This window comes from Nonomuraea rosea (genome assembly GCF_039539705.1).
Classification (GTDB): Bacteria; Actinomycetota; Actinomycetes; order Streptosporangiales; family Streptosporangiaceae; genus Nonomuraea; species Nonomuraea rosea.
Map to the genome: position 1 here is coordinate 1 of NZ_BAABDQ010000017.1, position 228924 is coordinate 228924.

At 70.2% G+C, this 228924-nt stretch carries 213 protein-coding genes, 1 tRNA gene and 4 pseudogenes (1 of these 218 only partly in view); 100 read left to right on the forward strand and 118 right to left on the reverse strand.

Annotated elements, in window-relative coordinates; translation table 11 throughout:
• Nucleotides 1-184: 184 nt before the first annotated feature.
• On the reverse strand, nt 185-460 hold the full coding sequence (locus tag ABEA43_RS33310; RefSeq protein ID WP_345568099.1) for a hypothetical protein: 276 nt from the start codon (nt 458-460) through the stop codon (nt 185-187).
• 534 nt (nt 461-994) lie between these two features.
• On the opposite strand from ABEA43_RS33310, the gene ABEA43_RS33315 reads away from it, so the two are divergent.
• On the forward strand, nt 995-1120 hold the full coding sequence (locus ABEA43_RS33315; RefSeq protein ID WP_345568101.1) for a hypothetical protein: 126 nt from the start codon (nt 995-997) through the stop codon (nt 1118-1120).
• Nucleotides 1117-2265 carry a methyltransferase domain-containing protein gene (locus ABEA43_RS33320; RefSeq protein WP_345568103.1) on the forward strand — a complete coding sequence of 383 codons (1149 nt, stop codon included), beginning with the start codon at nt 1117-1119 and terminating at the stop codon, nt 2263-2265. The genes ABEA43_RS33315 and ABEA43_RS33320 overlap by 4 nt, the downstream gene beginning before the upstream one ends.
• Before the next feature lie 52 nt (nt 2266-2317).
• Here the strand turns inward: ABEA43_RS33320 and ku are convergent, their stop codons facing one another.
• Nucleotides 2318-3211, reverse strand: coding sequence for a non-homologous end joining protein Ku (ku, locus tag ABEA43_RS33325; protein WP_345568105.1), 894 nt, complete (start codon nt 3209-3211; stop codon nt 2318-2320).
• 119 nt (nt 3212-3330) lie between these two features.
• Between ku and ligD (ABEA43_RS33330) the strand changes: the two genes are divergently transcribed.
• From ligD (ABEA43_RS33330) to ABEA43_RS33350, 5 genes are all read left to right on the forward strand, one after another.
• Nucleotides 3331-4173, forward strand: coding sequence for a non-homologous end-joining DNA ligase (ligD, locus tag ABEA43_RS33330; RefSeq protein ID WP_345568107.1), 843 nt, complete (start codon nt 3331-3333; stop codon nt 4171-4173).
• The gene (gene ligD, locus ABEA43_RS33335) at nt 4170-5042 is read left to right on the forward strand and encodes a non-homologous end-joining DNA ligase (protein ID WP_345568109.1); all 873 of its coding nucleotides are present in this window, start codon (nt 4170-4172) and stop codon (nt 5040-5042) included. The genes ligD (ABEA43_RS33330) and ligD (ABEA43_RS33335) overlap by 4 nt, the downstream gene beginning before the upstream one ends.
• Nucleotides 5043-5085: 43 nt before the next feature.
• On the forward strand, nt 5086-5292 hold the full coding sequence (locus ABEA43_RS33340; RefSeq protein WP_345568111.1) for a hypothetical protein: 207 nt from the start codon (nt 5086-5088) through the stop codon (nt 5290-5292).
• Nucleotides 5293-5410: 118 nt separating this feature from the next.
• Nucleotides 5411-6031: a TetR/AcrR family transcriptional regulator gene (locus tag ABEA43_RS33345; protein WP_170247455.1), complete on the forward strand. Its 621-nt coding sequence runs from the start codon at nt 5411-5413 to the stop codon at nt 6029-6031.
• An 88-nt stretch (nt 6032-6119) separates the two neighbouring features.
• Complete coding sequence (locus ABEA43_RS33350; protein ID WP_345568116.1) at nt 6120-6353, forward strand: DUF3107 domain-containing protein; 234 nt, start codon at nt 6120-6122, stop codon at nt 6351-6353.
• Nucleotides 6354-6718: 365 nt separating this feature from the next.
• Here ABEA43_RS33350 and ABEA43_RS33355 read toward each other — a convergent pair whose 3' ends face one another.
• The gene (locus ABEA43_RS33355) at nt 6719-7363 is read right to left on the reverse strand and encodes a ferritin-like fold-containing protein (RefSeq protein WP_345568118.1); all 645 of its coding nucleotides are present in this window, start codon (nt 7361-7363) and stop codon (nt 6719-6721) included.
• Between the two features lie 349 nt (nt 7364-7712).
• Here ABEA43_RS33355 and ABEA43_RS33360 point away from each other — a divergent pair, with 349 nt between their 5' ends.
• The 3 genes from ABEA43_RS33360 to ABEA43_RS33370 all read left to right on the forward strand — a co-directional run bounded on the left by ABEA43_RS33360 (nt 7713) and on the right by ABEA43_RS33370 (nt 11918).
• Complete coding sequence (locus ABEA43_RS33360) at nt 7713-9707, forward strand: DEAD/DEAH box helicase (RefSeq protein ID WP_345568120.1); 1995 nt, start codon at nt 7713-7715, stop codon at nt 9705-9707.
• A gap of 395 nt (nt 9708-10102) precedes the next feature.
• Nucleotides 10103-10993 (forward strand): alpha/beta fold hydrolase, encoded by an 891-nt coding sequence (locus tag ABEA43_RS33365; RefSeq protein WP_345568122.1) that lies wholly within the window; start codon nt 10103-10105, stop codon nt 10991-10993.
• Between the two features lie 13 nt (nt 10994-11006).
• Nucleotides 11007-11918, forward strand: coding sequence for an oxygenase MpaB family protein (locus ABEA43_RS33370; protein WP_345568124.1), 912 nt, complete (start codon nt 11007-11009; stop codon nt 11916-11918).
• A gap of 74 nt (nt 11919-11992) precedes the next feature.
• Here ABEA43_RS33370 and ABEA43_RS33375 read toward each other — a convergent pair whose 3' ends face one another.
• Genes ABEA43_RS33375 through ABEA43_RS33385 form a run of 3 tightly spaced genes read right to left on the reverse strand, consistent with a single transcriptional unit; the run spans nt 11993 to nt 14347 of the window.
• Nucleotides 11993-12889 carry a RecB family exonuclease gene (locus ABEA43_RS33375; RefSeq protein ID WP_345568126.1) on the reverse strand — a complete coding sequence of 299 codons (897 nt, stop codon included), beginning with the start codon at nt 12887-12889 and terminating at the stop codon, nt 11993-11995.
• A gap of 23 nt (nt 12890-12912) precedes the next feature.
• Nucleotides 12913-13635 (reverse strand): MBL fold metallo-hydrolase, encoded by a 723-nt coding sequence (locus ABEA43_RS33380; protein ID WP_345568128.1) that lies wholly within the window; start codon nt 13633-13635, stop codon nt 12913-12915.
• 52 nt (nt 13636-13687) lie between these two features.
• Nucleotides 13688-14347: a DUF6758 family protein gene (locus ABEA43_RS33385; RefSeq protein ID WP_345568130.1), complete on the reverse strand. Its 660-nt coding sequence runs from the start codon at nt 14345-14347 to the stop codon at nt 13688-13690.
• Nucleotides 14348-14388: 41 nt separating this feature from the next.
• Here ABEA43_RS33385 and ABEA43_RS33390 point away from each other — a divergent pair, with 41 nt between their 5' ends.
• Entirely contained in the window at nt 14389-14805 is a 417-nt protein-coding gene (locus tag ABEA43_RS33390) for an NUDIX hydrolase (RefSeq protein ID WP_345568132.1), read from the forward strand.
• Nucleotides 14806-14818: 13 nt separating this feature from the next.
• On the opposite strand, the gene ABEA43_RS33395 is transcribed toward ABEA43_RS33390, so the two are convergent.
• Nucleotides 14819-17635: a DUF6242 domain-containing protein gene (locus ABEA43_RS33395; protein WP_345568134.1), complete on the reverse strand. Its 2817-nt coding sequence runs from the start codon at nt 17633-17635 to the stop codon at nt 14819-14821.
• A gap of 496 nt (nt 17636-18131) precedes the next feature.
• Entirely contained in the window at nt 18132-19028 is an 897-nt protein-coding gene (locus ABEA43_RS33400) for a CPBP family intramembrane glutamic endopeptidase (RefSeq protein ID WP_345568136.1), read from the reverse strand.
• 189 nt (nt 19029-19217) lie between these two features.
• Here ABEA43_RS33400 and ABEA43_RS33405 point away from each other — a divergent pair, with 189 nt between their 5' ends.
• Nucleotides 19218-19925, forward strand: coding sequence for a hypothetical protein (locus tag ABEA43_RS33405; RefSeq protein WP_345568138.1), 708 nt, complete (start codon nt 19218-19220; stop codon nt 19923-19925).
• Complete coding sequence (locus tag ABEA43_RS33410) at nt 19922-20464, forward strand: DUF6529 family protein (protein ID WP_345568140.1); 543 nt, start codon at nt 19922-19924, stop codon at nt 20462-20464. Before ABEA43_RS33405 ends, ABEA43_RS33410 begins: the two co-directional genes overlap by 4 nt.
• Here ABEA43_RS33410 and ABEA43_RS33415 read toward each other — a convergent pair.
• Nucleotides 20454-21386: an HpcH/HpaI aldolase/citrate lyase family protein gene (locus tag ABEA43_RS33415; protein WP_345568142.1), complete on the reverse strand. Its 933-nt coding sequence runs from the start codon at nt 21384-21386 to the stop codon at nt 20454-20456. The genes ABEA43_RS33410 and ABEA43_RS33415 overlap by 11 nt on opposite strands.
• A gap of 79 nt (nt 21387-21465) precedes the next feature.
• Here ABEA43_RS33415 and ABEA43_RS33420 point away from each other — a divergent pair, with 79 nt between their 5' ends.
• Nucleotides 21466-21834 (forward strand): hypothetical protein, encoded by a 369-nt coding sequence (locus tag ABEA43_RS33420; protein WP_345568144.1) that lies wholly within the window; start codon nt 21466-21468, stop codon nt 21832-21834.
• 33 nt (nt 21835-21867) lie between these two features.
• Here ABEA43_RS33420 and ABEA43_RS33425 read toward each other — a convergent pair whose 3' ends face one another.
• Nucleotides 21868-22833, reverse strand: coding sequence for an EamA family transporter (locus ABEA43_RS33425; RefSeq protein WP_345568146.1), 966 nt, complete (start codon nt 22831-22833; stop codon nt 21868-21870).
• A gap of 96 nt (nt 22834-22929) precedes the next feature.
• Between ABEA43_RS33425 and ABEA43_RS33430 the strand changes: the two genes are divergently transcribed.
• Both ABEA43_RS33430 and ABEA43_RS33435 read left to right on the forward strand, forming a co-directional pair.
• Nucleotides 22930-24225 (forward strand): magnesium transporter MgtE N-terminal domain-containing protein, encoded by a 1296-nt coding sequence (locus ABEA43_RS33430; RefSeq protein WP_345568148.1) that lies wholly within the window; start codon nt 22930-22932, stop codon nt 24223-24225.
• Nucleotides 24215-24682 carry a DUF1003 domain-containing protein gene (locus ABEA43_RS33435; protein ID WP_345568151.1) on the forward strand — a complete coding sequence of 156 codons (468 nt, stop codon included), beginning with the start codon at nt 24215-24217 and terminating at the stop codon, nt 24680-24682. The genes ABEA43_RS33430 and ABEA43_RS33435 overlap by 11 nt, the downstream gene beginning before the upstream one ends.
• A 7-nt stretch (nt 24683-24689) precedes the next feature.
• On the opposite strand, the gene ABEA43_RS33440 is transcribed toward ABEA43_RS33435, so the two are convergent.
• Nucleotides 24690-25154 carry a MarR family winged helix-turn-helix transcriptional regulator gene (locus ABEA43_RS33440; RefSeq protein WP_345568153.1) on the reverse strand — a complete coding sequence of 155 codons (465 nt, stop codon included), beginning with the start codon at nt 25152-25154 and terminating at the stop codon, nt 24690-24692.
• A gap of 160 nt (nt 25155-25314) precedes the next feature.
• Between ABEA43_RS33440 and ABEA43_RS33445 the strand changes: the two genes are divergently transcribed.
• A complete protein-coding gene (locus ABEA43_RS33445; RefSeq protein ID WP_345568155.1) occupies nt 25315-26454 on the forward strand; it encodes an Mrp/NBP35 family ATP-binding protein in 1140 nt (379 codons plus the stop codon).
• 457 nt (nt 26455-26911) lie between these two features.
• Here ABEA43_RS33445 and ABEA43_RS33450 read toward each other — a convergent pair whose 3' ends face one another.
• The 4 genes from ABEA43_RS33450 to sigE form a co-directional block, all read right to left on the reverse strand.
• Complete coding sequence (locus ABEA43_RS33450; RefSeq protein ID WP_345568157.1) at nt 26912-27274, reverse strand: sec-independent translocase; 363 nt, start codon at nt 27272-27274, stop codon at nt 26912-26914.
• A 369-nt stretch (nt 27275-27643) separates the two neighbouring features.
• Complete coding sequence (locus tag ABEA43_RS33455) at nt 27644-29632, reverse strand: S1C family serine protease (protein WP_345568159.1); 1989 nt, start codon at nt 29630-29632, stop codon at nt 27644-27646.
• 167 nt (nt 29633-29799) lie between these two features.
• Nucleotides 29800-30303 carry an anti-sigma factor family protein gene (locus tag ABEA43_RS33460; protein WP_345568161.1) on the reverse strand — a complete coding sequence of 168 codons (504 nt, stop codon included), beginning with the start codon at nt 30301-30303 and terminating at the stop codon, nt 29800-29802.
• A 22-nt stretch (nt 30304-30325) separates the two neighbouring features.
• Nucleotides 30326-30958 carry an RNA polymerase sigma factor SigE gene (gene sigE, locus ABEA43_RS33465; RefSeq protein ID WP_148440425.1) on the reverse strand — a complete coding sequence of 211 codons (633 nt, stop codon included), beginning with the start codon at nt 30956-30958 and terminating at the stop codon, nt 30326-30328.
• A 185-nt stretch (nt 30959-31143) separates the two neighbouring features.
• On the opposite strand from sigE, the gene ABEA43_RS33470 reads away from it, so the two are divergent.
• Nucleotides 31144-31782: an O-methyltransferase gene (locus ABEA43_RS33470; RefSeq protein ID WP_345568164.1), complete on the forward strand. Its 639-nt coding sequence runs from the start codon at nt 31144-31146 to the stop codon at nt 31780-31782.
• 49 nt (nt 31783-31831) lie between these two features.
• Here ABEA43_RS33470 and ABEA43_RS33475 read toward each other — a convergent pair whose 3' ends face one another.
• Both ABEA43_RS33475 and ABEA43_RS33480 read right to left on the reverse strand, forming a co-directional pair.
• Nucleotides 31832-33241 carry a leucyl aminopeptidase gene (locus tag ABEA43_RS33475; protein ID WP_345568166.1) on the reverse strand — a complete coding sequence of 470 codons (1410 nt, stop codon included), beginning with the start codon at nt 33239-33241 and terminating at the stop codon, nt 31832-31834.
• Nucleotides 33242-33318: 77 nt separating this feature from the next.
• Nucleotides 33319-33486, reverse strand: coding sequence for a DUF3117 domain-containing protein (locus ABEA43_RS33480; protein ID WP_020545024.1), 168 nt, complete (start codon nt 33484-33486; stop codon nt 33319-33321).
• Nucleotides 33487-33644: 158 nt separating this feature from the next.
• Here ABEA43_RS33480 and ABEA43_RS33485 point away from each other — a divergent pair, with 158 nt between their 5' ends.
• From ABEA43_RS33485 to ABEA43_RS33495, 3 genes are read left to right on the forward strand one after another with little or no spacing between them, the layout of a single operon-like run.
• Nucleotides 33645-34442 (forward strand): PaaX family transcriptional regulator, encoded by a 798-nt coding sequence (locus ABEA43_RS33485; protein ID WP_345568168.1) that lies wholly within the window; start codon nt 33645-33647, stop codon nt 34440-34442.
• On the forward strand, nt 34439-35215 hold the full coding sequence (locus ABEA43_RS33490; RefSeq protein ID WP_345568170.1) for an enoyl-CoA hydratase-related protein: 777 nt from the start codon (nt 34439-34441) through the stop codon (nt 35213-35215). The genes ABEA43_RS33485 and ABEA43_RS33490 overlap by 4 nt, the downstream gene beginning before the upstream one ends.
• Nucleotides 35216-35253: 38 nt before the next feature.
• The gene (locus tag ABEA43_RS33495) at nt 35254-37524 is read left to right on the forward strand and encodes a polysaccharide lyase 8 family protein (RefSeq protein ID WP_345568172.1); all 2271 of its coding nucleotides are present in this window, start codon (nt 35254-35256) and stop codon (nt 37522-37524) included.
• On the opposite strand, the gene ABEA43_RS33500 is transcribed toward ABEA43_RS33495, so the two are convergent.
• From ABEA43_RS33500 to ABEA43_RS33525, 6 genes are all read right to left on the reverse strand, one after another.
• Nucleotides 37484-38002: a DNA-3-methyladenine glycosylase I gene (locus ABEA43_RS33500; RefSeq protein ID WP_345568504.1), complete on the reverse strand. Its 519-nt coding sequence runs from the start codon at nt 38000-38002 to the stop codon at nt 37484-37486. The genes ABEA43_RS33495 and ABEA43_RS33500 overlap by 41 nt on opposite strands.
• A gap of 29 nt (nt 38003-38031) precedes the next feature.
• The gene (locus tag ABEA43_RS33505) at nt 38032-38838 is read right to left on the reverse strand and encodes a hypothetical protein (RefSeq protein WP_345568174.1); all 807 of its coding nucleotides are present in this window, start codon (nt 38836-38838) and stop codon (nt 38032-38034) included.
• A gap of 138 nt (nt 38839-38976) precedes the next feature.
• On the reverse strand, nt 38977-39561 hold the full coding sequence (locus ABEA43_RS33510) for an LOG family protein (RefSeq protein WP_345568176.1): 585 nt from the start codon (nt 39559-39561) through the stop codon (nt 38977-38979).
• Nucleotides 39562-39572: 11 nt separating this feature from the next.
• A complete protein-coding gene (locus ABEA43_RS33515; RefSeq protein ID WP_345568178.1) occupies nt 39573-40370 on the reverse strand; it encodes an LOG family protein in 798 nt (265 codons plus the stop codon).
• Between the two features lie 187 nt (nt 40371-40557).
• Nucleotides 40558-41613: a succinyl-diaminopimelate desuccinylase gene (gene dapE / locus ABEA43_RS33520; RefSeq protein ID WP_345568180.1), complete on the reverse strand. Its 1056-nt coding sequence runs from the start codon at nt 41611-41613 to the stop codon at nt 40558-40560.
• A complete protein-coding gene (locus tag ABEA43_RS33525; RefSeq protein WP_345568182.1) occupies nt 41613-42446 on the reverse strand; it encodes a 2,3,4,5-tetrahydropyridine-2,6-dicarboxylate N-succinyltransferase in 834 nt (277 codons plus the stop codon). Before ABEA43_RS33525 ends, dapE begins: the two co-directional genes overlap by 1 nt.
• Before the next feature lie 37 nt (nt 42447-42483).
• Here ABEA43_RS33525 and ABEA43_RS33530 point away from each other — a divergent pair, with 37 nt between their 5' ends.
• Complete coding sequence (locus tag ABEA43_RS33530) at nt 42484-43299, forward strand: hypothetical protein (RefSeq protein ID WP_345568184.1); 816 nt, start codon at nt 42484-42486, stop codon at nt 43297-43299.
• Between the two features lie 3 nt (nt 43300-43302).
• On the opposite strand, the gene ABEA43_RS33535 is transcribed toward ABEA43_RS33530, so the two are convergent.
• The 3 genes from ABEA43_RS33535 to fdxA all read right to left on the reverse strand — a co-directional run bounded on the left by ABEA43_RS33535 (nt 43303) and on the right by fdxA (nt 45554).
• Nucleotides 43303-43962 (reverse strand): DUF4178 domain-containing protein, encoded by a 660-nt coding sequence (locus ABEA43_RS33535; RefSeq protein WP_345568186.1) that lies wholly within the window; start codon nt 43960-43962, stop codon nt 43303-43305.
• Between the two features lie 92 nt (nt 43963-44054).
• Nucleotides 44055-45158 (reverse strand): succinyldiaminopimelate transaminase, encoded by a 1104-nt coding sequence (gene dapC, locus ABEA43_RS33540; protein WP_425570395.1) that lies wholly within the window; start codon nt 45156-45158, stop codon nt 44055-44057.
• A gap of 69 nt (nt 45159-45227) precedes the next feature.
• The gene (gene fdxA / locus ABEA43_RS33545) at nt 45228-45554 is read right to left on the reverse strand and encodes a ferredoxin (protein WP_345568190.1); all 327 of its coding nucleotides are present in this window, start codon (nt 45552-45554) and stop codon (nt 45228-45230) included.
• A 105-nt stretch (nt 45555-45659) separates the two neighbouring features.
• Here fdxA and ABEA43_RS33550 point away from each other — a divergent pair, with 105 nt between their 5' ends.
• The 8 genes from ABEA43_RS33550 to ABEA43_RS33585 all read left to right on the forward strand — a co-directional run bounded on the left by ABEA43_RS33550 (nt 45660) and on the right by ABEA43_RS33585 (nt 58154).
• Nucleotides 45660-45890 carry a putative acetyltransferase gene (locus ABEA43_RS33550; protein ID WP_345568192.1) on the forward strand — a complete coding sequence of 77 codons (231 nt, stop codon included), beginning with the start codon at nt 45660-45662 and terminating at the stop codon, nt 45888-45890.
• A gap of 17 nt (nt 45891-45907) precedes the next feature.
• Nucleotides 45908-46981, forward strand: coding sequence for an ABC transporter substrate-binding protein (locus tag ABEA43_RS33555; protein WP_345568194.1), 1074 nt, complete (start codon nt 45908-45910; stop codon nt 46979-46981).
• A 101-nt stretch (nt 46982-47082) separates the two neighbouring features.
• Nucleotides 47083-47859 (forward strand): class I SAM-dependent methyltransferase, encoded by a 777-nt coding sequence (locus ABEA43_RS33560; RefSeq protein WP_345568196.1) that lies wholly within the window; start codon nt 47083-47085, stop codon nt 47857-47859.
• A 112-nt stretch (nt 47860-47971) separates the two neighbouring features.
• Nucleotides 47972-50377 carry a hypothetical protein gene (locus ABEA43_RS33565; RefSeq protein WP_345568198.1) on the forward strand — a complete coding sequence of 802 codons (2406 nt, stop codon included), beginning with the start codon at nt 47972-47974 and terminating at the stop codon, nt 50375-50377.
• Nucleotides 50378-50381: 4 nt separating this feature from the next.
• Entirely contained in the window at nt 50382-52202 is a 1821-nt protein-coding gene (locus tag ABEA43_RS33570) for a UvrD-helicase domain-containing protein (protein WP_345568200.1), read from the forward strand.
• 48 nt (nt 52203-52250) lie between these two features.
• A complete protein-coding gene (locus ABEA43_RS33575; RefSeq protein ID WP_345568202.1) occupies nt 52251-54095 on the forward strand; it encodes a sigma factor-like helix-turn-helix DNA-binding protein in 1845 nt (614 codons plus the stop codon).
• A 20-nt stretch (nt 54096-54115) separates the two neighbouring features.
• Nucleotides 54116-55480, forward strand: a complete 1365-nt coding sequence (cysS, locus tag ABEA43_RS33580) for a cysteine--tRNA ligase (RefSeq protein WP_345568204.1) — start codon at nt 54116-54118, stop codon at nt 55478-55480.
• Nucleotides 55481-55667: 187 nt separating this feature from the next.
• Nucleotides 55668-58154, forward strand: coding sequence for a penicillin acylase family protein (locus ABEA43_RS33585; RefSeq protein WP_345568505.1), 2487 nt, complete (start codon nt 55668-55670; stop codon nt 58152-58154).
• A gap of 4 nt (nt 58155-58158) precedes the next feature.
• Here ABEA43_RS33585 and ABEA43_RS33590 read toward each other — a convergent pair whose 3' ends face one another.
• Nucleotides 58159-58584: a hypothetical protein gene (locus ABEA43_RS33590; RefSeq protein ID WP_345568206.1), complete on the reverse strand. Its 426-nt coding sequence runs from the start codon at nt 58582-58584 to the stop codon at nt 58159-58161.
• A 74-nt stretch (nt 58585-58658) separates the two neighbouring features.
• Between ABEA43_RS33590 and ABEA43_RS33595 the strand changes: the two genes are divergently transcribed.
• Nucleotides 58659-59591 (forward strand): hypothetical protein, encoded by a 933-nt coding sequence (locus ABEA43_RS33595; protein WP_345568208.1) that lies wholly within the window; start codon nt 58659-58661, stop codon nt 59589-59591.
• Between the two features lie 71 nt (nt 59592-59662).
• On the opposite strand, the gene ABEA43_RS33600 is transcribed toward ABEA43_RS33595, so the two are convergent.
• Genes ABEA43_RS33600 through mshB form a run of 3 tightly spaced genes read right to left on the reverse strand, consistent with a single transcriptional unit; the run spans nt 59663 to nt 61508 of the window.
• Entirely contained in the window at nt 59663-60157 is a 495-nt protein-coding gene (locus tag ABEA43_RS33600; RefSeq protein ID WP_345568210.1) for a flavin reductase family protein, read from the reverse strand.
• A 17-nt stretch (nt 60158-60174) separates the two neighbouring features.
• Nucleotides 60175-60591 carry a DUF6113 family protein gene (locus ABEA43_RS33605; protein WP_345568212.1) on the reverse strand — a complete coding sequence of 139 codons (417 nt, stop codon included), beginning with the start codon at nt 60589-60591 and terminating at the stop codon, nt 60175-60177.
• 11 nt (nt 60592-60602) lie between these two features.
• Nucleotides 60603-61508, reverse strand: coding sequence for an N-acetyl-1-D-myo-inositol-2-amino-2-deoxy-alpha-D-glucopyranoside deacetylase (gene mshB / locus ABEA43_RS33610; RefSeq protein WP_345568214.1), 906 nt, complete (start codon nt 61506-61508; stop codon nt 60603-60605).
• 44 nt (nt 61509-61552) lie between these two features.
• On the opposite strand from mshB, the gene ABEA43_RS33615 reads away from it, so the two are divergent.
• Complete coding sequence (locus tag ABEA43_RS33615) at nt 61553-63616, forward strand: S9 family peptidase (protein ID WP_345568216.1); 2064 nt, start codon at nt 61553-61555, stop codon at nt 63614-63616.
• An 83-nt stretch (nt 63617-63699) separates the two neighbouring features.
• Here the strand turns inward: ABEA43_RS33615 and ABEA43_RS33620 are convergent, their stop codons facing one another.
• On the reverse strand, nt 63700-64563 hold the full coding sequence (locus tag ABEA43_RS33620; protein ID WP_345568218.1) for an ABC transporter permease: 864 nt from the start codon (nt 64561-64563) through the stop codon (nt 63700-63702).
• Nucleotides 64564-64971: 408 nt separating this feature from the next.
• Between ABEA43_RS33620 and ABEA43_RS33625 the strand changes: the two genes are divergently transcribed.
• Nucleotides 64972-66243 carry an alpha/beta fold hydrolase gene (locus ABEA43_RS33625; protein ID WP_345568220.1) on the forward strand — a complete coding sequence of 424 codons (1272 nt, stop codon included), beginning with the start codon at nt 64972-64974 and terminating at the stop codon, nt 66241-66243.
• Nucleotides 66244-66472: 229 nt separating this feature from the next.
• Here the strand turns inward: ABEA43_RS33625 and ABEA43_RS33630 are convergent, their stop codons facing one another.
• The gene (locus ABEA43_RS33630; protein WP_345568222.1) at nt 66473-66907 is read right to left on the reverse strand and encodes a DUF6196 family protein; all 435 of its coding nucleotides are present in this window, start codon (nt 66905-66907) and stop codon (nt 66473-66475) included.
• A gap of 412 nt (nt 66908-67319) precedes the next feature.
• On the opposite strand from ABEA43_RS33630, the gene ABEA43_RS33635 reads away from it, so the two are divergent.
• Both ABEA43_RS33635 and ABEA43_RS33640 read left to right on the forward strand, forming a co-directional pair.
• On the forward strand, nt 67320-67916 hold the full coding sequence (locus ABEA43_RS33635; RefSeq protein ID WP_345568224.1) for a type II toxin-antitoxin system Phd/YefM family antitoxin: 597 nt from the start codon (nt 67320-67322) through the stop codon (nt 67914-67916).
• 881 nt (nt 67917-68797) lie between these two features.
• Nucleotides 68798-69715 (forward strand): MBL fold metallo-hydrolase, encoded by a 918-nt coding sequence (locus ABEA43_RS33640; RefSeq protein WP_345568226.1) that lies wholly within the window; start codon nt 68798-68800, stop codon nt 69713-69715.
• 527 nt (nt 69716-70242) lie between these two features.
• On the opposite strand, the gene ABEA43_RS33645 is transcribed toward ABEA43_RS33640, so the two are convergent.
• The 3 genes from ABEA43_RS33645 to ABEA43_RS33655 all read right to left on the reverse strand — a co-directional run bounded on the left by ABEA43_RS33645 (nt 70243) and on the right by ABEA43_RS33655 (nt 74924).
• Entirely contained in the window at nt 70243-72000 is a 1758-nt protein-coding gene (locus ABEA43_RS33645; RefSeq protein WP_345568228.1) for an ABC transporter ATP-binding protein, read from the reverse strand.
• Nucleotides 72001-72003: 3 nt separating this feature from the next.
• The gene (locus ABEA43_RS33650; RefSeq protein ID WP_345568230.1) at nt 72004-73692 is read right to left on the reverse strand and encodes an ABC transporter ATP-binding protein; all 1689 of its coding nucleotides are present in this window, start codon (nt 73690-73692) and stop codon (nt 72004-72006) included.
• A gap of 65 nt (nt 73693-73757) precedes the next feature.
• On the reverse strand, nt 73758-74924 hold the full coding sequence (locus tag ABEA43_RS33655) for an MFS transporter (RefSeq protein WP_345568232.1): 1167 nt from the start codon (nt 74922-74924) through the stop codon (nt 73758-73760).
• A gap of 46 nt (nt 74925-74970) precedes the next feature.
• On the opposite strand from ABEA43_RS33655, the gene ABEA43_RS33660 reads away from it, so the two are divergent.
• From ABEA43_RS33660 to ABEA43_RS33680, 5 genes are read left to right on the forward strand one after another with little or no spacing between them, the layout of a single operon-like run.
• Nucleotides 74971-78465: a nitrate reductase subunit alpha gene (locus ABEA43_RS33660; protein ID WP_345568234.1), complete on the forward strand. Its 3495-nt coding sequence runs from the start codon at nt 74971-74973 to the stop codon at nt 78463-78465.
• The gene (gene narH, locus ABEA43_RS33665; RefSeq protein ID WP_345568236.1) at nt 78465-80066 is read left to right on the forward strand and encodes a nitrate reductase subunit beta; all 1602 of its coding nucleotides are present in this window, start codon (nt 78465-78467) and stop codon (nt 80064-80066) included. The genes ABEA43_RS33660 and narH overlap by 1 nt, the downstream gene beginning before the upstream one ends.
• Nucleotides 80063-80623: a nitrate reductase molybdenum cofactor assembly chaperone gene (gene narJ, locus ABEA43_RS33670; RefSeq protein WP_345568238.1), complete on the forward strand. Its 561-nt coding sequence runs from the start codon at nt 80063-80065 to the stop codon at nt 80621-80623. Before narH ends, narJ begins: the two co-directional genes overlap by 4 nt.
• Complete coding sequence (gene narI / locus ABEA43_RS33675; protein ID WP_345568240.1) at nt 80620-81300, forward strand: respiratory nitrate reductase subunit gamma; 681 nt, start codon at nt 80620-80622, stop codon at nt 81298-81300. Before narJ ends, narI begins: the two co-directional genes overlap by 4 nt.
• A gap of 48 nt (nt 81301-81348) precedes the next feature.
• On the forward strand, nt 81349-81969 hold the full coding sequence (locus tag ABEA43_RS33680; protein WP_345568242.1) for a phosphotransferase: 621 nt from the start codon (nt 81349-81351) through the stop codon (nt 81967-81969).
• 48 nt (nt 81970-82017) lie between these two features.
• Here ABEA43_RS33680 and ABEA43_RS33685 read toward each other — a convergent pair whose 3' ends face one another.
• The 4 genes from ABEA43_RS33685 to ABEA43_RS33700 all read right to left on the reverse strand — a co-directional run bounded on the left by ABEA43_RS33685 (nt 82018) and on the right by ABEA43_RS33700 (nt 85873).
• Nucleotides 82018-82695 carry a phosphotransferase gene (locus ABEA43_RS33685; RefSeq protein ID WP_345568244.1) on the reverse strand — a complete coding sequence of 226 codons (678 nt, stop codon included), beginning with the start codon at nt 82693-82695 and terminating at the stop codon, nt 82018-82020.
• A gap of 10 nt (nt 82696-82705) precedes the next feature.
• Nucleotides 82706-83233, reverse strand: coding sequence for a DUF305 domain-containing protein (locus ABEA43_RS33690; RefSeq protein ID WP_345568246.1), 528 nt, complete (start codon nt 83231-83233; stop codon nt 82706-82708).
• Between the two features lie 61 nt (nt 83234-83294).
• Nucleotides 83295-84137, reverse strand: a complete 843-nt coding sequence (locus ABEA43_RS33695; protein ID WP_345568248.1) for a DUF1996 domain-containing protein — start codon at nt 84135-84137, stop codon at nt 83295-83297.
• Between the two features lie 17 nt (nt 84138-84154).
• Nucleotides 84155-85873: a discoidin domain-containing protein gene (locus tag ABEA43_RS33700; protein ID WP_345568250.1), complete on the reverse strand. Its 1719-nt coding sequence runs from the start codon at nt 85871-85873 to the stop codon at nt 84155-84157.
• Nucleotides 85874-86208: 335 nt separating this feature from the next.
• Between ABEA43_RS33700 and ABEA43_RS33705 the strand changes: the two genes are divergently transcribed.
• A complete protein-coding gene (locus tag ABEA43_RS33705) occupies nt 86209-87198 on the forward strand; it encodes a LacI family DNA-binding transcriptional regulator (RefSeq protein ID WP_345568252.1) in 990 nt (329 codons plus the stop codon).
• Between the two features lie 104 nt (nt 87199-87302).
• Here the strand turns inward: ABEA43_RS33705 and ABEA43_RS33710 are convergent, their stop codons facing one another.
• On the reverse strand, nt 87303-87431 hold the full coding sequence (locus ABEA43_RS33710; RefSeq protein WP_345568254.1) for a hypothetical protein: 129 nt from the start codon (nt 87429-87431) through the stop codon (nt 87303-87305).
• Between the two features lie 67 nt (nt 87432-87498).
• Between ABEA43_RS33710 and ABEA43_RS33715 the strand changes: the two genes are divergently transcribed.
• Entirely contained in the window at nt 87499-89037 is a 1539-nt protein-coding gene (locus tag ABEA43_RS33715; RefSeq protein WP_345568256.1) for a hypothetical protein, read from the forward strand.
• 508 nt (nt 89038-89545) lie between these two features.
• Nucleotides 89546-90187, forward strand: coding sequence for a glycosyltransferase 87 family protein (locus ABEA43_RS33720; RefSeq protein ID WP_345568258.1), 642 nt, complete (start codon nt 89546-89548; stop codon nt 90185-90187).
• Between the two features lie 79 nt (nt 90188-90266).
• On the opposite strand, the gene ABEA43_RS33725 is transcribed toward ABEA43_RS33720, so the two are convergent.
• From ABEA43_RS33725 to ABEA43_RS33750, 6 genes and pseudogenes are all read right to left on the reverse strand, one after another.
• Nucleotides 90267-90977, reverse strand: a complete 711-nt coding sequence (locus ABEA43_RS33725) for an HNH endonuclease family protein (RefSeq protein WP_345568260.1) — start codon at nt 90975-90977, stop codon at nt 90267-90269.
• The gene (locus tag ABEA43_RS33730) at nt 90974-91789 is read right to left on the reverse strand and encodes an AAA family ATPase (RefSeq protein WP_345568506.1); all 816 of its coding nucleotides are present in this window, start codon (nt 91787-91789) and stop codon (nt 90974-90976) included. Before ABEA43_RS33730 ends, ABEA43_RS33725 begins: the two co-directional genes overlap by 4 nt.
• A gap of 321 nt (nt 91790-92110) precedes the next feature.
• Nucleotides 92111-92275: pseudogene (locus ABEA43_RS33735) on the reverse strand (AAA family ATPase); the annotation flags it as partial.
• 216 nt (nt 92276-92491) lie between these two features.
• Complete coding sequence (locus tag ABEA43_RS33740) at nt 92492-93679, reverse strand: RtcB family protein (protein ID WP_345568263.1); 1188 nt, start codon at nt 93677-93679, stop codon at nt 92492-92494.
• Between the two features lie 82 nt (nt 93680-93761).
• Nucleotides 93762-94547, reverse strand: a complete 786-nt coding sequence (locus ABEA43_RS33745; RefSeq protein WP_345568265.1) for an SDR family NAD(P)-dependent oxidoreductase — start codon at nt 94545-94547, stop codon at nt 93762-93764.
• Nucleotides 94544-95989 carry a DHA2 family efflux MFS transporter permease subunit gene (locus ABEA43_RS33750; RefSeq protein ID WP_345568267.1) on the reverse strand — a complete coding sequence of 482 codons (1446 nt, stop codon included), beginning with the start codon at nt 95987-95989 and terminating at the stop codon, nt 94544-94546. Before ABEA43_RS33750 ends, ABEA43_RS33745 begins: the two co-directional genes overlap by 4 nt.
• A gap of 79 nt (nt 95990-96068) precedes the next feature.
• Between ABEA43_RS33750 and ABEA43_RS33755 the strand changes: the two genes are divergently transcribed.
• The 3 genes from ABEA43_RS33755 to ABEA43_RS33765 all read left to right on the forward strand — a co-directional run bounded on the left by ABEA43_RS33755 (nt 96069) and on the right by ABEA43_RS33765 (nt 97427).
• On the forward strand, nt 96069-96689 hold the full coding sequence (locus ABEA43_RS33755; RefSeq protein ID WP_345568269.1) for a TetR/AcrR family transcriptional regulator: 621 nt from the start codon (nt 96069-96071) through the stop codon (nt 96687-96689).
• Between the two features lie 72 nt (nt 96690-96761).
• Nucleotides 96762-97007, forward strand: coding sequence for a hypothetical protein (locus ABEA43_RS33760; protein WP_345568271.1), 246 nt, complete (start codon nt 96762-96764; stop codon nt 97005-97007).
• Between the two features lie 12 nt (nt 97008-97019).
• Entirely contained in the window at nt 97020-97427 is a 408-nt protein-coding gene (locus ABEA43_RS33765; RefSeq protein WP_345568273.1) for a hypothetical protein, read from the forward strand.
• 26 nt (nt 97428-97453) lie between these two features.
• On the opposite strand, the gene ABEA43_RS33770 is transcribed toward ABEA43_RS33765, so the two are convergent.
• Nucleotides 97454-98629, reverse strand: a complete 1176-nt coding sequence (locus ABEA43_RS33770) for a CU044_5270 family protein (protein WP_345568275.1) — start codon at nt 98627-98629, stop codon at nt 97454-97456.
• Nucleotides 98626-99159, reverse strand: a complete 534-nt coding sequence (locus ABEA43_RS33775; RefSeq protein ID WP_345568277.1) for an RNA polymerase sigma factor — start codon at nt 99157-99159, stop codon at nt 98626-98628. The genes ABEA43_RS33770 and ABEA43_RS33775 overlap by 4 nt, the downstream gene beginning before the upstream one ends.
• 124 nt (nt 99160-99283) lie before the next feature.
• Here ABEA43_RS33775 and ABEA43_RS33780 point away from each other — a divergent pair, with 124 nt between their 5' ends.
• Entirely contained in the window at nt 99284-99904 is a 621-nt protein-coding gene (locus ABEA43_RS33780; protein WP_345568279.1) for a class I SAM-dependent methyltransferase, read from the forward strand.
• A gap of 369 nt (nt 99905-100273) precedes the next feature.
• Here ABEA43_RS33780 and ABEA43_RS33785 read toward each other — a convergent pair whose 3' ends face one another.
• From ABEA43_RS33785 to ABEA43_RS33800, 4 genes are all read right to left on the reverse strand, one after another.
• Nucleotides 100274-100546, reverse strand: coding sequence for a glutaredoxin domain-containing protein (locus ABEA43_RS33785; RefSeq protein WP_345568281.1), 273 nt, complete (start codon nt 100544-100546; stop codon nt 100274-100276).
• Nucleotides 100547-100621: 75 nt separating this feature from the next.
• Nucleotides 100622-102127 (reverse strand): AAA family ATPase, encoded by a 1506-nt coding sequence (locus ABEA43_RS33790; protein WP_345568283.1) that lies wholly within the window; start codon nt 102125-102127, stop codon nt 100622-100624.
• 243 nt (nt 102128-102370) lie between these two features.
• Nucleotides 102371-102889 carry a histidine phosphatase family protein gene (locus tag ABEA43_RS33795; RefSeq protein ID WP_345568285.1) on the reverse strand — a complete coding sequence of 173 codons (519 nt, stop codon included), beginning with the start codon at nt 102887-102889 and terminating at the stop codon, nt 102371-102373.
• Between the two features lie 130 nt (nt 102890-103019).
• Nucleotides 103020-104171, reverse strand: a complete 1152-nt coding sequence (locus ABEA43_RS33800; RefSeq protein WP_345568287.1) for an RNA-guided endonuclease InsQ/TnpB family protein — start codon at nt 104169-104171, stop codon at nt 103020-103022.
• A gap of 43 nt (nt 104172-104214) precedes the next feature.
• Between ABEA43_RS33800 and tnpA the strand changes: the two are divergent.
• Nucleotides 104215-104613, forward strand: a pseudogene (gene tnpA / locus ABEA43_RS33805) (IS200/IS605 family transposase).
• A gap of 520 nt (nt 104614-105133) precedes the next feature.
• On the opposite strand, the gene ABEA43_RS33810 reads toward tnpA, so the two are convergent.
• From ABEA43_RS33810 to ABEA43_RS33820, 3 genes are read right to left on the reverse strand one after another with little or no spacing between them, the layout of a single operon-like run.
• Complete coding sequence (locus ABEA43_RS33810; protein ID WP_138697137.1) at nt 105134-105874, reverse strand: succinate dehydrogenase/fumarate reductase iron-sulfur subunit; 741 nt, start codon at nt 105872-105874, stop codon at nt 105134-105136.
• Nucleotides 105871-107793 carry a fumarate reductase/succinate dehydrogenase flavoprotein subunit gene (locus ABEA43_RS33815; protein ID WP_345568290.1) on the reverse strand — a complete coding sequence of 641 codons (1923 nt, stop codon included), beginning with the start codon at nt 107791-107793 and terminating at the stop codon, nt 105871-105873. Before ABEA43_RS33815 ends, ABEA43_RS33810 begins: the two co-directional genes overlap by 4 nt.
• Entirely contained in the window at nt 107790-108422 is a 633-nt protein-coding gene (locus tag ABEA43_RS33820; RefSeq protein WP_425570397.1) for a succinate dehydrogenase cytochrome b subunit, read from the reverse strand. Before ABEA43_RS33820 ends, ABEA43_RS33815 begins: the two co-directional genes overlap by 4 nt.
• A gap of 251 nt (nt 108423-108673) precedes the next feature.
• Between ABEA43_RS33820 and ABEA43_RS33825 the strand changes: the two genes are divergently transcribed.
• The 7 genes from ABEA43_RS33825 to ABEA43_RS33855 all read left to right on the forward strand — a co-directional run bounded on the left by ABEA43_RS33825 (nt 108674) and on the right by ABEA43_RS33855 (nt 115996).
• Nucleotides 108674-109603, forward strand: coding sequence for a LysR family transcriptional regulator (locus ABEA43_RS33825; RefSeq protein ID WP_345568293.1), 930 nt, complete (start codon nt 108674-108676; stop codon nt 109601-109603).
• A gap of 33 nt (nt 109604-109636) precedes the next feature.
• A complete protein-coding gene (locus ABEA43_RS33830) occupies nt 109637-110770 on the forward strand; it encodes a PP2C family protein-serine/threonine phosphatase (RefSeq protein WP_345568295.1) in 1134 nt (377 codons plus the stop codon).
• Nucleotides 110767-111912, forward strand: a complete 1146-nt coding sequence (locus ABEA43_RS33835; RefSeq protein ID WP_345568297.1) for a sensor histidine kinase — start codon at nt 110767-110769, stop codon at nt 111910-111912. Before ABEA43_RS33830 ends, ABEA43_RS33835 begins: the two co-directional genes overlap by 4 nt.
• The gene (locus ABEA43_RS33840) at nt 111905-112354 is read left to right on the forward strand and encodes a response regulator (protein ID WP_345568299.1); all 450 of its coding nucleotides are present in this window, start codon (nt 111905-111907) and stop codon (nt 112352-112354) included. The genes ABEA43_RS33835 and ABEA43_RS33840 overlap by 8 nt, the downstream gene beginning before the upstream one ends.
• Nucleotides 112355-112547: 193 nt before the next feature.
• Nucleotides 112548-113333 (forward strand): hypothetical protein, encoded by a 786-nt coding sequence (locus ABEA43_RS33845; protein ID WP_345568301.1) that lies wholly within the window; start codon nt 112548-112550, stop codon nt 113331-113333.
• 12 nt (nt 113334-113345) lie between these two features.
• Nucleotides 113346-115247 carry a fumarate reductase/succinate dehydrogenase flavoprotein subunit gene (locus tag ABEA43_RS33850; RefSeq protein WP_345568303.1) on the forward strand — a complete coding sequence of 634 codons (1902 nt, stop codon included), beginning with the start codon at nt 113346-113348 and terminating at the stop codon, nt 115245-115247.
• Nucleotides 115244-115996 (forward strand): succinate dehydrogenase/fumarate reductase iron-sulfur subunit, encoded by a 753-nt coding sequence (locus tag ABEA43_RS33855; protein ID WP_345568305.1) that lies wholly within the window; start codon nt 115244-115246, stop codon nt 115994-115996. Before ABEA43_RS33850 ends, ABEA43_RS33855 begins: the two co-directional genes overlap by 4 nt.
• A 54-nt stretch (nt 115997-116050) precedes the next feature.
• On the opposite strand, the gene ABEA43_RS33860 is transcribed toward ABEA43_RS33855, so the two are convergent.
• The 11 genes from ABEA43_RS33860 to ABEA43_RS33910 all read right to left on the reverse strand — a co-directional run bounded on the left by ABEA43_RS33860 (nt 116051) and on the right by ABEA43_RS33910 (nt 131653).
• Nucleotides 116051-117352, reverse strand: coding sequence for a hypothetical protein (locus ABEA43_RS33860; protein WP_345568307.1), 1302 nt, complete (start codon nt 117350-117352; stop codon nt 116051-116053).
• 75 nt (nt 117353-117427) lie between these two features.
• Nucleotides 117428-119290, reverse strand: a complete 1863-nt coding sequence (locus tag ABEA43_RS33865) for a hypothetical protein (protein WP_345568309.1) — start codon at nt 119288-119290, stop codon at nt 117428-117430.
• A gap of 63 nt (nt 119291-119353) precedes the next feature.
• Nucleotides 119354-119749 (reverse strand): (deoxy)nucleoside triphosphate pyrophosphohydrolase, encoded by a 396-nt coding sequence (locus ABEA43_RS33870; protein ID WP_345568311.1) that lies wholly within the window; start codon nt 119747-119749, stop codon nt 119354-119356.
• Nucleotides 119750-119762: 13 nt separating this feature from the next.
• The gene (locus tag ABEA43_RS33875) at nt 119763-120857 is read right to left on the reverse strand and encodes a C40 family peptidase (RefSeq protein ID WP_345568313.1); all 1095 of its coding nucleotides are present in this window, start codon (nt 120855-120857) and stop codon (nt 119763-119765) included.
• The gene (locus tag ABEA43_RS33880; protein ID WP_345568314.1) at nt 120854-121480 is read right to left on the reverse strand and encodes a hypothetical protein; all 627 of its coding nucleotides are present in this window, start codon (nt 121478-121480) and stop codon (nt 120854-120856) included. The genes ABEA43_RS33875 and ABEA43_RS33880 overlap by 4 nt, the downstream gene beginning before the upstream one ends.
• A gap of 3 nt (nt 121481-121483) precedes the next feature.
• Entirely contained in the window at nt 121484-123823 is a 2340-nt protein-coding gene (locus ABEA43_RS33885) for a type IV secretion system protein (RefSeq protein ID WP_345568315.1), read from the reverse strand.
• Nucleotides 123820-126297, reverse strand: coding sequence for an ATP-binding protein (locus ABEA43_RS33890; RefSeq protein WP_345568316.1), 2478 nt, complete (start codon nt 126295-126297; stop codon nt 123820-123822). Before ABEA43_RS33890 ends, ABEA43_RS33885 begins: the two co-directional genes overlap by 4 nt.
• 47 nt (nt 126298-126344) lie before the next feature.
• Nucleotides 126345-129617, reverse strand: coding sequence for a TcpE family conjugal transfer membrane protein (locus ABEA43_RS33895; protein ID WP_345568317.1), 3273 nt, complete (start codon nt 129615-129617; stop codon nt 126345-126347).
• A gap of 54 nt (nt 129618-129671) precedes the next feature.
• On the reverse strand, nt 129672-129917 hold the full coding sequence (locus tag ABEA43_RS33900; RefSeq protein WP_240779991.1) for a hypothetical protein: 246 nt from the start codon (nt 129915-129917) through the stop codon (nt 129672-129674).
• 81 nt (nt 129918-129998) lie between these two features.
• Complete coding sequence (locus tag ABEA43_RS33905; protein ID WP_345568320.1) at nt 129999-130718, reverse strand: conjugal transfer protein; 720 nt, start codon at nt 130716-130718, stop codon at nt 129999-130001.
• 635 nt (nt 130719-131353) lie between these two features.
• Nucleotides 131354-131653: a hypothetical protein gene (locus ABEA43_RS33910; protein WP_345568322.1), complete on the reverse strand. Its 300-nt coding sequence runs from the start codon at nt 131651-131653 to the stop codon at nt 131354-131356.
• A gap of 248 nt (nt 131654-131901) precedes the next feature.
• Here ABEA43_RS33910 and ABEA43_RS33915 point away from each other — a divergent pair, with 248 nt between their 5' ends.
• Nucleotides 131902-132051 (forward strand): hypothetical protein, encoded by a 150-nt coding sequence (locus tag ABEA43_RS33915; RefSeq protein ID WP_345568323.1) that lies wholly within the window; start codon nt 131902-131904, stop codon nt 132049-132051.
• Nucleotides 132052-132187: 136 nt separating this feature from the next.
• Here ABEA43_RS33915 and ABEA43_RS33920 read toward each other — a convergent pair whose 3' ends face one another.
• From ABEA43_RS33920 to ABEA43_RS33930, 3 genes are all read right to left on the reverse strand, one after another.
• Nucleotides 132188-132418, reverse strand: coding sequence for a hypothetical protein (locus tag ABEA43_RS33920; protein WP_345568325.1), 231 nt, complete (start codon nt 132416-132418; stop codon nt 132188-132190).
• A gap of 689 nt (nt 132419-133107) precedes the next feature.
• Nucleotides 133108-134184 carry a redox-regulated ATPase YchF gene (gene ychF, locus ABEA43_RS33925; protein ID WP_345568327.1) on the reverse strand — a complete coding sequence of 359 codons (1077 nt, stop codon included), beginning with the start codon at nt 134182-134184 and terminating at the stop codon, nt 133108-133110.
• An 11-nt stretch (nt 134185-134195) separates the two neighbouring features.
• Nucleotides 134196-134918 carry a hypothetical protein gene (locus ABEA43_RS33930; protein ID WP_345568328.1) on the reverse strand — a complete coding sequence of 241 codons (723 nt, stop codon included), beginning with the start codon at nt 134916-134918 and terminating at the stop codon, nt 134196-134198.
• An 86-nt stretch (nt 134919-135004) separates the two neighbouring features.
• Between ABEA43_RS33930 and ABEA43_RS33935 the strand changes: the two genes are divergently transcribed.
• Entirely contained in the window at nt 135005-136285 is a 1281-nt protein-coding gene (locus tag ABEA43_RS33935; protein WP_345568509.1) for a DNA recombination protein RmuC, read from the forward strand.
• Nucleotides 136286-136300: 15 nt separating this feature from the next.
• Nucleotides 136301-136810 (forward strand): DUF6542 domain-containing protein, encoded by a 510-nt coding sequence (locus ABEA43_RS33940; protein ID WP_345568330.1) that lies wholly within the window; start codon nt 136301-136303, stop codon nt 136808-136810.
• Nucleotides 136811-136839: 29 nt separating this feature from the next.
• Here the strand turns inward: ABEA43_RS33940 and ABEA43_RS33945 are convergent, their stop codons facing one another.
• Entirely contained in the window at nt 136840-137805 is a 966-nt protein-coding gene (locus tag ABEA43_RS33945; protein ID WP_345568332.1) for a 4-hydroxy-3-methylbut-2-enyl diphosphate reductase, read from the reverse strand.
• 100 nt (nt 137806-137905) lie between these two features.
• On the opposite strand from ABEA43_RS33945, the gene ABEA43_RS33950 reads away from it, so the two are divergent.
• The 3 genes from ABEA43_RS33950 to ABEA43_RS33960 are packed head-to-tail and all read left to right on the forward strand — an operon-like array spanning nt 137906 to nt 140450.
• Complete coding sequence (locus tag ABEA43_RS33950) at nt 137906-138799, forward strand: hypothetical protein (protein WP_345568334.1); 894 nt, start codon at nt 137906-137908, stop codon at nt 138797-138799.
• Nucleotides 138800-138838: 39 nt separating this feature from the next.
• Nucleotides 138839-140062 carry an exodeoxyribonuclease VII large subunit gene (gene xseA / locus ABEA43_RS33955; RefSeq protein ID WP_345568336.1) on the forward strand — a complete coding sequence of 408 codons (1224 nt, stop codon included), beginning with the start codon at nt 138839-138841 and terminating at the stop codon, nt 140060-140062.
• A 31-nt stretch (nt 140063-140093) separates the two neighbouring features.
• On the forward strand, nt 140094-140450 hold the full coding sequence (locus ABEA43_RS33960) for a VOC family protein (protein ID WP_345568337.1): 357 nt from the start codon (nt 140094-140096) through the stop codon (nt 140448-140450).
• Here the strand turns inward: ABEA43_RS33960 and ABEA43_RS33965 are convergent.
• Nucleotides 140440-141054: a TetR/AcrR family transcriptional regulator gene (locus ABEA43_RS33965; RefSeq protein ID WP_345568338.1), complete on the reverse strand. Its 615-nt coding sequence runs from the start codon at nt 141052-141054 to the stop codon at nt 140440-140442. The two genes, ABEA43_RS33960 and ABEA43_RS33965, sit on opposite strands and share 11 nt — an antisense overlap.
• 82 nt (nt 141055-141136) lie before the next feature.
• On the opposite strand from ABEA43_RS33965, the gene ABEA43_RS33970 reads away from it, so the two are divergent.
• Complete coding sequence (locus tag ABEA43_RS33970; RefSeq protein ID WP_345568339.1) at nt 141137-141550, forward strand: nitroreductase family deazaflavin-dependent oxidoreductase; 414 nt, start codon at nt 141137-141139, stop codon at nt 141548-141550.
• A gap of 89 nt (nt 141551-141639) precedes the next feature.
• Here ABEA43_RS33970 and ABEA43_RS33975 read toward each other — a convergent pair whose 3' ends face one another.
• The 3 genes from ABEA43_RS33975 to ABEA43_RS33985 are packed head-to-tail and all read right to left on the reverse strand — an operon-like array spanning nt 141640 to nt 143042.
• Nucleotides 141640-141876: an exodeoxyribonuclease VII small subunit gene (locus ABEA43_RS33975; protein WP_345568341.1), complete on the reverse strand. Its 237-nt coding sequence runs from the start codon at nt 141874-141876 to the stop codon at nt 141640-141642.
• A gap of 15 nt (nt 141877-141891) precedes the next feature.
• Nucleotides 141892-142422, reverse strand: coding sequence for a DUF4245 domain-containing protein (locus tag ABEA43_RS33980; RefSeq protein ID WP_345568343.1), 531 nt, complete (start codon nt 142420-142422; stop codon nt 141892-141894).
• Nucleotides 142423-142433: 11 nt separating this feature from the next.
• Entirely contained in the window at nt 142434-143042 is a 609-nt protein-coding gene (locus ABEA43_RS33985) for a TetR/AcrR family transcriptional regulator (RefSeq protein WP_345568345.1), read from the reverse strand.
• A 242-nt stretch (nt 143043-143284) separates the two neighbouring features.
• On the opposite strand from ABEA43_RS33985, the gene glpX reads away from it, so the two are divergent.
• Nucleotides 143285-144319, forward strand: a complete 1035-nt coding sequence (gene glpX / locus ABEA43_RS33990; RefSeq protein WP_345568347.1) for a class II fructose-bisphosphatase — start codon at nt 143285-143287, stop codon at nt 144317-144319.
• 83 nt (nt 144320-144402) lie between these two features.
• On the opposite strand, the gene ABEA43_RS33995 is transcribed toward glpX, so the two are convergent.
• Together ABEA43_RS33995 and ABEA43_RS34000 are read right to left on the reverse strand one after the other, a co-directional pair.
• Nucleotides 144403-145053, reverse strand: coding sequence for a DUF1707 SHOCT-like domain-containing protein (locus ABEA43_RS33995; RefSeq protein WP_345568349.1), 651 nt, complete (start codon nt 145051-145053; stop codon nt 144403-144405).
• 64 nt (nt 145054-145117) lie between these two features.
• Nucleotides 145118-145669, reverse strand: a complete 552-nt coding sequence (locus ABEA43_RS34000; protein WP_345568351.1) for a TetR/AcrR family transcriptional regulator — start codon at nt 145667-145669, stop codon at nt 145118-145120.
• 74 nt (nt 145670-145743) lie between these two features.
• Between ABEA43_RS34000 and ABEA43_RS34005 the strand changes: the two genes are divergently transcribed.
• Both ABEA43_RS34005 and ABEA43_RS34010 read left to right on the forward strand, forming a co-directional pair.
• The gene (locus ABEA43_RS34005; RefSeq protein WP_345568352.1) at nt 145744-146451 is read left to right on the forward strand and encodes an SDR family oxidoreductase; all 708 of its coding nucleotides are present in this window, start codon (nt 145744-145746) and stop codon (nt 146449-146451) included.
• Between the two features lie 133 nt (nt 146452-146584).
• Nucleotides 146585-147322: a DUF998 domain-containing protein gene (locus ABEA43_RS34010; protein WP_345568354.1), complete on the forward strand. Its 738-nt coding sequence runs from the start codon at nt 146585-146587 to the stop codon at nt 147320-147322.
• On the opposite strand, the gene ABEA43_RS34015 is transcribed toward ABEA43_RS34010, so the two are convergent.
• A complete protein-coding gene (locus tag ABEA43_RS34015; RefSeq protein WP_345568357.1) occupies nt 147283-147876 on the reverse strand; it encodes a TetR/AcrR family transcriptional regulator in 594 nt (197 codons plus the stop codon). The two genes, ABEA43_RS34010 and ABEA43_RS34015, sit on opposite strands and share 40 nt — an antisense overlap.
• Before the next feature lie 112 nt (nt 147877-147988).
• On the opposite strand from ABEA43_RS34015, the gene ABEA43_RS34020 reads away from it, so the two are divergent.
• Nucleotides 147989-149155, forward strand: coding sequence for an MFS transporter (locus ABEA43_RS34020; RefSeq protein ID WP_345568359.1), 1167 nt, complete (start codon nt 147989-147991; stop codon nt 149153-149155).
• A 4-nt stretch (nt 149156-149159) separates the two neighbouring features.
• On the opposite strand, the gene ABEA43_RS34025 is transcribed toward ABEA43_RS34020, so the two are convergent.
• From ABEA43_RS34025 to pdxR, 3 genes are all read right to left on the reverse strand, one after another.
• Nucleotides 149160-150023, reverse strand: a complete 864-nt coding sequence (locus tag ABEA43_RS34025) for a Cgl0159 family (beta/alpha)8-fold protein (RefSeq protein WP_345568360.1) — start codon at nt 150021-150023, stop codon at nt 149160-149162.
• A 72-nt stretch (nt 150024-150095) separates the two neighbouring features.
• Nucleotides 150096-151034, reverse strand: a complete 939-nt coding sequence (locus ABEA43_RS34030) for a Gfo/Idh/MocA family protein (RefSeq protein WP_345568361.1) — start codon at nt 151032-151034, stop codon at nt 150096-150098.
• A gap of 48 nt (nt 151035-151082) precedes the next feature.
• The gene (gene pdxR, locus ABEA43_RS34035; RefSeq protein WP_345568363.1) at nt 151083-152525 is read right to left on the reverse strand and encodes a MocR-like pyridoxine biosynthesis transcription factor PdxR; all 1443 of its coding nucleotides are present in this window, start codon (nt 152523-152525) and stop codon (nt 151083-151085) included.
• Between the two features lie 68 nt (nt 152526-152593).
• On the opposite strand from pdxR, the gene ABEA43_RS34040 reads away from it, so the two are divergent.
• Complete coding sequence (locus ABEA43_RS34040) at nt 152594-153466, forward strand: DMT family transporter (RefSeq protein ID WP_345568365.1); 873 nt, start codon at nt 152594-152596, stop codon at nt 153464-153466.
• 65 nt (nt 153467-153531) lie between these two features.
• Nucleotides 153532-155184 carry a fumarate hydratase gene (locus ABEA43_RS34045; RefSeq protein WP_345568367.1) on the forward strand — a complete coding sequence of 551 codons (1653 nt, stop codon included), beginning with the start codon at nt 153532-153534 and terminating at the stop codon, nt 155182-155184.
• A 239-nt stretch (nt 155185-155423) separates the two neighbouring features.
• On the opposite strand, the gene ABEA43_RS34050 is transcribed toward ABEA43_RS34045, so the two are convergent.
• Nucleotides 155424-155612, reverse strand: coding sequence for a DUF5999 family protein (locus ABEA43_RS34050; RefSeq protein WP_345568368.1), 189 nt, complete (start codon nt 155610-155612; stop codon nt 155424-155426).
• Nucleotides 155613-156215: 603 nt separating this feature from the next.
• Here ABEA43_RS34050 and ABEA43_RS34055 point away from each other — a divergent pair.
• From ABEA43_RS34055 to ABEA43_RS34070, 4 genes are all read left to right on the forward strand, one after another.
• Complete coding sequence (locus tag ABEA43_RS34055; RefSeq protein ID WP_345568370.1) at nt 156216-156824, forward strand: superoxide dismutase; 609 nt, start codon at nt 156216-156218, stop codon at nt 156822-156824.
• A 70-nt stretch (nt 156825-156894) separates the two neighbouring features.
• On the forward strand, nt 156895-158004 hold the full coding sequence (locus ABEA43_RS34060) for a serine/threonine-protein kinase (protein WP_345568371.1): 1110 nt from the start codon (nt 156895-156897) through the stop codon (nt 158002-158004).
• Between the two features lie 35 nt (nt 158005-158039).
• A complete protein-coding gene (locus tag ABEA43_RS34065) occupies nt 158040-160205 on the forward strand; it encodes a serine/threonine-protein kinase (protein ID WP_345568373.1) in 2166 nt (721 codons plus the stop codon).
• A gap of 100 nt (nt 160206-160305) precedes the next feature.
• Nucleotides 160306-161691 carry a class II fumarate hydratase gene (locus tag ABEA43_RS34070; protein ID WP_345568375.1) on the forward strand — a complete coding sequence of 462 codons (1386 nt, stop codon included), beginning with the start codon at nt 160306-160308 and terminating at the stop codon, nt 161689-161691.
• 103 nt (nt 161692-161794) lie between these two features.
• Here the strand turns inward: ABEA43_RS34070 and trpD are convergent, their stop codons facing one another.
• Nucleotides 161795-162907: an anthranilate phosphoribosyltransferase gene (gene trpD / locus ABEA43_RS34075; protein WP_345568377.1), complete on the reverse strand. Its 1113-nt coding sequence runs from the start codon at nt 162905-162907 to the stop codon at nt 161795-161797.
• Between the two features lie 236 nt (nt 162908-163143).
• Here trpD and ABEA43_RS34080 point away from each other — a divergent pair, with 236 nt between their 5' ends.
• From ABEA43_RS34080 to ABEA43_RS34100, 5 genes are read left to right on the forward strand one after another with little or no spacing between them, the layout of a single operon-like run.
• Nucleotides 163144-163896, forward strand: a complete 753-nt coding sequence (locus ABEA43_RS34080) for a 3-hydroxybutyrate dehydrogenase (RefSeq protein ID WP_345568379.1) — start codon at nt 163144-163146, stop codon at nt 163894-163896.
• A complete protein-coding gene (locus ABEA43_RS34085) occupies nt 163896-165839 on the forward strand; it encodes a helix-turn-helix domain-containing protein (RefSeq protein WP_345568381.1) in 1944 nt (647 codons plus the stop codon). The genes ABEA43_RS34080 and ABEA43_RS34085 overlap by 1 nt, the downstream gene beginning before the upstream one ends.
• A 31-nt stretch (nt 165840-165870) precedes the next feature.
• Nucleotides 165871-167145, forward strand: a complete 1275-nt coding sequence (locus ABEA43_RS34090) for an MFS transporter (protein ID WP_345568382.1) — start codon at nt 165871-165873, stop codon at nt 167143-167145.
• On the forward strand, nt 167142-168146 hold the full coding sequence (locus ABEA43_RS34095; protein WP_345568383.1) for an alpha/beta fold hydrolase: 1005 nt from the start codon (nt 167142-167144) through the stop codon (nt 168144-168146). The genes ABEA43_RS34090 and ABEA43_RS34095 overlap by 4 nt, the downstream gene beginning before the upstream one ends.
• Nucleotides 168143-169339: an alpha/beta hydrolase family protein gene (locus ABEA43_RS34100; RefSeq protein WP_345568384.1), complete on the forward strand. Its 1197-nt coding sequence runs from the start codon at nt 168143-168145 to the stop codon at nt 169337-169339. The genes ABEA43_RS34095 and ABEA43_RS34100 overlap by 4 nt, the downstream gene beginning before the upstream one ends.
• Here ABEA43_RS34100 and ABEA43_RS34105 read toward each other — a convergent pair.
• Nucleotides 169329-171326, reverse strand: a complete 1998-nt coding sequence (locus ABEA43_RS34105; protein WP_345568386.1) for a glycosyltransferase family 2 protein — start codon at nt 171324-171326, stop codon at nt 169329-169331. The two genes, ABEA43_RS34100 and ABEA43_RS34105, sit on opposite strands and share 11 nt — an antisense overlap.
• A gap of 98 nt (nt 171327-171424) precedes the next feature.
• On the reverse strand, nt 171425-172036 hold the full coding sequence (locus ABEA43_RS34110; protein ID WP_345568388.1) for an aggregation-promoting factor C-terminal-like domain-containing protein: 612 nt from the start codon (nt 172034-172036) through the stop codon (nt 171425-171427).
• Between the two features lie 374 nt (nt 172037-172410).
• Between ABEA43_RS34110 and ABEA43_RS34115 the strand changes: the two genes are divergently transcribed.
• The 3 genes from ABEA43_RS34115 to ABEA43_RS34125 are packed head-to-tail and all read left to right on the forward strand — an operon-like array spanning nt 172411 to nt 175015.
• Complete coding sequence (locus ABEA43_RS34115; RefSeq protein ID WP_345568390.1) at nt 172411-173085, forward strand: response regulator; 675 nt, start codon at nt 172411-172413, stop codon at nt 173083-173085.
• Nucleotides 173082-174494 (forward strand): ATP-binding protein, encoded by a 1413-nt coding sequence (locus tag ABEA43_RS34120; RefSeq protein ID WP_345568392.1) that lies wholly within the window; start codon nt 173082-173084, stop codon nt 174492-174494. The genes ABEA43_RS34115 and ABEA43_RS34120 overlap by 4 nt, the downstream gene beginning before the upstream one ends.
• Nucleotides 174491-175015 (forward strand): hypothetical protein, encoded by a 525-nt coding sequence (locus tag ABEA43_RS34125; protein WP_345568393.1) that lies wholly within the window; start codon nt 174491-174493, stop codon nt 175013-175015. The genes ABEA43_RS34120 and ABEA43_RS34125 overlap by 4 nt, the downstream gene beginning before the upstream one ends.
• A 14-nt stretch (nt 175016-175029) precedes the next feature.
• On the opposite strand, the gene phoH2 is transcribed toward ABEA43_RS34125, so the two are convergent.
• The 13 genes from phoH2 to ABEA43_RS34190 all read right to left on the reverse strand — a co-directional run bounded on the left by phoH2 (nt 175030) and on the right by ABEA43_RS34190 (nt 187561).
• The gene (gene phoH2, locus ABEA43_RS34130) at nt 175030-176343 is read right to left on the reverse strand and encodes an RNA 5'-3' helicase PhoH2 (RefSeq protein ID WP_345568394.1); all 1314 of its coding nucleotides are present in this window, start codon (nt 176341-176343) and stop codon (nt 175030-175032) included.
• A gap of 213 nt (nt 176344-176556) precedes the next feature.
• Nucleotides 176557-177318 (reverse strand): isoprenyl transferase, encoded by a 762-nt coding sequence (locus ABEA43_RS34135; protein WP_345568396.1) that lies wholly within the window; start codon nt 177316-177318, stop codon nt 176557-176559.
• 56 nt (nt 177319-177374) lie between these two features.
• Nucleotides 177375-177935 (reverse strand): hypothetical protein, encoded by a 561-nt coding sequence (locus tag ABEA43_RS34140; protein ID WP_345568398.1) that lies wholly within the window; start codon nt 177933-177935, stop codon nt 177375-177377.
• A gap of 28 nt (nt 177936-177963) precedes the next feature.
• Nucleotides 177964-178881, reverse strand: coding sequence for a DUF7064 domain-containing protein (locus ABEA43_RS34145; protein WP_345568400.1), 918 nt, complete (start codon nt 178879-178881; stop codon nt 177964-177966).
• A gap of 145 nt (nt 178882-179026) precedes the next feature.
• Nucleotides 179027-179425: an SCO6045 C-terminal-like domain-containing protein gene (locus tag ABEA43_RS34150; protein ID WP_345568401.1), complete on the reverse strand. Its 399-nt coding sequence runs from the start codon at nt 179423-179425 to the stop codon at nt 179027-179029.
• A complete protein-coding gene (locus ABEA43_RS34155; protein WP_345568402.1) occupies nt 179422-180375 on the reverse strand; it encodes an MbnB/TglH/ChrH family RiPP precursor modification enzyme in 954 nt (317 codons plus the stop codon). The genes ABEA43_RS34150 and ABEA43_RS34155 overlap by 4 nt, the downstream gene beginning before the upstream one ends.
• Nucleotides 180372-181328 (reverse strand): TIGR04222 domain-containing membrane protein, encoded by a 957-nt coding sequence (locus ABEA43_RS34160; RefSeq protein WP_345568403.1) that lies wholly within the window; start codon nt 181326-181328, stop codon nt 180372-180374. The genes ABEA43_RS34155 and ABEA43_RS34160 overlap by 4 nt, the downstream gene beginning before the upstream one ends.
• Before the next feature lie 120 nt (nt 181329-181448).
• The gene (locus ABEA43_RS34165; RefSeq protein ID WP_345568404.1) at nt 181449-182438 is read right to left on the reverse strand and encodes a TIGR04222 domain-containing membrane protein; all 990 of its coding nucleotides are present in this window, start codon (nt 182436-182438) and stop codon (nt 181449-181451) included.
• 74 nt (nt 182439-182512) lie between these two features.
• Nucleotides 182513-184378 (reverse strand): phosphoenolpyruvate carboxykinase (GTP), encoded by a 1866-nt coding sequence (locus tag ABEA43_RS34170; protein WP_345568405.1) that lies wholly within the window; start codon nt 184376-184378, stop codon nt 182513-182515.
• A gap of 249 nt (nt 184379-184627) precedes the next feature.
• On the reverse strand, nt 184628-185149 hold the full coding sequence (locus tag ABEA43_RS34175) for an Rpb4 family DNA-directed RNA polymerase subunit (RefSeq protein WP_345568407.1): 522 nt from the start codon (nt 185147-185149) through the stop codon (nt 184628-184630).
• A 73-nt stretch (nt 185150-185222) separates the two neighbouring features.
• On the reverse strand, nt 185223-186410 hold the full coding sequence (locus ABEA43_RS34180; RefSeq protein WP_345568409.1) for a C40 family peptidase: 1188 nt from the start codon (nt 186408-186410) through the stop codon (nt 185223-185225).
• A gap of 122 nt (nt 186411-186532) precedes the next feature.
• Nucleotides 186533-187033, reverse strand: a complete 501-nt coding sequence (gene greA, locus ABEA43_RS34185) for a transcription elongation factor GreA (protein WP_345568411.1) — start codon at nt 187031-187033, stop codon at nt 186533-186535.
• A gap of 108 nt (nt 187034-187141) precedes the next feature.
• Nucleotides 187142-187561, reverse strand: a complete 420-nt coding sequence (locus tag ABEA43_RS34190) for a DUF4307 domain-containing protein (RefSeq protein ID WP_345568412.1) — start codon at nt 187559-187561, stop codon at nt 187142-187144.
• 162 nt (nt 187562-187723) lie between these two features.
• Between ABEA43_RS34190 and mca the strand changes: the two genes are divergently transcribed.
• From mca to ABEA43_RS34205, 3 genes are all read left to right on the forward strand, one after another.
• Complete coding sequence (mca, locus tag ABEA43_RS34195) at nt 187724-188608, forward strand: mycothiol conjugate amidase Mca (RefSeq protein WP_345568413.1); 885 nt, start codon at nt 187724-187726, stop codon at nt 188606-188608.
• A gap of 69 nt (nt 188609-188677) precedes the next feature.
• Nucleotides 188678-188839, forward strand: coding sequence for a hypothetical protein (locus ABEA43_RS34200; RefSeq protein ID WP_345568415.1), 162 nt, complete (start codon nt 188678-188680; stop codon nt 188837-188839).
• A complete protein-coding gene (locus ABEA43_RS34205; protein ID WP_345568417.1) occupies nt 188840-189130 on the forward strand; it encodes a GNAT family N-acetyltransferase in 291 nt (96 codons plus the stop codon).
• 6 nt (nt 189131-189136) lie between these two features.
• Here ABEA43_RS34205 and ABEA43_RS34210 read toward each other — a convergent pair whose 3' ends face one another.
• A complete protein-coding gene (locus ABEA43_RS34210; RefSeq protein ID WP_345568511.1) occupies nt 189137-190285 on the reverse strand; it encodes a hypothetical protein in 1149 nt (382 codons plus the stop codon).
• Nucleotides 190286-190400: 115 nt separating this feature from the next.
• On the opposite strand from ABEA43_RS34210, the gene ABEA43_RS34215 reads away from it, so the two are divergent.
• Nucleotides 190401-192392: a thioredoxin domain-containing protein gene (locus tag ABEA43_RS34215; protein WP_345568419.1), complete on the forward strand. Its 1992-nt coding sequence runs from the start codon at nt 190401-190403 to the stop codon at nt 192390-192392.
• On the opposite strand, the gene ABEA43_RS34220 is transcribed toward ABEA43_RS34215, so the two are convergent.
• Both ABEA43_RS34220 and ABEA43_RS34225 read right to left on the reverse strand, forming a co-directional pair.
• Entirely contained in the window at nt 192389-194428 is a 2040-nt protein-coding gene (locus ABEA43_RS34220) for a transglycosylase domain-containing protein (protein ID WP_345568420.1), read from the reverse strand. The two genes, ABEA43_RS34215 and ABEA43_RS34220, sit on opposite strands and share 4 nt — an antisense overlap.
• 215 nt (nt 194429-194643) lie before the next feature.
• Nucleotides 194644-195123: an Lrp/AsnC family transcriptional regulator gene (locus ABEA43_RS34225; RefSeq protein WP_345568421.1), complete on the reverse strand. Its 480-nt coding sequence runs from the start codon at nt 195121-195123 to the stop codon at nt 194644-194646.
• Nucleotides 195124-195253: 130 nt separating this feature from the next.
• On the opposite strand from ABEA43_RS34225, the gene hppD reads away from it, so the two are divergent.
• The 5 genes from hppD to ABEA43_RS34250 all read left to right on the forward strand — a co-directional run bounded on the left by hppD (nt 195254) and on the right by ABEA43_RS34250 (nt 199565).
• The gene (hppD, locus tag ABEA43_RS34230; RefSeq protein WP_345568423.1) at nt 195254-196336 is read left to right on the forward strand and encodes a 4-hydroxyphenylpyruvate dioxygenase; all 1083 of its coding nucleotides are present in this window, start codon (nt 195254-195256) and stop codon (nt 196334-196336) included.
• 34 nt (nt 196337-196370) lie between these two features.
• Nucleotides 196371-196814 (forward strand): RDD family protein, encoded by a 444-nt coding sequence (locus ABEA43_RS34235; protein ID WP_345568425.1) that lies wholly within the window; start codon nt 196371-196373, stop codon nt 196812-196814.
• Between the two features lie 46 nt (nt 196815-196860).
• Nucleotides 196861-198273, forward strand: coding sequence for a M1 family metallopeptidase (locus tag ABEA43_RS34240; RefSeq protein ID WP_345568426.1), 1413 nt, complete (start codon nt 196861-196863; stop codon nt 198271-198273).
• 72 nt (nt 198274-198345) lie between these two features.
• Nucleotides 198346-198891, forward strand: coding sequence for an RNA polymerase sigma factor (locus ABEA43_RS34245; protein WP_345568428.1), 546 nt, complete (start codon nt 198346-198348; stop codon nt 198889-198891).
• Nucleotides 198888-199565: a hypothetical protein gene (locus tag ABEA43_RS34250; RefSeq protein WP_345568430.1), complete on the forward strand. Its 678-nt coding sequence runs from the start codon at nt 198888-198890 to the stop codon at nt 199563-199565. Before ABEA43_RS34245 ends, ABEA43_RS34250 begins: the two co-directional genes overlap by 4 nt.
• A gap of 188 nt (nt 199566-199753) precedes the next feature.
• On the opposite strand, the pseudogene ABEA43_RS34255 reads toward ABEA43_RS34250, so the two are convergent.
• Together ABEA43_RS34255 and ABEA43_RS34265 are read right to left on the reverse strand one after the other, a co-directional pair.
• A pseudogene (locus tag ABEA43_RS34255) lies at nt 199754-200805 on the reverse strand (ROK family protein).
• A gap of 58 nt (nt 200806-200863) precedes the next feature.
• Nucleotides 200864-202039 carry an FIST signal transduction protein gene (locus ABEA43_RS34265; protein WP_345568513.1) on the reverse strand — a complete coding sequence of 392 codons (1176 nt, stop codon included), beginning with the start codon at nt 202037-202039 and terminating at the stop codon, nt 200864-200866.
• A gap of 171 nt (nt 202040-202210) precedes the next feature.
• Here ABEA43_RS34265 and ABEA43_RS34270 point away from each other — a divergent pair, with 171 nt between their 5' ends.
• From ABEA43_RS34270 to ABEA43_RS34285, 4 genes are all read left to right on the forward strand, one after another.
• Nucleotides 202211-203602 (forward strand): sigma 54-interacting transcriptional regulator, encoded by a 1392-nt coding sequence (locus tag ABEA43_RS34270; protein WP_345568434.1) that lies wholly within the window; start codon nt 202211-202213, stop codon nt 203600-203602.
• A gap of 61 nt (nt 203603-203663) precedes the next feature.
• On the forward strand, nt 203664-204434 hold the full coding sequence (locus ABEA43_RS34275) for a hypothetical protein (protein ID WP_345568436.1): 771 nt from the start codon (nt 203664-203666) through the stop codon (nt 204432-204434).
• A gap of 62 nt (nt 204435-204496) precedes the next feature.
• Nucleotides 204497-206491, forward strand: coding sequence for a vWA domain-containing protein (locus ABEA43_RS34280; protein ID WP_345568514.1), 1995 nt, complete (start codon nt 204497-204499; stop codon nt 206489-206491).
• 55 nt (nt 206492-206546) lie between these two features.
• Nucleotides 206547-207014, forward strand: a complete 468-nt coding sequence (locus ABEA43_RS34285; protein ID WP_345568437.1) for a GNAT family N-acetyltransferase — start codon at nt 206547-206549, stop codon at nt 207012-207014.
• Between the two features lie 20 nt (nt 207015-207034).
• Here ABEA43_RS34285 and ABEA43_RS34290 read toward each other — a convergent pair whose 3' ends face one another.
• Nucleotides 207035-207457 carry a DUF6292 family protein gene (locus ABEA43_RS34290; protein ID WP_345568439.1) on the reverse strand — a complete coding sequence of 141 codons (423 nt, stop codon included), beginning with the start codon at nt 207455-207457 and terminating at the stop codon, nt 207035-207037.
• Nucleotides 207458-207596: 139 nt separating this feature from the next.
• Here ABEA43_RS34290 and ABEA43_RS34295 point away from each other — a divergent pair, with 139 nt between their 5' ends.
• Together ABEA43_RS34295 and ABEA43_RS34300 are read left to right on the forward strand one after the other, a co-directional pair.
• Nucleotides 207597-207722 (forward strand): hypothetical protein, encoded by a 126-nt coding sequence (locus ABEA43_RS34295; protein WP_345568441.1) that lies wholly within the window; start codon nt 207597-207599, stop codon nt 207720-207722.
• 10 nt (nt 207723-207732) lie between these two features.
• Nucleotides 207733-208167 carry a hypothetical protein gene (locus ABEA43_RS34300; protein WP_345568442.1) on the forward strand — a complete coding sequence of 145 codons (435 nt, stop codon included), beginning with the start codon at nt 207733-207735 and terminating at the stop codon, nt 208165-208167.
• 13 nt (nt 208168-208180) lie between these two features.
• Here the strand turns inward: ABEA43_RS34300 and ABEA43_RS34305 are convergent, their stop codons facing one another.
• Both ABEA43_RS34305 and ABEA43_RS34310 read right to left on the reverse strand, forming a co-directional pair.
• Nucleotides 208181-209320, reverse strand: coding sequence for a cystathionine gamma-synthase (locus ABEA43_RS34305; RefSeq protein WP_345568444.1), 1140 nt, complete (start codon nt 209318-209320; stop codon nt 208181-208183).
• A 137-nt stretch (nt 209321-209457) separates the two neighbouring features.
• Nucleotides 209458-209652, reverse strand: coding sequence for a hypothetical protein (locus tag ABEA43_RS34310; RefSeq protein ID WP_345568446.1), 195 nt, complete (start codon nt 209650-209652; stop codon nt 209458-209460).
• Nucleotides 209653-210241: 589 nt separating this feature from the next.
• Here ABEA43_RS34310 and ABEA43_RS68260 point away from each other — a divergent pair.
• Nucleotides 210242-210868, forward strand: a pseudogene (locus ABEA43_RS68260) (sensor histidine kinase); the annotation flags it as partial.
• Here the strand turns inward: ABEA43_RS68260 and ABEA43_RS68265 are convergent.
• Complete coding sequence (locus tag ABEA43_RS68265) at nt 210791-214228, reverse strand: ATP-binding protein (protein WP_425570398.1); 3438 nt, start codon at nt 214226-214228, stop codon at nt 210791-210793. The pseudogene ABEA43_RS68260 and the gene ABEA43_RS68265 overlap by 78 nt on opposite strands.
• Nucleotides 214229-214295: 67 nt before the next feature.
• On the opposite strand from ABEA43_RS68265, the gene ABEA43_RS34325 reads away from it, so the two are divergent.
• On the forward strand, nt 214296-215153 hold the full coding sequence (locus tag ABEA43_RS34325; protein ID WP_345568450.1) for an NAD(P)-dependent oxidoreductase: 858 nt from the start codon (nt 214296-214298) through the stop codon (nt 215151-215153).
• 9 nt (nt 215154-215162) lie between these two features.
• Here ABEA43_RS34325 and ABEA43_RS34330 read toward each other — a convergent pair whose 3' ends face one another.
• Nucleotides 215163-216533 (reverse strand): cystathionine beta-synthase, encoded by a 1371-nt coding sequence (locus ABEA43_RS34330; protein WP_345568452.1) that lies wholly within the window; start codon nt 216531-216533, stop codon nt 215163-215165.
• Between the two features lie 128 nt (nt 216534-216661).
• Here ABEA43_RS34330 and ABEA43_RS34335 point away from each other — a divergent pair, with 128 nt between their 5' ends.
• From ABEA43_RS34335 to ABEA43_RS34345, 3 genes are all read left to right on the forward strand, one after another.
• A complete protein-coding gene (locus ABEA43_RS34335; protein ID WP_345568453.1) occupies nt 216662-217648 on the forward strand; it encodes an SGNH/GDSL hydrolase family protein in 987 nt (328 codons plus the stop codon).
• A 58-nt stretch (nt 217649-217706) separates the two neighbouring features.
• Nucleotides 217707-219050, forward strand: coding sequence for an outer membrane protein assembly factor BamB family protein (locus ABEA43_RS34340; protein WP_345568455.1), 1344 nt, complete (start codon nt 217707-217709; stop codon nt 219048-219050).
• Nucleotides 219051-219123: 73 nt separating this feature from the next.
• Entirely contained in the window at nt 219124-220341 is a 1218-nt protein-coding gene (locus tag ABEA43_RS34345) for an acetyl-CoA C-acetyltransferase (protein ID WP_345568457.1), read from the forward strand.
• Nucleotides 220342-220625: 284 nt separating this feature from the next.
• Here ABEA43_RS34345 and ABEA43_RS34350 read toward each other — a convergent pair whose 3' ends face one another.
• The 11 genes from ABEA43_RS34350 to ABEA43_RS34395 all read right to left on the reverse strand — a co-directional run.
• On the reverse strand, nt 220626-221033 hold the full coding sequence (locus ABEA43_RS34350) for a PPOX class F420-dependent oxidoreductase (RefSeq protein WP_345568459.1): 408 nt from the start codon (nt 221031-221033) through the stop codon (nt 220626-220628).
• A gap of 53 nt (nt 221034-221086) precedes the next feature.
• Complete coding sequence (locus tag ABEA43_RS34355; protein WP_345568461.1) at nt 221087-221320, reverse strand: DUF4287 domain-containing protein; 234 nt, start codon at nt 221318-221320, stop codon at nt 221087-221089.
• A gap of 168 nt (nt 221321-221488) precedes the next feature.
• The gene (locus tag ABEA43_RS34360) at nt 221489-222280 is read right to left on the reverse strand and encodes a Bax inhibitor-1/YccA family protein (RefSeq protein WP_345568462.1); all 792 of its coding nucleotides are present in this window, start codon (nt 222278-222280) and stop codon (nt 221489-221491) included.
• Nucleotides 222281-222856: 576 nt separating this feature from the next.
• A tRNA-Leu gene (locus tag ABEA43_RS34365) sits at nt 222857-222929 on the reverse strand.
• A gap of 49 nt (nt 222930-222978) precedes the next feature.
• Complete coding sequence (locus ABEA43_RS68270; protein ID WP_425570399.1) at nt 222979-223767, reverse strand: peptide deformylase; 789 nt, start codon at nt 223765-223767, stop codon at nt 222979-222981.
• Complete coding sequence (locus ABEA43_RS34370) at nt 223764-224276, reverse strand: glycine cleavage system transcriptional repressor (RefSeq protein WP_345568463.1); 513 nt, start codon at nt 224274-224276, stop codon at nt 223764-223766. Before ABEA43_RS34370 ends, ABEA43_RS68270 begins: the two co-directional genes overlap by 4 nt.
• Before the next feature lie 79 nt (nt 224277-224355).
• Nucleotides 224356-225672 carry an NAD(P)/FAD-dependent oxidoreductase gene (locus ABEA43_RS34375; RefSeq protein WP_345568465.1) on the reverse strand — a complete coding sequence of 439 codons (1317 nt, stop codon included), beginning with the start codon at nt 225670-225672 and terminating at the stop codon, nt 224356-224358.
• 94 nt (nt 225673-225766) lie between these two features.
• Nucleotides 225767-226561, reverse strand: coding sequence for a uracil-DNA glycosylase (locus tag ABEA43_RS34380; protein WP_345568467.1), 795 nt, complete (start codon nt 226559-226561; stop codon nt 225767-225769).
• A gap of 19 nt (nt 226562-226580) precedes the next feature.
• Entirely contained in the window at nt 226581-227510 is a 930-nt protein-coding gene (locus ABEA43_RS34385; RefSeq protein WP_345568469.1) for a hypothetical protein, read from the reverse strand.
• Nucleotides 227507-227833, reverse strand: coding sequence for a PadR family transcriptional regulator (locus tag ABEA43_RS34390; protein WP_345568470.1), 327 nt, complete (start codon nt 227831-227833; stop codon nt 227507-227509). Before ABEA43_RS34390 ends, ABEA43_RS34385 begins: the two co-directional genes overlap by 4 nt.
• Before the next feature lie 134 nt (nt 227834-227967).
• Nucleotides 227968-228924: the 3' portion of a hypothetical protein gene (locus ABEA43_RS34395; RefSeq protein ID WP_345568472.1), read on the reverse strand. Its footprint extends 192 nt past the window's final position; only the last 957 of its 1149 coding nucleotides appear in the window; the start codon falls outside the window, past its right edge; it ends in the stop codon at nt 227968-227970.

Consider the following 228924-nt stretch of genomic DNA (forward strand, 5'->3'; position numbering starts at 1 on the left):
GCATGACAAACAACCGCCCCGCCATCGCATATAACCGCCCCCATCGGAAAGGGGCCGGACAGCACAATGAGGGCCCCGCCGGCCAAGCCGGCGGGGCCCTCACCAGAAGAAGTGCCGTGGAGACGAGAGGAAATGAACCTAAGCCCGGACCATGACTCATTTCCGTGCCATCAGCACACGGCATTTACCACCTGGTGCCGGTGGTCCGGGGACCGTTGTGGTTGTGGTTCCGGTTGTGGACCTTCACCCGGACGCGCACCTTCTGGTGGTGGTGACGACGCCAGCCGTAACCGCAGCGGCGGCGCTCGCTGTAGCACCCGTGCCCGGCGAGGACGGACGTGCCGTTGCTGACCTGGGTGGTGGCATTGGCCGCGGTCGTGGCCGCCCCCATGCTGACCACACCGCCCGCCAGCGCCGTGCTGATGGCGAGGCCTGCGATAACACTCTTGAGCTTGGGCATTGCGTATTCCCCCTAAAGGATCGATTGCCCGTTCGCGACTTTTCCCAGCTGCCCGGAGAAAAAGTCTCGGATGACTGCCAGAGAAGCCATCCGATAACGGTCATTTCCGGGGCCGTACGCAAGCAAACAGGAATGAATCCATTTTGCAATGCATTAACAATCTTATTGCCTTCATTAAATGCTATTACATGAAATGCTATGAATTATGCCGATATGTCCCATTCGATGATCGCCCGCTCGACGCGCGGCGGCCACGGAATGGCGTGCGAACGCCGACCGCCGATGCTCGTCCTGTCGCTCATCGCACAGAGGCGCAGCCCTCCCCTCGGCCGAGCGCGTGGCGGCTCATCGACCACGACCCGGAGAGATGGCACCGCCGGGCGCGTCACAAACCGGCCGCTGCAACCACGCCGAACAGCGCGGTCACAGCACCCAAGGGAGTCTGCTCGTCTAACTCCGCAGGCTCTTGTCGGTCACAAAGAGTAGTCATATGGTCGCGGAGACCGTTCATCGCAAGGCAAGGGAGAGCCGCACATGGCCGGCAAGCACGAGGGCGAAAAGCCCTCATCGAAGCCTTTCGAGCTGCCGAAGCAGGACAAGAACACCAACGACGGTGACGGCGGCAAGGGCAGCCGTGGGGGAGACGGAAAGAAGAAGTGACGCCCGACCTCGACGCCAGCATCACCGGCATGATCACCGCGATCAGCGGGACTCGTGCCCCGATCAGCGGCACGATCGTCGACACGCTACATGCGGTACCGAGGCACCTGTTCGTGCCCTCGGCCGGGGTCATCTTGACCGAGGCAGGCTCAGAGCTCGTCGACCGGGACGGCGACCCTGAGGCTTGGTGGACGACTGTCTACGGGCCGGACGCCATCGTGACGCAGCTCGATCGTGGCGCGACCGACATCCGCGACGTGGAAGGCCGCTACACCTCGTCGAACTCGGCCCCGGGCACGGTCGTCGACCTGCTCACGCAGCTCGACCCCGACCCCGGGCACCGCGTGCTCGAGGTGGGCACCGGCACCGGATGGACGGCCGCGCTGTTGTCCCACCTGGTCGGCGACGCGTCCCGGGTGACGTCGATCGAGGTCGACCAGGCCGTCGCCGAGCAGGCGGCGAAGAACCTGGCAGCGGCCAGGGTGCATCCGCATCTGATCGTCGGTGACGGGGCGGAGGGCTGGGCCGAGGGAGCGCCATACGATCGCGTGCACGTGACATGCGCGGTGCACACCGTTCCGTACGCCTGGATCGAGCAGTGCCGGCCTGGCGCGGTCGTCGTCACACCGTTCTCGACCGGGTTCGACACCGACCACTCGCTACGGCTCGTCGTTCTCCCGGACGGAAGCGCCGTCGGGCGGTTCCCGGGCTACGCCTCGTACATGATGATGCGCTCCCAGGGTCCGGCCGAAGGTGATCCGGACGACGGTGGCGGCCGGCGGTTCACCACGAAGGTGGACCCTCGCACGATCACGTACGCGCCGGCTGGTGCCTGTCTGGTGATGTCGGCCCGGACCGGTCTGCGGACGCGGCTCGACGACGAGAAGAGGCTGTTTCTCGTCGACCCCGGACACGCCGGCCAGTGGGGGGTCGCCATCTATGAGCCGGACGGTGAACCGTGGGTGTACGAGCTCGGCGAGCGTCACCTCTGGGAGGAGGTGACCAACGCGTACTTCGAGTGGGTGAGCTGGGGCGAGCCGGGCCTTGAGCGATTCGGCATGACCGTCACCCCCGAGGGACAACAGCTCTGGCTCGACGCCCCTGAGACCCCCATCGGTCCACGCCGAGGGCCGGCCGTCCGGTAGCGCGCCGCCGCCGCCATGCTTGCGGCGGTCAGGCAGTCAGACAGTCAGGCGGTCAGGCGGATTTGCGGGTCTTGCGCTTCGGCTGCGCCTTCTCCTGGGTCTTCTCGGCGCCCTTGTCCTCGTCCTTGGCGGACTTCCCGCTCGCCGCCTTCTTCTTGGCCGGCTCGCCCGAGCGCTCCCGCTTGGCCGCCTCGACGCTCGCCCGCAGCGCCGCCATGAGGTCCACCGCCGGTCGCGCTTCCTCCTCCTCGGCGGGCGCGATGACCTCCTTGCCCGCCACCTTCGCCTCGATCACCTGCTGCAACGCCTCGCGGTAGGTGTCGTGGTACTCGCCCGGGTCGAAGTCCGACTCCATCGTCGTGATCAGGGACTCGGCCATCTTGAGCTCCTGGGCGCGTACCTCGATGTCCTCTTCCAGGAAACCGAAGTCGGGCGTGCGGATCTCGTCGGGCCAGAGCATCGTCTCCAGGACGAAGACCCCGTCGCGCACCCGCAGCGTGGCCAGGGACTCGCGCTGGCGCAGCGCCACCTTGACCACCGCCACCTGGCCGGAGCTCTCCAGGGCGTTGCGCAACAGCACGTACGGCTTCGCGCCCTGCGCGTCGGGCTCCAGATAGTACGACTTGGCGAAGTAGATGGGGTCGATCTGTTCGGCCGGAGCGAACTGGAGGACGTCGATCCGGCGCGACGTGCTCAGCGGCAGATCCTCGAAGTCCTCGTCCGTCAGCACGACGATCTCGCCCGTGGCCAGCTCATACCCTTTGGCGATGTCCGCGTACGGGACCTCTTCGCCGTCGACCGTGCACACGCGCTTGTAGCGGATCCTGCCGCCGTCCTCGCGGTGCACCTGGTGGAAGGTCACGTCCTTCTGCTCGGTCGCCGAGTAGAGCTTGACCGGGATGGTGACCAGCCCGAAGGAGATCGCGCCCTTCCAGATGCTGCGCATGGGCACTCCTCAGCTCTCAACGGCCCGCCAATGGGCACATACCCGTCATGGGGCAACCAATGCCATACCCGATCGAACCAATGCTTGCTGTACCTGGGGAACTACCCTCCGATCGCGACATGTACGGCCTTGAGGTCAAGTGGGATGGCATCCGCGCGCTCATCCACCTTGACGAGGGGATGCGGGTGACGGGGCGGCATGGAGTCGAATACACCCGGCGGTATCCGGAAATTTCGGGGTTCGGGGTGAAAAATGCGGTCATCGACGGCGAGGTCGTAGCGCTCGACCCGCGCGGCAGGCCCAGTTTCGAACGTCTGCAACGCCGGATGCACCTGACCGATCCCGAGCCGGTGATGCTGGAGCTGTACCCGGTCACGTACATGCCCTTCGACCTGCTCTATCTCGACGGGACCCCGCTGTTCGAGCTGTCGTACCGCGATCGCCGCGCCCTGCTCGACGAGCTGGACATCGGCGCGCCCCCGTACTTCCCCGGAGCCTCCGATCTGCTCTCGGCCACGCACGAGCAGGGGCTGGAGGGCGTCGTCGCCAAGCGGCTGGACTCCCCCTACCGGGCGGGCACGCGCTCGCCCTGGTGGATCAAGGTGAAGAACCTCAGCACCAGGGAAGTCGTGATCGGCGGCTGGAAACCGGGCAAGGGGCGCCGGGCGGGCGGGATCGGTTCGCTGATCATGGGAGTGTTCACGGACGAGGGGCTGACGTACGTGGGGCACGTCGGCACCGGGTTCACCGACGCCGTACTGGACGACATCTATCGGATGCTGCGGCCGCTGGAGATCGCGCGCAGCCCGTTCCGCAACGAGGTTCCGTGGCGGAACCGGTGGGTTAGGCCGGATCTGGTCGGGGAGGTGGCCTACACGATGTGGACCGACGAGCAGCGGCTGCGGCACCCCGTGTGGCGCGGTCTGCGGCCCGACAAGCTCCCCGCGGAGGTGACCCGATGAAGGTGCCGGTCAAGGTCGACGGGCGCGAGCTGACGCTGAGCAACCTGGACAAGGTGCTCTACCCCGACTACGGCTTCACCAAGGCCGAGGTCATCGACTACTACAGCCGCATCGGGCCCGTGCTCCTGCCGCACCTCCAGGGCAGGCCCCTGACCGTCAAGCGCTATCCGAACGGCGTCAACGGCCAGTTCTTCTTCGAGAAGAACGCTCCCGAGCACACCCCGAGCTGGGTCAGACGGGTCAACCTGCCCGCGCCCGGCAGCACCAAGAACCGCGAGAGCATCGACTTCGCCGTCATCGGCGACCTGCCCGCGCTCGTCTACTACGCGAACCTGGCCGCCCTCGAGCTCCACGTCCCCCAGTGGCGGGTCGACGAGGAGGGCCGGGCGCTCCCGCCGGACACGCTCGTGTTCGACCTCGACCCAGGCCCGCCCGCGACCATCGTGGAGTGCTGCCGGGTGGCGCTCATGCTGCGCGAGGTGCTGAAGTCAGAAGGGCTCACCGCCAGGCCCAAGACCAGCGGCAACAAGGGCATGCAGCTCTACGCGGACTGGGACTGCCGCGAGGAGCCCTCCGCGTACGCCAAGCGGCTGGCCCAGCTCCTGGAGAAGGAGCACCCGCGGGAGGTCGTCAGCGTGATGACGAAGAAGGCCAGACCGGGCAAGGTGTTCATCGACTGGAGCCAGAACAACCCGGCCAAGACCACCGTCGCGCCCTATTCCCTGCGCGCCAGGGAGCAGCCGACGGTTTCGACCCCGCTCCTGTGGAAGGAGGTGGAGGGCTGCGAACGGCCTGAGGATCTGGTGTTCACCGCGCCGGACGTACTCGCCAGAGTCGAGAAACGCGGTGACCTTTTCGGCCGGGCGTAGGCTGGATCCGTCCGCACCAGGAGGGGGACTGAAGATGTCGGAGATGGACATACGCGGGGACGAAGGCGGCTACGGCGAGGAGGACGAGGAGCTCTCGATCGAGACGCCAGAGGCCGACGCGGCCGAGCAGCGCCGCGAGGTCCGGCCGGGGGCCGGCCGGACGCGTGATGAGCTGCCGCTGGACGTCGATCCCGCGGACGCGGCCGAGCAGGACCGCGTCGTCGAGCTCGACGATGACGACTATCGCTGAGGTGGCCTGATGGCGACGATCGGCGCGAAGGGGACGTCGCTGATGAGTGTCGCCGTGCAGCTGCCTACTCGCACGTAGGATGTCCGGACAGCCCGCTGAGAGACCTATGGAGACCCGCGTGACCGCAACCCCGGATGCCAAGCCCCGGGGCACCCGGCTGCCCCGACTCGCCCGCCGCCGGCAGCTGCTGAGCGCCGCGCAGGAAGTGTTCGTGGAAAACGGCTATCACGCGGCCGCCATGGACGAGATCGCCGATCGGGCCGGGGTCAGCAAGCCGGTGCTCTATCAGCACTTCCCCGGCAAGCTGGAGCTCTATCTCGCGCTGCTCGACCTGCATGTGGACGACATGGTCAACCGCTGCAGGGAGGCGCTGGCCTCCACCAACGAGAACAAACTCCGTGTGCAGGCCACCTTCAGCGCGTTCTTCGACTTCGTCTCGACGCAGGGCGAGGCGTTCCGGCTCGTCTTCGAGTCCGACCTGCGTAACGTCGCGCCGGTGCGGCAGCGGGTGGAGCGCTCGCTGCGCGAGTGCGCGGAGATGGTCTCGGCGGTCATCCAGGAGGACACCGGCTGCACCAGCGACGAGGCGCATCTGCTGGGCGTCGGGCTGGTGGGCATGGCGGAGGTGAGCGCCCGCTACTGGGTCACCACGCAGGGCTCCATTCCCAAGGACGCGGCCGAGCAGCTCATGGCCCGTCTCGCCTGGCGCGGCATCAGCGGTTTTCCGCGTACGGCATAACCCGTTCGCTGGGCGCGATCATTCACCTTTTCCTCGGTGCGAGCCGCCACGATGGGATTGAGCCAGCCCCGTCCACTAGGGAGCCACGATGGAAGTCAAGATCGGCGTACGCTCCGTACACCGCGAACTCGTTATCGAGACCGACCTCAGCGCAGATCAGGTCGAAGAGGAGATCAGAAACGCACTGGCGGCCGATCGCGGCGGCGTCTTCGCCATCACCGACGCGAAGGGCCGGCGCGTGGTGGTGCCGGTGGCCTCACTCGGGTTCGTCGAGATCGGCGAGGACGAGTCCCGGCCGGTCGGTTTCGGCGGCACACTCTAGGGCCTGACATCCGGGGGGTACGGCTTCGCGACGCCGTACCCCTGCACGGGCCCGCCCAGGCGCGACCCGCGCGCGTCCAGACCGGATTCATCCGCCGCCGGGTCGTGATGTGCCTGCGGGACGGGCTCAGCTGTGGATGCGGGGCCGTCCGAGCTGACAACCTCGGGGTGGTCGGCGCCTGAGGACGTGATCCTTGGTCGGCTCGCTGGTCGGACAGCACGCGCTCTCTCTCCGTAGCACGGCGCGCGAGGTCCAGCGATTCGGCCCACATCTGGTCAGGGAGCTGCCATAGCGGCGCGAGGCCCTCATGGTGGCACGGTACAGCCGTTTCGTGCCCTCGCGCCGCTCTATGACCAGACCCGTCCTCAGATGCCCATGGCCGCCATGCGCTTGCCGTGCGCCTCCGTCAGCGTTGCGAAAAGTCGAGAAATATCGGTCTGCCCCTCGGTGGCCGACTCCACCAGCAGCAGCGCCAGCTCCGGCCGCGCCGAGGCGACCTGCTGGCCCTGGCTGAGCGCCTCACCGACGAGCCGCCTGGCCCACAGCGCCAGCCGCCCGCCCGCCGTGGGATCCGCCTCGATCCCGGCCCGCACCCGCTCGACCGCGAACTGCGAGCGCCCCCCGTCCACCAGCACCTCGTCCACCAGATCGGCGATCGAAGGATCGAGATGCCTGGCCGCCTCCCGGTAGAAGTCGAGCGCGATCCCGTCGCCCACGTACGTCTTGATCAGCGCCTGCAGCCAGTCGGCCGGCCGGGTCTGGGCGTGCCAGGCGTCCAGCGCCGCGACGAACGGCCGCATCGCCTCGTCAGGGTCGGCCCCCAGTGCGGCCAGCCGGTCGCGCAACAGCCGGAAATGGGCGTACTCGGTCACGGCCAGCTCGCTCAGCGCGGCGCGGTCGGCCAGCGAGGGTGCCAGAGTGGCCGCATCCTCGGTCATCCGCGCGTAGGCGCTGAGCTCCGCGTAAGCTAGTACACCGAGCAGATCGACGACTCCTGGAGACTCCTTCATAAGGGGCAGCGTACTTCGGTGAATCTTCGGGAACATATGTAAGCTCGGCCAACGTTGTGGTATCGAGTACACTGCTCTGTGAAAGTGCGACCGCACTGTGTTAGTTCGGGGGATTCCCCCGATAACCCCCGATTCCCCGGGTGCGCGGTCGCGAGACGCGAGAGGGCTGGCTCTACCGCGAGGACCCACGTAACGGGGGCTGTTTTCCGCCCGTCGGTCCCGGCAGGCCCGCCTTCATTTGAGACTGAGGCAGGCCACGCTGACGACTTTCCGAGACCTCGGAGTCACACCAGAGATCGCCGATGCCCTTGAGACTGAGGGCATCATCACACCGTTCCCCATCCAAGAGATGGCACTCCCGCTCGCTCTGAGCGGCCAGGACCTCATCGGTCAGGCACGCACGGGCACGGGAAAGACCTACGCGTTCGGCATCGCCATGCTGCAGAGCATCGGCAAGCCGCGCAAAAACCGCAAGAAGCCCCGCGGGCTGGTCGTCGTACCGACCCGCGAGCTGGCCACGCAGGTCAGCGAAGACCTGGTCACCGCCGCGGGCAAGCTCGGCTCCCGAGTTCTGACCGTGTACGGCGGCCGGGCATACGAGCCGCAGATCGAGGCGCTCAAGGCCGGGGTCGACGTCATCGTCGGCACCCCCGGCCGCCTGCTCGACCTGGTCAAGCAGAAGCACCTCGACCTGAGCCAGGTCACCAGCTTCGTTCTCGACGAGGCCGACCGGATGATGGACCTGGGTTTCTTGCCCGACATCGAGCGGATCTTCAAGCTGATCCCCGCGGAGCGGCAGACGATGTTGTTCTCGGCCACCATGCCGGGCGAGATCGTCGCGCTGTCGCGGAAATACCTCAACCGCCCGACGCACGTACGCGCCGAGCACGAGAACGGCGAGGGCGAGACCACGCCGCTGACGCGCCAGGTCGTCTGGCGTGTCCACCGCATGGACAAGATCGAGATCGTCGGCCGGCTGCTCCAGGCCGACGGCCGCGGGCTCACCATGGTCTTCTGCGAGACCAAGCGGGCCTGCGACATGGTCGCCGAGCAGCTCGACACCCGCGGCTTCGCGGTCGCGGCCGTACACGGCGACCTCGGTCAGGGCCAGCGCGAGCAGGCACTGCGCGCGTTCCGCAACGGCAAGATCGACGTGCTGGTGGCCACCGACGTGGCGGCCCGCGGCATCGACATCGACGACGTCACCCACGTGGTCAACTACGACTGCCCCACCGACGACAAGACCTACGTGCACCGCATCGGCCGTACCGGCCGGGCCGGGCGCACGGGCATCGCGGTCACGTTCGTGGAGTGGGAGGAGCTGACCCGCTGGAAGATGGTCAACCAGATGCTCGGGCTGGACTTCGGTGATCCCGAGGAGACCTACTCCACCTCGCCGCACGTCTACACCGAGCTGAACATCCCCGAGGGCACCAAGGGCGTCCTGCCGCACGCCAACCGCTCGCGCGTGGGGCTGTCGGCCGAGCGCATCGAGGACCTGGGAGAGACCGGCAGGGTGCGCGGGCGTAGCGGCAAGCGCCGTGAAGAGCGCGAAGAGCGCCCTGCCCGTACGCCGCGTCAGCGCCGCCGCACTCGCGGGGGCAGGGAGCTGGCGGAGACCGCCGACGAGAGGCCGGAGGTGGAATTGGTGGACGCCAAGACGGAGGAGACTCCCGCGATCTTCGCTACAGACGAGATCCCGGGTGCCGCCCCCGATCAGAAGCGCACCCGCACGCGCAGGGGTGCGGCTTCGACGGCGATCGAGCAGGCGCTGGCCGAGGCTCCGGAGGCACCGGTCAAGAGCACCCGCTCGCGCCGTGCCGCCGCTCCCGCCGACGCGGCGCCCGCCGCTGTGGTGGAGCCGGCCGACGCCCCCGAGGCGCCGGTACGGAGCACCCGCTCCCGCCGGAGCTCCGCCACGGTCACCACGACCGAGCACGAGCCGATCGAGCAGGCCGCACCGGTGACGGAGCAGCCCGCGACGCAGCGGCCCGTGCGCGAACGACCCGTCCGCGAGCGGACCGCCGAAGAGCGGCCCATGGAGCAGCCCGTGGAGCAGCCCGTCGAACGGCTCGTCGAGGAGCGGCCGGCCCCGGTCGCCGCGCCCGTCGTCGAGTCCGTGCCCGAGCCGAGCTTCCTCGCGACGCCGCCTCCGCCGGTGCGCAAGGAGCCGGAGCGGATCGTCCCGCCCAGCCCGTTCGCGGTGATCTTCCAGTCGCCCGACCTGGCCACGGATGACGACGACATCGCGCCGTCCGCCGCGACCGAGCGTAAGCAGCAGCGCCGCCCATTCCGTGGCGGCGGCGGAAGCGGGGCCGGCGGCAACCGCCGCCGTACCGGCTGACGCAGGCACGAAGAGGCGCGCACCCCATCAGGGTGCGCGCCTTTCACGTTCCAGCGGAGGGATCCGGCGGACAGGCGGGCATCGGGGTCATGGGCGCAGCGAGTGTCGCTGTCAGGCACATGCGACCCCCGGCCCCCGGATCCGGGAACGGGCGTGCGCGCCTCCAGGCGGTCGTGGAGGCCCTCAACGGGCGTCAGGTGTGTCGGGTGGCACTTGAGCGAGCGCCCGGCCGGATGGTGCGCTGTGGCGCCCCTGAGAGCCACACGGGCCCCAGCCCCGCCCCCGGCGCCCCCAGATCCACGGGGCCGCGCATTCCGTACAACTCCCCAGAACTCGCACCAGCGTAATCACCTTGCCGGTGTCGAGGCGCTGACCTCTGGGTATTGTTGCCCCACGTGAGTACGCCGCGATTCCTCGATCTGCCTCCTGGCGTTGCACCACGAATGATCGAAACGCCACAGGGCACGTTCGCGGCCCTGGAGGCGCTTCCGGTCAGTGGTGTCGTTGAGCGCTGGCCCGCGCTCCTGGTGCCCGGTCTGACCGGCAGCAAGGAGGACTTCATCGCGGTCCTGATGACGCTCGCCCAGTCGGGCCGCACGGTCGTGGCCATCGACCTGCGCGGCCAGTACGAAACGCCGGGCCCCGACGAGCCGGACGCCTACACCTGCGCCGCGCTCGGCGCCGACGTCGACGCGCTCGCCCAGGTCATCGGCGGCGGCGATCCCGTCCATCTGGTGGGCCACTCGTTCGGCGGGCTGGTCGCCAGGGAGGCCGCGATCGACGGCCGCACGAGGTTCGCCTCGTTCACGCTGATGGGGTCGGGCCCCGCGGCCATCGAGGGTCAGCGCGCCAGCAACGGCCGGAAGATCATGGAAGAGGTCCCGGCCCTGGGGCTTGAGCACGTGTGGCAGCACAGGTTCGAGCCCGAGGCACTGGCCAACGACGTCTCCGACGAGATCGTGGAGTTCCTGCGCAAGCGCCTGCTCACCAACTCGCCGATCGGCCTGTCCTGCATGGCCGAGCAGGTGCTGACGATGCACGACCGTACCGACGAGCTGCGCCAGATCGAGGTGCCCACGCTGGTGCTGTACGGCGAGCACGACGACGGATGGCCCCCGGAGGCGCAGTCGGAGATGGCTGCCAGGCTGGGCGCCGAGTGCGTGGTCGTGCCGGGCGCGGTCCACTCCCCCGCCGTCGAGGCCCCGGAGACGACGGCGGCGGCGCTGGTCAGGTTCTGGAACGCGGCCGAGAAGCACTATTTGGACATAAGGTCCAATATAATGTAATCCTTTACTTACTATGCCGAGCATCGAAGAGATCGTCGTCCAGCCACCGCAGAGCGCGACCTGGCAGGTGCACCTCGACCGCTCGATGTGGGTGGGCGGCGTACGCGGCCTGATGCTGCAGGCGCTGCACCCGCTGGCCATGCGCGGCGTCTGGCAGAACTCCAACTTCCAGGAGGACCCGTTCGGGCGCCTGCGCCGCACCGCGGACTTCGTGGGCAGGGTGACGTTCGGCAGCCCCGAGGAGGCCGACGAGATCGGCAGGCGGGTGCGCGGCATCCACAAGGCGTTGCGCGTCCATGATCCCGACACCGGCAGAACGCACCGGGTGGACGACCCCGAGCTGCTGCTGTGGGTCCACTGCGCCGAGGTCTCGTCGTACCTGGAGGTGGCCAGGCGCGGCGGGCTCCCCCTCACCGAGCGCGAGGCCGACCGCTACCTCCACGAGCAGCGCAAGAGCGCCGCGTACGTCGGGCTGCACCCCGAGGACGTGCCCGGCTCCTGCGCGGAGATGACCGCCTACTTCAAGCGGGTACGCCCCAGTCTGCGCGTCACGGAGGAGGCCGCGTCGACCGTGCGGTTCCTGCTGTGGCCGAGGCTGCCGAAGGAGCTGCGGCGGCTGTCGCCGGGCAAGCCCGCCTACTTCCCCTTCGGCGCGCTCTGCTACTACACACTGCCGGACTGGGCCAGGCAGATGTACTGCACACTGCCCGAAGTGCCGCGCGCGACCGTCACGGCGGGCCTGAGGGCGTTCAGGGCCGGTATGAACGCGCTGCCGGAGCCCGTGCACGACCACGCGTTCATGCCGGCCACGCGGGAGATGTTGCGCGCCTCCAGGGAACGCCTGGGCGCGGCGGGCTACGACGTCGGCAAGGGGCTCAGGGGCCTGATCGACCCCCGCCGCTGGCCCGCCGCACTGGCCGCCTGACCGGCACGAGCGCGAACATATCGCCCCGCTCGTTCCACCACCCCGTCCATGACCGCTGTTCCGGCAGCGAAACGTCAGTCCGCGAGCCCGTCCCAGGGCTGGCGTTCGGTGCCGGCGGCCAGGCCCTCCGCGCAGTGGCGGCGGAAGTCGCACCAGGAGCAGATGGGGCCGGGGCTGGGCGCGAGCAGCTCGTCGATCTCGGCCGGCACCGCCGCGGGCCCGACGGGCAGGCGGTCGCCCGTCTTGCGCCGGGACGTGCCGCCGACGACCGCCTTGTAGCGCTCGTCCGCGTCCGCGGCCTCGGTGGCGATCTCCTCCGCGCGCCGCAGGTGGCGGGCGAGGGACTCCTCGGTGTGCCGCCACTCGACGATCTCGCCGGTGGGCAGGTGGTGGAGCTCGACCGTACGGCAGGGCGTGCGCATCATCGTGGAGGCGGCGATGGCGTACGTGGCCAGGGCGAGCGACGACCGCGCGTCATCCTGCGTGAGCGGGCGCCGCCCGGTCTTGTAGTCGACCACGACCAGCTCGTCGCCGCGCCGGTCGAGCCGGTCGATCCGGCCGGACAGGGCGATGACCTTGGTACGGGTGGCGACGGTGCGCTCGACGCCGACCGGCTCGTCCGCCGGATCTAAAGTCGCGACATATCCGGACACGAGGTCTCGGGCCCGGCCCAGCCACCGCCCCGACTGCTCCGCGTCCTTGAACCCCTCGGTGATCCACCCGTTCGTGAGCAGGACGGACGCCGTCAGCGGGGTCCTGCGCTCGTACGGCTCCCGCCACCAGGCGGCCAGCGCGTTGTGCACGCTCGCCCCGACGCTGTTGTGCGCCCAGCCGGGACCCTTGGACGGCTGGGGCCGGTCCAGATAGGTGAACCGGTAGCGGCGGCGGCAGTCGAGCCAGGCGTTCAGCCGCGACGGCGTGCACGAATAGAGCCGCCGCGGCATCCCGTCCAGCGGAAGCTGTGTGGTCATGTCGGAGGAGGCCAAGCCCGCGCTCAGTCGTCGCTCGGGTTGAGCTTGATCCCGGAGAGCTTGGTGCCGTCGGTCAGCGGGCCCTCGGCCTCGTCGCCGGCCTCGGTGCCGACGCGCGTCAGCGAGCCGGACACCCAGTCGTCGAAGTGGGGCTCCAGGTCGCCGATCGTGACCTCGTCACCGTGGACCGACAGCACCCGCGTGTCTCCGGGCAGCGTGAACAGCCGCCCGCCGATCGAGGTGAGCTGGTCGGCCAGTGCGGGGTATTCGCCGCCGAGCTTGCCGGGGCCGTCGGCCTGCAGGGCCTTGCCGGTGAACACGGCCCCCAGCGCCTCGCAGTAGAGCGACACGCCGCCGGGCGAGACGCCGGGCGTCTCCATGACGTCGAGCTGGACGTCGCCCACCTCGAAGATGCCGTCGTCCTCCATGTCGATGTCGGGCCAGGTCTCCGACCAGGTCTCCCGCCAGAGCGGCTTGTCCTTGGGATGCAGGGCGACCACGGCCTCGTCTCTGCTGGCCACCTCGATGGCCGCGCCGACGTGGTCGGGCAGGCCCGCCGTGCAGATGACGGCCAGCACCTCCCGCTCGCCGACCTGCTCCAGGATCTTCTCGGCGTCACGCGCCGGGTCGATGACGATCACTTCGTCGTCGTCGCCCACGATCCAGGTGTTGTTCTCGACCTTGTGCTCGGTGCCGTCGATGTCGACGAGGCCCTCGGTCACCACTCGCTCGATACGCGCTGTCACGCCTCCGAACTCTAGCCCGTCTCCATGAGAGCGCGAATCGCGATCGCGGGACCTAATCCTCGAGCCTGGGCGAGAACGCCCCGAACGGCACGTCGAGATCGTGGTCCCGCACGTCGAGCAGCGACAGCTCGGACAGCGCGATCATGCAGCCGGCGTCGGCCGGCCAGGCGATGGCCCACAGCCAGTTGCCGAGCGCCTCCCCGGCGTAGACCGCCCGGTCGGCGGCCCCGCCCACGCACCACATCGCGGTCGGATGCCCGAGCACCTCGATCTTGGCGTTCGGCGGGCCGGCGTCGAACCCCTCGCCGGGGTCGGGACCGTCCAGCCCCGAGAACGCCGCGCCGAGCCCGATGCCGGGTTCTTCCGCGATGACGAGCAGATCGGCGGGGCCCTCCGTCAGCGACGGCCCGGTCAGGGCCACCACGCTGGCACGGGCGCCGGTGCGCTGATCGCCGACCTCGGCGAAGCCGGTCACCAGCCACCCCGCCGGCAACGGCCAGGGCAGCCACACGGGCACCACGGAGCTCTTGCGCATCGCCTCCAGTGCCTCGCTGGTGGGCGCCCACGGAGGCTGATACGGCAGGACATCACCATGCGTGCCGCAGCGATAGACGCTCGACAACGCGGTCGGCCCGTGAAGCGGGCCGAAGCACCTTGGACAGGTTGGAGCCGCTCTCACACCTACCCACGGTGCTTTCTCCGGTACGGCCACGTCAAGGCCGCTTCCCGTTATCTCGTCGTAATCTTGGCCATGTGCGCGTAAATTGTGTCGGCGCGATCATCTTCGACGCCTCTGACCGGCTCCTTCTCATCCGGCGGGGCCGCCCGCCCGGCGTGGGCCTGTGGTCCGTTCCCGGCGGACGGGTGGAGCCGGGCGAGACGGACGCGATCGCCGTGCGGCGCGAGGTCCTGGAGGAGACCGGGCTGCGCGTCCTGGAGGTGGGCCGCCTGGCCGGCGCCGTGGACCGCCCGGGGCCCGGCGGGATCACGTACGTGATCCGCGACTACCTGGCAGGCGTGTCCCCAGGAGCGCCCGTGGCCGGTGACGACGCCGCCGACGTGCGCTGGTGCGATGTGACCGAGTTGGAGTGCCTGCCGCTCTCTGAGGGCCTGCTGGAGTCACTGACGGACTGGGGCGTGCTGCCCGGACGCGCGGGCGGCGTCGTGTGACACCGCCCGCCTCTCATCGGTTCGAGGTGAGGCTGGAGGTCCACAGGATGAGGTGGTCGGTGTTGTACGTCGTGGACCGGCCGAGCGCCACGACCTCCGACCCCGACACGGCCACGGCCGTCAGCCACTGCATCCCCGGGCCCGCCAGCCGGTCCTTCGTCAGCGCCATCCGGTTCCAGGCCAGACCGTCCTGCGAGGTCCAGGCCGCGCTGTCGCCCTCACCGGGCACGCCGTGCCAGCCGACGGCCACCAGCCCCTCGTCGGCCGCGGCCAGGTCGTACACCGCCGCCGCCTGGTCCGCGGGCAGCCAGGCCGTCTGCCAGGTCACGCCGTCGTCGTCCGAGACAGCGGCGAAGGCGCGGCGGGAGCCGTCCGTCAGGGCGGTTCCGATGGCCACCAGCTTGTCCTGGTAGGTCGTGACCCGGCGGAGCCCGGCCGAGTCGGCCTCCTGGGGGGCGACGCGCTTGCGTGCGCTCCAGTTCACGCCGTCCTCGGAGTACCAGACCGTGCTGGTCTCCTGGTCGCCGCTCCCTGAGCCGCCCACGGCCACGTACCCGTCCCCGCTGGCGATCACGTCGTGGATGCGCACCCCCGCGCCGTCCTGCGGCAGCTTCTTCGACCTGGTGAACTTGCGCAGGTCGGGGGTGAACCACATGGCGGCGCTCGCCGCGCCCGACGCGTCCCTGGACTCGCCGGCCAGGACGTAGCCCTCCTTGCCCGCCGCCACCACGTGGGTCTCCAGGTACGGCCGGCTGGCGTCGCGGGCCAGGTCGCCGGAGACGTTCACCCTGCGCCAGGCCTCACCGTCCTCCGAGGTGACCAGGAGGGGGTCGGTGACGGCCACGTTCGTCTCGGTGCCGCCGACGGCCAGCCAGCCGCGGCCGCCGTGCGCCACGTCCTCCAGCGTCTGCCTGCCGGGGCCGCCGAGGCTCATGGACTTCCAGCTCTGCCAGTTCTTGATCGTCCACAGGCCCGCGTCGCCGGAGGCCGAGCCGACGGCGACGTACCTGCCGCCGAAGCTGGCCAGGCTGGTGGTCTCGCGCGCGATCCTGGTCAGGCCCTCGACCCCGGCGAGCTGGACGCGGGACACCGAGCCGCGCGACGGCGCGGTCATGAGCACGAGCTGGTTGTCCACGTCGGAGGCCGCCTGGTCGCCGCCGGCGAACAGGGTGCCGCCGTCGGAGATCGTGAACCCGCGCAGCGTCGCCCCCCGCAGGTCGCCGAGGTCGGCCCGCTTGGCCCAGCCGCTGCCGTCCGTGCTGGTCAGCACCGAGTACTTGGTGAGCCCGGCCTGCGCGATCGCCGCGACGCCCGACTGGTAGGAGATCAGCGACTCCACGCCGCGGCTGTCGCCGCTGAGGCCGCCGATGGAGCCGCACTGCGACCACTGCGCGCCGGTCGGCGAGCAGTAGACGCGTACGTCGCCCGAGACCGTCCGGTGCTGCGTCGGCACCAGCACGAACCGCTTGGGCAGCACGCCCAGCGTCCCGGCGCGCGGCACGGCCTCAGGGAGCTGGAAGCCGGTGGCCTGCCAGGTGCGTCCGCCGTCGGCCGATCGCAGCACCCGCGAACCCTCGCCTTCCGCGGGTTGCCCGATGGCCACGACGGTGTCGCCCTTGGCGACGACCGCCTTGATCTCCCGTACTTCCAGCCCCCTGGTCTCGACGCGCTCCCAGGTGCTGCCGTCCGCCGAGCGCCAGGCGGCCGGTCCCGAGCCGCCGTCGTCCCCGGTCGTCCGGCCCACCGCGACGAAGCCTGAGCTCGTCCGCGCGATGTCCTCGATGTGGTCGCCGTCCTTGAACGCGGCCAGCCCGGCCGCCGGCACGGTCGCCCAGCTGTAGCCGTCGGTGCTGGTCCACAGGCCGCGCTCGCCCGACCCGCCGTCGCCGCCGCTGGCCAGCCACTTGCCGCCGCCCCCGACCACCCGCTGCACCGTGGACGTGGAGGCGCCGTTCACCTGGCCGAGCTGCCAGTTCTTGCCTCCGTCAGGCGAGAACAGGAACAGCGGGCGCGGCGTCGGGCTCGTGGTGTCGCTGCCCACCGCCACGACCGCGCGGCCCACCGAGGTCATGTCGTTGAGCTTCTGGTTGGTGCCGTCGCCTGCGGCCTGGACGGTGAACAGGTCGTCGCCCGAGCGTCCCGTGCCCGCCGCCAGGCGCAGCCCCGGGCTCTCCTCGCTGCCCCACTGCCACACCAGCACGCCGGTGGCCACCAGGAGCGCCAGGGCCAGGGTGATGACGATCGGGATCGCCCTGCTGCCCCGGCGTACGGGGCTGGACCTGCGCACGGCGGCGGGGGCGGGGCCTCTGTGGTGCCTGCCGCTCGACCCTCCCGGGCTGGGCGGGCCGTTGGCGACCAGGAGATCCGGCCGCGTGGGGCGACCGGCCGGGGGGCGTCCGACGCGGCGGACGCCGGGCTCGTCCTGCGCGGCCGGCTCGTCTTCCTCGTCCTCTTCCTCGAACGCGTCCTGCACCGGTGGCTCGTCAGGCTCGTCGGCGCCCTTCTCGATCGGGTACACGAGGCGGTACGGCGCCGTACTGACCTCCCGCCGGGGCGGATCGTCGTCCCGCACCGGCTCCGGCTCCTGCTGAGGCTCGGGCTCGGGCTCGGGCTCGGGCAGAGGCTCCGGTCGCTCAGGCTCAGGTCGTTCCGGTACGGGGATGCTCCCGAGCGGGGTGCCCGCGACGAGCTTGTCGGGCCGGTTGACGATGCGGCGGGGACGGCGGCGCGACTCGGCCTCGGGTTCCGCTGTCGGCGAACTGTACGGCCTGCGCCCCTTGGGCGGCTCCTGCGGCTCGTCGTCCGGGATGGGAGCGGAGAACGGCGGCATGCCCCAAGGGGAGGTCAGAGGTAATCCGCGAGCCCGGCCATCCGTCGGACCGGGCGGGGAATGCCTGATCCTGGGCTCTTGGGAAGAATCCGAAGAATGCGGTTCAGACGTGCCCTCGGAATGCGGGTCGTCGTCACCCTGCGGTCGCCGTGGCGGTTCGCTGGGGCCGGAGGCCACGCGCCGTACCTCCTAGTCGAACTCGTCGTACTGGTGGAACTCGTCGAATCTGACCTGGTCAACCGGATTGCGTGAGCGGACGGTAAGTGAATGGTCGCGACGTGCGGACCGTTCCAGGAACGCCGGCCGCCTTTGTGCGCTCTTTTCGATCCTCATACGTCTACCGGACGAAGTATCACACGCGCCTACTACTACCCCGTCGAGCCGAAACGATCACCTCCGGGAAACCCTCGCCGTTCCCCCACAGCATCCAGAGCAGCATGCCTGAGCCAGAATTACGAGACCTCTCTAGCGAGATTCACCACACCTTCCGCCTGATTTATCCCGAAACAGTCTCTATTGACCGCTTTTTCGCTAGATACAACACACCAAACGCATACACCCCGAGCTGCACCACGGTCCCCGTCAAGGCCTCCCACGGCACCGGCACCTTCCCCTGGTCCAGAGCGTCCTCCAGCTGCCCCGCCGCGGCGCTCAGCCCGAAGGCCAGCAGGTTGTTCATGACGTGCAGCGCGATCGGCGCCTCCAGCCCCCCGGTGCGCACGGCCAGGAAACCCATGACGGCCCCGAAGGAGAACACGTCGATCAGGCCCACCCACGAATACCCGTGCAGCGACGCGAACAGCGCGGACCCGATGAGGATGGCCCAGATCGGATTGCGGATGTGCACGCCGAAGGCCTGCAGGAACCAGCCGCGGAAGGCGTACTCCTCGGCCGCCGCCTGGAACGGCACCAGCAGCACGATCACGATGAGCGCCGGCAGGAAGCGTCCCCACCCGACCCACCCGAAGATGTCGTTGTCCTGACCCGACAGGGACAGGGCGACGAGCTGCGTGCCCTGCCCGAGCACCAGCGCCAGCACCGCCAGCCCGACGCAGCGCAGCAGCCACGACCAGCGCAGCCGCCCGGCCACCGACGAGAGCGTGCCCGGCCTGCGCCGCTGGACGAGCGCCGTCGTGCCGAACACCAGCGGCAGCACGGGCACGATCGACAGCAGCACCACGACCAGCCCGAACACCGGGTCGCCGAAGAGCGCGCCCGCCGGGTCCAGCGGCGCGGAGATGCCGAGCAGCGAGGCCAGCACCAGGCCCGCGTAGACGACGACCACGCCGATCACGAAGAACCCGACGGCGATGATCAGCGTGCCGACGATCACCCGCCAGGGACGCGCGCCCGGGATCCTGGCCAGATGGTCGTAACGCGCCCCGCTCGGCACCGATAGAAACCAGGACGGAGGCTGCGGCTGGTACGGGTACCCCGGCGGCGGTGCACTGGACGGCGGATAAGGCCCTGGATTCTCCTGCATCTATACATTCTGTCCGCCTGGTGCGCATTAGTTCACAGACGGTCCACCCTTTTAGGCGGATGCTCGAAGACGTAGGCATTTCAACCCTGGGAGCAGTCCATGTCAAGGCTGGGACCTGTCATCACCCTCGCGGCGGGAGCAGTGCTCGCCCTGGGGCTCGGTGTCGCCAGCATCACCGCGACACCCGCGGCCCAGAACACGGCCGCCAACACCGCTGCGGAATCACCTCCTGGAGAGGGAACCCCCGCAGAGGAGGAGACCACCGCAGCACCGTCCCCCTCACCCACTCAGACCGAGGCGAAGAAGATCGCCAAGGCCGACTACGGCGGTCGCGTCAAAGGCAACGGCGGCCTCATCGCGATCTCGATCAGGAACGGCAAGGTCGTCGGCTACTTCTGCGACGGCAAGACCGAGGCCTGGTTCAAGGGCAACGAGTCGGAAGGCGACCTGGATCTGACCGGCGTCGCCGACCCCAAGTCCAAGGTGACGGCCGAACTGGGCGGCGGCCAGGCCAAGGGCTGGGTCGCGGTCGGCGGCAAGAAGTGGAGCTTCGTCGCTCCGACGATCGTCAAGCCGTCGGGCCTCTACCGGGCCACCGCGCTCGTCAGAGGCGCCAAGCTCAGGGCCGGCTGGATCCTGGTCAAGAACCCGGCGGGCGGCTACTACCAGGTCGGCACGGCCTTCGTCGGCGAGGACCAGTACGACATCCCCGAGCTGAGCGCCGACCAGCCGACCGCACCCGTGACGGTCGACGAGACCACGGTCTACCCGAAGGACGTCGACGGCTTCATCGAGGAGATGCAATGACCGCCGTACCGCAGCAGTCCCGCAGCGTGACCACGTTGCTCGTGCCGCTGCTTATCGGCGGCCTGGTGGTGGTGGCGCTGGGCGTCTTCGGGCGGGCGCACACGCCCACCGGGTTCGCCGTCGGCGTGGCCGGGTTCTCGGCCGCGCTGCCGATGAAGGTGTGGCTGACGACGGGGGCGTTCGTCCTGGCGATCGTCCAGGTCGTCTCCGCCCTGTCGATGTGGGGCAAGCTCGGGATCACCATCCCGCCGGCCGTGCATCGCTGGTCGGGGCGGCTGGCGTTCATCCTGACGATCCCGGTCGCCTTCCATTGCCTCTACGCACTCGGCCTGCAGTACGACGTGCCGAGGGTGCTCGCGCACTCGCTGCTCGGATGCTTCTTCTACGGCGTGCTGACCGCGAAGCTGCTGGCGCTGCCCAAGAGCGGCACGCCCGGGTGGACGCTGCCCGTGCTCGGCGGGCTGACGTTCACCGCGCTCATCGGGCTCTGGCTGACGTCGTCGTTCTGGTTCTTCACGGCGATCGGCTTCAAGGTGTGAAGCTCTTGGTACGGGCGAGCCCCGCGGCCCGCCCTTTGGCGGCGACGACGAGCGCCATCTTGCGCGAGGCCTCGTCGATCATCTCGTCGCCGAGCATGACCGCGCCGCGCTTCTCCACGGAGGTGTAGTAGTCGTACGCCTCCAGGATGAGCTCGGCGTGGTCATAGTCCTCCTGCGCCGGCGAGAACACCGCGTTGGCCGCGTCGACCTGCGCGGGATGCAGCACCCACTTGCCGTCGTAGCCGAGCGCGGCGGCCCGCCTGGCCACCCGCTCGAAGCCTTCGACGTCCCTGATCTGCAGGTAGGGGCCGTCGATCACCTGGAGGTCGTGCATCCTGGCCGCCATCAGCAACCGCATGAGGATGTAGTGGTAGGCGTCGCCCTCGACGTAGCCGGGCGGCTGCTCGCCGACGACGAGCGTGCGCATGTTGATCGACGCCATGAAGTCCGCCGGGCCGAACACCAGCGTCTCCAGCCGCCTGGACGACCCGGCGATGGCGTCCACGTTGACCAGGCCGCGGGCGTTCTCGATCTGCGCCTCGATGCCGATGCGGCCGACCTCGTACCCCATGGTCCTCTCGATCTGGGTGAGCAGGGTGTCGAGCCAGACGACCTGGGTGGAGTCCTGCACCTTGGGCAGCATCACGCAGTCGACGAGCTCGCCCGCGCTCTCGACGATCTCGATCACGTCCCGGTACGTCCACTGCGTCGTGAGGTCGTTGACCCTGACCACCCGGGTCTTTCCGGACCAATCGCCCTCGCGCAGCGCGGCCACGACGTTCTTGCGCGCCTCCTCCTTGGCCAGCGGCGCGACGGAGTCCTCCAGGTCGAGGAAGACCTCGTCGACGGGCAGCGTCTGGGCCTTCTCCAGGAACCGGGGGTTGCTGCCGGGCACGGCGAGGACGGAACGACGTGATCGCATGCGCACACGCTAACGGCTGCGCCGCCCGATCGTCGGCGGGCCCTCCGCCCGAGCCGGTTCTGTGACTACAGTCTGAGCTGTGAGCGACAACACAGCCCCCATCGAGGAGGGCGCCAAGAAGTCCGGCATCCTCTGGCTCACCCTCGACCGCCCCCGCCTGGCCTGGCACGCCTGGCACGAGGGCGCGATCTACCTGGTGACCGGGGACGGGGAGCAGCCGCTGCCGGGGCTCGACGCGCTCGACCGGGTGCACGTCACCCTGCGCAGCAAGGACAACGGGGCCAGGCTGGTGGAGTTCGAGGCGGCGGTGGCGGTGGTGGACCAGGCCGCGGCGGCCGACGCCGTGGCGGTGCTGGCCAAGGAGCGGCTCAACGCCCCCGACAGCGAGCATCTCACCGAGCGCTGGGCCCGCGACGCCACCGTCCTGCGCCTCACCCCCGAGCGCTGACCGCAGGCCCGCGGCGCGCAGCACGCTGAGTGCTCACGCCGTCGGCGCGGTGGCGCCGACCGCGCGCGCTTCGAGATCCGGCTCCGCCGCCGGGTGCGCGGGCGTGGCGGTGGCGGTCTGGGCGAGGAGCGCGCCCGACAGCACGATCAGGCCGCCCACGATCTGGAACCCGCCGAGCGTCTCGCCGACCAGCGCCCAGGCCACGACCGCGCCGCCGATGACCTCCAGGGACGCCACGGTCGCGCCGACCGCGGCCGACAGCCGCCGCACGGCGTTCACCCCCAGGATGTACGCAACCACGGTGGCGACCAGCACCATCCACAGGTATGCCGCCAGCACCGGCAGCGTGCGTCCGCCCTCCGGCGTGGCGGTGACGGTGAAGGCCTCCCAGGGGATGTTCCACGGCTGGGCGAACGGGATCAGCACCAGAGCTGCCCCCGCCATCCCCCAGGCGATGAGGCCGAGCGGGTTCACGTCGTCCCCGAAGCTATCGTTCATCAGGAAATATCCGGCGCAACACGCGCCCGCGAGCAGGCCGAGCAGCAGGCCCAGCGCGTCCAGGCGCAGCCCCTGCCAGGCTTCGACGACGATCGCGAGGCCGGCCACGGCGACGACGGCGCCGACGTACGCGGCCCGTGCGAGCCGTACCTTCCTGACGAGCCGCACCCAGGCCACCACCATCACCGGAGCCATGAACTCCAGCAGCAGCGCCACCCCCACCGGCAGGCGCGTGATCGCCACGAAGTAGAGCGACTGCACCCCCGCCACCGCCATCACCGCATACAGGCCGAAGAACGGCAGCCTGGAGCGCGGGATGCGCAGCGCCTGCGGCCGCACCACGGCCAGCACCGCCACGAGCAGCAGCCCCGCTCCCGCCATCCGCGTCCACACGGCCTCGATCGGCGCCAGGCCCGCTGTGATGAGATATTTCGCCATCGGTCCGGAAAACGCGAAACACCACGAGGACACGAACGCGAGCGCGAGTCCCGCATACCTCATCGCACACCACCTGGGCTGTCATCACCGTTCAGAACGTTTGATACTGACATGTCGGGCATCCGAGGCGCAATGGGGCAGCACTGTTAGCCTGGCCCCGTGCAGATCTTCGTGGCCCGGCTGCCGGGGACCCCGGTCTTCGACCCCGCGGGCGACAAGATCGGCCGCGTCCGTGACGTGGTGGTCGGCCTGCGCATCGGCCGCCGGCCCACCGTGCACGGCCTGGTGGTGGAGGTGCAGCCGCGCCGCCGCGTGTTCCTGCCCATCACGCGAGTACGCCGCATCGAGGCCGGATCCGTGGTCTTCACCGGCCGCCTGAACATGCGCAGGTTCGAGCAGCGCGGCACCGAGACGCTGGTCGTCGGCGAGATGCTGGACCTGGAAGTACGCCTCGCCGACCAGCCCATGACCGTCTACGACGTGGCCATGGCGGAGGTCAAGCCGTCCGCCTGGGAGATCACCAAGGTGGCCCTCTACAAGGGCAGGCGGCGCGAGCCACGGACGGTCGACTGGAGCGCGGTGTCCGGGTTCGACAAGCTGCAGAAGGACCAGGGGGCGGCCGGGCTGATCGCCGCGTTCGAGGCGCTGCGGGCCGCCGACATGGCCAGCGCGCTGCACGAGCTGCCGAGCAAGCGGCGCATCGAGATCGCCCGCGCCCTGAACAACGACCGGCTCGCCGACGTCCTCGAAGAGCTGCCGCCGGACGACCAGATCGACATCCTCGACACCCTGGAGCCGGAGCGCGCGGCCGACGTGCTGGAGGAGATGGGCCCGGACGACGCCGCCGACCTGCTGCACGACCTGCCGGCGGAGCAGGCGGCCAAGCTGCTCGCGCTGATGGAGCCCAGAGAGGCCGCGCCCGTGCGGCGGCTGCTCCCCTACCCCGACGACAGCGCGGGCGGCGTGATGACCAGCGAGCCGGTGATCCTGCCGCCCACCGCCACGGTGGCCGAGGCGCTCGCGCACATCAGGCAGCAGGACCTGACGCCCGCCATCGCCGCCCAGGTCTACGTGACCAGGTCGCCCACGGAGACGCCGACGGGCACGTTCCTGGGCGTCTCCCACTTCCAGCGGCTGCTGCGCGAGCGGCCGTCCACCCAGCTCGGCACCGTGCTCGACCCCTCGATCGACCCGATCAGGCCGAACTTCACGCTGCGCCAGGTGACCTACTACATGGCCAACTACAACCTCGTGGCCGCGCCCGTGGTGGACGGGCTCGGCAGGCTCGTCGGCGCGGTGACCGTCGACGACGTGCTCGACCACCTGCTCCCCGAGGACTGGCGCGCGACGGCCGACGACGGCGACGGCGACGGCGACGGCGACGGCGACGGCGACGGCGACGGCGAGAGCGACGCGGGGATCGACGACCAGGACGGGGGCGACCGTGACGACTGAACGACTGGACCAGCCCAGGGCGCTGCGCCGCTCGCTGCGGCCGCACTACGACCCGGAGGCGTTCGGCCGCCTCTCCGAACGGATCGCCCGTTTCCTCGGCACGGCGCGCTTCATCGTCTACATGACGGTGTTCGTGGCGGTGTGGGTGATCTGGAACATCGTCGCGCCGGGCGGCCTGAAGTTCGACCCCTATCCGTTCATCTTCCTCACGCTGATGCTGTCGCTGCAGGCCAGCTACGCCGCGCCGCTCATCCTGCTGGCGCAGAACCGCCAGGACGACCGCGACCGCATCCAGTACGAGCAGGACCGCGAGACCGCGGAGCGCAACCAGGCCGAGATCGAGTATCTGACGCGCGAGATCGCCGGTCTGCGCATGGCACTGAACGAGGTCGCCACCCGCGACTACCTGCGCTCAGAGCTCGGGCGGCTGCTGGAAGAGCTCAAGGACCGCCGCTGACGCCGCTTCAGGCGGGACCGTCGTTGAGGTCGAGTTTGGCGAGCATTTCGCGGACCTGCCCGATTTCCCCCGTGCCCAGCAGGTCGAGGAACTGGCTCCTGATGCCGCGCAGGTAGGTGGGGGTCGCCTCGGCCAGCCGCGCCGCGCCCGGGTCGGTCAGCACGGCGAACAGCCCCCGCGCGTCGTCCGCGCACGCCTGCCTGGCGACCAGCCCGTCCCGCTGTAAACGGTCGATGAGCCTGGTCAGGCCGCTGCGGGAGAGCAGGACGCGACCGGCCAGATCGTTCATGCGCAGCCGCCGCTCCGGTGCCTCGGCCAGCTGCATGAGCACGTCATACGACGCCAGCGGCAGGTCGTGGGCGACGAGCAGCTCCGCCTCCAGATGGCGGGTGATGCGTACCTGGGCGCGCTGCAGCATCCGCCAGACCGCCAGCTCCTCGACGGTCAAGCCCTCGTCGCGCAGAAGAGTCACGGAGTAACCTTAGGACGTTGTTGCACAGACATCTAACAGCACGGATTAACTCAGCGAGGCCTCCGGTTCATACGATGGAGGGGCATCCTCACTGGCGTCCAGCGCCTGTCACGCATATACCGACAAAGGAGGGACGGCACTCCCTCGTGCCGAGACTTCGATGGCACTAACCCAGGAACAAGTGACGGCCGCCCTCGCCACCGTCATCGACCCCGAGATCCGTCGCCCGATCACGGACCTCGACATGGTCAAGAGCATCGAGATCGCCGCCGACGGTGCGGTGCGCGTAGGGGTGTTCCTCACCGTGGCCGGATGTCCGATGAAGGACACCATCACCCGCGATGTCAAGAACGCCGTCTCCAAGGTCGAAGGTGTCACGGGCGTCCAGATCGAGCTAGACGTCATGAGCACCGAGCAGCGCAAGGTCCTCCAGACCAAGCTGCGCGGCGACCGGGGGCCGGAGAAGGAGATCCCGTTCAACCAGCCGGGCTCGCTCACCCGTGTGTTCGCGGTGGCCAGCGGCAAGGGCGGGGTCGGCAAGTCGTCGGTGACGGTCAACCTGGCCGCGGCGATGGCCTCCAGCGGCCTGAAGGTCGGCATCGTGGACGCCGACATCTACGGCCACAGCATTCCCCGCATGCTCGGCGCCGCCGAACGGCCCACCAAGGTCGAAGACATGATCATGCCGCCGGTGGCGCATGACATCAAGGTCATCTCGGTCGGGATGTTCAAGCCTGAGGGCAACACGCCGGTGGTGTGGCGCGGGCCGATGCTGGACCGGGCGCTGCACCAGTTCCTGGCCGACGTCTACTGGGGCGATCTCGACGTGCTCCTGCTCGACCTGCCGCCCGGCACCGGCGACATCGCCATCTCGGTGGCGCAGCGGCTGCCGTCGGCGGAGATCCTGGTCGTGACCACGCCGCAGATGGCCGCGGCGGAGGTGGCCGAGCGGGCCGGCTCGATCGCGGCCCAGACGCATCAGCAGATCGCCGGCGTCATCGAGAACATGGCGTGGCTGCCCTGCCCGCACTGTGACGAGCGGATCGCCGTGTTCGGCGAGGGCGGCGGCCAGACGGTCGCCGACGCGCTGACCCGGACGCTCGGGACTCGCGTGCCCCTGCTCGGCCAGGTGCCCATCGACCTGCGCCTGCGCGAGGGCAGCGACGAGGGCAAGCCCTTGGTCCTCACGGAGCCCGACTCGCCCGCGGCGGCCGAGCTGCGGAGGATCGCGAGCGGGCTCAGCAAGCGCTCGTCCAGCCTGAAGGGACTCCACCTCAACCTCTCCCCCAACCGCGGCTGACCACCCTCCCACCCAGGCCCGCTCGTTCACACGAGCGGGCCTTTCCCATGCGCCCGCCACGCGCCCGTGATGCGCCTGCCATGCGTCGAGAGCCGTCGGCTGCACGCCCGCGCCGGAGGGCGTCCCGAGCCTGCCGACCGCGCTTGGGCCCGAAGGCGTCCCGAGCCGCTGGCTGCATGCCTCCGGCGGAAGTGTCCCAAGCCCGTCGGCCGCCGCGCCTGCGCCCGAAGATGTCCTGGTCCCGAGCCTGTCGGCTGTCGCGCCTGCGCCCAGGAGCCGCCTTGGAACGCGTCCGGCCGTCACGCCTTCGCCTGGTCGAGGGACGGGCCGGCCGTGCGGGCAGGGCCGTCTGGACGGACCGGGCGGTCCGTCGGGGATGCCGGTGATCGTCACCCCCAGGGGGTGGCCACCCGGTGTGGTGCGTCCGGAGCCTGCCTGGATGGCGTGTGAGGGCCTGTCAGGTGGCTTCGGCGTCGTAGGGCGGCAATTCGCCGTAGCCGAGCTCGTCCACCGGCTCAGGCGTGTACGGGGCCGTGCTGGCGGTCTCCAGCTCGTCCGGCTTCTTGTTCCAGTCCTCCTCGACGTCGTCGAGGAGGTGCTTACGGACGAAAGTCCGTGGATTGAGATCGGCGGGATCGAAGTTGGAGAACTCCGGGCCCAGCCCGGCCCGCAGGTCGTCGCGTGCGTTGTTCGCCATCCTGCGCAGGTTGCGCAGCGTCTTGCCGGCCTGTGAAGCGGCCTGAGGCAGCTTTTCGGGACCGAAGACGAGCAACGCGATAACGACCAGCGCCCCGATCTCCGCCCACCCGAGTCCGAACACCGTGCACTCCTACCGCAGTCCAACTACTCCGAGGACAACCCCGGCCTATCCACAGACTAAGGGCTCCAAGGGGTAGGTCGGTCGTCCCCCCTGGCTCATCTTCAGCGCCGATCCCGCCCACCCAGCCCAGGAACGCCGCTGCGATCCGGCCATCCGCCCGCCCGCGACCCCCCGCATCAGGGCTCGTAAGCACCAGAAGCCCACCGCCCACCACCCAGATGGCCGGGCGGGGCCGTGACGGCGGGTGCGCGGGGAGGCCGGTAAGCGTCTCCCTGGAAGGCGGGCCACCCGGTGCGGCGGGTGGTGCCCACCGTGCGCAGCCGTAAAGGACGGGTTGCGGTTGACCGTGCGCAGCCGTAAAAGACGGGATCAAGATGGAGTGGGGGTGGGCTCGTCGTCGGCTACGACGGTGAGAGTCGCGGTGCGTTCCTGGCCGGCGCGTTGGTACTTGATGGTGATCTTGGCGCCCGGTGCCTTGCTGCGGATCAGGGCGATCAGCTCGTTCCCGTCCTGCAGCGTCAGCCCGTCCATCTCCAGGATCACGTCGCCGGCCTTCAGCCCCGCCTTGTCCGCGGGCCCGTTGACGTCCACCGGCTGCTGGCCGCCCGCCGGCTCGGAGGCGATCCGCACCCCCTGGCCCTTGTAGTCCTTGTCCAGGACGATGCCGATCTTGGGCCGCTTGGCCTTGCCGGTGGTGATGAGCTCTTCCGCCACCCGCCGCGTCTGGTTGACCGGGATCGCGAAGCCCAGGCCGATGCTGCCGCTCTGGCTGGTCACCGAACGGCTGAGCGTGGCGATCGCCGAGTTCACCCCGACGACCTCGCCCTTGCCGTTCACCAGCGGGCCGCCGGAGTTGCCCGGGTTGATGGCCGCGTCGGTCTGGATGGCGCTGATGTAGGCGGGCTCCTCGGCGCTCGTTCCCGTGTCGTCGCCCGCGATCACCGGGCGGTTGAGCGAGCTGACGATGCCGGTCGTGACCGTGCCCGTCAGGCCCAGCGGGGACCCGATCGCGATGACCGGGTCGCCGACCACGACCTGGTCGGAGTTGCCCAGGGTGATCTCCGGCGTCCCGAACGTCTCCTCCGGCTTGACCACGGCCAGGTCCGAGCCCGGGTCACGGCCGACGATGCGGGCCGAGGTGGTCTTCCGGTTGTTGAACATGATCCGGATCTCGCCGCCCTTGGCGGCCAGGGCGACCACGTGGTTGTTCGTGACCACGTAGCCGTTCTTGATCAGGAAGCCGGAGCCCGACGCGCCTTCGGTGTTGGAGCCGTTGCCGACCTCCAGGGAGACCACGCTGGGCAGCACCCGCGAGGCCACGCCGGCCACCGAGTCGGGCGCCCGGTTCGTCGCGCCCGTCGGCAGGGGGCCGAGGCTGTAGGAGGGGTCGTTGGCGCTGCTCGGCTTGGTCAGCAGGTAGGTGCCGACGCTGCCCAGCGTCGAGGCCGCCAGCGCGATGACCGCGGCGATCGCGATCAGGGCTCCGGTGCCCGGTCCGCGCCTCGCCCCGGCGCCCTGAGCGCCGGGCGGCGGCGGTGGCGCCCAGGTCGAGCCCATGCCGAGGGCCCGCGGAGGCGGCGGAGGCGTGCCGCCGTAGGAAGGCGGACCACCGAAAGGCGGGCCTTCGTACGGTCGTGCGCCGCCGCCGTCGGGCGGGCCGAACGACGGGCTGTCGTAGGAGCGCGTCCCGTTGTCCGGGGAACCGAACAGCGGGCTGTCGTAAGAGCGCGTTCCGTTGTCCGGAGAGCCGAACGAGCGGCCCTCGAAGGAACGGGCGTCCGGCGGGCCGAACGAGGGGCTCTCCTGAGGACGACCGTCCGGCGGGCCGAACGTGGGGCTGTCGTAGGAGCGAGTCTCCGGCGGAGGGCTCTCGTAGGAGCGCGTCTCTGGCGGGCCGAACGAGGGACTGTCGTAGGAGGGGGTCTCCGGCGGCCCGAAGGACGGGCTCTCGTAGGGGCGCGCGCCCGCGTCGAACGCGGGGGCGCCGTAAGAAGGTCCGCTCTCTTGGGACCCGCCGTAGGAAGGTCCGCTCTCTTGAGGCGCGCCGTAGGAAGGCCCGCTCTCGGGCGACGACCCCCCGTAAGAAGGCCCGCTCTCCTTCGACCCCCCGTACGAGGGGCCGCTGTCAGCCGAGCGATTCTCGTACGGCTGAGCCGGGCGGCTCTCGTACGGCGGAGTGCCGATGACCTCATGGCGGCCCGACGGGTCGCCCCATGAGCCGCCGAACGAGGCGGGCGGCTCCGGCCGCCTCCCCTGCTGGTCCGGCGAGTCGTCCGCGGGCAGGAAGTCCGGCCGCCCCTGTGGCTCGGGGTAGTCCGACGTCGTGCGTCCTTCGGTGGGGCGCGTCTCGTCGGTCATCTAAGTCTCACCACTCCTTGGCTCGGCCACCGCAATCCTGGCTCTTACGGCATACGAGGGTCATAAAGCATTTGTCAGGAATCGTTGGTGACAAATCCCGAACCCAGATCGTATGCCCCGCGCGCCGTGGACTACGCCAACCCGAGTATGCCGGGCATATCCGGGCGTCAAGGTGTGGCGGTCGAAGGAGCGTTCGTCGGCGAGTTACGAGCCTGCTGGAACAGCTCCACCGGCGGCGCCGGGTTGCTCTGTCCCACGCCGCTGGCGGCGAAGAACGTGCCGAGCGCGACGGCCGCGGAGACCACGCCGACCGCGACGTAGGCCGAGCGCCTCCTACCGCCCCTGCCAGGGCCCGAGACCCCACCGGTGGCGGCCCTGCGCGGGCGGTTGTCCAGCGGAGCGATGCTGTGGGGGCCAGGGATGGGCACGCCCCCGAACGTACGCGAGGGGAAAGGGCGCTCCCTCGGCGGCAGCGGCCCGCCCGGCTCCGCCATCCGGAGCAGAGACATGGTCAGGTCGGCCGGCATCGCAGGACCGTCGAGCGAGCGCAGGCGCGACTTCAGCGCCCGCATCGACTCGACTTCATGCCTGCAGTCAGCACAGAAGGTCAGATGGGCCAGCGCGCGATCGCGTTCGGTGTGGTTGAGCTCACCGTCCACGAGCGCGGACACGCGTTCTCCAAGATGGGCCATATCAGACTTCCTCCCCACGGATAACGGTCGGGGGGAGTTGAGAATTACGGGGGGCCCGATGGTCGAGCGCCTCCCGCAACTGCGCCCGGCCACGGTGAATACGGCTTCGGACCGTACCCAGCTTGACGCCGAGTGTGGCCGCGATCTCCTCATAGGACAGGCCCTCGATGTCACACAGCACGATCGCGGCCCGGAACTCCGGGGCGAGCGCGTCGAGGGCGGCCTGGATGTCGGGCTCAAGGTGGGCGTCGTCGAACGCCTGCGCCGGCGACGGCTCGCGGCCACGCAGCCGCTCGGCGGCGTCGTCGGCCAGCCCCTCGAACCTGATGCGCTGCTTACGGCGCGCCATGTCGAGGAACAAGTTCGTCGTGATCCGGTGCAACCACCCCTCGAACGTGCCAGGGGTGTAGCTCGACAGCGACCTGAAAACCCGGACAAAGACCTCCTGTGTGAGGTCTTCGGCATCGTGGACATTGCCGGTCAACCGGTATGCCAGTCGATACACGCGTGCGGAATGAGTCCGCACCACTTCCTCCCACGTGGGAGGCGTCCAGTCAGACGACACGGGAGTATCCGTCTGGTGGTCGCTTTCGTCCACCAGAACTCCTCTCTCTGGGACCACCGCTACCGCCATAGTGCCTGGTTTCGTCCCTTCGTGCGCACTGCCTGCCTTCCGGACCGGCAAAGCCCGTTTAAACCTGCAACGCCTTGGGACCCGCCTGAGTTCCCGTCCCGGCGTGTCTCCCCTAGGCTGCGATCGGTGCCAATCACGTCTATGACCTTCTGCGGCAATCGCACGAAAGTGGGGGGAGGAGGCCGATGACCAGTCCGGTAGAGGCCACTCTGGCCTATGCGGAGCAGTTTCATCATGAGGATGAAATCCTGCACGTGGCGCGGCAGCGCGGGCTGGAGATGGGGGCCACGCCCATCCTTCCCGGGGGCGGGGCGGCGCTCTGTTTCCTCGCCACCGCCGTCAACGCCAAGTCCGTGGTCGAGGTCGGCACGGGGTGCGGCGTCTCGGGTCTGTGGCTGCTGCGCGGCATGCGGCCGGACGGGACGCTGACGAGCGTCGACGTCGAGCCCGAGCACCAGCGGCTGGCCAGGCAGGCGTTCGCGGAGGCCGGGTTCTCCGGCGGGCGCGTGCGGCTCATCTCCGGCCGGGCGCTCGACGTGCTGCCGCGGCTGTCGGACGGCGGCTACGACATGGTGTTCGCCGACGGCGCCAAGCAGGAGTACGCCGACTACCTCGCCGAGGCGGTCCGCCTGCTCCGCGTGGGCGGCATCGTGGCGTTCGGCAACATGCTGTGGCGCGACCGGGTGGCCGACCCCGCGCAGCGCGACGCGGACACGGTGGCGCTGCGCGAGGTGGGCAAGCTGGTGCAGTCGGACGACCGCCTGCGCTCGGTGCTCATCCCGCTGGGCGACGGCCTGCTCGCCGCCATCAAGATCGCTAAATAGGCCGGCACCCCGGCGTGGCGCGCCGGCGGCGTGCCACGCCCCTTGCGCGCTACGCCCGGGTGAGCCAGTCAAGCAGCAGGCGCACGCCGAACCCCGTCGCGCCCTTGGTCAGCGCGCCGTCGTCCACCGTGCTGCGCCCGACCCCGGCGATGTCGAGGTGCGCCCACGACCGCCGCCCGGCGAACTCCCGCAGGAACAGCGCCGCCGTGATCGACCCCGCCCCGAACCTGGATCCGGACTCGACGTTGGCCAGGTCCGCGATCGACGACTCCAGCGCGGGCGTGTAGTCCTCGACCAGCGGCATCCGCCACAGCCGGTCGTCACTGGCCTGCCCCGCGTCCACGAGCTGCTTGGCCAGCACGTCGTCGGAGGAGTAAACGGCCCCGACGTTGCGGCCGAGCGCCACGGTGATCGCCCCGGTGAGGGTGGCGATGTCCACGACCACGTCGGGGTCGAGGACGGCGTCGGCGTAGGCGAGCGCGTCGGCCAGCACCAGCCGACCCTCGGCGTCGGTGTTGAGCACCTCCACCGTGCGCCCGCCGTAGTGCTTGATGACGTCGCTGGGCCGCTGGGACGTGCCGGACGGCATGTTCTCGGCGGCGGCGACCAGCCCGGTGACCCGGACGGGCGCGCCCATCGCGGCCAGCGCGCCGATCACGGCGATCACGACGGCGCCGCCCGCCATGTCGGTCTTCTGGGTCTTCATGTTCTCGGTCGGCTTGAGCGACAGCCCGCCCGAGTCGAACGTGATGCCCTTGCCCACCAGCACCACGTGCCGCTCGGCCGGCTCGGCGGGGGTGTAGCTGAGCTGGATGAGCCTGGGCGGGCTGACCGAGCCCTGGCCGACGGCCAGGATGCCGCCGAACCCGTCGGCCTGGAGCTGCTCCTCGTCCCACACGCGTACGGGGACGCCCTGCTCGGCGGCCCGCTCGGCGAGCCAGGCGGGGTTCTTGACGGAGGATGGCGTGTTGGACAGGTCGCGGGCGAGCGCCACGGCCTGCGCGAACGTCTGCCCGCGCCGTACGGCCTCCTCGCCCGCGCCCACGAGCGCCAGCGCCCGCACGGGCTTCTTGCCCTCTTTGCCGATCTTGAACGAGTACGCCGCCAGCAACGCCGACTCGGCGAACGCCGCCATGTCGCCGTCGGGGGCCACCACGGTCAGCGTGTCGCGGCCCTTGGCCCGGCGGCTGAGCATGGCGGCGGCCTTGCGCAGGGCCCGCGGCGAGCCGTCGCCGATGCCGTAGAGCAGCACACGCCCCACGCCACCGGCCAGGGCCACGGGGATCTCGATGATCTCCCCGGCCTCCCCCTTGGCCTCGTAGTGGGCCAGCAGGTCGGACACCGGCAGGTGGAGCTCGACCGCGTGAGCGGGGCTCAGGTCAGAGGCGTAGGGGACGGCCAGCAACTCGGCGTCATCGGGAACCTCGGCGACCACCGACACAGTGGTCTCAATCGGCACGAAATTTCTCCTCGAACGTCAGCGACCCTGGCGCCGGACTACGCCAGGGTCGTGGATCAGGTTTCTCTCGGGAGCTCTCAGCCGACGACGTTCTTCAACGCCTCGCCGAGCGCCTTTGCCTCGTCGGCGGAAATCTCCACGACGAGCCGGCCGCCACCCTCCAGAGGGACCCGCATGACAATGCCGCGCCCTTCCTTGGTGACCTCGAGCGGACCATCGCCGGTCCGCGGCTTCATCGCCGCCATGCGTGCATCCCTTCCTGCCTTGGGCTCCCGCGGCCCGCGATTCCGACCGCCCCGGAGGGTGGTCGGCGCATTCACGTCTTCTGTGATGTCCTATTCTCCCGCATCGAGAGCCCTCATGGGTAACGATCTCCTCCCAGAATGCGTTGTCGAGGCAGGCGATGACGTCCAAACTGGACCTCGTGCACGCTCGCGCCGCTCTCTTCGATCTCTATGGAGACCACCTGCGTTCGCGCGGTGGGCAGGCGTCCGTCGCTGCCCTGGTCCGCCTCATGAAACCCCTGGAAATAGCCGCTCCGGCCGTGCGGACGGCGGTTTCCCGCATGGTCAGGCAGGGGTGGCTGCGACCGATCAAGCTCCCTCACGGAGCCGGCTACGTGGTCACGCCCAAGTGCGTCAGGCGCCTTGATGAGGCCGCACTGAGAATTTACCGAGCCGGAACACTGACCTGGCACGGCCGTTGGCACCTGATCGTCTTCGAGCCGGTCAAGGAGCGACCACGGAGGGAGCGGCTCAGAGCGGACCTGACATTCCTCGGCTACGCGTCCTTGTCAGAGACGACCTGGATCGGGCCGCGCTCGTCCATCGAGCTGGACAATCTACTCGAAGGCGAAGGGGTGCGGGCCGACAGGTTCGACGCGGCGCTGGAGGGTGACCCGCGCGAGCTGGTCGCCCGGGCGTGGGATCTGCAGGCCATCGGCGAGGCGTACGAGCACTGGCACGCCGAGGCTGTCACGCTGATCAGCACGCTGCCCGAATCGGCGCCGGCCGACCAGGTGTTCGCCACCAGGAGCAGGCTCGTGCACGGCTGGCGCAACTTCCTGTTCCGCGACCCGGGGCTGCCGCCCGAGCTGCTGCCCGCGGGCTGGCCGGGCGAGAAGGCCAGGGCCTACTTCGAGCAGGAAGCCGGCCGGCTGCTGCCCGCGGCCGCCGCGTTCGTCGACAGGGAGTTGCCTTGATCCGCTATGACGTGGCCGACGCCGTCGCCACCATCACGCTCGACCGCCCCGACGCGATGAACTCGCTCACCGCCGAGACCAAGGACGCCCTGCTCGGCGCGCTGCGCCGCGCGGCGGGCGACCCGGCGGTCCGGGCCGTGCTGCTCACCGGCTCAGGACGGGCCTTCTGCGCGGGCCAGGACCTGCACCAGCACGCCGGCAATCTGGAGGCGGGCCGCGGCCTGGCCAACACCGTCCGCGAGCACTACAACCCGATCGTGGAGCTGCTCACCACCATGGCCAAGCCGGTGGTGGCCGCGGTCAACGGCGTCGCCGCGGGTGCGGGCGCCTCCCTGGCCTTCGCCTGCGACCTGCGGATCGCCTCGGAGCAGGCCAAGTTCGCGCTGGCGTTCTCCGGCATCGGGCTGGCCCCCGACTCGGGCGCGTCGTGGACGCTGCAACGCCTGATCGGCCAGGGCCGCGCCGCCGAGCTGATGCTGCTCGGCGAGCCGCTCGGCGCGGCCCGCGCGCTGGAGCTGGGCCTGGTCACGCGCGTGGTCCCCGCCGACGACCTGCTCAAGACCGCCCAGGAGCTCGCGGTACGCCTCGCGCAGGGGCCGACCCTGGCCTACGCCGCCACCAAGCGGGCGCTGGCCTACGCCGCGACCCACTCGCTGCCCGACTCGCTGGCCATGGAGGCCGACCTTCAGGACGAATGCGTGGCCACCCAGGACCATCTGCACGCGACCCGAGCTTTTCTCGCGAAAGAACGCCCGGTCTTCAACGCGGAGTAACCGCACGGGCACGCTTCCGTTAGGATATTCCTAGCGTCATGGAGCACTCCGACGCCTCGCGCGCGCCTGCCCCCGACGGGTTCGACGCCCTCCGTGCCACCGCCGTTGATCTGCTCACCGGTGGCGGCATCGACGTCTCCGACCCCGCCTACGCCCGGCCGCTGGCCGCGCTGAGCGAGACGGCGGCGACCTGGCTGACCGCGATGACGCCGGCAGCGGCGCCGGCCGTGCTCTGGCCGGACCTCGCGCTCGAAGGGCGTCCTGGCAACGTCACCGGCAGCCACGCCCGCCTGCGGCTCATCGCCACCGCCTGGGCCACGCCGGGCACCGCGCAGCACGGCGACGACTCCGTGCCCGCCCGGGTGGTGGCCGCGCTGGACCTGCTCCACGAGCACCATTACAACGAGCGACTCCCCGAGACGGGCAACTGGTGGTTCTGGGAGATCGGCACGCCCGCCGAGCTGAGCCGCACCTGCGTGCTGCTGGGCGATCGGCTCGACGCCGGCAGGCTCGGGGCGTACCTGGCGGCGATCGACCGGTTCTGCCCCGACGCCGACCGCAGGGCGGGCTATCCGGAGGCGAGCGAGAGCGGCGCGAACCGGGCCGACAAGGCGGCCATCGTCGCCTTCCGCGGCGTGGCCGGGCGCAGCGCGGAGAAGCTGGCGCTGGCCCGCGACGGCCTGTCCGACGTGCGCGACGGCGGGCGCAACAGCGTGTTCGGGTACGTGAGCTCGGGTGACGGCTTCTACCGCGACGGGTCGTTCATCCAGCACGGCGACGTGGCCTACACGGGCTCGTACGGCCTGTCCCTGCTCACCGCCGTCTCCCAGACGCTGGCGCTGCTGAGCGGGTCGGCGTGGGAGGTGACCGACCCCGGGCGGCAGGTGGTGCTGGACGCGGTCGAGCGGTCGTTCGCCCCGTTCGTCCACGACGGGCTGCTGATGGACACGGTCAGGGGGCGGGCGGCCACGCGGCAGGCGTTCTCCGACAGCGTGGCGGGGCACGGCGTGATCGGGGCCGTGCTGCTGCTCGCGCAGGGCGCGCCGGAGCCGTACCGGAGCCGGTTCAGGGGGCTGGCCAAGGGCTGGATCGAGCGCGGCAAGCGCCGCCCCTACCTGGAGCACGCGGACGTGCGGGAGACACGGCTGGCGATCGGGGCCTTGGACGACAAGACGGTCGAGGCCGCCCCGGGGCCCATCGGGCTCTTCGTGTTCCCCTCGATGGACCGGGTGGTTCACCGGCGGCCCGGCTGGTCCTACGCGGTCAGCATGTCGTCGCGGCGGATCGCCGCCTACGAGGCGATCAACGGCGAGAACCTGCACGGCTGGTACACCGGTGACGGCATGACCTACCTCTACAACGACGACCTCGCCCAGTTCGGCGCGGACTTCTGGCCCACGGTGAACCCGTACCGGCTGCCTGGGGTCACGGCCGACACCCGGGTGCGGGAGGACCTGTCCTTCCGCGCCTACCGCCCGGAGAACGCGTGCGCGGGCGGCGCGGTGCTCGAAGACCAGTACGGCGTCGCCGCCATGGAGCTGATCGGCGACGGCACGAGCCTGCGGGCGCGCAAGTCGTGGTTCTTCCTGGAGCGGGCGGTGGTGGCCCTGGGCAGCGGCATCAACGCCTCCGACGGCCGCACGGTCGAGACCGTGGTGGAGAACAGGGCCACGGACGCGACGCCGTACATAGGGGACGGCTGGGCGCATCTGGCCGGCGTGGGCGGTTACGTGCTGGAGGACGCGCGGACCCACGTCGAGACGCGTACGGGCAGGTGGCGCGACATCAACTCGGGCGACGACACCGCGGGCGCCTTCGAGCCCGTCACGCGGCGCTACGCGACCCTCTGGATCGACCACGGCGTGAACCCCGTGGACGCCTCCTACGCCTACCTGGTGCTGCCGAACGCCTCACGCGAGCTGACCAGGATCTATCGCGGCAAGCGTCCCGTGCGGGTCCTGGCCAACACGCCGCAGGTGCAGGCCGTGCAGATGAAGGGGCTGCTGGCGGCCACGTTCTGGGCGGCGGGCGCGGTGGGAGGGATCAGCGCCGACGCGCCCTGTGTGGTGGTCGTACGGCGGACCAGCAGCCGCATCCTGCTGGCCGTGGCCGACCCGAGCAGGACCGTGGACTCCGTGACCATCAAGATCGACCGCCCGGGACGCGGCGTCGTGCGGGCGGACGACACCGTCAGCGTGCAGCCCGGAGGGATCCCCGCCATCACCGTCGAGCTCGCCGGGTCGCTCGGGCGGACCCACACGGTCGAGCTCAGCGTGTCCGCGCGACGCACTCCTCCAGATGATCGTTGACCAGGCCGATGGCCTGCATCAACGCGTAGGCGGTGGTCGGGCCCACGAACTTGAAGCCCTGCCGCTTCAGCTCCTTGGCCAGCGCCTTGGAGCCGGGGGTGATCGCCGGGACGTCGGCCATCGTCCTCGGCACGGGCGCGCCGGGGTCAGCGTGCTCCCACACCAGGTCGGACAGCCCGCCCGGCAGGTCGAGCGCGGCTTTCGCATTGTTGATCACCGCGTCGATCTTGGCCCGGTTGCGGACGATGCCGGCGTCGCCGAGCAGGCGCTCCACGTCCTGCTCGGTGTACGCGGCCACCTTCGGGATCGAGAAGCCGTCGAAGGCGGCGCGGAAGTTCTCCCGCTTGCGCAGGATCGTCAGCCAGGACAGGCCCGACTGGAACGCCTCCAGCGCGACCCGCTCGAAGACCGCGTCGTCGCCCTTGAGCGGACGGCCCCACTCCTCGTCGTGGTAGGCGATGTACATCGGGTCGGTCATGCCCGCCCAGGTGCAGCGGATCAGCTCGGTCACGGACGCTCGCCGTCCTTGGCCGGCACGGCCCGCACGGGCTCGTCGTCCCCGGCCGGCGGCTCGGCGTCGGGCTTCGGCTCCTCCGGGCCGGCGTCCGACGCGACGGCCTCAAGGCCGGGCGCCTCAAGGTCGGCGGCCTTGGACTCGGCCTCGTCATCGGGCTTCCGCTCTTCCGCCTCGGCGTCCGATGCGACGGCCTCCGATGCGACGGCTTCGGGTTCGACGGCCTCAGATTCAACGACCTCAGGCTCGGCGGCCTCCGCCTTGCTCGTTCCCGCTTGATCGGCGGCGGCGGCGGGCGTGCCGTCGCCCGGCGGCACCCGCCATTCCGCGTCCTCCGGCCGGTGCCGCAGCTCGGACGCCGCATCCCAATCGACCGTCGCCCCGCTCACCGACACCGGGTCGCCCAGCTCGGGCAGCTCCCGCGACGCCACCGGCGCCTCTGGCTCATGGTCGGTACGCAGGCCGGCCCCGGGCGCGGCATAGACCTCCTGCCGCGCGTGCAGCCGGCTCGACAGCAGCTCGGAGACCCGCTGCTCCAGGACCGCGATCCGGGTGTCACGCGCGCTGATGGCACTGGCGGCCCTGCGCAGGGTCTCGTCGACGCTCTGCGTGTGGTAGCCGACCAGGTTGACCGGAAGTTGGAGCGCCATGAAGTCGACCGCTGTGAGCTGCCCCGGCTCCGGCAGGTCGAGAGGCGGCACATCCGGCGGGAACTCGGTCAGCTCACCGCCCCTACCGAGGGAGACCAAGACCACGCAGGCCAAGATGGCGATGGCGGCGATGGCGAGTATGACCAGCACATTGGCATCGTACTCATACCATCGGGGCACGAGGTCCCGTACTTGCCGCAGCCGGTGCATCTCCGCGCTCAGCGGACGCCACGACCGCCCTGGTCACCCGGCCGATCACCCGGCCCGATCACACGCTGACGGCGGCGGTCAGCCGGTGGCCTCGCCGAGCTCGGCGACGCTGGGCCTGACCGGCTGGGCCCGCGCCTCCAGGTGCGTGAACGCCTCGTCCACGGTCGTGGTGAAGGAGATCGCGTCGAAGACGTCGGCCCGGGTGAACCCCTCGTCGTACATGTTGCCGACCAGCGTCCGCAGCGGCTCGTACAGGCCCCAGGGGTCGAGGATCACCAGCGGCCGGTCGTGGATGCCGAGCACCCTGGCGGTCCAGATCTCGAACAGCTCCTCCAGCGTGCCGATCCCGCCAGGCAGCACGAGGAAGGCGTCGGAGCGCTCGTCCATGAGGCCCTTGCGCTCGCGCATGCCGTCGGTGACGATCAGCTCGTCCGACTCGTCGTCCGCCACCTCGATGTCCACCAGGACCTGCGGGATCACGCCGATCGTGCGCCCGCCGGCCGCACGGGCGGCGGAGGTGACGGCGCCCATGCAGGAGACGGTGGCGCCGCCGCTCACCAGGGTGTGCCCCCGCCTGGCGAGCTCCGTGCCCACGTGCTCGGCCAGGTCGAGGTACTTCTTGTCGATTTTCAGGCTGGAGGCGCAGAAGACACAGATGTTCACAAGCGAAAAGCCTATTGGGGCTCGGCGTGCTGGACGGCAGCGGCCTCCAGCTCTTCCCGCTGCTGCTTGGAGCGGGCCAGGTCGGCGTCCGCGATGATGCGCACGGCCTCGTCCACGTCGTCGGTGACGTTGATCAGGTCGAGGTCCTGCGGCGCGATCTTGCCCGTGCCGAGCAGGGTGCCCTTGATCCAGTCGAGCAGCCCGCCCCAGAACTCCGTGCCCACGAGCACCACGGGGAACGAGGTGACCTTACGCGTCTGGACGAGCGTGAGCGCCTCGAACAACTCGTCGAGCGTCCCGAAGCCGCCGGGCAGCGCGATGAAACCGCAGGAGTATTTTACGAACATCGTCTTACGCACGAAGAAGTAACGAAATTCGATGCCGAGATCGACGTAGTCGTTCATGCGCTGCTCGAACGGCAGCTCGATGCCCAGGCCGACCGACACCGCGCCGTCCACCTCGCGCGCGCCCCGGTTCGCGGACTCCATGACGCCGGGCCCGCCACCCGTGATCACGGCGTAGCCCGCCTCGGCCAGCGCCCTGCCCAGGCGCACGCCCGTCGCGTACTCGGGCGAATCCTCGGGGGTGCGGGCCGAGCCGAAGACCGTGACCGCCGGCGGCAGCTCGGCGAGCTGCCCGAACCCCTCCACGAACTCGGCCTGGATGCGCAGCACCCGCCATGGGTCCATGTGCACCCAGTCGGAGGGGCCCTGACGCGCCAGCAGACGCTGATCGTGCGTGGAGTTGGGGACGAGGCTGCCGCGGACGACCGCTTGCCCCTGACGGCGTTCCCGACGTGACTTTTCCATGCGGATCACGCTAGCCGCCTTCGCTAGCGGCCGCGAAACGCCTGGTGGACGGCACGACACGGGAGAAGAAAAAATCTTGAGAAAAGCAGGGAACCGAATTTCCGCTCCCCCGCGTCTAACAGCCGAGGGTGCTGCTCGGGACTGAAAGTGGTCTTCCCCGCCAAATGGCCGGCGAGGAAGGCCACTTTCATTTGGTGAGCCAGTCCAGCATCCCCCGCTCGCTCTCGACGATCTTCGACAACGACACGTACTCCCCCTGCTGATGTGCCAGATTCGGGTCGCCAGGCCCGTAGTTCACGGCGGGGACGCCCAGCGCGGAGAAGCGGGCGACGTCCGTCCACCCCAGCTTGGCGCGCGGCGTGCCGCCGACCGCGGCGGTGAAGGCCGCCGCCACGGGATGCGTCAGCCCCGGCCTCGCCGCGGGCGCGGCATCGGTGAAGCTCACCTCGAACCCGTCGAACACCTCTCGTACGTGCTCCTGCGCCCCCTCGATCGTCAGGTCGGGCGCGAACCGGTAGTTGACGGTCACCACGCACAGATCGGGGATGACGTTGCCCGCCACCCCGCCGCGTACGGCGACCGCGTTCAGCCCTTCGTGGAATTCGAGCCCGTCGACCACCGGCAGCCGCGCCTCGTAGGCGTTCAGCCTGGCCAGCACCGGCTCGATCCCGTGGATGGCGTTGACCCCGAACCACGACCTGGCGCTGTGCGCCCGCTTGCCCGGCACGGTGATCTCGGCGCGCAGCGTGCCCTGGCAGCCGCCCTCGATCACGCCGTCGGTCGGCTCCATCAGCACCGCGAAGTCGGCCGCCAGCCAGCCGGGCTCGTCTCTCGCGACCCGGGTGAGGCCGTTGCGCTCCGCCTCGATCTCCTCGCAGTCGTAGAAGACGTAGGTGACGTCCTTGTTGGGGGCGGGCACGGTGGCGGCCAGCTTGAGCGCGACCGCCACGCCGGCCTTCATGTCGGACGTGCCGCAGCCGTAGAGCAGGTCGCCCTCCACCCGGCTGGGCAGGTTGGCGGCGACGGGAACGGTGTCGAGGTGGCCCGCGATCAGCACCCGCCCGGCCCGGCCCAGCTCGGTGCGGGCGACGATGGTCTCGCCCGATCTGTCGACTTTCAGGTGCGGCAGCGCGGCCAGCGCCCTCTCGACCGCGTCGGCCAGCGGCCGCTCGGCGCCGCTCACCGACTCGATGTCCACGATCGCGGCCGTCAGCGCGCGTACGTCCTGCGTCAGGTCAAGCATCAGGTGTTCACTCCGTGTTCGCGCAGCACCTCGTTGAGCGCCGCCTTGTCATGCCGCTGCCCCGGCTCCAGGCGCCTGAGCACCAGCACGCAGGGCAGCCCGAACGTGCCGCCGGGGAACTCTTTCTGCCTGGTGCCGCCGACGGCCACGCACCAGGCCGGGATCCTGCCACGGGCCAGCTCCTCGCCCGTCTGCACGTCGATCACCGGGATGGAGCCGGAAAGGATCGTTCCAGCGCCGACGACCGCGCCCTGCCCGACCCTGGCGCCCTCGACGATCATCGCCCTGCTGCCGATCAGCACCTCGTCCTCCACGACGACCGGCACGGCGTTGGGCGGCTCCAGCACGCCGCCGATGCCCGCACCGCCTGACAGGTGGACGTTCCTGCCGATCTGGGCACAGGATCCGACCGTGGCCCACGTGTCGATCATGGTTCCCGAGTCGACGTACGCGCCGATGTTCGTGAATGACGGCATCAGCACCACGCCGGGCGCCAGGTAGGAGCCCCAGCGGGCGATCGCGCCCGGCACCACGCGTACTCCCTCGAAGGAGCTCTTCAGCGGGTGCCTGTCGTGGTGCTGGAAGTCCCCGACCTGCGAGCGGGCCAGGCCCAGGACCTTGAAGCTGAGCAGGATCGCGCGTTTGGCCCGCTCGTCCACGACCACCTCGTCGCCCACCAGGCGAGCGGCCCTGGCCTCACCCCTGTCGAGCAGGTCCACCGCGCCGACCACCAGGTGGCGCGCCTCGACGTCGGCCGGCGACAGCTCCGCGCGGCGCTCCCACAGCTCGTCCACGACCGGGGGTATCGGTGACGAGGTGCTCACGTGACTCATGGCCAGCGAGCTTATCCGGCCGGGTAGGTTTTTCAGGGTGCGCCTGCGCTTCTCCCGTGGAGTCATCACCATCGCGATCATCGTCATCGTGCTCGCCGTGGCCATTTCCGTGGGCCTGTACCACTTGCTGAAGAAAGCGGCCCCCTTGGCCGTTCCCGAGGCGCACTGCACCGTGCGCACCCCTGACGGCGAGCTCTACCTCTTCCCCGAGCAGGCGCAGATCTCGGCGACCATCGCGGCCGTCGCGGCGCGGCGCAAGCTGCCCGAGCGGGCCGTGGTGATCGCGTACGGGACGGCGTTGCAGGAGTCGAAGCTCTACAACCTCGACTGGGGCGACCGCGACTCGGTCGGCGTGTTCCAGCAGCGCGAATCGCAGGGGTGGGGCTCCAAGAAGCAGCTCATGGACCCCGTCTACGCCACGAACAAGTTCTTCGCCGCGCTGGTCAAGGTGAAGAACTATCGCAAGCGCCCGCTGGCGGAGGCGGCGCAGGCGGTGCAGCGCTCGGCGGGCGGCTACGCGTATGCGCAGCACGAGAGCGACGCCAAGATCCTGGCCGGCGCGTTCACCGGGCGCGTCCCCCAGGCCGTCCACTGCTGGTATCCGCCGGGCAAGTCGCCCGTGCCGCAGGCGAAGGCCACAGAGGCGCGCAAGCAGCTCGCCAAGGCGCTCGGCAGCACGGCGATCTCCACCAAGAGGCGCGGGTGGCTGGTGGCGGCCTGGTCGGTGGCCCACGCCGAGAAGTACGCGCTCAGCCGGGTCGGCTACGCCGGCGCCACCTGGTCCAACGACATGCGGCTCGACGGCTGGCAGGCGGGCGGGAAGTCCGGCAGCAGCCGGGTGGAGCTGTCGTAGACCTCAGGAGGCGCGGCGGATGATCGAGATCGAGCCGGGCGGCAAGGGCTGAGCGTAGCTGGCCGTCCACTTGCCGCCCTGGATGCGCTCGAAGGAGAGCAGCCGCCCGTCGGAGGCGCGATAGTCGGCGAAGTCGAGCAGCCCCCGCTCGGCGTTCCCGGTCTCGCCCTCGCTCTTGAAGGCCGCCGTGCCGCGCTCGATCGGGAAGAACTCCACGCCCTCCATGATCAGCATGCTCTTGGCCGGGACCATGCCCTGGGTGGGCACGTCGGTCCAGAGCTGCACCTCCAGGTGCGGCGGATCGCCCGCGTGGACCTCGACGGACAGCCACTGCAGGCGCCTGCGGGGGTCACGCAGCAGATATTCGATCCACTGGGTGCCCTGCCAGGAGACATGCATGGCGCCGAGCACGCGGGCGGGCGAGCCGTGCACCTGGATCCGGTCGCCGACCTGGATGGTGCGCGGGTCGGTGTAGTCGGACCCGGTCTGCGCCGGCACGCTCACCGGCGCCGGCATCGGGCTCTCGGCGGGAGTGGCGAACTCCATCGGCGGCGCGCTCGTGCGGCCCTTCCTGTCTTGCCGCAGGGTGGCCAGAAATGCCCCTAACAACAGCAGGATGGTGGCGATGCTCAGCCCGAGTACGACCACGGAGGTCATGCTCATCGATCAGCTCGCTCCACTCGCGGTCTGCCTCGGCAAATGCCCTTATCAATTTATGCGTGTCACGCCCATGTGGCGGGCTATGACGCGGGATCCTACTGGAGGCGGGCCACCGCCGCACCGATCCGTTCATCAGTAGCGGTGACAGCGATACGGATGTGCCGTCCACCTGCCGATCCGTAGAACTCTCCGGGCGCGACCAAAATGCCGATTTCGGAGAGCTTGGCCACCTGGTCCCAGGCGTTCTGCCCGTTCGATGCCCAGAAGTACAGACCTGCCGTCGAATGGTCGATGTTCCAGCCCGCCCGCTCCAGCGCGGGACGCAGCACGGCGCGGCGGGCGCCGTAACGCTCGCGCTGCCGGTCGGCGTGCACGTCGTCGCCGAGCGCCGCCGCCATCGCCGCCTGGACCGGAGCGGGCATGATCATGCCCGCGTGCTTGCGCGTCTCCAGCAGCCGCTTGACCAGGACGGGGTCGCCCGTCACGAACCCGGCGCGGTAGCCGGCCAGGTTGGAGCGCTTGGAGAGTGAGTGGACGGCGAGCAGGCCCTCGTGGGACCCGCCGCAGACGTCGGGGTGCAGGACGGAGATCGGCTCCTCTTCCCAGCCGAGCTCGATGTAGCACTCGTCGGAGGCCACGACCGTGCCGCGCTCGCGTGCCCAGGACACCACCTTGCGCAGGTGCTCGGCGGGCAGGACGCGGCCCGTGGGGTTGCCCGGCGAGTTGACCCAGATCAGGTCCACGTGCTCGGGACCGGCCGCGAGCGTGCTGTCGGAGGCCGTGGCCACCGCGCCGGCCAGCCTGGCGCCCACGTCGTAGGTGGGGTAGGCCAGCTCGGGGAAGACCACCCGCTTGGCGCCCAGGTAGGTGGGCAGCCAGGCGACGAACTCCTTCGAACCGATCAGCGGCAGCACGTCCTGCTGCTCGACCGTAACGCCGTGCCTGCGCCGCAGCCACCCGGCGGCGGCCTCGCGCAGCGCCTTGGTGCCGTGGGTGAGCGGGTAGCCGGGGCTGTTGGCCGCCCCCGTCAGCGCGTCCTGGACGATCTGCGGCACCGGATCGACGGGCGTGCCGACCGAGAGGTCGACGATGCCGTCGGGGTGCGCGAGCGCACGCTCTTTGTACGGCTCCAGCCGATCCCAGGGGAAGTCAGGCAGTTTGTTCACAATTCTCCAGGGTCTTCCGTTGCCGTACGACATGCAAAGGCGCGCCGCGCGAACGGGGCGCATCCGGTCCGGATGCCCCCGTGCACGGCGTGACAGGACCGGTTAGTGGTCCTCGCTCTGCTGCGGCAGGGCGGAGACGACCGGGTGGTCCTTCGCTATCTTGCCGACCTTCGAGGCGCCCCCGGGCGAGCCGAGGTCCTCGAAGAAGTCCACGTTCGCCTTGTAGAAGTCCTTCCACTGCTCTGGAAGGTCGTCTTCGTAGAAGATCGCCTCGACGGGGCATACAGGCTCACACGCGCCGCAGTCCACGCACTCGTCGGGGTGGATGTAAAGCATGCGCTCGCCCTCGTAGATGCAATCGACGGGGCACTCCTCGATGCACGCCTTGTCCAGGACGTCCACGCAAGGCTGCGCGATGACGTAGGTCACCTCGAGCTCCTTCTTCTCCGCACCATGGCACGACTCTGACCGCGGTTTGCTAAGCCCTAGTATTGCCGTGCTTGCCAGCTGGCCGAAACGGAGGGTGGCAAACTCATGGCCGCACGCCTCGTCATCAGCATCACAACACAGGACATAGGCGCACGCATCACCACTCGACGGCGCGTCCCGGACGGGTTTCGCGACGCGGTCGGCATCCTCGAGTCGTGGGAGGGCGGCGTGCTCAAAGTCCGTAAAAAGGATGGCACATTGGTGGAGATCTTCGAGGAATCGCTGGTCGCCGCCAAGGTCGTTCCGGTCGCGCCTCCTCGACCTGGACGGATGTAACAGTAAGTATTCGTTCTGTGACCGTACGTACCTGCGCCGCCGCAGCAGCCATCCTCGCCAGCGCCGGATGCGGCGCGTCGTCCACAGAATCGACCTCGCCGCAGTCCAACAAGGCCCTTCCCCCGGTCAACGTCCAGGCGGGCTCGATGAAGGACGGCTTCGCCACCAAGGAGCGCCTCGCCGAGGCCGCCAAGCGCGAGGGCCAGCTCAACGTGATCGCGCTGCCCCGCGAGTGGGTCAACTACGGCGAGATCATCGACACCTTCGCCGACAAGTTCGACATCAAGGTCAACCAGCTGGAGCCCGGGGCCAGCAGCAAGCGCGAGCTGGACGCCGCCGCCCAGCTCAAGCCCGACGTGTTCGACCTGACCATGGACGTGGCCGTGTCCGGGGCCGCGAAGTTCGCCCCGTACAAGGTGCAGGGCTGGCAGGACCTGCCCGACGACGTCAAGGACCCGTCCGGCGCCTGGTACGCCGCTTACGGCGGCTACATGTCCATCGGGTACGACCCCCGCGCGGTCAAGCCGCCGGCCACGTTCGCCGACCTGCTCAAGCCCGGCTACCGCGTCGCGCTCGACGGCGACCCGCTGCGCTCGGCGGCGGCCTTCGACGGCGTGATGGCCGCCTCCATGCGCTCCGGCGCGCCGCAGCCCGAGCAAGGGGTCGCGCTGTTCGCCAAGCTCAAGCAGGCCGGCCGGCTCACCGACCCGGCCAAGGCCAACGTGATCGTCGCCTGGGACCACCTGAACGCCGCACGCAGCGCCGCGCAGCCCGAGGCGTGGAAGGTGACGATCCCCCGGGACGCGCCGCTCGGCGGCTACCACGTCCAGGCGATCAACAAGGCGGCGCCGCATCCGGCCGCCGCCCGGCTGTGGCAGGAGTTCCTGTTCTCCGACGAGGGCCAGAACCTGCTCCAGAAGGGGTACGCCCGCCCGGCGCGCGGCGAGGCGATGCTCATGAAGGGGACGCTCGACGCCGAGCAGGCCGCCAAACTGCCCAAGGCGCCCGGTCCGCCGGTACTCATGACGATTCCGCAGGCAGACGCGGCGAAGTCGTACCTGAAGCGGGAATGGACGAAGAGTGTGGGATGAGTCCGTTGTGACTTGATATGTCGTAGGGACGATCAGGCTCTAAAGTGAGCAGACAGCACGGCCACGGGGGCCCGATGTCTGACGAATGAGAGCTGATCGTCTTGCGATACGACACACCGAGCTTGGAGCGGTGGAACAGTCGCGCCTACGACAGCAGCTTCGGCTACGTCTCCACCCAGGGTGCGCCGCTGATCGACCTGCTCGACGCGCGCCCGGGTGAACGCGTGCTCGACCTCGGGTGCGGCACCGGCGTGCTCACCGCGCAGCTCGCCTTCAGGGGCGCGGACGTGCTGGGCATCGACGGCTCGGCCGCGATGATCGAGAAGGCGCTGGCCCAGTACCCCGGCATCGACTTCATCGTCGGCGACGGGCACGACTTCACGGTGGTGGACCCGTACCACGCGGTGTTCTCCAACGCGGCGCTGCACTGGATGAGCCGCGATCCCGCCGCCGTGATCGCCAGCGTGCGCGAGGCGCTCATCCCCGGCGGCCGGTTCGTCGCGGAGATGGGCGGAGCCGGCAACTGCGCCGAGCTGACCGCCGCGATGCTCACCGCCTGGCGTGAGTACGGCCTGCGCGAGCCCGACCTGCCGTGGTACTTTCCCACGCCTGCCGAGTACGCCCGCCGCCTGGAGCAGGAGGGGTTCGTGGTCAGGCTGCTCGAATACTTCGATCGGCCCACCCCGCTCGACGAATGCCCCGGCGGGGCCGCCGACTGGGTTCGCATGTTCGCCTCGTCGGTGCTCGAAGGGCTCCCGCCCGAGGTCGTGGAGCCCCTGCTCCGCCGGGTCAACGAGCTGGCCGCGCCCGCGCTTCGCAGGGAGACCGGCTGGATGGCGGACTACGTGCGTCTACGCTTTGCCGCTGTTCGGCGTTGATGCGTCGTGCAGGATGCGTAGGGCTGTTTTGCCGGACTATGGTCTGTTCCGTGGGCGGCGAGATTATGGCTGCACCGCTGCGGCGGCGTGAGGGGCTGGTGAACGGAACGGGATGAACTTCTGCCTGAGCGACCTCGTACCACCGTTGAGGTGGAGCGACGCGTCGACGATCACGCTACTCACCGGGCAGCCGGACCTGCCGGATGCGTGGTGGCGCAGTCTGCCCATGCCGCACGTCCTGGCCGCCATCGGGCCCGAGTCCCTGGGCGAGTTGCTGACGGAGATCGCCCTGGAGCACTGGCCTGCCGCGGCGATCGGCGACGTGCTGCCCGCGCTGCACGTGCTGGACCCGGAGGAGGCCGACGAGCCCGCCGTCGCGATCGCGCTCGACCGCGCGGGATCGTGGGCCGGGCTGCTGGCGCTGACCAGCAGGGAGCTGGTGGACCAGCCCTTCATCCAGGCGCGTCCGGTGCTGAACACGCTGTTCTCCGCCGTCCTGGTGCGGGTCCCGCATCCGCACGCCGCGCACCCGCACCCGCCCGTTACGGCGCACGCGCCCGTCGCGGCGGAGCGCGCGCACGTCGCGGCCGGGGCGCCTGCGCGGCTCCCCGACGGGCCCGCTCCCGTCCCCGTCCCTGCGTTGGGCACCGATGAGGCTGAGCCGGTCGCAGACGGGCTGGAGCACGTGCCCGCGACCGAGGAGGCCGCCCGCGGTCCGGTCGCGGCGGAGCAGGGCTCTGAGCCTGCCGCCGACGAACCGGAGCCGGAGGAGTCCCGCGCCGGCGAGTCTGTGGACGGGGACCACCCGGAACACGCGGAGCACCCGCACCACGGAGAGCACCCGGATCACGGGGACCTCGTGGAGCGCGGAGAGCTCGTGGAGTCCCACGAGTCCGCCGCGTCCGCCGCCGAGCCTGAGGTCGAGGCCCAGCCCGAGGTCGCCGCGGCCGGGGAGTCCGAGCACGCCGAGGCCCAGGGCCCCGAGGCCCAGGCCGCGGAGTTCGAGGCCGCCGAGTCCGAGAGCAGTGAGCCCGAAAGCGCCGAGGCTGACGGTCCTGACGTCGAGGACGCCGGTGCCGAGGGCGCCGCGTCGTATGAGGGTGCCCGGCAGCCGGTGCTGGACGCCGATGCCGAGCCGGTCGCCGACGATGCCGCCGAGCCTGAGCCCGAGCCCGTGCTGGACGCCGCCGACGAGCCCGCGCCGCAGCCCGCGGCCGAGGAGGCGGCGGTCCTGGAGGCCGAGGGCGTCGGCGAGCAGCCGGAGCCCGCCGAAGCCGCCCACGAAGACGGAACCGCGGACTCCGAGGAGCCCGCCGAGGCCCAGGAGTTCGCGGAGGCCCAAGCGGAGGCCCAGGACTTCGCGGAGGCCCAGGGGTTCGCAGAGGCCGACGAGCAGCCCGCGGCGGCGGCAGGCGATCACGAGGACGGCGGTCACGAGGACGGCGGTCACGAGGACGGCGGTCACGAGGACGGCGGTCTCGGGCAGGCGGAGCCGCTGCCCGAGCTCATCGAGGCCGCGTTCGCCGGTCTGGACGACAAGAGCTGGGCCGTGGCCCAGAACCGCGTCTTCACCGACGAGCCCTCCGCCGTGGACCAGCTCGCCAAGCTCTTCGCCGTCCCTCCGGCCGAGATCTCCGCCACGGAGATCGAGCTGCGGGCCCGCCTGGACCACTGGCTGGCCAGCGAGGAGGCGGCCCCGTACCGGGCGCATCTGGACGAGCTGCTCAGGACCCTGGGCCCCACCGCCCCCAAGGAGCAGCTCATCGGCGCGGCCGCGTGGCACAACGTGGAGATCCGCGCGCTGGAGGTCCCCGCGTGGCAGTTCGTGCTGGCCACCATGTCGGGCCCGCCCGAAGAGCCGCAGGTCCAGGCAGAGCCGGCGCCGTCGGCGTTCGGCCAGCTCCAGACGCCGCCGCCAGGACCGCCGCAGTTCCAGGCGTTCATCCCGGTCACGCCCCCGGCGGAGACCAACGGGGGCACGGGCGAGCATGACAAGCCGTACCAGCCGTTGAAGGACGTCTCCCAGACCAGGCGCTGCTTCAGGCAGCCCGACGGCCGGTGGTGGCTGCGCATCGACGTGACCGCCGAGCAGCTGGCGGGCGGCGAGTGCGCGCTGCCGACGGGGTTCGCGTCGTACCTGGGGCTCTCGCCGGGCGAGAGCAGGACGGTGCGGAGCGCCGCGGGTGAGCTGACCATGGTCTGGCACGGCAGGCCGGTGCTCGAATCCATCGAACGCCTCCTCGTTGACGTGGGGGCGCGCGAGGGCGGGCACCTGTTCCTGACGCTGTCGGACGAGGGCGTGCTGAGGGCCAGGCACCTGCCGGTCGCTGCGCAGGGAGCCGAGAAGATCACCAAGGCGCTCCGGCTGGTCGGTTACACGGCCCCGGGCGGCACCCGAGATCAGGCGGCCAGGGTGATCGCGACCAGGATCGGCATGACAGGGCCGGTAAGCCTGCCAGACCTGCTCAACAGGCTCCGCGAGCGCGGAGACCGCGACCTGCTCGCCCTCTTGGACTGAGCCGGTGCCGCGGCTCGCGATCGGCCCTGAGTTTCCCAGGGAGCTCAGCGCACTGGCTCAGCCGGTGCGCAGGGACGCCGTGGTCGCGCTGCGCAGGTTCCTGCTGAACGTCTCCGGCGCCCCGCACCCCGAGCGGGTCAGGGGCGGCCGTGACCCGCGGGTCGCGACGTTGCTGCTGGCAGAGGGCCATCGCGGGGTGGTGGTGCGGCAGCAGGACGTCTACTGGCTGCGTACGGTGCTGCCGGGCCCCGAGGCCTGGTCGTTCGCCCGCCGCCACCGCTACGGCGTCAACCCGGTGATCGGCGTCGTCGAGGAGTGGGACGCCGAGGCGCTCGAACGCGTCGAGCCCGCTTTACGCAGATCGGCGAGATCGCGGGGCCTGTTCGACGGGATCTGCGACGGCGACCTGCTCGGGCTCGGCCTGGACGGGCACGCGCTGCCGCTGTTCAGGCTGATCACGACCGAGGCCGACGTGGCCGCGCTCGAACCGCTGCTGCCGCCCACCCAGCACGTCCCGCTGGCCGTGCTGGCCCGCGGCGGGTCCCTCGCCGAGGCGTGGCGCGAGCTGGACGCCTGGCGCGCCTCCGACGGCGACAAGGGGCCGATCGACACCGAGGACCTGCACGCGGCGTTGCGGCGCAGCCCCGACAAGGCGGCGTTCGTGCCCGACAAGGTGGCGCTGGACCGGGTGCTCGACGCGCCGGACTGGTGCACGTTCCTCTATCCGGCGCAGCACCGGCTGGCCAGGGCCGCCCGTTATGACCATCCCGTGCTCGTCGTGGGCGGTGCGGGCACCGGCAAGACCGTCATCGCCCTGCACAGGGCCGCCCACCTGGCCGCGCACGGCTCGGGCCCGGTGCTGCTGGTGACGTTCTCGCAGGGGCTGGCCGAGGAGCTGTCGGCGCGGCTGGACCTGCTGATCGAGGACGAGATCCTGCGCAAGCGGGTCGAGGTGGACAACGCGGAACGCCTGGCCATGCGGATCGTGACCGACGCGGAGGGCCGCCGTCCCCCGCTGGTCGGGCCTGGGGCGCGCTCTCTGGCCGAGCTGACGAACGAGGCGCTCAGGCTGATGTCCATCGCGACCGGAGATCTACTCGACGACGTGGATCCTGGACGCAAGCCGTACCGTCACATCGTTGTGGACGAGGCACAGGACATCAGCCCGGCGCAGTGGCGGCTGCTGCGCGCGGTGGCGCCGCACGCGCGCGACGACCTGTTCGTGGTCGGCGACCCGCACCAGCGCGTCACCGACACGCGGGTGGCGCTCGGCGCCGTCGGCATCCCCGCCGCCCAGCACACGCTCAGGCTCTCCTACCGCCTCCCCCAGGAGCTGCTGACCTTCGTGGTACGGCTGCGCGGCGGCGGCCCCACGAGCGGCCTCGTCAAGGGCATGACCGAGATGTACGGATTTCGCGCGACGCACAACGGCGACCGCCCGATGGTCAGGCAGTACGACACCCCCGAGTCGGAGCTGGCCGGCCTGCGCACCACGGTCGAGTCGTGGCTGGCGGACGGCGTGCCGGCCGAGGAGATCGGCGTCGGCGCGCGTACCCCACGGCTCGTCAGGGACGCCAGGCGGGCCCTGACCGGCCTGTCCGTGCGAGCCGCGACCTTCCAGCATCTCAAGGGACTCGAGTTCGAGCGGGTGGCGCTCATCGGCGTGGCGGAGGGCGTGGTCCCGGAGCCGCCGCCGGAGGACCCCGAGGCTCGGGCTCGTGCCCTGCAACGCGAGCGGAGCATACTGTTCGTCGCCTGCACCCGCGCGCGTTCGATGCTCTATATCTCCCATTCCGGAAGAGGCAGCCCGTTTCTCCCCCTCTGATCACATAGTCTGAACTGCGGATATCTACCCTTTGCCGGTTGGACCTCAATGAACCTCAGCCTGAGCGACCTCGCGCCACCCCTGCGCTGGACCTCCCCTGGTCAGATTGCGCCGATCGTGGAGGAGCCGCAGCTGCCCGAGGCCTGGTGGCAGGCGATTCCTCTTGACCGCGCCTGCTCCATCGTCGGTACGCAGACCATCGCGGGCCACCTGGCCGACCTGGCCGTGGCCTGCTGGGGGCATCTGCTGCTCGGCGACATCCTGCCGCTGCTGCGCTTCTCCGACCCCGCCGAATCCGAGCGCTCACCGGAGACGCTGGGCAAGGACGTGGTGCAGAAGCTGTTCAGCGGCGTGTTCGAGCGGCTGCTCGAACCCGTGCCGGAGGTCGTGCCCGCGCCCTCCAAGCCGGACAAGCCGCTGCCCGACCTGATCGACGAGCTGTTCGGCGCGCTGGACGACCGGCAGCGGGCCATCGCCCGCGACCGGCTGTACGCGGTGCAGCGGGCCACGCTGGACGAGCTGGCGCAGCGTTTCTCCGTGACGAGGGAGCGGATCAGGCAGATCGAGCGCGATCTGCGCGACCACGTGGAGTCCTGGCTGAGCGGAGCCGACGCGGCGGCGCTGGTCGCGCACGTCGCCTGGCTGCGCGGCCGGTTGGGGTCCGCGGTGCCGGCCGACGACCTTCAGGCCGCCGTTCCGTGGCACGGGACCGAGCTGCGGACGCTGGGGATCCCGGCGTGGCGGTTCGTGCGCACGCTGCTGACCGGCTACGAGCAGTCCGACGGCTGGCTCGTGTCGGGCGGGGCCGACGAGCTGCGGGAGAAGACGCGCCAGCTGTTCGCCGACGGCCCGCGCCCGATCGGCGAGGCCGTGTCCATGGTCACCCAGCTCGGTGTGCGCGAGGACGTGGCCGAGCGGTGGATCCTGGCCGTGCCGCAGCTCCGGGTGCTCGGCGTGCACGTGGTGCCGTGGCCGCGCAGCATCAACGAGAAGGCGGAGGCGGTGCTGGCGGTGGCCGGGGCGCCGCTGTCGCCCGAGGAGATCCAGGAGCGCATCGGCGAGGACTACAGCCTGGTCGGCATCCGCAACCAGCTCACCGCCGACGATCGCTTCCGCCGGGTCGACCGGAACAAGTACGGGCTGACCAGGTGGGGCGGCGACGAATACCTGGGGATCAGGGAGATGATCGCCAGGGAGATCGAGCGGGCCGGGGGCGAGGCCTCGGTGAGCACGATCGTGGCGAACCTGACCGCGCGTTACGACGTCAGCGAGAGCTCGGTGCGCGCGTACTCGGGGGGTCCCGGGTTCGAGCGGACGCAGCGGGGGTGGATCCGGGTGGCGGGCACCTCGCCGACCGGGGAGGTGGAGCCGTACCAGCCGCGCAAGGACGTGTCGGAGACGCGGCGCAGCTTCCGTTCCCGCGACGGACGCTGGTGGCACCGCGTGGACGTCAACGCCGAGCACCTGCGCGGCTCCGGGTCGCCGCTGCCGACCGGGTTCGCGGCCTATCTCGGGATGGCGCCCGGCGGGCAGCTCACCGCCTCGACGCCGACCGGCGACGTGGTGATCAGCTGGCACAACCAGCCCACCATGGGGTCGATCCGCAACGTTCTGGTGGACTTCAAGGCGAACGAGGGCGACCACGTGTTCCTGACGGTGTCGGACGGAGGCGAGCTGCTGACCCGCTACATGCCGGCCGCCCCCATCGCGATGCCTCCGGTGAACCGGGCGCTCTACCTCCTCGGCTACACCGCTCCCGTCAGCTCGGAGCTGGAGGGGCTGCGGCTGATCGGGGCCAGGATCGGGCTGTCCGAGATGGCCCCGCGCGAGGAGGTTCTGGCCCGGCTGCGTGAGCGCGGCGACCGGGACATACTCGGTTTCCTGGGCGGATGACGCCGGGCTAAGCTCGGCAGATGCTCCGGATCTACGACACGCGTGCCAGGCAGGTGGCGGAGATCTCCGCCGGGCGGGCGCTGCGGATGTACACGTGCGGCCCGACCGTCTACCGCTATGCGCACGTGGGCAACCTGCGGACCTACGTGCTGTCCGACCTGATCAGACGGGTCCTGGAGCGGCGGCGGGTGCGCGTGGTGGCCTGCCAGAACATCACCGACGTGGGCCACCTCGCCGGCGACGCCGACGAGGGCGAGGACAAGGTCCTCGCCCAGGCGCGGGCCGAGAGGCGCTCGGTCTCCGAGCTCGCCCGCTTCTACGAGGACGCGTTCAAGAGCGACACGGACGCGCTCAACCTGCGTCCGCCGGAGCACATGCCCCGGGCGAGCGAGACGATCGACGTGATGGTCGAGCTGATCGCCAAGCTGATCGGGAAGGGGCACGCGTACACGGTGCCCGACGGGTCGGTCTTCTTCGACGTACGCACCTTCCCGTCGTACGGCGAGATCTCCGGGAACCGCCTCGACGAGCTCAAGCCCGCGCACCGCATCGAGGGCGTCGACCCGCGCAAGCGCTTCCACGCCGACTGGGCCCTGTGGAAGCCCAACGAGGGCGAGCTGAGCTGGGACACGCCGTGGGGCCGCGGCTTCCCCGGCTGGCACGTGGAGTGCTCGGCCATGTCGCTGCGGTTCCTGGGCGAGAGTATCGATCTTCACACCGGCGGCATGGACCTGCGCTTCCCCCACCACGAGGACGAGCGGGCCCAGTCCGACTCCGCGGCCGGGCACGAGGTGGTCAAGCACTGGGTGCACGGGGAGCACCTGCTGTTCGACGGCCGCAAGATGGCCAAGTCCACGGGCAACGTGGTGCTGCTGTCCGACGTGACCGCGGCCGGGCTCGACCCGCTGGCCGTGCGGATGGCGTTCCTGGAGCACCGCTACCGGCAGCAGCTCAACCTGACCTGGGACACCCTGCGCGCGGCCGACCGCACGCTGCGCAGGTGGCGGGCGCGGGTGGCCGAGTGGTCGGAGTCGCCGAGCGCGCCCATGGCGGGCGACCACGTGGCGCGGGCGGAGTCCGCCTTCGACGACGACCTCGACCTGCCCTCGGCCCTGCGGATCCTGCGGGAGCTGGAGCGGGACGAGTCGGTGGCGCCGGGGGCGAAGTTCGAGTCGTTCCTGCACCTGGATCAGGTGCTGGGGCTGGACCTGTCGATAGAGATCGGCAAGACGCCGGTGCTGCCTTCCGGGGCCGGGCCGTTGCTGGAGTCGCGGGCCAGGGCCAGGGAGGCCGGTGACTGGGCGGCGGCCGACCGGCTCAGGGACGAGCTGGCCGACCTGGGGGTGCGCGTGTCCGACACGCCCGAGGGTCAGACCTGGGTCTGATCGGGCGGCTCACCCCTCTCCGCGGCTCCTCGATCATGATCGAGGCCGCCTGCGCGAAACCCCTGGTGGGCGGCGTTATATGCCCTTTCGCAGGGGTGTGCGGGGGGACGGAGGAGTGATTCCGGGCTGTCAGACTTAGTGCCAGTTCGGCAGCAAGATGGAGGTGTCGGTGAGGCCCTATGCGTGGATGCCGTGGCCATTGCGGTGGTTCGCTCGGGTGTTGACCGTGCTTCTCGCACTTGCCCTCGTGCTGGCGGGGGTACTCGTTTACACGGTGCGGAAGTCGTTCCCGCAGGTGGACGGATCGCTGCGGCTCCCCGGATTAACCGGAAGTGTGGAGATTTATCGTGATAAATCAGGAATTCCACACATTTACGCCGACACTGCCACGGACCTGTTCACGGCGCAGGGGTTCGTCCACGCGCAGGACCGCTTCTTCGAGATGGACTTCCGCCGCCACACGACCTCCGGGCGGCTCTCCGAGCTCTTCGGCAAGGCCACGCTCGGCAACGACAAGGCGCTCAGGACCATGGGCTGGCGCAAGGTCGCCGAGCAGGAGCTGCCCGAGCTCGCCCAGGACACCCAGGACTACCTCAAGGCGTACGCGAACGGCGTGAACGCCTGGCTCGCGGCCAACCCCAACGCCTCCGACCGCAGCCTCGAATACTCCGTGCTGAAGCTTCAGAACGGCGACTACCAGCCGGAGAAGTGGACCGCGGCCGACTCCGTGGCCTGGCTCAAGGCCATGGCGTGGGATCTGCGCTCCAACATGGAGGACGAGATCGACCGCGCGCTCGCGCTGACCAAGCTGCCCAAGGAGCGCGTCGAGCAGCTCTACCCCGGCTACCCGTACGACAGGCACGCCACGATCGTCGGCGAAGGCACGATCGACCAGGGACGCTTCGACCAGCAGGCCGAGCCGCGCCGCCGGGCCACCGGCGCGCTCACCCAGGCGGCGCAGACCCTCGACGCCGTCCCCAGCACGATGGGCACCGACGACCGCGACGGCATCGGGTCGAACTCGTGGGTGATCTCGGGCCGGCACACCACCAGCGGCAAGCCGCTGCTGGCCAACGACCCCCACCTGGCGCCGCAGATGCCGTCCGTCTGGTATCAGGCGGGGCTGCACTGCCGGAAGATCACCGAGGAGTGCCCGTACGACGTCACCGGGTTCACCTTCTCCGGCATGCCCGGCGTGATCATCGGGCACACGGACAAGATCTCGTGGGGGTTCACGAACCTGGGGCCCGACGTGGCCGACCTGTTCCTGGAGAAGGTCGAGGGCGACACCTACCTGTACAAGGGCGGGCAGCAGAAGCTGGAGACCCGGCAGGAGCAGATCAAGGTGGCGGGCGGCGCACCCGTCACGATCACCGTCAAGAGCACCCTGCACGGTCCGCTGATCAACGAGGTCATGCCGGACGCCCGGCCCGGCGGCGAGGCCAACGCGGTGGCGCTGCAGTGGACCGCGCTGACGCCCGGCCGGACGATGGACGCCGTCTTCGCGCTGAACAGGGCGGGCGACTGGGGCGAGTTCAAGGCCGCGGCGGCGCTGTTCGACGTGCCGTCCCAGAACCTGGTCTACGCCGACACCTCGGGCAAGATCGGCTACCAGGCTCCCGGGCGCATCCCCGTGCGCCTGCGCGGCGACGGCACCATGCCGGTGCCCGGCTGGACCGGCGAGTACGACTGGAAGACCGCCCCCATCCCCTACGACCAGCTGCCCGCGGTGGAGGACCCGGCCGAGGGGTTCATCGTCACCGCGAACAACGCCGTCATCGACCCCAAGCGCTACCAGCCGCTGCTGACCAAGGACTGGGCGAACGGCTACCGTTCCGAGCGCATCCGCGATCGCATCAAGGAGGCGATCGGGAAGGGCAAGATCGACGCGGCAGCCATGTCGGCGATCCAGCAGGACACCTACAACGGCTTCGCGGAGACCCTGGTCCCGGCGCTGATGCAGGTGGATCTGGCGGGTCCGGGCGGCGCGGCCAGGGAGCTGCTGAAGACGTGGGACCGTACGCAGGGGCTCGATTCCGCGCCCGCCGCCTACTTCAACGCCGTCTGGCGTCAGGTGCTGACGCTGACGTTCAACGACGACCTGCCCGAACAGGCCAGGCCCAGCGGCGGGGACCGCTGGTACGAGGTGGTCAGGCGGCTGCTCGACGCCCCGTCCGACCCGTTCTGGGATGACGTGAGCACGAAGAACCGCAAGGAGACCAGGGACGACATCCTGCGCCAGGCGATGGCCTCCGCGTACCAGGAGCTCGCCGAGCGGCTCGGGACGGACGTCAAGTCGTGGCGCTGGGGCGATCTGCACGAGCTGGAGCTGGTCAACGGCTCGCTGGGCACTTCGGGGATCGGGCCGGTCGAGGCGCTCTTCAACCGGGGGCCGATCGCGGTGCCGGGGAGCAAGGACGCCGTGAACGCGACGGGCTGGAACGTTCAGCGCGACTACACGATCACGGCCGTCCCGTCGATGCGCATGATCATCGACCTGTCGGACCTGGACAAGTCTCAGTGGATCAACCTGACGGGCGCTTCCGGGCACGCCTTCCACGGCAACTACTGGGATCAGGCCGACGCGTGGGCCAAGGGGGAGCTGCTGCCGATGCGCTCGAAGCCCGAATCGGTCAAGCAGGCCGCCACGCACACACTGCGCCTGTCCCCGTGACGCGTCACGTGCCGCTGGTGGGCCGGCGCCGCCAGCGGAGGGGCGCCCGCGGGTAGCCGCCGTCCTCCAGATCGGCGAGCCGCTCAAAAATGTTGTACGAAGCCTGGTGCCCGCAGACGATCACCGAGACGAGCATCGACAGGACGTAGAGCGGCAGCAGGGGCAGCCCGACGCACCAGGCCCACTGGGTGGCGTGCCGGCTCTCGTGCAGGATGAGCCGGTCGTCCAGCGCGTTCCACTTGGTCAGGACCACGTTTCCGACCGTGAACGCGCCCGCGATGGGGAAGCGGTAGCGGTAGCCGAAGGCCAGGATGAGCCCGTTGGGACCGGGCTGCCTGGACGTGCCACCGATGACAGAGATCAGCAAACCGAGCGGCGTGGCGAGATTGATGTAGTTCGCCGCACGCCGGAACCGGAAGCGCCTGTTCATGCGTCTCAGTCTTGACCAATCTTGACAAGTCGGAATAATGATCTGCGTCCTGAAATCTCCCAAAGAGCAGGATTATGAGATTCTCCATCCTGGGCGCGCTGCTCGGCACCGTTGCACTGGCAGGAGCCGGCGGAGCTGCGATCACCCAGACGTCAGCGACCGATCCCCTACGAGCTACCGAAAACCCTCTAGGCGCACGGGTGGCCTTAGTCACCGACCCGACGACGAGCCCGACTCCGTCAGAGAGTCCCACAGTCGGGGAGTACACCGCCAAGACGAAAGTCGTCAAGAGGAAGGGCGTCTCCTACCTGAACGTGTCCGTCGAGTACGACGGGGCGGCGCGCTTCACCGTCAAGCAGAGGGTCTGCAGGAGCACGTCGTGTAAGACCGCGAGTACCGACCTTCCGGTCACCACCGGCGCGGCAGCGTCCACGCAGAGGCTGGGCAAGGGCACGTACAAGAAACGGGGCAAGGCGGCGATCAGCATGACGCCGCTGCCCTGGCCGACCGTCACGGTGACAGAGCCCGGCCCGACCGTCACGGTCACCGAGCCAGGTCCCACGGTCACCGAGCCCGGCCCGACCGTCACGGAGACCGTGACGGCCACGTTCACCTGTCAGCCCGCGCCGACGGACACGCTTCCGCCGACCGACGTGCCGACAGATGTGCCGACGGACGTTCCCACGGACACGGTGTCACCGACGGTCACGGTCTCGGAGTCGCCGCTGACGCAAACCACCAGTCCACCCGTGTCGGAAACCCCGACCCCGACCCCGACAGTCACCCCGACCGACGTGCCAACTGACACGCCGACCGACACCCCGACGGACACCCCGACGGACACGGTGTCGCCGACGGTGACTCCGACCGAGATTCCCACCTGTCCGCCACCGTCGGAGACGCCGACCGAGGTCCCCACGGACGTCCCGACCGATACCCCGACCGACACGGTGACGCCGACTGACACCAGCGTCCCGACAGAAACCACGACCGTTCCCGCCCAGTAGCGGCCTCGGGATCGTTGACCGGGCCAGGCGCCACCGGGCGCCTGGCCCGGCTCATGCCCGCGGCAGCGCGGCTAGAGCGTCTTGTAGCGGCCCTCGTGGTAGATGAGCGGCGCCCCCTCGGACGGCGTGCCCAGCCCCGTCACCTCGCCCACCACGATCGAGTGGTCCCCGCCGTCGTGCACGGCCGTAGTGGCGCACTCCACGGTGGCGATCGCGTCGTCGAACAACGCCACCCCCGACTCCCCCCGATGATGCGGCCACCGGACGAGCTGCGCGTTCAGCGGGCGCCCCCGGTGGGCGAAGAACCGCGAGGCGTCCTCCATCGAGGCGGGCAGCACCGAGACCCCCCAGATCCCGGACTCCAGCACGGCGTCGTGGAAGCGGGCCACCTTCTCCGCGCAGAACAGCACGAGCAGCGGATCGAGCGAGACCGAGGTGAAGGAGTTGACCGTCATCGCGTGATCGACATCGCCCAGCCTGGTCGTGACGATCGCGACTCCGGTGGCGAAGCGGCCGACGACCTTACGGTAGTTTCCCGGGTCCACATGCCGCTCTATCGAATGCACGAAGTTACTTTATGCCTCTACGTCGGATTCTTCGGTGCGTACCCCCGCAAGAGCCACGATCCCGCACTGGACGAGGGCGAAAGCACGTAGGCCCCCACAAGGGCCGCCAGACCCCCGTACAAGTAGATGTATCCGGGGGCGCCCTGCGCGATCACGAGATCCCCCGACCCCAGCTGCAGCGTGAACGGCATCGTCACCAGCAGCCAGCCGACCGCCGTCACGACCACCCCGAGCCGGCCGCGCATCAGCTTGCCCGCTCCCAGGCACACCCCGAACAGCGCCAGCACCCAGACGATCGCCGCGGCCGGGAGCGGGCCGACCTGCCACGCGGGATGCGTGAACCCGCCCACGACGCCCATGACGACCCCGAGCACGAACAGCATGCCGTACGCCGCCCCGCCCAGCGCCGACTCGGCCTGGCTGCGATGTTCCATGTCGAACGAGGTTAGTGGATGCCCGCGAAGAGATCGTTCTCGCGGTCGTGCGGCTCACCGAGACCGCCGACCTCGACCGGCGGACCGGGCACGGGACGGCCCGGCACCCCGATGGCCAGGGTGTAGTGCTCAACGCCCAGCACCTCCTGCCCGATGTTGTTGGACAGGGCGAACCACGGGCTGTCCACGATGATCTGCGTGGCGTGCGCGCGGAAGGCCTCGGTCTTGTTGCCGATCCACGGGCGCGCGTCGATCTCGGTGGTGATGTCCTCGTCGTGGCTGCCGAACGGCATGTCGTCCACGTCCTCGACGAGGAAGTCCGTGCCGGCCTCGCGCAGTGCCTCCGCCGTGCGGCGCATGCCGGACCTGGCGATGGCCGTGTGGTAGAACTTCGCGATCTGCCAGGGCTCGCCCTCGCCGAAGCCGGGTTTCGCGGCCAGCTCGAACGCTCTGCGCGAAACCCGGTGCGCCTGGATGTGGTCGGGATGCCCGTAGAAGCCGTTGTCGTCGTACGTGACGAGCACCTGGGGGCGTACCTCGCGGATGACCTTGACCAGCTCCCCGGCCGCCTCGTCGAGGTCGGCGCGCCAGAAGGCACGCGGGTGGTCGTTGGACGCGACGCCCATCATCCCGGAGTCGCGCCAGCGGCCGGGCGCGCCCAGGAAACGGTGGTCCTCGACGCCGAGCGCGTCGCAGGCGGCGTCGAGCTCGCCGATCCGGTACGGGCCGAGCGCGTCGTCCTGGTCGGCGGCCAGATGGGCGAGGTCCTGGGGGATGATCTCCCCCTCCTCCCCCAGCGTGCAGGTCACCAGCGTGACGTGGGCGCCCTCGGCGACGTATTTGGCCATGGTCGCGCCGGTGCCGATCGACTCGTCGTCCGGATGGGCGTGCACGAGCAGGAGACGGCGATCAGTCATAGCCATGAGCGTAACAATCGCGCGTTCCTGGCAGGATTGGGCCCATGAGTGAGAGCTTCCCGCGACTGTCGGCCAGGACCCGCCGGTTCACCCTCGGGGTGCCCAGGGGCTTCACGATCTCCCCGGACGGCGGCCGGGTGGTCTTCCTGCGGACGCGTTCGGGCACCGATCCGGTCACCTGCCTGTGGGAGCTCGACACGGAGACCCACGTCGAACGCGTGGTCGTCGATCCGCGCGAGCTCAACGCCGACGACGAGAACCTGCCGCCGGAGGAGCGGGCCAGGCGCGAGCGCAGCCGTGAGGGGGCGGGCGGCGTGGTCGCGTACGCGGCCGACTCCACCCTGACCAGGGCCTGTTTCGCGCTGTCCGGCGGCCTGCACGTCGTGGACCTGGCGAGCGGCCAGACCCGGCGCGTCGACACGCCCGGCGCGGTCATCGATCCCCGCATCTCGCCCGACGGGCGACATGTCGCCTACGTCACCGGCGGCGCCCTGCGGGTGCACGACCTGGTCACCGGCGATGACCGCGCGCTGGCCGTGCCGGAGTCGGAGACGGTGACGTACGGGCTGGCCGAGTTCATCGCGGCCGAGGAGATGGACAGGATGCGCGGCTACTGGTGGGCGCCGTCGAGCGACGCCCTGCTGGTCGAGCGCGCGGACGAGGCGCCGGTGCGCACCTGGCACATCGCCGACCCGGCCAACCCCGACCGGCCGGCGACGGCCCAGCGCTATCCGGCCGCGGGCACGCCGAACGCGGTCACCGAGCTGTTCGTGCTGGGGCTGGACGGGTCGCGGGTCGCGGTGCCGTACGCGGAGGAATACCTCACGACGGCGGCCTGGGACTCCCACGCGCTGTCGATCGTGACGCTGACCCGCGACCAGAAGACGATGCGGCTGTTCACCGTCGATCCGGCGACCGGCGCGGCCGCGCTCGTGCGCGAGGACACCGATCCCGCCTGGGTGGACATCGTGGGCGGCGTCCCCGCGCACCTCGACGACGGGTCGCTGGTCTGGGTGGCCAACGCCGACGGGGGCCACCGGCTGTTCGTGGGCGACCGCGCGGTCACCCCGCCCACGTTGCAGGTGCGGGCGGTGCTCGACGTCGATCACGGCAGCGTGCTGTTCAGCGCCAGCGGCGATCCGACCGAGATCCATCTGTGGACGTGGGACGGGCATTCGCTGCTGCCGGTCTCGACCCGTTCCGGGGTGTTCTCGGGGCGGATGTCGGGGGGTGTCGGCGTACTGACCGAGCAGAGCATCGACGCCGAGGGCGTGTCCACCACGGTCGTGCGGCGCGACGGCATGGCGGTGCCGATCCCCTCGTTCGCCGAACGTCCCGGCCTGGACCTGCGGGTCTCGATCGGCCGTTCAGGGCACCGCGAGCTGGCCACCGCCGTGGTGCTGCCCTCGTGGCACGAGCCGGGCTCGCGCAAGCTGCCCGTCCTCATGGACCCGTACGGCGGCCCGCACGCGCAGCGGGTGCTCAACCGGCGCGGCGCGTTCCTGGAGAGCCAGTGGTTCGCCGAGCAGGGGTTCGCGGTCATCGTGGCCGACGGGCGCGGCACTCCCGGCCGGGGCACCGAGTTCGAGCGGGCCGTGCTCAACGACCTGGCGACCCCGGCGCTGGAGGACCAGATCGACGCTCTGCAGGGGGTGGCCGAGCAGTATCCGGACGATCTGGACCTGACGAAGGTGGCCATTCGCGGCTGGTCGTTCGGCGGGTTCCTGGCCGCGCTCGCGGTGCTGCGGCGGCCGGACGTGTTCCACGCCGCGGTGGCGGGAGCGCCGGTGACGGATTGGCGGCTGTACGACACGTGCTACACCGAGCGATACCTGGGCCATCCGGACGAGCAGCCCGAGGTGTACGAGAACTCCTCGCTGTTCGCGGACGCGCCCAAGCTCGAACGCCCGCTGCTGCTGGTCCACGGGCTCGCGGACGACAACGTGGTGGCCGCTCACACGCTGCGGCTGTCGTCGGCGCTGCTCGCGGCGGGGCGCCAGCACAGCGTGCTGCCGCTCTCCGGCGTGACGCACATGACGCCGCAGGAGGTCGTGGCGGAGAACCTGCTGCTGCTCCAGGTGGACTTCCTGAAGCGAGCACTGACCTGACGCTGACCTGACCACCGCACGCTGACCTGACCGGCGCACCCTGGGGCTGACCGGCGCACCCTGAGCCGGGTGGCTGACCGCCGTCAGTCCCGCAGGGCGTCGAGCAGCCGGGACACGGTCAGCCCCAGCGCGACGACGGCGCCCAGCACCAGCATGTACGCATACGACGGGGCGTTCATGAGGATGAGCTGCCCCTGGACGATGGCCAGGATCAGCACGGCGAGCAGGGTGCCCGCCACCGCCCCGCGCTCGCCGTTCAGGCTGGTTCCCCCCAGCACCACGGCGGCGAGCGCGAACACGACGGTGAACACCCCCTGACCACTCGGCTGCGCCGCCCCCAAGCGCATCAAGAAGGCGAACCCACCCAAGGCGGCGAGCGCGTTCGATCCGGCCAGCCCGAGGAGACCGCCCGCCCACCCCTTGCTCAGCCGCTCGCGAACATTCCGGTTCAGCCAAAACGCCCCGCCCGCCACCGACAGCACGGCGAACACCACGAACCCCGCCACGAGCGGGAACGGCGACCCGCTGGGCAGGACGATCACGCTCCCTCCCGTGATCATGACCAGCAGCGCCTCACAAACCAGCGCGGCAGTGAGCGTCACCGCCCAGGAAGGCGCGTTCACCAGCACCGTGAACGCCCCCAAGACCAGCCCGGCGAACGCGGCGAGCACCAGCACGAGCAGCACCCCGGCGGCCGGCGACAGCTCGTACTCGACCACCGCCATGGCCACGAGCCCACCGGACAGGGCGGAAACGGCGCCCACCGCGAGATTGGGCGTGCCGGTCCGCACCGACAGGGACAACGCCACGGCGGCCAGGCCGAGGGGCGCGGCCAGGGCCAGAACGTTGACCAGGTGCTGCAGCGGCGCGGTGACCAGGACCGTGCCGACGGCCAGCACCGCGATGACGCCGAGCGCACCCTCCCATGCCCACTGCCATTTGGTCACGTCGTCGATGCTGCCTAGCGCTCACCCCCACCACAAGACCCATTTCCAGGCCCGCAGCTCATGCATGACCGCCACCAGCCACACATCCAGAACCGGCAGGACCAACGAGATGCGCAGCACCGACGCCCGGATCGATCTCGGTCTGACAACCCCTGGTAGGACTTCCACCCTCAAAGACCAAACCGTGGTCCGACGCGATCCCACCCTCCCCTCCGGAATCCTGACGCCATGCCCCACCCCCTCACCACCACAGCCACCGCACTAACAACGGCCCTACTCCTATCCACAGGCGCCAGCTCCACGGGCGGCACCTCCACAAACGGCAGCTCCACAAGCAGCACCTCCACCTCCACCTCCACCTCCGATGGGCTACAAGAGTGGAAAACCTGCCCAAACGACAAGATCGGCATGGAATGCGCCGACCTCCAAGTCCCCGTCGACTGGAAGAAGCCCGACGGCCGCAAGATCACCCTGAAACTGGGCCGGCTGAAAGCCACCGGCACCTCTGAAGGCTCCGTCCTGGTGGCCTACGGCGGCCCCGGCGGCCCGGGCATCGCCCTCACCCAGTCCGTCCCCGACTGGTGGACCAGCCTCCGCAAGCGCATGGACGTCATCACATGGGACACCCGTGGCTACGGCGAGCAATTCCAGGGCCTCAGCACCGGCCTGCAGTGCTCCTGGACCCGCGTCCCCATCCCCGACGTCCCAGAGGACGACGCCGACTTCGGCCGCCTCTCCGACACCAACCGCGGCTACGCCGAAGCCTGCCGCCTCAAAGATCCCGAGCTCTTCGCGAACATGACCTCAGCCGACCAGGCCAGAGACATGGAGGCGATCAGAAAGGCCCTGGGCGGCGGCAAGCTCAACTACTACGGCGCCTCCTACGCAGGCTTCTACGGCCAGGACTACGCCCGCCTCTTCCCCGGCCAGGTCCGCACGATGGTCCTCGACGGCACGTGGAGCCACAGCGCCGCCGACTGGCCGGGCGAGCTAGCGGAGATGGCCAAGTCCAACGAGCAGTTCATGCAGCGCTTCTTCACATGGTGCGCCGGCAACGACTGCAAGGACGTCCCCACCCTCTGGCGCAAGTTGATCGCCCACGCCGACCGCAGCCCCATCCCCACCACGACGGCCAACGTGGCCTACAAGGCCCGCGACCTGCAGTCCTTCGCCCTGGCCATGGCCCGCCAGGGCACTTCAGGCTGGCCCAAGCTCGCGCAGGCGATCCGCAAGGCGGCCAAGGGCGACGCCTCCGGCTTCGTGCCCGCACGCGGCAGCCGCTACCCCGACCAGACCACAGGCGTCACCGAATGCACCGACTGGCCGCGCTACAACTCCCTCAAGGAGCTGACCGCCGCCACCAACCACCTGCGCAAGATCGCCCCCAACACGGGCACCGCCAACACGATGGCCTCAGCAACCCTCGGTTGCATCGGCTGGCCAGTTCCGGTCACCAACCCACCCACGCCCCTCCCGAAGGGCCTGCCCCCCATCCTGGGAGCCGGCGCATGGGGCGAGTCGGATGCGGTAGAACGCGTCCTGAGCGCGGTCCCCGGCAGCGCCACCATCCACCATGACGGCCCAGGCCACACCCTCTACGGCAACAACAGCTGCGCGCGAGACCACATCAACACCTACTTCACGGACCGTACGCTCCCACCCCAGAAAACCAAGTGCTGAGCCAGTCGCCCTGTCCCGTGAGGCGAGACATAACCCCCATGTAATTCACATCGTCGATGTCCACGGACTGTCTAATGCCGGGCGGGATCACCGGCCAGCCGACACGCAGCGCCCCCTGACATCAGGCAGCAGGGCCACAGATCAGCCAGCATCCAGCGCCCCCTGATATCGGGCGGAGCCACAGGCCAGCCAACACGCAGCACCTCCTGACGTCAGCCAGGGCCACAGGTCAACCAGCACGCAGCACCTCAACGACGGCGATGGCTTCCTTGAGCAAGTCGATCGGACATCCCCAATAGTCATAGATGCCGCCACGGGCGCGGTTGCTCCCGCAGATGACGAATACGCCGGTCCCCAGTTTCGCCTTGAGTTGACTGGCCAGCCAGCCGACGAAGCCGCTGTTGTCGAGCTCGGCGGGGAAGTGAAAGGAGAAGATCCCGAATTGCTCGATGTGTTCATGCTCTTGGGCGAGTGGAACCAGGCGGCTCCAGCTCTGGTCGTCGCGGACCACAGCCAGCGTGTCGCCGGTGAGCACCGGCGGCTGGTCGATGGGGAACTCTTCGAAGCACCAGACGCCGTCGTGCACCTGAACGTCGGCCTGAGCGATCACACAGCGGAGACGCACCTCGGTCTGTTCCGGCGTCTCCAAGCTGACACTGACCATCGGTGACATCTCCTCTGCGCCCTGCTCTGGAGCGTACGGTTGATCATCGCATTGCCTGGGCGCCGCACAGTTCCGGCCGGGGGGTGACCCAGACAACGCCGTCGCTCGATCGCTGATCTCTGGTAGTGCGCCGTCGGTGGCAGCGGCCATGGCCGAGTTCCCGCCAGACCGGCGGCCAGCGCGCCCCGCACAGGATGGGTCGGACGCGGCTGGCCGACCGGGTGCAGGCCCGGCGTCACGGCGATGAGACGCGGCTGATCGACCGGACGCCCGCCCAGCACCGTGGCGATGAGACGCGGGCGGCCGGATGTCGGTCCGGCGCGGCGGCGAGTGGACAGCACTGGCCACGGACGTAGGTCACCATTTTGTAAGGCGGCTTGCAAAGTACTGTAAGGCGCCTTACGATCGCTTGGTGATCAACAAGGAACGGCTGTCGTACGACGAGCTCGTGGCACTGCTCGGCGTCCCCTTCTCCGTCGAAGATGCGCGTGCCCGCTGGGCCTCGCTCGTGGAGGAAGCCAGGAACGGCAGGACTGTCATGATCACCCGAGAGCGCTGGCAATGGGCCGGACTGGTGCCGGTGTCGAAGGTGGGCGGGGTGTGGAGTGGCCTGCCCCTCGTGCCGGTATCGACGGCGCGGTCCAAGCTCGGCGACCTCGTCCGTCAGGTCGCCGACCCGTACGGGGAGCCCGTGCTGCTGGGCCGCCACCGCAGCCCGGTCGCCGGCTTGGTCTCGGCCCATGTCCTGCTGGGCAGGGCGGCGCCCTCAGAGCATCCGGCCGCCGATGCGCTGCTGGTCGGCGGCCACACCATTGCGCTCTCTCACGATCCCGTGGAAGGGCTCGTCCTGGCCGTCGCTCGCGATCAGAACGGCGCTGAGGTCTCGGCCGGGGCGGGGCGTAACTCCCGCGAAGCGCTGCGCGCCCTCGCCGAGCCGCCTCCGTGGAGCCAGCCAGGCTGGCCTGCGGCCGGCATGGCCGACATAGCCGGTGCGGACGGATCGGAGTAGACGGGCGACTCGTGCCCCTCCTGATGGGAGGCGCACAGCCTGATGGGAGGCGCACAGCCTGATGGGAGGCGCACAGCCTGATGGGAGGCGCACAGCCTGATGGGAGGCGCACAGCCTGATGGGAGGCGCACAGCAGATCAGACGGCCCGCTAGCCGCTCCTGCCGCCCGCCACCTGCCGCCCGCCACCTGCCACTTGCCGCCTGCCGCCTGCCGCCCGGCAGCGGGCACCCGGTACCCGGCATGAACGTAGCTGCAGTGATCACCAACCTTCGAGGGCGGTCAAACGCCTCCGTGGGTGGGTGCAGGTCAGGGGCTACTTCCGTGGAAAATTTCGCGCTGCTACCGAGGCTCCGGCTCCGTGCCACGCCCAGCACCCGAGGGTGGGTGAGGTGCCCCGGTGCCCGGAAGTCGGTGAGATGCCCGGCACCCAGGGGCCGGTGAGATGCCGGGTACCCGGGGGTGAGGTGCCCCGGTACCCGAGGGCGGGTGAGGTGCCCGGGAGCGGGCGAGGTGCCCGGGAGCGGGTGGGGTGCCGGTGCCCAGGGGCGGGTGAGGTACCCAACGGTAAGTGACGGTGAGTGACGCGTCCGGTGCCCGGCGGTGGGTGACGCGCCCGGCCTCTGACCGTCGGTGACGTGGTCGGCGAGTGAGGGCAGGGCGGGCCTGGGAAATGACGGTCGGGGGCGGTCTGGTAGCAGTGCGCGTCTGCAGTGCCGCTCGCACAGCGCCGTACGGAGCTCAAGCGCCCCGCGCGGCGCTGTATCCCGGCGGTCAGTACGCATTGTCCTGGCGTGGCGGATGCTCGGTACGGACACTCGTCCTAAGTGCATCAAGGTCGCATATTTGCAGCTTTAATAGTTCTAGCTGTAAGTTCTTCGGCATGAGCACCTACGAAGAGCGCTTGCGCCGGCCATCGTCCATTCGTTCGTTCCAGCTCGGGGACCTCAAGCTCAGCTATGTGCCCGACGGAGCCGTCCAGCTCAAGCCGTACGGGTGGCTGCCTGATGCGACCGAGCAGGACTGGGTCGAGAACTCCGCTTATCTCGACGACGCCGGTGCGCTGGTCGCCGGGATCGGTGGTCTGCTGGTCGAGTACGGAGAAAGGGCCCTGCTGATCGATGCGGGTCTCGGGCCGCTGTCTGCGCCCGATGATCCGGAGAACTCGAAGATCGGCGCCATCCGGGGCGGCAACCTGCTCGACAGCCTCGCCGAGCTGGGCCGAAGCCCCGAGGAGATTGAGGCGGTGGCCGTCACCCATCTGCACCTTGACCACATCGGCTGGGCTGCGTACCCCGCGCCCAGTGAGAATCACCCCGGGCCCGGTGAGAATCAGCCCGCGCCTGGTGGCGAACCCGCGCTCGCCAGCGCCGAATATCTGATCGCCGAGCCCGAATGGGCGCAGCGCCACCTGGTCATCGAGCACGGCACGAGTGAAGAGGCGCTTGCCGCGATGGCTCCCCGTGTTCGCACCGTGAGCGAGGACGAGGAGATCTTTCCTGGGGTACGGGTCATGCTGACTCCGGGGCACACGGCCGGGCACGCCGCCTACACGATCACGTCCGGGGGGCAGCGGCTGCTCGCGTTCGGCGATGCTCTGCATTCCTCGGTTCAGATCCGCCACCCGGAGTGGTCGGCCGGGTCCGATCTGGACTCGGTGGAATCGGCCGCGCATCGGCACCGGCTCGTCAAGGAGTTGCTGCGACCGGACACGTTCGGCTTCGGCATCCACTTCGCCGACGTCGCGTTCGGTCGTGTCGACAGCACCAGCGACGGCCCGACATGGCGTCCCGTGGCCTGACGTCCCATGGCCTGACGTCCCATGGCCTGGCGTCCCATGGCCTGGCGTCCCATGGCCTGGCGTCCCATGGCCTGGCGTTGGCCTGGCGTTGGCCTGGCGTTGGCCTGGCGTTGGCCTGGCGTCCCGTAGCTTGGCCGACCCTCCGGTCCTTGCGCACTCGCTCATGACAGGTGAGTCGGTCGGCGCTGCAAGGGTCCGACCGGTGGCCGCGCCGGGCCATGGATCCGCCGCTCCCCCTCACCGCCCCGTCGGATCCGGCGGGTGAGGCTGGCCGTGCTGAGATCCGATCGGTGACGGTCTCGGGATCGGGTGAAGGTCCCCAGGACCAGGTGACGGCCTCAGGATCGGGTGAAGGCCCAGGACCAGGTGACGGTCCCGGGACCAGGTGACGGCCTCAGGGCCGGGTAGCGGGCTCAGGGCCGGGTGGCGGTCCCGGGACCAGGTGGCGGCCTCAGGGCCGGGTGGCGGTCCCAGGACCAGGTGACGGTCCCAGGGCCAGGTGGCAGGCTCAGGGCCAGGGGCGGACGTCAGGAGCGGGTGGGGGTGGGGGTGCCGTGCCAGCTGGCCCACAGAGCCGCGTAAGAGCCCCCCGCAGCCACCAGCTCCTCATGCGACCCCAGCTCACTGATCCGCCCGTCCTCCACCACAGCCACCCGATCGGCATCGTGCGCCGTGTACAGCCGATGCGCGATCGCGATCACCGTCCGCCCATCAAGCACAGCCGCCAGCGACCGTTCCAGGTGCCTGGCGGCGCGGGGGTCGATGAGCGAGGTGGCCTCGTCCAGCACCAGGGTGTGCGGGTCGGCGAGCACCAGCCGCGCCAGCGCGAGCTGCTGCGCCTGCGCGGGCGAGACGGCGAGCCCGCCGGAGCCCACTTCGGTCTCCAGCCCGGACGGCAGCGCCCGCACCCACTCCAGCGCGTCCACCGCCCCGAGTGCCTTCAGCACGGCCGGGTCGTCGGCGTCGGGCCGGGCGATGAGCAGGTTCTCGCGTACGGTCCCCTTGAACACGTGGTGCTCCTGGGTGACCAGCGCGACGTGCCCCCGGAGCTCGTCCAGCGGCAGGTCCACGAGCGGCACCCCGCCCACGCTCACCGAGCCGGTGCGCGGCCCGTGGATCCCGGCCAGCAACCGCCCCAGCGTGGACTTGCCGGCCCCCGAGGGACCCACCATGGCCAGCCGTTCGCCGGGCTGCACGGTCAGGGAGACGCCGTGCAGCACGTCCCGCCCCTCGCGGTACGCGTACCGGACCTCCGCCGCCTCCAGCAGCTCCCCGTCGGGACGCGCGGCGGCGGCCTCCCGGTCGTCGGGCACGTTGGCCACGCCGAGCAGCCGCGCCATGGCCGCCCCGCCCACCTGCAGCTCGTCGATCCACATCAGGAACCTGTCCAGCGGGTCGATGAGCTGCTGCGCGTAGAGCGTCGCGGTGGCCACCTGGGCCAGCGTGACCCAGCCGTTGGTGTAGAACAGGCCGCCGAACAGCAGCGCGCTCACCACGGGGATGACATAGCCCAGCTCGACGGCGGGATACCAGCGGACGCGCAACCCCAGGGTGTAGCGCTCGGCCGCGAAGGACCGTCCGATGTCGTCGTCGGTACGCGACCGGCGGCGCGCCTCCAGCCTGAGCGCCTCCACGGCCCTGGCGCCCTCGACGGTCTCGGCCAGGCCCTCGGTCATGTCGGCGTAGGCGGCGTTCTCGCGGAGATAGCCGTCGCGCGCCCGCTTCAGGTACCAGCGAGTCGAGATCGCGATCAGGGGGCCGGCGATCAGCATCGGCAGCATGAGCAGCGGGCTGACCAGTAGCAGCGCGCCGATGGTGATCACGAAGGTGACGAGGGCGATCAGCGTCTCCGGCACCGCGTGCCGGACGGTGCGCGAGAGCGAGTCCACGTCACGGGACGTCCTGGTGATCAGGTCGCCGGACCCGGCTCGTTCGACGGTGGACAGCGGCAGCCCGAGCACGCGGTCCACGAACTCCTCGCGCAGCTCGGCCAGCACCTTCTCGCCGAGCCTGGCGGAGGCCAGCACGGCGTAGCGCACGAGGAGGCCCTGCAGGAGCAGGAAGAGGCCGATGGCGGCCGCGACGACGGCGACGTTGACCTCGACGCCGTACTGGAGGTCCTCCACCAGCCCGCCGAGCTGCCACGGCACGAGCAGGCCCGCGACGGCGGCCAGCCCGTGCAGGGCGAGGGTGGTGGCGAGCCGGCGCGGATATTTCAGCGTCAGCCGCCGGGCGTAGGCACGCACCTGTTTCTGATCGGCGACCGGCAGGATCTCGCGGGTCATGAGTCAGTCCTCCCCACGGGTCACGGTCGCGGCGTATTCGGGGGAGCTGTCGAGCAGCTCCCGGTGTGCGCCCTCGGCGAGCACCCGCCCGCCCTCGACGTAGATCACGTGGTCGGTACGGTCGAGCACCAGCGGGCTGGTCGTGCAGATCAGCGTGGTCTTGCCGGCCCGGGCCTTGGCCAGCCGCTCGGCGATGCGGGCCTCGCTGTGGGCGTCGACCGCGCTGGTCGGCTCGACCAGGATGAGCACCTCCGGGTCGGTCAGCAGCGCTCTGACCAGGCGCAGCCGCTGCTGCTGCCCGCCGGAGAACTCCCGCCCCGACTCGGCCACCTGCGCGTCGAGCCCGTCGGGCAGGGCCTCCACGATGTCGGTGGCGCAGGCCGCGTCCAGGGCCTGGCTCACCTGGAGGTCGGAGGCGCCGCCACGGACGTCCAGCTCGTCGCGCAGCCGGCCGGTGAACAGCCGGGCGCCGTTGTCGGCGACCAGGATCCGGGAGCGGATCTCGGGCATGGGCAGGGAGGCGAGCTCGGTGGCGCCGAAGGTGACGTCGCCGGCGGTGTAGCGGCCGAGCCGGTCGGCGATGGCGATGGCGTCCTCGGGCTCGTTCGCGGCGACGGCGGTGAGCGAGCCGGGTTGCACGGTGACGCCGCTGTAGGAGTCGCGCAGCACGCCGCCCGCGCTGCTCGCGACGCCGCCGGTCACCTCGGGCTCGATGGACAGGATCCGGATCACGCGCCCGGCCGCCACGTGCCCCTTGGTGATCTTGTCGGCGGCCTCGGTGAGCGTGCGCATGGGGCCGATCAGGAACACCGCGTACAGGTAGAAGGCGACGAGCTGGCCCGTGGGGATGTCGCCGGCCACGACGAAGGAGGCGCCGATGCCCGTGACGATCGCGATGAGCAGGCCGGGCAGCAGGATCTGGGCGCCTTCGAGCACCGACTCGACCCCGGCGACCCGCACCCCGGCCTTGCGCGCGCGCTGCGACTCCTCGCGGTAGCGCTCGGCGAACACCTGCTCGCCGCCGATGCCGCGCAGCACGCGCAGCCCGGCCACGATGTCGGCGGCCCTGGTGGACAGCTCGCCGGTCAGCTCGCGCTGCGCGCGCTGCCGCCGGTGCAGGGGCCGCAGCAGCGGCCCGACGGCGACGGCCATGAGCGGCACGCCGAACAGGACGAGCAGCCCCAGCGGCAGCGAGGTCGAGATGAGGATCACGGTGACGGTGACGATGGCCACGATCGAGCCGGTGGCGCGCAGCAGGATGTCCATGGAGCTGCCGATGTGGGCGATGTCGGAGTTTCCGACGCTGACGACCTCGCCGGTCGAGAGCCGCTTCGGCAGCGTGGCGCCCAGCCTGGTGGCCTGCCTGGTGGTCAGCTGGACGGTGCGGTAGGCGGCGGCCAGCCAGTTGAAGACGGCCATCCGGTGCCGCATGACCCCGGTGAACGCCTGCAGCAGCCCGAGCCCGAACAGGATCGACGCCCAGAGCAGCAGCCCGCGGGTGTCCTTGGCGGTGACGGCCTCGATGCCCTTCCCGAGCACGGCCGGCATCAACGCCTGCACCAGCCACCACAAGGTCGCGTAGCCGATGCCGGCCAGCAGGGATCGCGTCTGCCGCCGCGCGTTCCACCAGAGGAAGCGCAGCGGGCTGCGGATGTCGGGCACGCCAGGATCGGCCTCAGGAAGGGAGCGCATAGCCTGACAACATTGACAAGGTCTCCCCCGGCCCGGCAAACCATTTTCGCCAGGCCGAAGGCCGGCTACACGGACCTGAAGGCCCGCAGCGTGTATGCCAGCGCGACCAGCGCGGTCGCCGCGAGCAGCACATACCCGATCGTGTACGCCCCCGCGGCGGTGTAGACGGCGCCCATCACGAGCGGCGGGAAATACCCGCCCAGCCCGCCCGCCGCACCGACGAGCCCGGTCACCGTCCCGACCCTGGACGCCTCGACGAGCTTGGCCACCAGCGCGAACACGCCGCCCGTCCCGAGCCCCAGGAAGAACGCCATGAGCACGAAGCCGACGCCGGCGGGCACCTCGGCCGGCGGCTTGAGCGCCAGCACGAGCGCCATCAGCGCGGTGCCGCCGAGCGAGACGAGCAGCACTTTGACCGGCCCGACCCGGTCGGAGAGCGTGCCGCCGAGCGGCCTGGACAGCACGGCCGCGATGGAGAACCCGGCCGTGCGCAGCCCGGCGTCGGTCTGGGCGAAGTGGTAGACGTTCTGCAGCAGCGTCGGCAGGTAGGTGGAGAAGGCGACGAACCCGCCGAAGGTCACCGCGTACAGGAAGGCGCACTGCCAGGTGGCCTTGATCTTCATGACCTCCTTGATCCTGGGCAGCGCCGAGGCGGTCGAGGGCGTCCAGGCCGGCGAGTTCCGGCTGCCGCCCAGCATGATCACGCCCATCAACGCCAGCACGGCCGCTATCAGCAGGTGCGCCGACGGCCGCCCGAAGTCCTCCACCAGGCGCGGCGTGAAGAAGGACGACAGCGCCGTGCCGCCCATCCCGGCCCCGAACACGCCGGTCGCGAACCCTCTGCGCGGGGCCTCGTACCAGGCGTTCACGAACGGGATGCCGACCGCGAACGACGTCCCGGGAATGCCCAGCAGGAACCCCCAGAACAGCAGCCAGCCGTAGGAGTTCGACCAGCCGACGAACAGGACGGGCACGATCGACACGAAGCAGATGATCGCGAACATCCGCCGCCCGCCGAGCCGGTCGGTCAGCATGCCCACCGGGATCCGCCCCAGCGACCCGACCAGCACGGGGATCGCGACCAGCAGCGACGTCTGCGTCGGCGACAGCGTGAGCTGCCGGCTGTAGCTGCCCGACAGGGGCCCGATCAGGTTCCACGCCCAGAACGTCACCGCGAACGCGGCCGTGGCCAGGCCCAGGTTTCGCACCTGACCTTTACGAAGCTCACCCATACACCCTGTGTAACAGAGAGTCACTTTCTGTGATGAAGTGGGGGGCATGAGCGCCGAGGAAGCCCTGCTGAAGACCGGCCGGTTCCTGCGCAGATCGGTCACCAGCGACGACCTGCGTACCGTCTACCTGACGGGCGGCACCGAAGGGGACGCCTTCTACCGCGACCGGTGGAGCCACGACAAGGTGGTCCGCTCCACGCACGGCGTGAACTGCACGGGTTCGTGCTCGTGGAAGGTGTTCGTCAAGGACGGCATCATCACGTGGGAGTCGCAGGAGACCGACTACCCGAGCGTCGGCCCCGACCGCCCCGAATACGAGCCGCGCGGCTGCCCGCGCGGCGCCGCCTTCTCCTGGTACACCTACTCGCCGACCCGGATCCGCTACCCGTACGCCAGGGGCGTCCTGGTCGAGATGTACGCGGAGGCGAAGGAGCGGCTGGCCGACCCGGTGGCCGCCTGGGCAGAGATCACGACAAATCCGGAAAAGCGGGAAAAATACCAGAGCGCCCGCGGCCGTGGCGGCCTCGTCCGCATCCCCTGGGACCTGGCCACCGAGATGATCGCCGCCGCCCACGTCCACACCATCAGGACGTACGGCCCCGACCGGATCGCCGGGTTCTCCCCCATCCCGGCCATGTCGATGGTCTCCCACGCCGTCGGGGCCAGGTTCGTGTCGCTGATCGGCGGCACCATGCTCTCCTTCTACGACTGGTACGCCGACCTCCCGGTGGCCTCCCCCCAGGTGTTCGGCGACCAGACCGACGTGCCGGAGTCCGCCGACTGGTGGGACGCCGCGTACCTGATGCTGTGGGGCTCGAACGTCCCCGTCACCCGCACCCCCGACGCCCACTGGATGGCCGAGGCCCGCTACCGCGGCCAGAAGGTCGTGGTGATCTCGCCCGACTACAACGACGCGGCCAAGTTCGCCGATGAGTTCCTGAGCGTGCGGCCGGGCACGGACGGCGCGCTGGCCATGGCCATGGGGCACGTGCTGCTGAAGGAGTTCTTCGTCGAGCGCGAGACGCCCTACTTCACCGACTACGTCAAACGCTTCACCGACCTGCCCTTCCTGGTCCGGCTGACCGAGCACGAGGACGCGTACGTGCCCGGCAGGTTCCTCACCGCGAAGGACCTCGGCTCGCAGGAGGAGGCGGCCGAGTGGAAGACCGTCCTCATGTCGCCGGAGGGCGAGCCGGTGGTGCCGAACGGCTCGGTCGGCTTCCGCTGGACCGATTCGGGCAAGGGCCGCTGGAACCTGAGCCTCGACACCGACCCCGCACTCACCCTGTACGGCGGCGAGACGGCCGAGGTGCTGCTGCCCCGCTTCGACGACGGCCATTCGGTACGCAGGGGCGTCCCCGTCAGGCGCGTGGCCGGGCACCTGGTCACGACGGTGTTCGACCTGCTGCTGGCCCAGTACGGAGTGGGACGGGCGGGGCTGCCCGGGGTCTGGCCGGCCGGCTACGACGACGCGGCGGAGCCGTACACGCCGGCCTGGCAGGAGCCGATCACGGGCGTGCCCGCGCGCAGGGCCGTGAAGATCGTCAGGGAGTTCGCGAAGACGGCCGAGGCCACCGAGGGCCGCTGCATGCTCATCCTCGGGGCGGGCACCACGCAGTGGTTCCACGGCGACACGATCTACCGCGCGTTCCTGACCCTCCTCATGCTGACCGGCTGCCAGGGGCGCAACGGCGGCGGCTGGGCGCACTACGTCGGCCAGGAGAAGTGCCGCCCGCAGACCGGGTGGGCGGTGCTGGCGGGCGCGCTGGACTGGTCGAGGCCGCCGCGGCAGGCGCCGGGGACGCCGTACTGGTATCTGCACACCGACCAGTGGCGCTACGACCGCTTCGACGCGAGCGAGCTGACCTCGCCGCTCGCGCCGGGGGCGTTCCGCGGCAAGCACACCGCCGACCTGGTGACGGAGGCGGTCAGGAACGGCTGGATGCCGATGTCCCCCGCCTTCGACCGGAACCCCCTGGACCTCGGCGACGCCGACGACCCGATCGCCTACACCCGCGCGGAGCTCGCGGCCGGCCGGCTGCGGCACGCCGCCGAGAACCCCGACGACCCCCGCAACTGGCCCCGCGTGCTGACCCTGTGGCGGTCGAACCTGTTCGGCTCCTCCGCCAAGGGCAACGAGTATTTCCTGCACCACCTGCTCGGCGCCACGTCGAACCTGGAGCACCCGGACGAGCAGGCGCCGAAGGGCAAGCTGGACCTGCTGCTGACGCTCGACTTCAGGATGACCTCCTCGACGGTCTTCTCCGACATCGTCCTGCCGGCCGCCACCTGGTACGAGAAGTACGATCTGTCGTCCACGGACATGCACCCGTTCGTGCACGCGTTCAACCCGGCGATCTCCCCGCCCTGGGAGACGAAGACCGACTTCGCCGCCTTCCACGCCATCGCCCGCGCCTTCAGCCGCCTGGCCAGGGAGCACCTGGGCGTGCGCAAGGACGTGGTCGCGGTCGCGTCCCAGCACGACACGCCGACCGAGATCGCCGGGCCGGGCGGGCAGCTCGGGCTCAAGGTGGTCGAGCGCGACTTCGGCGCGGTGGCCGAGAAGCTGGCGGCGCTGGGACCGCTCACCGAGCAGCTCGGCCTGCCGGTCAAGGGCATCACGTTCATGCCGGACGAGGAGGTCGCCTGGCTGGGCCAGAGCTGCGGCCTGGTGCCGCGCGGCGTGGCCAAGGGCCGGCCCGAGCTGGACACCGACGCCAAGGCCTGCGAGGCGATCCTGGCCCTGTCGGGCGTGAGCAACGGCCGGCTGGCGGTGCAGGGCTTCAGGCAGCTCGCCCAGCGCACGGGCATGAGCTTCGACGGGCTGGCGCACGAGGGCCACCGCATCGTCTTCTCCGACACCCGGGCCAGGCCCGTCCAGGTCGGGGCCAGCCCCGAGTGGTCGGGCAAGGAGGCGTACAACCGCCGTTACTCCCCCTTCACGGTCAACGTCGAGAACGGCAAACCCTGGCACACGCTCACCGGGCGCATGCACTTCTTCCTCGACCACGACTGGATGCACGAGTACGGCGAGGCGCTCCCGATCTACCGCCCCCCGCTGGACCTGGCCGCGCTGTACGGCGAGAGCGGCACCCTGCGCTACCTGACCCCGCACAGCAAGTGGTCGATCCACTCCGAGTACCAGGACAACCTGCTCATGCTGTCGCTGTCGAGGGGCGGCCCGACGATCTGGATGTCCACGGAGGACGCCGCCAGGATCGGCGTGGCGGACAACGACTGGATCGAGGCGGTCAACCGCAACGGCGTGGTCGTGGCCAGGGCCGTCGTCTCCTACCGCATGCCGCAGGGCACGGTCTACATGCACCACGCCCAGGACCGCCTGATCGACGTGCCCAAGTCGGCGGCGACCGGCCGGAGAGGCGGCATCCACAACGCGCTGACCAGGGTGTTCATCAAACCCACGCACATGATCGGCGGGCACGCCCAGCTCTCGTACGGCTTCAACTACTTCGGGCCCACGGGCAACCAGCGCGACGAGATCACCACCATCCGCCGCAGATCCCAGGAGGTGGACTACTGATGCGAATCATGGCCCAGATCGCCATGGTGATGAACCTGGACAAGTGCATCGGCTGCCACACGTGCTCGGTCACCTGCAAGCAGACCTGGACGAACCGGCCCGGCGTCGAGTACGTCTGGTTCAACAACGTCGAGACCCGCCCAGGCCAGGGCTACCCGAGGCGCTACGAGGACCAGGAGCGCTGGCGCGGCGGCTGGACGCTGACCCGCGGGGGCAAGCTGAAGCCCCGGGCGGGCGGCCGGCTCCGCAAGCTGTTCACCATCTTCGCCAACCCGCTGATGCCCTCGATCCAGGACTACTACGAGCCCTGGACCTACGACTACGAGCACCTCACCAACGCCCCGCTCTCCGATGACGTCCCCGTCGCGCCGCCCAGGTCGCTGATCAGCAACGAGCCGATGACGATCCGCTGGAGCGCCAACTGGGACGACAACCTCGGCGGCGACCCCACGCCCGACCCCGTGCTGGCCAAGGTGTCCGACCAGGTCAAACTGGACTTCGAGCAGGCGTTCATGTTCTACCTGCCGCGCATCTGCGAGCACTGCCTGAACCCGTCGTGCGTGGCCTCCTGCCCGTCCGGGGCCATGTACAAGCGGGCCGAGGACGGCATCGTGCTCGTCGACCAGGACCGCTGCCGCGGCTGGCGGATGTGCGTGACGGGGTGCCCGTACAAGAAGGTGTATTTCAACCACAAGACCGGCAAAGCGGAGAAGTGCACGTTCTGCTATCCCCGGGTGGAGGTGGGCCTGCCCACCGTCTGCTCGGAGACCTGCGTCGGCCGGCTGCGGTATATCGGCGTCCTGCTGTACGACGCCGACCGCGTGACGGAGGCGGCCTCGGCCGCCGACGAGCGCGACCTGTACGAGGCCCAGCTCGACCTCTTCATCGACCCCGAGGACCCGGTTGTGGAGGCGGCCGGGCTGCCCGCCGACTGGGTGGAGGCCGCGCGCCGGTCTCCCGTGTACCAGTTGATCAAGAAATATCGGATAGCGCTCCCGCTGCACCCGGAGTACCGGACGCTGCCCATGGTCTGGTACGTCCCGCCGCTCTCCCCCGTCGTGGACGCCCTGTCCACCAGCGGGCACGACGGCGAGGACGCGGGCAACCTGTTCGCCGCGATCGAGTCGCTGCGCATCCCCGTCGGGTACCTGGCGGAGCTGTTCACCGCGGGCGACCCGGCGCCGGTGACGGCCGCGCTGCGCCGCCTGGCCGCGATGCGCTCGTACATGCGCTCGGTCAACCTGGGGGAGCCGCCGGTCCTGGCGGACGCGGGGCTGACCGAGGACGACGTGCACGCGCTCTATCGGCTGCTGGCCGTGGCGAAGTACGAGGAGCGCTACGTGATCCCGACGGCCTACGGCAATCCGCCCGGCGTCGTGGAGGAGGCCGGCTGCAGCCTCGACTACGACGGCGGCCCCGGCATGCAGGGCCCGTTCGGCGAGGCGTCCGGCCGTACCGTCCCGGTCTCGATCGAGAGCTTCCACGGCCTGAAGCAGCGCCAGACCAGCGACGAGGTCACCCGCGACCGGGTGAACCTGCTCAACTGGGACGGCCGAGGCACCCCCGCGGGCCTGTTCCCGCCCAAGAAGGGACAGACATGACCACCGGCAGCGCCGTGATCTGGCAGGCCGCCGCGCACCTGCTCGCCTACCCCGACGAACGCTTCTGGCGCCGCCTGCCGCTCATCGAGGAGGCCGCGGAGCCGCACTTCGGCGCGTTCCTCGCCCGGGCCGCCGCGCTCGGGCCCGGCGAGCTGGCCGCCCACTACGTCGACACGTTCGACCTGCAGCGGCGCTGCTGCCTCTACCTGACCTACTACACCGACGGCGACACCCGCCGCCGCGGTCAGTCGCTGGCCGCGCTGAAGGCGCACTTCCGCGCGGCGGGGTGGGAGCTGATGGAGGACGAGCTGCCCGACTTCCTGCCGGTGCTGCTGGAGTTCGCCGCGCTCGACCCGTCGGGTCCCGCGCTGCTCGAAGCGCATCGGGCGGGGCTGGAGCTGCTGCTGGCCGCCCTGACCGAGCGCGAATCGCCGTACGCGCTCGTGATCGGCACGGTGTGCGCGGCCCTGCCGCCGCTGACCGCCGCCCAGCGCGGCGCGATGCTGCGCCTGGCCGCAGGGGGGCCGCCCGCCGAGACCGTGGGAGGTTATCTGTGACCTGGGCAGAGAGCCTGCTCTGGGTGATCACGCCCTACGTCACGCTGGTGATCCTGGTGGGCGGGCTGATCTGGCGCTACAGGTACGACAAGTTCGGCTGGACCACCCGCTCGTCCCAGCTCTACGAGAGCCCGCTGCTGCGCGTGGCCAGCCCGTTGTTCCACTATTCGCTGCTGTTCGTGATCGTCGGCCACGTGACCGGGCTGCTCATCCCGGTGCGCTGGACCGACGCGATCGGCGTGTCCAACGACGCCTACCACACGAACGCGCTCGTCTGGGGCGGCCTGGCCGGCCTGGCCACCCTCGTGGCGCTGGGGCTGCTGATCTACCGCCGCCGCACCAACGGGCCCGTGTTCCTGGCCACCACCACCAACGACAAGACGATGTACGTGGTGCTGGCGGCGGCCATCCTGGCCGGCGTGCTGACCACGATCGCGGGATTCGTGCCCAGCGAGGTGAGCTATCGGACCACGGTCGCGCCCTGGTTCCGGGGCATCTTCGTGCTGCGGCCGGACGCCGAGGCGATGAGCCACGCGAGCAGTCTTTACAAGGTGCACACACTGATCGGGATGGCGCTGTTCGTACTCTTCCCGTTCAGCCGCCTGGTGCACGCGCTTTCCGCCCCGTTGGGCTATTTGTTCCGTCCTTACATCGTGTATCGGAGCCGGTCTCGATAGCGTGCCGAGGTGCCCGGGAGGGGGCAGAGTGCGCCAGAATCGACCCTTGTGAAGCACGGGTACACCAACAGCACGGTCGGCGACGGCGCCCTGGTGGTCAAATGTTACGAGGGCCCTGAGGCGGCGTTCAGACTGAGCACGGAGAGCAGATATCTGCGCCGCCTGCGCGGCCGGCTCCCGGTCCCCCGCGTTCACCAGGTCACCTCGACGAGCCTGACCACCCGCTTCGTCTCCGGCTCCCACGGCCAGGATCTGCTGGACGATGGCCGCGCCGTGGAGGTGCTCACCGAGTGCGGCCGCATCCTGGCGCGCATCCACCGGCTCGGCATCGTCCACGGCGACTTCGGGCCCCAGAACATGCTGTTCCATCCGGCCACGTTCGAGACGACCGCGATCCTCGACTGGGAGTGGGCCCATCCGGGCCGCCCGATCGAGGACCTCGCCTGGTGCGAGTGGATCGTCCGCAGCCACCATCCCGAGCACGTGCCGCTGCTGCCGCACTTCTTCGCCGCCTATGGCGCCGAGGTGCCCCCGTGGCCTGAGCGCCAGGCGGCGATGGTGGCGCGCTGCAAGAGCCTGATCGACTTCTGCGCCCGCTGGGAGCCCGGCGGGGGCGGCGAGCGGTCCTGGCACGACCGCCTCGCCACCACGGCCGCCTGGACCGAGTGATCGCTCACGCCTCACGGCCGTCCCGCTCACCGCCTACGGCTGTCCCGCTCACTTCTGCGGGCGCAGGCTCCTGATCAGCGTCACCGCGTCGCCGAGCAGCGCGATCTCCCGCGCGGAGAGCGCGCGATCGGCGCCGCGCCTGGCCCTGGCCTGGTCGAGCCCGGCGCCGAAGTCCATCGCCGCGCCCAGCCCGGCGAGCAGCGCCCGCAGCACCGCCAGCGCCTCCGGCGCGAACCCGCTGTCGGCGTCGGCCGCGACCTGCGCCAGGATCACCGCCGACATGCCGCAGTCCAGCCCCGGAGGGCCTTCGCGGGTGTTGCACCAGTCGATCACGACCGGCCCGTCCGGCGTGCTCAGCACGTTGTCCGGATGCAGGTCGAGGTGCAGCACCCGGTCGGCGGGATCGGCCGAGTCCTTGGCCGGGATCTCGTGCAGGCGGCGGAGCAGCCGCGCGAGGACGTCGCCCGCCTCCTCCGGCGAGGTCTCCCCGTCGATCAGCGCGCGCAGCAGCGTCGGCCCGTGCAGCCGGGACATCACCAGGTCGGTGGCCGTGCTCTCGCCGAGGTAGACCTCGGGCACGGGGTATCCGTGGCCCGCCACGTACGCCATGACCGCCGCCTCCCTGCGGGCGTCCATGGCGACGCGGTAGCGGCGCAGGACCCGCCCGCCGCCGATCGCGTACACGTCGGCGCTACGCCCCGACCCGAGCAGCTCGCCGATCTCCATGCGCACCAACCTACCGAGCCGCCCGCTCCAGCTCGGCCAGCTCCGTGGTGTGCTCGCGCTCCATCGCCGCCGCCAGCTCCCGCACCTCGCGGTCGCCGCCCGCGCTCTGCTCCCCCTTGGCCACCAGCACGAGCTGATCCAGGTACGCCTTGAGCAACGTGACGAACCGCCGGTCGAAGGCGGCGTCCCGGAGGTCGTTCAGCGCGCGCAGATCGCCGGCGGTGGGCATGCCGGGCATGTCGTGCTGGGTGTGCGGGTTCGCACCGGTGACGCCGGTCCGGCCGAGCAGCGCGCGGAGCCGGCCGCGTCCCTTCTCGTGCCGTTCTGCGAGCCGTACGGACAGATCGGCGAGCGGCCGGCCGGCCGCGTGGCCGGGGGCCAGCTCCAGCAGCGGCAGCGCGCGGCCGTGCAGGGCCTCGGCCAGTTGCAGCCAGGCCACGTCGGTGACGCTGAACCGCCCAGCGGGCTGCTCGGCGGCGGGCTGTACGGCGGCTGAGCAGCCGGAGATGAGAAGCAGAAGCAGGAGGATCCGTGGCACGCGCGGCTCTCCAAGAGGTCAGGTCCGGGCGGGGGGCCGCCCGCCCGGACGTTGAGCATCGTTACGACGGACGCCCGTCGGCGCCGCACTTGATGATCGGACGGATGCAGTCACGCACCCGCCGGTCCATCTCCGCCACCGGCCAGGCGTTGAAGAAGTCGCCGTGCATCGTGAACCCGCCGCCCGACGCCAGCCGGAAGTGCGACGGATCGCCGCTCACCGGATAGCGGATCACCTGGCGCAGCTTCGGCACGGGCACGGGATGCGTGCTCGGGCACGCGCCCGCCACCGGGTAGGCCATGTGACTCTTGTGGTCGGCGGAGTCCAGGTCCCGCCCGTTCCAGCACTGCGGGAAGTCCAGGTACGACTCCAGCATCGTCCCCGACGGGCAGTTCACGAAGTCCTTCGACGCGCCCACGTGCCCGGCGTGCAGGCACGACCACCGGGAGATCGTGGAGTCGTCAGGCGCGGTCGCCTTGGCGTTGCCCGCCACGATCCGCAGACCGAGCGGCAGCGACTGGGTCCTGGCGATGATGTCGTCACGCACCCCTTCGCCCAGGTAGTAGAAGGTGACGATGGCCGGCTCCACCGCGGCGCCGTCCCGGTAGAGGGTCGGCACCCAGTACGAGGATTTGTCGACGGCCGGGTTGCAGTTGGTGGCGCCGAGCTGGAGGTCGGCCAGCTTCGTGTGCGCGTTCGTGACGCGGCTGCCGAAGAAGCTGTGCATGTGGGAGGCGCCCGGCAGCCCGGGGAAGACGATCGGGTCGTCGGGCAGGCGGTGGCTGAACGGGCAGTCGGCGAGGAACTCGGCCACCCGTACGACCTGGGCGTCAGCCGGGCGCGGAGCGACGGCGAACATGCCGAGCAGCACGGATAAGAGCGCGAGCAGTCGTGAGGCGAACATGGCGGCTCCCTTCGTGATCATTGGTAGACCCGTACGTAGTCGACGAGCATCCGGGCCGGGAACGGCGTGGCCGCATTGGGCGGCCCCGGCCAGTCACCGCCGACCGCGAGGTTGAGGATGAGATAGAACGGGTGGTCGAAGATCCAGGGGCCGCGCGTCTGCTCCACCTGGTCCTTGCTGATCGTGAACACCGTCCGGCCGTCCAGCGTGTAGACGATGCCCTTGCTGTCCCAGTTCGCGGCCCAGACGTGGAAGTCGTCGGAATAGTCGGCCCCGCTGGGCAGCGTGTAGGGCGCGCCGACACCGCCGCCGCCGTTGTACGCGGGCGCGTGGACGGTCGAGTAGGACGTCTTCACGTCCTTGCCGAGGACCTCCATGATGTCGACCTCGCCGTTGTACGGCCACGGCCGCCCGGTCAGGAAATCGGCTCCCATCATCCAGAACGCCGGCCAGAACCCGTTCCCCTTGGGCACCCTGATCCTGGCCTCGACCCGGCCGTAGGTGAAGTGGAACTTCGTGCCGGTGTTCATCCTGGCCGAGGTGTACTGGCAGGTGCCGCTGCCGGTCAGCGGATCCGTCGGGCACGCGCTGCCCGGCGTGGCCTGCTTGCGCGCCTCCATGACCAGGTTCCCCTGGCCGTCCATGGAGGCGTTGTCGTGGTTGGTGTAGTACTCCAGCTCGTTGTTCGGCCCGGTGCCCGGGTCGGCCCGCCACTTGGCGGCGTCGGGCTTGGTGCCGCTCGCGCCGTTGAACTCATCGCTCCACACCAGGGCCGGCGGGTTGGCCGGGTCCTTCGGCGGGGCGGGCGGGTCGGTGGGATTGCCGCCGGTGCCGTACACCTGGAACTCCCACAGGCTGTAGCCGTAGGCGGTGGCTCGCTGGGTGCCGTACATCCGGACGTACCGGCCGGATCCGCTGACGTTGAGCGTCTGCTTGAACCCGGCGCTGCTGGTCGTGCTGTAGATCGTCGTCCAGCTGGCGGCGTCGCCGGAGACCTGGAGCTGGTACGACCTGGCATGGGCCGGATCCCACTGCAGCACGACCTTGCTGATCTGCGCGGTCGCGCCCAGGTCCACGTAGATCCAGCCCGGGTCCACCCAGCCGGTGGTGGAGCTGGTCGCCCACCTGCTGGCAGGGTCGAGGTCGAACGCCCTGGCCGGGGTGCACTCCCAGCAGTTGGCGTCGTGCTGCGAGGTGGAGGCGACGCCGGGCTTGTTGTACGACAGCAGCCGCTCGCCGCCCGTCCCGCCGCCGGTGCCGTAGACCTTGAACTCCCAGAGGCTGTAGCCGTACTGGGTGGCGCGCTGGGTGCCGAGGACGCGGACGTACCGGCCGCTGCCGGAGACGTTCAGCGTCTGGTCGCCGCCGGTGCCGGTGGTCGTGGAGTGGAGATTCGTCCAGGACGCGCCGTCGGTGGACGCCTGGACCTGGAAGGCGGTGGCGTACGCGGCCTCCCAGGTGAGCTGCACCTGGGAGATGGACGCGGTGGCGCCGAGGTCCACCTGGATCCATTGCGGGTCGGAGAAGGCGCTGGACCAGCGGGTGCCCGCGTTGCCGTCCACGGCCGCCGAGGCGGGGAAGGCGGCGGCGCTTTCCGTGGAGGCGGCGGTGGCGGGCTTGCCCTGGGACAGCAGGGAGGCGGCGGAGGCGGGCGGCACCGCCAGGAGTGACAGGGTGAGCATGAGGGCGAGGAGTGTCCCCAGGCGGCGGACGCCTGGGCTGAGGGGTGGACTCACGACGTCTCCGTCAGTGTAAGGGGAGAGGGGTTCGGGGGAGCGCTCCCTGAGATGGAGACTGCTCGCGTCGGTAACCCCTGTCAAGGTCCTGGTTAACCCTGTGGAAACCATCCTGACATCAAAGAGAGCGCTCTCTCAGCAACTCCCTGGAGTTCTTCCATAGACCTGAACAGCAACGATGCCCAACCCATCGCCACCTCCACCCATATCCGGCCAGGCACCGGAGAAACACCGGATCCGGCCACCTTCTTGACGCCCGCCTGCCCCGCACCGCACCCTCATGAGGGAGCGCTCTCTCACCACCCCCACCCCTTCGTGAAGGACCCCGCAGCGCCGTGAACCGACCCACCCTCGAAGCCGTCGCCGCCCGCGCCGGCGTCTCCAAGTCCAGCGTCTCCCGCGTGATCAACGGCGCGTCGACCGTCGCCCCCTCCATCCGCGACGTCGTGCTGAGAGCCGTCAGGGAGCTCGGCTACGTTCCGCATGCCGCCGCGCGCAACCTCGCCACCCGCCGCACGAACGCGGTCGCCCTCGTCGTCTCCGACCCGCCCAAGGGCCTGGTCTCCGACGATCCGATGTTCTCGGCCGTGGTCCGCCAGGCCAGCAGGAAGCTGGAGGCCGCCGGCAAGCAGGTGGTGCTCATGCTGGCCGGCTCGGACGACGGCCGCGCCAGAGTGGCCCGGTACGTCGCCGCCGGTCACGTGGACGGCGTCATGCTCGTCTCCATGCACGGCGCCGACTCCCTGCCCGCCGCCCTGGCCCGCAAGGGCATCCCGATCGCCTCGCTGGGCCGGATGAACCCGGCCGTCCCGTACGTGGACAACGACAACCTCGGCGGCGCCGGCCTCGCCGTACGCCATCTCCTTCAACGAGGCAGACGCCGCGTCGCCACCATCACGGGCCCGCTCGACATGATCGCCTCCCAGGAACGCCTCACCGGCTACACCGCCGTCATGCGCGAAACCGGCCACCGCTCGATCGTGGCGCTCGGCGACTTCACCCGGATCTCCGGCGCCGACGCCATGCGCCAGCTCCTCCAGGACGACCCCGGGCTCGACGCCGTCTTCGCCGCCAACGACCTCATGGCCATCGGCGCCCTGCGCACCCTGCGCGAGTCGGGCCGCCGCGTGCCGGAGGACGTGGCGGTCGTCGGCTTCGACGACATCGAGGCCGCCCTCTACACCACCCCGGCCCTGACCACCGTCCACAGCCCGATGGCCGACTGGGCCACCGCCACGGTGGACCTCCTGCTCGGCCTGTTCGACGGCGACCCGGACACCCCCGTACTCCTCCCCGCCGACCTCGTCGTACGGGAATCGTCGTAAAGCGCCCCCGGCCGCTCCAATAAGATCATCCGCATCATCGCCTTACTCCGGGCCTCCGTCGCCCGCTACCGCTTCGGGCGTCCGGCCGCCGTCGCCGTCGCGCTCTACCTGACCGCCGCCGTCGCCGCCGCCTGGTACGACGGCGGGCGGTGGTTCGCCGTCGTCGCGACGGCGAGATCATGGCAGTGGGACGACGGGGTCCGGCTCCTGCCCGCGGCGATCTGCGCGCTCAACGCGTGGGCGCTGTGGCAGATCCTGCGCGGCCCGGCCGCGCCGCGCGCCGGGGCGCTGCCGCGCGACGTGGTGTGGCTGCGGCGCCTGCTCTACGCGAACGTGGCCGGCGACCTGCTGCTCTGGGACCTCCTCGACGCTCTGTCCGGCGTCGCGGAGTACGCCGCGCGATGGGCCGTGTGGACCGCCACCATGGTCCTGCTGGTGCGGGCCCTCGCCGGGGTGCCGGCCCGGTTCCGGATCATCGCCATCGGGCTCGGCCTGGCCGGGGTCCTGGCCGCGGCGCTGCGGCCGTTCGCCGGGTCCCCGCTGCTGACGACGTTGTTCCTGCTGGGGCTGGCGACCGTCGCTTGCAAGGCGATGATCATCGCTGGGCAGCGGCGCGACGAGCGGTTCAGCGCCGTCACGGTCGCCATCGGCTGGACCGCACTCCTCGTCCCGCAGATCTACGCTCTGCTCCAGGTCGGACGGCTGACGTTCGACGGCCTGTCACTAGCCATGGCGCTCGACGCGCTGGTCGTCGTGTGGGCGGCGCGCACCGCGCACGAGCTCGCCGCCGCGCCCGGCCCGGCCGTCGCGCCGCCCGGCATCGGGCGGACGCCGCGGCTGCTCGCCGCCGCCGTCGTGCTCGTGCTGCCGATGGCCGTCGTCGGCGCCGAGGGGGACGCCCGGCTCACCTACACGGCCGCGGACGAGGGCTGCCGCGACCGGCTCCGGCCCGCGACCGGCCTCGGGCCCGGCCTCGGGCCCGCTGAGCGGCGGCGGTCGTTCCTCTGCCTGGCCAGGGGTGAGACCTTCGCCGCGGACTCGATGTTCCCCGAGGACCTGGCCGACCAGCGCGTCCTCGCCTACGGCGCGCAGCTGTGCGCGCTGCCCGGCGAGCAGGAACGGCACGCGCTGCACAAGCGGGCGGGCGGCACGGGGGACACCATCGAGCTGACCGCGGCCCTGGAGTACCTGTGCCCCGGCATCGTCGCCCGGCAGAACGCCGACGCCGACCGCCGTCAGGCCGAGCGTGACCTGCAGGAGGCCACGTGGAAGGCCGAGGCGAACGCCCGGTGCGCCGACCCGTGGCCCAAGGTGCGGGCCAGGCGACAGGGCACGGCCGCGTACATGCTGTCCGAAGGGGGTGGCTACGCCGTCTTCGACGACCGCGACGACAGCGGAGGCGATCCCGGGGACATCTACGGGGACGGCGATGACGTCGCCGACATCTTCGACGCCGTCGAGGACGGGTTCATCGACGCCGCGGGCAGCAGCGCCGCCATCGTGACCTACGGGGAGAACGCGCCGATGTGCCTGACCGTCAAGGCCTTCGACCGCGCCCCGCCGCTCCGGCTCACCGGCTGGGACCAGGTGGTCGAGGTGGGCATCGCCAGCCGCAGCGGCCACCTGGGCGTGCCGGCGTACCCCAAGGGCGGCGACGGCGGGGCGACCGGGCCACTGCCCGACCTGGCCATCGCCGGTCCAGGCCACTACCGCCTGCGCGTCCACGCCCGCACGCTGCCATCGGACGAGAACGACCCCGACGCGCCGCTGGAGGAGCACCTCATCATCGTCTATCCCGGCCGCTCGACGGAGAAGGTCGTCTACCGCCCACGCGGCTGACCTCTCGAAGCGCACGTTCAGGCTCGGCGTGCACGCACTGTCATGATGATGTCCTTGTTGCCCAGGCACTCGCGACCCACATCGCAGTGCGGGAGCCGGGGGGAGAGACAGCGCGTGGTGGCACGACATCCGACGGTGCCGGCTCAAAACCTCCTGCGGGCACTGGCATGGACGTGCGCCGCCCTCATCACGATCACCGCGATCGCCCCGCTGGTGCTTCACTGGCTGACCAATCCCGACGATCAGCGACTGGTGGATCTGGCGGTCTACCGCGAGGGCGGGCAGAGCTTCCTGCCGGGTCGTGCGATCTACGACTACCTCACCCCCGCCCCGCAGTTGCTGCCGTTCACCTATCCGCCCATCGCCGCACTGCTGGCCGCCTCGCTCGCCGCGCTGCCCTGGCTGGTAGCGCAATGGGTCTGGACAAGGTGTGCTTCTCGTAAGCCTGACCACTGCCGGGGCCATCGCCTTCCGCCCGTTCCTCCGCCGATCCGGGCGCTGGGGGCCCGTGGCACTGGCGGCTGCGCTCATCGCTTCGACGTACCTGATGCCGATGCAGTATCAGGTCCGCTTCGGCCAGGTCGGCATCCTCCTGACCGCGCTGTGCCTGCTGGACCGCACGGTCAAAGCGCCTTGGGTGACCCGCGGCGTGCTGATCCCCTTCATGATGATTCCCGAAGAAACAGCCCGCTTCTGGTTCCACGTCCTGCTGGACAGCGATCGCGTCGGGGCCAACAACGCCACCACCAATCAGTCCCTGCGCGGCATGCTCCTGCGGCTCTATCTGGACAGCGGCGTCACCAGCGTGCTCTGGATGATCCTGGTGGCGGCGGTCGGCGTGATCGGGGTTTCGTACGGCCTATCTGCTCTGGTCCGCGCGGCAGGAGGTCGCGGCGGTCTCCATGGTCGGGCTGCTGACCGCGCTGCTTTCGCCGGTCGGGTGGATCCACCACTTCACCTGGATCATCCTCACCGTCGGGGCGCTGCTGGAATCCGGCATGTCCGTGAAGCGACGTCTGGGCGCGGCGTCGATCTGGCTTGCCTTCACCATCCCCATCCCGTACCTGGGCGTCGCCGTACTGGCTCCGCAGCCCACGGGGGTACCGGCGCTCGTACTCGGAAAGATCCTCCAGGACGGCCGGCCTGGTGATCACCACCTGGTGGTACGTGCGGAGAGCAGCACCCCAATTCGGCCAGCCGGGCCCTGCGGTCCGGGCGCTCCGCACCAATTACCGTTGCGACATACGGAGAGCCTCCAGAACCTCCAGACCACCCAGGACGATGTCGGCGCCAGGGATGGTCATAGTCCGATACATCGCGTGTAGCACATCGGCAAAAGGTTGCTCTTGGAGGGCGTTCAGCATTTTAAGCGCGTCCCGGCCCTTTCCAGATCCCTGTAGACGGAGATAGTCCCGAAGCATCGCCTGGCATCGTGGGAAGGCAAGCTCCCTGCCTCTGCGCAGATCGGCACGGTTGAGCTGAAAGACTTCGATGGTCGCTTGCCCTTTGGAGGTGTTCCAGCGATACGCACCGGTCGACAGAATCAGCCTGAGGTGATCAAAAGGATCGTCCACCGTCGGATCAATGAGCAAGGGCGCTCCGACGCTGTCGACCGGATACAGATCTCGCTTGGCGTTGCTGTTGCAAGATGAGCAGGCCAGCAAATGGTTCATCCAGTCAAAGGTGCGAAACGGCGACAACTTGATGGGCTCAAAGTGGTCAACATCCGTGCCTCGACTGTCGCTACAGTACATGCATCGCTCAATGGATCTCGACATTCGACGCAATGCCACACGAAGCTGATCTTTTTCCACGGGAGCGCCGCGCCAAGCTTGACGAGCAATACTTGGACTAGCATCTACCATCTTGAGCTGTTCCGTTCGGTTCAGCAGCTTAAGCGTCAGGTCGGCATCCAGATTTGTACGGCGGATGCGAATCAAGCTTGTCCCCTTAGACGCGAAGACACCTCATCGACACGAGCCGAAAGCGAGCTCTCAAGCATGTGACTGAGCTTCCGGTAACTTTCGATCTCTGCTTCCGAGGCAGTCCCACTCAAGACTTTGTCTTCAAGGTCACCGAGCTGCCGACGGATATCTTCAGCCCGTGTTGAATACGGGCTGTCGACTCCGAAAAGCTCCGTCAAGATTGCGTCGTCGCCCGAGCCGTACACGACCCGCTCATAGAGATCCCGATCGACTACGTGCGCAGATTTCGACTCATGGGGGCCAGGAAGCGCGATAAGACCATTCGGATCAGCCGTCTGACACACGTACGGGCTGTGCGTAGTCACAATGAACTGCACCAGCGGAAAGTGGCTCGTCAGCCACTCGCCGATTCTTTTCTGCCAGCCGACATGGAGATGGTTCTCGATCTCATCGACGAGGATCACGCCTGGATAGGAAAGCGTCGGCGTGTCTCCTTGATGGGTGATATGCAGACTGCCGTATGCCAGATGCATCTGTCTGATGATGTCGACGACGACAGCCGTGACCGTTCGGTACCCCTCGCTCATCTGCTGAAGTGAGGTCTCCGCGCCATTATCCCGCTGCAACCATAGTCCATCGGAGTCGACGCGAACGACCTTATACCCGTCAGGAAGCATCCCGTCAGCCAACAGCGACAAAACGACATCCAGAAGTTCCGCTGCCCTGGGGCGCCCCTCCAGCTGATACAGATGTTGCTCGATCAGCCAACCGACCCCCTCCGTGAGGGTGACGTCCTCATCGAAGAGAGTACGCAATCCAGCGTACACAGCTGAACGCGATGATTCTCCGCGGCCGAACGCGACAGGCGAGAGTCTACGAAATGGACCGTAGCCCGCAAAGAACCATCCTTCACCCGGACCAAAGCGGAGAGCCCTAGCGCCCTTCCCTCTCCTGTGCGAACCCGCGGACCGCTGCGGAACATAAGGATGACCTTCGTCATCCCATCGCAATTCAAAGACCTGTGCCCCGAAGTCCAATCCACCGTCAAACTTCGAATCTTGAACGACCGTGACGCTGATACGTGCTTGCTCGCCCTCTCGCCTTCCGCTCCAAACATCCCAGCCGCGTATGAAGTAATCTCCGACGATCCCCAGGGCAACCGCCTGGAGGATCGTTGTTTTTCCAGATCCGTTCCGCCCGGCTAGAACCGTCCATCCTGCATAGGATCCATCCGGCCTGTTGAAGTCGAGCGCCACCTCTCGCGGTCCGGAGAATCCACGGATCCCTTGGATGACAAGTTTAGATATATACATATTGATCCCTCTTCCCGCGTCCGCAGGTCATCCACGCACTCTACGGGAATGGAGCCGATGGGCCTCCAAGAGCTACATCTTGGCTTGGATCCAACTTGGCGTCCACAGGAATCAGAGAGTCGAATGGCTCTCGCGGGGCGGGTCCCGACAACGTCGGACCCGCCCCCGCTCTGGTCGTCTTCCCCTGGTGGTCCTGCCGTACCGAACTAGGCGTGCTCAGCCCTTGATGCAGACGAGCTGCCGCAGGTGCGCGACCACCTGCACCAGGTCCGTCTGGGCCGCCATCACGGACTCCAGGTCCTTGTACGCCCCCGGAATCTCGTCCACCACCCCGGAGTCCTTACGGCACTCCACGCCCCGCGTCTGCTCCTCCAGATCCTTGACGGTGAACGTCTTCTTGGCCCGGGTCCGGCTCATCTTCCGCCCCGCCCCGTGCGAGGCCGAGTTGAAGGCCAGGCTGTTGCCCAGGCCCTTGACGATGTAGGTCCCGGTGGCCATCGAGCCCGGGATGATCCCCAGGTCACCGCTGCCCGCCCGGATCGCGCCCTTGCGGGTCACGAGCACGTCCACGCCGTCGTACCGCTCCTCCGCCACATAGTTGTGGTGGCAGGAGATCGGCTGCTCGAACGTGATGTTCGGCAGGTGACGCCGCAGGACGTCGCAGACGAGGCCCATCATCAGCGCCCGGTTGCGCCGCGCGTAGTCCTGCGCCCAGAACAGGTCGCGCCGGTAGGCGTCCATCTCCGGCGTCCTGCCGAGGAACACCGCCAGGTCGCGGTCCACCAGCCCCTGATTGTGCGACAGCCCGCGAGCGACCCCGATGTGGTGCTCGGCCAGCTCCTTGCCGATGTTGCGCGAGCCCGAGTGCAGCACGACCCACACGACGCCCTCGTCGTCGGCGCACACCTCCAGGAAGTGGTTGCCGCCCCCGAGCGTGCCCATCTGCACCTCGGCGCGCTCGCGCCGGGCGTGCACGGCGGGCGCGAGCTCGTCGAAGTCCTTCCAGAACTCCGCCCACCCGGACGTCCGCATCCCGTGCACGTTGCCGGGATTGACGGGCCGCTTGTGGTGGCCGAAGCCCACGGGCACGGCCTGCTCCAGCTTTCCGCGCAGGTAGGCCAGGTTGTCGGGGAGCTGCGAAGACTTGTACGTCGTCTTCACCGCCGTCATCCCGCACCCGATGTCCACGCCGACCGCGGCCGGCGACACGGCGTCCTTCATGGCGATGACCGAGCCCACCGTCGCGCCCTTGCCGTGATGCACGTCGGGCATGACGGCGACACCGTGCACCCACTCCAGGTTCGCCACGTTGCGCAACTGCTGCATCGCCTGCGGATCGACCGTCTCCGGCTCCGCCCACATCCTGAGCGGATGCCTGGTTCCGGTCACCTCGTTGTACGTCATCTCGTATCGCCTCCTCCCGGCGAGTGGCCACATCCCGAACGCGATCTATCAGGCCAGAATTCACGCGCCCCCGGCAACCGATTTAGTGCCGTTCCGCCGCCTGCGAATCCGTCAGTCTCAGCGTGAGCTCGTGCAGCCGCTCCGCCGCCCGGCGGTCGAAGGACGGCAGATCCAGGCCGATCCGCCGGTGCCGCATGAACGCGCTGAGCGGCTCGGCGGGCGGGTCGTCGATGCGCGCGACGATGGGCTCGATCCCCTCCTCGACCGGCATCCCGTACCGCTTGAGCGCCTCGACGTGCGCGGCGGTCGCCTCGTCGTACTCGCCCGCCACGCTGGTCGACACCCCACCCGGATGTATCAGCACATATCGGGTATGCCCGCCGTGTCGCGCGGCGAACGCCACCCCCAGCAGGTCGTTCGCCTTACCGGCCTGGAACTGGGCCCTCATGCCCTCGTACCCGCGCTCCAGCATGAGGTCGCCCCAGTGGATGCGCCCGTCCGGCTGCCCGGGCCCCGACACGTTCACGATCGTCCTGGGCGCGGCCAGCCCGTGGCTGAGCAGGAACCGGCTCAGGTAGTCCAGCGCGAACGTCCCCTCCAGCCCCTCCTCCGTCACGAACCGGTGCGTACGGAAGTACCGCGCGCACAACACCAGCGCGTCCACCACCGGGAACCTGGCGTTGACCTCCTCGATCACCCGCCGGTTCTCCCTGACCAGGCTCAGATCGGCCTGGATGAACGCGGCCCCCGGCGGCGCCTTGGTCGCGTCCCGCCCCACGACGGCGACCGTGTCGCCGCGCTTGAGGTAGGTCCGGGCCAGAGCCCGGCCCATCCCGTCGGTGCCGCCGGTGATCACCAGTGTCCTCATGCGTTGCCCACCGATTCTTCTTCTCGTACGACAGCCGCCGGCGCCCCCGCCTTGCCCGGCAGCAACGGGATGAGCGCCAGGACGATCAGGTTGGAGGCGACGGCGATCCAGAAGACGCCACGCAGGCCGCTCATCGCACTCGCCGAGGTCTGCACGACCAGCGTCACCAGGGCGACGCCGAGCGCCGCGCCGAGCTGGTTGAGCATGTAGAGCACCGAGCTGCCCTGCGCCACCATGGGCCCGGGCAGCGTACGGTACAGCGAGCCCATCGTCGGGGCGCTGAAACAACCGCTGCCCAGCCCGAACGTGAGCGCCGCCAGCGCCGGCCACACCTCCGGCGTGTCTGGGCCGATCCGCGTGAGGGCCAGCACGCTCAGCACGGCCACCACCGCCCCGCCCGCGGCCAGGCCGCGCGCGCCGAGCCGGTCCGAGAGCCGCCCGGCCAGCGGCATAGCGATGGAGCCGCCCACCCCGAGCGGGGCCATGAGCAGCCCGGCGGCCAGCACGCCGTGCCCGTGCGCCTGCTGGTAGTACAGGGGCAGCGCGAACAGGCCGGCGAACAGCCCCATCCCGCCGAGTCCCATGATCGTGACGCTCGCGCTGAAGCTCCTGCTGCGGAAGAGCCCCAGGTCGATCAGCGGTGGCGACGAGGCGCGACGGCCGCGCAGCGCGTGCACGGCGTACCCGATCAGCAGTGCCGCGCCCAGCCCCAGCGGCAGCAGCACCTGCCACGCCGCGAACGCGCCCTGCTCGGCCGTCTGCGACAGCGCCAGCACGACGGCCGCGAACCCGGGCCCGAGCAGCGCCAGCCCCACCACGTCCAGCCGCGACGAGCTCCGCCCGGCGGTCTCCCCGGCAGGCTCGTCGCCGGGGATCACCCGCACGGCCAGCACCAGCGCCACGACGCCCACGACCACGCTGATCAGGAACATCGCCCGCCAGGTCAGCGCCCCGAGAATCGCCCCGCCCGCGATCGGCCCGAGCACGGGCCCCAGCGACAGGACCACGCCCATCAGCCCCATCACCCGCCCCGCCCGCCGTGGCCCGGCGGCGCGGGCGAGCAGGATCAGCACGAGCGGGTCGAGCAGCCCCGCCCCCAGCCCCTGCACCACGCGGAACGCGATCAGGCTGCCCACGTCCCAGGCCAGCCCGGCGGCCAGCGAACCGGCCAGGAAGAGCAGCAGCCCCGCCACCCACAGCCGCTTGCCGCCGTACCGGTCGACGGCCCAGGTGGTGAACGGGATGGTGGCCGTCACGGCCAGCAGGAACCCGGTGGACGTCCAGCCGATCGTGCTCAGCGAGGTGCCGAAGGCGGTGGCCAGGGTGCCGGTGGCGACGGCGGCCATGGTGCTGTTGAGGATCCCCAGCAGCCCGCCGAGCAGGACCACGGCGATCAAGCCCAGCAGCCGCCGGTCGAGCCGTTCGTCATCAATTGAACTCATGGGTTCAAAGTAATTGCCAAATCAGTTCGTACGCAACCCGTACGTCCATGAACTTGAACCTGTGAGTACAATCGACGACATGACCACCACGCGCGGACGGATCGACAAGCGGCAGGCGATTCTGCAGGGCGCGTTCACCGTGTTCGCCCGGCAGGGCTACGCGCAGGCCTGCGTGCAGGAGATCGCGGACGAGGCGGGGGTGGCGAAGCCGACGGTGTACAACCACATGACCGACAAGGCCACCCTCTTCCGGCACGCCATCGAGGCCGCCGCGCAGACCAGCCTGGACGAACGGGTCGCCGCCCTGGAGCCGCTCGCGACGCCCGGCGACGACCTGCGCGGCACGCTGGAAGCCGTCGCGTACGCGCTGCTCCGCCTGCACACCGACGGCCGCTCGTGCGCGCTGCGCCGGCTGCTGTACTCGGAGATCAACCACTTCCCCGACATCCTGGACATCGTCCGCGACATGGGACCCGACCGCCTCAATCAGGCCCTGGCCGACCGGCTGGCCCGGCTCGCGCTCGCCGGGCGCCTGCGCACCACGGATCCCGATCTGACGGCCGAGCAGTTCATGGCCCTGATCCTCGGCCCCCTGGAGGCTCGCTCCCAGATGGGCACCCGCCAGCTCGAAGACACGGAGCTGCGGGCGATGGCGGCGGCGGCCGTGGAGACGTTCGTGCGAGCGTGGGCCGCTTCGTAACCAACACGCATGGGTCATTGAGGCCGACAAGACCCCTTGTCGATGGTAGTCAAGGGATATAGTCTGCCGCGTGTGGTGGAACGAGACGACTACGCGGCCATCCGCGATCGGATCATCGGGCTCTCCCATCTCCACGGCCTGCGCTGCGACTGGGCGGAAACGACCAGGCGGCAGCGATTCCTTCTGCTGTGGGACTCCGGGGGCCGGGTCGCGGCCCGCGCGATCGTCCCGCTCTACCCAGGGGAGACGCCGCACCTGGTGGACTCACTCGAACGAGGGCTGGCGCACCTGTTCGGCGACGACTGGCTGAAGGACTGACTGGAGCATTCGATGACCGCAGACCGCGTCGACGTCCACGTCACCATGGCGGGCAGCCTGTGGCTCGCCCAGGTGGACGGCGTGGCCGGCGGCATGTCCGCCCGTACGCTCAAGGAGCTGCACGGGGACGTCGCGGAAGGGCTCCCGTTCCTGTTCCCCGACCGGGCCCAGCCGCCCGCGCCGACCTTCCACTACGCACTGCCGGGCCTGTCGGAGCAGGACCTCGACGACTTCGCCGCCCTCCAGCGCCAGGCCGCCGCGATCGCCGAGGACTACACGCGGACGCTGAAGAAGCGGGTCAAGCACATGAACGAGCTGGGCCTGTCCGACGGGGACATCGGCGAGCTGCTCGGGCTGACCAAGCAGCGCATCCAGCAGATCCGTACGAACGCCAACGACGAGGCCCGCCAGAGCGGCTAACGCTCCGGCGGGCCCCATCACGCGCCTCAGGACGCCGGCTTGGCGTCCGTCCAGCCCGATTCGAGCAGTACGGACGAGTGCCACACGGTGCCCGGCTCGAACCCCGCCTGCATCCCGCCCGGCTTCACCACGACGCCCTCGTTGGCCAGCGGCTGCCCGGTGGCCTCATCGAAGATCAGCCGGGTCGCGGAGACCCCGCCCCCTTGCGTGCTCTCCTCGACCGACACGGCCGTGCCCGGCCGCCCTTCGGAGTCGGTCACGTTCTCGGCGACCTCCACGTTGCCGAGCTCGGCCAGCATGCGGAACGCCGCCCCCCTGACCTCGGGCGTCACCGGCATGTCCATGATCAGCCCGACGCTGACCTTGAACAGCCACGCGTCCCCCGACATCTTCTCGCTGCTCGACTCGGTGCCATGCCCCTCGTACGAGGCCATCAGCCGCTTCTTCAGCTTGCCCGGCTCGCTGGGCAGGCCGCGCAGGTCCTTCATGGTGACGTTCCGGCCCAGCCAGAAGACCTTGTCGCCGTCCACCAGCGGACTGCGGTCGGTCCTGACCCGCCCCTCGGACGTGGACAGGCTCATCGCCTTGGGCTTGCCCGGCACCACCACGTCGACCTCGGCGGGCGAGCCCGCCTGCTCCCAAGCCTTCCGATCCTCCTCGGTGGCCGGCTTCGCACCGAGCGACCGGCTCCGGAACCACTGCTCTCCCCCGACGGCGCTCGGCGTCCAGCCCTCGCTGCGACTCTGATCCAGGACCCGGTAGCCACCGTCCTTGACGGTGAGCAACTGCCGACTCACCGTCACGCTGTGCCAGTAGTCGCCGCTTCCCTCGACCTGCCGGTCGGCCTTCGCCGCCGCGGCCAGCAGCACGTCGCGCGCCGACAACCGCACGCGCGCCGGTGTGGGCGTGGCGCTCGCGGCGACCTGCCCGCCGGTGCCGGGCGTGCGCGGCGTGGTGGGCACCGCCCCGTTCCCGGACATGACCACCGCCACCGCCGCTACCGCGGCCGCCGCCCCGGCCAGGCCCAACCCCCACGCGGGCCGTACGGCGACCTTCCGCGCCTTTCTCGGCCCCCGAGGCCCGCGCGACCCCCGCGGCCCCGACATGGCCCTGGCCAGCTCCACGGCCCTGGTCCGCTCGTCCACCGGCCGGTCGCCGAGATGGGCGGGCCTGGCGGCCCGAAGTTCGTCGATGGGGTTCATGACCACTCCTCGCTGAGGTTCCGCACATGGGACCGGGACGGCCGTACGGAGTCCGCGGCGGACTCCATCTCCTGTTTGAGCCGCTTGCGCGCCCGATGCAGCCGCACCCGGTACGCCGCCGACGAACAGCCGATCACGCGTGCGGCCTCCTTGGGGGACAGCCCGTGCCAGGCGACGAGGACGAGGATCTCCCGATCGTCCTCCTGCAACGCGGCCAGCGCCCGCAGCACCCCCATCCGCTCGGTCACCAGATCGGCCACGTCCCCCTCGGTCCAGGCCCGCAGCTCGGCCGCGACCGCTTCCCTGCGGATCTCGGCGCGTATGTTGTCACGCAGCACGTTCCTGGCGACGCCGAGCAACCATGGGAGCGCCGGCTCGGGCACGTCGTCCAACCGCCGCCAGGCGATCGCGAACGTCTCGCTCACCACCTCGTCCGCGACCTGCCGCCCCGCACGGCTGACCACGTAGGCCCACACACGTTGCCGGCATTCGTCGTACATGCCGGTGAACCGGTGCGCATCATCCGCCACCGCCCAGCCCCTTCGTCCCGGATGCGTTCTTCTGACACCAGGAAGTGGTCCGAGCCCTCCCGTTGTTACACCCCCCTCGAAATTACCCGGGCCGCAAATCGCCCGGGTCCGTAACCTGGCCCGTATGAGCGAGGAGACCGATCTCGTCCGGCGCGGCTACGACACCCTGTCCTACCGCTACCGCGGCGACGACGCCGGCGAAGATGAGTACGCGCCCTGGCTCGACGCTCTCCACTCCCGCCTGCCCGCCCGGGCATCCGTGCTCGATCTCGGCTGCGGCTGCGGCATTCCCGTCGCGCGTTCACTCGCCACAGCCGGGCACGAGGTCACGGGAGTCGACATCAGCGACGTCCAGCTGCAGCGGGCGCGTCGTCTCGTCCCCACCGCGACCTTCGTGCGGGCCGACGCCACGACCCTCGACCTGCCACCCGCCTCCTTCGACGCGGTCGTCTGCCTCTACGCCCTCATCCACCTGCCTCTTGAGCATCAGCCCGGCCTCATCGAGCGCATCGCCACCTGGCTGCGCCCCTCGGGCCGGCTGCTGATCACCACCGGCTGGGACGCCTGGACCGGCGCAGAAGACAACTGGCTCGGGGGCGCCGCACCGATGTGGTGGAGCCACACCGACGCGACCACCTACCGGACCTGGCTGCACGAAGCCCGCCTGGAAGTCGACTCCCAGGAGTTCGTACCGGAGGGCGGCAGCGGGCACGCCCTCTTCTGGGCCCGCAAACCAGCTCGTTAGAGGCCTGTCAGCCCTTCAGAGGCCCGAGGCCGCCACAGGCGCCGCGCCACCTCCGCATCCTGGGCTGTGGCCGAGCGGCCGACCAGTTCCGCCTTCCAGAAAGCCGCTCGGGCCAGCGCAACTGCCGCCTGGAACGTCCGCGGCGCCCGCCCCCCTGCCCCACACCATGCCAACCAAGCTAAACCAGCGTCTGACCCCCACGCCGCGATGGCAGGGAGGTTGCCGATGGGGCCGGCTGGGCGTGGGCGATACGTCCATCGTCGCGATCTACGCCGGTCTCACGGCCGGATGCGACAGCGTTCGAGGACCGCGTCGATTATGAGAGGCACAACTATGATAGTTACAGCAATTATAATCAGCAGGAACGCGTCAGCGCCCAGGCAGGAGATGCGGCGCGTACGTCTCGATCGCCTCGAACAACTGCCGCTTCGACGGGTTCACCATCGCCCGGCCGGCGACCGTCACGGTGGGCACGGTCTCGTTCCCGTTCGCGACCGAGCGGACGAACGCCGCCGCGCCGGGATCCTTCCAGATGTTGACCTTGGTGAAGCGCAGGCTGGTGAAGAGCAGGCGGAAACGCAGCTTCACGCAGTACGGACACATCGGCCGCCAGTAGAGCACCACTCCGTCGCTGTCATTCATCGTGCGACGCCCACTTCCGTTGCCAGGGACCCTTTCCCTACGCAACCCCAAGCCAGGAAAGACCACAAGACGGCCTCAGCCTGGAACGACCACCGGATCGCCGACGCCGAGGAGAGCAGGCAGGTCCACCAGAAGGACATCGCCTCTGCGGCGCGCCTCAGTGACGAGCTCCGGCCGGAAGCCCTCCGCCGAGAAGAGGGCCAGGACCGACGACGCCGTGTCGTGGCCGTGCTGCGCGAGCAACTCCTTGAGCCGATCGAGCCGATCGAGATCCGCCACGGTGCGCGGGATGATCGTGGCCTTGGCCTCGCCGATGAGGCTGATGACCGCCCGCCCCGACCTCTTGTCCAGAGCGACGACGTCGATCTCGTGCTTCGCCCGCCCGTTCTTGTCGTTGACGACCGTCGATGCCACCTGGCTCGCGTCTCCCCGGAGCTCGGTGGCGGTCTGGCCACGCAGCCACTCTCTCGCACAGCTCTCGAAATGCGGCCCCAGGACGCGAGCGGCGAACGCCGGCCGCGCACGCCGCCAGGCCTCCGCCGACTGACCGGTCTCGACGAGGTCGAGCTGTGGCACGGTGATCGAATTGTGGAAACCGACGATGGGGTCCGCGACGGTGATCACCGGACGTCGCTCCCATAGCGGGTCGCTGTCGTACCGCAGATAGCCCGCGCTCACCAGCGCGTCCATGGGCCGGGTGAGCGAACCACGTGACTGCTCCAGCAACCCGCCGATCTTCGACGGACTCGTAGCGCCGTTCGCGACCGCGTTGATGATCGCGTAGTGCAACGCGCTCCCGGTGAACTTGGGATCCTCGCGCAGCAGGTACTCGGCCTCGCTTCCCGAGAAGAGCGCCTGACGCGGGTCCAGGACGGTGGCCGGAACCCACGTGTCGAGCTCGGCAGAGGTGCGTGGCGGATCGACATTGGCGAGATTGCGGTAACCGGGGGATCCGCCGAGGATCGCATGGACGCGCAGGGCCGCAGCCGGATCCTCGATCCCCCAGTGCTGCGCATTGGTCGCCAGATCGAACGGACTGAGACAGAGATCGATCGCGGCCCGTCCGCGTAGCGCCTTGGTCCCGGAGAGCAGGTCGTTCATCACCGACATGGCCGAACCGCAGACGATCACCCGTCCACCCGTCGCGCCCTGCCCCGCCTGCGACTGGTCGTACAGCAGCTGGAGCAGACCAGGCAACTCAGGGGAGTGCGCCATCCAGTACGGCAGCTCGTCGATGACGAACACACCCGGCGCCTCCGCACCACGGCGGGACGTCAGCTCTATGGCGGTGGTGAGAAGAGACTCCCAGCTCGTGGCCACTATGAGCCCGGGATCCATGCCCGCGTAGCGCGCGATCTCCGCCGCGAGCCGCCGCCGCGCCGGCACGACCCCTTCCTCGGCGACGGCTGACACGTAGAGGCCGCCCGTGGCTTCGGCGAACGCGCGAAGCAGGAAGCTCTTGCCCACGCGACGACGCCCGGACACGACACCCAGGCGGAGATGAGGGTCGGCGTGCTTGACGAACTGCGTCAGGGCTGACCACTCGGCATCCCGGGACAGCACTCTAGAAGGCTTCTGCACCTAATTAGTATGCAGCAAGACGTACTAATTAGACTATGAGGTAGGAGCACGTGTGGCCGGCGTCGACTGAAGGTGAATAGCACCTCCTCGTCATGCGTCCGAGCGGACGACGAGGTGAGGTCAGCCGGCTTTGGCGGAGTCGATATGGCGGATGTCGCCGAGGTTGACGACCGCGCGGTTGTGGAAGAAGTCGTCTTCGTGCAGCGTGGTGATACTTCCGGATGGCACCCGGAAACTGGCATATCAGACCGCCTCGATCGGCATCTTGATCCAGGACGCCACGACAAAGGTCAGGGAGCCACCGTGCGTCACGATGATCTGGCGTTCGCAGGGCCTCTGCAAGATCTCGTCCATGGCCGCGTAGATGCGCTGCGCCAATACCGCCTTGGTCTCAGCACCATCCAGGCCCTCGTCGTGCTCCAACCGCTCCCCGGCAGCCGGCGGCGGGACGAATCGTTGGTCCAGCCACTCCTGCGGCCTTCCCCCCGCCTCTCCGTAGGATTTCTCCCGCAGTCTGCGGTCCAGGATCGGTTGCACGCCGAACAGCTCGGCGACCTTCTCGGCCGTCTGCCGGGTGCGCTGCAGATCCGACGAGAACAGCTCGACATCGGCGCCGTCCGGGATCCGGGTCCGCAGCGCTTGGGCAATGGAGGTTGCCGTGCTGAGGCCGGCCGGTGTCAGTTGCGAATCATGCCAGCCGCCGACGACCCTCTCGACGTGGTGTGCCGCCTCCGGATGGGTGACGACGTGAAGGGTGCGCATGAGTGAGCTCTTCATGTAGGAGGCTGTACTTGAGTGATCTTAATGCGCCGCGAGTTCTGTCAGCTTCTCGGCCGTAAACGACCGAGCTTGCAGCTCCTCGCCGTCGATGGCGTCGACGGTCTGGTCCGCGTCAGGCAGCGTGACTCACTGCCCAGCCCGCCACACCGCGCGAGGCGATGTTGCGGGCTGCGTTGACATCGGCATGCTCAGCGAAGCCGCACGACGTACACGAGAAAGAGGCTTGATCGAGCCGGTTCCTGCGGTCCACATGCCCGCACGAGGAGCATTGCTGGGAGGTGAAAGCCGGATCGACGTGGATGACGGCGACCCCGGCGCGGGCCGCCTTGTAGCCCAGGAAACTGCCCAGTTGGTGGAAGCTCCAGGAATGCAGCGTGACCCGCTGGGGCTTGCGAAGCCGTACCCGGTCGCGGATGCCCCGGAGGTCTTCCAGGGCGATCCCTCGTCCGGTGCGTTCTGCCTCGGTCACGATCTGCTTGGCGATGACATGATTGGTGTTGGCGGCGAACCGCGCCTCGGCCCGGCGCCGCTTTTTCAGCAGCCGTTTGGCGGACTTGGTCTGCTTGGCCTGCAACCGGCGGCGCAACTCGCGCCGGCGGTGGCGGACCGCGTTCAAGGCCTTGCCGCAATGTCGGCTGCCGGTGCTGGTGGTGGCGATGTTGACGATGCCCAGGTCCACGCCCAGGAAGCCGTCCGGGACGGTCACCGGCCGGTCGGGCAGGTCGCAGGTGGCGATCAGGAACCACATGCCGTCCCGGAAAAGCAGGTCCGATTCACCCTTGCGGTGTGCCGACAGCATCGTGATCTGCTCGGGCGAGGCGGTGAACGCCATGTTTCTCACGCGGCCCGCCACGGTCCAGATCGATACGGTGCGGACATCGATCTGCCAGGACAGGCACCGGTCGTCGTAGGGCTGGGCCGCATCCGGCCGGAAGGTGATCGGCTTGGAGGTGGCGCGGATCCGGCGTGGCGAGCCTGGCTGTCCCAGGTTCCCGGCCCGCAGGGTGGCGTGCAGGGTGGCGTAGGCGTCGGCGACCTTCTTGATGACGTGCTGCGCGGCCTGGGCGGCCAGCCCGTACCGGTCCTTGATACGGGTGTAGGTGTGCTTGCGCAGGTCGTAGTTGCGGAAGGTCTGCTGGTCGTAGGCCTGCGCGGAAACATGGCAGGCGGCGGCGTTGACCGCGCGCAGGGTCGCCTCCAGCGCCGCCGCCTGCTCGGGCGTCGGCAGGAGTCGCACCTGTACCACCAGCTTCACATCGAACACACTACCGTTTGGCCTATGTCACCGCGATGGGAACCGAACCCCGATATGCGCAGGGTGTCGAGCCGTCGTCTACCCCTGCGTGCTCATTTTGGTCTTCACACCCACATACCGGGCGTGGAGTGTTCACCGGCCGGCTTCTGCGCCGCTGTGCAGAAATCATGATCGAGGTGTGCGACAGCTTCGGCGCCGGGCTGGTCGCGTTCAACGGCGAGCACGACCATGTCCATCTGCTGGTTCACCACCCGTCCAAGATCGCGCTCTCGACGCCGGCCAACTCTCTTAAAGGCGTCTCCGCTCGGCTGCTGCGCAAGGAGTACGGCGCTCATGTCCGCCGCTGTGGGGCGGGCATTTCTCATCGCCCGGCTACTTCGCCGCCTCCTGCGGCGGCGCGCCCTTGTCGATCATCGAAGAGCACATCGAGAACCAGAAACGACCGGGCTGAGCCGCTCACGCAAACCAGCCGTCACGGCACCGCTCGGGCCTGGAGGCTCTCCCGCGCTGTCGTTTCCTCCCAGGCGTAAACGCCCGGGGTTCCACGCCAGATTCGGCTGAATTTCGGCGATCACGGGCTCTGTCGCCGCGTGCCAGAGCGAAGCTCTCCCGGGCACGAAGGCGAAGCCCTCCCCGCGCGCTGCCCCCTCGGGACGAAGCCCGTCCCACGGCGCAGCCCTCCCGAAGGCGCAGCCCTCCCGAAGGCGCAGCCCTGCCGGGAGGCGCAGCCCTCCCGGGGGCGAAGCCCGTCCCGGGGCGAAGCCCGTCCTGGGTGGGCATCAGATGGCCCACCCGGTAACCGGGCAACGGGCGGGCCGAGTCGCCGAAGGCGAGGTTTGCGCCGGCAGGCGCCCAAAGGACAGCCTGAGCCCCGAATGCGCGAAGCGCCCCGAGCGAAGACCGATCGCTCGGGGCGGGTGTCAGGCGGCCCACCCGGTAACCGGGCAACGGGGGGGGTGAGCCAGGCGGGCCTACTTGGCGTTGGCCTTCAGGTAGTCGCTGTTCATCTGCGCGATCGTGTCCAGCGGAATCCCCTTCGGGCACACCGCCGTGCACTCCCCCGTGTTCGTGCACCCGCCGAACCCCTCGGCGTCCATCTGGTCCACCATCGCCTTCGCGCGCGACAGGCGTTCCGGCTGGCCCTGGGGGAGCAGGCTCAGGTGGGTGATCTTGGCGGCGGTGAAGAGGGAGGCCGAGCCGTTGGGGCAGGCCGCCACGCACGCGCCGCAGCCGATGCAGGTCGCCGCGTCGAAGGCCGAGTCCGCGTCCTCCTTGCGTACGGGGATGCTGTGGGCGTCAGGGGCCGAGCCGGCCGGGACCGAGACGAAGCCGCCGGCCTGGATGATCCGGTCGAACGCGCTCCGGTCCACCACGAGGTCCTTGACCACGGGGAACGGGGCCGCGCGCCACGGCTCGATGGTGATCGTGGCGCCGTCCTCGAAGTGGCGCATGTGGAGCTGGCACGTCGTGGTGGCGCGCTGCTCGCCGTGCGCCACGCCGTTGATGACCATGCCGCACATGCCGCAGATGCCTTCGCGGCAGTCGTGGTCGAAGGCGATCGGGTCGTCGCCCTCCAGGATGAGGCGCTCGTTGAGGACGTCCAGCATCTCCAGGAACGACATGTCCGGGGACACGTCCTCCACCCGGTAGGTCACCATCTTTCCCGAGGAGGAAGGATCGCTCTGGCGCCAGACCTTAAGGGTCAGGTTCACTTGTAGCTCCGCTGGGTCATCTTGACGTACTCGTACTCGAGCGATTCCTTGTGCAGCACCGGCCCGTCACCGGAGAACTCCCACGCCGAGACGTGCGCGAAGCTCTCGTCGTCGCGCAGCGCCTCGCCGTCGGCGTCCTGGGACTCCGCGCGGAAGTGGCCGCCGCAGGACTCCGTGCGGACCAGGGCGTCCAGGCACATGAGCTCGGCCAGGTCGAAGAAGTCCGCGACCCGCCCGGCCTTCTCCAGGACCTGGTTCAGCTCCTCGGGGGCGCCCGACACCTTGACGTTCTGCCAGAACTCCGCCCGCAACTCGGGGATGCGCTCCAGCGCCTTGCGCAGCGACTCCTCGGTGCGCTCCATGCCGCAGTAGTCCCACATGAGCTTGCCCAGCTCGCGGTGGAAGGAGTCAGGGGTACGGGTGCCGTTCACGGACATGAGCCGGTCGATCCTGGTCCGGACCTTGATCTCGGCCTCCGCCACGGCCTCCTCGTCGACGTCGCCGTAAGGGCCGTTCGCGAGATAGTCACCGATGGTGGTGGGAAGGACGAAATATCCGTCGGCGAGGCCCTGCATCAGCGCCGATGCGCCGAGGCGGTTCGCGCCGTGGTCGGAGAAGTTCGCCTCACCGATGACGAAGAGGCCGGGGATCGTCGACTGCAGGTCGTAGTCCACCCACAGGCCGCCCATCGTGTAGTGGACGGCCGGGTAGATGCGCATCGGCAGGTCGTACGGGTTCTCACCGGTGATGCGCTCGTACATCTCGAAGAGGTTGCCGTACTTCTTCTCCACGGCGTCGCGCCCGAGCCGGCCGATCGCGTCGCGGAAGTCCAGGTACACGCCCAGCCCGCCGGGGCCGACGCCGCGGCCCTCGTCGCAGACGTTCTTGGCGGCGCGGGAGGCGATGTCCCGGGGGACGAGGTTGCCGAAAGCGGGATAGATCCGCTCCAGGTAGTAGTCGCGCTCCTCCTCCGGGATGTCCCCGGGGGCGCGCGTGTCGTTCTTGAGCAACGGCACCCAGACGCGGCCGTCGTTGCGCAGCGACTCCGACATCAGCGTCAGCTTCGACTGGTACTCGCCCGACACCGGGATGCAGGTCGGGTGGATCTGCGTGTAGCAGGGGTTGGCGAAGTACGCGCCGCGCTCGTGCGCCCGCCAGATCGCCGTGGTGTTGCAGCCCTTGGCGTTCGTGGACAGGAAGAACACGTTCCCGTAGCCGCCCGTGGCCAGCACCACGGCGTCGGCGAGGTGGCGCTCGATCTCGCCCGTCACCATGTCGCGCACGATGACGCCGCGCGCCCGCCCGTCGGAGATGATCAGGTCGAGCATCTCGTGCCGGGTGTGCATCTCCACGGTCCCGGCCGCGATCTGCCGCTCCAGCGCCTGGTACGCCCCCAGCAGCAACTGCTGCCCCGTCTGGCCGCGGGCGTAGAACGTACGCGAGACCTGGGCGCCGCCGAAGGAGCGCGTGTCGAGCAGGCCGCCGTATTCGCGGGCGAACGGCACGCCCTGGGCGACGGCCTGGTCGATGATGTTCACCGAGACCTGGGCGAGGCGGTAGACGTTCGACTCGCGGGCGCGGAAGTCGCCGCCCTTGACCGTGTCGTAGAAGAGGCGGTAGATGCTGTCGCCGTCGCCGCGGTAGTTCTTCGCGGCGTTGATCCCGCCCTGCGCGGCGATGGAGTGCGCGCGGCGCGGCGTGTCCTGGTAGCAGAACGACTTGACGTTGTAGCCCAGCTCGCCCAGCGTGGCGGCGGCGGACCCGCCGGCCAGGCCGGTGCCGACCACGATCACGTTGAGCTTGCGCTTGTTGGCCGGGTTGACCAGCTTCGCCCCGAACTTGCGCTTCTCCCACCGCTCCTCGATGGGACCGGCGGGAGCCTTCTCGTCCCGGATCTCCGAGCCCTGGGTGTACTTCACTTCACAACTCCGAACGTGATCGCGAGAGGCGGCGCCAGGAACCCGATGACCAGGACCGCCGAGACCAGGACTGCGCTCGCCTTCAGTGCCTTGTAGCGGGCGCGGTTGGCCCAGCCGAGCGTCTGGAAGGCGCTCCAGATCCCGTGCCGCAGGTGCAGGCCGACCATGACGACGGCCACCAGGTAGATGAGGGTGACCCACCACCGGGACGGATCGAACCCGGCGATCATCCGGTCGGCCGGGGCGGAGTCGAAGCCCTTGGGGTTCACGAGGCCGAAGGTGAGGTCGAGCAGGTGCCAGACCACGAAGAACAGGATCGTCAGGCCGCCGAACCGCATGATGTGCGTCGTGTAGCCGCCGGCCTGCGACTTCTTGGCCACGTACTTGACCGGCCTGGCCTTGTGCGCGCGGCGGGCCAGCGAGATCGCGGCCCACATGTGCAGGACGACGGAGACGACGAGCCCGATCTCCAGGATCGTCAGGACCGTGCGGTAGGGCGCGATCGGCTCCAGCAGCGTGCGCAGCGCGTGGGCGTACTCGTTGAAGGAGTCACGGCCGAGGAAGATCTTGAGGTTCCCCAGCATGTGGAGGATCAGGAAGGTCACCATCACGGCCCCTGTGACGGCCATGACGACTTTCTTGCCGTTCGACGAGCCCAGGAACCCGCCGGACCTCTTGCGCGTTGGAGCGTTCTTGGGAGCGGTAACAGGCGCGGTAGCGGACCCGCGTTCTATCGTGGCAGTCACGTCTTCAGAAGCTACGTAACCTGGGATGATCCGTCCAAGTCATCATCGATCTGGTTTCGATAGCCATGGGCTATGATTCCTAGGTTTGTACGGTCCCAGGGGCCCGGCGACCCGGCCGGTGCGAGGAATATCACATGCAGTTGCAGCAGCTCGCGTACTTCGTCGCGGTGGCGGAGACCAGGCACTTCACTCAGGCGGCCGAGCGCATGCGGGTCGCCCAGCCCTCCCTCAGCAAGCAGATCAAGGCCCTGGAGACCGACCTCGGCGCGCCGCTGTTCTCCCGCGCGCGCGGCAACGTCACGCTGACCCCGGCGGGCGAGGCGCTGCTGCCGCTGGCCCGCCGGATCCTGGCCGACGCCGGCACCGCGCGGCAGGAGGTGGCCGAGCTCGCCGGGCTGCGCAGGGGCCGGGTGCGCCTCGGAGCCACGCCCTCGCTCTGCGCCGGGCTGCTGGCCGACGCGCTGGCGCGCTTCCACGGCGCGTACCCGGGGATCGAGCTGCTGGTCGAGGAGGGCGGCTCGCGCGACCTGGTCAGGGCGCTGGCCAGGGGGCAGCTCGACCTGTCGCTGATCATCATGCCGCTGCAGAGCGACGACCCCTCCCTGGTGACCGAGGAGATCCTGCGGGAGAACCTCGTGGTCGTCGCGCCCTCCCACGAACAGCCGCGGGGCCCGTACCTGGAGATCGGGGACCTGCGCGGCCGGCCGATGGTGATGTTCAGGCGCGGCTACGACCTGCGGGAGGCGACGCTGGCGGCGTGCCGGCAGGCCGGGTTCGAGCCCCGGTTCGCGGTGCAGGGCGGGGAGATGGACGCCGTCCTGCGATTCGTGGAGGCGGGGCTCGGCGTGGCCGTGGTTCCCTCGATGGTGCTCGACGGGCGTCCGGGGCTGTCCGGCACGCCGCTCGCGCCGCCCGGGCTGAGCAGGACGATCGCGCTGGCCCACCGCAAGGACGTCGAGCTGACCCGGGCCGCCCAGACGTTCAGGGAGATCCTTTTGTCGTTCGTGGTGGAAGCCGGGCATGAAGGCACGCTTCCGCAAGGGGTCGAACTCATCGCAGAATGAGCATGAACGGTCCGACTCTCCGGTGAGGCGTGTGTGACGGCAAATCTTTCCGAAACGCTGACGCTGCTCCTCATCGAGGACGATGACGGCGACGCATTCCTCGTCGAGGAGCTGCTGGCCGAGGCCGACGCGCCCCCCGACATCTTCCGGGCGCGCAGTCTGCACGAGGCCAAGACCAAGCTGACCACCAAGATCCAGTGCGTGCTCGTCGATCTCTCGCTGCCCGACGCCAGCCGCCTGGAGGCGCTGGAGGAGGTGCTGGGGCTGGCGCCGCACGCGGCCGTGCTGGTGCTCACCGGTCTCAGGGACGTGCACGTGGGCGTCGCCGCCGTCCAGGCGGGAGCCCAGGACTACCTGGTCAAGCAGGACATCGACGCGCGGCTGCTGGCCAGGGCCATCCGGTACGCGATGGAGCGCAAGCGCGCCGACCTGGCCCAGCTCAGGCTCGTCCAGGCCGAGCTGACCGCCAAGGAGAACGCCAGGCTGCAGAGCGGCCTGCTGCCCGTCGCGCTGCTGCACACCGCCGAGATCGAGCACACGACGCGATACCTGCCGGGCAGCGGCGGGACGCTGGCCGGCGACTTCCTCGACACGGTGCAGACCCCGGACGGCTCGGTGCACGTCGTGGTCGGTGACGTGTGCGGCCACGGGCCCGACGAGGCCGCGCTGGGCGTGGCGCTGCGCATCGCCTGGCGCACGCTGGTGCTGGCCGGGCAGACCGGCGACACCCTCCTGCGCACGCTCGACGCCCTGCTGCGGGCCGAACGCAAGGCCCCCGAGATCTTCACCACGCTGTGCATGGCCACGATCTCCCCCGATCTGCGGCACGCCACGTTACGCGTGGTCGGCCACCCGCCACCGGTGCTGGTGCGCGACGGGGCCGTCGAGGTGCTCGCCGGCGGCCCGTCCGGCCCGCCGCTCGGGATCTTCCCCGACGCGGAATGGTCGGCGATCGAGGTGCCGCTGGGCGACAAGTGGTCCATCATGCTCTATACCGACGGCCTGATCGAGGCGTCAGTGGGCGAGCGCCACGAGCTCCTGGGCGTGGACGGCCTGATCGATCTCGTACGCGAGCACGGCTCGATCGACCTCGACCGGCTGATCACGCACGTGGGCACACTGAGCGACGATCTGGCCGTGGTCCTGGTCAGCAGGAGGAGAGCATGAGCATTCACCCGCTGCCGCCCCCCAGGGAGCCGACGGGCCTCGGCAAGCTGCCGGTCGCCCGCTGGTTCCTGTTCATCGGGGCGGTGGCCGGCGTCACGTTCGCCGCCGGATCCGTGGTCATCATGGTGCTGCTCGGGCAGGCCATGGAGCTGCAGCCGCGCCCGGAGATGACCGCGCAGCTCGGACGGCTGAACGTGGCGCTGATCGTGCTGTTCGCGGTGCTGCTCGCCTGCGGCGCCGGGCTCGCGCTCATCGTCCGCCACGCCGTGCTGAAGCCCATCGCCCAGCTCACCGAACAAGTCCGTACGGTCGCCGGCGGCGACTTCGACCACACCCTGCACGTCGACAGACCGGCGGAGCTGGCGGAGCTGTCCAGCCACATCGACTCCATGCGCGCGCGGGTCGTCTCGGCCTGGCGGGTGGCCGCCGACCAGGCCGACGAGCTGCGCAGGTCGAACGGCGAGCTGGAGCAGTTCGCGTACGTGGCCAGCCACGACCTCCAGGAGCCGCTGCGCAAGGTCGCCAGCTTCACGCAGATGCTGGAGCAGCGCTACGGCCCGCAGCTCGACGAGCGGGCCAAGCAGTACATCCACTACGCGGTCGACGGCGCCAAGCGCATGCAACTCCTGATCAACGACCTGCTCGACTTCTCCAGGGTCGGCCGGGTCACCGGCGAGAAGAGCGCCGTCGAGTCGGGCGCGGCGCTGGACACGGCGCTGGAGAACCTCTCGGCCACGATCGAGGACACCGGGACCACCGTCACCAGGGACGACCTGCCCGCCGTCACCGCCAACCGGCTGCAGCTCACGCAGCTCTTCCAGAACCTGATCGAGAACGCCGTCAAGTTCCGCTCCGAGGAGCCGCCGCGCATCCACATCGGGGCGGTACGCGCCGGCGCCATGTGGGAGTTCAGCTGCGCGGACAACGGCATCGGGGTCGAGCAGAAGTACGCCGACCGCATCTTCCTCATCTTCCAGCGGCTCCATCCCCGCGACGTGTATCCGGGGACTGGCATCGGACTGGCACTCTGCCGCAAGATCGTCGAGTATCACGGCGGACAGCTCTGGCTCGACGGCAGCACGCCGGGCCAGGGCGCGACCTTCCGCTGGACGCTACCCGCGGCTGGAGACGACGATGACTGACTGGCGCCCGATCGAGGTCCTCCTGGTGGAGGACGACCAGGGTGACATCCTGCTCACCAAGGAGGCCTTCGACCTCAACAAGGTGCGCAACCGGCTGCACGTGGTCAACGACGGCGAGCAGGCGATGGCCTTCCTTCGCCGGGAGGGCTCCTTCGCCACCGTGCCGCGCCCCGACCTGATCCTGCTCGACCTCAACCTGCCCAGGATGAGCGGCATGGAGGTGCTGTCCGAAGTCAAGGCCGACGCCGCGTTGCGGACGATCCCGGTGGTGATCCTGACGACGTCGGAGGCGGAGGAGGACATCTTGCACAGCTACCGGCTGCACGCCAACGCATACGTGTCCAAACCGGTGGATTTTGAGCAATTTATCCGGGTTGTCCGGCAAATCGATGATTTCTTTGTGACTGTGGTTAAGTTGCCGGTCCAGGGGCAGCGCCTCTGACGGGCATACGTGACAGGAATCACAGCGGGTCATCGAAAAAGTGAGTGACCCCGCTCACAAATGTCGATGCGGTCGTCGTAACGTATCCCCCACCAATGCGCGCCTGAGCGGATGCAAGCCGTATGCGCGCCCAGCGAAACGAAAGCCACGGACCCCCTGCGCGACGGGTCCGCGGGAGGTGGAGAGGTCCGAGATGACCCAGACGACGCCCGACGCTCCGGTCAGAAGGCAGCGTGCGCAAGTCAAGGTGCGCACCCTGCGCACCGACAGATGGTGGCTGGTCCCGCTACTGACGTTCCTCGGGCTCAGCTCGTTCCTCGTCTACGGTGTATGGGCCATCATCGACAACAGCTATTTCGTCGATCCCTACATAGCCCCGTTCTCCTCGCCCTGTCTGAGCACGGCGTGCCCGGAGGGCGCGCGGTTGTTCGGCTGGGCGCCGATCGGCGACTGGTACACCTTGCCACCGGGGCTGCTGATTCTCGGCCTGCCCGGCGGGTTCCGGCTGACCTGCTATTACTACCGTAAGTCGTACTATCGCTCGTTCTGGCTCTCGCCTCCGGCCTGCGCCGTCCAGGAGCCGCACGGCAAGTACACCGGCGAGCGGCGCTTCCCGCTGATCCTGCAGAACGTCCACAGGTACTTCTTCTACGCGGCCATCGTGATCGGCCTCATCCTGGCCTACGACGCCGTCCTGGCGCTCATCCACAAGCCGGACGGCCTGGGCACCTGGATCCTGGTGCTCAACGCCGTCCTGATCAACGCCTACTCGCTGTCGTGCCACTCCTGCAGGCACATCACCGCGGGCCGGCTCAACCACTTCTCCCGTCACCCGCTGCGGTATCGGGCCTGGACGTTCGTGTCCAAGCTCAACGCCAAGCACCAACCCCTCGCGTGGGCCTCGATGTTCTCCGTCATGGGCGCCGACCTGTACGTCCGCCTGGTGGCCAAGGGCATCATCGCCTTCCCGTACGCGTAAGGACCAGCTTCAGTGGAAAACTCGCTTAACACAGAGCGCCACGAGTACGACGTCGTCGTCATCGGCGCGGGCGGCGCCGGTCTGCGTGCCGCGATCGAGGCCCGCCAGCAGGGCAAGAAGACGGCGATCGTCTGCAAGTCGCTGTTCGGCAAGGCGCACACCGTCATGGCCGAGGGCGGCGCCGCCGCCGCGATGGGCAACGTCAACTCCGACGACAACTGGATGGTGCACTTCCGTGACACCATGCGGGGCGGCAAGTTCCTCAACAACTGGCGGATGGCCGAGCTGCACGCCAAGGAGGCGCCTGACCGCGTCTGGGAGCTGGAGGCCTGGGGCGCGCTGTTCGACCGCACCAAGGACGGCAGGATCAGCCAGCGGAACTTCGGCGGGCACGAATACCCGCGGCTCGCGCACGTGGGCGACCGTACCGGGCTGGAGCTGATCCGCACCCTGCAGCAGCGCGTCGTCGCGCTCCAGCAGGAGGACTACGAGACGCACGGCGACTACGAGGCCTACATCAAGGTCTTCCAAGAGTGCACGATCACGCGGCTGCTCAAGGACGGCGACGCGATCTCCGGCGCGTTCGGCTACTGGCGCGAGACCGGCAACCTCGTGCTCTTCGACGCACCGGCCGTGGTCCTCGCCACCGGCGGCATCGGCAAGTCGTACGTCGTCACCTCCAACTCCTGGGAGTACACCGGCGACGGCCACGCCCTCGCCCTCCTCGCCGGCGCGAACCTGATCAACATGGAGTTCATCCAGTTCCACCCCACGGGGATGGTCTGGCCGCCGTCCGTGCGCGGCATCCTGGTCACCGAGTCCGTACGGGGCGACGGCGGCGTGCTGCGCAACTCCGAGGGCAAGCGCTTCATGTTCGACTACATCCCCGAGGTGTTCAAGGACAAGTACGCGACCAGCGAGGAGGAGGGCGACCGCTGGTACACCGACCAGGCCAACAACCGGCGCCCGCCGGAGCTGCTGCCGCGTGACGAGGTGGCCCGCGCGATCAACGCCGAGGTGAAGGCCGGTCGCGGCTCACCCCAGGGCGGCGTGTTCCTCGACGTCTCCACCCGGCTCCCCGCCGAGGAGATCAAGAAGCGGCTGCCGTCGATGCACCACCAGTTCAAGGAGCTGGCCGACGTCGACATCACCGCCGAGCCCATGCAGGTGGGCCCGACCTGCCACTACATCATGGGCGGCGTCGAGGTGGACGCCGACACCGGTGCGGCGGCGGTCCCTGGTCTGTTCGCGGCCGGGGAGGTCTCCGGCGGCATGCACGGCTCCAACCGGCTGGGCGGCAACTCGCTGTCCGACCTGCTGGTGTTCGGGCGCCGGGCGGGCGCGGGCGCGTCGGCGTACGTCGACGGGCTGGCCGCCAGGCCCAAGGTCGCGGCGGAGCTCGTGGCGGAGGCCCGCGAAGAGGCCCTGGCGCCCCTGGGCCGCAGCGGCGAGAACCCCTATGAGGTCCACCAGGAGCTCCAGCGGACCATGAACGACCTGGTCGGCATCATCCGTAAGGCCGAGGAGGTCTCGGAGGCCCTGGGGGTCGTGGAGAAGCTCAGGGAGCGCGTGGAGCTCGTCGGGGCGGCCGGCTCGCGCATCTACAACCCCGGCTGGCACCTCGCGATCGACCTGCGCAACATGGTGCTGGTGTCGGAGTGCGTGGCCAGGGCCGCGCTGCTGCGCCAGGAGAGCCGCGGCGGTCACACCCGCGACGACTTCCCGGGGATGAACCCGGTCTGGCGCCGCAAGCTGCTCGTCTGCTCCACCGAGGACGGCTCCGCCGTCAAGGTCGAGGAGAAGCTCCAGCCGTCCATGCGGGACGACCTGATCAGCCTCTTCGACAGGGACGAGCTGAAGAAGTACCTCACCGACGAAGAGATGGCCGAGTTCGACGGGATAGCGAAGTCATGAGCTACAAGGCAAAGTTCAAGGTCTGGCGGGGTGAGGGCGGCGAGGGCAAGCTCGAGGACTTCACCGTCGAGGTGAACGAGGGCGAGGTCGTCCTCGACATCATCCACCGGCTCCAGGCCACCCAGGCGCCTGACCTGGCGGTGCGCTGGAACTGCAAGGCCGGCAAGTGCGGCTCGTGCAGCATGGAGATCAACGGCAAGCCGCGGCTGGGCTGTATGACGCGCATGTCGACGTTCGAGGAGGACGAGACCATCACGGTCACGCCCATGCGGACCTTCCCGGTCATCAAGGACCTCGTGACCGACGTGTCGTACAACTACCAGAAGGCCCGGGAAATCCCGTCCTTCACGCCGCCGGAGGGCGTGCGGCCCGGCGAGTACCGGATGAAGCAGGTCGACGTCGAGCGCTCGCAGGAGTTCCGCAAGTGCATCGAGTGCTTCATGTGCAACAACGTCTGCCACGTGATCCGCGACCACGAGGAGAACAAGTCCAACTTCTCCGGTCCCCGCTTCCTCATGCGGATCGCCGAGCTGGACATGCACCCGTACGACGTGGCGGACCGGCAGGAGGCGGCCCAGGAGGAGCACGGGCTCGGCTACTGCAACATCACCAAGTGCTGCACCGAGGTCTGCCCCGAGCACATCAAGATCACCGATAACGCGCTGATCCCGATGAAGGAGCGCGTGGCCGACCGGAAGTACGACCCGCTGGTGTGGCTCGGCAACAAGATCTTCAAGCGCGCCAAGTAAGAGGCGGAAACGAAAGCCGGGGCCGATGCCGGCCCCGGCTTTCATGTGCGTTCGCTACTTCGATCTGCCCCAGCGCTTGCGCTTGGGGTCCGGCATCTCCTTGGTCGGCTCCTGCGGCTGCTGCTGCTCCTGTTGCGGAGGCAGCGGCTGGACGGCCGTCACGTCCTCGTCCGGCGCCAGGTAGGGCGGCGGCTCGTAGTCCTGCGTACCGGCCGGCTGGAACAGCGACGGTCCCGGTCCCCAGGGCTCCGAGTCGCCCTGCTCCGCCGCTGACACGGGGCCGAGCGGGCGCTCCTGGCCCTCGTCCTCGTACGGGCTCGCGCCGCCCGGCGGGATGTCCGCCGGCGGCGCCACCGCGGGCAAAAGCGGCTCGAACGGGTCGCGGTACTCGCTCTGCTTCGGCGGCTCATGGCTGTAGGAGTCGAACTCGTCCGGATGCAGCACCACGGGCTCCTGCGGGGCCGCCGGCGGCTCCTGCGCGTAGCCCTGGTGCGGGTAGGGGTGGCCGGGGTCCTGGTAGCCGCCGTACTGGGGCTGCCCGGTCGGGTAGGTCTGCACCGGTACGAAGCTGATGATCGGCGCGTACGCCGTCCCGCCCGGATATCCGGGGGCCGGGAAGCCCGCCTTGGCGTAACCGGGCCCCGAGGGGTAACCGCCACCCGGCGGCATGGCCGCCCCACCCATCGGGCTGCCCATCTGCGGCCCGGCCTTGCGTACGGCCGCCGCGTGGGCCATCCGGCGCAACCGGCCCTCGAAGATCAGCACGGCGAAGAGCGCGAGCAGGACGAGCACCAGGGCCGGGATGCTGAGCTTCTGCGTCAGCGTCCGCTGGTCGAACTCGGGCGCCGCGTTACGCAGCTCCAGCGGCACCGCCTCGGAGGAGGCGGGCGGCGTATCGCTCGGCAGCGGGGCGGCGGTCGTCTCGGTCGGCGCGATGGCCGGCATCTCCACGGACGGCTCGACGGTCGGCGTCACCGAGGCGGCGGGCACCTCGACGCTCTGCGTGGGCAGCGGCTGGAGGTTCTGGGTGGGGGTGTCCTGCGGGGTGCTCGCCGGGGGCGTGGTGGTCTTCGTCGGCGTGGGGGCCTTGGTCTTCTTCGTCGGGGTCGCGGTGACGGTCTTCGTGATCGTCGTCTCCGGCGTGTCCTCGGGAGTCGGCGTGCCCAGCGTCGTGGTGATCGTCACCGTCGTCTCGGGCGAGGTCTCGCACTCATCGCCGACGTCGCAGGGGTCGACCGGGTCGTAGGCCGACACGGACGCGTTCGCGCTCTGCACGATGAACGGGGTGACGCCGGCGCCGGCCAAGCCGAGCGCCAGGACGATCGCGGACACGGCCGTCGCTCGCGTGCGTGCCACCGGTGTCCTCCGCCTAGTCCCGGAACCTTGGTCAAAGGGAATACTAGCCGGGTAAAAGTAACAGTAAAGACGGAATTACAACACCTTTCTCCCTTTACGGCCCCGTTGTACCGTGCCAATGAGCCACAGGGCCCCCAGCAGCACTCCGATCCCTCCTGCGGCCATCGCGAAACCTCTCGGACCGTCCAAGGAACTGACCCTGGCGACAGGCTGAACCCGCTTCGCGGACACGGCCATCTCCCACGGCAACGGCGCCACCGCCCGCGCCGCCTCCTCACTGAGCGGCACCACCCCAGCCACGGCCCGCTCCCCCGCCCCGGCGGCCTCCGTGCCACCGGGCACGCCCTGCGCCCCCGCCCCAGCGGCCTGCGTGGCACCGGGCAAGGCCTGTTCCCCCGCTCCGGGCACCTGCGGCACCAAACCGGCCTCCGGCTGCGGCACCAAGCCGCCCACGGTCCCCTGCGTCACGCCAGGAACCGCCTGCGACCCCGCAGCCTGTGATCCCGCACCGGTGGCCGCCTGCCGTCCCACGCCAGGCGCCACCTGTGGGACGGCGCCACCGGACGCCTGTGGCGCCGCACCGGCCGCAGCCTGCTGCGGCACGGCAAGCACCTGCCCCGAGACACCGGGGGCTCCTTCCGCAGACGGCACCGAGGTCTGCGGAGGCACCGCCGCCGGCAGCCGCAAGATCCCGCTGTCCACCCCAGCGCTGTCCCCGGCCGTGCCTGGCCGTCCCGCAAGGGCCCCGCGCGAATGCCGCGCCCCAGCACCGGATCGCCCCGTCCCAGCCTCGCGCGAATGCCGCGCTCCAGCACCGCCCGACCGCCCCGCCGCAGCCCCGCGCGATTCCCGCGCTCCGGCCTCGCCTGGTAGCGCCGTCACGGCCCCGCGCGATCGCGCCCCGGCCTCGTGGGACTGTCCGAGCCCCGTACCGGCCTGCTGTGCCTTGCGTGCGTCGCCGGGACTGCCCGCCGCTCCGGCCCTGCCGCCGGGCCGATCCGCCCGCCCGGTCCCGGCAGGCCGGTGCGCGTCCGTGGGCGCTCCGGCGGGCTTGCCGCCCACCGTCTCGGCCGTGGCGGACTGCCTGCGTCCCACGCCCGGCCGGGCCGCTTCGCTGGGGTGCACGCGTACCGCCGTGCCGCTGAACGTCATGGCGCGTCCGGCGACCCTCAGAGCGGCCGTCTTGCTCACGGTCGTCAACTCGCCGCCCGAGGGGGCCTGCATCCTGGCCACCGCCGCGAGCACCACCCTCTTCGCCCCGGCAGGCGCGGTGAGCGTCACGTCCACGGCATGGGAGCCGGACACGTCGCCCAGCGCGCACACCCGCGCCCCTGACGGCGGCAGCGGGCTCTTAGCCCCGGCCGCGCCCACAGCCGAGCCTCCCGCGATGCTCCCCATCGCGCCCGCCACCGTGCCCAGCGTCAGACCCTCCATCGCGCCCCTCACTGGGCTCCCCGTCGTACTCCCCGCCGGGCTCCCCGCCGTACTCCCCGCCGTGCTCCTCGCCGGGCCCAGCGCCTGCATAGCAAGCGCCCCCGCCGCCGCGGCACCGGAGCCGGCCCTATCAGCTGGCCCCGTAACACCCGCCGGCGCCGCAACGGGCGGGCTCGCGTCCGACGGACCCGCCACCGCCCCGCCGCCCCGCACGTCCTCGGCCACGGCACCGGCCGCCTCGCGGGGCCCCCGCGCGAGCGACGGCACGCACGCCACCTCGCCCAGCGCCTCCACCGGGCTCGCGGCCACCGCCACCCTGACCCCGTGGGCCATCCCGTTCAGCCGCACCCGGAACCGCTGGACGTCCCCCGTCCTGATCCACTTCCCCGCACCGTCGCCGCCCACTCGTTCGAGCACCAGCGACACGCCGGCCGCCGCCACGGGCACGGAGGGCACCGCGCCCAGGACCAACGCCCCGCCGATGACCCAGCCCCGCCGCCGCATCACACTTCTCCCCCGCCATGACAAATAACGCCTAGTAGCCATTCTGTCACAGAGAGGGACTAGCTAATCACGTTCGAGCAGATTCTCCACAGTCTTCATGATGGGCAGATCGGCCCCCAGCCACTCCACCTCGTAGTACTCCCCGGGCCCCAGCCACCGCAGCGCCAGATGCTCCCTGGCCTCGGGCACGCCGGCGGCCAGCGAGCACATCCAGACCCGCAGCACGTACCCCTCGGACAACGGCCAGTCGCCACCCACCCGCAGACCTACCGCGACCTCGACGCCGAGCTCCTCCCGGCACTCCCGGACCAGCGCCTCTTCCTCGCTCTCGCCCGGATCCACCTTCCCGCCGGGGAACTCCCACCCGCCGGCGAGGGCGGGGGGCTCGGCACGCTGGGCGGCCAGCACCCGGCGCCCCTCCGCGACGATCACTGCGGCCACGACCACGACCGTGCTCATGCGTTGAGATTCCTCATAGGGACGAATTCTGCAGCTTCTTGAGCTGGTCGAGCACACCGGAGTTCTGCAGGGGACGGGTGAAGCCCACGCGGTTGTCGCGGGCCTGGTAGCTCGTGACCTTGATCGGACCGCACAGCCGGCACCTGGCCTCCAGCATCTTGCCCTTCGACACGACCAGCCCCACGTGCCCGGGGCTGCTGGCCGAGGTGCCCGGACCGGCGTTGAAGAACACCAGGTCCCCGGGCTGCTCGTCGCCTTCTAACACCTTCGCCCCGAACGGCCACTGCGTGAACGTCGTACGCGGGATCGTCAGCCCGGCCGCCCGGTAGGCCGCGTAGATGACCCCCGAGCAGTCGAACGCGTCCGGCCCCGTGCCGCCCCACAGGTACGGCTTGCCGCGCTGCGCCAGCGCGAACTCCAGGATCTTGGCCACGATGTCGCTGGGCGCGGCCTCGACGAGCGGGTCGTCGCACTCCTCGGACGCCTGCGGCGGCACCTTGACCTCGCCGGACTTGGCGTACTTCCTGGCGATCTCCTCGACCTGGTCGACGTACCACCAGGCGCGGTTGTAGACGAACAGCGCCTGACGCACGTTCTCGGGGGCGCCGTTGCGCTTGAGCATCTTCGCCGCGCCGAGGATGGCGTCGGCCGGGTTGTAGATGTCGCCCACGCCGTCGCCGTCGCCGTCGGAGGCGTACCCGTTGATCGTCGACGACATCGGCATCCGCGCCTTGCCGCCCCACGTGGAGATCAGGAACTGCATCGGCCCGGCCGCGCCCGCGGAGTTGGTGCCGCTCTTGACACCGGGCAGGTCCGAACGGCCGTGGTCGGTCTCACGCTTGCCCACGGCGGCCAGGATGTTCCACTGGACACCGATCTTCTGGCCGTTCTTCTTGTAGAGGTCCAGGTATTCGCCGGGGATGTCCGCGGTGCCGGAGTCGGACACCTCCTCCACCTGCGTACTGTCCTGGCAGTCGACCGAGAATCCGCCGTCGCTGAGGAAGGACGGCATCGAGATCAGCAGCATCGGCGACACGATGACCGCCACGAGGAGTAGCGCCCCGGCGAGCCCGATCACCAGGGCGAGGCGCGCTCGTGAGAGTTTCACCCTTCGGGGTCCCCATCCTGGCCCTCGACGGCAGGCCTGATGTCGAAGATCCGCCAGTCGGCTCCCAGCTGGCTCACCGTGATCGCGAACTCCTCCGTGAGCTGCTTGTCGCCGCTCAGGGCGGCGACCTGCCTGCTCGCGGTGACCACGAAGACGATGGAGGTCCTCTCGATCTGCCTGATCTCCTTCAGCCTGGCCGTGGCCGTGGAGACGATCTGATCGTTGCGGTTCTGCTCGATCGTGCCCGCCGACGTGACGGTCCTGGTCAGGTCGTTCGCGAGCTCGGCCGTCGTGTACGCCTTCACCCGGCCCGCGTACGCCGCCGGGTCCTCGTCGTACCGGTACGTGCCGTATGCGGCGGTGAACCGTTCAGCCAGATCCGCCGCCGCGGACAGTTGCTCCTTCTTCATCGGCAGGTACGAGTAGACGTCGAACGGCGCCGCGCTCGCGGTCGCCAGCGGCGTGCTCGACGCCGCTGGCACCGTGGTGGCGCGGCCCGCGCCCGGCGCGGGCTGCGCCGGGTCCTCCGAGTCCGGCCACATCGTCAGGTAGATGCCGACCGCGGCGATGACCACGACGATGGCGGCGAAGGCCACCCCCCGCCTGTCACCCGGCTGCGCCATGTTTTAGTCCTTGTCGGGGTTGTTCGGCTTGAGCCAGAACGGCACGGACGGGTCACCTGCGGAGCCGCCGCCGTTGCCGCTGCTGCGCAGCCAGAGCGGTGGCGCCTCGGAGGAGCGGGACGAGGGCTCGTCGGAGCCGAAGATCCGCGGACCGGTCGAGCCGCCGCCGGACCTGGACCCGCCGTTGGAGCGGGAGCCGCCGTTGGTCCGCGATCCGCCGGATCCCGACCCGCCGCCGAACAGCCCGCCGCCCGAGCCGCTCCTGGAGCCGCCCGAACCGCCCGAACCACTGCCTGACCCGCCGCCTGAGCCGCCGCCGAACAGGCCGCCGCCCGAGCCGCGCGAACGCGTGCCGCCCGACCGTGAGCCACCGGAGCCGCCTGAGCCGCCGAACCGCGACCCGCGCGAGCCGCCGGACGTCCCGCCGCGCGATCCGCCACGCGGCACCCAGCCACCGCCGGACCGGCCACCGAACCAGCCACCCGAGCCGCCGGAGCCACCCGAGCTCGCGGAGCTCGCGGGGCTGCCGGCGCCGGGGCTGGGCGCACCGGCGCCTCTCGCGCCGCCCGCCGCCGCGCCGCGGGTGCGCGTCGGCGTGCCACCCAGGTTGAGCGGCGGCGCCATGCCCCTGCGGGGTTCGAGCGGCTGCCTGGCGCCGCCCTTGCCGCCCTGCGGGTCGGTGTCGAGCGGAGCCGCCGTGGCCGGGACTCTCGTGCCGGCCTGTGCGCCTTCGCCTTCCTCGCCGCGTACCCTGACCTGCCCTGTGGCCGCCGCCGTGGCGGCCGCGCCCGCAGGATTGGCCACGCCCGCCGCCCTGATGAGCGGCTCGGCCTTGCGCAGGCCCCAGCGGCCGATCCTGGCGGAGGCGACCGGGGGCAGCACGCCCGCCGACCGCTCCAGCACGGACGAGCTCGCGGCGTCGCCGAGCATGCGGGTGGCCACCGTGTGACCGCTCATCGAGGCGAACAGATGCTGGAACGGCCTGCGGTAGAAGAACACGGCGATCGTCAGCAGGGCCATGAACAGCACCTGCAGCCCCCAGGGCATGGCCGTGGAGATGATCAGCGCGTACCCGTAGACGAGGACGCTGAGCACGATCGTCAGCACGGCCTGTCTGAGCAGGGTGCCGATGAGCATCTCCACCCAGCGCATGGCGACGATCCGGCCGCTGCCCGGGTGCACGCCGATCAGCAGGAAGATCGGCCCGAGTATCAGCAGCAGCAGGAAGCCCACCTTCAGCACCAGCAGCGAGACCGCCACCAGGAAGATGAGCGTCCCGGCCACCAGGGCGGCGATGAACGCGCCGATGGCCACGCCGAGCCGGTTGGACCAGTCGCGGCCGGAGAAGACGGTGTAGCGGGGGTCGTTCTTGAGGCTCTCGGCCAGCGCGGTGTACTGCGACTGGTGAGCGCCGATGTCGGGAGCCGGCTGCCCGGCCACGGCGGGCTGGATCGACTGGATCTCCAGCATCTTGCGGCCGAAGTCGCGCACGATCGGCTGCTGCGGGTCGGCGGTGCCGAACATGCCCACCAGCCATGGCTTGCAGACGAGCGTGGACCACAGGGCGTCGGCGTTCTGCTCGACGCCGGGCGTGCCGTTCTGGGCGTAGCCGCCGGCCTTGACCTCGGCGCCCGCCCCGCCGGGCGGCGGCAGGCAGGTCGCGCCGCCCGCGCCCGGCAGGCCGGAGAAGGCCGAGTTGACGACCTCGCCGGTCTTGTCCGTCACGACCTTGCCCAGCCCGGTGAAGTCGCCGGGCCTGCTGAAGAACCAGACCGCCACGGTGACCGCCAGGACCATCCAGATCACGCCTTCGGCGGTCGTGGTGGCCCGCTTGCGGATCAACCCGTACCAGGCCAGCCAGATCGCGCCGAGGATCACGATCGGCCGGAGGTAGGGCCAGTACATGGCATTGGCGAGGTTCGTGATGATGTCGTCGACGACGTCCTTGATGGACTGCAGCGGCCCCTCGGTCGCCGCGGCCTGGTACGTCGTGATGGTCAGCCGGTCGACGGCCTTCGCGGCGGTGAAGATGCCGTTGGCCCACATGTTGCCGAGCACGGCGACGTAGTCGGAGCAGCCCAGGTCGTGCGTGTGCCAGAACTGGCCGCTCATGCCGAACTGCGCGTAGTTGGTGGTCGGCGCCTGCGGGCCGCCCTCGGGGATCGGCGGCTGGATCATGCCGTCGGTGCCGCCGCCGATCACCTCGGGCGCCAGGGCGCCGGAGAGGTCGCACGGGGCCGCGGCGGCGGGCGCCGACATGCTGCCCACCACGATCGGCACCACGAGCATGCCGGTGACGAGCGCGAGTGTCAGCGCGAGTCGTCGGGATAGCCGGATCTTCATGACCGTACCTCCTGCGCCCTGCCCACGCCCCCTTGAAGATCATCATGCCCGCTGCCGCCGGGTTTGTCGTGCGTCGGGTTCGTGTCGAGCCAGCGGAGAAGGTCTTCGGAGATCAGGTCTACTCCGATACGCCCCGCCCTGCCATCCAGATCACGGAATACGCATTCGCCGTTTCCCAGCGAACGCAGCACGGCCTTGTGCTCTTCCGACGGCTCAACCCCCAGCAGGGACATCACGTGGTCCACCTCCACCCGCTCTGTGGACCTGAACGCGAAGACGGACGAGAGGCAGTTGGTCACCTGCTCGTTCAGCAGGTCTCCCGCGTTCTGCGAGACCAGCACGAGCGCGGTGTTGCGGGAGCGGCCCATCCTGCTGACCTCGGGCACCAGCTTGGCGCCCTCGGGCGTGGAGGTGATCGCCCACGCCTCGTCCAGGAAGATCGCCTTGGGCGCGCGCCGGTCGAGGCCGTTCATCAGCCTGCGCGCGAACTGGGACACCAGATAGAGCAGCGCCACCGACAACCGCTGCTCATAGGAATAGTCCTCCCTGGTCGTCGCCACGTCAGGAAGCGTCAGCCCGCCCAGCGTGAACACGGTCGTCCAGCCCTCGCTGTCGATCTGGTCGCCGCCGGAGGGGTCGAAGCACAGCGTGGCCAGGTGCATCTCCGACATGGACCGCAGCACGGCGCCCAGGTTCTTCGAGGCCGGGTCCTCGGCCCCCTCCAGGAAGTCGACGACCTTGCCGAGCGAGGGATCGGGCGCGTTGGACACCGCGGCCACCGCCTGGATCATCGCCGATTCGCGCTCCTCCGACATGCGGGGCAGCAGCAGCCGCAGCGTCTCGGTGGCCATGGTCTTCTTCGCCGCGATGTCGTCGCCGAACGAGAACGGGTCGAGCAGCCCAGGAGCGGCCGAGCCGAGCGGGATGATGCGTGCCTTGCGCCCGCGCTTGTCCAGGAGCTGGACCAGCGACTCGGCGTCGCCCTTGGGGTCGATCACCGCCACGGTGACGCCGCGCAGCGCCATCTGATAGATCATCAGCAGCGCGAGCGTGGTCTTGCCGCCGCCGGGCTCGCCGGTGATCGCGATGGCGGTCGGCCGGTTGCGGGTGGCCGCCACCAGCGGATCGAAGTGCACGATGCTGCGGGCCCTGCCGACGGTCTCACCGATGTACGGGCCCAGCCAGCCCTCGTTGCCGTCGTCCAGCCGGTCGCCCAGATCGACGGTCGCCGTGGCCATGCCGCCCGCGATCGTGCGCAGCGGCTGGCGCTGGGCGTAGGCGTTGACGCGTACCTTCTCGCCCGGCAGCGTCTCGCAGAACAGCGAGAACTGGTCGCCGGTGGAGTTGACCACGTCGATGCCCATGTCGCGGTAGTGCTCGACGACCGCCTCCACCCGCTGCACGCAGATGTCCTCGGTCGGGGCCGACACGATCAGGCGGTGCCAGCCGTACACGAAGGGGAGCCTTTCCTTCGTGATGCCGTGCTCCAGCATGCGGGCCGCGTCGATCTGCTCGGCCAGCGCCAGCGGCGCCTCCGCCCCGGCCTCGCGGATGTGGTGGTCCATGTCGCGGGCGTGCGCCAGCTTGCGCGCGACGTCCCGCGAGGCCTTGGTCGGCGGGATCAGCCGCATCCGCGACGAGACCTCCACGGGGAAGGAGAGCTGGTCGGCGAAGTGCATCCACGGCTCCCCGTCGGGGAAGGGCATGAGGTCGGGGAAGCGGGCGAACGACAGATGGGCCACGTAGGAGTCGCCCTGCGGCTGCACGATGCGCAACAGCGACCTGCCGTTGTGGATCTCGCCCTCGACCAGCGACTCGATCTCGCCCTTGCCCCAGCGCCGCTTGGGGCTCGCCGACGGCGCCGGGTCGCCCAGCGCGCCCGAGGCCGCGTGCTGGAACAGCCACGCCACCTCGACCGAGGTGGCGTGCCGGGCATAGAGGGCACTGGAGGCGAGAGCCCGGCCGAGACGTTCGGACTGCTCGGTCCATCGGCCGATCTCACTGTCCGGTACGTGGTCGTCCTCCATCCCGAGCGCCCTCTCCGTCTTCCGGTAGAAGCCGAAGAGCTGGGACAGCACGCCGCTGCCGACCTGCTTGCCGCGCGGGCCGAGCCGGACGCCGATGTAGACCTCCTTGGACCAGAAGTCCTTGGCCCAGACGTGCCGGTACATCTCCTCCAGGTAGTCGCGCCAGCCGGGCCCCTCGTCGGACGTGGCATTGAGCGCCATGGCCCACTCCGCCGCCGGATAGGTGCGGTGCGCCACCCTCAGGTGAACCTCGGCGTCGGGCATCCTGATCGCGGCCAGCGCGATCGTGATGTTGGTGGCCAGCGACTCGCGCTCCTCCGGCGTGACGAACTCGTAGCTGACCGTCGGGAGGCGGAAGTACGCCCATGCGCAGGTGTCTGTGAGCAGGATGCGGTCGTCGAAGTAGCGGACCGCGAGGCGCTGTCGCGCTCGGGACGCCCTGCTCATGCCGCCCCCTCGGCGCATGAACGGGCCAGACCTGCTCGCTTGTTCACTTATCGCTCACCGATTCTCGTGCCCGGGGGGTCACTCGCCAACTCCTCTTCGCTCGGTCGTACGGTCTGTGCCGCGAAGCCCGCGACCACCACACCGGCGAGGGCCAGATAGGCCCGCCGCCCGGCCGCGCGCAACTGCCCCAGGTCCACGACCTCCGCGCCGCCTGGCGCCAGATCGTCCTCCCAGGGCACCCTGACGATGGCCCGGCACCTGCCGCTGGCCACCGACTCCGCCTGCTCGACGTCGGCCATCGAACGTCTTGACACGCCGTTGACCACCATGACCGCCCGCCTGCGCAGCTCCGCGCAGCCGTGCCCGTCGAGCCACTCGTACGTCATCGCCACCGCCTCCGACGCCTCCTCGCTCGCCGGCACCACCAGAACCAGCTGGTCCGCGTACGGCAGCACCCTGGCCGCCAGCGCGGCGGCCGGGTCGATGACGGCCAGCTTGTAGTGGCGGTCGAGCAGGCGCATGGACTCGCCCAGACGGTGGTCGGAGAAGTAGGACCGGTCCGCGAGCCGCTGTTCGGCGCCCGCGTCGGTGTCCGCGCTGATCACCTCCAGCCCTGAGGTGGTCCGCGTGGTGTATCCCCGCATGGTGAGGTAGCCGCTGACCCGGTCGAGCCCCGACAGCAGCGAGGTGAGGGTCTCGGGGGTCTCCGGCTCGATCTTGCTGGTCAGGGTGGCGCCGCCGGTGTTGGCGTCGACGGCCACGACCCTGTCGTCACGATATTGGGCGAAGGTGTGGCCGAGCATCAGCGCGGTCGTGCTCTGCCCCGCACCGCCGGTGCAGCCGAGCACGACGACCCTGCGGCTGCCCTGGAACACACCCCTGGCCCTGGCCTCGTCGATCTCGGACCCGTCGGTCCGCACACCGCCGCCGCCGACGACCACCTGGGCGATCCGCCGCCATCCGCCGGAGTCCCGGCCGACCACGGACTCGACCCGCCGCACCCGTCCTTCACCGGGCCGCGGCACCGGCACGACCAGCTCCCCGGCCTCTTCGCCGCTCTCCTCCGCATCCCAGTCGTCATCCTCGGCTCCCGGCGCGGCCCCCTCATCGAACCTCTGCGCCAGCCCCGGCCGCCCCGTTCGCTCCGGCAGCCCTGGCCGCTCCGGCCGATCGCCGGCCTCGCCGGCCTCGTCCGCACCGGACCGCCGAGCCGCCTGCCTCCGCCTGTCGGCACCCTCATCAGGCTCATCGGCGCCAGACCCACCGGGCACGTCACCGGCCGAGCCGGAGAGCCGCGCAGCCGGCTGACTGCGCCGCGGCGGCGTGGTGTCCTCCTGGGCGTCGCCGACGGCCCTCAACCCTCGGGAGCCCGCACGCCGCGACGAATCGCCGACCGCGCCAGGCCCCTGGGAGGCAACGCCCTTCGACTCGCCCTGCCCGTCCGTCTGCTCAGCATCTCCGGCCTGAGGCGCGCCCTGCCCGCTCTCCGGCCGAGTCTCTCTGGCCTGAGGCGTGCCCTGCCCGCTCTTCGGCTCGCGCTGCCTGCCCGGTGCCTCTTCCACGGCGGCCGATCCGTGCGGAGCGGCACCTGCTGGGGCGTCGCCCTGCTGAGCCGGCCGCCCCGTGGCAGCGTCACCGGCGTCTGCGGTCGCGCCCCGGGTGGAAGCGGCCTCGTCCCGCTCACCCCTCGGGGTCGCCGGACGGGGCAGTGGCTTGGCGTTGGGGTTGAGCGGCGGCCAGACCCGCTGCGTGCCCGACAGCACCAGCGCCGGGCCCAGCCTCGGTGGCTGTCCCTTCCTGTGCTGGTCCCGCGCGACCTCGTCCTCGGGCCGTCCGCCTCCGCGACGCCCGCCTTCGCGCCGTTCACTTTCGCGTCGTTCGCCCGCGCCGCCCTCAGCGCGGCCCTCAGCGCGGCCCTCGGCCGCTGCCTCGGCCGGTGCGTCGGCACTCGCCGCAAGCTTCCTCAGCCGCCGCAGCGCCTCGGTGTCGATCGGCTTGCCCGCACCGGACCTGCGGCCCTCACCCGCCCTGATCGGCACGACCGCACCAGGCTCGCCCGCTGCCTCAGCCTCGGCGGACGCGCCACGCTCACCCTCCGGTTCCGGTACGCCCTCCGCCTCGCCGGCGAACTGCCCCACCGCGGGCGTCCCAGCGCCGGCCTCCCGACCAGCGGGCTCCCGGCCAGTCGACTCGTAGTCGGCGGACTCCCGGCCTGCGGACTCGTAATCGCCAGACGCCCGACCTGCGGACTTCCGTCCAGCGGACTCGTAGTCGGCGGACTCCCGCTCTGCGAACTCCCGGCCTGCGAACTCCCGACCGGCGGATTCGTGGTCGGCGGACTCGTGATCGGCCTCGTCGCGGCCCGCCACGCCATGAGCAGCGGCCCGCTCTTCGACGGCCTCGCGCCCGGCACCCCGCTGGCCACCGGCCCCGCGGTTCTTCCCGGACCTGGTCTCACGCCGGGCCGCAGGCACACGCTCGGCCGGCTCGGCCGGCGATCCCGCGCCTGCCGGGCCTTCCCCACGATCCGCGCCTACCGCGCGACCCCCGTGATCCGCGCCATCCCTACGATCCCCGCGCTCCACGCCATCCGCGCGATTCCCGCCATCCGCGCGATCCCCCGGCATCCGGGGCACGACGACCAGCGGGAGCTCCTGACGACGTTCTGGGCCGCCTGAGAGGCCCTCCTCGCGCCGGATCGGCTGCTTCACGGTCTCCGGTGCCGAGGCGGCCGCCGACTGGCGTACCTGGCCGCTGAGCGCGGGCGCGGCGCCGCGGCGGCTGCCCCAGCCGCTGCGCCCGGTCGTGGGCTCGGCGACGGGCGCCTGTCCTGCGGCGGCAGCGGCGGCGGCGACGGCGGGACGGACCTGCCGGGGCCCGGTGATCCGCTGGCCCTCACGCTTGCGCTGCGGCTGCCGGGACTTGCGGGGCGCCTTGATCTTGGCCCGCGCGGGAGCGGTGCGCCAGACGCGGCCGGAGAAGGTGACCGCCTCCGGCTCGGACGAGGGCGCGAGGCGGTACCAGGCCTTGGGCTGGCCAAGATAGCGAAGCTGGGACTCCAGGAGCTCGGTGAGTCGCTTGCCCTCGATGACGGGACGGGTGGACAGCCACGTCACGATCCCCGGTGGTACGAGGAACAGCACGTGCCACGGCATCTGCACCGGCACGCCCACCAGGACCAGCAGGAGCGACCACGGAACGAACACCCCGACGAAGACGCCGATCCAGACGATGGGAAGCGGCATCGGGAGCCGAAGGTCGTACAGCTTGTAAAGCCGCTTCTCGATCCGCCAGATGTTCGTATACGTGGGCAGGTCCACGCGGTCCTCCTCTCCACCCGCTCGTACATGACCGCCGCGGAGCGGTCTCAACCCTTACTTGATGCCCAGTGCGCCCGCGATCGCCTTCGCCGTCACCTCGATGATGTTGGGAACGTAGAAGATCACTCCGATGGCCACAGCCAGTATCAGGAATTGCACGAATCGGGTGATCTCGCGGGTGAAGAGGAAGAAGAGCGCGACCACGGAGACGACAACGAGGAACAAGGGGGCGAAGAACGCGCGCAGGAAGTTGGCGAGCCCTCCGGTGTCGATGCCGGTCGGCGTGGGCGTCGGCGACATCTCGATCAAGGTGAGCACTACGGTCTTCAAGGTCACTTCTTGTCCTCCCGGGGGGTACTCATCAGCAGCGCGGCCGCGCTTCTATCCAACGACCCGGCCGGCGCCGCGGATGTCGGCGACGAACCACTTGTCGCCCTGCTTTTCGACGGTCAGGCGATAAGCCTGCTCCAGCCGTCCGCCGACCGCAGCCGGGTCGGTGGCGCTGGGCGTGGGCTGGGCGTCGCCGTTGGGCACGACCCACACCACGACCGCCTGGATCTCTCTGGTGGCACCCCCCACAGGCACCACGATCTCCTTGAGCTCCGCGAAGCTGAACGCGCCGCCGAAACTCGGCAGGCTCTTGCCCGCGGCGACATAGCGCTGCAGACCTCCGACGTCGCCTGAGGCGTATTCCTTGAAGAAGCCCTCCAGCGCGGGCTTGAGCTCTGCCGCGGCCGCGTCGTCCGTCTCCGGCTGGGCGACCTGGGGGAGGTCGGCAGGGGCTGGTGCGGGCAGGACCGCGGGACGCCCGGAAACGACGAACCGCTTGCCCGCGTCGTCGCCGGAGTAGTAGATCGGGACCGACAGCATCAGCCTGCGCGGACCCGACTGGAACGCCACGCTGACCACGGCGTTGTGGGCGTCGCTCACTTCGGCGTCATAGGCCTGGATGGCGACCGCGGCGAGCCGGCCGTAGCCGTCCCAGCCGATCTGCGGGTCCATGCCCTCGGCCAGGAACGCCGTCAGCTTGCGGGACCTGCTGGCCGCGTCTTCCGGGCTGAAATTGAGATAGACCCCGGCGAACTGGGCGGCGAAAGCCATCCCCCGGTCAGTGGGGAATCCCTTGTCCGCCAGCGCGGCGCCATTGCCCGTTGCAGGACCTTCCTGGGTAAACCGCTCAAAAGGTGCACGAACCCCATTCACCACGATAACCAGAATAAGCGCCCACAGAATGATGCGGCCCGCCCACACCAGCCATCGCCCGCCACCACCCGACCAGCCACCACGGCGCGGCCTGCGGGACGACGGCGCGTCGAAGTCAGCCATGTCCAGGGGTGCGGAAAGCTCGGGGTCGCCAGCGATCCGAGGATCGTGCTGGACGGTAGACCTACGAGCCATTACGCCTCCGCTCGCGCCGATCCCCCCGGCTGGCGCGGTGTCGTCCGTTGCCGATCCCCATCATCCGCGGTGAAGTAGTCACCCTATCCGGTCTCCGCCATTGTTCCAGGAAAGCCACGCCTATGCTGCAGGCATGACGGCCCTGACAGCAAACCGGGCACGCCTGACACATCGTCGTGCCGATTCCTGTGAGTTCCCGGTAGAAAGGGCTTTTGACCAGGCCAGATGCCTAAAATCGCATAGCGCGACAGCCACGGATTCCTGTCCAAATGAGGCATGGACTCTGCCGACCTGCGCATTTGGCATAGATCGGCATAGATCGCCAGCGGAGAGCGTTGTCAGGCGGGCTCCGGATCCTGGGCCGAGTGCGACCTCCGCCTGCTGTGCAGGTCCACGACGGTCGGCTGCACCGCCCGTTCGAGGGAGCCACGCAGGTCCGACAGCATGTCGGCCGCGTCGCGTTCGCGCATGCGCGTCGCCATCTCGTTGCGCTCGTCGACCTTCCTGCGCAGGTACGCCTCCCGGTTGACGCGCAGGCCGTACATGAGCTCGACCCTGATGAGGGCGAGCTCCTCTTCGAGGCTGATGCCCGCGAGCGTGGGCGCTGGGCGTCGTTTCCGGATGATGCGACGGATCATGAGGGCCTCCCGAGTCAGCGTGAACGCCGTGACGATTCGACGCGCGGGGGCCCAAAGTGGTTGACGCATCAGTTGTCCCGGGATCAGACGTCCTACCGTTCCCGGGAAAGGGGCGCCTCAGCAGGCTTCACCGCCCGTCCTCCGTCGCTAACCTAGCGTAGCGAGATATCGCTCTACGTGATTGGACTGCTGTCATGCGACGATTCGCCGCCGCCCTGCTCACTGCGTACCCACTCACCGCCTTGCTCATGAGTGCCACTCCTGCGACCGCCGCCGTACCCGTGTGGGTCACCGCGAGCGAGTGCACGGACGCCGGCGGCACCATCGTCCCCGTCGGCCGCGGCAAAGCCATCTGCCGGGGCGGCATGTGGGACAACGAGCTCATCCACGCCGACTGAACGTGAGGCTCGCCCGCGAATCGGCTGGGCAGCCGAGCGGGCCGTCGCCTGAATACGGCGACGGCCCGCTCTGTTCGTGCTCTGTCGTACGGGCTCAGCGCCCGGGGGCATCGCGGTCGTTCGACGGATGCGGATGTCACCGGGGCAGGGCGCTACGGGTTGGTCGTGGCGACTCAGCCGCCTCCACCACCGCCGCCGCCACCGCCGCCTCCGCCGCCACCTCCGCCGCCTCCACCGCCGCCTCCACCGCCGCCACCGCCACCGCCGCCGCCGGTGTTGGTGTTGGTGTTGTTGACGTTGACGTCGCCGCCTCCGCCACCTCCACCACCGCCGCCGCCACCGCCGCCTCCACCGCCACCGCCGCCACCGCCGTGACCGCGGGCGCGGCACCTAGCAGGGTTCTTGTGGAACCTGCACGGATGCAGCGGGTACGTGACCGTCTGCGTAGTGGCTCCCTGGACGGCGGGCGCGGCGCTGGCCGGCTGAACCGCCGCCACGGTAGGCGCGACGAGGGCCGAGGCAGTCAATGCGCCGGCCGCGAGGAAGTTTCTGATCCTGATCATGACTGATCACTTCTTGTCCGTGTTGAGCTCCGGGAGAATCCCGAAATCGGAACGCCGCGTCGGCATCGGAACGACATCCGGCACAACGCTGGAATCACTTCCCACGCTAGTTCCATGGGCTGGAGCCGCTATCCAGTGCAGGCAAAAGTCGTGACTTGCCCTGATTGCCGTCGAGCTCGCGACAAGAGTGGAGAGGAGACGTTCAACTACCCTGAGCTACGCCACGACGACCGCCGTGTGCCGGGGCTAAAAACCCGCCAATCCAGCGGTACAGCTTTCCGGCCGCGGCCCCGCACCCATCGCGGCGCCTCCCGCGCAATGGCGGTATCCGGCAAAGCGCCCAGATCACCGGAAAGCCCGTCGGCACCGGGACCGCTGGACGGCCGCACACGGACGCGGCGGCGGCCCGGTCCGCCAGGGTGAAACCGAGGTAGACCATGGCCGCCTGTGGCAGTGATCGGCGTGACCCGAGACCATCGCCCGCGACGCGCGCTCAGACGTTGAAGCGGAACTCCACCACGTCGCCGTCGCGCATGACGTAGTCCTTGCCCTCGATGCGGGCCTTGCCCGCAGAGCGGGCGCTGGCGATGGAGCCGATCTCGATCAGCTCGTCGTAGGAGACCACTTCGGCCTTGATGAACCCGCGCTGGAAGTCGGTGTGGATCACACCGGCCGCCTCGGGCGCGGTGGCGCCCTTGCGGATCGTCCAGGCCCTGGTCTCCTTCGGCCCCGCCGTCAGGTAGGTCTGCAGGCCGAGCGTCTCGAAACCGACCCTGGCGAGCTGGCGCAGCCCCGACTCCTCCTGGCCGACGGACTGCAGCAGCTCCAGCGCCTCCTCCTCGTCCAGCTCGACCAGCTCGGACTCGATCTTGGCGTCGAGGAAGACGGCCTCGGCCGGGGCGACCAGCGCGGAGAGCTGCTCCCTGAGCGCCGAGTCGGTCAGCTCGTCGGAGTCGAGGTTGAACACGTACAGGAACGGCTTGGCCGTCAGGAGGTGCAGCTCGCGCAGCTCCTCGCGGTCGAGGCCGCTCTCGAAGACGGTCTTGCCGGTCTCCAGGACGGCGAGGGCGGCCTCAGCGGCCTCCAGCGCGGCCTTCTTGTCCTTGTTGTTGCGCGACTCCTTCTGCAGCCGCGGCACGGCCTTCTCGACCGTCTGCAGGTCGGCCATGATCAACTCGGTGTTGATGGTCTCGATGTCGCGCTTGGGGGAGATCTCGCCGTCCACGTGCGTGACGTCGGGGTCGTTGAAGACGCGGATGACCTGGCAGATCGCGTCGGTGTCGCGGATGTTGGCGAGGAACTGGTTGCCCCTGCCCTGCCCCTCGGACGCCCCCTTGACCAGGCCCGCGATGTCGACGAACTCGACCTTGGCGGGCAGGATCCGGGCCGAACTGAAGATCTCGGCCAGCTTGGGCAGGCGGTCGTCGGGCACGCCCACGATGCCCACGTTGGGCTCGATGGTGGCGAACGGGTAGTTCGCGGCGAGCGCGTTGCCCGTCTTGGTCAGCGCGTTGAAGAGCGTGGACTTACCGACGTTGGGCAGGCCGACGATGCCGATGGAGAGACTCACGGACGCTGAGTTTACTTGCTCGGCACGTCCAGACAGGTCACGGGACGGTAGGCGCCTGCGGCGCGCAGGTAACGCTCCGAGCTCGGCGGGCATCGGTCGGCGGAGGTCTCGAACGACACGACCCGGCCCCACGCCCGCGGAGAGTCGCAGGCCACCCGGGTCACGGCGGAGCGCGCGAGGACGTCCGTGACCGGCTCGGCCACGCATGCGCCCCTGTCGAGCACCTGGCCGCCCGCGCCGAGGCAGATCACCTCGGAAGCGCTCCTGCGCAGGGTGTCCAGCGTGCCCGCGGGGCAGGAGGCCGCGGCGGGCGCGAGCGCGGCGGCCCTGCCGTACCAGCCGGCCCGGGCGCACGGCTGCTCGCGTCCGTCGAGCGCGACGCAGTCTCCGGGCCTGAGCAGGCCACCGCCGCCGCCCGGCGCGCCGGGGTGCGGGTCGAGGAAATTGCGTACGCACGCCGTACGGCCGGGCCCGATGCGCAGGACGTCGTCGGTGTCGTCGGGACACCCGCCGGGCCCGGGCGGGTCGGCGGCCACGGCCACCACTTCGGATTCGCCTCCGTTGCACGGGGTCAGCGCGTAGCTTCCCGTGACGCACGCGCCAGGGGACCAGCGCAGCGTGGGCACGGCGCGGCCGTCACCGCTCTCGCTCCCCGCGATCACGGCTCCGGCCAGCGCCACCAGGGCGACGGACACGGCGGCGCCGGCCGCGGCCAGCTTCGGCAGCGTGTTCATTCCAGTACTCTTAGTGACGAACGATGTGACGCACAAGCGGAACGCCCAAGCGTGTCGGGAAGATCCGCGCTCGATGTCCTGCAATCATCGATGGAGTGGATGTCGTCTCGCTTCTCATCGGTCTCGCCGTCGGGCTGCTCATCGGGTTCCTGGTGGCCAGGACGCGGGCGGCGGTGCGGGTGGCCGAGGCCGACGCGCGCGCCAAGTCGGCCGCGGAGAAGCTGGTCTACGTCGAGGAGCAGCTCGCGGAGCGCTTCCAGGCCCTGTCCACGCGCGCCCTCGACGTCAACAACATCCGCTTCCTCGAGCTGGCGGAGACCAGGCTGGCGGCCAGCCGCGCGGAGGCCACCGGCGATCTCGAACAACGCAGGCAGGCCGTCGAGCACCTGGTCGAGCCGCTGAAGGACGCTCTGGGGCGGGTCGAGGCGCAGTTGCGCGACACCGAGTCCGGCCAGCGGGCGGCGCGGGCGGAGCTGGCCCAGCAGATGGACTTCGTCCGGCAGAGCCACGAGCAGCTCCGCTCCCAAACCAACGCCCTGGTCAGAGCCCTGCAGCGGCCCGAGGCGCGCGGCCGGTGGGGCGAGATGCAGCTGCGCAGGGTCGCCGAGATCGCCGGAATGCAGCGTTACTGCGACTTCGACGAACAGGTCACGGAAGGCGCCATGCGCCCCGACATGGTCGTCCGGCTGGCCGGCGGGAAGAACATCGTGATCGACTCCAAGGTGTCGCTGGCGGCCTATCTGGAGGCCGCGGAGGCGTCCGACGAGTCGCTGGCCACCGTCCGGCTCGACGCGCACGCCCGGCACGTACGCGAGCACATCGACCGGCTGGCGGCCAAGGCGTACTGGCAGGGGTTCAACCCGTCGCCGGAGTTCGTGGTGCTGTTCATCCCCGGGGAGGCGTTCCTGGCCCCGGCCCTCGAACGCGATCCTGGGATGCTCGAATACGCCATGACGCGGCGGGTGCACATCGCCACGCCGACGACGCTGATCACGATGCTGCGCACCGCGCACTACGCCTGGCAGCAGGCCGCGCTGAGCGAGAACGCGCGGGCGGTGTTCGAGCTGGGCAAGGAGCTGTACGAACGGCTGTCGTCCCTGGGCAGGAACGTCGAGTCGCTGGGCAGGGCGCTGACGCGGACCGTGGAGGCGTACAACAAGTCGGTCGGCTCCCTGGAGAGCCGGGTCCTGGTCACCGCGCGCAAGCTGCACGATCTGGGCGTCGTCGACGGCGACCTCGACTCCCCGCAGATGCTCGAAGGGCTGCCCAGGCCGCTGGCCTCCCCCGAACTGCTGGAAACCCCTTCTTCCGCAACGGCGTCTCTGATTTCGCACTCGAACGGTAAGTTGGCCAACGGGTCGCAGTAAATGGGGGGTGGGTCAGTGGGTGAGAAGAGCAGGCGTTCAGCGGTCAGGCTGACGGCTCGCGGCGCCATCGCGCTCTCCCTGGTCGCCACCCTGGCGGGCTACGTCCTGACGGCCCTGCTCGACGTCCAGCACGTGGTGGGCGCGGCGTTCGTGCTGTCCAGCCTGCTCGGCGTGCTGCTGGTCAACCGGCGCGAGCTGCTGTCGCTGGTGGTGACGCCGCCGCTGGTGTTCTTCTGCGCCACGCTGTTCGTGGAGCTCGGCAGGGCCTTCGGCTCGGTGTCGATCGTCCAGTCGCTGGCGCTGGGGCTCTACACGTCGCTGACGGGGGGCGCGCCGTGGCTGTTCGCGGGCTCGGCCCTCGTGCTGGGCGTGGCCTGGCGGCGCGGGCTGCGCGACAACGTACGCGAGCTGCGCGAGGAGCTGAAGGCGGGCGCGGAGGTACCGCGCCCGCGCCAGCCGTTCGTGCCGGAGCCTGAGGGATATTTCGAGCCCAAGGTGTACGGGACCCCGCGCACCGAGGACTGACCCCGCTGATCGATCAGCGGGATCGTGCGTCAGGACGCCCGCAGGTCCTTGCGCAGCTCATGGGGCAGGGCGAAGCGCATGCTCTCCTGCACCGGCTGGACCTCCGTCACGTCGCAGAACCCGTGCTTGGCCAGCCGCGCCAGCACCTCGTCGACCAGCTCTTCCGGCACCGAGGCGCCGCTGGTCACGCCGACCGTGGTGACGCCTTCGAGCCACTCGTCACGGATGAAGCCGGCGTTGTCGACCAGGTAGGAGGCGTCCGCGCCGTGGTCCATGGCCACCTCGACCAGCCGCTTGGAGTTGGAGGAGTTTTCCGAGCCGACGACGATGACGAGCTCCGACTCGGCCGCGATCTCCTTCACGGCGACCTGACGGTTTTGCGTGGCGTAGCAGATGTCGTCGCTCGGCGGGTCGATCAGCGTGGGGAAACGCTCCTTGAGCCGGGCGACCGTCTCGGTGGTCTCGTCGACCGACAGCGTGGTCTGCGACAGCCACACCAGCTTGCTCGGGTCCTTCACCTGCACCTTGTCGACCGAGTCGAGCCCGTCCACGAGCTGGATGTGGTCGGGGGCCTCACCGGAGGTGCCCTCGACCTCCTCGTGGCCTTCGTGCCCGATCAGCAGGATGTCGTAGTCCTGCCCGGCGAACCGCTTCGCCTCGTTGTGCACCTTGGTGACCAGCGGACAGGTAGCGTCGATCGTGCGCAACCCGCGCTGCTTGGCCTCGCCGTGCACGGCGGGCGAGACCCCATGAGCGGAGAAGACCACGATCTCACCCTCGGGGACCTCCTCGGTCTCCTCGACGAAAATCGCGCCCCTGGCCTCGAGTGTCTTGACGACGTGAGTGTTGTGGACGATCTGCTTGCGTACGTAGATCGGCGCTCCGTACTGCTCCAGAGCCTTCTCGACCGCAACCACGGCTCGATCGACTCCGGCACAGTAGCCCCGTGGCTTGGCTACGAGGACTCGGCGGTAAGTGGGGGTCTGGGGCTCCATACTTCTTATGCTACGTGGAGCGGCCATCAGGCCCGCGCGTGCGTGGTTGCCCGCGGTTTGCCAGACTGACCGTCCAATACTGACCTCCCAGGGAGACGTCATGTCCCTCAGCGACGTGATACGAAACATCGCTAAGACCGTCACCAACAAGGACGAGTTGAAGGAGAAGGCCAAAGACCTTCCGCTGCTCGTCGTTCAGACCACACTCAGCGCCGCAGGCCAGGCGCTGTTGCTCGTCGACCGGATGAAGAACTCCATCAAAGGGCTGGGCAGCAAGGAGAAGCGCGAGGAGGAGTACGACTCCCGTCCCTCCGCCGCCGAGCAGGTGGCCGCGCCGGCCGCCGAGGAGGACAAGCCCGCCCGCAAGGAGCCGGTCATCTTCGCTCCGCGCCCGAGCGCCGCCGAGCCCAACGGCACCGCCAAGACCACGCCCGACCCGGTCATCTTCGCGCCGACGGGCAAGACCGACGCCGCGGCCACCGCCGAGCCGGAGGCGGCCGCCGCACCCGCACCCGCACCCGCCAAGGCGGAGCCCATCAAGGCCGAGCCAGCCAAGACTGAGCCAGCCAAGACGGAGACCTCCGCCGAGGCCGAGGCCGCCGCGCCCGCCAAGCCTGCGGCCAAGACCAAGGCCAAGACCAAGGCCGCGGCCAAGACAGCAGCGCCCGTCGTCGAGGAGCAGCCCAGCGCCGCCCCCGAGGCGACCGCCGCACCTGAGCCCGCCGCCGCCCCCGAGCCCACGGCCGCACCTGAGCCCGCCGCCGCCCCCGAGCCGACCGCCGCGCCCGAGCCGGTGTCCAGCGCCCCCGTGGACCTGGTCGAGCCGCTGCCCGGCTACTCCGAGCTGACCGTCGCCTCCCTGCGCGCCAGGATGCGCGGCAAGAGCGCCGAGCAGATCGGCGACTTCCTCGCCTTCGAGCGGTCGACGGCGGCGCGGCCCGAGGTCATCAAGATGTTCGAGAACCGGCTCGCCAAGCTGCAGGCCGAAGGCTGACCCCGGCGAGGGCGCGCCCACCCGCGTAGTCTTCCCCGCATGACCTCGAAGACCACGCCCGAGTCCCCCCTGCCGATCCGCACGGTCCTGCAAATGGTGGGCGGCTGGATCGGCAGACTCGGCACGGTCTGGGTCGAGGGACAGATCACCGACCTGAGCGCCCGCGGCGGCACGGTGTTCCTGACCCTGCGCGACCCGGTCGCCAACGTGTCCGGCAGGGTCACCGCCCCGCGCGGCGTCTACGAGGCGGCCGAGCCGCGGCCGGTTGACGGCGCCAGGGTCGTGGTGCACGTCAAGCCGGACTTCTGGGTCAACAAAGGCTCGTTCGCCTTCACCGCGCTGGAGATCCGCCCTGTCGGGGTGGGCGAGCTGCTGGCCAGACTGGAGCGGCTCAGGAAGCTGCTGGCCGCCGAAGGGCTGTTCAACGCCGATAGGAAGCGGCGGCTGCCGTTCCTGCCGGGCACGGTCGGGCTCATCTGCGGCCGTGACTCGGCGGCCGAGCGCGACGTGCTGGAGAACTCCCGCAGGCGCTGGCCCGCCGTGCGGTTCAAGGTCGAGGAGGTGGCCGTCCAGGGGCCGTACGCGGTGGGCGAGGTCACCGAGGCGCTGCGCAAGCTCGACGCCGACTCCGAGATCGAGGTCATCGTGATCGCCCGTGGCGGCGGCTCTCTGGAGGACCTGCTGCCGTTCTCCGACGAGACCCTCGTACGCTCTGTGGCCGCCTGCCGTACCCCTGTGGTGAGCGCGATCGGCCACGAGCAGGACAGCCCGCTGCTCGACCTGGTGGCGGACGTACGCGCGTCCACCCCCACCGACGCGGCCAAGAAGGTCGTCCCCGACGTCGGCGAACAGCTCACGCTGGTGCGCCAGCTGCGCGACCGGGGGCGCAGGGTGGTGAGCGGCTGGCTCGACCGGGAGATGTCCTGGCTGACGTCGGTGCGTTCGCGGCCCTCGCTGGCCGACCCCGTACGCGAGCTCGAACGCCGGGCCGAGCAGGTCGAGGCGCTGCGCGACCGGTCGAGACGCTCGCTGTCCAGCTCTCTCGACCGGGCCACCGACGACCTCGGCCACCTGCGTGCCCGCCTTGTCGCGCTGTCCCCGGCGGCCACGCTGGAGCGCGGCTACGCCATCGTGCAGCACCCGTCGGGCGACGTCGTACGCCTGGCCAAGGACGTCTCCCCCGGCACCGTGCTGACGGTCCGCCTGTCCGACGACCGCCTGACCGTGCGCGCAGAGGATCCCGGAGAAGCAGAGGACGCCTAACAGGCCGCACGCCGTGCGCTACGTTCGGCGCATGAGAGGACTCACGCAGGTCGCTCAGCACGCCGACGACCTCGATCGGGCCACCGCCTTCTACCGGGACGTGCTCGGTGTGCGGCACATCGCCACCTACCGGCCGCCCGGGCTCGCGTTCTTCGACCTCGACGGCATCCGCCTGCTGATCGAGGAGAGCGCGCCCTCCGCCGTCCTGTACCTCGCCTCCGACGACATCGAGGCGGACGTGGCGCGCCTGCGCTCCCACGAGGTGGCGATCGTCGAGGAGCCGCACCTGGTCTTCACCGACGACGGCACGTTCGGGACGCCGGGCAAGGAGATCCGCATGGCCGCGTTCAGGGACTCGGAGGGGAACCTGCTCTGCCTCATGACCTGAGCGGCGGGACGCAGATGGCGGCCGCCGCCAGGGCGGCCAGGCCCGACTTGATCTCCTCGACCGTCATGCCGCGCTCCTCCCGCTGGTGGGCGATCAGGCCGGCGTTGACCGGGGCGAGGAGGGCGTCGGCGAGGTAGGCGGCGTCGCCTGAGCGCCCGCGCGCCTGCGCGAGCAGCGTCGCCAGGTGGATGTGATGCACCTTGTACGGCCCTCCGCTGAACTTGGCCCCCTTCTCCAGCAGCACGAACAGCGACTGCTGCGCCACGATGCGATCGACCAGCGCGCCGAGGAACGCGGTGATCCGCTCGGCGGCGGGGGCGCCGGGCCCGAGCGGCGGCGGGCCGGCGAAGAACGCCTCCTGGAAGCGCCGCTCCCGTTCGTCGATCAGCGCGTAGATCAGCCCGGACCGGTCACCGAAGCGCCGGTAGACGGTGCCCACGCCGACCCCGGCGACGCGGGCGACCTCGTCGAGCGAGAGGTCGTCGGCGCCGTGCTCGGCGACCATCTTGGCCGCGACCTCGACGATCTTCTGCCGGTTGCGCGCCGCGTCGGCCCGCTCGGGCTGAGGTTGCCCGATGACCGGCAGCGATCGGCGTTCGCACACGTGAGGAGCATACCGCTTGAATCCGGAGAGTTCTCCGGTTAACCTCTAACCGGAGAACTCTCCGATTCCTAAGGAGCTCATCATGGCCAACGATTTCAACCAGCAGATCATCGACGAGTTCCGCGCGAACGAAGGGCGCGTCGGCGGCTTCTTCGAGGGCAAGCCGCTGGTGCTGCTGACCACCACGGGAGCCAAGAGCGGCAAGCAGATCACCACGCCCGTGATGTGGGTCGCCGACGGCGATCGCTACGTCGTCATCGCCTCCAACGGCGGCGCGGACACCAACCCCGCCTGGTATCACAACCTGCGCGCCACGCCTGAGGCGACGGCCGTGGTCGGGACCGAGGAGTTCGGGGTCAAGGCCGTTTTCGCCGAGGGCGAGGAGCGCGACCGGCTCTATGCCGCGATGGTGGCGCAGGCCCCGCAGTTCGCCGAGTACGAGGCCAAGACCGACCGCCTCATCCCGGTGATCGCCCTGGAGCGCACCGCCGCCTGACGCTCAACGGCCCCGGCGCGCGGCAAGCGTCCCGGCGGTCGCGAAGCGGCTGGGCGGTCAGGCGGCCGGGCGGTCAGGCGGCCGGGCGGTCAGAAGGGGGCGTCGTCTGAGTGGCCCGAGGTGGGCTCGGACCGGCGGGCCATGGCGGCGGCCAGCTTGACCCTGGCCCCCTGGAGCCACTCCTCGCACACGGCCGCCAGCTTCTCCCCGCGCTCCCAGAGCTCGATCGACTGCTCCAGGGTCAGCCCGCCCGTCTCCAGGCGGCGCACCACCTCGGTCAACTCCTCGCGGGCCTGCTCGTAAGAGGGCGCCTTCTCGTCTGCCACGTGCACCACCCTAGATCAGCCCTTGGGGCGCTGCTGCAGAAGCGCGGCCAGCTCGGCCAGCTCAGGCCAGTCGGCGGTGCCGGTGATCACCAGCGTCGTCTCGGGCAGCACGCGGACCAGCGAGCGCTGCTTCTTGTCCTCGCGGAAGCGCTGCTCCCACGTCACCCCGCCGACCTGCTGGGTGCCGACGGTCCGCTCGATGTTGGCCATGCGGCTGGCGAACCCGGCCGCCGGCTTCTCGTCGCTCTGCGCGAACATCGCGTGCTCCCGCTTGGCCGTGGCGTAGCCGAGGTAGAGGACCTGCGCGCCGTTCTGGCCCTTGGCGATCCTGTTGCTGTTGGGGATCCAGCCGGCCGGGTCCTTCTGCGGGGCCCAGACGCCGTACGGCACCGTGTGGCCGAAGTTGGCGACGGTGATCGAGTATTCGAGCCGCGGGATGTGCTCCTCCCGGCTCTGCGGGGTGACCAGCAGGAACAGCCCTGCCCCCGCGAGACAGACGAAGAGGGCTACCGCGTAGCCGTAGAAACCTTGGGTGAACCGTCGCACAGTTGGCGAGGTTACCCGCTGGAGGAGGCGGTCGCCGAAGTGGCCGGGCGGATCTGCCCGATGATGGCCAGAACCTCCTCGGACAGGGCGCGATCACCCGTGCGCACCACCTCGGACACGGCCGCGGCCAGCGCCCCGGTGATCACGACGACGAGCGCCGACTCGTCCTCGAACAGCGCGGCGTTCCGCTGCGCCCACTTGCGCAGCCGGTCGCTCATGACCACGTCGAAGCCGGGCGGGCCGTCGCCGCGCAGGAACAGCGCGGCCAGCTCGCGATCCTCCAGGCAGCCGTCGAGGTAGGCGCGGGCGGCGCTGACGAACACGCTCATCGGGTCGCTCTCGCCCGCAGAACGGGCCGCGCGGGCGGCCTGCTTGGTGCGCTGCGTCTGCTTGGCCTGGAACTCCTCCCACAGCGTGAGGTAGAGGTCGGCCTTGCCGGAGAAATGGTGGTAAAGGCTGCCCACGCTGGCGTCGGCCTTGGCCACCACGTCGGTCACGCCCGCCTCTGCGAAGCCCTTGGAGACGAAGATCTCCCTGGCGGCGGCGAGCAATGCGCTCCGGGTGGCCGCGCCACGCTCGGACGTGCGCGGCTGGACCACCACGGGTTCGACATCGCTCATTCGGGTCTCCTCCACGACCGGCGCCATGCTCCATGGTGGAGGCAAGATCTCTGACGCGCACGGGGTATCGCGCAAAAACCGTTCTCCGTTATGCAGGGCGGCCACGTAGAAGCTTACAGACGGCGCCGCCGGCCGGGCTCCGGCGAGATGTCCGCTTCGGGCCTGGCCGATTATCCGCCTCGGACCGGGAAGAAGGGGGCAACTACCATCGATGTAGATTCCCCACGAGGAGGCCACTCATCATGTCGGATCAGACGTCCGTACCGGCCGAGCTCGCCACCGGCGAGCACGCCCCCGATCGCAACCTGGCGATGGAGCTCGTCCGTGTCACGGAGGCGGCCGCGATGTCGGCGGCCCGGTGGGTCGGCCGTGGCGACAAGAACGGCGCCGACGGCGCGGCGGTGAACGCCATGCGCCAGCTGATCAACACGGTCTCCATGAACGGCGTCGTGGTCATCGGCGAGGGTGAGAAGGACCGCGCCCCGATGCTGTTCAACGGCGAGCAGGTCGGCGACGGCAGCGGCCCCGACTGCGACGTGGCGGTGGACCCCATCGACGGCACGCGGCTGACCGCGCTGGGGATGCCGGACGCGGTCTCGGTGATCGCGGTGAGCGAGCGCGGCTCGATGTACGACCCGTCGGCGGTGTTCTACATGGAGAAGCTGGTCACCGGCCCGGAGGCGGCCGACGCGGTGGACATCGAGGCCCCCGTGGCGGCGAACGTCAACGCCGTCGCCAAGGCCAAGCACTGCTCGCCGTCCGACGTCACCGTGGTCGTGCTCGACCGGCCCAGGCATGAGCGGCTGGTCAAGGAGATCAGGGAGACGGGCGCGCGGATCAAGTTCATCACCGACGGCGACGTGGCCGGTGCGATCATGGCGGCTCGCGCGGGCACCGGCATCGACCTGATGCTGGGCATCGGCGGCACGCCCGAGGGCATCGTGGCGGCGTGTGCGCTCAAGTGCCTGGGCGGCGTGATCCAGGGCAAGCTCTGGCCGCGTGACGACGCCGAGCGGGGCAAGGCGATCGACGCGGGACACGACCTGGGCCAGGTGCTCACCACGAACGACCTCGTCAGGTCCGATGACGTGTTCTTCGCCGCGACCGGGATCACGCACGGCGAGCTCATGCAGGGCGTACGGTTCAGGGCCGGCTCGGCGGTGACCGAGTCGCTGGTGATGCGCGGCCGCTCGGGAACGATCCGCAAGATCGAGAGCGAGCACCAGCTCTGGAAGCTGCGGGCCTACAGCGCGATCAACTTCGACACCGCGGGCTGAGCCCGTAAGTGGATACTGCGGGCTGAGCCCGTAATCAGGCACCGCGGGCTGAGCCCGCAGTAGGACAACGAAGGCTGGGGCGTTCAGCGGCGGCGCTTGCGGCGGGGCGGCTCTTTGATCTTGACCTCGCCGGCGAAGTTCGTGGTGCGGATCTCGACCACGGGCGCGCCCGGCTCGGTCGGCTGCTTGGTCAGGCGGACCGTCTCGCCCTTGGCGACCCTGACCACCTCCAGCCCCTCGGGCACGTGGATCTCCAGGCCGCCGAAGACGAGCGTGGCGTTGATGATGATCTGCCGGTTCTGCAGGATCGCGTCGCGGAAGTCCAGCTTGGTGGTGCCGAACATGGCCGTCACGTCGAGCTCGGCCGGCACGACCCAGCGTCCGCCGCGCTGCTCCTTCTTGAAGATGGCGGAGACCGGCCTGCCGTCCAGGTTGATCGGCTGCTCCTCGGCGGGCAGCAGGTCGGCGGTGAGCCCGGCGAGCTCGCCGAGGGTACGCGCGGCGTAGAGGGTGCCGAGCCGTTCCTCCAGCTCGTCGAAGGAGAGCCGGCCGTCGGCGTGCGCGTCCTGGAGGACCTGCGCGATGCGTTCGCGGTCGGCGTCGGACGCGCGCAGCTCGTGCGGCTGCGGCGCGTCGCCGGAGGACGCGGGCCGGCGGGACGTCACCCACTCCTCGGCCAGCCGCTCTCCGACTTCCTGCAGCTTCGGCAACCAGGATCCAGCGCGTTCGTTCACACTTCGCACGATATCTGGCGCTCGCCACATTCGCTCGTCCAGAACGGACCTGGATCAGAGCAGATCAGTGGATTCGCGCCAGTAGCCCGGTAATCTCCGCTGCCAGGTCCTCGTTCACCTCGGCGTGGCGGTTCAGCAGCCGGTACCACATGGCGCCGTACACGAGATCGACCGTCAGCTCCAGATCCACGTCGCCGGGCACGGCCCCGCGGGCCAGCACGGAGCGCAGCACGGCCCGGCGCGGCCCGATGATCTTCGCCCGCAGGTCGGCGGCCAGGGCGGGGTCGGATTGAGCGTCGGCCATCAGCCCCACCACGACCTGCCCGGCCACTCCCTGCGCCAGCGCGAACGTCTGCTCCAGGAACGCGACGAGATCGGCCCGCGCGTCACCGCTGCTCGGCGGCGGCGGCACGTCCTCGGCGAGGATCTCCGTCAGGCTCTCCATCAGCACCTGCGCCTTGGTCTGCCACCAGCGGTAGACGGTCTGCCTGCCGCTGCCGGCCGCCTGGGCGATGCCCTTCATGGTGACGTTCTGGTATCCGTCCCGGGCGCACAGGTCGAGCGCCGCCCGGAGGATCGCCTTTCTGGTCACCTCGCTGCGTGGTCTGCCTACCATGGCGCCCACTTTACAAGACACCATGCCTCGTTTTATATTCGAGGCAGGATGTCTCGTATTGAGGAGAACAAACCATGCGAGTAGTGATCGCAGGCGGCACGTCGGGCATCGGACTCGCGGCCGCCGCCAGGCTGGCCGCGGCAGGCGACGAGGTCTTCATCACGGGCCGCTCGGAGGAGCGCCTGAGCTCGGCCTTGAAGGAGCTCGGCGGCCAGGCGCAGGGCGAGGTCGCCGACGCGCGTGACACGGAGGCGATGCGCGCGCTGTTCGAGCGGCTCGGCACCGTGGACCATCTGATCATCACGGTGACGGGCCGCGGCGGTGCGGGCCCGCTGAGCGCGCTGACCGGCGACGGGTTGCTCGCCGCGGTGCGGAACAAGCTGCTCCCGCACTTGCTGACCGCCCAGGCGGCGCTCGGCGTGCTGAGCGGGGAAGGCTCGATCACCTTCCTGACGGCCGCCTCCGCGGGCTCGGCCTACCCCGGCATTTCCACACTGGCGGCGGTGAACGGGGCGATCGAGGCGGCCGTGCCCGGCCTGGCGGTCGAGCTGGCGCCCATCAGGGTGAACGCGGTCTCCCCCGGCGTGATCGACACCGACTGGTGGTCGGAGATCGGGGACGAGGCGCGGGCGACGTTCCTGGAGGGCACCGCCGCGAGCCTGCCGGCCGGGCGCGTCGGCAGGCCGGAGGACGTCGCCGCCACGATCGAGTACGTGGTGCGCAACTCGTTCGTGACCGGCACGGTGCTCACCGTGGACGGAGGAGGGCGGTTGAAGGCATGAGCGACGAGCTCATTCAGCGCGCTCTGGCGTGAAAAGCCGGGTTTCACAGGAATCTGCGCGCATTCCCCGCCGTTGATCCTGCAACGGAGTGCGGCAACGGATCCCGGCGAGGATCGCGGCATAAGGGGTGTGCGTGCATCGACCGGCGCGGTGGGGTCTCGGCGTGGCAGGCGCGGGCATAGCGGTGATCGTGGGCCTGGAGGTGGCCGGCCTCGACGAGATGAACCCGATCAGGCGGACCATCAGCGAGCACGGCCTCGGCCCCGACGGCTGGATCTTCGGGCTCGGGGTCGGGCTGCTGGCGGCCGGTTCCGCGGCCATCACGGTCTCGCTGGCGCGCAGGAAGCTCGCCGGGGTCTTCGGCACGGTCACGCTCATGGCGTGGAGCGTGGGGCTGTTCATGACGGCCTGGTTCGAGAAGCACGACTGGTCGGTCGGGCCGAGCATGAGCGGCAGCATCCACCGGGTGGGCAGCTTCGTCGCCTTCCTCAGCCTGCCGCTGGCCGCGGTGGTCATCGCCAGGCCGTGGCGGCATCGCGAGCGGTCCAGGGCCACGGTGGCGGCCTTCGGGTTCGGGATCTGCTCGGTGCTGTGGGTGGCGGGCATCGGCGCGGCGATGCTCATCGCGGCGAACAGCGGGCTGCCGTGGTACCGGGTCATGCCGCTCGGGCTGGTGGAGCGCGGGATGGCCGTCACGGAAGTGGCCGCGCTGCTGGCCCTGGGCCTGTGGGCCGCGACCAGGCCCGCGACGCCGGGGGTCACGCTGCCCACGACGGACGCCGCGGCGTCCGCGAGGGCCGCCGAAGCCGAAGCCGCTGAAACCGCCGAGACCTACTCGGGCCGCAGCACGGTGATGAGGTCGTCCACGTAGCTCCTGAAGATCGCGGCCATGTCCACCCGGTCGGGGTCGATCAGCCACTGCGTCTGCAGGCCGTCCATCATCGCGATCAGCCGGTCGGCGTGCGCCTCGGCGTCCAGCCCCGGCCGGAACTCCCCGCGCTCGGCCCCCGAGCGCAGCGCAGCGGCCACGTCGGCGCGCAGCCGCCGGTAGCGCCGCCTGGCCCACTCGTGTCCCGGATGGCCGGGCGTCACGGCCTCGCCGCTGATCACGGAGAAGAGCTGCACCAGGCCGGGCACCCTGGCGTTGTGCTCGACCACGTCGGCCAGGGCGCGCAGCGCGTCGATCCCGCCGGCCGAGCCGAGGTCGAACTTGCGCGTGTCGAGTGAGTCCCGATAGTCCAGCACCGCGACGAGCAGCAGCTCTTTGCTCTTGAAGTGGTGCAGCAGGCCGGCCTGGGACAGCTCGACGCGCTCGGCGATGCGGGCCAGCGACGCGCCCCGATAGCCGTTCTCGGCGAACTCCAGGAGCGCGGCGGCCAGGATGCGTTCTTTGCGCGCCTCGCCGGTCGCGTAACCCCGCTTCACCTCCGGAACCCTATCCCGGGCCGCGCACCTGATGTCATGCTGGCGGAGCGCCTCCGGCAGCCGCTAACCTGACCCCGCCTCACGTTTGATTCCCCCCGATCAGGAGGCCGCCGTGCCGTCCCCGCGTGATCGCCAGGCCCGTGTCGCCACGTCCGTCGTCTACGCCGTACAGGGCCTGTCATTCGCCTCGCTCCTCATCCAGGTCGCGAACCTCCAGGCCAAGCACGAGCTCGACGAGGGCGCGCTGACGCTCCTGCTGCTCATCGTTCCCGTGTTCGCCGGGGTCGGCAGTGTGGCGGCCGGGTCGTTCGCCGCCAGGAGGGGCAGCCAGCCGCTGTTGCGCGTCGCGCAGCCGGTCGTCGCCCTCGCCGTCGTGCTGGCCGGGCTCGCGCCGAACGTGCTGCTGCTGGTGCCCGTGCTGCTGCTGTTCGGGGTGGCGGTGGGCGCGGTGGACGCGGGCATGAACATGCAGGGCGTGGCGGTCGAGCGCAGGTACGGCGTCCAGGTGCTGAACGGCTTCCACTGCGTGTGGAGCGTGCTGAGCATGATCGGGGCCCTGTGGGCGTCGGCGGCCGCCGACCTCCCGCTCCCGCTCATCATGGCGCTGCCGATGGTCCTGGCCGTGGCCGGCTCGCTCTACGCCGGGCCGAGCCTGTGCACGTTCGAGGAGGAGAAGGTGGACGGCGCCGCCGCGGGCGCCACCGGCCGCTTCCCGTGGCGGCCGATCATCCCGCTCTGCCTGGCCATGGGCTTCCTGTACGTCGGCGACGCCGCCGTCTCCAACTTCAACACCGTGTTCATGAAGGACGTGCTGGAGGCCGGCCCGAGGGTGATCCCGCTGGCCTACGTCGCCTACCAGGCGACCACGCTGGCCGTGCGGCTCGGCGGCGACTTCGCGGTCAGGAGGTACGGCCCCGCCGCCATCGTCAGGATCGGCGGCGTGATCGCCACGCTGGGCTTCCTCGGCGTCGTCGTGGCCCCCAACCAGCTCCTGGGCATTGTCGCGTTCGGCCTGACCGGGGTGGGGCTGTCGGTGGTGGCGCCGCAGTCGTTCTCGGCGGCGGGCAAGCTGGACCCGGCCGGGACCGGCGTGGCCATCGCCAGGGTGAACCTCTTCAACTACATCGGCTTCATCGTCGGAGCGGCCCTGGTGGGCGGCATCGCGGAGGCCGCGGACATGCGGGTGGCGTTCGTCGCGCCGCTGGTGCTGTCCGCCGTGATCATCATGCTCGCGCCGGGCTTCCAGCCGAAGCAGGCCGCCGAGCCCACCGCAGCCTGAGCGATCAGAGCGGCTCCAGCAGGGAGACCGCCTGGTCCACGGCCGCGGCCACGTCGTCGTCCTGCGGGTAGAGCAGCGCCCTGCCGACGACGAGCCCGCGCACGCCGGGCAGCCGCAGCGCCTTGCGCCAGGCGGCGTAGGCCAGGTCGGGCGCGTCCCCCGGGTCGCCGCCGAGCAGCAGCGCCGGCAGCGTGGTGGCCCGCATGACGCGCTCCATGTCCGCCACCACGGGGATCTTCAGCCAGGTACGCGCGGAGGTGGCGCCCAGTCCCTGGGCGACGCTGATCGCCTTGATCACGCCGTCCGGCGACAGGTCGTTCCCCTGCCCGCGCGACCAGAACGGCTCGATCATCGCCACCAGGCCGGCGTCGGCCAGCTCGGTGATCGCCCGGCCGCACGACTCCAGGGTCGCGGCGGTGCCCGGCTCGTCGAGCGCGATCCTGCACAGCATCTTGCCGCCGTCGAGCCGCATCCGCGCGATGGCCCCGCTGTCGTACGCCGTGAACCGGTCGTCGAACTCGAACACGGCCCCCTGCAGCCCGCCCCTGTTCATCGAGCCGATGACGATGAGATCGTCGAGCGCGCCGAGCAGCAGCAGGTCCTCGACCACGTCGGGCGTGGCCAGCAGCCCGTCCACGCCCGGCCGTCGCAGCGCGGTCGTCAGCCGGTCGAGCAGCTCGACGCGGTCGCCCATGGCCAGCGGCCGGCCGCCGACCGCCAGCGCGCCCCTGGCCGGATGGTCGGCGGCGATGATCATGAGCTGATCGCGCGCCCCGAACAGCGGCCTGCGCCGCCTGGCCGCCGCCGCCTCCGCGACGCGCTCGGGGAACCTGGCCCGCGTCCGGCGCAGTTCGTCGTAGTCAGGCAACCTCCAGCACCTCGTCCGGGTGGGCGAGGCCGCGCCGGACGTTCTCGACGGATGGTTCGCCGGCCGCCGCGCTCATCGCCGCACCTCCGCGACCTCGACAGGACGGCGTTCGCGCAGCGACAGGTCGGCGGCCTCGGCCACGAAGAGCGCCTCCAGGGCGTCCTCGATCGAGCACAGGCTCTCCTCCGCGCGCAGGAAGCCGTCGATCTCCCTGCGGTAGGCGGTCCCGAACCGGGTGACGAAGTCCGGCCACGGATCTTCGCCGCTGGGCGAGCCCTCGGTCGTGTGCAGCGGGGCGCGCGGGCCGAGGCCGACGACCTGGGTGCGCTCGGTGCCGGCCAGCTCCATGCGCACGTCGTACCCCGCGCCGTTGTAGCGCGAGCCCTGCAGGGTGGCCAGCGTGCCGTCGTCCAGCGTGAGCAGCGCGGCGCTGTTGTCCACGTCGCCGGCCGCCGCGAAGAAGGCGGCGCCCCTGTTGGCCCCGGCCGCGTAGACCGACGCCACCTCGCGGCCGGTCACCCAGCGCAGGATGTCGAAGTCGTGGATGTGGCAGTCGCGGAAGATGCCGCCGGAGGTGGCGATGTACTCGGCGGGCGGCGGCGCCGGATCGGCGGTGATCAGGTGTACGCGGTGCAGCGTGCCCAGCTCTCCCGTGCGCAGGGCGCGGGCGGCGGCCACGTAGCCGGGGTCGAACCTGCGCTGGAACCCGATCTGCACCCGATGCCCCTGGGCCGCCTCCAGCACCTTCACGGTGTCGGCCACCGTGCCCGCGACCGGCTTCTCGCAGAAGGCCGGCACGCCTCGCTCGCACGCCCTGATGATCAGCTCGGCGTGGGTGCCGGTCGGGGTGGCGATGACCACGGCGTCCGACTCGAACGGGTCTCCCGGCCTCCCGTACGGCGACGTCCGTACGGGATCGGCCACGATCAGCTCGTCGACCAGCGGATGCGCGGCCAGGGTCGCGGCGTGAAAGGCCCCGATCCGGCCCAAGCCCAGCAGTCCCACACGCATGGCGCCTCCGTTCTGGGGTGAATCTCTTTCTAGGCGAGCACTTCTCCCTCAGTCAACGTTTTGTCCTGACATTCTGACCTTTAAGCCGCTTACGGCCTCAGCCGCCTTGTGCGCCGGCAACCGGGCGAACCCCACCACCAGCGCCGGCGGTCCCTGCGACTCCCGCATCGGCCCCACCGCCTCGGCCGACAGCCCGAGGCCGTGCGCGACCCGGGTCGCCTCGTTCTCGTCCCAGTCGCACGGGAGCTCCAGGTACACGTGCAGCCCCGCGTCGATGCCCTTGACCCGGATCTCGGGCAGCTGCTCGGCCAGCGCCGTGACCAGGGCGTCCCTGCGGCGCCGGTATTCCCTGCGCATCCGGCGCAAATGCTTGTCATACCCCCCGGTACGCAGGAAATGGGCCAGGGCGTACTGCTCGATGACCGGCGAGCCCAGGTCCAGCTCGCCGCGCGCCCTGCGGATCGCCTCGGCCAGGTCAGGGGGCGCGGCCACCCAGCCCAGCCGCAGCCCCGGCGCCAGCGCCTTGCTGACGCTGCCGGAGAGGATCACCCGGTCCGGCGCCAGGCCCTGAAGGCAGCCGACGGGGTCGCGGTCGAAGCGGAACTCGGCGTCGTAGTCGTCCTCCAGGATCGTGCGGTGGCCCGCGTACGCCCAGTCCATCAAGGCGGCCCGGCGCGGCGGCGAGAGGACCACCCCGGTCGGGTACTGGTGCGCGGGGGTGACCAGGACCGCGTCCCCGCTCAGCTTGCCCACGTCCAGGCCCTCCTCGTCCACGGGGACCGGGACCAGGTGCGCGCCCGCCCGCCTGAGCAACGGCGTCTGGCGGTTGCTCGTCGGGTCCTCCACCGCCAGCCGGAACGGGCGCTGCCGGGTCAGGACGTGCAGGACCAGGCTCAGGCCCTGCGCCACGCCGCCGACGATGACGAGGTTGTCCGGGCGCACGTCCGCCGCGCGCACCCGCCGGAGGTAGCCGGCCAGCTCTTCCCGCAGCTCAGGCACGCCGCCGGGGTCCCCGTAGTCGAGGGCGTCCGAGGGTACGGTGGTCAGGACGTGCCTCACGGCGGCGAGCCATCTTTCACGGGGGAAGTGGCTGAGGTCTGGGGAGGTGGGGCGATGACCGTAGTACGGAGCGCACACGGGGGTGCCCGGCGCTTGGGGGGCCGGCGCGGCCGCCGGCCGGGGCGGCGGCACGCTGCGCTGCCTGGCGGGACCGTTGACGGGCGGCCCGTTGACGGGCCGGGCGCCCGTTTTCGGGGTGACCTGGGTGCCGACGCCGACCTTGGAGATCAGGAAGCCTTCGGCGACGAGCTGCTCGTACGCCTCCACCACCACGCCCCTGGAGACCTGGAGGTCGGCGGCGAGGTCGCGGGTGGCGGGCAGGCGGGTGCCCGGTGTGAGCCGGCCACCCCTGATGGAGTCGCGCAGCTCAGCGGCTATCTGACCGGCTATGCCCCCCTTATCACGACTTATCTTGATATGGAGGTCAGCCATATTGGTCCTGTCTCTTGCCGGGACATTGGACTGTTTTCGGGAACCATTGTCTCTCTAGCATCCTTCACATGAAAACCGGAATCGTAGGCGCCGCCTCGGCGATGTTCCTGGTCGGCACCCTGGCCGGGGTGTCGGGGCTCATCGGCGGCTATCCCATATACGGCGGACAGGCCGTGCGGTATCTCGTGGCGGCGGTCATCCTGCTTGTCATAACGCGGGTGCTCGGTCTGCGGTTCGTCCGGCCGAACCTGCGCGAGGCCCTGTGCCTCGGCGGGCTCACCCTGCTCGGCCTGGTCGCGTTCAACGTCTGCGTGATCGAGTCGACCAACGCCGCCGGGCCCGCGCTGGTCGGGACCGTCCTGGGCACCGTGCCGCTGGCGCTGGCACTGGCCGGCGGGCGTCCCGCGCCCCGGCTGCTCATCGGGGCGTGCGTCGTGGTGGCCGGGGCCACGCTGGCCACCGGTCTCGGCAGCGGCGATCTGACCAGCCTGTTGTGGGCGCTCGGCGCGCTCGTGGGCGAGGTGAGCTTCTCCGTGCTGGCCATCCCGCTGCTGCCCAGGCTGGGGCCGATCAGGGTGTCGGCGTACTCGACCACGCTGGCCGTGCCGATGCTGGCCGCGATCGGCTTCGCCGACGAGGGCACGGGCATGCTGCGGGTGCCGACGGTGCCCGAGGCGCTCGGGTTCGCCTATCTGGCGGTCGTGGTCACGGTGGTGGCGTTCTTCCTCTGGTACAGCTCGCTGCCCAAGCTGGGCCCCGGCCGGGCCGGGCTGTTCGCCGGGCTCATCCCGGTGGCGGCGATCGTCACGGGGCTGGTGCTCGGGGTCGCGACGCCGTCCGCGTACGACCTGCTCGGGGCCGGCCTGGTGATCGCCGGCATCCTGGTGGGCCTCACCGCCGAGCGCTCGCCCGCCCCCGCCGTCGCGCCGAACGAGGCGTGAGCGCACCACCGGACGGGGGTCCGCGACGGAGGGACTAATCTCTAGGGAACCCCGAAAGGATGGACATGGGCGAGTTCGACTACACCGACCTGCTGCCGCTGGGAGCCGATGACACCGAATATCGGCTGATCACCACGGAGGGGGTGCGGAAGGTCGAGGCGGCTGGGCGTACGTTTCTGGAGGTCGAGCCGGAGGTCCTGCGGCTGCTGACCGAGACGGCCATCCACGACATCTCCCATTTCCTGCGGGCCTCGCACCTCGCCCAGCTCCGGAAGATCGTCGATGACCCCGAGTCCAGCGGCAACGACCGCTTCGTGGCGCTCGACCTGCTGAAGAACGCCTCCATCTCGGCCGGCGGCGTGCTCCCCATGTGCCAGGACACCGGCACCGCGATCGTCATGGGCAAGCGCGGACGTCACGTGCTGACCGACGGGCTCGACGCCAAGCACGTCTCACGCGGCGTGTACGACGCCTACACCCGGCTCAACCTGCGCTATTCGCAGATGGCTCCGCTCACCATGTGGGAGGAGAAGAACACCGGCAGCAACCTGCCCGCCCAGATCGAGCTCTACGCCGAGGACCCGCACGGTCACGCCGACGAGTACAAACTGCTCTTCATGGCCAAGGGCGGCGGGTCGGCCAACAAGTCGTTCCTGTACCAGGAGACCAAGGCCGTGCTCAACGAGAAGCGGATGCTGGCCTTCCTGGAGGAGAAGATCCGCTCGCTGGGCACCGCGGCCTGCCCCCCGTACCATCTGGCCGTGGTCGTGGGCGGCACCTCCGCCGAGTTCGCGCTCAAGACCGCCAAGTACGCCAGCGCCCGCTACCTCGACTCGATCCCCACCGAGGGGTCGGCGTCCGCGCACGGGTTCAGGGACCTGGAGATGGAGGCGAAGGTCTTCGAGCTGACGCAGAAGCTCGGGATCGGGGCGCAGTTCGGCGGGAAATACTTCTGCCACGACGTACGCGTCATCCGCCTGCCCAGGCACGGGGCCTCCTGCCCGGTGGCCATCGCCGTCTCCTGCTCGGCCGACCGCCAGGCGCTGGCCAAGATCACGCCGGAGGGCGTGTTCCTGGAGAAGCTGGAGACCGACCCGGCCAGGTTCCTGCCGGAGACGACCGACGAGCACCTGTCGGACGACGTCATTCAGGTGGACCTCAACCGCCCGATGCCGGAGATCCTCGCCGAGCTGACGAAATATCCGGTCAAGACGCGCCTGTCCCTCACCGGCCCCCTCGTCGTCGCCCGCGACATCGCGCACGCGAAGATCGCCGAGCTGCTGGACGACGGCGGCGAGATGCCGCAATACCTCAAGGACCACGCCGTCTACTACGCCGGACCGGCCAAGACCCCCGAAGGGTACGCGTCGGGCTCGTTCGGGCCCACGACGGCCGGGCGGATGGACTCCTATGTGGAGCGCTTCCAGGCGGCGGGCGGCTCGATGGTGATGCTGGCCAAGGGCAACAGGTCCCAGCAGGTCACGGACGCCTGCGCGAAGCACGGCGGCTTCTACCTGGGCTCCATCGGCGGTCCCGCGGCCAGGCTGGCCCAGGACTGCATCAAGAAGGTGGAGGTGCTCGAATATCCCGAGCTGGGGATGGAGGCCGTGTGGAAGATCGAGGTCGTGGACTTCCCCGCGTTCATCGTCGTCGATGACAAGGGAGACGACTTCTTCACCGACAGGACCGGCCCGGTGCTGTCGATCGGGCGTCGCTGACGTGCTGTCGCTCGGGCGTCGCTGACGCCTGGAGCCGCTTTCCCGGGCTGCGGGAGGCGCCGGCTGCGGGAGATGCCGGGCTGCGAGAGGTGCCGGGCTGCGGGAGGTGCCGTCAAAGGCCGCCGGGGGGCTGCCTGAGGCTCGACTCCGGCTCTGGGGGGTGCCTCAGGCTCCGGGGGGTGCCGAGTGGGCGATAGTGCCGCTCGGCACCTGGGCGGGGTTTTCCCGGAACGGGCCCGTCACGCGGCGACCGCCGCTCTGTGCGGCGCCACGACGGAACCGTCGGGCAGCAGCAGGCCGGTGTCATCGAACAGCACCACGCCGTTGCAGAGAAGGCTCCAGCCCTGGTCAGGGTGGGCCGAGATCACGTGTGACGCCTCACGGTCGAGCGAGTCGGCACTTGGGCAAGCGGGGAAGTGACTGCACATCGCGCACCTCTCAGATGGCGCTCCTGATTCGGTTTTTCAAAAGGGCAGCGATCGCCCCGACGGCGTGCGAAGGTCCAGCGTGGCTCTGGCCGACTTCTTCGGCCGGCGGCGAACCTGGGTCTGGCGCATCTTCATCACGTCCTTCAACGGTCTGTCGTCAGTTGTCGGTCTTCAGTTTCGGAACCTCGGCGTACGCCCCCAGTGTGACGATCGGCACCGACACTTTCCGGCCGGCTGCGGGAGCGCTGCTTCTTGCATGTCTTAACCATGCCCCCGTCTCCTTACGGCACCCTTACAACTCGCTGACGGCACCTCTCGGTTCCTGTCAGTCAGCCTGCCGTACGCATGAAAGTCCCCTGCAAGGCATCATGCACACTTCTTCGCGCCGGCGCTGTGCCGATCGACACACACCCATGATGAGCTGCGGAAACGTGCTCAGGAAAATTCGGCCGAGAGGCGCGCGCGGGCGGCGGTAAGCCGCCCGCGCGGCGGGACCAAACCAATCCTCGCCACTGTGCAAAGGCGGGACCTAGGTCGCAAGTCTGATGCAACTGCGAACTCCTTGCAATAGTGTCGCCCTCAGAGATCGACAAGGAGGGCCACATGGCCGGATACACCCTTCCCGACATGCCCTACGACTACGGCGCGCTGGAGCCCGCCATCACGGGCGAGATCCTGGAGTTGCACCACGCCAAGCACCACGCGGCCTACGTCAAGGGCGCCAACGACACCCTGGAGCGGCTCGCGGAGGCCCGCGACAAGAGCGACTTCTCCCACCTGGTGGGCCTGGAGAAGACGTTCAGCTTCCACCTGTCAGGACATGTCCTGCATTCGATCTTCTGGGAGAACCTGTCCCCCGACGGCGGCGATCGCCCCGACGGGCCGCTCGGGGAGGCCATCGACGCGCACTTCGGCACGTTCGAGGCGTTCCAGAAGCAGCTCACCGCCGCCACGGCGTCCGTCCAGGGCTCCGGATGGGGCATGCTGGCCTGGGAGCCGCTGAGCCGCAGGCTGCTCGTCGAGCAGGTGTACGACCACCACGGGAACGTCGGCATGAACACCACGCCGCTGCTCGTCTTCGACGCCTGGGAGCACGCGTACTATCTTCAATATCGCAACGTGCGCCCGGACTACGTCGAGAAACTGTGGAGCCTCATCAACTGGTCCGATGTGGCCAGGAGGTTTGCTGACGTGACGAGTCAGGTGGGTTGACTTAAGTTCGCAACAAATTATCGGCCCCGCCTCTACTGGTCGGTTTACCCAAATAGGTAAGCTGCCTGGCATGCGTGCGCCCTCCGGTTACCTACTCGCCGCGCGCTATCGGCTCATGGAGCCGGTCGGCCGCGGCGGCATGGGCACCGTTTGGCGGGCGCATGACGAGCTGCTCGACCGTGACGTGGCGGTCAAGGAAGTGCGGCTGCCCTCCGTGCTCGACGAGGACCTGCGCGCTGAGCTGTGCGCCCGTACCGAGCGTGAGGGCAGGGCGACCGCGATGGTCGCGCATCCTTCGGTCATCACCGTGTTCGACGTGGTGACCGAGGACGACCGGCCGTGGATCGTGATGGAGCTGCTCCGGGCCAAGTCCCTGGAGCAGCTCATCCAGGAGCACGGACCGCTCCACCCGCGCAGGGCCGCCGAGATCGGCAGGCAGATCCTCGGGGCGCTGCGCGCCGTGCACGCCAAGGGGATCCTGCACCGCGACGTCAAGCCGAGCAACGTCCTGGTGACCGAGGACCGCGCGGTGCTCACCGACTTCGGTCTGGCCGCGCTCGAAGGTGACGTTTCCATCACTCAGGCGGGCATCGTCCTGGGGTCCGCGGGATACATCGCTCCAGAGCGGGTGCTCGGCTCGAAGGCCAGTCCCGCCGGCGATCTGTGGTCGCTCGGCGCGACCCTCTACACCGCCGTCGAGGGCAGGGGCCTGCACGGCCGCCGTACGGCCGCCGCCGCCCTCGCGGCGCTCACCAGCGGCGAGCCGATCCCCATGACCAAGGCGGGGCCGCTGGCCCCCGTGCTCGACGCGCTGCTCAGGATCGATCCGCAGACCAGGCTCGACTCCGTGCGTGCCTCGCTCATGCTGGCCAGGGTGGCCGCGGGCGGCTCGGCCGAGGAGCCGCTGACGCAGCGCAGGCCCGTACGCACCTCGTCCACGGCGAGCTCACCGTCTTTCACACGCAGGCCCGCGCATCGCGGGCTGCACAGAGCGGAGGCCACGGCGGCGGCGCTGACCGTGCCCCCGCCCAGACAGGAACGTAAACCCGGCGAAGGCGTACACAGGAAGCGTGTAGAAGCGCGACCTACTCCGTCCGCTTATGCCCGTTTCAAAGCGACGGTGATAAAGTTGTGCCTTCCTCGACGGTTCTGGCCAAGAGAACTTCGCAAGCGAGGGTAAAGCACTTCCCAAGCGAGAATCGATATCTTCTTCTCATGCCGGAACAGCAGACACGCCTGCTCGCGGAGCGCTACGAGCTCATCGCCCCCCTCGGCAGGGGGACCATGGGCACCGTGTGGCGCGCCCGCGACCGCGCGCTCGGGCGCGAGGTGGCGGTCAAGGAAATCCGCCAGGACCCCGGTCTCACCGAGGAACAGCGGTCCGAGCTGCGCGAACGCATGGTCCGCGAAGGGCGCATCGCCGCGCGGATCAACCACCCGTCCGTCGCCTCCATCCACGACGTCCTCATCCAGGACGACAGCCCGTGGATCATCATGGAGCTCATCGAGGCCCGCTCACTTGAGCAGGTGATCGACGAGGAAGGGCCGCTGCCGCCGCGGCTCGTGGCGGAGATCGGCGTCGATCTGCTCGGGGCGCTGCGCGCGGCGCACGCCCAGGGCATCACGCACCGCGACGTCAAGCCGGGCAACGTGCTCATCACCGAGAGCGGCCGGGTGGTGCTGACCGACTTCGGCATCGCCAAGGCGGAGGGCGACTCGCGGCTCACGAAAACGGGCATGGTGATCGGATCACCCGGCTACACGGCCCCGGAACGTGCCAGGGGCGAGTACACCGGGCCCGAGTCCGACATCTGGTCGCTCGGTGCCACTCTCTACTTCGCCGTCGAGGGGCGTCCGGCGTACGAGCGGGCCACGATCGCGGAGACGCTGGCGGCGCTGCTCACCGAGAGCGCGGACCCGCCCACGCAGGCCGGGCAGCTGCGGCCGGTGCTGAACGGGCTGCTGAGCAAGGACTACCGGCAGCGGCTCAACGCTGCCAAGGCGGAGACCCTGCTGCGCATGGTCGCCGACACCCCGACGAGCGAGATGCCGGTGCTCACGGCCGAGGCTCTTATGGCGCAGGAGGCCGCTTTGCCCGACCCGTTCGCTCAGAAGACCCCGGCGGGGCCGCCCCCCGGCGGGCCGGGAGGCCCGCACGGGCAAGGCCCCGGCGGTCCGGCCGCGGGAGGTCCTGGCGGACGCGGCCCTGGTGGTCAGGGACCCGGTGGCCGTGGCGGCCAGGGTGCTGACGGTCCCGGCGGGCCTGGAGCGGGTGGACCCGGCGGCCGTGGCGTTCCGGGGCCTGGAGTTCCAGGAGCTGGAGTTCCAGGAGCTGGCGTCCCGGGGGCCGGTGGACCTGGTGGTCCCGGCGGGCCCGGTGCGCCGGTGCCTGGTGGGCCCGGGCAGCGACCGGCGGGCGGGCCTGGCGGGCAGCGGCCCGGGGCCGGGCCGCAGGGGCCGGGGCGCGGCCCGAACGCGCCCACCGTGCCGCAGAGCGCCTCCGGGCGTCCGCCGCAGGGACAGCAGCAGCACGCCTCGCAGGCTCCAGGATCCGCCCCCCGCGGTCCCGGAGCGCCAGGTCCCGGTACCGGTCAAGGGGCAGGGCAGGGTCCCGGTCAAGGTGCGGGCCAGGGCGCCGGTGCAGGGCAGCCCGGCGGTCCGGGCCGCGGTCCCGGCCAGGGCTTCCGCCCAGGCCAAGGGACCAACCAAGGAGCAGGCCAAGGGGCCGGGCAGGGTCAAGGCTCCGGCCAAGGATTCGGGCAGCGCTCAGGGCCGGGTCAGGGCTCCGGCCCCGGTCAGGGCTCTGGGCAAGGTCAGGGTTCTGGGCAAGGTCAGGGCTCCGGCCCCGGTGGCTCTGGACCAGGGCAGAGCACAGGTCCTTGGCAGGCGTCCGGGCAGAGCGGTCAGGGCACTCAGCCGTCGGCGCAGGCCGGTGGCACCGGGCCGTACGGAAGCCCGCCTGCGGAAGAGGGCTTCGATCCGGAGCGGACGGTCAGCATCTCCAGGCCCAAGGGGCCGTTCCCCGCGGCGCCCGAGCAGGGCCGCCCGCCGCAGCACCCGGGCGACGAGAGCGCCATCACCACGCGCGTCCACCTGCCGCAGAACAACCCGCCGGGCCAGCAGGTCTACCCGCCGATGCCCCCGCAGCAGAACCTCCAGCTGCAGCCCCAGGGCCCCCACCAAGGCCCGCCGCAGGGCGGCCCCCAGCAGGGCCAGGGCCCGCAGCAGGGGAAGGGCCTGGGCACGGACCTGTTCGCCATCGCGGGTCAGGAGGAGCAGCGACCTCCGGGCAACCGCAACGGCATGCTGGTCCTCATGGCCGTGGCCGCCGCCGCGGCCGTGGTGATCGCCGTCCTCGTGGTGGCCCTCATCTCGGCCTGACCGCCGCCGCCCCGCCCGTACGTGCAAACGGGCGGGCGGCGCGAGCACGTACGGCTGCGCCTTTGAGCTGATCGCGCGGCCGTGGTTCAGACTGGATGTCATGAGCGAGTTCAGAATCGAACATGACTCGATGGGCGAGGTTCGCGTGCCTTCAGGTGCGAAGTGGCGCGCGCAGACCCAGCGGGCAGTGGAGAACTTCCCGATCTCAGGACGGCCGCTGGAGCCGTCGCACATCGCCGCCCTGGGGCTGATCAAGGCGGTGGCCGCCGAGGTCAACGGCGAGCTGGGCGTGATCGACAAAGACCTGGCCGAGGCCATCGCGCAGGCCGCGGCCGACGTCGCGGAGAACGAGCACGACGCGCATTTCCCGATCGACGTCTTCCAGACCGGCTCGGGCACCTCCTCGAACATGAACGCCAACGAGGTGATCGCGACGCTGGCCGAGGAGCGGCTGGGCCGGCCCGTGCACGCCAACGACCACGTGAACGCCTCCCAGTCGTCCAACGACGTCTTCCCCACCTCCATCCACGTGGCGGCGGCGACCGAGGTGACCTACCATCTGCTGCCCTCGCTCCGGCACCTGGCGGAGGCGCTGCGGGCCAAGGAGGCGGAGTTCGCCCAGGTGGTGAAGTCGGGGCGGACGCATCTGATGGACGCCACGCCCGTGACGCTCGGCCAGGAGTTCGGCGGGTACGCGGCGCAGATCGGCCACGGCGTGACCCGGGTGAGCAACGCGCTGCATCACGTGCTCGACCTGCCGCTGGGCGGCACCGCGGTGGGCACGGGCATCAACGTCCCGGCCGGTTTCGCCGAGGCGGCGATCGGGAAGCTGCGGGAGGCGACCAGCATCTCGTTCCGCGAGGCGCAGAACCATTTCGAGGCGCAGAGCGCGCAGGACTCCATCGTCGAGCTGTCGGGGCAGCTCAAGGTGGTGGCCGTCTCCCTCAACAAGATCGCCAACGACCTGCGCTGGATGGGCTCGGGGCCCCGGGCGGGGCTGGGCGAGATCAACCTGCCCGACCTCCAGCCGGGCTCGTCCATCATGCCCGGCAAGGTCAACCCGGTGATCCCCGAGGCCACGGCCATGGTCGCGGCGCAGGTCATCGGCAATGACGCGGCGATCACGTTCGCCGGCGCCTCGGGCAACTTCGAGCTGAACGTCCAGCTTCCCATCATCGGCCGCAACATCCTGGAGTCGATCAGGCTCCTGGCGAACGTGTCGCGGCTGCTCGCCGACCGCTGCGTCGCCGGCATCACGGCGAACGTCGAGCGGCTGCGCGAGTACGCCGAGTCGTCCCCGTCGATCGTCACGCCGCTGAACAAGTACCTCGGGTACGAGGAGGCGGCCAAGGTCGCCAAGCAGGCGCTGGCCGAGCGGAAGACCATCCGCGAGGTCGTCGTCGAGCGCGGCCACGTGGCCGACGGCACCCTGACGGAGGACCAGCTCGACGCCGCACTCGACGTCCTCTCGATGACCAGACCCTGACCCAGGCCCACGCGCCCGGCCGGTGACCGCGTGACGGGGCCACCCGGCCGGTGACCCGTGACGGGCCGTCGGTTCGCGTGGGCCGTGCGCGTGGCCGGCGCGGTCAGCCGGTGACGGGGCGCCGGTTCGCGTGGGCCGTGCGCGTGGCGTGCGCCCAGCGGGTGAGCAGGGACAGCGCGGCGCCCGAATCGACCGCGTCCGCGGCCCGCTTATAGGCCGCGGACAGCGCCCCCGTGAGCTCGGCCGCCGGCGGTGTGCCGTCGGCGGCGACCACGGCGGCGGCCGCGTTCAGCAGGACGATGTCGCGCACCGGCCCCCGCTCCCCCGCCAGCACCGCGCGCGCCACCCCGGCGTTGTGCCGGGCGTCGCCGCCCCGCAGGTCACCGACACGGGCGCGCGGGATGGACAGGTCGGCAGGATCGAAGACGGTGTGCGTCACGGTGCCGCGGCGCACGACCCAGATCGACGAGGGCCCGCAGGTGGACAGCTCGTCGAGCCCGTCGTCGCCGCGGAAGACGAGCGAGGAGCCGCCGCGCTCGGCCAGCACGCCCGCGATGACCGGCGCCATCGCGGGATGGAAGACCCCGACCGCCTGCGCGGTGGGCATGGCGGGGTTGGTGAGCGGCCCCAGGAAGTTGAAGACCGTGGGCACGCCCAGCTCGCGGCGCGGCCCCGAGGTCCGTCTCAAGCCGGGGTTGAAGGCGGGCGCGAAGCAGAAGGTGATGCCGACCTCGTCCGCCACCGAGACCACCGCGGCCGGCGTCAGCTCGATGACCACGCCGAGCTCCTCCAGCACGTCCGCCGCGCCGGCCAGGGAGGAGGCGGCCCTGCCGCCGTGCTTGACCACCTTCACGCCCGCGGCGGCGGCCACGACGGCGGCCATGGTGGAGATGTTCACGGTGTGGGCGCGGTCGCCGCCGGTGCCGACGAGGTCCACGGAGTCGCCGGAGATCCTGATCGCGGCCGATCTGGCGAGCATGCCGTCGGCCAGCCCGGACACCTCCGCGACGCTCTCGCCCTTGGCCCGCAGGGCGACCGCGAACGCGGCGATCTGGGCGCTCGTCGCCGCCCCCGACATGATCTGCTCCATCGCCCAGGCGGCCTGGCGCGAGGTGAGCGAGACGCCGTCGAGCAGCGTGGTGAGCAGGCGCGGCCAGGTGGTGGCGGGAGTGGTTACGGCGGCGGCAGTGGTGCCGGGGGTGACGGTGCTGGTCATGGGGCGCCCCTTTCGTAAGTGCTCGACGGGGGCGCGTGCGACATGCCGGTGGCCGCCTCGTCGAGGCGGCCGGACGCGTACGCGCTGGGAGAACCGCCTAGGAGGCGGGCCACCACTGCAGCGAATACGCGATCATGTGGCCAAGATAGCAGACCGTGTTGATCCACATAGGAGGACACCGATCTATGTCGCCCGCACCCATGCGTCCTCCCGCGGCGACCGCCTAGGGTTCGGGTATGGCGAAGGAGCTGACGGGGCGGACCGCGCTGGTGACGGGTGCTGGGGGCGGCATCGGGGCCGCCTGCGCCCGCCGGCTGGCCGCGGCGGGGGCCGCCGTGCTGGTGGTCGACATGCGGGCCGAGCCCGCGGAGAAGGTGGCGGCCGAGATCGGCGGCCGGGCGGTGGTGGCCGATCTGAGCGAGCCGGGCTTCGTGGCGTCGCTGCCGGACGAGCCCATCGATATCGTGGTGAACAACGCCGGGTTCCAGCACGTCGCGCCCATCGAGGAGTTCCCTCCCGAGGTGTTCGCCACGATGATCAGGGTCATGCTGGAGGCGCCGTTCCTGATCGCGCGGAAGGTGCTGCCCGGCATGTACGCCAGAGGGTGGGGAAGGTTCGTGAACATCTCGTCCGTGCACGGGTTGCGCGCTTCGCCGTACAAGTCCGCCTATACCGCGGCCAAGCACGGGCTGGAGGGGTTCTCCAAGGTGGTGGCGCTCGAAGGGGCGCCTCATGGGGTGACCTCGACCTGCGTCTGCCCCGCCTACGTACGCACCGGGCTGGTCGAGGCGCAGATCGCCGACCAGGCCAAGGTGCACGGCATCGAGCCGGACGAAGTGGTCGAGGACATCATGCTCCAGCCTGCCGCGATCAAGCGGCTGATCGAGCCCGAGGAGGTGGCCGAGCTGGTCGCGTACCTGTGCGGGCCCAGCGGGGCGTTCATCACCGGCGTGTCACTCCCCTTGGATGGCGGCTGGACGGCGCGCTAGTGAGCACCCCATACCTCGAACTGCTCGCCAGGGAGGCGTCGGCGGTCGAGTTCGAGGGGCCGATCATCCAGGCCAGGGCGGCCGGCGCGGACGCGGCCACGATCGAGCGGCTGGAGCAGGCCAAGGTCGAGGCGCTCAAGGTGCGCGCCCTGCTCAAGCGGCGGGCCCGGCGCGAGGCGGAGCTGTCGGCGCTCTACGACACGGCCGGCGACCTGGCCGCGCTGCGCGACCTCGACGCCGTCCTGGAGGCCATCGTGCATCGGGCCAGGCAGTTGCTGGCCACCGACATCGCGTACATGACGCTGCACGACCCCGAGCGGGGCGACACGTACATGCGGGTCACCGACGGGTCGATCTCGGCCAAGTTCCGGGCGCTGCGGCTGGCCATGGGGGCCGGGCTCGGCGGTCTCGTGGCGCAGACGGCCGTCCCCTACTCGACCGCCGACTATTTCGCCGACGCCAGGTTCCGGCACAAGGAGCACATCGACGACGCCGTCAAGGAGGAGGGCCTGGTCGCGATCCTGGGCGTGCCGCTGCGGCTGGGGCAGCGGGTGATCGGCGTGCTGATGGCGGCCAACCGCAGCGCCAGGCCGTTCCACCAGGAGGAGGTGTCGCTGCTGGCCAGCCTGGCCGCGCACGCCGCCGTCGCGATCGACAACGCCAGGCTGCTGCAGGAGACCAGGAACGCGCTGGAGGAGCTCTCCGCCGCCCACAGGACCGCCAGGGAGCACGGCGAGGCCGTCGAGCGGGCCGCGCTGGCCCACGACCGAATGACCTCGCTGGTGCTGCGCGGCGGCGGGATCGAGGACGTGGCCGCCGTGGTGACCGACGTGCTGGGCGGGTCGCTGGCCGTGCTCGACGACCTGAGCAGGCCGATCACGGGTGACGTCGGCGAGCTGGACGCCGGGGTGTTCGAGGCGGCGCAGGCGTCCAGGGCGCTGGGGCGTACCGTGCGGCGGGGTGACCTGCTGATCGCCTCCGTGGACGTCGGCGGCGAGCCGCTGTGCACGCTCATCCTCCGCAGCGACGACGCCGACGAGCGGATCCTGGAGCGGGCGGCGCTGGTGTGCGCGCTGCTGCTGCTGTTCAGGAGGAGCGTGGCGGAGGCGGAGGGCCGGGTCAGGGGCGAGCTGCTCGACGACCTGATCGCGCGGCCCGGCTCCCCCGGGCTGGCCGACCGGGCGCGCAGGCTGGGCGTCGATCTGGGCGCGCCGCACGTCGTGGTGGTGGCCAAGCACGCGGGGCAGCGGGAACGGGCCGCGTTCTGGGCCTCCTCGCAGGCGGCGGTGCGGCACGGGCTCGCGGCGGGCCGGGGGGAGGAGGTCGTGCTGCTGCTGCCGGGAGAGCACGCGGGCCGGGTCGCGCAGCGCGTCGCCGCCGAGCTGAGCGCGTCGCTGCACAGCCCGGCCACGGCGGGCGCCGCCCAGGCCGGCACGGCGGCGCCGGCGCAGGCATCCGCGGGATCGCCCGCCGAATCACGCGCCCAATCACCCGCCGAATCACCCGTCCAATCACTGGGCGTCGCCGAGGCGTACCAGGAGGCGCGGCGGTGCGCGGAGGCGCTGATCGCGCTGGGACGGGCCGGCGACGGCGCGAGCGCCGCCGAGCTGGGCTTCGTCGGCCTGCTCGTCGGTGACGGCCGCGACGTGCACGGCTTCGTCGGGCGGGCGCTCGGCGCGGTGATCGACTACGACGCCCGCAGGGGCACCGCGCTCACCGGCACGCTGGCCGCCTACTTCGGCTCGGGCGGCTCGCCCTCCCGTACGGCCGAAGCCATGCACATCCACGTCAACACCGTCACGCAGCGCCTCGACCGGATCGGCACGCTGCTCGGCGACGGCTGGCAGGAGCCTGAGCGCGCCCTGGAGATCCAGCTCGCGCTCCGCCTGCACCGGCTCGGCCACACATCCACCCAGGAGAGTGTGGGTCCCGACCCCATATGAGTGATGCCGGTCACAACCTACGGTGACCGGCATGGCCACTTCCATCAAGAAGATCGTCGCCGCGAGCCTGATCGGCACCACCATCGAGTGGTACGACTTCTTCCTGTACGGCTCGGCAGCCGCGCTCGTGTTCAACAAGCTCTTCTTCCCCGACTCCGATCCGCTGACCGGCACGCTGCTGTCGTTCCTCACCTACGCCGTCGGATTCGTCGCCCGCCCGCTCGGCGGCCTGATCTTCGGCCACTACGGCGACCGGTTCGGCCGTAAGACGCTGCTGGTCGTCAGCCTGCTGACGATGGGCGCGGCGACGTTCCTGATCGGCTGCCTGCCCACGTACGAGAGCCTGGGACCGTCCGCGGCGCTGCTGCTGACCGCGCTCAGGCTGGTCCAGGGCTTCGCGCTCGGCGGCGAGTGGGGCGGCGCGGTGCTGATCGTCTCCGAGCACGGCGACTCGAACCGGCGCGGCTTCTGGGCCTCCTGGCCGCAGGCCGGCGCGCCCGGCGGGAACCTGCTGGCCACCGGCGTGCTGGCGATCCTGGCCGCCTGGCAGTCGGAGGCGGCGTTCCTGTCGTGGGGCTGGCGGGTGCCGTTCCTGCTGTCCGGCGTGCTGGTGCTGATCGGGCTCTGGATCCGGCTGACGATCACCGAGTCGCCGGTGTTCCAGCAGGCCGAGCCGGAGGCGCGGGCCCCGATCGTGGGCGTGCTGAAGTATCACTCGAAGGACGTGCTCACCGCGATCGGCGCCCGCCTGGCCGAGAACATCTCCTTCTATCTGCTCACCGTCTTCGTCATCACCTACGCCAAGACCACCGGCATCGCGAACTCCACCGTGCTGACCGCGGTGCTGATCGCCTCGGCCATCCACTTCGTCACGATCCCGATGTGGGGCGCGCTGTCCGACCGCGTCGGCCGCCGCCCGGTCTACCTGGCGGGCGCCGCCGGCATCGGCGTGTGGATTTTCGCGTTCTTCCCGCTCGTGGACACGGGCAACTTCCTCGCGATCACCCTGGCCGTCACCGTCGGCCTGCTCTTCCACGGCATGATGTACGGCCCGCAGGCGGCCTTCTTCTCGGAGCTGTTCGGCACCAGGATGCGCTACACCGGCGTCTCCATCGGCGCGCAGCTCTCGGCCATCGTGGCGGGCGCGCTGGCCCCGATCATCGCGGTCGCGCTGCTGAAGGGCTACGGGAGCAGCCTGCCCATCTCGGTCTACCTTGGCCTTGCGGCGGTGCTCACCCTGGTCGCGGTCTACGCCGCACGCGAGACCCAGGGCCGCGACCTGGCCGAGAGGACCAACGTGCGATGAAGGTCATCACCCCCCGCCTCACGCAGCACGTTCTGACCACCGAGGGCAGGAGCACCGGCGAGCCCGTGCTGTTCGTGCACGGGAACGTCTCCTCCAGCGCCTTCTGGCGCGCCGCCATGGCGGCGCTGCCCGGCGGCTACCGGCCGCTCGCGGTGGACCTGCGCGGTTTCGGCGAGAGCGACCCCGCGCCCGTGGACGCCACGAGGGGTCTGCGCGACTACTCCGACGACCTGCTCGAACTGGTCGAGGCGCTCGACCTCGACGGGGTGCACCTGGTGGGCTGGAGCCTGGGCGGCGGCATCGTCCTCCAGGCCCTGCGCGACCGGCCCGCAGCTGTCAGGAGCGTCACCCTGGTCAACCCCATCTCCCCGTACGGCTTCAGCGGCACGGAGGGCCCCGAAGGGCGGCTCACCCACGCGGACGGCACGGGCGCGGGAGCGGGGGCGGCCAACCCCGACTTCGTGGCCCGGCTCAAGGCGGGCGACATGTCCGATGAGTCGCCCACGTCGCCCCGCAGCGTCCTCCGCTCCTCCTACGTCAAGCACCCCGAGGTCGCCGACGAGGACTTCTACGTGCGCGCCATGCTCACCACCCGCGTCGGCGACGCCCACTACCCCGGCGACGCCGTCACCTCCGCCCACTGGCCGGGCGTGGCCCCGGGCAAGCACGGCGTGCTCAACGCCGTCGCCCCCACCCACTTCCGCCTGGACGACCTGCACGAGATCGACCCCAAACCGCCCGTCCTGTGGATCAGGGGCGCGGACGACGTGATCGTCTCCGACGCCTCCCTGTTCGACCTGGCCCACCTGGGGGCGCTCGGCGTCGTGCCCGGCTCCCCCGGCACCCCGGCCCAGCCCATGGTCAGCCAGACCAGGGCGGTGCTGGAGCGTTACGGCCCGTACCGCGAGGCCGTGATCGAGGACTGCGGCCACAGCCCGCACCTGGAGCACCCGGACGCGTTCGGAAGCCTGCTGGCCGGCCATCTCGGGGAGGCCCGATGATCGTCGCACTCACCCTGGTGGCGAGCCTGCTGTCGCCGGTCCCCGGGCAGCTCACCGTGCCCGGCGCGGAGAAGACCGTGGTCGCCGAGCTCGGCGACCTGACCACGGCGGGCACCGTCGCGAGCGGCCACACCGACCCGGCCGACTGGGCGGGCCTGCACTCGGCGGCGACCGTCAACCCGGCGGGCGTGCCCGGCATCCAGATCGACGGCTACTTCCCCGACACCTCCGCCACCAACGCCACGCACGGCTGGAACCACGACTCCCAGTTCGTGATCAGGCTCCCCGAGCACTGGAACGGCGGCCTGGTCGTCACCGGAACCCCGGGCAACAGGGAGCAGTACGCCAACGACTACACGATCTCCGACTGGGTCCTGTCCAAGGGCTACGCCTTCGCCGCCACGGACAAGGGCAACGTCGGCGTCAACTTCCACGAGGACGGCCGCCGCCCTGGCGACGCCATCGCCGAGTGGAACCACCGCGTCACCCAGCTCACCGTCGCCGCCAAGGCCGTCGTGCGCGAGCGGTACGGCAGGCAGCCCGCCCGCACGATAGCCGCCGGCATCTCCAACGGCGGCTACCTGGTCAGGTGGCAGCTGGAGAACCGCGGCTGGCTCTACGACGGCGGCGTCGACTGGGAGGGCACGCTCTGGCGGCTCAAGGGCGACAACCTGCTGACCTTCCTGCCGCCCGCGCTGAAGGCGTACCCGGACGAGACGGGGGTGCGGGCGGCCGGGTTCGCGGCCGGCTCGGAGTTCCTGTGGCCGTTCCACCGGCAGTACTACTGGGAGCTCACCCAGCAGCTCTACCAGAAGGAGCTGGACCCGTCCTACCAGGGCGCGGCGGCCGACTACGACTATGACGAGCGCAGCCGTCCGGCGGGCTGCGTGCAGCAGCCCGCCGCACATGACAGGGACTGCCTGTACGCGGCCGTGGCGAAGATCGCGCTGACCGGCCGGATCACCAAGCCGCTCATCACGATCCACGGGACGCTCGACACGCTGCTGCCGATCTCGCGCAGCTCCGACGTCTACGCCGAGATGGTCGGCCCGCACCGGCCGTTCCGCTATCACCGCGTCGAGGGGGGCAACCACCTGGACAGCCTGGTGGACGCCTACCCCGACCGGCTCAAGCCGCTGCTCCCGGTCTTCAGGGGTGCCTTCACGGAGCTGGAGGACTGGATCAGTCCCTGAGGTAGCGATGCCTGCCCGCGCGCGCCCAGCGCACCATGTGGCGCGCGCCGGGCAGCCGCCTGCCGATCCTGTGCAGCACCGTGTCCCGGCCCATGGGCGAGCGCCGCTCGGGGTCGACGGCGGCGGCCGGGCGTACGCGGACCTTGCCTCTGCGCATGTCCAGCGCGAAGCGCAGCCCGATCTCCTCGTCCGGGGAGCGCAGCGACGACAGCCAGCCGCCGGGACCGAGCTGCTCGACACCCGGCATCAGCCGCTTGACCGGCACCTTGGCCACCAGTTGCCCGGCGATCCTGCCCGGCACCCCCGCCTCGACGAGCGCGGGCGCGCACACCTCGCGGCCCCGCCGCCCGGTGCTGCGCAGCACCAGCTCCAGCGTCGGCCCCCCGCTCGGCGGCACGTACGGCACCGGCAGGACGACGTACAGGTGCTTGTCGAGCTGCTTGACCATCACGCCGGGCGACACCAGGGCGATCGACTCGGAGAACGAGCGCGGCTCGATGGCCAGGCCCAGCTCGCCGTTGTCGCTCCAGCAGGGCACCACCAGGCGGGTCCTGGGGCGCTGGGCCAGCACGCCCAGGCAGTTGAGCGGGCCCTCGGGGCGGCCGACCCGGCTCCTGGCCTGGTTGGCGCCGCTGAACATGCGTACGTGCACCTCCCAGTGGCCCGGCTTGAGCGGCCGGCCCAGCGCGGCGCTGGTCACGTCCACCCGCGCCTCGCCCTTGATCTGCACCCTGGCGCGGCGGCGGCCGTCCTGGACCCGCTCCACGTGCTGGGTCAGCGGCAGGAAGTGGACGACGCCGGTCTCCGAGTGCTGGACGTACAGCTCGACGCGGGCCCGATCGACCGCGGCGGTGATGTCGGTGACGTCCGGCGCGAGGGACCTGGTCTCCAGGGAGCGCGGCGGGATCCAGTGCAGGCGGTCGCCGTCCGTGCGGTACCTGTCGGGCAGGCCGTCGCCCGACAGGACCTCCACGGTCAGGTTGAGCACCAGGACGTGGGCGTCCCAGCGCACCTCCGTGAGATCGGCGCGCAGCCCGGCCCGCCTGGAGGAGTTGGACATGAGCATGATCTGGTCCAGACGTCCCATCCGGACGAACGCGGCCACCACGCGGAGCTGCACGGGCAGGTAGCGGTCGATCGACTCGGGGAAGCGCCGCTCCACGAGCTCCTGCGCGACGCGGAAGTGCATGCCCCTGTCGACGGATGAGTCGGCGAACTTGCTGGTCAGCAAGGGGCGCAGGACGGCGTAGCGGAACCAGTACGCGTACATGCGCTCGCGCTGGCGGGTCGATCCCACGAAGACGTCGATGTCGTCGAGCAGCCCGAGCAGGTCCTTCACGATCGCCCGCGGCTCCTCCTCCACCGCCGGCCGCTCGCCGAGGTGGCAGCAGACGTGCTCGGCCAGCACGGCGATGACCTTGGCCTGGAGGTAGGCCCGCATCACGAACGCCTGCTCGGCCATCCGCCCGCCGGGCACGCCGAAGCCGAGCTCGTGCTCCTCCAGGAAGGCACGGCGGTAGAGCTGCTGCGGATGGAGCAGGGTGAGCAGGCGGTCGCGCAGGACGTCGGCGCGGGCCGTGCTCCGCTCGAAGGCGGTCATCGGCGGCCCGTAGTCGCGGATCATGCGGCCGATCAGCACGTCCGCGTCCGTCTCGACGGCGCGGTCGTACATGCGGGCGAGCGCGTCCTTCTCCAGCCGGTCGCCCTGGTCGAGGAAGTAGACGTAGTCGCCGGTGGCCGCGGCCAGGCCGACGTTGCGGCCGCGGGCCGGCGAGCCCGTCTGCGGCAGGTGCAGCGTACGGACGTTGCCGCGGGCCGCGGCGATGGTGTCCAGGCGCTCCCCGATCCCGTCCGTGGACCCGTCGTCCACGAAGATCACTTCGTAGTCGTCCGCGGGCATCGTCTGCTCCAGCGTGGAGCGAATGCACGCGTCGGCGGTGACACCCGGATTGTGGACATTGACGATCACACTGACCTTCACACCCATGTGGCCAGCGTGCGCCCGTATACACCTTCGGGCACGGCGGCTTGCCGATTAGAGAAGGAAAGTTGACCTTCCGGCACCGGCGGGCCGACCGGGAGCGATCAGTACCAGCCCACCGACTGCGAGTGTCCCCAGGCGCCGCAGGGCGAGCCGTAGCGGCCCTTGATGTAGCCGAGGCCCCACTTGATCTGGGTGGCGGCGTTGGTCTGCCAGTCGGAGCCCGCGCTGGCCATCTTGCTGCCGGGCAGGGACTGCGGGATGCCGTACGCGCCGGAGTAGCGGTTCATGGCCCGCTCGTTCCAGCCGCTCTCCTTCTGCCAGAGCCGCTCCAGGCATCCCCACTGGTCGTCGCCCCAGCCCATGGAGGCGAGCATGGTCTTGGCGGTGCCCTTGTTGGTGCCCGGCGAGGGGTCGCTGCCCGGCGGGAAGTTCACCGGCGGGAAGCCGTTGCCGGCCGGGGCCTGCTTGGGGACGACCCAGTCGAAGTCGGCGTCCTTGCCGGCCGCTCCCGAGCGGTTCTTCTTCAGCCGGTCGGCCCGGTAGGCCTGCTCGGCGGCGTTCTTGAGCGCGTCCGTCTCGGGGTCGGGCGCGGCCAGGTCACCGCTGGCCAGCTTGCCCATCTCCTCGAGCGAGAAGCCATCGGACGGCGGCTTGTTGGCGTTCTCGACGGCGCGGTAGGCGACGTAGCCGCCACCACCGAAGATCACCACCACTGACAGGACGGAGATGACTACGCGCTTGGGCGTGACACGCGAAGGCCGGCGCGCCGAGGGGAGATCTTCCTTCGGGGGGCGCTCGCTCAACTGCGGACCGGGGCTCACGAACCATGAGCTTGCCCTGTCCTGGGGGGTGGTCCGCAACCGAAACGAGGTAATCGCTTGGCGTTCTGTTGGCTAACCAGCACGTTGGCGTGGTCTTTCGGAAAAGATGTGATATTAGTCACATATGTCTGGCTCCCCGTCGAGCGCCCGTTAACCGGCGGGAAGCCTCTTTCAGGGTTCCGCGCGTTCTTCCAGATCGCATCTACGACATGTCACAGTTTGATGACACAACCCGGGTATACGGGACATGGAATAATAATGTGCGCGTGGCTGGCATCCTCCTTGTTGAAGACGACCCCTCGGTCCGCACGGCTCTAGAGCTGGCGCTGACCCGTCAGGGGCATTCCGTCACGTCCTATGCGACGGGCGAGGAGGCTCTCGACCACATCAGAGCCCGCCGCCCCGAGATCGCGATCCTCGACGTCATGCTCCCGGGGATCGACGGGATCGAGGTGTGCCGTCGCGTACGCAAGCTCGACCAGCTCCCCGTCATCCTGCTCACCGCCAGGGGCGACGACCTCGACGTGGTGGTCGGCCTGGAGGCCGGCGCCGACGACTACGTGGTCAAGCCGGTCGAGCCCAGGGTCCTGGACGCCCGCATCCGCGCCATCCTGCGCAGGGCGGAGTCGGCGGCCTCCGACCGCATCACCTTCGGCGACCTCGTGATCGACCGGGGCGCGCTCAAGGTCACGCTGGCCGGTAAGGAGATCCACCTGACGCCGACCGAGCTGCGGCTGCTGCTGGAGCTGGTACGCCACCCCGGCCAGGTGCTCAACCGCCGCTACCTGCTGCGTGCCGTCTGGGACCACACCCACATCGCGGACTCCCGGCTGGTGGACGCGTGCGTGCAGCGGATCCGCGCGAAGATCGAGCCGCGGCCCGCCGAGCCGGTGTTCATCCACACGGTGCGCGGGTTCGGCTACCGGTTCAGCCCTCCGTGATCCCACTGCCCACCGGGTTGCGCGCGCGCCTGGTCATCACGTTCACGCTCGTCGCCGTGACCGCCTCCACACTGGTCGCCACCATCGGTTACGAGCTGGCCAAGACCGCCCTCATCACGCGGGCCGAGAACACCTCCCTGGACCTGGTGACCAGGGAGCTGAGCAGCGTCACCTTCCCCGTCGGCACGCTGAAGGAGGGCGAGGCCGCGCCGACGACCAGGGAGCTCGAGAACGTGGCCGGCGCGCTGGCCGGGCCCGGCCGCGGCGTGCTGGTCGAGTACGGGAGCCTGATCGCCACCCAGGGCCCCATGACGATGAGCGACGTGCCGAACGAGCTCTACGGCCGGGCCAAGCAGAGCATCGTCACCCAGCGCCGGGTCATCCGCAACGAGCTGTGGCTCATCGTCGGCGCGGAGGTCTACCGGGACACCGCCGGCCCTCCGCAGGCCACGGGGCTGCGGGCGTTCGTGTTCTTCCCGATGCGCGACGACGAGAGCCAGCTCGCCACGCTCAGGACCACGCTTACCCAGGCCGGCGTGGCCATCGTGCTCATCGCCCTGGTCGTGGCGCTGCTGTCGGCCCGGCAGGTGCTGCTGCCGATCAGGCGGCTGAGCGCGGCCGCGCAGGCGCTCGGGCAGGGCCGGCTGGACACCCGCCTGCCCGTCCACGGGCAGGACGAGCTGGCCGACCTCACCTCCAGGTTCAACGACGCGGCGGCGGCGCTGGAGCTGAGCGTGTCCGAGCTGCGCTCGCTGGAGGCCATGGCGCGCAGGTTCGTGGCCGACGTCTCCCACGAGCTGCGCACGCCGCTGACCGCGATGACGGCCGTGGCCGACATGCTGTCCGAGGAGGCCCATCGGCTGCCCGAGGCGCCCGCCGAGGCCGTACGGCTGGTGCTGCGCGAGATCGAGCGCCTGCGCGAGCTGGTCGAGCACCTCATCGAGATCAGCCGCTTCGACGCGGGCACCGCCATGCTGAACCTGGAGCCGGCGAACGTCGCCGACGCCATCCAGGACTGCCTGGAGGTACGCGGCTGGGGCGATCAGGTGAGCGTGAGCGCCTCCCAGGGATTGACCGCCAACCTCGATCCGAGGAGGTTCGACGTCATCGTGGCCAACCTCATCGGCAACGCGCTCAAACACGGCGAGGCGCCCGTGGTGGTGAGCGCCAGAAGCACCGAGAACGGCCTGGAAGTGAAGGTGCGCGACCACGGCAAGGGCATCCCTCGAGAGGCGCTGCCGCACGTCTTCGACCGCTTCTTCAAGGCCGGCGCGGGACGGGCGCGCAGCCAGGGCAGCGGCCTCGGCCTGGCCATCGCCAGGGCGAACGTCCACCTGCACGGCGGCACCATCTCCGTACGCACCCAGAGCCCCGGCGTCCTGTTCACCGTCTGGCTGCCGCACTCATGAGCCCCGTCCGCACCCTGACCGCCGCCAGAGCGCTGATCCTGATCGCCGGCCTGCTGGTCGTCGCGGCCTGCGGCATCTCGCCCACCGACGTCCAGGACCGGGGCAACGCCCCCACCATCAAGGTCCCGCCGCCGTCCAAGACGATCTACCTGATCAAGGACGGCGGGCTCGCCCTGGAGCCGGCCGACGTCCGCAGCGACTCGGTCGAGGACCTGCTCAAGGCGCTCTTCGCGGCCTCCACGCAGCCGATGGACGACCGGGACACCGCGTTGCGCGACTTCACGTACCTGCGGTCGGACGACTCGCTCAACCCCGTGCAGCGCGACGAGATCCGGCTGCCGCGCACCTCGACGCTGACGGTCTACATCTCGGGCTACGGCACGCTGAGCAAGCTCGGCAAGGCGCAGATCGTCTGCACGGCGCAGCAGGAGGTGGCGTTCGAGCTGGTGAAGATAGTCCGGCAGAACGCGAACCGCCCCCCGAAGTCCGAGGGGCGGTACACGTGCGGCGAGCTGAAGTGACCCGCCCGTAGCCGTTACATCGTGATGTCCTCTAGCATCTCGGTCACCAGGGCGGCGATCGGCGAGCGTTCGGACCTGGTCAGCGTGACGTGCGCGAAGAGCGGGTGGCCCTTGAGCTTCTCCACCACGGCGACCACGCCGTCATGCCGGCCGACGCGCAGGTTGTCGCGCTGGGCGACGTCGTGGGTGAGCACGACCCGCGAGTTGGCGCCGATCCTGCTCAGCACCGTCAGGAGCACCCCGCGCTCCAGCGACTGCGCCTCGTCCACGATCACGAACGCGTCGTGGAGCGATCGGCCACGGATGTGCGTCAGCGGGAGCACTTCCAGCATGCCCCGGTCGAGCACCTCCTCGATCACCTCCGGCGACGTGATCGCGCCCAGCGTGTCGTAGACCGCCTGCGCCCATGGGCCCATCTTCTCGCCCTCGGAGCCCGGCAGGTAGCCGAGCTCTTGGCCGCCGACGGCGAAGAGCGGGCGGAAGACGACCACCTTGCGGTGCTGACGGCGCTCCAGCACGGCCTCCAGGCCCGCGCAGAGCGCCAGCGCCGACTTGCCCGTGCCGGCCCGGCCGCCGAGCGAGACGATGCCGATCTCCGGATCCATGAGCAGGTCGAGTGCGATGCGCTGCTCGGCCGAGCGGCCGTGCAGGCCGAACACCTCGCGGTCGCCGCGGACGAGCCGCACCGACTTGTCCGGCTGCACCCGGCCCAGCGCGGAGCCCTTGGCCGACAGCAGCCTCAGCCCGGTGTGCGTGGGCAGGTCCCTGGCCTCCTCGAAGTCGGCGGCGCCCTTGTCGAAGAGCGTCTCGACGTCCTCGGCGGTCACCTGGACCTCTGCCATCCCCGTCCAGCCAGACTCATGCACAAGCTCGGCGCGGTATTCCTCCGCCGTAAGGCCTATCGAGGCCGCTTTGACCCGAAGTGGCAGGTCTTTGGACACCAGGACGACGTCGCAGCCTTCGGCGGCGAGCGAGCGCGCCACGGTCAGGATGCGGGTGTCGTTGTCGCCCAGACGGAATCCCACGGGCAGGATGGACGGATCGCTGTGATTGAGCTCAACCCTGATCGTGCCATCCCCTGTGGGCATCTGCTCGTCGAGCCTGCCGTACTGAACGCGCAGGTCGTCGAGGTAGCGCAGAGCCTTCCTCGCGAAGTAGCCGAGCTCGGGATGGTGCCGCTTTCCTTCCAGCTCCGTGATGACCACGATCGGAAGGACGACGTCGTGCTCGGCGAACCGGGTCATTGCCGCCGGGTCGGCTAGCAGGACCGAGGTGTCCAGCACGTACGTGCGCTTGGCCGGCTGGTGAGTAGGGTTGCTCGAGGACACTGCCACACGTTCTCCCCCGGGCGCCCCATAATGCGGGCGCCCTGCAGACGAGGCGGGAAATTGGACCGGACCCGCGTCCCCGACCGCGAGCTGCCGTCGGCGCCGGGTTCCGGCCCCCTCGGCAAGTCTTGGCGCAAAGGCGGGCCCTCTCCGGAGTGTCCGGCCTGTGGTCGGACACTTCCAACGTTACGTCGTGAATACCCAGAAGTCGTCTCAGGAACCGTAACGTCGGTTTCTCGCAGCGTAATCACGCAGCGCCCGCAGGAAGTCCACCCTGCGGAAGTCAGGCCAGTAAGCCTCGTGGAAGTAGAACTCGGAGTGAGCGCTCTGCCACAGCATGAAGCCCGACAAGCGCTGCTCGCCCGATGTCCGGATGAGTAGATCCGGGTCGGGCTGGCCGCGAGTGTAGAGATGCTCCGCGATGTGCTCGACATCGAGCACCTCAACGAGGTCCTCGATGCTCGCCCCCTTGCTCGCTTGCTCCTGGAGCAGTGAGCGCACCGCATCGGCAATCTCACGTCTTCCTCCATACCCAACTGCAACGTTCACAATCAGGCCTGGACGGTGTGATGAAGCTTCTTTTGCATTTTTTAGGACATTCGCCGTGCGATCCGGCAGCAGATCGAGCGCGCCGACCGGGCTGATCCGCCAGCCCTCGTCCACGAGCTCCTGCGTCACGTCCTCGATGATGCGCAGCAGCGGCTCCAGCTCTTCCCTCGGCCGGTTGAGGTTGTCGTTGGACAGCATCCAGACGGTGACGACCTCGACACCGCTCTCGCGGCACCAGCCCAGCAGCTCGGCGATCTTGTCCGCGCCCTTGCGGTGGCCGGTCGCCACGTCACGCATGCCCATGGCGCGCGCCCAGCGGCGGTTGCCGTCGATGATGACCCCGACATGCCGGGGGACGCTGTCCTTCGACAGCTTGGTCTCCAGCCGGTGCTCGTACAGCCGGTAGACCAGATCGCGCAGGCCCACGGAGTGCCTCCCCTGCGGTGGCTGTGCCCTTGGTCGAATGACCTAACAGGCAATTATCACCGCGATTCGCCCGTGCCTGCTCCTTCTCCCGGATTCCTAGCCAGATCTCTACCTTTCAGACATCCTTCCGCCTCATTCACCAAATCTCGCACGAACATCGACAGCTCGGCCGACGTCAGCACCGCCCGCATGCCCACGCCCGTGGCGCCCCAGGCCTCCACGTAGGCCCGCCTGGTCAGCCGCCATTCGCCCCGCGACTCCCTGCCCGGCTGCCAGACGGGGATCGTCCTGAGCTGGCAGCGCAGCTCGCCGCCGCCCACCACGCCGGACCTGGTCCGATAGCGGAAGGAGAACAGCTCGCTGTCCGGCTCCTCGTCGGGGAACCTGTCGTCGGGGTCGGCCCACCGCCTGCCCCCGCCGCCGCGGCCCTGCCTGGCCTCGTCGACGCCGCGCGCCAGGCGCGCGAGCAGCCAGCCGCACCGCTCTCCGACGCTCCCGTACGGCGTGCCGTCGCGATGCAGTTCGAGGGTGACCTCGTACGGCGTGCCGACGCTGTCCGTGCACGCGATGGGCGTGACGGTCAAATACGAGCCGTCGACGCAGCGTAGTCCCCCCATCCCCTCCCCTTTTCCGGCCTAAAGTCGGCTAAACCGCCGGTGGCAGGGGATGCCAGCCGTGATCCCGCCAGCCGGGCGGCTGGTTCCATTCGGTCCAGCCGTGGCCCCTGCGCCCGTCCTCGGTCTCGAACTCGCACATGGCCCTGGGGAACGCGGCGACCGCGCCCTCGGGGGACATCAGCGTCACGGGGGCGAACGCGATCGGCCGGACGGTCGTCTCGCTGCCCGGGAAGCGCAGCACCGCCTCGGCCGGGCGGTGCCCGTCGAACGCGGAGCTCGCCGAGAAGCCCGCCACGTGCTCGATCTCGCCGCCCGGCGGCACCTGGAACGCCGGCCAGGGCAGGGCCATGCCTAGGTTGGCCTGCATGCCGTGCAGGTAGGTGCCGTCCTCCAGGCGGCCGCTGCTCCACAGCCAGGAGATCGACCACCAGTCGCGTACGCCCCAGCTGTGGTCGCGTTCGCCGTACCCGTGGAAGGGGGTGCCGCCGATCGTGCCGGTGACCTCGCAGGGGATCTCGTAGCGGGGGGTGAGCCCGTAGCCGTAGACGCCACCCGCCGTGCGCCATTCGAGGTCGAGCGCCAGCTCGGCCGAGCCGAGGCGGACGCGGGCCGCGCGCATGGGCTCCGTCGTCCGCAGCGCCGCCTCGTAGCCGTCGCCCTCGATCACCGTCTCCTGCACCGTCTCTGGGCCCGTCTCTGGGCCCGGCAGCGGCGCCTCGTGGTCGGTCACCGCGACCAGACCGCCGTCCCGCGTCACCAGGCACGCCCAGAACCAGGCCCGCTTCCAGTTGGGATAGAGGCCGAGGCGTACGTAGCCGCCCAGGTCGCCGTCCGCTGAGACGAAGTCGAAGTAGTGCGACTCGTTCCACAGCGGCTCGCCGCCCGGCTCGTGCGCCTGCTCGTCCTCGTGGCTCAGGGGCCATCCGCCCATGTTGACGATCCGCATGCCGCCTCCCAAGCGCTTGGTGCGCCCAGCTTAGGCCAGCACCCCCACCCGGCCTCCGGACCGGCCCTGAGGCGACGCGCTCGGGCGACGCGCTCGGGTGGCGCGCTCGGGTGGCGGGCTCGGGTGGCGGGCTCGGGTGGCGGGCTCAGGGGAGGAGGCGGGACCACCAGCGGGGCTTGCGGGGCGGGTCCGGCATTCGGCCGCGTTCGCGCAGCCAGGCGGCGAAGTCGTCGGCGTCGGCGCGGTAGCCGGGCGGCGGCGCGCTGCGGGAGCGGGCGTAGGCGGCGAACTCCGCGGCCAGGTCCCGGCCCGCCGCCGCGGCCACGTCGGGGCGGATCCTGGCCACGATGGTCCGGCGCTTGGCGATCAGGCTCGACGCCTGCCGCCTGATGCGCTCGGGGTCGAACCCCTCGGGCGGGTCCGCGCCCGCGACCAGGGCCGCGACCACCCGCCCCTGCGCCTCGGCCAGCCTCCGCTGCGCCGCCCCCAGCCCTTCGTCCGGCCCCTCGCCGCGCCCCTCCCATGGCCCCTCCCCGGGCGTCAACGCGGGTCCCTGGCCAGGGACATCGCCGCGCGGATCCGGGACAGCTCGTTGGCCAGCGCCGCGTCGCTCGGATAGTCGTCGTCCCACTCCAGCAGCACCCCCGGCGGCGTGGCCCGGGAGCACAGCTCGGTGAGGAGGTCGAGGATCGCCTGCGGCGCCGAGGTGGTGTGCGTGTCGTGCCAGATGCCGTCATGCTCGTATCCGCCGGCCACGTGCACGTAGGCGAGGTGCTCCAGCGGCAGGGCGTCGAGGGCCGCGACCGCCGACAGGCCCAGGTTGAACTGGTTGGTGTAGAGGTTCGCCACGTCGATCAGCAGCTTGACCCCCGTGCGCTCGACCAGCTCGGCGAGGAACTGGGCCTCGGTCAGCTCGTCCTCCGGCCAGCCGAAGATGGCGGCGACGTTCTCCAGGGCCAGTGGGACGGGCAGCGCGTCCTGCGCCCTGCGCACGTTCTCCGTGATGACCCTCAAGGACTCGCGCGTGCGCGGCACCGGGAGCAGGTGCCCGGCTTCGAGCCCACCGCCCCGTACGAACGCCAGGTGCTCGCTGACCAGCGGCGCGTCGAAGACCTGCGCGCAGGCCGCCAGGTGGGCGAGCCTGGCCGGGGAAGGCGGCTCCGCGTCCCCGACCCCGAGCGAGACCCCGTGCGGGATCACCGGCAGCCCCCTGGCGAGCAGCACGGCTAACGACTCGGGCAGGTGCGCGGGCTTGATGTTCTCCGCGACCACCTCCAGGAAGTCGACGCCGGCCATCCGCTCGATCGTCAGATCCAGCTCGGGCCGCCACCCGATGCCGACCCCGAGCTCGGACCGCCCGCCCGGCTCAGCCCCCGGTCCGGGCCGCGCGCCCGGCTCGAAGGCCCCCGGTCCGGGCCGCGCGCCCGGCTCGAAGGCCCCCGGCGCAGACCGTGCGCCCCGCTCGAATCCCGCCTCCAGGTCGGGCACCGTCACCCTCCTCCTCCGCCGCCGCAACCACCGCCGCCACCACCACTGCCGCAACCGCTCCCGCCGCCGCAGCTCGCACCGCTACCGCACCCCGGCTCGCCGTGCGAGCTCATGCCGGCCGCCGAGCCGTACCAAGCGTACGAGGACTTGTGCAGGCGCAGGCGACGGCCCTCGCCCCCGCCGAGCTCGGCCCGCAGGCTGGTGTCGCGCACCTCGCCGAGGCCGTAGAGCGCGACGGGCACGGCGCCGGCCGCGACGCCCTGGACGTTCGCCTGCATGGCCGCGTCGAGCGTCTCCCGCCCCGCCGTGGTCACCGTGGTCCGCCGCGAGCGCCGATGCCCGGCGATGGCGACCTCGGCCCCCACCCCCGTCCCGGCGAAGACGAGCAGGCCGGCCCACGGCAGAAGGGCGGCGCCCGCGAGCAACGACCACGGAAGCACGCCGGGCCCCGCGATCAGGACCACCCCATCAAGCAGGACGCCCGCGAACGCCACCACCGACAGGCCCCTCAGCCGCCGGCTCAGCCGGTTGACCGTGGTGAACGCATCGTCGGGCAGGATCAGGCCCCGCCCCGTGAGGTGCTGCTTGATCGCGTCCACGGCCAGGCTCCTGGCGATCTCGCGCCTGAGCGCGATCACCGGCAGCCCCGACCGGTCGGCGACCACGCTCAGCGCCACGTCGTCGACGGGGTTGCGCGAGCCCGCGCCCGCACTGACGTGGTGCACGCGTCCCCCGCGCGACACCCGGATGGCCCCGGCCTCCGCCAGCAGCGCGAGGGCGGTGTTCGCCACCCGGTGCGGGCCGCCGGTGAGATAGGCGAGGTCGTAGTGGTCGAGACCGCGCAGGCGAGGGCCGCCTGGGGCCGTTCGGATCGCGGTGTGAGCGCTCTTGATCGCGGCGGCGGTGCGGCCGGCGAGCATCGCGACGATCACCGAAAGGATGAGCAGGAACAGGTCCATGGACGGCCCCCCTCGTGCAGCCGATCAGGCTGGGTACCGAGAAGACGCGTAAGACCGGCATAAAGGTTCCGCGGATGTGGACACAGTTTCCGGGCGGCGCACCCTCCGGCCGCCGCGCGGTCAGCCGCTCGATCCGCCGCCGCAGCTAGAGCCCCCGCCGCCGCAGCTCGACCCCCCGCCGCAACTCGAACCGCCGCCCCCGCAGCTCGACCCGCCGCCGCCGAAGTCGAGGCCCCCGAAGGAGCCGCCGGAGTCGCTGCCGAAGGTGCTCCCGTCGCCGCCGCTGTGACTCCCGCACGCGCCGGCGCAGTCGCCCCCGGGATCGCCGACCGACAGCTCGTCGCACAGCGTCCGGTCGCCGGCGTCCGCCAGCCCGTACAGCGCGACCGGCACCCCCACCGCCATGGCCAGCGAGCTCTGGTCCTGTACGCCCCTCGGGTGGTAGACGCGGGCCGAGCGCAGGACCTCGCGCCCTTCCCTGGTGACGACGTTCCGGAGCTTGCGCTTCTGCTTGTAGAGCCCGACCAGCCCCGAGACGACGGCGATCCCGCCGAAGAACAGCGCGCCGAGGAACACCTGCCTCTGCCCGGCCACACCGACGCCGGCCAGGACGAACTCCAGCACCAGGAACAGCACCGCGAGGACCGTGACGAGCTGCAGCCGGTCGCGGTGCCGCCACGCCGTGGCGAAGGCCCCCTCGTCGACCGTCAGGCCGCGCGCCGCCAGCCCGCCGGCGAGCTGGGCCAGCGCGGGATGCCCGTCGAGAGCCCGCCGCAGCTCGGCCGCCCGGTAGCCGCCTGGCCTGGCGGCCAGCGTGTCGAGGACGGCCTGCTCGATCGGCACCGGCGAGGGCGGCGCGCCGTGGACGGGGGTGACCAGCGAGCCGCGCGACACGCGTACGGCGCCGGCCGTCGCGAGGACGGCCAGCGCCGTGTTGACGGCCCGCCGTGGCCCACCCGACAGGTACGCCAGCTCGTAGGGGGACAGGCTGTGCCCGGCCCCGCTGGGCGTCGCCTGGCTGACTCTCCTGCGCTCGCGCTCGACGCGCTGCTCGGCCGCACCGACCAGGAACACCATGCCGAAAGCGGCAATGAGCAGGACGAAGTCCACCGGGGCCCTCCCTCGCGGTACGGCAGTTCGCCCAGTTAACGGGGGCGGCGCCGTACCGCACAAGGGTCTTTTACTCAGCCGAGGCGGTCGAGCAGCGCGTTGTACTCCTCCCACAGCTCCTTGGGCAGGTGCGCGCCGAACTTGTCGAAGTGGCCGGGAATGAGCGCGGCCTCCTCGCGCCATACGTCGCGGTCGACGGTGAGCAGCGTGCGCAGGTCCTCGTCGGACAGGTCCAGCCCGTCGGTGTCGAGGTCGCCGGGCAGCAGGCCGATCGGCGTCGGCACGGCCTCGGCCTCGCCGTTGAGCCGGTCCACGATCCACTTGAGCACGCGGGTGTTCTCGCCGAAGCCGGGCCAGATGAACTGGCCGTCGGCGTTCTTCCTGAACCAGTTGACGTAGAAGATCCGGGGCAGCTCGGCGCCCGGACGACGGCCGATCTTCAGCCAGTGGCCGAAGTAGTCGCCCATGTTGTAGCCGCAGAACGGCAGCATGGCGAACGGGTCGTAGCGCAGCTCGCCGACCTTGCCCTCGGCGGCGGCGGTCTTCTCGGAGGCGACGTTGGCTCCGAGAAAGACGCCGTGTTCCCAGCTCAGCGACTCTGTCACCAGAGGTACGGCCGTGGCGCGGCGCCCGCCGAACAAGATGGCTGAGATGGGCACGCCCTTGGGATCCTGCCACTCGGGTGCGATGGTGGGGCACTGGGAGGCAGGGGTGGTGAAGCGCGCGTTCGGGTGGGCGGCGGGCTCGTCACTGTCGGGCGTCCAGGAGCGGCCCTTCCAGTCGGTCAGGTGCGCGGGCGGCTCGTCGGTCAGGCCCTCCCACCACACGTCGCCGTCGTCGGTGAGCGCGACGTTGGTGAAGATGCTGTTGCCCCAGAGCGTCTTGACCGCGTTGGCGTTGGTCACCTCGCCGGTGCCCGGCGCGACGCCGAAGAAGCCCGCCTCCGGGTTGATCGCGTGCAGGCGTCCGTCGTCGCCGAAGCGCATCCAGGCGATGTCGTCGCCGATCGTCTCGACCTTCCAGCCGGGAATCGTGGGCTGGAGCATGGCGAGGTTCGTCTTGCCGCAGGCGCTCGGGAAGGCGGCGGCGATGTAGCGCGTCTCCCCCGAGGGCGGCGTGAGCTTGAGAATGAGCATGTGCTCGGCCAGCCAGCCCTCGTCGCGGGCCATCACGCTGGCGATGCGCAGGGCGTAGCACTTCTTGCCGAGCAGGGCGTTGCCGCCGTAGCCGGAGCCGTACGACCAGATCTCCCTGGTCTCGGGGAAGTGGCTGATGTACTTGGTGGAGCTGCACGGCCACGGCTTGTCCGCCGCGCCGGACTCCAGCGGGGCTCCGACGGAGTGGACGGCCTTGACGAAGTCGCTGTGCTCATGGTCGCGCTTGCTGCGGCCTCCGTTGGCTCGTCCCTCGCTCTCTCCGGCCTGTCGCGCCGCTCCGCGGTCCTCGATCAGGCGCAGCGCCCTGTCGCCCATCCTGGTCATGACCCGCATGGACACGGCCACGTACGCGGAGTCGGTGATCTCGACGCCGAGCTGCGAGATCTCGCCGCCCAGCGGGCCCATGCAGAACGGCACGACGTACATCGTGCGGCCGCGCATGCAGCCCCTGAACAGCTCGCCGAACGTCTGGCGCATCTCCGCTGGAGCGATCCAGTTGTTCGTGGGACCCGCGTCCTCCTCCCGCTCCGAGCAGATGTACGTGCGGTCCTCGACTCGGGCCACGTCGCTGGGATCGGACTTGGCGTAGAAGCTGTTGGGACGGGCCGCCAGACGCGTGAGTGTCCCCTGCTCCACGAGCAGGTTGGTCAGGCGCGTCCACTCCTCCTCCGAGCCGTCGCACCACTCGATCCGGTCAGGCTGGGTCAGGGCTGCGATCTCGCGCACCCACGCGGCCAATTCGGCATTGGTCGTCGGTGCGTCTACTTCCACGGAAACGGACACGGCTGTGACTCCTCCACTCTCTCAGGGCCCAGTCATCATTAACGACGAAGCGGCCAGAAAGCCAATTGGCATAGACCTATTGGCGTGGCCGTCACCGCAGGCAGCGGCCCTGACGATTGGGGGAGCCTACCCAAGTCGAGCGGATTTAAAAGAAGTAATTCAGCGCAGTGGTCCAGTCCAATAGTGCTGGTCTAAACCAATTCACGAAGTGGTTTAGTCCATTCGGTGAGCCGTTTCCGCTGGGTGCACTCAGGAATTGACGTCCGGCCCCGAGGAGCGAACTCGGTCGACATGCTGAAGTGCGTCGCGCAAGTCCGCGAGCCACGTGTCGGTGTGTCTCCCGACCAGGCGTACGCACCAGGCCAGGGCGTCGCTGCGACTCCTGGCCACGCCGGCGGCCACGAGAGTGTCGAGGACCTGGCGCTCCGACTGGCGCAGCCGGGTCATCACCGGCACGGACAGTGTGGTGAACATCACAGTCTCGCCACCGCAGACGACGCCCCAGGACACCTTCTGCCGGAACTTGCGCTCGGCCTCCCTGGCGATCTCGATGCGCTGCTCGCGCGTCTCTTCCCTGAACCTTCTGGCCAGCCCTTCGATCAGGGCCCCTCGCTCGGCCTCGGGAGTGTCCTCCGGAGGGCCGGGCAGCGTGCCGAGCACCGCGATCTCCTCGCGGTCCCTGACGATCTCGGGCGCACCGGTGAACCAGCCCTCGGGGAGCCGTCCGGTGAACCAGCCGTGCACCTGTGCTGTCTCGTCGTCTGTTGCCATGTAATCATCATTACACCGTTGCGCGCGAAAAAGCACGCGTCGAAAACGACTGTGTGCACGGGGATGCGGGAGGCTAGCGAACCTTGGCCGCGGCTATGGGGCTGACGCGCACGACGCCGGCCAGGTTCCGGGTGTTCACCGGGACGATCTTGACGACGTCGCCCGTACGTGGCGCGTGGAGCATCTTCCCGTTACCCCAATAAATCGCCACATGCGAGATATAGGCCGGGTTCGTCGGGTCATTGCGCCAGAACAGCAGATCACCCGGCTGCGCCTGCGCGAGCGACACCTGCGGCCCCGTCACCCACTGCTGGTGCGTCACCCTGGGCATCCGCACCCCGGCCTGCCCGTAGGCCCACTGGACCAGCCCCGAGCAGTCGAAGGTGTCAGGTCCCTCCGCGCCCCACACGTACGGCCTGCCGAGCTTGGAGACCGCGGCCTTGAGCGCGACGGTGAGCTGGTCGCCGGTCATGAACGAGCCCGCGGGCCAGTTCTGCCTGACGGTCTGGGGCTCCGGCAGCACCGGGTTGACCATGGCCACCTGGGTGCCCTTGGGCAGCGCTCTGAGGATGGCCTTGCGCAGCGTGGCGGAGTTGGTCTTGGGCGCGCTGACGATGAGCGCGTTGTCGTGCGGGAGCCCGAGCGTACGGCCGACGTCCTTGGACACCACGGCGTCGACCGCGCCGAACCCGGTGGTGGCGTACGCGCCGATCCGCAGCGTCCCCGCGGGACCCGCCACCTTGCGGTGCAGCGCGAGCCCGCCGTCGTTGCCGAGCACGAACGAGACCGCCACGTCCCCGGCCGCCACGTTCTGCCACAGCGCGTCGGAGGCGGCGGTCACCTTGGGGGTGTAGGAGCGGAAAGAGGACGGGTTAACGCCGAGCGTCTGCACGCGCTTGTCGTCGAGCATGATGGACGCCGCGTCGGCCAGCTCCAGCGCCCGCACCCCGCGCAGCTTGGCCACCTTCTGCAGCAGCTCGTTGGTGAAGGGCTTGCGGGTGAGGACGAACAGGTTGGGCTTGTGCAGCTTGCTGAGCGGCGCCACCGGCTGCGTCGCCACGGCGGGCCGGCTGGCATCGGGGCGGGCCTGCTGGCTGGCCGGCGGGCTGGTGCGGGGCCGCGCCTGCTTCTGCGCCATCGGCGTCGAGGCGGGCGTGGCCCGTGCGCCCGCGGCGGCCGGCCCGATCGCGGTCTCCGGCTGGAGTAACAGCAGCACGTCGGCGGTCAGCACCGCGACGAGCGCGACCACGATAAAAGGCACCAGCTTGTACGTGTTACGCCGCTTCCTGGACTTGACCAGGAAGCTTAAGTCCTGCCGAATGCCGGACGAATGCGAAAATTCCGCCGGGCCAGCGTGGGCCCGGCGGTGGTCATCCATGGGTGTCAGTTGCCGATGTACGGCACAGCCTCGAGGATCTCGACGGTGTTCTGGCGTCCGTTGGGCATGGAGTAGGTGGCCTTCTCACCGATCTTCTTGCCGTTGATCGCCGCCCCGAGGGGGGATCTGGGCGAGTAGACGTCGATCGGTGCGCCGCTCTCCTCGCGAGAGGCGAGCAGGAAGGTGACCTCGTCGTCGTCGCCGACGAACCGGATCGTCACAGTCATGCCTGGGCCGACCACTCCCTCGGCCTTGGGGGCCTCTCCCACCTGGGCGTTGTCGATGATCTGCCGGAGGTGGAAGATGCGGGCCTCCATCTTGCCCTGCTCGTCCTTGGCCGCGTGGTAGCCGCCGTTCTCCTTGAGGTCGCCCTCCTCACGGGCGGCCTCGATCTTCTTGGCGATGTCGACGCGCCCGGGGCCAGACAGATGTTCGTACTCCGCCTTCAGGCGGTCGTACGCCTCCTGCGTCAGCCATGTGACGTTCTCATCGCGAGAGTCGGCCACGGGTTCTCCTTGCTTGCCTAGGGGGCCCTGAGATCACTTGAGGTTGCGTCCGGTTGAATTGCGAAAGGCTAACAACTTAACCGCTCCAACGCTTCCCCAAACGTCTCACTATACGAGATTGCAGTACTGGATGTGGACAGAAGTGGCCTGACCGCTGGTGTCGAGGCTTTCCTTGAGCTGCTTACTACCCCCACCAGCCGGGATTCTTACTTCCTTGCTGCCCACTTCCGCGTGATAGACGTCCAGTGCCCTGATCCGGCAGACCGCCACCCTATCGTCTGCCTTGTACACCTCAAAGGTGATCTCGGCCCGATTCGGACTGCCCACACTGAACGACACGACCTGCGACGGCGCCTCGGAGCCCCCTGCCGTCATCGACCACATCACGTAGCCCCAGCCGCCCGCGATGATGGCCACCAGCACGCCGATCACGATGTGGACGACGAGCCTGCCGCGTCGCTTGGGACGATCGGGAAAGTCGTCGGGCGTGCCGAGAACGGGACCGTTCTCGGCATCTCTGGTGACCATGGCGGAATCTCCCTGCACTCCCTCAGCGTTATCCGAGACAATTGTCGCCCGCGGGGGTACCGGTAGACGACTGGGCCCTCGCGACCGCCCAGCAGAAACTAACCTCTCTGGGCTACTGACCGGTCCTCCCGCCTGAGGAGACCCTATGAGGAGAGCGCGCTCGTGAGTGCACCGCTGAGATTGATGGCCGTCCACGCCCATCCCGACGACGAGTCGAGCAAGGGCGCCGCCACGATGGCGCGTTACGTGCGCGAAGGCGTGGAAGTGCTGGTCTGTACTCTCACGGGCGGTGAGCGGGGATCGGTGCTCAACCCCAAGATGGACCGGCCCGAGATCGTGGCCGACATCGGCGAGGTGCGCAGGGCCGAGATGGCGCGAGCGCGCGAGATCCTCGGCGTGGAGCAGCGTTTCATGGGCTTCGTCGACTCCGGATTGCCGGAGAACGAGGAGGAGGAGCTGCCCGAGGGCTGCTTCGCCCTGCAGAAGCTGGAGGACGCCTCGGCGCCGCTCGTGGCGGCCGTGCGCGCGTTCAGGCCGCACGTGATCATCACGTACGACGACGACGGCGGCTACCCGCACCCCGACCACATCATGACCAACAAGGTCTCCGTCGAGGCCTTCGACGCGGCCGGCGACCCCGACCGCTACCCGGGCTCCGGCGACCCGTGGCAGCCGCTGAAGCTCTACTACCAGATGGGGTTCACCAAGGAGCGCTTCGAGGCCCTGCACGAGGCCATGAACGAGCGCGGCCTCGGCTCCCCCTACGCCGACTGGATCTCGCGCTGGGAGGACCGCCCCGCCAAGTGGCCGGTGACCACGCGGGTGCCGTGCGGCGACTACTTCCAGATCCGCGACGAGGCGCTGCTGGCCCATGCCACCCAGGTGGACCCGGACGGCTTCTGGTTCGTCTGCCCGCGCGAGCTGCAGGAGGAGATCTGGCCCACCGAGGACTACCACCTGGCGCGCTCGCTGGTGGACACGGCGCTGCCGGAGGACGACCTGTTCGCGGGCATCCACGCCGACGACGTCTCACCCGCCTGCCACTGACGGAGCCATTGACGGGCCACCGACGGAGCCGCTGGCGGGACCATGGGTTCCTGGTGGCAGACTGGAAGTGTGACAGTTCTAGCAGCGGGTGATGTGAGTCCGGGCCTGCTCGGCTTCGTCGTGGTGGCGCTCATCGGTGTGGCCCTGTATATGTTGATCAAGTCGATGAACAAGCAGATGACGAAGATCCAGGTGCCACACGAGGGCGACGCGGACAAGAAGGCCGAATAGATGCCGATCCAAATAGTCGACAACTCGACCGAAAACCGTTTCGAGGCTCTCGTAGACGGCAAGGTCGCCGGGTTCGCCGACTATCGCCTGCTGCCCACCAAGATCGTCTTCACGCACACCGAGGTGCTGCCCGCGTACGAAGGGCAGGGCCTGGCGAGCAAGCTGGTCAGCCACGCGCTCCAGGCGAGCGCCGACACCGGCCTGCGCGTCGTGCCGCTCTGCCCCTACGTGGCGAAATACATCGACCGTCACCCGGAGTTCAAAGAGCTGGTCGACGCCGAGGAGCACTGAGGCCGCTCAGTCGGCGGCGGACGACCAGGCGCGCTCCAGTGCTTTCGGCAGTCCCCACCAGCCCAGCGGCGTGAGCACCTCGTCCGCGTTCACGACGCCGAGATAGACCCACAGGCTCACCACCGAGGTGAACAACCCCTCGGTGGCGTCGAGGTCGTCCTCGTCCTGGTCGTCGACGTCGATGTCCTCGGACTCCGCGATGAGCCTGGCCATCCGCTCGGGCGAGGCGAGCACCCCCGGCCCGAGCCTGGCCAGCGCCGCGACTCCGGCCAGCCAGTCCGCGTGCTGGATCGCGCAGAGATTCGCCAGCGCCGCGTCCTCCATGCTGAGCTCCCCGTCGAGATCGGCGAACTCCTCCAGCACGTCGCCGTTCTCCGACAGGTCCGACACGGGCCCCGCGACCCCGGCCGCCAGCGCCAGCCACAGCTCCATGTCGTCGTCGGGGACCGGCCGGTCGTCGAAACCGGCGCAGGCCCGCAGCACGTTGCCGGGGTAGCCGGGCAGTGCCAGCAGCCCGCGCAGGCGCGCCACGGCGCTCTCCAGCTCCGTCAGGGGCAGCTCAGGCTGCTTGGGCAGCCCGCCCACGATGCGCCGCAGCTCGGACAGCGCGAAGGCCTCCTCCTCGTCCCAGGCGGCGAACAGCTCCTCGTCCTGCTCGTCGCTGACCGAGAACCCGGGCACCCGGCCGTCCTGCAACGGCGTGCCCAGCCAGTGCTCCTGGAGGCTCTCGTACGCGGCGCGGGCGTCCTGGTCGCCCGCCGCCAGCGCGTCGGGGTCGATCTCGCCCATCTCCACGAGCTCTTCGAGGTGGGCGACCAGGCGGCGGAACATCTCCGCGGCCACCGGCCCGCGCTCGTCCTCCTCAGGCCAGACGAAGTAGCTCGGCGTCATGAGGATCGGCTCGGTGCCGGTGGACTCGACCCAGCGCTGCACGTCGCCGACCGTGGCGACGCCCGATTCGATCGAGCTGAGGGTCGACTTGGCGGAGTCCCAGAACGGCAGGGAGAGCGGGTTGCCGGCGGACATCAGCGCCCGCCGCAGGTCGGGCAGCCCCACGAGCGCCACGCCCGAGGGCACGGCGAGCAGCGCGCGAGCCACGTCCCTGCGCGTGAGGGCGGTCGCCGGGCGTCCGGCGTGGGCGCAGACGAAGTCCATATCCACGCCCCGTAACCTACGCCGTCGCGGCCGTCCGAGTCAGCCGGTGAACACGTCGATCGCGTCACCCCTGGCCTGCGAGCACCGCGGTTTAGGGTGAACGGAGGAGGTCCTGATGAACCGCTTGAAAGATGCCACGAGCCCCTACCTGCTGCAGCACGCGGCCAATCCGGTGGACTGGCACCCGTGGGGCGACGAGGCGTTCGCGGAGGCCCGTCGCCGTGACGTGCCCCTGCTGATCAGCGTGGGCTATTCGGCATGCCACTGGTGTCATGTCATGGCCCATGAGAGCTTCGAGGACGCCGAGACGGCCCGGCTGATGAACGAGCACTTCGTCAACGTGAAGGTGGACCGCGAGGAGCGGCCCGACGTGGACGCCGTCTACATGAGCGCCACGCAGGCCATGACGCAGCAGGGCGGCTGGCCCATGACGGTGTTCGCGACGCCCGACGGGCATCCGTTCTACTGCGGCACCTACTTCCCGCGCCCGCACTTCCAGCGCCTGCTCACCGAGGTCGGCCGCGTGTGGGCGAGCGAGAAGGACTCCGTGCTCCAGCAGGGGGCGAAGGTGGTGGAGGCGCTCAACGCGAACACCACGCTGCCCGGCGGTGCCGTGCCCGGCGAGGAGACGCTCGCGGTGGCCGTACAGAGTCTCAGGGACTCCTTCGACGCGCGCAGCGGCGGGTTCGGCGGGGCGCCCAAGTTCCCGCCGTCCATGGTGCTGGAGTTCCTGCTGCGCTCCGGCGAGCGCGAGATGAGCGGGGGCACGCTGGCGGCGATGGCCCGCGGCGGGCTGTACGACCAGCTCGGCGGCGGGTTCGCCCGCTACAGCGTGGACGCGCAGTGGGTCGTGCCGCACTTCGAGAAGATGCTCTACGACAACGCCCTGCTGCTGCGGGTCTACACGCACTGGTGGAAGGCGGGCGGCGGCGACCTGGCGCGGCGGGTCGCGCTGGAGACGGCCGATTGGCTGCTGCGTGAGCTGCGCACGCCCGAGGGCGGGTTCGCCTCCGCGCTCGACGCCGACAGCGAGGGCGTGGAGGGCAAGTTCTACGTCTGGACGCCCGAGGAGCTGAGCGAGGTGCTCGGCGAGGACGACGGGCGGTGGGCGGCCAGCTTGTTCGAGGTGACGGGGACGTTCGAGCACGGCACGTCCGTGCTGCAGCTCCCGCGCGACCCCGGCGACCCCGAGCGCTACGCCGCCGTCCGGGAGCGCCTGCTGGCCGCCAGGGAGCTGCGGGTCCGTCCAGGGCGCGACGACAAGGTCGTGGCCTCGTGGACCGGCCTGGCCATCGCGGCGCTGGCGGAGACCGGCGTGGTGTTCGAGCGGCCCGATCTCGTGACCGCCGCCACCGAGGCCGCCGAGCTGCTCGCGAGCACCCACGTGGTGGACGGCAGGCTGCTGCGCACCTCGCGCGACGGCCGGGCGGGCACGAACGCCGGAGTCCTTGAGGACTACGCGAACGTGGCGGAAGGGCTCATCTCCCTGTACGGCGTCACCGGCGAGGCCAGGTGGCTCAGGCTGGCGGGCACGCTGCTGGACACCGTGCTCGACAGGTTCGCCGACGGAACGGGCGGCTTCTACGACACGGCGGACGACGCCGAGCGGCTCTTCCAGCGGCCCCAGGACCCCACGGACAACGCCACCCCCTCGGGCCAGTACGCGGCCGCGGGCGCGCTGCTGTCCTACGGTGCGCTGACCGGCTCCGCCCGGCACCGTGAGGCCGCCCAGGCGGCTCTGGGGAGCGTGTCCGTGCTGGCGACGGGCCACGCCAGGTTCGCGGGCTGGGGGCTGGCCGTGGCGCGGGCTGCGCTGGACGGGCCGGTCGAGGTGGCCGTCGTGGGCCCCGCCGGCGATCCGCGCACGGCCGCGCTGCACCGGCAGGCGCTGCTCGCCGACGTGCCCGGCCTGGTGGTCGCGCTCGGGTCCGGCGATGCCGACGACCGGGGCTCGGGAGATCCGCTCGTGCCCAGAGACGTCTATCCCGCGCTCTTGGAAGGCCGCGGGACGGTCGGCGAGGCGCCCGCGGCGTACGTGTGCAGGGGATTCACCTGCCGGATGCCCGTGACCACCGTCGAGGAGCTGCGGGCCGAGCTGGCGCGTTAACCGGTGGGCGAGCGGCCGGCCCCGTCGCCGCCTCTGCCGGTGCCCCTGCCCGTATCACTGTCGGACTCCGTCGAGGGCTGGTCGGGGAGCTCGGTGGCCGACGGGTCGGTCGTCTCGGGCTGGTCGTCACCCCCGTCGACGTCCGGCTCGCCGGTGGCGGGCGGGCCGCTGGACGTGGGGTCGGGCTCGGGGGTGGTCGAGCCGTCCGGGTTCGCCGGGGGCGTGTACTCCTGGTCCGGCACGTCCCTGTCCTGGTCGGGCACCGAGTAGTCGGAGGTGTAGCCGTAGTCGGACGGCTCGGGGAACTCCTCGACCGGCTCGCCCGCCATGGCCTCGGTCATGAACGCCCGCCAGATCTGCGCGGGCAGCTGGCCGCCGAACTGCGTGCCGTACCCGGGGATCTTGACCGTGGCGTTGTCGTCGCGGAACATGTCGACCGCCACCGCGAGCTGCGGCGTGAACCCGTTGAACCACACCGACGCCGAGTCGTCCGTGGTGCCCGTCTTGCCGGCCACCGGGCGGTCGTAGAGCCTGGCGGCGGTGCCGGTGCCGTACTTGACGACCTGCTGCATCGCGTACGTGGTGTCCGCGGCGGCCTGCTCGCTGATCGCCTTGGTCGCGACCGGCTTGACGACCGCCTTCTTGCCCTGGCCGTCGGTGACCGACTTGACCACGTGGGCCTCCATGTGGACGCCCTTGTTGGCGAACGTGGAGAAGCCCGAGGCGTTCTGGACGGCGCTGACGGAGGCCACGCCGAGCGGGAAGGAGGCGGCGCTCTCGTGCTGCTGGAGCTGGCCCTCGGGGATGCCGGCCGCCTCGGCGGTCTTGGCGACCTTGTCCAGCCCGACCTTCTGGCCGAGGTCCACGAACGCGGTGTTGACGGAGTTCTGGGTAGCGCTCACCAGGTTGATCTCGCCGTAGGAGCGCCCGCTGTCGTTCGGGATCGGCTCGGCCGCCGACGCCACACGCAGCGGTGAGTTGCCGTCGACCCTGGTGGACAGGTCGAAGCCGTTGTTCAGGGCCGCCGCCAGCGTGTACGGCTTGAACGTCGATCCGGCCATGACCTTGGCCGAGAACGCGCTGTCGTAATAGGCCGACTGCGAGGGACGGCCCCCGTAGAAGGCGATCACCTCGCCGCTGGCCGGATCGACGGCCGCCAGCCCGGTGCGCACCTTCTTGGGCGTGGCGTCCGGCAGGACGTCGTTGACCGCCTGCTCGGCCGCCGCCATGAGCTTCTTGTCGAACGTGGTGACGATCCGCAGCCCGCCGCCGTTGATGTCCTCGTCGGTGTAGCCGCGCCGGTTGAGCTCGGCGGTCACCTGTTCGAGCATGTACTGGGCCTGGCCCTTGAGCTCGAACGGCTTCTTGGGGGCCTTGAGCGTGGGGAAGCGCTCGGCCGCCGTCTGCTCGGCCGTCAGCGCGCCGGTCTGCCGCATGGCCTCGATCACCGACCGCCAGCGCACCTGGGCCGCCGCCAGATCGGTGCCCTTCGGGTCGGCGAACCGGCTGGGCTGCTGGATCACCGCCGCGAGGTAGGCTCCCTCGGCGACGCTCAGCTCCGCCACGTCCTTGCCGAAGTAGGCGCGGGCGGCCGACTGGACGCCGTTGGCGCCGCGGCCGAAGTAGATCGTGTTGAGGTACTGCTCCAGCACCCAGTCCTTCGACTTGGACTGGTCGACCTTCATCGAGATGAGGATCTCTTTGAACTTGCGGGTGATGGAGCGTTCCTGGCTGAGGCCGCTGTAGTAGTTGCGCACGAGCTGCTGGGTGATGGTCGAGCCGCCCTGGAGCTGCTGCCCGCTGAGGGTGGACCAGACGGCCCGCGCGGTGCCCTTGAGCGAGACGCCGCCGTCCTCGTAGAAGGAGCGGTTCTCGGCCGCGATGACGGCGGCGCGTACGTGCTCGGGCACCTTTGCCAATTCGACGTTCTTGCGGTCGATCCCCTGCCGGGCGAGCACCGTCTTGCCGTCGCGGTAATAGATCACCGAGCCTTGCGCGGTGGCCTGCTTCTGCGTCGTGTCGGGAATAGGAGTCATGGCCCATGCGATGGCGAAAAGCCCGACCAGCACGAGGATTCCGGCACCAAATGAAATCAGTAGAAGCCGGATAATCCGCCGTTTTCCCATCCCGTTTCCACCACCGATCCGCACCCTCGACCCCCTCGTCAAGCGTCGCCCAACCCCCGCAAGCTGGGCGAATGCCAAGAGTAAACGATCGACAACGGTGCTTCGTCCCTCTGCCGATAGTACGGCTACCGCGCGCCCCGACGCGGAACATCGGCGACCAAAGGCAGCACTCGGTAGGGAACCGGAGTGTCAAGGGCGATGATCGAATTAGTCCTGAGTACGCCCTGAACCTCCACGATCTCATCGATTACCCGCTGCAAATCGGCATTGTTCCTGGCGACCACGCGGCAGAGAAGATCGCTGTCGCCGGTGATCGTATGGACCTCCAGAACCTCGGGAATGCGGGCCAGCCGATCCGCCACCGGATCGTGCCCGGCGACCTGCCTGATCTCCATGCTGACGAACGCCGTGACGTCGTAGCCGAGCGCCTCCGGCGACACGTCGGGACCGAACCCGGTGATCACTCCCCTGGCGGTCAGGCGGTCCAGCCTGGCCTGGACCGTGCCACGGGCCACGCCGAGCCGGCGCGAGCACTCCAGCACGCCCAGCCGGGGCTCGGCCGTCAGGAGGGCGATGAGTCTGGCGTCAAGGTCATCGATCGTCATGCTGTACACATCTACCGGACATTTCGCTGTGGCACTAGGCAGGTTGTGCACTCTATGAAGTAACCCTTGCGCAACTCGTCCAGTAAATTCGAGAGTTGGCAGTATGAATGATGTCTTTCCGGTTAATGGCATGGACGCCGTGGTGTTCGCCGTGGGCAACGCCAAGCAGGCCGCCCACTACTACTCGACCGCGTTCGGCATGAAGCTCGTGGCCTATCGCGGGCCGGAGAACGGCAGCCGCGACGAGAGCGCGTACGTGCTGACCTCGGGTGGTGCCACGTTCGAGTTCAGGTCGTCGATCAGGCCCGGCACGCCGATGGCGCGGCACGTCGCGGAGCACGGTGACGGGGTGGTCGACCTGGCGATCCAGGTGCCGGACGTGGAGGCGGGGTACGCCCACGCGGTCGCTCATGGGGCCACGGGGCTGGCGGAGCCGTACACGCTGGAGGACGAGCACGGCAAGGTGGTGCTCGCGGCCATCGCCGCCTATGGCCAGACGCGGCACACGCTGGTCGACAGGTCCAACTACGGCGGCCCCTACCTGCCCGGGTACGCGCCCGCGCAGCCGCTGGTGGCGCCGCCCGCGACCAGGACCGGGCGGCTGTTCCAGGCCGTCGACCACTGCGTCGGCAACGTCGAGCTGGGCAAGATGGACGAGTGGGTGGAGTTCTACCGCCAGGTCATGGGCTTCACGAACATGGCCGAGTTCGTCGGCGACGACATCGCCACCGAATACTCGGCGCTCATGTCCAAGGTCGTCGCGGACGGGACGCGCAAGGTCAAGTTCCCGCTCAACGAGCCGGCCGTGAGCCGCAAGAAGTCGCAGATCGACGAATATCTCGACTTCTACGGCGGTCCCGGCGTGCAGCACATCGCGCTCGCCACCAACGACATCCTCACCACGGTCGACCACATGCGGGCGGCCGGCGTGCAGTTCCTGGACACGCCCGACTCCTACTACGAGGACCCCGAGCTGCGCGCGCGCATCGGCGAGGTGCGGGCGCCGATCGAGGAGCTGAAGAGCCGCAAGATCCTGGTGGACCGCGACGAGGACGGCTACCTGCTGCAGATCTTCACCCAGCCGGTGCAGGACAGGCCCACGGTCTTCTTCGAGCTGATCGAGCGGCACGGCTCGCTCGGATTCGGCAAGGGCAACTTCAAGGCGCTGTTCGAGGCGATCGAGCGCGAGCAGGAACGCAGGGGCAACCTTTAGTTTGTCCCGACTTAGTGGTGGTCATCACGACATCATGGGACTGCCGCCACCAGGGCTGGCGGGGCGCTGGCGGCGGCTGTTCGCCGGCGTCCTCGACTGGCTGATCGTCAACATCGTCTCCGCGCCTTTCAGCTGGACGAGCTGGGAGTACGCCTGGGACGGCAACAAGGGCGTCTGGGACCGCTTCCCGGTGGAGCACACCTTCCTGGCCGGGCTCGTGGCTTTTCTCTACTTCTGGTTGCTGCACGCCTTCTGGAACGGCCAGACTCTGGGCAAGAAACTGTTCGGCATGCGCGTGGTGCAGGACAGCGGCGGAAGGATAGGCGTAGGTCAGGCCGCCGTCCGGCAGGCCGTGGCGAGCGCGCTCGAATGGCTGTGCTGCGTCGGCCTCCTGCTGGATCTCGGCTGGATCCTCTTCGACCCCCGCAAACAGGCCCTTCACGACAAGGCCGCCAGGACGGTCGTCGTCAATGCCTGACTCAGCGTAAGATTTTGGTCACGATTTGAAGGGGGCTCGCTCGCCTATGCGTTCCAACAGGCGCGGGATGGCATTGCTGGCGGCGCTGATCAGCGTCCTGGCCTGCGCACCCGCCGACGAGCCCCCGCCGGCCGGTCAGGCGGAGTCCGCCAACGGCTACACCGCGGGCGCGCCCGGCATCGGCGACCCCGACTTCCCCGCCGACGGCAACGGCGGCTACGACGTCGCCCACTACGGCCTGGTCGTCGACTACGCCCCCACGACCAAGCGGCTCGAAGGGGTGACCACGATCCAGGCCGCCGCCACTCAAAACCTGTCGAGCTTCAACCTCGACCTGTCGGGGCTCGACGTGCGCGGGATCACCGTGGACGACGCGCCGGCCACGTTCACCCGCAAGGGCGACGAGCTGACCGTGACGCCCCCGGAGCCGGTCGACAAGAACGCCGGGTTCACCGTCAAGGTCACCTACTCCGGCGTGCCCAAACCGGCCAAGGACAGCTCCAACCTGGGCACGTACGGCTTCATCTCGACCGCCGACGGCGCGTTCGTGACCTCCGAGCCCAACGGCTCCAAGACCTGGTTCCCCAACAACGACCACCCCGCCGACAAGGCCACGTTCGACTTCGCGATCACCGTGCCCGCCGGGGTCACCGCCGTGGCCAACGGCGAGCTCACCGGACAGCCTGTGACCGCGGGCGGCAAGACCACCTACCGGTGGAGCGAGCGCCACCCGATGGCCTCCTACCTGGCCACGGCCACGCTCGGCAAGTTCGACCTGCGCCAGGGCAAGACCCCCGGCGGCATCCCGAACTTCGCCGCCACCGACCCCAAGTTCAAGACCTCGCTCGACAAGCTCTACACCGTCTCCGGCGAGGTCACCGACTATTGGGGCACGGTCTTCGGCCCCTACCCGTTCTCCTCGACCGGCGGCGTGGTCGACGACTATTCGGCCGGCTACGCGCTGGAGAACCAGACCAAGCCCATCTACGGCGGCTTCGAGCCCGACGAGAGCATCATCGCGCACGAGCTGGCCCACCAGTGGTTCGGCGACAGCCTGACCATCAGCCGGTGGAAGGACCTCTGGCTCAACGAGGGATTCGCCACCTACGCCGAGTGGCTGTGGTCGGAGCACAAGGGCAAGCAGACCGCCGAGGCCATCTTCAACGACTACCACAAGCGCCCGGCCACCGACCCGATGTGGTCCTACCCGCCGGGCCGGGCCAAGCCCGACGACCTGTTCAACCAGTCGGTCTACACCCGCGGCGGCATGACCCTGCACGCCCTGCGCAAGGCCGTGGGCGACCAGACGTTCTTCCAGCTCCTGAAGGCGTGGACGGCGGGCCACCGCTATGGTCACGTCACCACGGAGAGCTTCATCGACCTCGCGGAGCAGATGTCCGGCAAGGACCTCGGCCCGCTCTTCGACGCCTGGCTCTACCAGCCGCGCCGTCCCGCCTGAGCCGCCAGGAAACGCTTTTCGTCGCTCGGCCCAAGTAGGGGTGTAAGGCGAACGACGAAGGGAGCGAGGCCTGTGCGCCTCAACGAGGACCCCGCGGCCTTTGAGGCCTTCTATCGCCGCCATGTCGATGCCGTCATGCGTTTCGTGGTCCGGCGGGTGAGCGACCCTCACCTCGCCGCCGACCTGACGGCGGACATCTTCCTGGCGGTCCTGGACTCGGCGCACACCTACGTGCCCGGCCGGGGCAGCGAGATCGCGTGGCTGTACGGCGTGGCGCGCAACGTCGTGTCGGCCCAGTATCGGCAGGCGGCCCGGGAGGCGCGGGCGGCCGGCCGCGTCGCGGGGCGGCGGCTGATGGAGGACGACGATCTCGTCAGGATGGAGGAGCGGATCGACGCCGAGCGCGGCGGGCGCGGCGCTCTGGAGGCCATGGCCGGGCTTCCGGAGGGCGAGCGCGCCGTGCTGGAGCTGGTCGCGATCGATCAGCTCTCCGTGGCGGAAGCCGCCACGGCCCTGGGCATCAGGCACGTCACCGCACGGGTCAGGCTGCACCGGGCCAGACGCACCCTCTCGGACATCGCTTCGCCATCGGCTGTGTACGCGGAAGGACAGGCATGAGCACCTTCGAAGAACGCCTTCTCAGTGCACTCAAGGAAGAGCTCACGATGAGGACGGCGGACGATCACATGACGATTTCGACGACGGAACGGCGCGGCTCCAGGCGGCGCATCGCAGGGCTGTCCGCCGCGGTGGCGGGGGTCGCGGCGGCCACTACGGCGGTGGTGCTGATGACCGGCGTGACCAGCAGCCCGGCGTTCGCGGTGACCAAGGGCGCCGACGGGGTGGTCAGCGTGCGGATCAGCGAGTTCAGCGACCCCGAGGGGCTGGCCGCCGAGCTGGCCGGCGCCGGGGTCAAGGCGGTCGTCGACTACCTGCCCGAGGGCCAGACCTGCAAGGGGCCGCGTGGTGAGCGCGGCAGCCAGACCGGGGAGTTCGCGGGGAGCGTCGGGCAGTCGGGCGACGGGATCGCGTTCAAGATCGAGAAGGGTCAGGTGCCTGCGGGTGAGACGCTCGTCCTGGCGGTCTCGCTGAGCAAGGACGGCGCCGACAAGCCGCCGTTCGGGATGGCGCTGCAGGTGGTCAAGGGCGCTGTCGCGGACTGCGAGCCGGTCGCGATGCCGGGGCCGGGCGTCGGCCCCGACGGTGCGACCAACTCCACGGAGGACGGCTCGGGCCTGCGGTCCAAGACGGACGACGGGCAGGGGCCGAGCCTGGACCAGAAGACCGAGTAACCCTCCGCTGGGCCGGCCTGTGACGATCACGGGCCCGCCCCCCACAGGCCCGGCGGCCCTCCCGAGCAGACGGGGCCGCCGGGCCTTTCTCCCTGCCTCGCCCGTGCCAAGCGCCCTTTACCCTGATCCCCTCAGCGCCCTTGTCCCGCTGCTCTCAGCGCCCTTGGGAGGCCCGCGGGCTGGGCGTGTCAGGTGTGTGCGGCGGGTGCGTCCCAGTAGCGCTCTCCTGCCAGGAGCAGCGCGGCCGCGCCGACCAGTCCGGCCTCCTGCCCCAGGGCGGCGGGCCTGACCGTGACGCGGCGGGCGAACTCCATCCTGGCGTGCTCCCGCAGGGCCTCCTCCAGCGGGCCGAACAAGGGCTCGCCCGCCTGCGACAGCCCGCCGCCGATCGTGACCAGCTCCAGGTCGCACAGGTGGGTGGCCGAGGCGATGGCGATGCCGAGCGCCCGCCCCGCCCTGCGCATCGCGCGCAGCGCGACGGGGTCGCCGGCCCGCGCGTCCGCCGCCAGCCCCCGTGCCGTGACCTCCCGATCCTCCCGGAACGCATCCTTCCGGTACGCATCCTCCCGGTACGCGTCTCCCCGGAATGTGCCCTCCCGGTACGCATCCCCTCGGAACGTGCCCTTCCGGTACGCGTCCTCACGGAACACGCCCTCCCGGAACGTGCCCTCCGGAGGCCCTTTCGCGCTCGGGATCCAGCCCTGCGCCAGTGCCCAGGCGGTCAGCGCTGGGCCGCGCGCGACCGCCTCCAGGCAGCCACGGCCGCCGCAGCCGCAGCGCGGCCCGTCCTCCGGCTCCACCACCACGTGCCCGATGTGCCCCGCGTTGCCGGTCCCGCCGTGGACCAGGCGCCCGTTCAGGATCAGCCCGCCGCCCACACCCGTGGACACCACCATGCCCAGCATGGCGGCGCTCCCCCGGCCGGCGCCCTTCCAGTGCTCGGCCACGGCCAGGCAGACGGCGTCGTTGTGGAGGCGTACCGATAACCCGGGAAGCGCCCGGCCAGGCGCGCGCGCAGGGGGAAGCCGCGCCAGCCGGGGATGTTCAGCGGCGAGACCTCGCCGGCGGGCCAGGTCATGGGCCCGCCGCAGCCCACGCCCACGCCCTCCGCGCCGCCGGACAGCGGCTCGATGAGGTCCGCCAGCGTTGCCCACAGAGCGGCGGCATCGGCGTCGCGCGGCGTGGCGGCCAGCCGGGAGGCCGCCACCGTGCCGTCACGTGCGACCAGGCCGGCGGCCATCTTCGTGCCGCCGACGTCGATCGCGAGGATCACGAGCGATCCACCGTGCCAGGCAGGATCACGGGCCGCCCGCGGCGCTGGAGAACACCAGGACGGACGCCGTGAAACCGTGCACGTGGTTGTGGCCCGCCACGGGACCGACCTCGCCGGCCGCGAAGAACCCCGCCACGCCGATCGGCCCCAGCGTGTCGCGCAGGGCGACCGGGTCGTGGTCGGCGGTGCCGAACATGGCCGAGCCCCGCCCGTTGCAGGAGAACAGCAGCGCGCCGTCCACCTTGCCGAGCTCCTCCCGGTGGGCGTCGAGCAGGTCGTACAGGTCCTCGTCCGCGGTGGCCGCGTCGCGCACCTGGAAGCGCACGGTCCTGCCGATCTCCACGATGTCCCCGATGGCGACGGCCTCGCGTTCGGGGTCGATGCCGATCACTCCCCTGATGAGGAAGTCGCCGCGTTCGTGGCGCTCGGCGTACTCGTCCATGGCCAGGCCGATCTGCAGCCCGGACGCGACCAGCTCGCGGTCGTCCTCGTCCAGCTCGCTGACGATGTCCTCCAGCCTGGCCAGCGCCGGCTGGCCGGCCAGCTCCAGCAGCAGGTTCTCCTCCGACGCCGTGACGACCATGCTGGGACCGATCGGGCGGCAGCCCTGGCTGACCACGGTGCTGACCCGCACCGGGCCGCTGAGCAGGACGCCGATCGCGCCCTCGGTGTAGATCTCGCCGTCGGCGAAGAGCCGTACGGACCCCCGTCCTTGCAGCCCGTTGGCCAGCCCGCCGACCAGCGGCAGGTCGCCGAGCACATCGACCGAGCGCTCGACGAAGGCGTCGGTCGGGAACGTGTACGGATCGGCCAGCAGGATCGCCACGTGGTCGTCCCCGTTGCGCTCGGGCAGCCCGACCACCACGAACCTGTCCTCCGCCGTCAGCGTCTCCAGCGCGAACGTCGTCAGCCGCGCCCCCTCCAGAGTCGCCGCCCACGCGCTCACCGCGGGCGTCAGCTCAACCCCCTGTCCATCACCGATAACCCCGGTGGCGCTGCATCCGATCACGTGCGCCTCGGGTGCGAGCTTCATCGCGGCCTGGCCGGCCCGTGCGACGTCCTCGGGGTCGTCGCCGCAGATGAAGAAGCAGACCAGGTCGGCTTGGCCGCTGAGCCTCGACAGTGCCTGACCGACGGCTGTCTCCGCGGCCTCCACCAGGTCGGAACCCACGGCGAGGCCGTCGGCGAAGCGGCTTGTCATCAAGGCCACGCGTCTCGCCTCCCTCGACATGTCCAAGTTCCCTAGGCCCGATTCTCCCCACTAAAAGGACAAGCACGCACACGAACCGTCACGCAATAGTCAAGATCCGAAATCTCCGCCAGATGCGAAACTCTCTGCCGCATTCCTCGCGGGGGACGTAGTCTCGATCCCGTGCATCAGCCACGTAATCTCCGGGAGTTGCGAGAGAGCGGCCACGTTCATCGCACCGTCAAAGCCGAGGTCCGGGAAAACCTGCTGGCCAAGCTGCGGGCGGGTGAGCCCCGCTTCCCAGGCATCGTGGGCTTCGACGACTCCGTTCTGCCGCATCTGGAGCGGGCCCTTCTGGCCGGGCATGACCTCGTTCTCCTGGGCGAGCGCGGCCAGGGCAAGACCCGGCTCATCCGCACCGTCACCGGCCTGCTCGACGAATGGACGCCGATCGTCGAGGGCTGCGAGATCAACGACCATCCGTACGCGCCGGTCTGCACGCGCTGCCTGGCGCTGGCCCGCGAGCAGGGTGACGAGCTGCCCGTCGCGTGGAAGCACCGCGACGAGCGCTACGGCGAGAAGCTCGCCACGCCCGACACCTCCGTGGGCGACCTGATCGGCGACGTCGACCCGATCAAGATCGCGGAGGGGCGCACGCTGGGCGACCCCGAAACGGTCCACTACGGCCTGGTCCCGCGCACCAACCGCGGTGTCTTCTCCGTCAACGAGCTGCCCGACCTGGCCGAGCGCATCCAGGTCTCGCTGCTCAACGTCCTGGAGGAGCGCGACATCCAGGTCCGCGGCTACAACCTGCGCCTGCCGCTCGACATCCTGCTCATCGCCAGCGCCAACCCCGAGGACTACACCAACAGGGGCCGGATCATCACGCCGCTGAAAGACCGGTTCGGCGCCGAGATCCGCACCCACTACCCGCTCACGGTCGAGGACGAGCTCACGCTCATCCGCCAGGAGTCCATGCCGGACATCGGGGCCGACATCCCCGAGCACCTGCTCGAAGTGATCGCCAGGTTCACCCGGCTCGTCCGCGAGTCCACCGCCGTGGACGCCCGTTCCGGCGTGTCGGCGCGCTTCTCGATCGCCGCGGCCGAGACCGCGTCGGCCTCCGCGGTGCGCAGGGCGGCCATCACGGGCGAGGAGCAGGCCGTCGCGCGCGTGGTCGACCTGGCCAGCGTGGTCCACAGCCTGCGGGGCAAGGTGGAGTTCGAGGTCAGCGAGGAGGGCAGGGAGACCGAGATCCTGGCCCATCTGCTGCGCAGGGCGACGGCGGAGACGTTCAGGAGCCGGTTGGGCGGGATGGATCTGTCGCCGGTGACCGACAAGTTCGCCGAGGGGAACCAGGTGGAGTCCGGCGAGCTGATCCCCGCAGGGGAGCTGCTGCACCGGATCGGCCCCGTCACGGGCCTGGCCAAGGTGATGTCGCGGCTCGGCATGGGCGCGGGCGAGGAGTCTCCGGGGCACGCCGCGGCGGCGCTGGAGTTCGCGCTCGAAGGGCTTTACCTGATGCGGCGGCTGTCCAAGGAAGACCTTGACGGCGTAACCGTTTATCGCACGTGAACATCCTGGCGGTCTCCCGCGTCATAGTGGTAGCTGATCACGCTGTCGGGGGAGACCGCTCATGCTTGTCCGTGCCACTGCCGCCGCCACTGGTGCCGTCACTGTCGCCGCCGCTCTCGCCGTGGGCGGCCTCGCCGTAGCCGCCGCGCCCGTGTCCGCCGCCAAGGTCGTGTACGGGTACGCCTGGGCCGACGGCGCGGGCCATCTGCGGATCGTGCCGAAATCGTCGGCCCGGGTCACCAGGCGGGGCCACGTCTTCTACAAGCTCGCGTCCCTGGCGGGAGCCAGGGAAGTGCGGCTCGACTACCGAGGCGCGGCCTACCGCCGGGTCACCGTGGACTGCGCGCTGAAGGAGACCGAGGGCCAGGTCGCGGCCGATGCCAAGGGCCTGGGACGGACACCGTGCGAGCCGGCCGACCTGACCGACTCCCTGGGGCGCGGGGTCGTTCCCGCGCGCGTCGAGTACCGGGGCGGGGCGGCGGTCAAGGTCAGCGAGCTCCTGGTGGCCGACTGGCCGGACCCGCGCTCGGCTCGCGGCACGATCAAGCGGATCAACGACACGACCGTGCTGTTCGTCACCGGCGGCAAGAAGATCAAGCTGGGCTATACGTACAGCACGAGCTTCCACCGCACCACGGCGCGGTGCCAGGACGGGTGGCTGGCGGGCAAGCCGGTCAACGCGGACAAGGACGGGCTCGGCAAGAAGCACTGCGTCTGGACCGACCTCACCAAGGCGCTCAGGGCGACGCGGCACCCGGTGCTGGTGAAGGTGGACTACACGCCGGGGGTCGACGCCCTGAACGAGGTGTGGGAAGTCTTCGGGGACGCGTAAGACACCCGCGGGACGCCTTCCGGGACGCATAAACGGACGGATCGGGTTAGCGTGGGTTCGTGATGGCCTTCCGCTATGGCGAGTACCACGACGGCCCCGACCCCCTTGCCCCGCCCTATGACGTCCGGGCGGCTCTCGACGAGATGGGCGACGCGATCCTCTCGGGCTCGACGCCGGTGCATGCCCTGCGCGACCTGCTCAAGCGCGGCCTGCCCGGCACGCAGGACCGGCGCGGCCTCGACGACATGCTGAGAGAGGTCCGCCGCCGTCGCCGCGACCTCCGCGAGCGCGGGCGGCTGGACGGCACGCTGGAGAAGGCGCGGGCGCTGCTGGACAAGGCGATCGGGCAGGAGCGGGCCGAGCTATTCCCCGACCCGTCCGACGACGCGCGGCTGAGGGAGTCCGAGCTCGACGGGCTGCCCGAGGACACGGCCAGCGCGATCCAGGAGCTGAGCACCTACGAGTGGCGCTCTGAGGCAGCCCGCCGGACGTTCCAGGAGCTGCGCGACCTGCTCCGGCGCGAGGTCCTGGACAGCCAGTTCAGGGGCCTGCGGGACGCGCTGGCGAACCCCGACCCCGAGGCCATGGAACGCGTCCGCCAGATGATGTCGGATCTGAACGACATGCTGGACAAGGACACCCGCGGCGAGCACACCCAAGAAGACTTTGACGCCTTTATGGCGAAATATGGGGATCTGTTTCCCGAGAAGCCCCGCAACCTCGACGAGCTCGTCGACATCCTGGCCCGCCGCGCCGCCGCCACCCAGCGCATGCTGGCCTCGATGACGCCGCGCCAGCGCGAGGAGCTGAACAACCTCATCAACCAGACCCTCGACCAGGCCGGGCTCTCCGACCAGATGCGCCGGCTCGGCGAGTCCCTCTACTCCCGCCGCCCCGACCTGGCCTGGAACGCCCCCGAGCGCCTGACCGGCGAGGAGCCCCTGGCGATGGGCGACGCGGTCACCGCGCTGGAGGAGCTGGCCGACCTCACGCAGCTCGAAACCGCCCTGCGCCAGGACTACCCGGGCGCGCGGCTCGACGACATCGACGAAGCCTCCGTACGCCGTGCGCTCGGCCGCTCGGCGGTCGACGACCTGGAGGCGCTCAAGCGGATCGAACGCGAGCTGGAGGAGCAGGGCTACCTCCTGCGCCGCCGCGGCAAGCTGGAGCTGACCCCCAAGGCGGTCCGCCGGTTGGGCGAGACGGCGCTGCGGCGCGTGTTCTCCTCGCTCGACGCGGGCCGGCGCGGCGACCACGACCAGCGCGACGCGGGCTCGGCGGGCGAGCTCACGGGCTCCTCACGACCGTGGCGCTTCGGTGACGAGCAGCCGATCGACGTGGTCCGTACCCTGGTCAACGGCGTGCGCAGCGGCGGGATCAGCCCGGCGGGCACCCTCCAGGCCGACCGGGAGTCCGGTGCGCGGGGCCGGGTCGGGGTGCGGCTCTCGGTGGACGACTTCGAAGTGGCCGAGACCGAGCGGCGCAGCGCGGCGGCCGTCTGCCTGCTGGTGGACTTGTCGTACTCGATGGCGCTGCGCGGCACGTGGGCCGCCGCCAAGCAGACCGCGCTGGCGCTGCAGGCCCTGGTCGCGTCCAAGTTCCCGCAGGACGCGGTGCAGATCATCGGCTTCTCCAACTACGCCAGGGTCCTGCAGCCGGACGAGCTGGCGGGCCTCGACTGGGACATGGTCCAGGGCACGAACCTGCACCACGCGCTCCTCATCGCCGGCCGCCACCTCGACCGCCACCCCGACTTCGAGCCGGTGGTGCTCGTGGTCACGGACGGCGAGCCGACCGCGCACCTCATGCGCAACGGCCGGTCGGCGTTCGAGTGGCCGCCGTCGCACGAGACGCTGGAGCTCACCCTGGCCGAGGTGGACAAGATGACCAGGCGCCGGGCGACGATCAACATCTTCATGCTGGCGGCGGACGACCGGCTGAAGGAGTTCGTGGACGAGGTGGCCCGCAGGAACGGCGGCCGCGTCTTCTCCCCCAGCGCGGAACGCCTGGGCGAGTACGTGGTCAGCGACTTCCTGCGCCTGCGCCGCGCCCGCTGACGGCACCCCCGGCACCGCCGAAACTTGTCGGTGCCGGGTGGCAGACTCACTCGGCATGAGCGAGGACGTGCGGTTGCGTGACGTGGTGGAGGCCGACCTGGAGGTGTTCCTGGCGCAGGAGCACGATCCGGAGGCGGTCAGGAGATCGCGGTTCCCGGCGCGGGAGCGGGAGGCGTTCATCCGCCACTGGACCACGAAGATCCTCGGCGACCCGGCCGTCCACGTGCAGGCGGTCCTCGTCGAGGGGGAGCTGGCCGGCAATCTCGTGGCCTGGTGGGAGGGCGAGCAGCGCTTCATCGGCTACTGGTTCGGCCGGGAGTTCTGGGGGCGCGGCATCGGCACCCAGGCCATGACGCTCTTCCTGCGCAAGGAGCAGGCCAGGCCGCTGCACGCCGACCCCTTCCATGCGAACACCGCCTCGGTCCGGCTCCTGGAGAAACACGGCTTCCAGCGCAAGGGGACGATCAAGCATGGCGAGGACGAGCACATCCTGCTCATCCTCGACACCCCGCCGACGGAGTAACGCCCGGCCCTGGAGAGGCCTCAGGCGTCGATCAGGCGCGAGTAGAAGTCGAGGGCGACGTCGAAGCCGTCGCGGCAGTTGCGGTGGGAGCGGTAGCAGGGCCGCCAGGCGGAGCTGGCTCCGATCCCGGCCCTGGCGTCGGTCAGCGCCGGGGGCACCCGCTCGGGCTTGGGCAGCAGCCCGTGCCCGAGATAGCGGACCCCGTCGAGCTCGGTGTGCGCGCCGCGACCGCCCGAGACGAAGCTGCCCAGGCGCCAGCCGCTCTCCTCGTCCCACACGAGCGCGCTCCCGTCCGCCAGCTTGAGCGTGGCGTCACGCGGATCGCAAGGGCCTTCCCACCAGTCCGCGACCTCGGATCCGAGCATGTCGATGACCCGCTGCAGATAGCTGACCGGCTGCTGCAGCCACTCATCGGTGTACGGCTCGACGTGCCTGATGGCCACGGACGGCACCTCCTTGTGCCCAAAGGGTAAGGGAAAAGCGACGGTGCCCAACCATACCCGCAGCGAACTTATTCCGTTGCACAAGCGTCTAGTCATTACGGACGATATTTACGTCCTACACGGGGAAGGAGGGGTTCCCATGATTGCCATGGTTCTCCTCATCGTCCTGATGGCCGTCGCGGTGGCGGCCACAGAGCTGTGCATGCGTTGCGCCGAAACGAGCAAAGAGAGTGTCGAGTCCCCCAGCGAGATCACTGCCGACTAGTCTCTCCGGCATGTCGTCCCTGTTTCTCTGGCTGCACATCGGATTCGCGATCTTCACGATCGGACCGGTCACCGCTGCGACGATGGCCGCGCCGCGCGCCATCCGTACCAAGAACGTGCCCGCACTGCAGAACATCCAGCGTATGACCAAGGTCTACAGCATCGGGACGCTGGGGGTGCTGGTGTTCGGGCTGGCGCTCGGCGCGGTGCTGGGCAACGGACTGCTCGGCAAGTGGTACATGACGGCCTCGATGACCCTGTTCATCGTGGCCGCCGTGCTTCTCGTGATCATTGACCGCGACCTGCGCACCGCCGTCCGGGTGCTCTCCAGCGAGGGCACGGACGACGACGCGAAGGTCCAGAACGGCCGGATCGCCGCGATCAGCGGGCTGCTCACCGTGATCTGGCTGGTGATCCTCTTCCTGATGGTGGTCCCGGGCTCGTGAGCCCTTCGGGGTCCTAGCCGAGCGCCTGCGTGAGGTCGGCGAGCAGGTCGTCGATCGTCTCGATGCCGACCGACAGCCGCACCAGGTCGTCCGGCACCTGCAGCGGCGAGCCCGCCGCCGAGGCGTGCGTCATCCTGCCCGGGTGCTCGATGAGCGACTCGACACCGCCCAGCGACTCCCCCAGCGTGAACAGCTTGGCCCTGTTGCACACCGCCACGGCCTCGGCCTCGCCGCCCCCGACGCGGAACGACACCATGCCCCCGAACCGCTTCATCTGCTTGGCCGCCACCTCGTGCCCCGGGTGTTCTGACAGCCCCGGGTAGAGCACCTCCCGCACGCGCGGGTGCGCGAGCAGCAGGTCCACGACCCGCTCGGCGTTGTCGCAGTGGCGGTCCATGCGCACGCCCAGGGTCTTGAGCCCGCGCAGCGTCAGCCAGGCGTCGAACGGCCCGGCCACCGCGCCGATCGCGTTCTGGTGGTAGGCGAGCTCCTCGCCGAGCGCTCTGTCGCCCGCGATCAGCGCCCCGCCGACCACGTCCGAGTGCCCGCCCACGTATTTGGTGGTCGAGTGCACGACGACGTCCGCGCCGAGGGAGAGCGGCTGCTGCAGGTAGGGGGACGCGAACGTGTTGTCGACCACCAGCAGCGCACCGTTGTCGTGGGCGAGCTGGCCCAGCGCGGCGATGTCGGCGATGCCGAGCAGCGGGTTGGTGGGCGTCTCGACCCAGACCACCTTGGTCTTCTGCGTCATGGCCGCGGCCACGGCGTCGAGGTCGTGCAGCGGGACCGGGTCGTAGTGCAGGTCCCAGCGCTCGTTCACCTTGGCGAACAGGCGGTAGGTGCCGCCGTAGGCGTCGTTCGGGATGATGACGTGGTCCTGCGGCTTGCACACCGCGCGCAGGAGAGTGTCCTCGGCGGCCAGCCCCGAGGCGAACGCCAGCCCGCGCGCGCCGCCCTCCACCGCGGCCAGCGCCTCTTCGAGCGCGGTTCTGGTGGGGTTGGCCGAGCGGCTGTACTCATATCCGGAACGCAGCCCGCCCACGCCGTCCTGCTTGTACGTCGACGTCGCGTAGATCGGCGGCACGACCGCACCCGTCAGCGGGTCGGGCTCCTGACCTGCGTGGATGGCCAGAGTCTCAAAACCGTTGCTCATACAGGCCACGTTAACGGAAGACGGCCCGCGATCCGGTCCCCACCGGATCACGGGCCGCCGACGGGCGCCGTCCCCCAACGACCCCCGTAAGGCTCACGCGCCCTGCACGCGCGAGCCCAGCCAATGAAGCTCAGTCCTCAAGCCGCCTGGGACTCGTGGCCGGCAGTGTCCGAGCGGGGCGAGAGGCGTACGACGTCCGCCTTGACGAACCTGCCGCTGCTCCCCTCCGCGTCCTCCCCGTTGATGCGGGAGAGCAGCACGGGGTCGGCGAGCGCGAGCAGCACTCCCACGACCAGCCCCACACCCAGCAGCGCGAACCCGATGGCCATCATTTTCCGGTCCCCTTCCGACATGTCCCAGCATCCGTCACGCGGGCCCGCCGCCGCCTCCGCTGAACGACTGGTCTCCCGCGAACCGTCTCGGCCGAACGGTGGATACGACTTGTCCGACTTCCGGCTTAGGCTCGGGACCGTGCGGGAGTCCAAGCGCGTCGTCTACTGGATCCGCCGGCTGAGCGAGATCGCGATGGTCGGCTGGCTGGGCCTGTGCTTGATGATCGACTTCGGGGTCGCCCTCTCCATCGGGGGATTCCAGTGGCTCGTGCCCTTTTGCGGCGCAGGGGGCATCGCGGCCGTGCTGCTGCGGCGCAAGCACCGGATCGAGAGCTTCAGCGTCATGCTGGCCCTGTCGTTCGGGATCTCGCTGGTCGTCGGCGGCACCGGGTTCGAGGGTGCGCCCGGCATGGCGGAGACCGGCTCGCTGCTCGTCCTGCTCATCGGCGTGCTGCGGCACGTGGAGCCGGTACGCCGGGCGGCGGCGCTCGCGTGCGCGGGCCTGATCGTGCTCATGTCGGAGTCCATCGGGCGCGACTACCAGAACTCGGGGCTGGCGTTCTCGTTCCTGCTGTTCGCGGGCTGGTCCATGGCCGCGGGCGCCGGCGGCTACCTGCGCTTCCAGCAGGAGCGCAGGACGGAGGCGGTGCACTCGGTACGGCGGGCCGAACGGCTGGAGCTGGCCAGGGAGCTGCACGACCTGGTCGCCCACTACATCACGGGCATCGTGGTCCAGGCCCAGGCGGCGCGGACGGTCGCGGAGACCAAGCCGGACGCGGTCGCGCCCGCGCTCGACGCGATCGCCGCGGCCGGGTCCGAGGCGCTGACCTCGATGCGGCGCATGGTCACGGTGTTGCGCACCGAGGACGACGCCGCCCGCAAGCCCGGCACCACGCTGGCCGACCTGCGGATGCTGACCGAGAGGTTCTCCGCCGACGGGCCGAAGGTGGCGTTCGAGATCGGGCAGGGGCTGGACGACCGGACCCTGGCGCCCGAGGTGATGACCACGCTGCACCGGGTGCTGCAGGAGTCGCTGACGAACGTGCGCAAGCACGCCTCCCGCACCGCCTGGGTGGAGGCCGACCTGCGCCGCCACGAGCGGTCGGTGCACCTGCGGGTGCGCAACTTCGGGGCGAGCTCAGATCCGCGGGTCTCCCGGCTGGGTGGCGGGTTCGGGCTGGTCGGGATGGCCGAGCGGGTGGAGGCGCTGGGCGGCAGGCTCTACGCGGGCCCGTCCCCCGAGGGCGCCTGGGAAGTGGTCGCCGAGTTCCCGCTGTCCTGAGCGGATGGCGCGCTCGAACGCCTCGTCGCCCAGCGCGGCGCGCAACCTGAGCGTGATGCGGTCCACGTCGATCCGCTCCGCGGAAGGCAGCGGCGCCCCGACGGCCTCCCTGACGGCACCGGCCGCGCCGATCAACTCAGCGGCCCGCACGGCCTGATCGCCCAACAGGCCGACCCGCACAGCTTGATCACCCGACGGAAGCGACCATTCATCCTGTACGCCCTGATCGCTCGGCGGGAGCGACAGGGCGCCGGCCAGCCCTTCGAGCGACAGCGCGATCGCGCGGGGGTCGCCGGTCGCCTGTGCGGCCTCGTACCCCTCACGCTGCCTGGCCAGCGCCGTGTCCGCAGCGCCGCGCTGCTCGGCCACGAACCCCAGCTCGGCCATGATGAACGCGATCCCGGGCGTCCCCCGCACCTGCCGCAGCCAGTCCAGGACCGGCAGCAGGTACGTCTCCGCCTCCGCAAGGCGGCCCCGCCGGCGGGCGCTCATGGCCAGGCCGAGCACGGCGTTCTCCTCGGCGGGCTTGTACGACTGCTCGACCGCCAGCCGCCTGGCCCGCTCGTGATAGTCGTCGGCCCGCTCGTAGTCGCCCGCCAGCAACGCGATCCGCCCCAGCCCGGCCAGCTTGAACGACACCTCGAAACCCAGCTCCTCCGCCAGCCGCAACGCCTCCTCGCGCAGGCGGGCGGCCTTCGGGTGGTCGCCACGGATCTCGGCCGCCCGGTCGAGCACGTCCATGGCCTCGATCTGACCCCATTCGTCCCCCAGCTCCCTGAACAGCGCCAGGCCGCGCTCCCCGTCGCGCTCCATCGCCGCCAGGTCGCCACGGCCGACGGCGAGCTTGGCGCGCAGGCACAGGGCCGCCGCGACGCCCCACCGGTCGCCCAGCTCCTCGAACGCCGCCAGCGCCCGGCCCGCCGCCGCCTCGTGCGCCCGCCGGTCGCCGTAGGCCCAGCGGACATGGCTCAGGAACCAGTCGGCCAGTGCGACACCGGCCCGATCGAGGCCGGCATGCCGCACGGGCGGCGCCGGCTCCCCGATCAGCAACTCGACCCCCGCCAGCCAAACCGACGCCAACGCCGCGCCTTCCTCCCGCGAGCCACTGCCTGCCGAAGCCGCCACCCCTTGTCCAAGCGGGTCATGGCCTGCCGGAGCCGCCATCCCCACCCCGCCTGCCGGAGCCGCCGCGCCCTCCCCAAGCGGGCCACGGCCTCCCAGGGCCGTCGCGGACGCCTCATGCCGGTCGTGGCCCGCCAGGGCGGCCGTGAGCCATCTGCGGGCCTCACGGAGCCTGCCGCGCAGCACCCAGTACCACGCGAGGGCGTTGACCAGGCGCAGCGCGTACGGTCCCGCGAGGGCGAGCCGCAGGTTGGCGCTCTCGGCGTCGAGCCGGGCGAGCCACTCCCGCTGCCCCGCCCCCTTGAGGTCGGCGCGTTCAGCCACGCCGGTGTAGTGGCGCGCGTGCCGCTCCCTGATCCGCGCCTCCTCGCCCGCTTCGCGCAACCGCTCCACGCAGTACGCCGCCACGGACTCCAGCAGCCGATAGCGCGGCCCGTCCGCGACCACGACCAGCGACCGGTCCACCAGCCTGGCCAGCGTGTCGGCCACGTCCACGCCCGGCTCGGCGCAGACCTCCTCCGCCGCCTCCAGCGTGCAGCCGTCGGCGTGCACCGCCAGCCGCCGCAGGACCACCCGCTCGTCGCCGGTCAGCAGCTCCCAGCTCCAGTCGATCACCGCCCTGAGCGTGCGCTGCCTGGCGGGCGCGTCCCGCATGCCGGCGCTGAGCAGCCTGAACCGGTCGTCCAGGCGGTCCGCGAGCTCCCGCACCCCGAACGCTCGTACACGCGTGGCGGCCAGCTCCAGGGCCAGCGGGAGGCCGTCCAGCCGCCGGCAGATGGTGGCCACGGACTCGTCGGGCGGGACGTTCGCGCGCAAGGTGAACAGCCGGACGGCCGCGGGCTCGGGCAGCGGCGGCACCACCCGGACGCGCTCGCCCGTCACTCCCAGCGGCTCCCTGCTGGTGGCCAGCACGCGCAGACCCGGCGCGGCCCGCAACAGCGCGGCGACCAGCTCGGCCGCCTGGTCCACCAGGTGCTCGCAGTTGTCGAGCACCAGCAGCAGCCGCTTGGCCGCCAGCGCGCGACCCAGCCGGGCCACCAGCGGAGCGGCGGCGTCGTCCCGCAACCCCAGCACGGCCGCGACCGCCTCCGCCACATCCTCCGCCCCCGCCAGCTCCACCAGCCGCACCTCGCCGGCCAGAGCGGGCGTCCCCTGCGACACCGGCTCACGCTCCGCGGCCGGGGCGGGCGTCCCCTGCGCCGCCAGCACACGCTCCGCGGGCAGAACGGACGTTCCGTGCGACGTCGGCTCGCGGGCGGCGGCCTGGGCGGGCGTTCCCTGCGGCGCCAGCTCGCGGGCGGCGGCCAGGGCGAGGGTGGTCTTGCCGACGCCGCCAGGCCCGGTCAGCGTCACCAGGCGGGACGCGGCCAGCGCCGCCCGTACCTCCGCCAGCTCCCCCTCCCGCCCGATCAGGTCGGTCAGCGGCGCAGGCAGGTGCGTGGCAGGCGCCACCGCGGGAGCGGCCAGCCCGGCGTCCTGGCGCAGGATGGCCTGGTGCAGCCCGGCCAGCTCGGGAGCGGGATCCAGCCCCAGCTCCGCCCCCAGCCGCCCCCGCAGCGCCCCGTAGGCGGCCAGGGCCTCGGTCTGGCGCCCGGCCCGGTAGAGCGCCTTCATGTGGGCCGCGACCAGCCGTTCGCGCAACGGGTGCGACGACACCAGGTCCGAGAGGTCCACGTGCTCGCCCAGCTCAAGGCGTACCTCTGCCTGCTCTTCCAGCGCCGTGAGCCGCAGCTCGTCCAGGCGCGTGGCCGCGGCGCGGGCGAAGCCGGCGTCGGCGAAATCGGCGTACGCGGGCCCGCGCCACAACGCGAGCGCCTGGTCGAGCTCGCCCGCCCGCACGCGCGGGTCGGCGGAGCGGCGTCCGACGAGAGCGCGGAAGCGGGCGGCGTCGGAGTCGTGGGCGGCCAGCCGGTAGCCGGACGGGCCGTGCACGATCATCGCGGGGTCACCGAGCGAGCGGCGCAGCTGGGACACGCGGGCCTGGAGGGTGCCGGACGGGTTGCGGGTCGGCCGCGCGCCCCACACGTCGTCGATCAGCCGGTCCGCCGAGACCGGGCCGCCGTCGTGCGCCAGCAGGTCGGCCAGGAGCGCGCGCACCTTCGACTCGGCCACCCGTACGGGCAGCCCGTCGTCAGACCAGACCTCCAGCGGCCCCAGCACCCCGAAACGCACCACACCATCATCCAACCCGTAGCGAGCCGGAAGGATTTCCGTAGCGGCGTGCCCGAGTGTGGGCCGCATGAGTCGAGTGACAGTTGCGGGATTGGGCCCGATGGGGTCGAAGATGGCCGAGACGTTCCTGGCCGCGGGCCACGAGGTGTCGGTGTGGAACCGTACGGCGAGCAAGGCGGACCCGCTGATCGCCCAGGGCGCCAGGCGGGCGGCGACGGCGGCCGACGGCGAGTTGCTGGTGGTCAGCCAGATCAGCTACCAGGCGATGTACGACAGCCTCGGCGACGCCCGGCTGGACGGGAAGACCGTGGTGAACCTCAGCAGCGGCACCCCCGACGAGCTGCGCGCCGCGGGACGGTGGGTGGCCGAGCGCGGCGGGACGCTGATCACGGCGGGGATCATGGTCCCGCCGCCGGGGATCGGGCAGCCGGGGGCGTACACGTTCTACAGCGGGCCGAAGGACGCGCTCGACCGGCACGCCGGCACGCTGGAGGCGCTGAGCGAGCTCACGTACGTGGGCGCGGACCAGGGCCTGGCGATGATGTTCTACCAGGCTCAGCTCCTGATGTTCTGGAGCAGCCTGACCAGTCACATGCACGCCATGGCGCTGCTGCGCACGGCGGGCGTGCGGCCGGAGGAGTACCTGCCGTTCGCGCAGACGCTGTTCAGCCAGCTGGGCGGCGACGGCCCGATGGGTTACGCGAAGATCCTGACCGAGGAGTTCGCGGCCGGGGTGTATCCGGGCGAGCTGAACTCCCTGCACATGCAGGCCGTCGGCCTCGGCCACGCGGTGGACGCGCTGGCCGAGGCCGGGGTGGAGACCACGGTGCCGAACGCCTTGAAGCACCTCTTCGAGCGCGCGGTCGCGGAAGGGCGCGGCGGCGAAGGGCTCGGCACCGTGATCGAGTCGATCAGGAAGCCCTGACCGGGACCCCTAGTGGTTGGCCAGGAAGGCGAGCAGGTCCTGCCGGGTGATCAGCCCGGCGGGCTTGCCGTCTTCGAGCACGACAGCCGCATCAGCCTTTTCCAGCGCTTCGACCGCACGCGCCACAGGTTCACCACTGCCGATCGTGGGTAGCGGCGCGGACATATGATCAGCGATCGGGTCGTCGGAGGAGAGTCTGCCGTGGTAGAGGGCTTCGAGGAGGTCGCGCTCGACGATGGAGCCGACCACCTCGGCGGCCATGACCGGCGGCTCCTCCTTCATGACAGGAAGCTGCGACACCGAGTATTCGCGCATGATCGCGATGGCCGTGCTGACCGACTCGTGCGGATGCGCGTGCACGAACTCCGGCATCCCCGGCCCCTTGCGCGACAGCACGTCGCTGACCAGCCCCTCGTCGGAGGTCGTGGTCAGGAACCCGTAGTCGGCCATCCAGTCGTCGTTGAAGATCTTCGACAGGTAGCCGCGGCCTCCGTCGGGCAGCAGCACGACCACCACGTCGTCGGGCCCGGCCTTGGCCGCCACCTGAAGCGCCGCCACGACGGCCATCCCGCAGGAGCCGCCGACCAGCAGCCCTTCCTCGCGGGCGAGGCGGCGGGTCATGTTGAAGGAGTCCTTGTCGGACACGGCGATGATCTCGTCGCAGATGTCGGTGTCGTACGTGGCCGGCCAGATGTCCTCGCCGACCCCCTCGACCAGGTAGGGGCGGCCGGAACCGCCGGAGTAGACCGAGCCTTCCGGGTCAGCGCCGATGATCTTCACTTGGCCGCCGGAGACCTCCTTGAGATAGCGGCCCGTGCCGCTGATCGTGCCCCCGGTGCCGATGCCCGCGACGAAGTGGGTGATCCTGCCCTCGGTCTGCTCCCACAGCTCGGGACCCGTCGAGTGGTAGTGGGAGTCGGGGTTGTTGACGTTGGAGTACTGGTCGGGCTTCCAGGCGTTCGGCACCTCGCGGGCCAGCCGGTCGGAGACCGAGTAGTAGGAGTCCGGGTGCTCGGGCGAGACGGCGGTCGGGCACACCACGACCTCGGCGCCGTACGCGCGGAGCACCGCGATCTTGTCCTGGGCCACCTTGTCGGGGACCACGAACAGGCACCGGTAGCCCCTCTGCTGCGCCACGATGGCCAGGCCCACCCCCGTGTTGCCGGACGTCGGCTCCACGATGACGCCGCCCGGACGCAACGCGCCCGACTTCTCCGCGGCCTCGATCATCCGTACAGCGATGCGGTCTTTGACCGAGCCGCCCGGATTGAAGTATTCGACCTTGGCAAGCACCTGTGCGGGCACGCCCGCGGAGACTTTGTGCAGCCGGACGACTGGGGTGTTCCCCATGAGGTCGACCAGGGAATCGTAAACGCGCACCGAGGTGTTCACCTTCTTTGCCGAAGCTTGATCAGCTTGCTGGTGGCCGAGATCCAGTGGGGGTGGCAGGCCCTCGGCTAGTTTTCAAGCAAACGCTACCGCCGAGTTCGACCAGGGAGGGCACCTACGTGGTCTGGGCAGCTGGCATGGCGCGCGCGGCACGCAAGATCGCTACCGCGGCGGCACTCGGAGGGGGCGGCCTGACCGCCCTGGGGGCGACGGCGTACGGGCTGCTGATCGCCGAAGGGCTGCTGGCGCGCAAGGCGATCGGGCGCCCGCACGGCCTGGACGGGCCGCCTTCCGACGGCGTCTACGGCGCCGAGTTCGCCGGCGAGCCGCTCAAGCTGGCCATGCTCGGCGACTCCACCTCGGTCGGCCTCGGCATGACCGACCCCAGCCACACCCCGGGTGTCCTGCTCGCGAACGGCCTGGCCGCCGTCTCCGAGCGCCCGGTGCACCTGCTCGTCGCCGGCAAGTCGGGCACCCCGTCGGCCGAGCTGCCCGAGCAGGTGGACGCGGCCATCGCCATGGGACCGGACGTGGCGGTGATCTTCGTGGGGGCGAACGACATCATCACGCAGACGCCGCCCGCGGCGGCCGTACGGCATCTGACCAAGGCCGTGCGGCGGCTGCGGGACGCGGGCGCGGAGGTCGTCGTGGGCACGTGTCCCGACCTCGGCACGGTACGCCCGATCGCGCAGCCGCTGCGCTGGGTGACCCGGCGTTGGAGCCGCCAGCTCGCCGCGGCGCAGACGGTGGCGGTGGTGGACGCGGGCGGGCGGACGGTGGCGTTCGCCGACGTCCTGGGGCCGGAGTTCGATACAAATCCGACAGAAATGTTCGGACCGGATCGTTTCCATCCAAGTGACCGAGGTTACGCGCAGGCCGCTTACGCGGTGCTACCGTCAGTGTGCGCTGCGTTGGGGCTGTGGCCTGAGCCGCGGCCCGCACGTGACGAAGCGCTGCAACCGATTTACCTCGCGGCGGCTACGGCCGCGGAGGAGCCCGGCACCGAGGTCACCGCGACCCGGGTCGACGGACGGGCGACGGGCCTGCACGGCAAGTGGGCGACGTTGTTCCGCCGCCGGCTCGGCGAGTCGCTCAACGACGCGTGACCGTGGTCACCCTCCGAGCCTGAGCCGTCACTCCCCGTCTCTTTGGAGTGAATTGCCTGTGCTCCGGCCCCTCTGGAAACCGTCCATCGTTCTCGCCGGAACCCTGGCCGTGACCGCCTGCTCCGGCAGCGACGCGGCCACCTCGAACTTCCCCACCTGGCACAACTCCCAGGTCAACGCGGTCAGCCGGATGGCGGTCGCGGGCAACGTGGTCGCCTCCACCTCCATGAAGCCCGACGGCACGCTCGAGACCGTCGCCGTCGGCCTGCGCGACGGCAAGCGGCTGTGGTCCTACCCGGCCACGATGACCGGCCGGCTGCCCGGCATGGGCGTCTCCACGCCTGCGATCGTGGAGACGGCCAAGGGGCAGGGCGTGGTCGTCGCGCTCGACCCGGCCAAGAAGGGCCACTGGAACGCCACGCTCGTCGCCCGCGACGCCCAGACCGGGGTGCAGAAGTGGACCAGGCCGGTGCATTCGACGTTCGGGCCGCAGCGCTGCGGGCCTTACGTCTGCCTGTCCGAGCACACCGCCCTGGCCAAGGCGCGCATGGTGGTGCTGGAGCCGTCCACCGGCAAGACGCTGTGGAAGCTGCCCGGGATCTCCGAGGTCGAGTGGTCGGACCCGGACCGGGTCCTGCTGCTCAGGCTGGCCGCCAACCCCATGATCGAGTCGTACGAGGTCAAGACCGGCAAGCTGCAGTGGCAGCAGCCGATCGAGCAGGCGCTCGGGCCCGGTCTGGACATGTCGGGCGGGTGGGCGTTCGGCGCGACAGGTGATGATCTGGTCGGATACGTCGCCCCCTACACCAATCCCCAGACGAAGAAGGTCTCCACCTTCGGGCTCTTCTCCCTCAAGATCGGCGACGGGACGATCAACTGGATGCGGCCGTCGGTCGTACGCGTCTATCCGAGCGGCAGCCCCGGCTACGCGCCCGTCGTGCGCCCGGTCGACCGCCAGGGCTCCTACGGCGGCTTCGCCAGGCTCGACTCGGCGACCGGGCGGGTGGTCGGCCAGGTCACCGCGGCCGACGTACCGGGCTCGGGCTGGTGGCTGGCCTTCCCCGACCGGATGGACAAGCTGGGCTTCCTCAAGCACAACACCAAGGGCTCGGCCTTCGACATCGTCTCCGGCAAGGCGGTGCCCGTGGAGGAGGAGCGCGGCTGGTCCTTCTGCGTCACCGACCCCAAGCCGCTGACGCTGCGCGGGCAGGCGCCCGGGTTCTACTCGACGGCCGCCGTCTGCGAGTACGACCTCGGCACCGGCAAGCGGGTCGGCACGCCCTCGGCGCCGCCGCCGTGGTTCACCGGCAGCCAGGGCGGGTGGCGGCTGTGGCGCGACGAGAAGGGCGGCATCCACGCCGTCAACGATCAGACCGGGACGGCACCAGGTATGTACGGATAAGCCCGGGGGCGGGGAGGGTTGCGAGCAGAACTGGAATATAGTTCTACTAGTAGCGCTGACAAAGGAGGGGCCCATGCCCGAGGCAGTCATCGTCGCAACCGCGCGTTCCCCGATCGGACGAGCCTTCAAGGGGTCGCTCAAGGAGATCCGCCCCGACGACCTGACCGTGCAGATGATCCAGGCGGCGCTGGCCAAGGTGCCCCAGCTGGACCCGTCGACGATCGACGACCTCATGCTGGGCTGCGGCCTGCCTGGGGGTGAGCAGGGCTTCAACATGGCCCGGGTGGTCTCGGTGCTGCTCGGGCTCGACAACGTGCCCGGCACCACCGTGACGCGCTACTGCTCGTCGTCGCTCCAGACGACGAGGATGGCGTTCCACGCGATCAAGGCGGGCGAGGGCGACGTGTTCGTCTCGGCCGGGGTCGAGACCGTGTCGCGGTTCGCCAAGGGCAACTCCGACTCGCTGCCCGACACCCACAACCCGGCCTTCGTCGACGCGCTGGCCCGCACGAAGGCGGCCGGCGCGGGCGGGCAGGTGTGGCACGACCCGCGCGAGGACGGCGCCGTGCCGGACATCTACGTGGCCATGGGGCAGACCGCCGAGAACCTCGCCCAGATCAAGGGCGTCACGCGCCAGGAGCAGGACGAGTTCGGCGTGCGATCGCAGAACCTCGCGGAGAAGGCGCTGGCCGACGGGTTCTGGCAGAAGGACATCACGCCCGCGACGCTGCCCGACGGGAGCGTGGTCAGCAAGGACGACGGGCCCCGGGCGGGGACGACGTACGAGCGGGTCGCCGGGCTCGCGCCGGTGTTCCGGCCGGACGGCACCGTCACGGCGGGCAACTGCTGCGCGCTGAACGACGGCGCGGCGGCCGTGATCGTGATGAGCGACGTGAAGGCGGCCGAGCTGGGGATCACGCCGCTGGCGCGGATCGTGTCCACCGGGGTCACGGGGCTCTCGCCCGAGATCATGGGGCTCGGGCCGGTGGAGGCGTCGCGTCAGGCGCTGTCCAGGGCGGGGATGGCGATCGACGACATCGACCTGGTGGAGATCAACGAGGCGTTCGCGGCTCAGGTGATCCCGTCGTACCGGGAGCTGGGGATCGACCTCGACCGGCTCAACGTCAACGGCGGGGCGATCGCGGTGGGGCACCCGTTCGGGATGACGGGGGCGCGCATCACGTCGACGCTGATCAACAGCCTGCAGCACCATGACAAGACCATGGGGCTGGAGACGATGTGCGTGGGCGGCGGCCAGGGCATGGCGATGGTGCTCGAGCGCCTCTCCTGATCTGCCGTTTTACCCGGCTCGCCTGAGTTGCTGTCTGCCCGGCTCTCCTGACCTGCCGTTGCCCGGCTCGCCGTACACGTTGTTACGGCGAGCCGTGGCTCCCCAACCCCACACCATCCGTTACGGCGAGCCGTGGCTTTCCACCCGCCGCACGTGGCTGGGCGCGTCCAGGGGAACGCCCGCTGACCGGATGCCGGTGCCCGCCGTAACGCGAGCCCCCGTTGACCGGCTCCCCCGGCCCATCCCGCATCGCCGACGCGGGCGGGCCGGGCTGCCGCTCAGGGTCAGCCGTGGCGGTCCGGGCCGGCGTGGGTGGGGGTGATGCGGAGGACGACGCGGCGGTCGCGGGTCATGGCGGCGCGGTAGTCGTCCCAGTCCGGGTGCTCGCCCGAGATCCCGCGGTAATAGGCCACCAGAGGCTCCATGGCCTCCGGGAGGGACAGAACGTCGGCCGTCCCGTTCACCTGGATCCACTCCCCGTAGAAGGCGTCTGTGAAGACGCACAGGGAGACGTTCGGGTCGCGGCGCACGTTGTGCGTCTTGGTCGCGGTCTCCCTGGTGCTGACGACGATCAGGTCGTCTTCGACACCGACCGTGACCGGGGACATCTGCGGACGTCCGTCGCGGTGGCGGGTCAGGAGGATGGCGCGGTGGTTGCTGCGGAGGAAACCAAGTGCCTTGTCGAGATCCATCCTCCCATGATGACGCGCCCGCGCTGGGAGCACGGGCGCGGGATGGGCTGGGCCTAGATGAAGCCCATACGGTTGTGGCGGTGCCGCTCGTGTTCGTGGACGATCGCGGCGGCGTAGCCGTGGGTCAGCCCGTGCTCGTCGGCGAGCCAGTTGGCCCGCTCGTCACATCTTAGGAAAGCCGGGCCGTTGTCGATGGCTTGAAACCACTCGGGGAGTTCGCGTCCCGTTATTGTTGGGACCCTTGCGATGAGCTTCGTCTGCGTCTCCGGTGAGTGGTTCAAGGACATGGGCACCTCCGCGGATAAAGGTCCTTTGCTCGACACTGCAACACCGGAGTCCGAATGGCAACCCCCCAACCAGGCATCATTTTGTGACGGCGGGTAGATTTCCGGTCGCAGACAGAGAGGGCCCCGCCGGTACGGCGGAGCCCTCCAGGGTGACGCGGATGCGAACGATCAGTCGCTACTGGTGAAATAGCTGACGAAGCGAAGCACCTCAAGGTAGATCCACACCAGGCTCAGCGTGAGGCCGAACGCGCACTGCCAGGCGAACTTCTCCGGAGCGCCCTGCTTGACGCCCTGCTCGATCGAGTCGAAGTCGAGCAGCAGGAAGAAGCAGCCGATCAGGATCATCACGATGCTGAAGGCCCAGCCGATGGGGCTGTCCGTGCGCAGTCCGAGCCCGCCGTCGTTGAACAGCCCGACGAGCATGTTCACCAGCAGGAGGCCGAGGGCGGCGATCGCGGCGGCGATGCCGAACTTCACGAGCTTCGGCGTGACGCGAATGATCCGCAACGAGTAGACGGTCAGCACCGCGCCGAACGCGAACGCCGTTCCCAGCACCGCTTGGAGCACGATGCCGCTGATCATGCCTTCGAAGACGGAGCTGATCTTGCCGAGGAAGACGCCCTCGAATATCGCGTAGCCCAGGATGAGCGCCGGGTTGGTGCTCATCGTGAACGACGCGATCAGGCCGAGGATCAACGCGACGATCGCCGCGCCGATGGCGACCATGGGCGGGACGTTGAGAATCCACGCCGCTGCGGCGGCCGCGACGAGCGCGCCCAGGGTGAGGAAGCCGCGCACCACGACGTCGTCGAGGGTCATGGCGCGGTATGCGGGCCGGGTGGGTGCCGCGTACGACGGTGCGTCGTACATGTTCTGCAACTGGTCGGGGGACGGGCTGGGGCCTGCCCAGCCGCCGGCCTGCTGCCGCGACCTGCTGAATACGGGGTTCTTGCTCTCCATCGCTGCCTCCTGTGACGCCGAGCCTACGGGGCCTGGCGGCACCTTGGTCAACTGACGCTCAGATCGAAGTTCATTCCGGCTTCGGCAGCGTTCCCAACGAACATGTGGGCCGCGGAGTTCCCAAGGTCATCCGGGAGGTTCGCGGGGGCGTCGCCGCGGGCCGGCGGCGGGCGGGACGCCTCGGGCGAAGGGCGCGTTTTCCGCGCTCGTGACCACACTTCCAAAAGGGCGGTTGTAAAGCGTAGTCAACCATTCACCGTAAGAAACTATTGAGGGCACAAGAAGGCAGAAAACCAGCAGGTTGTCAATATGGAACGGGACGGAAAACATCCGGGCCGCCAAAACCCGCCTTCCGGGCCCATCCCAACTCCATGACCTGCGCTCCGAGAGCTTACTCGCCTCGTCGGAGCCCACCTCGACCGGTACGCCCTCAGGGGATCTGACGCTCAAGAACCGGCCAGAGCCGGGACAACTCCATAACAACTCGATATCGACCGAGAACGGCAGCAGCGGGCCCGCTGGACGATCGCGGTAAACCTCCAGGTCAGAGACCTAAAGGCGACGTAAGATGGCAGGTGCCCCCGGCGGGATTCGAACCCGCACGTCAACCCTTTTAAGGGGTTTGCCTCTGCCATTGGGCTACGGGGGCGCCGCAATCATACGAAACGGACCATGCTTCCGAGGAGCACAACTTCGCATCAGGCGTCACAACTGTGAAGTCTGCGGTGAAGTGATAGCGCTCCCGGCACTCTGTCCAAGAAGAGTAGACCGTCCAGATGGTCCAGTTGGTGCTGAATGCACCGAGCTTCGAACGCATCCGCTTCGATGGTGACTGGCTCGCCGGTCCCTGGCAAATGCCCACGTACGGTGATACGGGTGGCGCGGCGTACATCGGCCATGAGTCCCGGGATGGACGCGCACCCTTCGCGGCCGTCGTCCCAGTGCGAGGCTCTTGTGAGGCGAGGATTGACCAGGACGAGCTCGCCGGCCCACGAACGGCTCCTGGGGTGGAGTCCGGCGTCAAAGGCGATCAGCCGCCACCTCAGGCCGATCTGGGGGGCCGCCAGGCCGGTCGTGGACGGCTCGTGGCGCAAAGTCGCGAGAAGATCGGCGGCGGCGGCCACCACGGCGGGGTCGGCCGGGTCCACCGGCTCGGCCGAGACGGACAGGAGCGGGTGCGGGGCGCCGAGCACCTCCCGGATGATTCCTTCGGGAAGTCGGCACCGATTCCCGCTTTCCGGTCCCTCCGTAATCCGGGAGCGGGCCTCGTCTTCCGGTCCGTCCGGAATCCACCACCCGGTGTCGTCCTCCGGGGTTCGGGGCCGAGGGTCGTCCTCCGGGAGCCTCGGGTGGCCTTCCGGGATCTGAGACCGGGTCTCGCCCTCCGGAAGCCGAGGGTCGCCCTCCCGGATCTGGGGCCGGGTCTCGTGTGCGGGTCCCTCCGGAGTCTGGGGGTCGGAGGGGGTGGTTCTCTCTGGGTGATTCACAACAGGTCCGGTTCGACGGGACGGAAGGTGATCTCGGAGTCGAGGCCGGCGCCGACGGCGGCCAGCCTGCGCATGAGCGCCGCCACGTCCACCTCCTTCGGCAGCTCGACGTCGGCGATCAGCACGTAGAGGCGGCCCGTCAATCTGGTGCTCATCCCCGTGATGTTCCCGCCATCCTCGGCGAGCACCGCGCTGATCGCGGAGATGATGCCCGGCCGGTCGGGCCCGTGCACGGTCAGCACATAGCCGAGGCCGCCGCCGTCGTCGCAGAAGTGGCGGCGGGCCTCCACCGCGGAGGCGGTCACCACCAGGTCGGGGGCACGCAGTCGCTTCATGAGCTCGGCGGAGTCCAGCTCACCCGACACCAGCAGCATCATCGCCACGTGACCGCCGAGCAGCGTCATGGTCGAGTCCTGGATGTTCGCTCCGCAGTCGGCCAGCGAACCGGTGACCGCGGCGATCACGCCGGGCCGGTCCACGCCGAGCACGGTCACCGCTGAGAGCTCCACCCGTGGTACCCCTTCCGCTTTCGACCAGGGGTGCCGAAAACGCCCCGGCGGTGTTCACCGGGGCGCTGCCGTGCCTGGGCTAGCGACGAGTCGTCGCCACCGCGGCCCTGAAGCCATCGCGCGGGTGCTCCATCTCACCCAGCGAGATGGTCTCTCGCTTGAAGAACAGGGCCAGGGTCCAATCGACGACGACACGGACCTTGCGGTTCAGCGTCGGCACCCGCGACAGATGGTAGGTGCGGTGCATGAACCACGCAGGGAATCCGCGAAGCTTGACGCCATAGACATTCGCGACGCCCTGATGGAGGCCCAGGCCGGCTACCGATCCGACATACTTGTGGCGGTATTCGACCAGTTCCTGCCCGCGCAGGTGGCGGACGATGTTGTCGGCCAGCACCTTGGCCTGGCGGACCGCGTGCTGGGCGTTGGGCGCGCAATACTGGCCCGGGTTCGTCACGTCGGGGACCCCGGCGGCGTCGCCGGCCGAGAAGGCGTCGGTGGTGCCCGCGACCGTGAGCGTGGTGGTGCCCTTGATCCGGCCGCGCTCGTCGAGCGGGAGGTCGCCGTCGTTCACGACCGGGCTCGGCTTGACGCCCGCGGTCCACACGAGGGTCTCGGCGTCGAACTCCGAGCCGTCCGACAGGACGACGTGGCCGCCTTCGCAGGATTCGAGGCGGGTGTCGAGCTTGACGTCGATGCCGCGCTCACGCAGCTGCTCCAGGGTCCATTTGCCCATCTCGGGACCGACCTCGGGCAGCACTCTGGTCGTGGCCTCGACGAGCACCCAGCGCAGGTCCGCGGGCTCGATGTTGCGGTAGTAGCGGGTCGAGTGCTTGGCCATGTCCTCAAGCTCGGCGAGCGCCTCCACGCCCGCGAAGCCCGCGCCGACCACGACGAACGTCAGCGCCCTGCGGCGCAACTCCGGGTCGTCGGTCGACTCGGCCACGTCGAGCAGGTGCAGCACGCGGTTGCGCAGCGCGATGGCCTCGCCCACGGTCTTGAACCCGATGCCGATGTCGGTCAGCCCCGGGATGGGCAGCGTGCGCGAGATCGAACCGGCGGCCATCACGATCACGTCGTAGGCCACCTGGCGCGGCTCGCCCTCGGCCGGCTGGAAGGTCACGACGCGCTCGGCGTGGTTCACCTTGGTGACCGTGCCGTTGAGAATGTGCGCCTTGGGCAGGATCCGCCGCAGCGGGGCCACCATGTGCCTGGGCGAGAGGTTGCCCGCGGCCGCCTCCGGCAAGAAGGGCTGATAGGTCATGTAGGACTGGGGATCGATGATCGTGATGCGAGCCTCGCCGCTGCGCAGCTCCCGGTGGAGTTTGCGCTGCAGCCGGAGCGCCGTGTACAGGCCGACGTAACCGCCGCCGACGATCAAGATGTGCTTGTTCATCCTGAGGCCCCATCCCTCGTGGAGTGCTTGTGAAAGCATTCACAAGCCTACGTCAGCGCCCTCCATGAAGCCAATCCTGGCGTGGTGCGACGCGTCACACAGCCAGTGACCTGGCCCTGGTGAAGATCTCGTCCAGCATGTGGGCGGTGACGCGGCCGGTGAAGGTGTTCTGCTGGCTCGGGTGGTAGCAGCCGAGCAGCGTCACGGGGCTCTCGCCGTACCGGATCACGGCCTCGGCGCCGTGCCCGAACGGGGGCCTGGCGCGCGGCAGCTCGTAGCCCGTCTCCTTGAGCGCGGGCCACATCGCCTGCCAGGCGTAGCCGCCGAGCGCGACGATCACCCGCACGTCCTGCGCGACCAGCGCCATCTCCCTGGCCATCCACGGGAAGCAGGTGCTCTTCTCCGCGGGCTCGGGCTTGTTCGCGGGCGGCGCGCAGCGCACGGACGCCACCACACGCGTGCCGAGCAGCCGCTGCCCGTCCCCCGCGTGCGTGCTCGTCTCCGCGGCGGCCAGGCCCGTGCGGAACAGCGAGGCGAACAGCCAGTCGCCACTGCGGTCGCCGGTGAAGATCCGCCCGGTCCTGTTGCCGCCGTGCGCGGCCGGCGCCAGGCCCACCAGCAGGATCCGCGGGTGCTCGGCTCCCCAGCCGGGCACGGGACGGCCCCAGTACGTCTCGTCCGCGAACGCGCGCCGCTTCACCTCGGCGACTTCCTCTCGCCAGGCCACCAGGCGGGGACAGGCACGGCAGACGGACTGCGCGGCCGTGAGCTCCGCGAGGGTGGTGCTGGTGGCGGCGAGGCGGCGCACGTCCGCGGGGTCCTGGGCGACCGGCGTGGCCGCTGTCGCCGGGTCGCCGGGCCAGCCGGTGCCAGGAGGTACGAAGCTCATGACACCGTATGGTGCCCGATCAGCGGGTCTTCTTCGGCTCGGGCACGGCGGTGGCGGCAGGCGCGGGGGTGGGTGTCACGGTGGCCGCGGGGGCGGCCGACGCGGACGGGGCGGCGCAGGTGGGCGCCGGCTCCGGCGCCGTCCGCGGGTCGTCCGGCAGGCCGTCCCTGACCAGCGGCAGCGGATAGCGGTTGAGTATCGGCTGACCGCACGACTCGTCGACCCGGTAGCCGAAGATCTCCGGATGGGTGGTGATCGGGTTGCCGTCCTGGTCGTAGAGGTAGACGTCGGTCAGCGGGGTGCCGTCCTTGGCGTACGGCTTGATGTTGTAGACGTCGTCGGAGCCGACCTGGTCCACCCACACCGGCCGCTGCGCCATGGCGATGGTGCCGGAGTCCGATGAGCCCAGCGAATCGGCCGCCACCATGCCGGCGAACAGTGCCAGCACCGCCAGCACGTTGACGCCCGCCGTGAGCACGGACGCCAGCCCCCTGCCGCGCCGCCTGCCGAACCAGACCGAGACCCAGATGCCCGCCGCGACCACGGCCAGGTCGGCGATGTTCGACGGGACGATCCGGCCCTCGTCGGCCACCGACAGCAGCAACATGGCCAGCAGGTAGCCGCGCAGCACCCACCAGCCCGGCCGCAGCTCGGGCAGGAAGTGCGCGAAGCTCCGGTAGGAGCCTTGGTGCAGCAGCCTGGTGTGCGCCCTCAGCGCCCACTCCCGCGGGTCCGGGCGGCGCCTGCGGCCGCGCTCCGGCCGGTCCCCGTAGGCGGCGGCCAGCTCCTCCGCGTAGACAGCCGGCGGTCCGAGCCGGTGCTCCAGCGGAAGGTCCGACTCCGCGGCGATCTCGGCCAGGTGGTCGTCGAGGTCTTCGAGCAGTTCCTCTCGCTCGGGATGATCGGCAAGGGCATCCCGTACGGCCTGTGCGTACTGTTCGGGGGTCATGCTTGTCCCTCCTTGAGCAGGGATGCCATGGTGGCTGCGAAGGAGGCCCAGGTCTTGGCCGAGGTGGCGTACATGCCTCTGCCGACCTCGTTGAGCCCGTAGTACTTGCGGTGCGGCCCCTCGTCCGAGGCCACCACGTACGAGGTCAGCGCGCCTGCCTTGAACAGGCGGCGCAGCGTGCCGTAGACGGAGGCGTCGCCCACCTCTTCCAGGCCCGCCTCTCTGAGCCGGCGGACGACGTCGTAGCCGTAGCCGTCACGCTCGTTGAGAACGGCCAGCACGGCCAGGTCGAGCACTCCCTTGAGCAGCTGGCTGCTATCCACGCAAAGCACACTACTGTGCAAAGCGTAGTAGTGGCAACACGAAAAACCGGGTGGCGCCTCGCGGTGCCACCCGGTCCCTGTTCAGTCAGCCGGCCGCATGTCTGCCGGCTTCGTGTGGATCAGCCTCGCGTCGCTCAGGAAGCCTTGGGGCTTTCCGTAGGCGTCGGAGACGGGGACGGAGACGGCGACTGGCACGCGGAGTACGACTTCGTGACAGTTTCGCTGTTGTCCGGGCCCGTGACCGAGAGCGAGACGGTGCCGCCCTTCGCGGCCTCGCCGGTCAGCGCCGCCGAGATCGCGTCGATGCTCTTCGTGCCGCCGTGACGGCCGAAGTAGGTCTCGCCGCTGCCCACAGAGGTGCCGTTCAGCGTCCAGGTCCAGCGGACCTTGCCGGCGCCGGTCGAGGTGACGGTGCCGCTGGCGGTCACCTTGCAGTCGGTGGTGGTCGCCACAGAGGTAGCGGCCGAGATCTTGACTGCGGGCGCCTCAGGGGCGGTGTCCTTGCACCAGACCTTGTAGTAGGCCCGGTTGGAGGAGCCACTGTCGGGGCCGAGGATCTCCAGCTGCGCCCAGCCACGGTCGCTGTGACGCGGGGAGAAGCCGAAACCGACCTTGCGTGCGTCGCGGACCTTCACCCGGCCGTAGTCGACCACGTCACCGTTGAGAACCCAGCGGTAACGGACCCAGGTGGGCCGGTTGGTCTCGATCAGGCCGACAAAGTCGATCTTGTCGCCGGGGGTGCAGGGGCCCGCGTACGAGGACGGGCTGGCCCAGGCGCGGGCCGAAACCGAGAGGTCCCAGTTCGTACGCACGTCCTCCTGCTGCTTGCCGCAGGAGACCGAGAAGTAGCCCTTCTTCGAGGTGACCTTCTTCGGACCGAGGACCTGAACGGCCTCCCAGCCCTTGACGTCCTCCTTGAAGGTGACGGACTGCTTGACCGTCACCGACTTGGTGCCCTTGAGCTTGACCACCTTGACCTTGCCCTTGGACCCGTCGCCGTGCAACCAGCGGTAGGCCAGCTCGGTCTTGCCCTTGGCGGCCACCTTGATCTTGGCCGAGAAGTTCACCTTGACCGGGCAGGATCCTTCGTA

Coding starts and splice junctions, on each gene's coding strand:
- ABEA43_RS33795 (WP_345568285.1), bottom strand. CDS start 102,889: ATGCGCACCCTTCACGTCGTCACCCATCCGGAGGCGGCACACCACGTC.
- ABEA43_RS33340 (WP_345568111.1), top strand. CDS start 5,086: ATGGACATACGCGGGGACGAAGGCGGCTACGGCGAGGAGGACGAGGAG.
- ABEA43_RS34065 (WP_345568373.1), top strand. CDS start 158,040: ATGCCGGAACAGCAGACACGCCTGCTCGCGGAGCGCTACGAGCTCATC.
- ABEA43_RS34235 (WP_345568425.1), top strand. CDS start 196,371: ATGGGACTGCCGCCACCAGGGCTGGCGGGGCGCTGGCGGCGGCTGTTC.
- ABEA43_RS33575 (WP_345568202.1), top strand. CDS start 52,251: ATGAACCTCAGCCTGAGCGACCTCGCGCCACCCCTGCGCTGGACCTCC.
- cysS (WP_345568204.1), top strand. CDS start 54,116: ATGCTCCGGATCTACGACACGCGTGCCAGGCAGGTGGCGGAGATCTCC.
- ABEA43_RS33525 (WP_345568182.1), bottom strand. CDS start 42,446: ATGAGTCACGTGAGCACCTCGTCACCGATACCCCCGGTCGTGGACGAG.
- ABEA43_RS34350 (WP_345568459.1), bottom strand. CDS start 221,033: ATGGATCTCGACAAGGCACTTGGTTTCCTCCGCAGCAACCACCGCGCC.
- ABEA43_RS33485 (WP_345568168.1), top strand. CDS start 33,645: ATGACGTCCAAACTGGACCTCGTGCACGCTCGCGCCGCTCTCTTCGAT.
- ABEA43_RS33745 (WP_345568265.1), bottom strand. CDS start 94,547: ATGAGGACACTGGTGATCACCGGCGGCACCGACGGGATGGGCCGGGCT.
- ABEA43_RS33855 (WP_345568305.1), top strand. CDS start 115,244: ATGAGCTACAAGGCAAAGTTCAAGGTCTGGCGGGGTGAGGGCGGCGAG.
- ABEA43_RS34240 (WP_345568426.1), top strand. CDS start 196,861: ATGCGTTCCAACAGGCGCGGGATGGCATTGCTGGCGGCGCTGATCAGC.
- ABEA43_RS33535 (WP_345568186.1), bottom strand. CDS start 43,962: ATGAGCATGACCTCCGTGGTCGTACTCGGGCTGAGCATCGCCACCATC.
- ABEA43_RS33550 (WP_345568192.1), top strand. CDS start 45,660: ATGGCCGCACGCCTCGTCATCAGCATCACAACACAGGACATAGGCGCA.
- ligD (WP_345568107.1), top strand. CDS start 3,331: ATGTACGGCCTTGAGGTCAAGTGGGATGGCATCCGCGCGCTCATCCAC.
- ABEA43_RS33495 (WP_345568172.1), top strand. CDS start 35,254: ATGGAGCACTCCGACGCCTCGCGCGCGCCTGCCCCCGACGGGTTCGAC.
- ABEA43_RS33885 (WP_345568315.1), bottom strand. CDS start 123,823: ATGAAGATCCGGCTATCCCGACGACTCGCGCTGACACTCGCGCTCGTC.
- ABEA43_RS34360 (WP_345568462.1), bottom strand. CDS start 222,280: ATGGAGAGCAAGAACCCCGTATTCAGCAGGTCGCGGCAGCAGGCCGGC.
- ABEA43_RS34095 (WP_345568383.1), top strand. CDS start 167,142: ATGAAGGTCATCACCCCCCGCCTCACGCAGCACGTTCTGACCACCGAG.
- ABEA43_RS33360 (WP_345568120.1), top strand. CDS start 7,713: ATGGCACTCCCGCTCGCTCTGAGCGGCCAGGACCTCATCGGTCAGGCA.
- pdxR (WP_345568363.1), bottom strand. CDS start 152,525: ATGGCTGACCTCCATATCAAGATAAGTCGTGATAAGGGGGGCATAGCC.
- ABEA43_RS34285 (WP_345568437.1), top strand. CDS start 206,547: ATGAGCGAGGACGTGCGGTTGCGTGACGTGGTGGAGGCCGACCTGGAG.
- narJ (WP_345568238.1), top strand. CDS start 80,063: ATGACCACCGGCAGCGCCGTGATCTGGCAGGCCGCCGCGCACCTGCTC.
- ABEA43_RS34190 (WP_345568412.1), bottom strand. CDS start 187,561: ATGGTCACCAGAGATGCCGAGAACGGTCCCGTTCTCGGCACGCCCGAC.
- ABEA43_RS33770 (WP_345568275.1), bottom strand. CDS start 98,629: ATGAACCCCATCGACGAACTTCGGGCCGCCAGGCCCGCCCATCTCGGC.
- ABEA43_RS34050 (WP_345568368.1), bottom strand. CDS start 155,612: ATGTGCAGTCACTTCCCCGCTTGCCCAAGTGCCGACTCGCTCGACCGT.
- ABEA43_RS33900 (WP_240779991.1), bottom strand. CDS start 129,917: ATGTCGCCGACGCCCACGCCGACCGGCATCGACACCGGAGGGCTCGCC.
- ABEA43_RS33405 (WP_345568138.1), top strand. CDS start 19,218: ATGTCAAGGCTGGGACCTGTCATCACCCTCGCGGCGGGAGCAGTGCTC.
- ABEA43_RS34100 (WP_345568384.1), top strand. CDS start 168,143: ATGATCGTCGCACTCACCCTGGTGGCGAGCCTGCTGTCGCCGGTCCCC.
- ABEA43_RS34215 (WP_345568419.1), top strand. CDS start 190,401: ATGAACCGCTTGAAAGATGCCACGAGCCCCTACCTGCTGCAGCACGCG.
- ABEA43_RS33915 (WP_345568323.1), top strand. CDS start 131,902: ATGAGTGCCACTCCTGCGACCGCCGCCGTACCCGTGTGGGTCACCGCG.
- ABEA43_RS34225 (WP_345568421.1), bottom strand. CDS start 195,123: ATGACGATCGATGACCTTGACGCCAGACTCATCGCCCTCCTGACGGCC.
- ABEA43_RS34375 (WP_345568465.1), bottom strand. CDS start 225,672: ATGAACAAGCACATCTTGATCGTCGGCGGCGGTTACGTCGGCCTGTAC.
- ABEA43_RS33625 (WP_345568220.1), top strand. CDS start 64,972: ATGGAATGCGCCGACCTCCAAGTCCCCGTCGACTGGAAGAAGCCCGAC.
- ABEA43_RS33645 (WP_345568228.1), bottom strand. CDS start 72,000: ATGACCCGCGAGATCCTGCCGGTCGCCGATCAGAAACAGGTGCGTGCC.
- ABEA43_RS33685 (WP_345568244.1), bottom strand. CDS start 82,695: ATGGAGATCGGCGAGCTGCTCGGGTCGGGGCGTAGCGCCGACGTGTAC.
- ABEA43_RS33585 (WP_345568505.1), top strand. CDS start 55,668: ATGCCGTGGCCATTGCGGTGGTTCGCTCGGGTGTTGACCGTGCTTCTC.
- hppD (WP_345568423.1), top strand. CDS start 195,254: ATGGACGCCGTGGTGTTCGCCGTGGGCAACGCCAAGCAGGCCGCCCAC.
- ABEA43_RS34080 (WP_345568379.1), top strand. CDS start 163,144: ATGGCGAAGGAGCTGACGGGGCGGACCGCGCTGGTGACGGGTGCTGGG.
- ABEA43_RS34140 (WP_345568398.1), bottom strand. CDS start 177,935: ATGGGGGGACTACGCTGCGTCGACGGCTCGTATTTGACCGTCACGCCC.
- ABEA43_RS33630 (WP_345568222.1), bottom strand. CDS start 66,907: ATGGTCAGTGTCAGCTTGGAGACGCCGGAACAGACCGAGGTGCGTCTC.
- ABEA43_RS33865 (WP_345568309.1), bottom strand. CDS start 119,290: ATGCGGCGGCGGGGCTGGGTCATCGGCGGGGCGTTGGTCCTGGGCGCG.
- ku (WP_345568105.1), bottom strand. CDS start 3,211: ATGCGCAGCATCTGGAAGGGCGCGATCTCCTTCGGGCTGGTCACCATC.
- ABEA43_RS34280 (WP_345568514.1), top strand. CDS start 204,497: ATGGCCTTCCGCTATGGCGAGTACCACGACGGCCCCGACCCCCTTGCC.
- ligD (WP_345568109.1), top strand. CDS start 4,170: ATGAAGGTGCCGGTCAAGGTCGACGGGCGCGAGCTGACGCTGAGCAAC.
- ABEA43_RS34305 (WP_345568444.1), bottom strand. CDS start 209,320: ATGAGCAACGGTTTTGAGACTCTGGCCATCCACGCAGGTCAGGAGCCC.
- ABEA43_RS33315 (WP_345568101.1), top strand. CDS start 995: ATGGCCGGCAAGCACGAGGGCGAAAAGCCCTCATCGAAGCCTTTCGAG.
- ABEA43_RS34205 (WP_345568417.1), top strand. CDS start 188,840: ATGCCGATCCAAATAGTCGACAACTCGACCGAAAACCGTTTCGAGGCT.
- dapC (WP_425570395.1), bottom strand. CDS start 45,158: ATGTCGTACGGCAACGGAAGACCCTGGAGAATTGTGAACAAACTGCCT.
- ABEA43_RS34000 (WP_345568351.1), bottom strand. CDS start 145,669: ATGGTAGGCAGACCACGCAGCGAGGTGACCAGAAAGGCGATCCTCCGG.
- ABEA43_RS33640 (WP_345568226.1), top strand. CDS start 68,798: ATGAGCACCTACGAAGAGCGCTTGCGCCGGCCATCGTCCATTCGTTCG.
- ABEA43_RS33595 (WP_345568208.1), top strand. CDS start 58,659: ATGAGATTCTCCATCCTGGGCGCGCTGCTCGGCACCGTTGCACTGGCA.
- ABEA43_RS33605 (WP_345568212.1), bottom strand. CDS start 60,591: ATGGAACATCGCAGCCAGGCCGAGTCGGCGCTGGGCGGGGCGGCGTAC.
- ABEA43_RS34105 (WP_345568386.1), bottom strand. CDS start 171,326: ATGGGTGTGAAGGTCAGTGTGATCGTCAATGTCCACAATCCGGGTGTC.
- ABEA43_RS34040 (WP_345568365.1), top strand. CDS start 152,594: ATGAAAACCGGAATCGTAGGCGCCGCCTCGGCGATGTTCCTGGTCGGC.
- ABEA43_RS33310 (WP_345568099.1), bottom strand. CDS start 460: ATGCCCAAGCTCAAGAGTGTTATCGCAGGCCTCGCCATCAGCACGGCG.
- narH (WP_345568236.1), top strand. CDS start 78,465: ATGCGAATCATGGCCCAGATCGCCATGGTGATGAACCTGGACAAGTGC.
- ABEA43_RS33780 (WP_345568279.1), top strand. CDS start 99,284: ATGAGCGAGGAGACCGATCTCGTCCGGCGCGGCTACGACACCCTGTCC.
- ABEA43_RS33515 (WP_345568178.1), bottom strand. CDS start 40,370: ATGGAAAAGTCACGTCGGGAACGCCGTCAGGGGCAAGCGGTCGTCCGC.
- ABEA43_RS34160 (WP_345568403.1), bottom strand. CDS start 181,328: ATGGACCTGTTCCTGCTCATCCTTTCGGTGATCGTCGCGATGCTCGCC.
- ABEA43_RS33370 (WP_345568124.1), top strand. CDS start 11,007: ATGCCGAGCATCGAAGAGATCGTCGTCCAGCCACCGCAGAGCGCGACC.
- ABEA43_RS33755 (WP_345568269.1), top strand. CDS start 96,069: ATGACCACCACGCGCGGACGGATCGACAAGCGGCAGGCGATTCTGCAG.
- ABEA43_RS34380 (WP_345568467.1), bottom strand. CDS start 226,561: ATGAGCTTCGTACCTCCTGGCACCGGCTGGCCCGGCGACCCGGCGACA.
- ABEA43_RS33880 (WP_345568314.1), bottom strand. CDS start 121,480: ATGGCGCAGCCGGGTGACAGGCGGGGGGTGGCCTTCGCCGCCATCGTC.
- ABEA43_RS33890 (WP_345568316.1), bottom strand. CDS start 126,297: ATGAGCAGGGCGTCCCGAGCGCGACAGCGCCTCGCGGTCCGCTACTTC.
- ABEA43_RS34275 (WP_345568436.1), top strand. CDS start 203,664: ATGCTTGTCCGTGCCACTGCCGCCGCCACTGGTGCCGTCACTGTCGCC.
- ABEA43_RS34385 (WP_345568469.1), bottom strand. CDS start 227,510: ATGACCCCCGAACAGTACGCACAGGCCGTACGGGATGCCCTTGCCGAT.
- glpX (WP_345568347.1), top strand. CDS start 143,285: ATGTCGGATCAGACGTCCGTACCGGCCGAGCTCGCCACCGGCGAGCAC.
- ABEA43_RS33410 (WP_345568140.1), top strand. CDS start 19,922: ATGACCGCCGTACCGCAGCAGTCCCGCAGCGTGACCACGTTGCTCGTG.
- ABEA43_RS33820 (WP_425570397.1), bottom strand. CDS start 108,422: ATGGCCGTCACAGGGGCCGTGATGGTGACCTTCCTGATCCTCCACATG.
- ABEA43_RS34090 (WP_345568382.1), top strand. CDS start 165,871: ATGGCCACTTCCATCAAGAAGATCGTCGCCGCGAGCCTGATCGGCACC.
- ABEA43_RS33905 (WP_345568320.1), bottom strand. CDS start 130,718: ATGGCTTTCGCCGCCCAGTTCGCCGGGGTCTATCTCAATTTCAGCCCG.
- ABEA43_RS34060 (WP_345568371.1), top strand. CDS start 156,895: ATGCGTGCGCCCTCCGGTTACCTACTCGCCGCGCGCTATCGGCTCATG.
- ABEA43_RS33835 (WP_345568297.1), top strand. CDS start 110,767: ATGAGCATTCACCCGCTGCCGCCCCCCAGGGAGCCGACGGGCCTCGGC.
- ABEA43_RS33565 (WP_345568198.1), top strand. CDS start 47,972: ATGAACTTCTGCCTGAGCGACCTCGTACCACCGTTGAGGTGGAGCGAC.
- ABEA43_RS33415 (WP_345568142.1), bottom strand. CDS start 21,386: ATGCGATCACGTCGTTCCGTCCTCGCCGTGCCCGGCAGCAACCCCCGG.
- ABEA43_RS33445 (WP_345568155.1), top strand. CDS start 25,315: ATGGCACTAACCCAGGAACAAGTGACGGCCGCCCTCGCCACCGTCATC.
- ABEA43_RS33785 (WP_345568281.1), bottom strand. CDS start 100,546: ATGAATGACAGCGACGGAGTGGTGCTCTACTGGCGGCCGATGTGTCCG.
- ABEA43_RS33960 (WP_345568337.1), top strand. CDS start 140,094: ATGAGAGGACTCACGCAGGTCGCTCAGCACGCCGACGACCTCGATCGG.
- ABEA43_RS33500 (WP_345568504.1), bottom strand. CDS start 38,002: ATGACCGACCCGATGTACATCGCCTACCACGACGAGGAGTGGGGCCGT.
- ABEA43_RS34310 (WP_345568446.1), bottom strand. CDS start 209,652: ATGATGGCCATCGGGTTCGCGCTGCTGGGTGTGGGGCTGGTCGTGGGA.
- ABEA43_RS34300 (WP_345568442.1), top strand. CDS start 207,733: ATGTCGTCCCTGTTTCTCTGGCTGCACATCGGATTCGCGATCTTCACG.
- ABEA43_RS33655 (WP_345568232.1), bottom strand. CDS start 74,924: ATGGGTGAGCTTCGTAAAGGTCAGGTGCGAAACCTGGGCCTGGCCACG.
- ABEA43_RS34210 (WP_345568511.1), bottom strand. CDS start 190,285: ATGGACTTCGTCTGCGCCCACGCCGGACGCCCGGCGACCGCCCTCACG.
- ABEA43_RS34175 (WP_345568407.1), bottom strand. CDS start 185,149: ATGGCAACAGACGACGAGACAGCACAGGTGCACGGCTGGTTCACCGGA.
- ABEA43_RS33650 (WP_345568230.1), bottom strand. CDS start 73,692: ATGCGCTCCCTTCCTGAGGCCGATCCTGGCGTGCCCGACATCCGCAGC.
- ABEA43_RS33480 (WP_020545024.1), bottom strand. CDS start 33,486: ATGGCGGCGATGAAGCCGCGGACCGGCGATGGTCCGCTCGAGGTCACC.
- ABEA43_RS33930 (WP_345568328.1), bottom strand. CDS start 134,918: ATGAACACGCTGCCGAAGCTGGCCGCGGCCGGCGCCGCCGTGTCCGTC.
- ABEA43_RS34345 (WP_345568457.1), top strand. CDS start 219,124: ATGCCCGAGGCAGTCATCGTCGCAACCGCGCGTTCCCCGATCGGACGA.
- ABEA43_RS34250 (WP_345568430.1), top strand. CDS start 198,888: ATGAGCACCTTCGAAGAACGCCTTCTCAGTGCACTCAAGGAAGAGCTC.
- ABEA43_RS33870 (WP_345568311.1), bottom strand. CDS start 119,749: ATGAGCACGGTCGTGGTCGTGGCCGCAGTGATCGTCGCGGAGGGGCGC.
- ABEA43_RS33840 (WP_345568299.1), top strand. CDS start 111,905: ATGACTGACTGGCGCCCGATCGAGGTCCTCCTGGTGGAGGACGACCAG.
- ABEA43_RS34145 (WP_345568400.1), bottom strand. CDS start 178,881: ATGCGGATCGTCAACATGGGCGGATGGCCCCTGAGCCACGAGGACGAG.
- ABEA43_RS34045 (WP_345568367.1), top strand. CDS start 153,532: ATGGGCGAGTTCGACTACACCGACCTGCTGCCGCTGGGAGCCGATGAC.
- ABEA43_RS34055 (WP_345568370.1), top strand. CDS start 156,216: ATGGCCGGATACACCCTTCCCGACATGCCCTACGACTACGGCGCGCTG.
- ABEA43_RS33970 (WP_345568339.1), top strand. CDS start 141,137: ATGGCCAACGATTTCAACCAGCAGATCATCGACGAGTTCCGCGCGAAC.
- dapE (WP_345568180.1), bottom strand. CDS start 41,613: ATGCTTGACCTGACGCAGGACGTACGCGCGCTGACGGCCGCGATCGTG.
- ABEA43_RS33740 (WP_345568263.1), bottom strand. CDS start 93,679: ATGACGTACAACGAGGTGACCGGAACCAGGCATCCGCTCAGGATGTGG.
- ABEA43_RS33945 (WP_345568332.1), bottom strand. CDS start 137,805: ATGGAGCCCCAGACCCCCACTTACCGCCGAGTCCTCGTAGCCAAGCCA.
- ABEA43_RS33910 (WP_345568322.1), bottom strand. CDS start 131,653: ATGATCCGTCGCATCATCCGGAAACGACGCCCAGCGCCCACGCTCGCG.
- ABEA43_RS34125 (WP_345568393.1), top strand. CDS start 174,491: ATGAGCCCCGTCCGCACCCTGACCGCCGCCAGAGCGCTGATCCTGATC.
- ABEA43_RS34325 (WP_345568450.1), top strand. CDS start 214,296: ATGAGTCGAGTGACAGTTGCGGGATTGGGCCCGATGGGGTCGAAGATG.
- ABEA43_RS34070 (WP_345568375.1), top strand. CDS start 160,306: ATGAGCGAGTTCAGAATCGAACATGACTCGATGGGCGAGGTTCGCGTG.
- ABEA43_RS33660 (WP_345568234.1), top strand. CDS start 74,971: ATGAGCGCCGAGGAAGCCCTGCTGAAGACCGGCCGGTTCCTGCGCAGA.
- ABEA43_RS33355 (WP_345568118.1), bottom strand. CDS start 7,363: ATGAAGGAGTCTCCAGGAGTCGTCGATCTGCTCGGTGTACTAGCTTAC.
- ABEA43_RS34265 (WP_345568513.1), bottom strand. CDS start 202,039: ATGACAAGCCGCTTCGCCGACGGCCTCGCCGTGGGTTCCGACCTGGTG.
- ABEA43_RS33765 (WP_345568273.1), top strand. CDS start 97,020: ATGACCGCAGACCGCGTCGACGTCCACGTCACCATGGCGGGCAGCCTG.
- ABEA43_RS33615 (WP_345568216.1), top strand. CDS start 61,553: ATGAGTGAGAGCTTCCCGCGACTGTCGGCCAGGACCCGCCGGTTCACC.
- ABEA43_RS34295 (WP_345568441.1), top strand. CDS start 207,597: ATGATTGCCATGGTTCTCCTCATCGTCCTGATGGCCGTCGCGGTGGCG.
- ABEA43_RS33395 (WP_345568134.1), bottom strand. CDS start 17,635: ATGCCGCCGTTCTCCGCTCCCATCCCGGACGACGAGCCGCAGGAGCCG.
- ABEA43_RS34220 (WP_345568420.1), bottom strand. CDS start 194,428: ATGACTCCTATTCCCGACACGACGCAGAAGCAGGCCACCGCGCAAGGC.
- ABEA43_RS33350 (WP_345568116.1), top strand. CDS start 6,120: ATGGAAGTCAAGATCGGCGTACGCTCCGTACACCGCGAACTCGTTATC.
- ABEA43_RS33845 (WP_345568301.1), top strand. CDS start 112,548: ATGACCCAGACGACGCCCGACGCTCCGGTCAGAAGGCAGCGTGCGCAA.
- ABEA43_RS33470 (WP_345568164.1), top strand. CDS start 31,144: ATGACCAGTCCGGTAGAGGCCACTCTGGCCTATGCGGAGCAGTTTCAT.
- ABEA43_RS33455 (WP_345568159.1), bottom strand. CDS start 29,632: ATGACCGACGAGACGCGCCCCACCGAAGGACGCACGACGTCGGACTAC.
- mshB (WP_345568214.1), bottom strand. CDS start 61,508: ATGACTGATCGCCGTCTCCTGCTCGTGCACGCCCATCCGGACGACGAG.
- trpD (WP_345568377.1), bottom strand. CDS start 162,907: ATGACCAGCACCGTCACCCCCGGCACCACTGCCGCCGCCGTAACCACT.
- sigE (WP_148440425.1), bottom strand. CDS start 30,958: ATGGCGGTAGCGGTGGTCCCAGAGAGAGGAGTTCTGGTGGACGAAAGC.
- ABEA43_RS33825 (WP_345568293.1), top strand. CDS start 108,674: ATGCAGTTGCAGCAGCTCGCGTACTTCGTCGCGGTGGCGGAGACCAGG.
- ABEA43_RS33590 (WP_345568206.1), bottom strand. CDS start 58,584: ATGAACAGGCGCTTCCGGTTCCGGCGTGCGGCGAACTACATCAATCTC.
- ABEA43_RS33375 (WP_345568126.1), bottom strand. CDS start 12,889: ATGACCACACAGCTTCCGCTGGACGGGATGCCGCGGCGGCTCTATTCG.
- ABEA43_RS34005 (WP_345568352.1), top strand. CDS start 145,744: ATGCGAGTAGTGATCGCAGGCGGCACGTCGGGCATCGGACTCGCGGCC.
- ABEA43_RS33695 (WP_345568248.1), bottom strand. CDS start 84,137: ATGTTCGCCTCACGACTGCTCGCGCTCTTATCCGTGCTGCTCGGCATG.
- ABEA43_RS34355 (WP_345568461.1), bottom strand. CDS start 221,320: ATGTCCTTGAACCACTCACCGGAGACGCAGACGAAGCTCATCGCAAGG.
- ABEA43_RS33750 (WP_345568267.1), bottom strand. CDS start 95,989: ATGAGTTCAATTGATGACGAACGGCTCGACCGGCGGCTGCTGGGCTTG.
- ABEA43_RS33985 (WP_345568345.1), bottom strand. CDS start 143,042: ATGAGCGATGTCGAACCCGTGGTGGTCCAGCCGCGCACGTCCGAGCGT.
- ABEA43_RS33950 (WP_345568334.1), top strand. CDS start 137,906: ATGTCCCTCAGCGACGTGATACGAAACATCGCTAAGACCGTCACCAAC.
- ABEA43_RS34030 (WP_345568361.1), bottom strand. CDS start 151,034: ATGCGTGTGGGACTGCTGGGCTTGGGCCGGATCGGGGCCTTTCACGCC.
- ABEA43_RS33425 (WP_345568146.1), bottom strand. CDS start 22,833: ATGAGGTATGCGGGACTCGCGCTCGCGTTCGTGTCCTCGTGGTGTTTC.
- xseA (WP_345568336.1), top strand. CDS start 138,839: ATGACCTCGAAGACCACGCCCGAGTCCCCCCTGCCGATCCGCACGGTC.